The organism is Mycobacterium farcinogenes (genome assembly GCF_019739075.1).
GTDB lineage: Bacteria > Actinomycetota > Actinomycetes > Mycobacteriales > Mycobacteriaceae > Mycobacterium > Mycobacterium senegalense.
This window is the reverse complement of the sequence record NZ_CP081673.1, coordinates 4,402,824-4,633,509: the sequence shown is the minus strand read 5'-3', so window position 1 is coordinate 4,633,509 and position 230,686 is coordinate 4,402,824. Positions and strand designations below refer to the sequence as shown.

Here is a 230,686-nt window from a genome sequence, read left to right as displayed (position 1 = left end):
TCCGTACTGAGTACGAAGGGGCAACGCTGCGTGAGCACCTTGGGTTGGCTCGGCCTGAAGTTGGGAGCATCTGATGACCACCACGGGCATAGATCGAGATATTCTTGCCTACAGCAATTGCCCGGTTCCTAACGCGTTGCTGACAGCGCTGGAGTCAAACCTGTTGGCTGGCAACGGTATTTCGCTGAATGTGCTGAGCGGCGCGCAAGCTGGGTTGCATTTCACCTACGATCATCCCGCCTACACCCGTTTTGGTGGCGAAATTCCACCTCTTATCAGTGAGGGCCTGCGAGCACCAGGACGCACCCGTCTGCTGGGCATCACACCTCTGGCCGGTCGGCAAGGGATCTATGTCCGTGCTGACAGCCCGGTGACATCACCCGAGCAGCTGCGGGGTCGGCGGGTGGGTGTGTCCGGCGCAGCGATCCGCATTCTCACCGGCGAGTTGGGTGACTACCGGCAATTGGATCCGTGGCGGCAAACACTGATCGCGCTGGGCACCTGGGAGGCGCGGGGACTTTTGCAGACCCTGCATATCGGAGGCATCGGGATCAGTGACGTCGAATTGGTGCGTATCGAAAGCCCTGGCGTCGACGTGCCCGAAGAGCGGCTGGAAGCAGCGGCCAGTGTCAAAGGCGCTGACCTGTTTCCCGACGTGGCCGCCCACCAGAGCGACATCCTGAGTAGTGGCAACGTTGATGCGCTATTCACGTGGTTGCCCTGGGCGGCGGAGCTAGAAGACCTCAGCGGCGCGCGGGTACTCGCCGATCTCGGCGACGACAAACGAAACCGGTATGCCAGTGTTTGGACGGTCAGCGCCCAGTTGGTTGACGAGCGACCCGACCTGGTGCAACGACTCGTCGATGCGGCTGTCCAAGCCGGCCGTTGGGCACAGGCCCACCCCGAGGACACCGTTGGCATCCATGCCGCCAACCTCGGGGTAGCACCTTCGGCGATCGGACGCGGTTTCGGCGCTGATTTCGCCCAACATCTGATCCCAACGCTTGACGACTCGGCGCTGGCCGTTGTCGACCAAACTCAACAGTTCCTCATCGACCACAATCTGCTCGACCGTCCGGTGGACCTCACACAGTGGGCAGCACCGCAATTCCTCACCCAATCCGCGACTGGAGAACAGCAATGACGTTGACCGATGACACCACCACGGCACAGAACAGTAGGCATGGCGACCCAATCGAGGTCGCGCGCGAGCTGACGCGAAAGTGGCAAACTACCGTCGTCGAGCGCGACAAGGCAGGTGGTTCGGCAACAGAAGAGCGTGAGGATCTACGCGCCAGTGGGCTGCTCTCGGTGACCGTTCCCCGGCACCTGGGCGGTTGGGGAGCCGACTGGCCTACCGCCCTGGAAGTGGTGCGCGAGATCGCCAAGGTCGACGGATCCCTTGGGCACTTGTTCGGATACCACCTCAGCACCCCAGCCGTTATCGATCTGTGGGGTTCACCCGAGCAAAAGGAACGCCTGCTTCGTCAACTGGCCGAAAACAATTGGTGGACCGGAAACGCCTCCAGCGAGAACAACAGCCACATCCTGGATTGGAAGGTGACGGCCACCCCGGCCGATGACGGCGGGTACTTTTTCAACGGCATTAAGCACTTCAGCAGTGGCGCCAAGGGCTCAGATCTGCTCTTGGTGTTCGGTGTGATACCGGAGGGTTTCCCACAGCAAGGTGCCATCGTAGCGGCGGCCATTCCCACCACCAGAGAAGGCGTTCAGCCAAACGATGACTGGCAGGCGCTGGGGATGCGGCGCACCGACAGCGGCACCACCGAATTCCACAATGTTGCGGTCCGTCCCGACGAGGTGCTCGGCAAACCCAATGCCATCCTCGAGGCGTTCCTGGCGTCCGGGCGCGGAAGCCTGTTCGGCCCGATCGTGCAGTTGGTGTTCTCCTCGGTTTACCTAGGGATCGCGCGCGGAGCGCTCGAGACAGCCCGCGAGTACACCCGAACGCAGGCACGTCCTTGGACGCCGGCCGGGGTCACTCAAGCCGTCGAAGATCCGTACACCATTCGCAGCTACGGCGAATTCGGCATCCAACTACAAGCCGCCGATGCTGCAGCCCGCGAGGCCGCACAACTCCTACAGGCCGCGTGGGACAAAGGTGACGCATTAACTTCGCAGGAACGCGGCGAACTCATGGTGCAGATTTCTGGAGTCAAAGCCATAGCCACCCAAGCGGCCCTGGACGTGACCAGCCGTATTTTCGAGGTCATCGGTGCCCGCGGCACCCACCCCAAATACGGATTCGACCGGTTCTGGCGCAACATCCGCACCCACACGCTGCACGATCCTGTCTCCTACAAAATCGCTGAAGTCGGAAACTACGTCCTCAACCAACGCTATCCGATACCCGGCTTCACTTCCTGACCCCGGCGTCGCGCTGCCGGGCACGCGTGAATTCGTCAGATCGGCGGGTCCGTCTTACCCAGTGGTGGCCGACGGTCCCGCCGTTTTGGGTGCAACAATGCGGTCGTTGGGTGACGGTGTGACCCAACCGGATGCGGCTGGCCAAGCGACGGAACGTGGTTCAGAGCAGTCTCATTAGCGCTATTGGTTCGGACTCGACGCCTCGACCCAAGCCGGTTGATCGCCGGTTTGCGCGGCAATGAAGCCTTCGACGATGCGGGTGCAATCTTGGTGGGTGATGACGCGTAGACCGGTCATTCGGGCAAAGACCAGAGGGCCAACAAGTTGACAGAGTGCGAGTTCAATGTCGAGTTCGCCGAGTTGATCGACGCTTTCGGGGCTGTACAGGATTTCGTCGAACGGCCGTCGGTATTGTTCGATCACACGCATCCGCAGAGTGCCGGCACCGGCGTGTTGCACAGTGTTTGGTTCGTGAGTCTCGGCGGGGCCCAACGCGGCCCAGGCCAGGGTGGTGACTTGTACGGGCGCTTCGGCGAACAGGTCGGCTTGGCGGGAGAGCAGTTCGATGAGCCGCTCACGGAGGGTGCCGCTGGTCGGGGCGGGCGGGATGACTTGGGGCAGAAGGCGTTCGAAGGTGGCCGCGAGCAGTTGCGAGGAACTGTTGAAATGGCGGTAGAGGGTGGTGCGGGCGACCTTGGAGGCTTTGGTGACCGCGTCGATGGTGACGGCTTCGATCCCACCGGTTTTGAGCAGGTTGGCCGCGGCGTCGAGCAGTCGGGTGCGTGATCGGGTGCGGCGCGGGTCGACGTCGTCCTCGTCGTCGGGTGTCTCCGCGGGCTGCGTCCCCACCTGACCTCCTGATGTGTTCCGATTGCCGGTGCGTTGCCCCCGCACTCCCGGTTATGGTACCGATAGTAGCGCAGCGAAACTGCTAGTACCGGCGGTCCCGGGTCGGGACGCGGTGGCGGGGCTGCCCGGGTGCGAGGAGGCCGTGATGGGTGTTGATCAGCCGCAGCGGTTGCCGTCGCACACGCCGACCTGCATGGGCTGCGGGTCGGACAATCCGCACGGTTTGCAGCTGGAGGTGTTTCGGTGCGGCGATGAGGTGTTCGCTGATCTGGTGTTCGATGAGCGCCATATCGGTGCGCCGGGGCTGGCGCACGGTGGCGCGATCGCCGCGGCCTGTGATGACGTGCTGGGTTTTTCGTTGTGGATCGCGGCCACCCCGGCGGTGACGCGCCGTTTGACGGTGGACTATCTGCAGCCGGTGCCGTTGGGATGTACGCATCGGCTGACCGCGCGGATCGCCTCCCGCGAGGGCCGGGCGTTGCATGTGGACGGGGTGGGGGTCGGTGTGGACGGTGTCACCCGGTTCACCGCCTCGGCGGTGTTCATCACGGTGGATGCGGCCCATTTCGCCGCCCACGGTGACATCAGCGGTTTCGGGGAGTTGTTCGCCGAGCTGACCCGCTACGGTGGCGCCGGCCCCGACGCGGGGTCGCGGTGAGTGCGCCCACCGCCGCACCCCGGGACCGGGTGCGGCACCCGCGCCGGCCGGCGGACTCGGTGTTGGTGCGTCGCGAGGCGATCCTGGATGCCGCGTGGGCGGTAGCCTCAGCACAAGGTTTTGACGGTGTGCAGATGCGTGCGGTGGCCGCGCAGGCCGGCATTGCCGCCAGCTCCCTGTATCGGCATTTCCGATCCAAAAGCCATCTGCTGGTGACGGTGCTGGCCCGCGAATTCGAACGTCTCGACACCGAATTCGATTGCACTACCGGTGAACTGGCGCCGCAGGCCCGGCTGGGGCGGTTGACCACCCACCTGCACATGGCCTGGCAGGCCAACCCGCACCTGACCGAGGCGATGGTGCGTGCGTTCGTCGTGGCCGACTCCGAGGCCGCCGGCGCGATCGAGCACGCTGTCGCGGTGATCGAGGACATGCTGGCCCGCGCCCTGGGCGGGCCCACACCCAGCGCGCATGACCGTGACGTGGCCAGCCTGATCGCCGACGTGTGGCTGGCCAACCTGATCGCCGTCATCGGCGGCCGGATCGATGCGGACCTGGCCCGCGAGCGCATCGACCGCACAACCCGACAGCTGGTGCACGGCACCGACACCACCACTTAGCGATACTAGTAGTATCGCTGCGCTACTCCCAGTACCATAAAGCGACACAATGACGTGTCGAAAGGGACCCGGGCATGCATACCCCCTGGATCGAGCGGTGCACCGTTCAGCGTGTCTCGTTGCGCGACGGATTGGTGCTCGACCTCGACGATTACAACGAATTGGTGATCGCCACCCCGATCCGGCTGACCCTGCCGCCGATCGGTTCGTCTTATCCCGAAGAGCAGGTCCTCATCGACCCGGGCAACGTCTCGGTCCAGCAGCGTCCGTTGCTGGACCTGGCCGGCGCGGTGTGCACGGGCGCGTGGTGCGACGAGGGCGGCGGGTTGCACCTGGGTTTTTCCCGCGGGCATCGCATCGATGTCGCCCCCCAGGAGGCCGCGACCTCCTGGGAGCTCTACGGCAAACGCCACGGCTACATGGCATGCCTGCCCCGCGGGCGGGTGCGGGTGGTGCGCCACGACCTGCCCGACGACGAATCTGAGGACACCGCAAGTTAATTCACCCCCACCGCGCCCAGCCCCAACCATGGCCCGAAAGGTCGGCGCGGCCCTTCCGATCCTCGTGTGGGACTATTAGTATCGTAGCGATACCGATAGTTTCGTTTCTTGGGAGGCGTGGGGATGGGCGATCGAACCGGAGATGCTGGGCCTTCCCGTGGCCGGCGCGGCGTCGATCTGTCCGGATCTTCGGAATACAGCGCCCGGCTGGGTCGGCTCGCGGCGTTCACGGTGGGCCACAAGGCATTAGTGATCGGTGGATGGATCGCGGCCGCGGTGGTGCTGGCGCTGCTGTTCCCGCAGTTGGAGACGGTGGTGCGCCAACAATCGGTCGATCTGATCCCGCGTGATGTGCCCTCGTTTCAGACCGTGGACCGCATGAGTGAGGCGTTCGGTGAGCAGGGGTCCAAGACGATGCTGTTCGTCGCGATGCAAGACCCGGCCGGTCTGACCCCCGATAATCAGCTGCGCTATCAGGATCTGGTAGGGCGGTTGCGCGCCGATCACGACCATGTCCTGCTGGTCCAGGATCTGCTGGCCGACCCGGTCACCAGAACCCAGGCGGTCAGCGGTGACGGCAAGGCCTGGTATCTGCCGGTCGGGGTGGCCGGCACGCTCGGTGATCCCACCGCGGCCGAATCCGTGCAAGCCGTGCGCGATCTCACCGACACGGCATTCGCCAACACGTCCACCACGGCCTATGTGACAGGGCCACCGGCCACGTTCGCCGATCAGATCGCCTCAGCCGAGCACGACCTGGTGTTCATCTCGATCGCCACCGCCGGGCTGATCGCGCTGATCCTGCTGATCGTGTACCGGTCGGTGTTCACCGCGCTGCTGCCGCTGCTGGTGATCGGGATCAGCCTGGCCGTCGGGCGTGGGGTGCTCTCTGCACTCGGGGAAATCGGCATGCCGGTCTCGCAGTTCACCGTGGCGTTCATGACCGCGATCCTGCTGGGCGCCGGCACCGACTACACCGTGTTTCTGATCAGCCGCTACCACGAACAACGCCGCGCCCAGGTGCCCGCCGAGCAGGCGGTCATCGCGGCCACCGCCAGCATCGGCCGAGTCATCCTGGCCTCGGCCGGCACCGTGGCCCTGGCCTTTCTGGCCATGGTGTTCGCCACCTTGAGTGTGTTCGCCGGACTCGGCCCGGCCTGCGCGGTCGCCGTGGCAGTCGGATTCGCCGCCACCGTGACCCTGCTGCCCCCGGTGCTGGCGCTGGCGGCCACCCGCGGCATCGGCGAACCCAAACCCGACCGCACCCGACGCTACTGGAACAGCGTGGCCGTGGCCGTGGTGCGCCGCCCGGTGCCGCTGCTGGTCATCAGCCTGACCATCCTGGTGGCACTGTCGGCGGCCGCGGCGACCATGACCATCAGCTATGACGACCGCCAAGGACAGCCCGCCACTACCGCCAGCAACCAGGGCTATCAGCTGCTGGACCGCCATTTCCCTAAAGACGTCGTCATCACCGAATTCCTCGTCGTGGAAAACCCGACCGACATGCGCACCGGCAAAGGCCTGGCCGACCTCGACGAGATGGCCTCACGCATCGCCCAAATCCCGGCCGTGACACGTGTTTCCGGGATCACCAGACCGGCCGGGCAACGCCTCGACCAAGCCCAACTGTCCTGGCAGAACGGACAAATCGGCGACAAGATGGCCGACTCGGTCGCCCAGGGCAACGACCGGCGCACCGACCTGGACAAGCTCACCCACGGCGCCGACCAACTCGCCGGCGGCCTGGCCCAACTCGACACCACCGTGCGCACCGCGCTCACCCCCCTGGGCGGTGTACTCACCCAAGCCGGCGCCGCCGGTGAGAGCATGCAGCGCTTCGGCCCGCTGCTGCAACAACTCTCAGCCACCGCACCCGAGGTCGACACCGCCATCCAAGCCGGCCCCGGCATCCGACCCCTGGCCGAACGCGCCCAGAACGCTATCGCCGCCCTCGACCCGCTCGTCACCGCACTCAACACCTCACCGTGGTGTATGACCACCCCGCAATGCGCCCAGATCCGCGACCAGGTCAGTATCCTGACCACCCTGCGCGACGACGGATTCTTCACCCAGCTCGCCACCCTGGGCGACCAGTACAACCCGGCCACCAACGCCACCGTCACCGGCACCCTCACCGAAGTTCAACACACCGTGGCCACCATGAACAACGCCTTCAAAACCCTCGGCAACCCCGAGAACCTGGCCGCTGACATCGGCCGACTCCAACACGGCATCAGCCAACTGGCCTCCGGCGCACGCGCCCTGGCCACCGGCGTGCACACCCTGGCCGACAGCAACATCCAAATGCTGTCCGGGATGAGTCAAATCGCGGCCCAACTGCAAAACTCCGCCCGCGCCACCGCCGGATCCGATGCCGCCACCGGCTTCTACCTGCCCCCCGAAGCCTTCGACAACCGCCAATTCGCCGACGTCGCCAAACATTTCCTCTCACCCGACGGCAAAACCGCCCGCTTCGCCATCGACACCAGCACGGACCCCTACAGCGGCGAGGCGATGAACCTGGCCCGCCAGATCACAGACGTCGCCAACACCGCCCGACCCAACACCTCCCTGGCCCAAGCCACCGTCTCGGTTGCCGGATTCCCCGCCGTCAACTCCGACATCCAACGCCTACTCTCATCCGACTTCACCCAGCTGGCCATCGCCACCCTGGTCATCGTCGGACTCATCCTCATCGCCCTGCTACGCGCCCTGATCGCCCCGCTATATCTGCTGGGCACCGTCGTGCTGAACTACCTGGCCTCACTAGGCATCGGAGTCATCGTCTTCCAATGGATCCTCGGCCACGAAATCGCTTGGCCCGTACCACTATTAGCGTTCATCATCCTCGTCGCCGTCGGCGCCGACTACAACATGCTGCTCGTATCACGACTACGCGAAGAATCCACCCACAACATCCGCGTCGGCGTCCTGCGCACCGTAGCCACCACCGGCTCAGTCATCACCTCCGCCGGCCTGATCTTCGCTGCCAGCATGTTCGGCCTGATGATCGGATCGGTAGCCATCATGATCCAAACCGGACTCATCATCGGCTGCGGACTACTGCTGGACACGTTCCTCGTACGCACCCTCACCGTCCCAGCCATCGCCACCCTGCTCCGCCAAGCCAGCTGGTGGCCACACATGAACCGTCACCCCGCATCGATGCCAGCTAAGCATCTCACCGGTGTGGGCGCGCTGAGCGCAACACGCGGACCGCACCTCCAGATATCGGCGAAGTGGGGTGGCGTCTCACCTGGGGGCGACCATGTACGAAGAATGGATGTGGGGACCGATAGTGGAAACGGGAAAGCAGCTGACCCAGAATCGCTCACATCCGACAATTGATGACCGCGACAACCAACCCGGACGTAGAACCTACTTCGTGGTCACCCAGAGAGACAGAGCTGCTGCGAGTAGCATTGGGTATCCTGCAGGATCGTGGGTACCACGGCCTAACAGTGGAGGCTGTCGCGGGCGCTGCTCATGCCAGTAAAGCCACCATCTACCGGCGCTGGCCCTCGAAATCTGAACTGATCCTAGCGGCCGTCATCGAAGGCACCCGTCAGAGCGCTGTTGCACCCAACACTGGCACCCTGCGCGGCGACTTGTTGTGTCTCGGCCAGATCATCTACAAACAGTGCCGAGACCACGCCAGCACCATCCGGGCAGTGCTTGTCGAGATATCCCGTGATCGCGCGCTCAACAACGTTATGCAAGACCGGTTTCTTCATGAACAGAGAACCCTGGTCCGGCAGGTCCTACAGCAGGCGATCAGCCGCGGCGAGATCGGCGCGTCAACAATCAACGAAGAGCTCTGCGACCTGTTGCCAGGCTATCTGATCTTCCGATGCATCTTTTCCAACCGCCCGCCGACCCATCTCACCATCGAAACTCTGGTCGACAATGCAATCCTCCCGAAACTCATCTCAGCAACTGAATAGCTCCCGCGACGTCGGAGCCACTGTTGTCAGGGAATGCGAGTTCCGCGCTGGAGCGGCCTAGGTGTTGCCTACACGCTTGATACCAGTAAAGAAAGTTCTCACATCGCAGGTCAGAGGGCTGTTTTGCGGCGATGGCCCGGTGGTTCGGCGGCGGACGGAGGGTGAAGCGTAGCGACCGGCGCGGACGGGAGCGCCAGCGGACGGGAGCAGAGGGAGCGAAGCGAAGCCCGCAGGTAGCCGCCACATAGTGGTTGGAGATGGGTGGACGCTCAGTAAGTGCTGCTGCGGTGGAGATACTGCGACGTGATACTGGGGCTCGTAAGCTGGCTGGCATGAGCGGGGCGGTGGCGCAGCGTGCACGGCGGGAGGCCGAGACACGGCTGGCTGAGCAGCCGCGGCGGTTGGCGCATGTGCGGGGTGTGGCCGCTGCGGCGGAACGGCTGAGTCAGCATTTCGCCGGCGAGGCGGCGGATTGTCTGGTGGCGGCGGCGTGGCTGCACGATATCGGGTATGCACCGTCGGTGCGCCGAACCGGTTTTCATCCGCTCGATGGCGCGGTGTTCGTCCGGTCGGCCGGTTTCGGGGAGCTGGTCGCGTCGTTGGTGGCGTTTCATACCGGCGCGCACCTGGAGGCATCCGAGCGTGGCGTCTCCGGTTTAGGGGCTTTCGTCCAACCGCCGCGCGATGTGATGGATGCGTTGACGTTTTGCGATTTGACGACCGGACCTGACGGCACGCCGGTATCAGCTGAGGACCGCCTGCGTGAGGTGTTGGCGCGTTATGGACCGCAGGATCCGGTGCACCGGGCGGTCGATGCTGGCCGCGAGGAGTTGCTGGCGGCGGTGGGTCGGGTGCGCGGCTGGCTGTAACCCCTGCATGGGGTTAGCAGAGGTAGGGGCTGTCGCGGTGTTGCAGGTAGTGCTCGATCCGCAGACGCATCGAGGGATGCATGTCCAGGTCGGCGATGTCGTCGGGATCAGTCCAGGCGATGTCGGTGCTTTCGTGGTCGATGGCCAGCTCACCACCGAGCACCCTGGTGGTGAACAACAAGGAGAATTGTTGGCGGACTTCGCCATCGGTGAATGCCACGACGTGCCGCGGGTTGGTGTAGACACCGACCAGGCCGGTGATTTCGACGTCGAGCCCGGTTTCCTCTTTGACTTCGCGCACAGCGGTTTGTTCGATGGTCTCGCCGATGTCGTGTCCGCCGCCGGGTAGCGCCCACAGGGTGTTGTCGCGGCGTTTGATCAGCAAAATTCGACCGCGTTCGTCAGCGACGATCGCCGAAGCCGAGGGGACGACACTGTTAGGCCGTGGGGCGTTGGGGTCGTTGTAGTAGTCGGTGCGCATCGGCGGGTCAGCCTTTCGTCGTTAGGGGTGTGGCGTGGTCCCACACCTGGGTGAAGGCCTCTTCGAGGGTGGCCCAGAGCCGGGGTTCGTGGTGACGGGACAGTACGAGTACGGGGTTGTTGCGTCCGGGTGAGCCGTAGATGTGGAAGTTGACGATCATGGCGTCATCGACCCGAAAGATGGATGTGTAGAGCGTGGTGTCGTGGGTGCGGATGTCCAGTCCCGGGGTGCCGGCGTGTGGGGCGAGCAGCTCGACTGAGGTGCGGCAGCGGGCGATGACGGCTTCACCGATCCCTTCCTCCACGCCGCGCAGGATCATGGTGGCGGTGTCGGGGTCGCCGACGAGGAATCGCACCGCCACGCCGCGGGCGGCGGCGTCGAGCAGGGTGTCGAGGAATCCGTCGAGGGTGTCGAACAGGAACGTGGCGGCCAGCACGAGGATGTCGATGCTGGTGGTGGCGTCGGCGAAATGCTGCTGCCACGCGCTGATCGGTAGCTGGGTGCGGCTGGCATACAGGGTCGCGGTGAACGGGCCACTTGGTGACATGGTCGCCAATGCGCTCGCCATAGTAGGCGAGTACTGATTGGGCCACAGATCGTGCGGCGTGCAGCCCAGCAGCGTGGCTGCGCGCCGCGCGTTGTCCTCGCGGATGTTGTAGTTGGTGTTGGACAGCCAGCGGCGCACCGTCTTGACATCCACGCTCATCGCGGTGGCAAAGCGCTGCGGGGACAGTCCCTTGGCCTGCAGCCGCTGCATGAGGCGATTGTTGGGGATCGCGGCCGCCTTGCCGTCGTGATCGTCCATCGTCTCAGCGCACATCTTTCCGTGTCGTCTCCGTGTATCGCCAGCGCGTGGCGTCTAGTTTGCCATGCGCGTGGTGCCACCCCGCGGCGGTGATGCCCACGTGATGTCCACGGGTATGTCCCGGTGGTGTCCGGAATGTCGCCGGCGATGTCGGCAATGCCGCTAGATGTCCCTGGCTACGTCGGTGGTGTCCACGTGAACTGAGTTCAGCGCCGCAAGGGCGCATACGGTTCACGAAAGGAACTACAGGACAATGCGTTTGAGAATCGATACGTCAGGGACACGGTTCATCGTCACCCGTGCGGCTGAGCCGCGGCTGAACTTTGAGACCGGCAGCCCCAAAATCGACACTGCCACCGGGCTGCCGCAGCATTCGGTGCAGTTGCTGGCGTTGGATGACACTGGCGGCGAAGTGCTCAATGTGACGGTGGCCGGTGACCCGAACGTCGGGGTCACCCAACCGGTCTCGGTGACCAGCCTGGTGGCCATCCCGTGGGCGCAAGGCGATCGCAGTGGTGTGGCCTTCCGCGCTGATGCCATCACCGGCGCCACAGCCGGCGCCCCGGCGGGTGAGCCGGGGTCGCGCACCCAGAAATAGCACCCGCTGCCGAGGCGCGACACCAGCACGTGCCGCGCCTCGGCCCGGGTCCGCCGTCGACCACTGGCTCGTCCACGCACACACGGAGAACACACCGTCATGGCATCAAACAATAAGAACACCAACAACACTCAATCGGACAATGACGACTGGTTCGGCGATCTGGTCATATCACTGTTGACCGCCGCGGGATATCTGCTGTGGTGGGCCGTGCTGTTCCCAGCGATCAGTGTCCCGATCATCGCCAGCCTCACTCTCGGCATCACCCACGGACCCCGCGCCGGGATCGTCGGTGCCATCGCGTTCGGCGCCGGATATATGGGGTGGGCTTGGCTAGACCCAGGCTCGTTTTGCTCGTGGGTGACCGAACCTGTACGGCGCCGCTGGTTGACCTGGTCGCGCTACACCCGCACCTGGGAATCGACGTGCACCCTGCACGGCCTGACCGCCAAACTTGGTGAGCGCACCCTGACTCCGACCCTGCGCACCGTCACGATCGGTAGAACCACCGATGTGTTGGCGGTGCGGATCGTCACCGGCCAATCCCTAACTAACTGGCACCAACAATCCGAGGCGCTGGCCGCGGCCTGGCGCGCCGACCGGATCACCATCACCGCCACCACACCCGGGGAACTACGCATCGCGCTGATGCGCGGGGACGTGCTGGCCGAACCGATCGCGCTGCCCATGCCTACATCGTCGACTCCGGTGGATCTGGGATCGGTGCGGGTCGGGATCACCGAAACCCGCCACCACTGGCAGATGCCGCTGCTCGGGCATCACCTCCTGGTCGCCGGGGCCACCGGCGCGGGCAAAGGCAGCGTGCTGTGGTCCCTGATCGCCGGGATCGCCCCCGCGATCAAGACCGGGCTGGTCCGGCTGTGTGTCATCGACCCCAAAGGCGGCATGGAACTGGGCGCCGGCGCACCCATGTTCACCGTGTTCAGCCACGACGCCACCGACACCACCCTCCAACTCCTGCGCCAGCTCGTGAACGTGATGCACGCCCGCGCAAATCGTCTGCGCGGCCACACCCGCCTGCACACCCCGACACCGGCCGACCCGCTGTTTGTGGTCCTGATCGATGAGATCGCCGCGCTCACCGCGTATGTGACCGACCGCAAGATCCGCACCGAAATCGAACAACTGCTCGGGCTACTGCTCTCCCAAGGCCGCGCGGTGGGGATCTCGGTGGTGGCCGCAGTGCAAGACCCCGCCAAAGACACCCTGCCGGTCCGGCAACTGTTCACCGTGCGGATCGGGTTGCGGCTGACCGAAGCCACCCAAACCACCATGGTGCTGGGACAAGGAGCACGTGATGCCGGGGCGGAATGCGACCGCATCCCCGATGCCACCCCCGGTGTGGGCTACATGCTCATCGACGGCAGCACCCAATCCGTGCGGGTACGCGCCTTCCACGTCACCGACCACGACATCACCACCCTCGCGGCCCGATTCCGCCGCCCCGCGCGCCGGCCCAGTGGCGACCAGGCCTCAACGACGGGCGACAGTGACACCAACAGAGGTGCCAGCGGTGAATAGCTCCACACCACCGGCCCAGCTCGCCCTGCCAGGCATTCCGGACACGGTCGACACCACCCGGGTGGTCGATGAGATGGTGCGCCGCGCCTCCTCGATGGGATACGAATCCTGGTGGCGACGCGCGGAATCCGTCGGGTTCTGTGCCCATCCCATCCAACTCACGGGCACCGAAGACTACGGACGCCAGCAGGTGGTGTGGACCCGGTGCAACAACCGCCGCGCCCACATCTGCCCCTCCTGCTCAGACCTCTACGCCCGCGACACGTGGCAACTCGTGCACGCCGGCGCCGCGGGCGGCCACCACGACATGCCCGCCGCCGTCGCTGATCGTCCGCAAGTGTTTCTCACGCTGACCGCCCCCAGCTTCGGGGCCGTCCACACCACCACACCCACAGACCCCAGCGGATCCCGACACGGTGTGTGCCGCGATCATGACCGCATCGGTGGCTACCGGCGCTGTTCACATAGAAATCCATTGTGGTGCAGCACTATCCACGACCACACCGATCCACAGGTTGGCCAGCCGCTCTGCCGGGAATGCTACGACTATTTCGGGCATGTGCTGTTCACCTGGCATCTGCCTGAGCTGTGGCGACGATTCACCATCACCCTGCGGCGAGCACTCCGCAGGCATCTGAAAGCCGCCGGGGCCGATCCGGATGACGTGCGGGTCAGCTTTCTCAAAGTCGTCGAAATGCAAGCCCGCGCCATCCCGCACATCCACGCCCTGATCCGCCTCGACCCCTACGAGGATCCCGATCAGACCGGTTGGGAATCACCAATCAGTGCAACCGAACTCGCGATGATCATCCAGCACGCCGCCCGTACCGTCACCCTCACCGTCCACGACCCCACCACCGAGGGCGGCGTGCGGGTGATCGCCTTCGGTCCCCAAATCGATACCCAACCCATCACCGCACCCACTAACTCGACGAATGCGCTGACAGCAGAACATTGTTCACCGGATAGCCGGGCACTGTCGGGCCGGCGGGTTGCTCGCTATCTGGCCAAATACGTGACTAAATCTTTGGCCGATCTCGGGATCAGCGTCCGCCGGCTGTCCACCGAATCGATACCCGACCTGGATGTATCCGAGCATGTGCGGGCCATCCTGACCACCATCAGCGACCTCGCTGACAACGGAGTGTCGGGTATTCGGCGGTGGCTGCACACCCTCGGGTTCCGCGGGCACATCACCAGCAAGTCCCGCCGCTACTCGACCACCATGACCGCACTACGGCAACGCCGTGCCACTTGGACCCGCGAACGCTACGCGAAATCTACTGAACACAAGCATAATCCGGATCGTCGACACGGCGATGATGGCAATGATCTGGTGGCGTGGGAGTTCGACCGCGCCGGTCACGCCAGCCTCGGTGAGCGCACCCTCATCGTCAGCGCGGCGCTACGTCGGATCGACCGGCGCCGCACTGCCCGCGAAGCACTATTGCACCAGCGTGGTGATCTTCCTGTCGAGGTACCCGATGGCTAGCCGGGAGGTGCGATCCGCGGATAGGCAGACTGGAAAGTCTTACAGTCGTCAAGAATTCACCGCCTGGCTTGTCGAATCCTGTGAACGCCAGCACGTCGCGGTCACCATCACCAACCCGGCTGTCCTCGCTGACATCGCCACCCTGCTGCGGTAAGGCGCGGCACAGCGTCAGCTCAGTGCGACCAGGCCGTCACATTCTGACGCTGTTTCCTCGCCTGGTCACAGCGGTCCAATGCTGTTGGCTGGCAATTGATGTCAGGGCCGGCGCCGCAGGCGGGCGAACCCCCGGTTCGAGCCTTGACATCAACTGCCAGTCAACGAATAGTCGAAGGTGACCAGTGAAAATTGCACAACCGTGCACGCAGACGGCGTTCTCTGGAAGTAGGATGCGGATCCCGCGAATACTCCTGCACCAGGAGATTGCTCGGTCAGTCCGTTGAGCCCTTCGTCGATACCCAAAGGGATCGTCGACCGTTCCTATCAGGGTTCGCAAGTGAACATTGCTAGATTTGGTAATGCGCGGAATACAGCGGCATAAAAGCTTGGCTAGGTTTGGATTTCGACGGTTGTGCTGATCTGTTGGGCGACGGGAGCCCATAGGTCAACGTCGACGTGTGGGGATTCGATGCTGACGATGAGTGAGTAGTCAACGCCGTGGTTGCTTTGGTCGTATTTGCGTTGGTTTTTCCACCATCCCGCGACCGGGTACACGGCGATGGCTCCCTTGCTGGCGAGGTTGGCGGCTGGACCTGTCCAGATGTCGGTGTGTAGTGAGCCGGGGGCCTGCTGCAGGTTGCTGCCGAAGAACCAGCCTTTCTCGGTGTCGAGTGCAGGTGGGCGTTGCCCGTCGATACGTGCGCGGGTGTTGATGCGCTGGCGGAACGATTCGATGTTGTCCTCCGGGCGTCGGGTGGCGAACCGTAGGCCATGGGAGGGATAGATATAGCGGCCCGTCCAGCCGCGGCTGGAAGGGTTGGGTTCAACGAAGTAGGACAGGGTCACGCGCATGCGTACTTCGGTTTCGCCTAGCCCTTCGAGTATTTCGGTCGGCCATGGCAGTTGGTGGAGATTCATCTCCCGCACTTTGCCTGAGTTGCTGTCGCGGTCGCGCTCGTAGGGATGGATTCGGGCCTCTGCGATGAGGGTGAGCGCATCGGTGGCGCTACGCAGTGCGCGGGCCGCGTCGGGTACACCCATCCCGTAGCGGCGCAGCAGGCTGGCGAGGCGAGTCTTGTTCGATTCGGTGTTGAAGCGGTTGCGCATGGCGTCGGTCCACTGAGCCGAGTGCACGATCAACCCGCGGATGGTCTCGGGGCGCAGCTGCGGGTAGGCCTGGGAGAGATTGCCGGCGATGGCTGCGACCTGAGCGGTGGCGGCCGAGGTGTCTCGCGTCGCGGTGAAGAAACCGTGTCCCGGGCGTTGGAGGCGGGTTGTGAGCAGAGCGAGATTGGGCGGCGTATCAACGTCTGTGCGGTCCGGTGATACTGCGACGTTGCCGCCATCAGCGACCACATCGGGTTTGAACGGCCATTTCGTGCGGTCAAAGACTACCGACGTGCGGCTGACCGGGGATAGTTCACCCCTCTTGGCTACCGGCACGTAGCCGGCGAAATCAGCTGGTGCGCCGGACATGTCGTCACGATTGGAGTAAGCGCCAACCGTGAGCGCGTTCCACGACTGGGCGGGGTCTTCGACCGGCTCGACATCACTTCGAGCGAGGTGATCATCGGTGCCACGAAGGTCGCGGATGTTGCCGGCCGAGACGAGGAACAGGCGCGGGCGCCGCGGCTCGTCACGGTCGAGGTAGGTGAGCTTGGGATCGCTGTCATCGATGGCCCGGCCGAAGGCCAGAGCGTCGATCGCCGCCGACCACGACGTGGGTCTGCCGGTGTCGATTCGTGTGGTCGGTTCGGTGTCAGTTCCGTCGACGGAGGGGCGGCGCGCAGTGACCGCGAGCATGAACACGCGGCGCCGGGCGGCGGCTTGGATCTCTGGGCGGTCGACCGCGCGAGCAGTGATAGCACCGTAGAGATCACGATCGTTGTGGGCGTTATCGGGCAAGAACTTCACCGACTCCAGGCGGTGAGTCAATTGGACCGGCTGGGTGTCGACGAGTGCGGCGTGCAGGTCTCCGTAGAGGGCCAGGCCTGCCATCTCAGTTCCGTGCGATTGGACGGGCGTGGTCTGCCAGCGCGGGTCTGCGACGTGCAGGTCCGCGGCTCCAATCGAGTCGGTGAGCAGAGGGTGCGTGTCCTGCACGCCAGTGTCGAGGATGCACACCACCGCAGCATCCTTGTCGGCCATCCGTAGACGCGCGCGCAGATCGTCCACCCACTCGGTCTGCTCGGCGGCGGGCAGTTCTGTCAACAAAGTGGCAACGTCGTGCGGTCGGCGCAACTCGGCGATGTCGTCAACTGATTGAAACGTCTGCGCCAGTTGGTCTGCCGAAGCGTATAGCAACACTACGGTGCGGTCACCGAAACCCAGATAGTGCTCACTGGTGCGCAGTTCGTGTTGGACAACAAAGTCGCTGAATCTTGCTTGTTCGCGGCGGTCACGGTTAAGCAGCCACACCTCCCACCAACGGACTTCGGTGGGGTCGTCGGGAAACAATTCATCGGGATCGGTCCATAGTTCGCGGATCGTCGCTCGACGGATCGACTGGATACTCTCAATTAGTGCGGCATTGTCAGCCTTGGTCCGGTCTGCAGACGACACGTAGGCGTCCAACCGTTTGAGGAAGTACTCTTTCTTGCCCCGCGGGATGTACACGGTCGCCATCTGAACGATCCCGTCGGTGGTCTGCGTCTCCCGGACGGCGACCAACTCGGGCTGCTCACCAGAGCGCTGCGGGCCCAGACTTTGCAACGCCAGTTCCAAATCTGGAAACGACACAAACGTGACGTAGGTTCCTGCAGGCTCGATCTCATCGTCGGCTGTAGGCGCGACTGCGGCGTTGAATTCGTCAGTGAGGCGTCGGCCATGCCCCTTGCGATCGCCGGTGAACTCGTGCTTGTCGCCACCGCCACCAGCGCTGGCGAGCGTAAAGGACTCCGATACTGGCGCTACCGACACGACAAGGTGAGGACGATCTCGCTCTGCCATGACGTCTAGATCGCCGACTCGCCGTGGTGATTGGCACGCGGCCGTTCGTGCAGGGCGGCCACCAGGTCGTCGGTGCGCACCCGGGCCCGGCCAGCCAGAACTGTTCGCTTCGCCGCATTCTCTGCTGCAGTCGCGATCTCTCCGTGACTGAGCCCGCGCGCGGCAGCGACGACCCTCGGCCAACTCAGGTTGCCGATTTGGAACCGAGCGAGTCGGTTGCGGATGACGGCCTCGGTGGCCGCGTCGTCGGGCAGTGCGAAGTCCATCACTGTGTCAAATCGGCGATAGAGGGCGTTGTCGAGCAACTTGGGGTGATTGGTGGCCGCGATGATGATGCTGTCCGAGGAATCCTCTTCGAGGAATTGAAGAAAGGAGTTGAGGACTCGGCGGATCTCGCCGACGTCGTTGGGTGCGGCCCGATCTCCGGCAAGCGCATCGACCTCGTCGAACAAGTAGACCCCCCGCGTGTCGATGAGCGCATCGAAAATCAAGCGCAGTTTCGCTGCCGTCTCACCCATGTATTTGGTGATGATTGTGTCCAGCCGCACCGAAAACAGTGGAAGCCCCAACTCGCCGGCAATAACTCGCGCGGTTGAAGTCTTGCCGGTCCCTGGCGGGCCGGTGAGCAGCAACCGGCCCGCGGCCCGAAGACCGTGGCGGGCAAGCATGTCTCGTTGACGCTGCTCAAGCAATACATGCCGCAGGTGCTCGGCAAGACCCGGGGATAACACGAGGTCTGCCAGTCGAGACTCCGGATAGCTGACAGCGAGCAGAGAGCCCAGTTCACCCCGGGGCTGCGCCACCGGCACCACCGAGGCCACCCGCGACTTCACTGCACCACGCTTACGCAACTCGTCAACCAGGTCGCGCAGTTCTTGGGCGAACTTTGCGTGCCCAGCTCGTGCAGCTTTTGCAGCCACCTGCATCGCCACGGCGTAGAACTGGGGGTCGTCGCCCTCGGCGTGGCTCATGACGAGAGCCTTCAACTGGTCATTTGTCGCCACCGCTGACCTCCCTTCGGGTCAAACAACCGTCCTGACCAGCACGGCAGGCCCCGTGAGCTGAGTCTAACGGGCGTGATGACTGCTTCCCGACACCACGCCTGACGCAAGTACACCAACCTGGCCCGACGAGGAATGCCCGAATGCAGCGAATGCCGGGCGCCACACGCAAAGTCGTACGTGTTCTAAAGGCAAAGTTTCGGCATGTACCGACGGACGAGACGTTTACCCAACGGACGAGACGTTCTAAATCCGCCAATGCGGCTGTACCCGGTTGATATCCAACTTGCGCGACCCGGGCGTGCCGGGTGCGATGACGGCGTGATCGAGCACTGATTTGATGATGGCTTGTTGGCGGTCGATGTCAAGGTCATCCCACTGACCGCGCAGCACCTCGCCGCAGCCCACCAGATCCATCACCGCACTGGTGTCGGTGGCCTTGGCGATGTCGCGGCGGGCGCGGGCGATGCGGTCGGTGATGGGGTCGCGGGCAGCGATCCATTCCCGCGCCGACACCGCCCCCTCTGCATACAGCCCGGCCAATTCATCCAAGCGGGCCTGGTCGGCCTCCAACTGGGCGGCCAACGCGGCGACGTCGGCGTCCACACTGGACCTACCTGCTAATGCTCCTGCCAGCTGGGGTGAGTCCAGTCGGGTCAGCACCGCATCGGTGAGCAATTCCTCGACCGGCAGCGCCACCACGGTCAGTCGCCCGCAGCCACCGTGATCGGGACCTTTCAAACACACGTAGCGCCGCACCCGGTTAGTCGGATTGTTATGGCGGGCTTGGGAAAACAACCGATTCCCACACCGCCCGCACCGCAACATCCCCGACAGCAGGTAGGTGCGCGGGGCGCGAGTTTTCGTGACGCTGCGAGCAGTCATCCGGGCAAGGATGCGGTCGCGCTCGCCCGCGGTGATGATCGCCGGCCACGCCGCGGCGCCGATCACCTCACCATGATGCTCCCGGAGCCCGGCGATCCGTCCGGAGGCCAAAATGTTGCGCACCGTGGTGGTCTGCCACGACTTCGACGCGGGCGGGGCCACACCGGTGTCGCTGAGCCAGATGGTCAACGACCGGATCGACGCACCCGCGAGATACCGGTCGACCATCTCCCGCACGATCTTGGCTTCCTCAGGGCGCAGGGTAATTTTGTCGGGCTCGTATCCGAAAGGGCGCGCCGGGCCGTGCGGCAGGCCTTTTTCGGCGTTCTGCAACATCTTGCGGCGGATACGCGCGGATTTGCGGCCAGATTCTTTGGCGGCGAACGCGGCGAAAATCCGGGCCATGAACAACCCGTCATCGTTACCCAAATCGATGTCGGCGGTCACGGTAGCGACATCACGCACCCCGACCGACTCACACAGCGTCACGAAGTCTTCCAACTCGACCGGACGGCGATGTAGCCGGTCGAGGTTGTAGACGATCACCGCATCCCGCGCACCGGATTTCAGGTCATCCAGCATGCGGGCGTACTCGCGGCGCGGCTTTCCCGAATACGCTGAGACATCATTGTCGACGTACTCGTCACCGATCGGCCAGCCTCGCTCCGCGGCGAGCTTGCGGCAGTCTTCGAGTTGACGGGCGACCCCCAGGCCGGTGCCCTCCACATCGGCTGAGATGCGGGCGTAGATCGCCGCGGACCGCGCCCCGACACGCTGAGCTGGAGTTTTCGCTTTCCCCATGAGGGTAGTTTAGCGATATTTCAGCTTGTCGAGTTCGGTCGGACCGCCGTCTTCCCAGTGCACGATGTGATGGGCGTGCAATCCACGGGTGGATCCGCAGCCCGGGACCACGCAGCACCGGTCGCGGTGTTCGAGTGCCCGGCGGAGGCGGCGGCTGATGGTGCGGGTGCTGCGGCCTGCGCCGATCACCTGGCCGCGGCGTTCGAACCAGGCCTCACAGGTGGCATCGCACAGTAGGTAGCGTCGTTCGTCGTCGGTGAGCAGCGGCCCCAGATGCATTGCGGCGACGGGTTTGTCACCGTCTTTGTCCAGCTCGACATGTACGGCCACGGCGGTGTGCTGTCCGTGCGGGCGGCGTGCCGTCTCGACGTCCCAGCCGGCCTCGACCAGGCTCATGAACGCATCCACCAGGTTGGGAAACGGCGGTGCCTGATCCGACGCCGGTTCACCGTCGGTTTCGTGGTCGCGTTTCCAGTCGGCGATCACCGCATCGTGGTGCGACTGCAGGGCGGTGTCGAATTTCGCCGCGTCCAACCGCGGCAACCGGATTCGCCAGGTGGTGTACTCGTCCTCCACGTTCTTGGTGATCGAACGCTCCGGTTCGGGCCGGGTTTCGGGTGCGGGGCGTGGTTCCAGCTTGACCGCAGTACGCAACTGGCGGACGGTGGCGACGGCGGCCAACTCGGCGTAGTGCTCATCGGAGCCGTCGGCGGCTTTTTCGGCGATCACCCCGACCTGATCCAGGGACAGCCGGCCTTCGCGCATCCCCTGCGCGCAGCGGGGGAATTCTTCGAGTCGACGTGCGACGGCCACGACGGTTTCGGCGTTGCGTGGAGCGATGCCGGTTTTCCAGGCCACCACCGCTTGGATGGAGCGGGCACCTGTGGCGCCGCACAGTCCGTCGCGATCCATCTCGGTGACGATCTCCACGATGCGTGCATCGATCGCGTTGCGTTGGCCGGTCAGCTCGGCGATCTCGTCGAACAACGTCTCCAGCCGCTGCACTGGGCTCACCCCACCCGTGAAAGAAGCTGCGCCCGAAGACATGACACCATCAAAGCAGAGAGGTACGACAAGTTCGGGTTGTGCAACATGGTGGCCTTAGGCTGATGGTCATGGATGCCGAAGACGCCGAGGGCGCTGAAGCGCCGGAACGCCGGCTGGTGATCAGGGTCAATTCGAACGCCAAGATGTCGCGCGGCAAGGCCGCGGCGCACGCGGTACATGCCGCGCTCAAGCTCTACGGCATCGAATACGAGCACCCGGTCATCGTGATCGGCGGCAAGCCCGACGAGATCCTCGCGCAGACCGTGCATGTCCGCGACGCCGGCCGCACCGAGCTGGAGCCCGGCACATTGACCGCGGGGGCGAGCTGGGAGTACAAGGAGCGCACCGACTCCGGCGTGTCCGAATAGTCCTATCCCGTTGCCGCGGTGTGTTCTTCATGCGGCCGAAGCGGAGCCAGACCCAGATGCTCGCGCAGCGTGGTCCCTTCGTAGTCGGTGCGGAACACCCCGCGCTCTTGCAGCAGCGGTACCACGCGATCGACGAACGGGTCGAGCCCGCCGGGCGTGACGTGGGGGACCAGGATGAATCCGTCGCTGGCGTCGGATTGGACGAGATGGTCGATGGATTCGGCGATCGTGGCGGCGGAGCCGACGAAGTTCTGCCGACCGGTGACCTCGATGATGAGTTCGCGGGTGGTCAGGTTTTCCGCCTCGGCCTTGGCCCGCCACTCGTTGGCCACGGCGATCGGGTCTCGGTGGATCCGCACGCTGGCCCGGCCTTTGGCGATGGTGTTCTCCCCGACCAGCGGGTCGACGGTGGGCAACGGCCCGTCCGGATCGTGATCGGTTAGGTCACGGTTCCATAGTTGTTCGAGAAACTTGATCGCAGTGGCGGGGGAGACCTGGGCCAGCCGCACCTCGTGGGCCAACTCGGCAGCGTCGTCGTCGGTGTCCCCGAGAACGAAGGTGGCCGCCGGCAGGATCAGCAACTCGTCGTGACGGCGGCCGTATTTGGCCAGGCGGCCCTTGACGTCGGCATAGAACTTCTGGCCGTCCTCCAGCGTCCCGTATCGGGAGAAGATGGCATCGGCAGCTGCAGCGGCGAACTCGCGCCCGCGGTCGGAGTCTCCGGCCTGGAAAATCACCGGGCGGCCCTGGGGGCTGCGCGGGACGTTGAACCGACCGTTGATGTCGAAATGATCGTTGTGGTAGCAGAACTCGCCGGCAGTGGGATCGGACAGGAACACGCCCGCCTTTTTGTCTGCGACGATCTCGTCGCCCCGCCACGAGTCGAACAGGGTGTGGGCGGCGGCCAGGAAGCTCTCTGCCCGCTCGTAGCGCTGGTTCTCCGGCAGGAAGCCGCCGCGACGGAAGTTCTGCCCGGTGAAGGCGTCCCACGAGGTGACGACGTTCCAGGCGGCGCGGCCATCGGACAGATGATCCAATGAGGCGAATTGCCGTGCCACCTCATAGGGTTCGTTGAAGGTGGAGTTGATCGTGCCGGTGAGGCCGAGCCGCTCGGTCACCGCGGCCAGCGCCGCGAGCACGGTGAAGGTGTCCGGACGTCCCACCACGTCGAGGTCGTAGATGTGGCCGCCCTGTTCGCGTAACCGCAGTCCCTCGGCCAGAAACATGAAGTCGAACTTGCCGCGCTCAGCAGTCTGTGCGAACCGGACGAACGAGTCGAACTCGATGTGGCTGCCCGATTCGGGGTCGCTCCACACCGTGGTGTTGTTCACCCCGGGGAAGTGCGCGGCCAGATGAATCTGCTTGACGGGCTTGCTCATGGGCGTGTCCTGTCGATGTCAGACGGTCGTGTAGCGGTTGGCGGGCCGGGCCAGACCCAGCAGGCCACGCAGGGTGGCGGCCTCATAGGAATCGCGGAACAGGCCGCGGTGCTGCAAGTCTGGGACCAGCACGTCGGTGATCTGCTGCAGATCGTGCGGTAGGGAAGCCGGCCGCAACCGGAAGCCGGTGGCGCCGGCAGTGTGCCAGGCCTGCAACAGGTCGGCCAACTGTCCTGCGGTGCCGACGAAAACCTCAGCATCACTGCGGTATTCGGTACCGGCCAGTTCGTCGAGGCGGTCTTTCCGAGCGCGTGCCGCGCCGATGGTGTCGTCGAGGAACACCACCAGGTCGGCGAAAACGCGTACCGCGGCGGCATCGGTGGGCCGGAGCGCGCCAATCGTGTCGACCAGGGCGGTGACCTCGTCGGGGCTGTGCGGGGTGAAGAAGCCGACGTCGGTGCTACCCGCGATGAGCTGGTAGGCGGGGTCGACGTGGCCGAGTGCGGCCACGATGGGTTGGCCCTGCGGCGGCCGCGGGGTGATCGACGGTCCTTTGACCGAGAACGACGCGCCCTCGAAATCGATGTAGTGCAGCTTGTTTCGGTCGATGAACCGTCCGGTGGCCACGTCGCGGATCTCGGCGTCGTCCTCCCAGCTGTCCCACAACCGGCGCAGCACTTCCACGTAATCGGCGGCCTCGCTGAACAATTCGGCGGTGAGTGCGGCTCGGTCCTGCGGCAGTTCGCGTCGGCCGAAGTGGGCCGCGGCATCCCGACGGGACGTCACCTGGATCCGGACCCCGGCCCGGCCGGTGCTCACGTAGTCGAGGGTGGCGATGGCCTTGGAGGCATGGAACGGCTCGGTGTGGGTGGTGATGACGGTGGGAACCAGGCCGATGTGGCGGGTACGGGGTGCGACACGGGAGGCGATCAGCACCGCGTCGAGGCGCCCGCGCAGCCGATCGGTGCGGTCATCGGGACGGAACGGGTGGTCGGACTGCAAGGTCAGCCCGTCTTCGACGGTGACGAAATCCAGCAGGCCGCGTTCGGCTTGGCCGACCAGGTCGGTCCAGTACCGCGGGGAGAGGGTTTCGGCGGGGCGGGCAGACGGCTCGCGCCAGGAAGCCGGGTGCCAGCCGGTGCCATCGAGTGCGACGGCGAGGTGCAGTGGGGTGCCCATCGACGGTTCTCACTTTCAGTCGCGGTCTCTGGCGACAACGCGAGCTCACACCCGGGTAATCCCGGGCGAGAGCCGCTGCGAGTGTCCACCCCAGTCTGACCTGCCTGAAGAGATCCACGCATGGTGATGCGAAAGGCGCCCGGGCGTCAGGTCTCGGCGTACTTGGGAACCCAGGCGGTCCTGCGCGGGATCCACCGTGGCACGTTGCGCCGGAACTCGTCGTACTCGGTGCCGAATCGTCGGCGCAGATGAGGTTCCTCGAAGACCGGGATCGCGATCAAGGTCAGCGTGCAGAACAGCGCGAACCAGCCGAACAGCCAGGGTGAAGCCATGGCGACCGCGGTCCCGAGCTGGATGCAGAAGACGGCGGTCATCATCGGGTTGCGCACGTGCCGGTAGGGCCCCTCCACCACCAGGTTGACCGGGGAGCCGATGGCCAGTGCGCCCTTGCCGATGCGGTCGAACAGGATCACTGTCCACACCAGGAACCACAGCCCGAACGCGATCAACGCTGCGCCGGCGATGGCGAGCAGCGCACCCGAAACCGTGGTCAGATCGGGGGCTTTCGCGCCGGTAGACCAGATGATCAGCGCCGGAATGAAGATCGTCATCGTTGCCGGTGCGATCAGCACCGAGATGGTGTGTCGCCACCAGAGTCGTCGTTGCGTCATGTCGAACTCCTTTCTTCAACCACTGTTGAAGAAAACACTACGCCCCGACTTCCGCATAGGTCAACGGTTGTTGAACTAAACTTCGGCCCATGTCGGAGACCGGACGTAGTGGTCGGTGGCGCACGGGTCAGCAGAACAAGCAGCGGATCGTCGACGCCGCGCGCGAGCACTTCATGCGTGACGGCTACGAGCGGGCGACCGTGCGAGGTATCGCCGCCGACGCCGGCGTCGACGTTGCGATGGTCTACTACCACTTCGGCAACAAGGAGGGTCTGTTCAACGCTGCGGTGCTCGATACCCCGCAGCATCCCCTGCATCAATTGGCGCTGTTGCTCGACGAGGGCGGCCACGACATCGGCGCCCGGCTGGTCCGCGACGTCATCGCGCGATGGGACCAGGGAGCATCGTTCGATCCACTGCTCACCGTGTTCCGCTCAGCAGCGGTGCAACCGTTGGCGCGCAAGCTGTTACATGATTCGCTTGCCGGCCCGGTCGCCGCCCGCATCGCCACCGAATTCGGTGTTGACGACGCCGAACTGAGGGTCGAGTTGGTGACCGTGCATCTGGTCGGTCTGGCGTTCGCGAGGTATCAGCTCAAGATCGAGCCGATGGCGTCGGCGAGTGTCGATGATCTGGTGGCCTGGATCGGTCCGACTGTGCAGCGGTACCTGACGGATCCGAATCCGTAGGGGCGCATAGCCGTCCGCGCAGCACCGCTACGAACGGGCGCGGATCCGCCCGGCCATCGCGCCGGAATGGCATCGAGTCCCGGGACGCAGTGATCCATTCGGCACGTGACATGCTCTCGAGATGCAATCGTCGCCCGGCGCGGCCGGCGAGCAGGTGCAGCAGCAGGGTTCCGGTGCGTCCGTTGCCCTCGCGAAAGGGATGGATCTGGTTGTAGTCGGCATAGATTCGGGCCAGCCGGTAGGACAGTGTGCCGTCGTCGATCTCGTGACCTTCCTCGGACAGCCGGCCGATCTCGACGTGCAGTGCCTCCAAGGCGTGGGGAACGCGGGCACACGGCCCGAACGCGCTGTCGCCCTTGCGTAGTTCGACGATACGGGGCTCGCCTGCCCACGCGTAGACGTCGCCGAACACGTGCTGATGCAGCGACCGGACGTTCAGATCCGCGTCCCGGTGGCGCAGGTGGACCTGCAGGATTCGGCCTGCGGTCGCCACGAACTCCAGCTGCGCCAGCGTGCCGGCATCCTGCACACCGAAGTTGTTGCGCAGCACCGATGTACCTGGGATGAAATATGGACGACGGCGGGCGAACACCCGGCGCCGCGGTGGTGGGGTGGGAGAGGGAAGATGCGGCCCGAGGTATTCCCCGTACGTCGCTGCGCCGGTGAGCAATGCGGTCAGGGAGTCGATCTGTTCGGCAGTCGGCTGCCAGCCCTCGAGCCGTTCGGCGGCGACGGTCTGGGCCAGGGCATGATGCCCGGCCTCACCGGGGTCGGTCACCATGTGGAGAAGGTCGAGGTTGATGCCAGATAGTCGAGTTTGCGCCGTACGCCGCTGAGTTCACGGCCGATGCTGCGCAGCGCCGTGCGGTCCTGCGGGGAGAGGTTCGACAGTTCGACGTGTTCATCGGCGGGAGCCTCGGAGTTGGCATCCCAGCGGGCGGCTCGCACCCGCCAACGGATGCTGGATCCGATGGCGTGGCATTTCGCGAGCACTCGGGCGTCGTCGGGATCGAGGTAGCGGGTGCCGGCGGCCGCGCCGATCCGCTCTGCGGTGGGCAGCGCGTCGGACCCACAACTGAGCGCGGCCCAGCGGGCGATCCGAACCACCGGGTCGACAGCGGCGTGCTTGATGTCGATGCGGGCATCGCCGGAAGTGAGGGCCCGCAACCGGGAGGGGATGTAGGCACGCGGGTAGGTCGCGTCCTGCAGTATGGCAACCAATGCCCGCGGCTGGGCCCGCACGGCGATACCGGCCTGGTCGCGCAGGTCGGGCCCGTCACCGAGGGCCCGGGCGTCGGCCAGCAACCCGACCATCACCACACCCCGATCACTCGTGGGGTCCGCCGCCCACCGGCCGATGCCGGCGGCCCATTCTTGGGCCGTCCGGTTGAAGCGCACGCGCGAGGCCACCGCGCCGTTGTCGTCGGCCCGGAAACCGCAGCAGGCCAGCAGTTCGTGGGCGTGTGCTGCCTGGGCCAGGGCTGACTCCAATGTGATGTCATCGCCGCGCACCGCCACCGTTTCCAGGTCAGATCCCGGTAGCGCGTCGCCTCGGCCGACGCTGCCCGAGGCGTACCAGCGGATGCCGGGCGCCACCAGGCGCGCTGCGGTCGACAAAGCGGCGCGGGCGACCGCCGACCATGCTTGCGCCAACGATGCGGCCCCGGGGCGGGAGTCGATCACCGTGCGTACCGCGTCGTGGGCGGCGGCGGCCGCGGTCACCAGATCGCTCTCGCCGCCTGCCGATGCAATGCGCCCGCAGGCGGCGTCCAAAGCAGCCACAGCCATGTCGGCGATTGTGACAGCAGATGAGTGTGGTGAGGATTCGGCAACCCAATGCTTACCGCCGGCTACACGAACGAAACATGCGGGTGACAGCTCGGACATGCCGAGAGGCTTATCTATCAAGTGACAGTTAAGGAGCTGGCGGCATCGCCCCGAGCCTGAGAGAAACGCCTATGACCAGCAGCGCTACCGAGAGCCAGCGAGATGTGGCCGACCGTTTCGGCGACCACGACGACCTGGCGGAGTTCGGCTATGACCAGCAGTTGCACCGTCGGCTCGGCAAGTTCGAATCGTTCGCCGCCGGCTTCTCGTTCGTGTCGATTCTGACCACGATCTTCCAGTTGTTCGGCCTTGGGTTCGGCTTCGGTGGCCCCGCCTTCTTCTGGACCTGGCCCGCGGTGTTCCTCGGCCAGTTCTTGGTGGCGCTGTGTTTCGCCGAACTGGCTGCGCGCTATCCGATCTCGGGGGCCATCTATCAATGGTCCCGCCGGATGGGCGGTGAGGTGGTCGGCTGGTTCGGCGGCTGGTTCATGATCTTGGCCCAGATCGTCACCGCCTCGGCCGCGGCGATCGCTCTGCAGGTAGTCCTGCCGTCGATCTGGTCCGGGTTCCAGATCATCGGCGAAGATCCGGCTCTGACCTCGCCGAGTGGGGCGGCCAACGCGGTACTGCTCGGCACTGTCCTGCTGGTGCTCACCACCACTATCAATTGCCTTGGCGTCAAATGGATGTCACGGGTCAACAGTGCGGGCGTGATCTGTGAGATCGTCGGTGTCATCGCCGTCATCGGCGTCTTCTTCACCCATGCCCAGCGCGGGCCGCAGGTGGTGTTCGACACCGGCCACGCCGGAGGTCAGCCGGGGTACGTCTGGGCCTGGATCATGTCCGGCCTCATGGCTGCTTACGTCATGGTCGGATTCGGCTCGGCCGGTGAGCTCGCCGAGGAGACCCGCAATCCGCGTCGCGTCGCACCCCGCACCATTCGCCTGGCGCTCTCGGTCTCCGCACTCGGCGGCGGCCTGATGATCCTGGGCGCGCTGATGGCAGCCCCGAGCCTGACCGACGGGCGCCTGGCCACCGAGGGCCTGCCTTACGTGCTCGACACCGTCCTGTCCTCACCGTGGGGCACGGTGCTGCTGATCGACGTCGCCATCGCGATCACCATCTGCACCTTGGCCATTCAGACCGCGGCGTCCCGGCTGATGTTCTCGATGGCCCGCGACGGGCGGCTGCCGGCCTCGTCGGTCCTGTCGCGGGTCAACAGCCACACCGGCACTCCGATCTGGCCGTCGGTGCTCATCGGCCTGCTGTGCATCGGGGTGCTGCTGGTCAACGTCGGCAACTCGGCTATCTTCGCCACCCTGGCCAGCGTGTGCATCATCCTGATCTATCTGGCCTACCTTCTGGTCACCGCACCGCTGCTGTACCGCCGGCTCAAAGGTTGGCCCACCCAACGCAATCAGGTCGACGCCGAAGGCCTGCCGCTGTTCTCGCTCGGCAAGTTCGGCATCGCGGTGAACATCCTGGCCGTGCTCTACGGCGCGGTGATGATCGTCAACCTGGGCTGGCCGCGGGCCGAAATCTTCAACCCCACCGGGGATATTCCGATCCTGCAGTGGGCCGGACCGCTCAGCATCGCGGCTGCGGTTGTGCTCGGCGCCCTGTGCTTCCCGCGCGGCAAGACCCACCCCAACCCCGTCACGATCGGAGCGTGAGTATGACCACCGCGACCACCGCGACCACCGCCGGCGCCCGCGACCATGCCCGGGCCCAGGCCGGCACCATCACCGACTCGATGCCCGTCGTGCCGGCTTCGAAGTGGCCCACACCCCCGCAGGGCGTGGCATCCGAGCAATTGACCTGGGCCGAAACGGTTCCCGGTGGCCGATACACCAGCAAGGTGCTGGCCCGCGGCACCACGCTGCGCCTGCGGGACCTGGACGGGACCGCCTGCGCCCACCTGTTGCTGTGGCGCGCTGATGCCCCCTGGGAGCGGCTCAACGTCGCCGACACCGTGAAAGTCCCGTGGCAGGCCTATCTTTCGACCGGCCACCCCTTGCTCAGTGACCAGGGCCGGGTGCTGGCCACCGTGGTGTCGGACAGCTCCGGTCATCATGACGCCCTGTGTGGTACCACCACACTTGCCGGCAATGCGGCCAAATATGGTGCCGGCGAGGTGGAATCGCCCAGCCCAGCAGGCCGGGAACTGCTTGCGCTCGCCGCCTTGAAGCACGGGCTCAGCCGTCGCGACGTGGCACCGAGCCTGTCGTTCTTCCATGGTGTGCGTGTCGAAGCCGACGGCACCTTGGTATCCACCGGATCGGCCGGTGCCGGCACCACGATCGAACTGGTCACCCATCTGCCGCTGATCGTGGCGATTGCCAACACCGCCCACCCACTCGACCCGGCACCACAGTTCACCGTCGGCTCGCTTGAGGTGTTGGCCTGGTCGGCACCCGACGACCTGGCCGAGATCGGCGCCACGCTCGGCGAGCGGGATCCCGAATATCAACGTGCCTACCTGAATTCCGAAGACGTCTGGAGTGCCCGATGACCATCACCGCCACCCACACCGTTGTCGATGAAATCGTGGCGCCCCGCGCCCCGTGGTCGAAGATCGTGCGCGCCGGGGACGTCCTGACCATCGTCGACCTGCACGGAAACCAGGCAGTGGACACCCTGTTCTATGGGGCGCACGACCACACCGTGCGCTACAGCGCGCCGGCGACGATCGCGGCACAGGGCAGCATCTTCCTGACCACCGGATCGGTACTGCGCGACAGCGACGGCGCGCCGATGCTGACCATCGTCGACGACGAGGTCGGCAACCACGACACCCTCGGCGGGGCGTGCTCGCAGGAATCGAACACGCTGCGCTACGGCCACCACACCAAACACCAGCACGCCTGCGTGGAGAACTTCATCGGCGAGGGTGCCCGATGGGGGCTGACCAAGGCCGACATCGTCAGCAACATCAACTTTTTCATGAACGTCCCGGTGGACCCCGACGGCTCGCTCGGCATCGTCGACGGCCTGTCCGCTCCGGGCAAGACCGTCTCGCTGCGTGCCGAGATCGACACTCTGGTACTGGTGTCGAACTGCCCGCAGATCAACAATCCCTGCAACGGGTTTGACCCGACCGCCGTGCGCATGATCGTGACCCGCCCATGACCAGCTTGGAAATCGTTCGGCCCGGCATGGCCACCACGATTCAGGACTGGCCCGGACGGACCGGGTACTGGCAGATCGGGGTGCCGCCGTCGGGGCCGATGGACGACGTCTCCTTCCGGCTGGCCAACCTCGCGGTCGGCAATCCGGAGGGCGCGCCCGGGCTTGAGGCCACTATGGGCGGTCCCGCGCTGCGGTTCGACACCGACACCTGGGTATGCGTCACCGGTGCGCCCGCGCCGGTGGCCGTCGACGGCACGCGGGTCCCGCAGTGGGTACCGATCCTGGTGGAGGCCGGCCAGCTTCTTGACGTCGGGATGATCGATGGCCCAGGACTTCGGATGTACATCGCGATGGCAGGCGGCCTGCAAGCCGATGAATACCTGGGCAGTGCCTCGACATTCACCCTCGGCCGGTTCGGCGGCCACGAGGGCCGCGCGCTGGCAGTGGGGGACAAGCTGGAAATCTCCGACACGGCAGTGACGGCCCGTCGGCGCATCCTGTTCGAGGAGCAGCCGGCGATCGGAAATCACTGGTATATCGCGGTGACGGTGGGCCCGCACTCCGCGCCGGAGTTCTTTACGCGCAACGACATCGACACGCTGCTCAACCACGACTACGAGGTGCACTTCAACTCCGACCGCACCGGTGTGCGATTGATCGGGCCGAAGCCGGAATGGGCCCGGCCCGACGGCGGCGAAGCCGGCTTGCACCCGTCGAACATCCACGACAACGCTTATTCAGTCGGTTCGCTCGACTTCACCGGCGATACCCCGATCCTGCTCGGCCCGGACGGTCCGAGTCTTGGCGGATTCGTCTGCCCGCTCACTGTTACCGCTGCCGACCGCTGGAAACTGGGGCAGCTTGCTCCCGGTGCCACGATCCGGTTCGTCCCGGTGAAGGCCTCGGCAGCACCCGCCCCGGCCACCGTCGGCCCGGCGCGCCGCGCCGCCATCCCAGCGGTGTTCTCCTCCGGTGGCGACGAGGACGACGGAATCATTGCCGGCACAACCTCTTCGGATGGCACCACCACGGTCACGTACCGCCGGATCGGTGACGACAACGTTCTGGTCGAGTACGGGGACATGCGGTTGGACCTGGCGTTGCGAGCCCGCGCCCACGCACTGCACCATGCCCTGGAACAGCACCGGCCGGACGGGTTGATCGACCTCACGCCGGGGATCCGTTCACTGCAGGTCAAGGTAGACCCGGACCGGCTCCCGCAGTCGAGGCTGGTACCGCTGCTGGCCGAACTCGAAGCCTCGCTGCCCGCCGCTCAGGACCTCGTGGTGCCCAGTCGCACCGTGCGGTTGCCGCTGAGTTGGGACGACCCCTCGACCCGGGAGGCCATCGAACGCTACATGCACGGCGTGCGCGCCGACGCCCCGTGGTGCCCGTGGAACATCGAGTTCATCCGGCGGATGAACGGCCTCACCTCGGTCGAAGACGTACACCGAATCGTCTATGACGCCGAGTATCTGGTGCTCGGTCTCGGCGATGTGTATCTGGGGGCTCCGGTTGCCACACCGCTGGATCCGCGGCACCGTCTCGTTACCACGAAATACAACCCGGCGCGCACCTGGACGCCGGAGAATGCGGTCGGTATCGGCGGGGCTTACCTGTGCATCTACGGCATGGAGGGGCCGGGCGGATATCAGTTCGTGGGCCGCACCACACAGATCTGGAATCACCGTCACCCTCTGGTGGCCCAGGGATTCGACCCCGAACATCCGTGGCTGTTGCGGTTTTTCGACCGGATCCAGTGGTACCCGGTATCCGCCGATGAGCTGCTGGACCTGCGGGCCGATATGGCCTCCGGGCGTGGCCGCGTCGATATTTCGGACGGAACGTTCTCACTGGCCGAACATGAGCGGTTCCTGGCCGACAACGCCGACGACATCGCAGCGACGCGCGTCGCAATGGAAGCCGCGCGCGCCGAGGAACGCGAGCGTTGGGCTGCGGCAGGGGAATTCGTCAGGAAAGAGTCCGCATGAACAAGATCGCCGAGATCTACCGCAAGATCGCCGAATCCGGACGCGACGAGGTGTTCATCCACCTGCGTTCGCGGGCGGAGGTGGAAGACGACTACCGGACGGCGCTCGCCGGTGACGGTCCGTTGGCCGGGCTGGTGCTGGCGGTCAAGGACAACGTCGACGTCGCCGGGATACCGACCACTGCAGCGTGCCCAGAGTTCAGTTATATTCCCGATGCCGACGCACCGGCGGTGTCCGCTCTCAAGGCCGCCGGTGCCGTCGTCATCGGAAAGACCAACCTCGACCAGTTCGCCACCGGCCTGGTGGGCGTGCGCAGTCCCTATGGTGCGGTGCGGGATTCCCGTCGGCCGGACCACATCTCCGGGGGCTCGAGTTCGGGTTCCGCGGTGGCGGTGGCGCTCGGCTTCGCCGATATCGCGATCGGCACCGACACCGCCGGGTCGGGACGCGTTCCGGCCGGGTTGCAGGGCATCGTCGGAATCAAACCGACCATCGGCCTGGTCTCCACCGAGGGCGTGGTGCCGGCGTGTGCCAGCTACGACTGTGTGACGATCTTCGCCGCTGACCTGTCCACCGCTCAGTCAGCGATGGCCGTGATGAGTGCCGGTGCACCACAGCGGAACTGGCCGGCCGACGTGGATCTTGCCGCGCCGCCAACACCCAGGATCGCGGTGCCGGACACGTTGCAGGGCCTCGATGACGACTGGCGGGCTGCGTTCGACGCCGCCGTACGCCAGGCGAAAGCCGCCGGATTCGACATGGTCCCCATCGCCATGGACGACTTCTTCGCCGCGGCCGACCTGCTCTACAACGGTGCGCTGGTCGCCGAAAGATGGGATGCGGTAGGCGAGTTCGTCAGCGCAGCCGGACCTGACACCAAGCTGGATCCAACTGTGGCAGCCATCGTCGCTGCGGCCGGAGCGTATTCGGCGACCGACCTGCTGCGTGACCGGCGGCGGGTCGAGGAACTCAGCAGAACGGCACTGGCCCAACTGGCCGGGTGTCACGCACTCATGGTGCCGACAGCTCCCGAGCATCCGCGCATCGACGACGTCGCGGCCTCCCCGGTCGCCGTGAACTCCCGGATGGGGCGGTACACCAACTTCTGCAACCTGTTCGACATGTGTGCGATCGCGGTGCCCGCGGGCACCGTATCCGACGGTGCGCAGTTCGGAATCACCTTGCTGGCTCCGGGGTTCCACGACGGAGTCATCGCCGATCTGGCGGCCCGGTTCCTCGACGTCCCGTCCGCCGAAAGCTGGGCTGAGTCAGGTGGTGCGCCGGTGACCGAGCTGGCGGTGTTCGGTGCCCATCTGCGCGGACAACCGTTGGAGCATCAGCTCACCGGCCGGGGTGCCCGGTGGGCCGGGCCGATCACCACCGCACCGCACTATCGCTTGTATGCCCTCGACACGGTTCCGCCCAAGCCGGGCCTGACCCGCGTCGACACGGGTGGGGCACCCATCGTCGGTGAGCGGTGGCTGTTGTCACCGGCGGCGCTGGGAGAGTTCCTGGCCGAGTTACCGGTGCCGATGATGCTCGGGAAGGTCGAACTCGACGATGGCCGCTGGATCACCGGTTTCGGTTGTGACCACACCGCTCCCGCACAAGGTCGGGACATCACCGAGTACGGGGGTTGGTTGGCTGCGATGGCGTGAGCGTAGCGACAGCCTGATTCATCCGCCAGGCACGATCAACGACACCATGGTCTCCAATTGCCGTGCCATCTGCCGGTAGCTCATCGCACCGGTTTGTGCCTGCAGTAACGCACCCCAGAACACCGCCTCCAGCGTGGCGAGTACCTCCGGCCACGCTCCACCGCCCAGCGCCGCAGAAATGCGGCGGTTGACCTCGGCGGCGATCCGTGAACGGACGTCGTCGACCATGTCGTCGTCGGTACTCACCAATGCCTGGGTGCAGGCGCGGGCCAAGCGAGGCTCGTCGGCCATCAACAGCGTGAGTGCGGTGAGCTGCTGGGTTACCCGGCCGGTGGCGGGGGTCGCGGGGTCGATTTCCAGCGGCAGCTGAATCACCCGATCGAGGTACAGCTCGGCGAACACCACCTCGATGGACCGGAAATGGGCGTAGACCGCGGCCGGCGCCATCTTCGCCCGCGCTGCCAGCGCCGGCACCGAGATGACGTCAGAAGAGTTGAGAAGTTGCGTCGCCGCACCGAAGACCCGCCGCTGTGTGCGGATCCGCTGACCCTGTGCGTCGTGGAGGCGGGTGACCGTAGCCACCGCTGGCCTGGACATGTGTCCAAGATATAGACCGGCGCCTCGATTGGCAATCGTTTGATGAAACAGCCTGTATGCGCCCATTTTGGCTGCTTCTACCGGGGCGGTTGGAGTGTCGGTGCGTGCGCGCGCGCGTCCATCGAGTCGATAAATCGGACATGTGTCCAGTAGGATCTGCTCCAGATTTGAAAGGGGAGGTCCGATGGCTTACGTGATCACGCAGAATTGCTGCAAGGACGCCAGCTGTGTTCCGGTGTGCCCGGTGGACTGCATCCGTCCGGCCGAAGGCGGGCTGGATTCCGCGTCGGCCGAGATGCTCTACATCGATCCGGAATCGTGCATCGACTGCGGAGCCTGTTTCGAGGAGTGCCCGGTCGGCGCGATCCACTACGAGGAGGACCTGCCCGGCGAACTGCAGCGGTTCAAGGAGCTCAACGCCGCCTATTTCGAGCGCCATCCGCTGGAGCCGGCGTCGGTGCCGGCGGCCCCCTCCCGCGCGCGCGTCGAGGCGGGATCGCTGCGGGTGGCCATCGTCGGATCCGGGCCGGCGGCTTGTTATGCCGCCGCCGAGCTGATCGACGTCGACGGTGTGGAGATCAACCTGTTCGAGCGCCTGCCCACGCCGTTCGGATTGATTCGGGCCGGCGTGGCGCCCGATCACCAGCACACCAAGTCGGTGGTCGACATCTTCGAGCGGGCGTTCACCAATCCGCGCTTCGCCAGCCATTTCAACGTCGAGGTCGGCCGCACCATCAACCACGACGAGCTACTGGCCCATCATCACGCCGTGATCTACGCGGTGGGTGCGGCCACCAGCCGGCGCCTGGGGATCGACGGCGAGGACCTCATGGGACATCACGCCGCAGCCGAGTTCGTCGGGTGGTACAACGGTCACCCCGACTACGCCGCGCACCAGTTCGATCTGTCGAGCGAACGGGCGGTCATCGTCGGCAACGGCAACGTCGCTCTCGATGTCGCCCGGGTGCTGTTGATGGACCGGAACGCGTTGGCCGCCACCGATATCGCCCAGCACACCCTGGATGCGTTGGCCGACAGCGCAATCCGCGAGGTGGTGATCTTGGCCCGTCGAGACCTCGGGCATGCGGCGTTCTCCGCGGGGGAGTTCCTGGCCCTGGGGAACCTCGATGGCATCGACGTGATTGTCGACCCCGCGGATCTTCCCGCTGACGACGAACACGATGACGTCGAGACCTCGTTCAAGCTCGCGATCGCGCGTGAGTACGCCCAGCGCAGTCCTACTCCCGGGAACAAGCGGGTGGTGTTCCGCTTCGGCGCCACCCCGGTCGCGATCCTCGGTACCGGCCGGGCAGAAGGGCTGGAGGTAAGCACCGAGCGTGGCACCGAGGTGATCGAGACGCCACTGATCCTGCGGTCGATCGGCTATCGCGGCCTGCCGGTTGCCGGGTTGCCCTACGACGAGGACTCGGGGACCGTGCCCAACGAATCCGGTCGCGTCGTCGACGGCGCGCCGGTGCCCGGCACCTACGTGACCGGGTGGATCAAACGCGGACCTCGCGGAGTCATCGGCACCAACCGGCTGTGCGCCGAGCAGACCGTGGCCCAGCTGTGGGCCGACTTCGACGCGGGTCTGCTGACCCGTGACGTCGAGGGCCGGGAATCGCTCGACGCGTTGCTGGCCAGTCGGGGAGCCGAGCCGGTCGGCTGGCCGGGTTGGCGCGCGATCGACGCCGCCGAACGCGACCGCGGTGCGCAGCAGGACCGGCCCCGGGTGAAATTCGTGTCGATCGAGGAGATGCTCAGCGCGGGCCTGCGCGGCTGACTTCCGTTTCGATCTCCGGATCGGGATCCCGGGGCGGGCGGGTCGCCAGGACCGACCCGGCCAGGATCAGCGCCAGCCCGGCGACGTTGTACACCGTCAGAGGTTCGCCGAGCACGACGACGCCGGCGGCCAGCGCGACGGCCGGGTTGATGTAGGTGAAGATCAGCGCCCGCGCGCCCCCGACTTCGCGGATCAGCGCGAAGAACACCACGAATGCCAGCGCGGTGCAGATCACGGCGAGTGCGGCCAGCGCCATCAGCACCCGCCGCGACGGCATCTGGTCCGGCCAGGTCAACAGCGCCGGGGTGGTGTAGATCAGGGCCGCGAGCGTCAGGCATGCCGCGGTCAGCGGAAGGGTAGGCACCTCACCCAGATACCGTGCCGCGATCAGCGGGGCGATCGCGTAACAGGTTGCCACCAACAGAACTTCGGCGATGGGCCAGCCGTGTCCGCCGGCCAGACCCGGGCCGGCGAGTACGGCCACACCGGCCAGCCCCACCCCAAGCCCGGTGATTCGCTTGGCGCTCAACCGTTCTCCACCGGTGAGCCGGTCGAGAACGGCGGCGATGATCGGGGCGGTCGCGATCAGCAGACCGGTGAGCGAGCTGCTCAGGTGCCGTTCGGCATCGGTGAGCAGGAACCGCGCCGCGATGATCTCGAAGAACGCGAACGCCAGCACGGGCCGCCAATGCCGCAGCACCGGCGCCCAGGCGGCGCGTGACATCACCAGCGGCAGCAGCACGGCTGCGCCGACCGCGGTGCGGGCAAGGACCAGCACGGGCACCGAGACGCCTTCGACGGCGATCTTGATCAACAGGTACGGGATGCCCCAGATGAGGCTCATGGCGCCCAACAGCAGCCAACCCCGCACGCTCACCCGACCCAGCCTACGGGCCCTGATCTCACGGTGCTGCTCGCGTTCGCGAAGCCTGCGGCTGAATCCAGGGACAAGACCGGTCGGCTGGTCCTGTCCCTGGATTCAGTTTCGATGTGGCGGCTGTTTCAGCCCCGGGTCAGCTCCGCGTAGCGGCTGACGTGGTAATCGGTTGAGCCGAACTCGTACTGGACGGCGGTGAGACGCTTGAAGTAGTGGCCGATCGCCAGCTCCTCGGTCATACCCATGCCGCCGTGCAGCTGTACGGCGTTCTGCCCGACAAAGCGCGCGGCGCGCCCGATGGTGGCCTTGGCCGCCGACACCGCCCTGGCGCGCTGTGCGGGTTCGGCATCGAGGTTCAGCACGGCGAGATAGACCGCCGCTGAGGCCTGTTCGACCTCCATGTGCATGTCGACCATACGGTGCTGCAATGCCTGGAAGCTGCCGATGGGCAGGCCGAACTGCTGGCGCTGTTTGCAGTACTCGACCGTGTCGGCCAGCACCTTGCGCATGCCGCCCACCGCCTCGGCGCACACCGCCGCCGCTCCCTCGTCGCGGGCCAGTTCCAGCGACGGCCAGGCCTGTCCCTCGGCTCCCAGCAACGCCGAGGCCGGCAGGCGGACATCGGAGAACGTCAGGTCCGAGGCCCGTCGGTCATCTACCGTGCGGTACGGGTGTGTGGTGAATCCCGTTGACAACGACGCGATATCGACCACGAACAGGGAGATCCCGTCGGTGTCGTCACGTTCCCCCGAGGTACGTGCGGTCACCAGCAGGTGCGTGGCCAGCGGTGCGTTGACGGCCATCACCTTGGTGCCGTTGAGTACCCACTCCTCGCCGTCGCGGCGGGCGGTGGTGGACACATCGCGCCAGTTGTCGCCGGAGGTGGGCTCGGTCGCCGCCAGGGCGGCGATGGACGAGCCCGCCACGATGTCCTCCAACAGGGCCGCGGCGCTCTCGTCGCCCGACCGGTGCAGCAGGCCGCCGGCCACCACCACGGTGTCCACGAACGGTTCGATCACCAGGGCGTGGCCCAAAGCCTCTGCGATGACCATGGTTTCGACCGGGCCGCCACCGATACCGCCGGCCTCCTCGGGCAGGGTGGCGCCGAGGATGCCGAGTTCGTCGGCGAAGCCGCGCCAGATCTTGGGCTGCCAGCCCGGTCCGGTCTTGGCCGCGGCACGGCTGGAGGCCAGGTCGTAGCGACTGGCCAGGAACTTGGTCAGCCCGTCGCGCAGCAGTTCCTGTTCGTTGGTCAGGTTGAAGTCCATCTAGAGCCCCAGTTCTGCCTTGGCGAGGATGTTTCGTTGAATTTCGTTGCTGCCCGCGTAGATCGAGCCGGCCCGGTCGTTGAAGTACCGCAGTGGTGCCACCGCCTGCCACGGAGCGCCGCTGTGATACCCGTCGGCGGGCGGTTCGTAGTCGGCCACCGGACCGCCCGGGAAGGTGGCGTGCGGCTGGTAGGCCCGGGCGAGCGGACCTGCGGCCTCCATCGAGAGTTCGGTGAGTGTTTGGCTCAGTTCGGTGCTCAAGACCTTGAGCATCGACGATGCCGTGCCCGGATGGCCGCCCTCGGCCACGGCGGCCAGCACCTGGTATTCGAGGATCTCCAGGACGTCGGTGCGCAGGCGGGCATCGGCGAGCCTACGGCTGAAGCCGGGGTCATCGATCAGCTTCCCGCCCGACGGTCCTGGCATTTGCGCTGCGGCCGTGGCGATTTCCTCACCCAAGACTTGCAACGCCGGCGCGTTGGCGCCGCCGCCGCGCTCGAATTCCAGCAGGTACTTGGCGACGGTCCAGCCGTCGTCGATCGCGCCGATCACGTTGGATTTCGGGACCCGGACCTCATCGAAGAAGACCTGATTCTGTACCTCTTCACCGGAAGTCATCACCAGCGGGCGGATTTCGATGCCGGGGGAGGTCATGTCGATCAGAACGAACGTGATGCCCTGCTGCTTCTTGGCGCCGCGGGTAGTGCGGACCAGCGCGAACATCCAGTTGGCTTCCTGGGCGTGCGTGGTCCAGATCTTGCTGCCGGTGCAGACGAGGTCGTCTCCGTCGGAGACCGCCGACATCGACAGCGCGGCGAGGTCCGAGCCGGCCTCGGGCTCGGAGTAACCCTGGCAGAAGAACACCTCGCCGGTCAGGATGCCGGGCAGGAAGTAGTCCTTCTGGGCCTGGGTGCCGAATTTGATGATCGCGTGCGCGACCATGCGGATGCCCATCGGCGACAGCGACGGGGCACCGGCCAGCGTCGACTCGCGGCTGAAGATGTAGTGCTGGGTCAGGCTCCAGTCGCAGCCGCCGTGTTCCACCGGCCACGCGGGTGCGGCCCAGCCACGTGCGTGGAGGATCTTCTGCCAGGCCATGCTGGCCTCGTGATCGGCATACACGCTGGTCATCAACTGGCCCGCCCGCCGAAGTTCGGGACTCAGATTCTTGGCGAGAAACTCGCGCACCTCATCGCGGAATTCCTGGTCGCTCGTCGACCACTTCAGGTCCATGCCCGCCCCTTCTGCTGGTGTCGTTCACAGAGTAAACCTAGTTAGTCAAGTGGCGTAGGCCACCCCCGCGTTGTCAGTCGAACCGACGAAGCGGCGTCGGTGCGGCGCGTTGCTGGACGCTGGTGGCACCCGGTCGGCGCCGCGGGCGATAATCGGACTCGTGGAGCGTCGCCAGGGTGGTCAGGACCCCCAATCTCCGATGACACTGCTGCAGAACATTCCTGCGCTGGTGGTGCTGGAGCGGTTCCCGGTGCCGGTGTTGGCCATCGCCGAGGACGGAACGATCCTCTTCGCCAACACTGCTTTCGGTGAGATGGTCGGCCGCGACACCGAAGCGGTCAAGCGCATGCAGTTTGCTGAGGTCTTCCACTCGCTGCCCACCGACGGATCGGCTGTCTCGGTGATGCGGGCCAATGCCGGCCTGCTGGTCGACCTCGTCCACGACGACGGCTCGATCGTGCGGGCGCGGATGAGCAAGTCGGCACTACTGCGTGGCGACGATCCGGTGGCGCTGGCGACGTTCCAGGACCTCACCGAACGGTTGTGGGCCGAGGAGCTGTAGGGCTAGCCGGCGGCCTGCGCACGGCGCAGCGATTCGCGAGCCAGAAACTCACGGAAGTAGTCCAGTGATTCCCGGCTGACGATGGAGGGAAGCAGCAGATCCCACGTGTGGGCTAACCGTTCGCGCAAGTCGATGCCGGTGGCGTTGGCGCGGGAGAGGGCCTCTGCGCCCAGCATCGACCCCAGGATCACTTCGGCGGCGCCGGCAACGTCGAGATCGTCCCGTAGGTCGCCCTCGTTGGCTGCCTGGTCCAACTGCGTGCGGAGCTCATCGAGCCAGCTCGTATACACCCGGGTGGCGGCGGGATTGATACCGCTGAACGTACGGAGCAACTGCATGCCGATCTGTGCCACCCGGTCCGAGCGGGCGAAGTCGGCCACGACGAACAATCCGTGGATGGTGTTTTCCAAAGCCGGCGAAGAGGATTCGGCGATGGCGCGGAAGGTGGCCAGCATTGCGGAGCCGCCGTCGCTGATGATCGCTTCGGCCAGAGATTCTTTCGAGTCGAAGTGGTAGTACAGCGCGCCCTTGGTCATCTCGGCCCGCGCGATGATGTCGCCGAGTCCGGTCGCCGGATAGCCCTGCTCACTGAAAAGGTCGACGGCGGCGGTGATGATCTTCTGCCGGGTCAGTTCGGATCGGGCCTGGCGTGCCATGTCAGCCTCGCCCGAGGGTTGCGTTCACCGCATCGTCCGCGGGGTTGGGGTGCAAGGAGACAACCTTCTTGACGCCCACCGCGGTGCGTCGTCGGATGAACTGTTTGAGGTAGGGGAGCCGTTGCGGCTCGACGAATCCGGGCAGCGCCAGTCGCCAGCTGTGCTCGAGATCGGTGAGGAACCGCGGGGGATCGTCGAGGTCGCTCGTCTGGCGTACCCCCAGGTAGATCGAAACCAGCAACCGGGCGATGGCCTCGGGGTCCGAGTCGGCGGTGAAATCGCCCTCACCGATGGCACGTTTGGCGATGCCGGCGAATCCTTGCACCCATTCGTCGAGCACCCGTGGTCCGAGGTCGTCGGTCCGGCCGATGGATTCGACCAGGTTGAGGCAGGCCCGGGCCATCGGGTCGCCGATGTCCTCGGCGGCCACCAGGCATGAGAGGTCGATCAACGTCTCTGCTCCGGACAGATTGCGGGCCAGGACCTCCTCGACCGACTTGTTGGCGCGGGCGGTGCGGTGCTCGACGATCGACACCGCGAGCGCGTGCTTGGACCGGAAGTGGAAGTACAACGCACCCTTCGTGACGGTCGCATCGGCGAGGATGTCATCGAGGCTGACCAGGCTGTATGGCGTGTGCGCGAACTGGCGGGCCGCCGCCTGCAGAATCTGGAGACGCGTCAGCTCTGCTCGCCGGTCGAGCTGCTCAGTCACCTCGGGGCCTTTCTGACTCTGATCGGCCGGCGGCCATGTATCTGATCTCGCCGTCGTCACCAGCAGACTCAAAGTCTTCGCCGTACGTGCATAACATTCTAAAGGTATGTATCGTGCTTAGCGTGATAACTCTTGGTTCGTCGCGGGTGACCCACCCGGCGGTGGCGCACGCCACCGCGGCGGGCACAGTGGCGAGCGCCACCATTTGGCGGTCGGCGGTAGCCAAGGGCTATCCTGGAAGCGTTGTCATGGCCTGCACCGGCAATCCCCCTCGAATCCCGGTGCGGGCCATGACGACCCCAATTTTCCATGTCTCTCAATGTGATTCGATCTTGATGACGCATCCCACCGTTCGGTCGGAGTGTCACTAGCCGATGTGGGATGACGAAGTCGACGTCGTTTGCTGTGGCTCCGGCTTCGGGGCGTTGGCCGCGGCTGTTGCGGCGGCAGATGCCGGGCTCGACGTGCGTATCGTCCGCCCCGAGAGCGCGAACACCGGCTCGGTGGCGCCCGAACTCGGGGCACCGTGGCTGGGTGCCGGGATCGACGATCCCGAGACCCGCGAGTACCTCGACGCCTTGTCGGCGGACCTGCCGCCGGCCGCAGACGCCGAATACGACACCGCTGTAACGGTTCGGCCGGTCAGCGACTGGACCCCGGTATCCGGGCGCGGGCGGATCGCGCCGTTCTACGGTGCCCGGCTGCAGGACTGGGCGCGGCATTGCCTGACATCGCCCTACGGCGTGCTCTACACCCGGTTGGCGGATCGGGGTACGACCTCGATGAAGACCCGCGCCGGCGAAGAGATCCAGGTCAAGCTGCTCGGGTCCGTGGATGTCGAGCGCGGATCCGAGGCTGCGTCAGTTGTCGGTGACTGGCTTTCGGCGCAGATCTTCGACAAGCAGATCGACGACGACACCGGCGTGCTGCAGCGCCTCGTGTTCGAGGAGGGCGAGGTTCTCGGGGCGGTGATCGACACCGCCGATGGTCCGCTGGCGCTGCGCGTCCGTCACGGTGTGGCGTTGTCGACTGATCCCCGCGGTGCCGTCGCGGTCGCGGCATCCGATCCACTCATCGAGCCGGGCAAGCCCCTACAGCTGGCCCTGGTCGGCTACAGCGCCAGCAGGTTCGGTCGCGTCGAGCTCCTGGACCACCAGCCCGCCGACGCCGCGCGATCGGCATACTGCCGGTCCGGGGGAATGCACGACCCGGCCCGCGAGCCGGGTCGTTCACGCGCGCGGCGCGGCTGAGAAATGCACGGGCACCCGCCCTTTGGCCAATAGAGTGGCCATCTCGTGGCCGAGGATCGGCTTGGACAGCAAGAAGCCCTGCGCGCGGTAGCAGCCGTGCCGCAACAGCGTCAGTGCGGCCCGCTCCGTCTCCACGCCTTCGGCCACGAGCTGTAAGCCGAACGCACCGGCCAGCGCGATCACCGCGCGCACGATCGGCAGGTCGCCCGGATCTGATCCGAGTCCGGCGACGAAACTTCGGTCGATCTTGAGGGTGTCCACCGGAAGTGACTTCAACAACGACAGCGCACTGTAGCCGGTGCCGAAGTCGTCGATGGCAACCTGCACGCCGACCTGGTGCAGTCCGGTCAGTGTCGACCGGGTGGTTTCGATGTCCTGTACGACGATGCTCTCGGTGATCTCCAGGCACACCGATCCGCGGGGCAGGCGGAACTCCTTCATGATGCCGGCCACCGACGCCACGAATCCGTCGGTCACCAACTGCACCGGCGACACATTTATCCGCAGCACGATATTGCGGCCGACGCCCTCGGACCGCCACCGGGCGAACTCGGCGCACGCGTTCCGCAACACCCAGCGGCCCAACTCGCCTGCCAGGTTGATGGATTCGGCCACTCCGATGAACGAGTCGGGGGAAAGCAGGCCGCGTGTCGGATGTTGCCAGCGCACCAGCGCCTCGGCCGCCAGCACTTCACCGGTCCGCATGTCGATCTCGGGTAGGTAGTGCAGCACCAGCGCGCCGCTCTCGATCACGCTCTGCAGGTGCAACTCGATGTCGTTACGGAAGTCGATCTCCATCGCCATCGCGTCGGAGAACACCGCGACCCGGTTGCCCCCGGAGCTCTTCGCGGTCAGCACGGCGTGATCGGCCCGGTTGAGCAGATCGGAGGTGGAGTCGCGGCCCGGAATGCCTTCGGCCAGACCGATACTGACCGTACGGGTGAGCATCTCGCCATCGATGGTCACCCGTTCGCGCAGTACCGACTGGAGACGGTAGGCCAATGCGGTGGCCGCGTCGGCCGTCATCGGCGCCGCGGGCACGACGACGAACTCGTCACCGCCCAGTCTGGCGATGAGCTTGGGGGAGTCGTCGCCGCGCTGCAACCGGTCGGCCAAGATGCTGATGAAGGCATCACCGGCGGTATGGCCCAGATAGTCGTTGATCGCCTTGAGCCGGTCCAGATCGAAGAACATCACCACAACCGGGCCGGGCTGCCCCGGAGCCAGCCGGGCCTCCAGGTGCGCCATCAGCGCCCTTCGGTTGTGCAGCCCGGTGAGGTGGTCGTGATCGGCCAGGTACCGCAACCTGTCCTCGGCTTCGATGCGGGCCTGCACCTGAGCGAACAAGGAAGCAATCGCCTTGAGTGCGTTGAGCTCTGCGGGTAGCCACTCGCGGTCGCCGAACTTGACGAACCCCAGGACACCGGTGGTGACGTCGCCCGACAGCAGCGGCACACAGGCCATCGACGTGCTCGGCACGTGCCGGCCCGCCTCGATCGTGCGCTGGTAGTCATCGGTGGCCGGCTCCGGACGGAACACCGCCGGCTCCTTGAGGTGCTCGGCCATCGCGAACACTGGATCGGCGTCGGCGAAGTGGATGACCGCGATCGGGTCGGTCGGAGCTTCCGGCGGACGCGGCGGCCACTCGGCAACCAACCGGGTGGCATGGGCCTCGTGGTCGTTGTGCCGCAAGAAGCTCACGTCGACGTCGAAGAACGAAACCAGCTCGGCGAGCACCTGCTGGCTCACCGCGACCGAAGTCGCGGCGTCCACCGCCATCAGTTGCGTGGCAACCGATGTGACGAGCAGCTCGAGACTGCCTGGCACCAGATACCTCCGCCTATCCCTCAGCACGTGCCTCAGCCGTACCGCAGCGTCGACCCGTCCGGGCTCGGCGCCTGCTGCGTACGGTCGGACGCGGCGCGTAGGACAACCTCAGCACCAGCGCTTGTGATTCGTCGCGCTCGGTGCCGGTCGACCTGCGAAAAGCGTACTGCAGTTCGCGCGGCTCGTCGGCACGGCGGGGTGACAGTTCGTTTCGCCCCGGGTGGTAGGCCCAACGCGTCGGTTCGTCGAAGGCGGCTCGATATCGATCAGGGTCGTTGAGATCGCTCAACTCCGAATTCATGTCGTCTCTGTGCGGTTGTCGCGGCTCATCGTCCCGCCGCGGCGGACGTAAGGGCGTCCATGTCGGTTGCTCCCGTGCGTGGAGTGATTCGCTGGGCTTCGGTGAAGTAACGTGCCAGCTGCCCAGCATCGGCGTGATTGGCGAATGTGCGGCTATCCCACCACATCATCTTGGTCTGGTATCGCTCATCCGGATATGGAGTTGCCGGGATTTTGGATGCCAGCACTCCGCCCGATGACAGCCAGCGTTTCAGGACGTATGCCGCTGCCGTGGCCATTGCGAACTGAATGTTAAGCATTGTCATGGAATGCAGCGGCATACGCGCCAGCGTATCGGTGAGTGCCCGGCTCTGATCGGGGTCGTCGCACACCCAGGCGGTCTTCATCTCGACCACTCCGAACGGCAGGCGGTCGGCGATCATCTTGCGGACCGAATCCAGCCCTGGCTGCCCGCTCCATTCGACGACGGCGTGGCTTTCGTCGACGCTACGGTAGGGCCCTTTGGCCCGAAGCCCGCCGACAATGCGGCCGGCGGTGTTGATGCCGACGCAAAACAGCGCTGTATCATCGCCCGTCTCTAGGGCTTTCGCGTCCAGCGCCACTTCGACACCGTGTTTGCGGTAATTGGCTTGCGCCCCGCGGACATATTCGTTCCACAGTTCACGCTCCGCGCCGGGTCGGGCCACGACGATCGTGCACTCGCTGTCGGGGTCCCACCAGCTTGGGCTTTCGTCCAGTGCGACGGAGGTGCGGCCTGCGGCTTCGAGTTGGGGAGCGGTCATCTGGAATCCATTTCGTCGGTCAGCCACACCTTCCGACTGGAGTGGCTGAATTGGTGCGCATCACGCGTTGTGCGAATACGTGTGATGAGTATCGCGCCGCTTACCCGTGAAATTCCAGCGAGCGCGGAAAGCTTGTCCAGGCGTCCGGTTAATTCTGTGTGGCGGTCGCCGATTTACTCACGGGTACATGCAATTTTGGCAAATTCAGCGTTGGCTGTTTATGCCGTATAAGTGCCGGTTGAACTCGCGTACGGCAAAAACTGTGAATTGACGTCGATGTCGAATGGGAGGTGTCTGGGAGTGGGGGCATCGTTTTGCTGTCGTCACTCCCAGCCAGCCCACCGGAGGTAGCGTGCCGCGCTGAATGGTGGCCGACTTCGCATCCGCCCTCGGCTGTCGGATCGGTGAGGCGTGGGCGGGTTGCGGCTCGGCCCGACGGCCGAGATGAGATTCTGTTGGTGATGACCGAGGAGTATCCGAAAGCCGCCACCCTGCCGGTGCACGATGTCGGCAGGCTGTTGTTGCGGTGCGCGGACCGTCCCGGGTTGGTCGCGGCGATCAGCGGCTTTCTCACCGGCGCCGGGGCCAATATCGTTTCGCTGGATCAACACTCCACCGAGCAGTCCGGCGGCACCTTCATGCAACGCACGATCTTCCACCTCCCCGGGCTGGCCGCGGTGCGCGACGAAATAGAGCGGGACTTCCGGCGGCAGGTGGCCGAGCCGTTCGAGATGGACTTCCGTCTGACAGAGGCGTCGAAGCCGAAGCGGGTGGCGCTGATGGCTTCCCGCGAGGACCACTGTTTGTTGGATCTGTTGTGGCGCAACCGGCGGGGTGAACTCGACATGTCGGTGGTGATGGTCATCTCCAACCATCCAGATCTTGCCGATCAGGTTCGCGCGTTCGGTGTGCCGTTCCTCTACGTGCCGGCGACCCGTGAGAACCGGCCAGAGGCTGAGCAACGGATCCTGGAGTTGTTGCGTGGCAACGTCGATCTGGTGGTGCTGGCCCGGTACATGCAGATCTTGACGCCCGAATTCCTGGAAGCGGTGGGCTGTCCGCTGATCAACATCCACCATTCCTTCCTCCCGGCGTTCATCGGTGCGGCGCCGTATCGCAGAGCCAAGGAGCGCGGGGTCAAGTTGGTCGGCGCGACAGCGCATTACGTCACGGGCGACCTCGACGAGGGGCCCATCATCGAACAGGATGTGGTCCGTGTGGATCACCGCCATTCAGTCGGTGATCTGGTGCGCTTGGGTGCGGACGTGGAGCGGTTGGTGTTGTCCCGTGCAGTGCTGTGGCACTGTGAGGACCGCGTAATCCGGTTCGGGAATCAGACCGTAGTCTTCTGACCACGGTTCGAGAGGAGTGAGCGTGAAAGTCTTCAGCGGTCTTGACGAGTTCGTGGCGGCAAAGGGCAGCGAGCTGGGTCCCACCGAGTGGATGGAGGTCACCCAGGAACGGGTGAATCTGTTCGCCGATGCGACCGACGACCATCAATGGATCCACGTCGATCCGGAGAAGGCGGCAGGCGGACCGTTCGGCGGGACCATCGCGCACGGGCTGCTGACCCTGTCGCTGCTGCCCCATTTCACTCATCAGCTGTACCGGGTCGACAACGTCAAGTTGGCGGTCAACTACGGATACAACAAGGTTCGCTTCATCACGCCGGTTCGGGTCGGCGCCAAGATTCGTGCCGGTGCGGCGATCACCGATGTCGCACAGCTCGACGGTGCGGTGCAGGCGACCATGACGGTGACCGTCGAGATCGAGGGTTCGGACAAGCCTGCGGCAGTCGCCGAGTCGATCGTCCGTTTCATCGGCTGACCCACCTCCGGCGAGCAGACACAGAACTGCCCAAAATGTGGTGTTTTGGTGCAGTTTTGCGTCTGCTCGCGCACTGTCTGACAGTTGTCAGAATTCATTGACGAGCGTCAAAGCCCGCTGCTAGTGTTCTGGATCACAACGTGAAGGAGCACAGGGTTGCAGCGTTCACTGCCTCGGACCGCGATCATCGGCGCGGGTATCAGCGGGCTCACCGCCGGGAAGATGCTCAAGGATTACCGGGTGCCCTACACGACGTTCGAGACGTCGGACCGCATCGGCGGGAACTGGGCCTTCGGCAATCCGAACGGTCACAGCAGCGCATACCGCTCGCTTCACATCGACACCAGCAAACATCGGTTGTCGTTCAAGGACTTTCCGATCCCGGAGCGGTTCCCATCGTTCCCGCATCACTCCGACATCAAGTCCTATCTGGACTCCTACGCGAACGCGTTCGGACTGTTGGAGAACATCGAGTTCAACAACGGCGTGGTACATGCGGCCCGCATCGACGGGGGTGGCTGGGAGATCGAAGATCAGGCCGGCACGCGGCGCGAGTTCGATCTGCTCGTCGTCGCCAACGGGCATCACTGGGATCCGCGACTGCCGGAGTTTCCCGGGACGTTCACCGGTGAAGAGATTCACTCGCACCACTACATCGACCCGAAGGAACCGCTCGAGCTGACTGGCAAACGAATTCTCGTGGTCGGCATCGGGAACAGCGCGGCCGACATCACCGTGGAGTTGTCGTCCAAGTCGCTGCAGAACAAGGTCACCCTGTCCACCCGTTCCAGTGCCTGGATCGTACCGAAATACATTGCGGGACAACCGGGGGACAAGTACTTCCGTACCAACCCGTACCTGCCGCTGTCGTGGCAGCGCAAGCTGGTCCAGCTGATCGGCCCGATGCTCGGCACCGATCCGACGATGTACGGGCTGCCCGCACCCAACCACAAGCTCTTCGAAGCGCACCCGACGCAGTCGGTGGAGTTGCCGCTGCGGTTGGGCTCCGGCGACGTCATTCCGAAGCCGAATGTGTCCCGGTTGTACGGTGCCACCGTGCATTTCGACGACGGAACCAGCGATGACTTCGACGTGATCGTCTACGCGACGGGCTACAACATCACCTTCCCGTTCTTCGACCCGGATCTCATCAGTGCGCCCGACAACCACATCCGGCTCTACAAGCGGATGTTCAAGCCCGGGATGGAAGATCTGGTGTTCATGGGGTTCGCGCAGGCGATCCCGACGCTGTTCCCGTTCGTGGAGTGCCAATCCCGGTTGTTGGCGGCGTATGCGGTCGGACGCTATGCCCTGCCGCCGGCGGCGGACATGGAGCGGGTGATCGATGCCGATCAGCAACTGCACGCGGGCCATTGCACCGACCGTCCGCGGCATACCCAGCAAGTGGACTACTTCTACTACGAGCACGACATCCGGACGCGCGAATTGCCCGCCGGGGCGAAGAGGGCGGCCGACAGCGCCGGCGCGACCATCGGGGTGTCGGCATGACCTACACCGAGCTGACCTTCTATTCAGGTGGTGACCGGTGCAGCGGTTGGCATTTCGCTGCCGACGGTGACGGGTTCACCGGGCCGACGGGGCGTCCGGTAGTGGTCATGGCCCACGGTTTCGGCGGCACCAAAGACTCCGGCCTGCAGCCATTCGCAGAGCGGTTCAGCGCGGCGGGCCTGGATGTGCTGGCCTTCGACTACCGCGGCTTCGGAGCCTCCGGAGGGAAACCGCGGCAGAGTGTTTCGGTCGAACGTCAGCTGGCGGATTACGGTGCGGCCATTGCCGCAGCACAACGGCTACCAGGGGTGGACCCTCGGCGAGTGGTGTTGTGGGGTTCGTCATTTTCGGGCAGTCATGTCCTGCGGGTGGCTGCTCAGTGCACCGACGTGGCCGCGGTCATCGGGATGACCCCGCTGACCAGTGGCCTGGCCGCCAGCCGCGCGGCGGTGGCGCACCGTGACGTGGCGTCGGCACTGCGCTGGACCCTGGCAGGAGTGAAGAGTCGTGTGGCGGTGGCCGCCGGTCGAACGCCGACGTTGATGCCGCTGGCGGCCAAGCCGGGGGAGCCGGGCGCACTGGCGCTGGACGGCGCGTATGACAGCTATCGCGCGATCGCGGGCCCGACCTGGCGCAACGAAGTCGATTCCGCCATCGGGATGGAGCTGGTGCAGATCCGCACCGGTGCGGCAGCCAAGGCGTTGAAATGCCCTGTGCTGATCCAGATTGCCGACTTCGACCGGTTCGTGCCGGCCAACTCGGTGATGAAGACGGCAGTGCAGGCCAGGGCTCAGGTTCATCACTACCCGTGCGACCACTTCGACGTGTGGCCGGGCCATGACTGGTTCGACACCGCTGCCTCAGACCAGCTGAAGTTCCTCGCCCGCACCTTCGGCACGGCTTGACCTAGTCCGGAGTTAACGGCGGTACAGCGCAGCGACGTCTGCCGGCCGCACCTTGAGGGCGGCGTTGCGGGGGAGCGCATCGACCACCGCCACGGCCACCGGGACGTGATGGCTCGGCAGCTCCGTGCGAACCAAGTCTTTCAGTTCGGTTTCGGTGGGCGTGACGGCGTCGCGTCTGAGCTCGACCGCGGCGAACGGCACCGCCCCCAGGCGGTCGTCCGGGACCCCCACCACACAGGCGTCGAGCACGCTGGGATGCGAGATCAACACCCGCCGTACAGTTTCCGGGAGAATCTTGAAGCCGCCCCGGTTGATCGCGCCGTCGCCGCGGCCGTGCAGCGTGACGAATCCGTCTTCGTCGACCGAAGCCAGGTCGGTGGTGCGCACCCAGTCCGGCCCGATCACTTCGACGCTGGCCTCGAGCACACCGACGGTCCCGGCGGGCACTTCGGTGGCGGTGTCGGGATCGACGATACGGACCCGGACGCCGGGCAGCGGCCGTCCGACACTGTCGGGTTTGGTCGCACCGTATCGGCGGTACAACTCGGGTGTCCAGCTGCACACCGATCCGGCGAATTCGGTTGCCCCATAAGCCCACAACAACGGTATCCCGTAGCGACCCTCGAACTCCGCCCGCAGTTCCGGCTCCAGCGGCCCGGAGCCGCCGGACAGTCCCTCCAGCGACGCCAGATCTTCGGGAGGTACGTCGGCCTGCAGCAGCATGCGCAGGATCGCGGGCTGCACACCCGCGCGGGTGATTCGGTAGGTCTTGACCGCCTCGACCCACTCGGCGACGCTGAACTTTTCCAGCAACACCATGCGCTTGCCGGAGCAGGGCGCGGCCAGCAATTGGCAGACGCCGATGCTGCCGAACGGCCAGTACACCAGCGCCGGCGGCGTGTCGGGACCCACTGCTTCGGTGCCCGCACCGATCGTCATGCTCAGGACGGTGTGGGCAAGCACGTTGGTGGCGACCGGGATTCGCTTGGGTGGGCCGGTGGTACCGCTGGTCAGAATGTGCAGACCGGATTGTTCCAGCGCCGGGTCGTGCCTGCTGCCCGGTTGCCGCGATGTGGTCACGCCGACCCGCAGCGGATCGCCGGAAAGCACCAGACCGGCTGCCCCGCAGGAGGTTACCGCGCCGCGCAGCTCGGGTGTCCAGTCGTCGAGATCGGCGATGATCGCCGGCAGCGCCAAGTGTTCGACATCGCGGGCAATCGCGGTGGCGGACTGATAGGAGTAGATCATCACCACGGGGCGGCGGGATGCGATGAACCCGAGGATCGTCGCGGCATGCGCGACGCGGTTGCGCACCACGATGCCGACGGGCTCGCCTGCCTGGACGTCCGCATCGTTCAGTGCGCTCGCCACCTGCTCGATGAACTGCGTGATCTCGTTGCCCGAATACCACTTCCGGGCGAACTCGATGAACGGCCGATCACCGTAGGCCTCCAGCCCGGTGGCCAGGCCGACGGCGAAATCCGTGGCGTTCGACATGCCGGCTAGAACTGCGTGGAACCCAAGTCGACCGCCACCCGGCTGGCGGTGACATACCGCGACTCGTCGCTGGCCAGCCAGATCGCGGCGTCGGCGATATCCTCGGGTTCGGCGATGTAATCCGGCAGGAACGGCGTCACCATCTGCATCAGGCCGGGGTTGGTGTCATTGGCCCGGTTCAGCGCGGCCAGCATGTCGCCGGTTCCCATCGGCGTGTTGACCGCGCCTGGGTGCAGGCTGTTCACCCGGATCTTGTGCTTACCCAACTCCGCTGCGAAAGCCCGGGCCATGCCTGCGACGGCATGCTTGCTGGCGGTGTAATGCACCATGAACGGCTGCATCTTGATCCCGGCGGCCGAGCTGATCAGGATGATCGACCCGCCGCGTCCGCCGTCGATGATGTGTTGGGCACCGGCCATCACGGTGTTCCAGGTGCCGGTGACGTTGATGTCCATGACGTCCCGGAATGATTCAGGGGTGGTTTCGTTCCAGGGTTCGGGCACCGTGATACCGGCGTTGGCGACGATCACGTCGAGACGACCGAACTCGGCGACGCCCTTGCCGACGATGGTCTTCAACGCGTCGTGGTCGCGGGTGTCGGCGGCGGTGGCGATGATGCGCTTGCCGGTGGCCTCGACCAGGCGCACGGTCTCGGCCAGATCTTCGGGGGTGGCCGAGTCGTAGGGCACGCTCGGCGGCAACGGCCCGGCGATGTCGACCGCGATGATGTCAGCGCCCTCTTTGGCCATGCGCACCGCATGGGCACGTCCCTGCCCGCGGGCAGCTCCGGTGATGAACGCGACTTTTCCGGCGAGCCGCTCGGTCATGGATTCTCCTTGATGAGTGCGTGATTCAGTGCTGGCGCTGGGCGGCTTTGACCAACCCGCCGCCGATGATGAGTCGTTGGATCTCGCTGGTGCCCTCGTAGAGGCGCAGCAGCCGGACCTCGCGGTAGATGCGCTCGACCGGGACCTCGCGCATGTAGCCGGTGCCGCCGTGGATCTGCACCGCGAGATCGGCGACGTTACCGGCCATTTCGGTGCAGAACAGCTTGGCCGCTGAGGGCGCTATGCGTCGGTCCTCGCCGGACACCCACTTGGCCGCGGCGTCACGCACCAGGGCCCGGCCGGCCATCACCCCGGTCTGCTGATCGGCGATCATCGCCTGCACCAGCTGGAAGCTGCCGATCGGCTGGCCGCCCTGGGTGGCCGCGGCGGCGTAGGCGACGGACTCGTCGAGCGCGCGTTGAGCGGATCCGACCGCGAGTGCCGCGATGTGGACCCGGCCGCGGGCCAGGGAGGTCATCGCGGCACGGTAGCCGACGTCCTCGCTGCCGCCGACGAGTGCGCTGTTCGGCACCCGAACGCCGGTGAAGTTCACGTCGGCGGTCCAGGCGCCTTCCTGACCCATCTTGGCGTCTTTGGCGCCGACTTCGACGCCGGCGGTATCGGCCGGCACGAGAAACACTGCGATGCCCGGGCCGTCGGCATCGGCAGGGCGGGTGCGGGCGAACACGACGAACAGATTGGCAGTGGGCGCGTTGGTGATGAACCGCTTCTGGCCGTCGATCACCCAATCGTCCCCGTCGCGAACGGCCTTGGTGCGCAGGCCCGCCGGGTTGGACCCGGCGCCGGGTTCGGTGAGGGCGAACGAGGCGACCACCTCGCCGGAGGCGATGCCTTCCAGCCACCGGGACTTCTGTTCATCGGTGCCGAAACCCACCAGGACCTGCCCGGCGATGCCGTTGTTGGTGCCGAACATCGACCGCAAGGCCAGCGACGTGTAGCCGAATTCCATTGCCAGTTCGACGTCTTGGGCCAGGTTGAGGCCGAGGCCACCCCATTGCTGGGGAATCGCGTAACCGAACAAGCCCATGTCCTTGGCCTGGTCGCGCAGATAGTCGGGTACCTGGTCGGTGGCCAGGATCTCGTTCTCACGGGGCATCACGGCGGAACGGATGAAGCTGCGGGTCTGCGCCAGGATCTCGGCGAAGTCCTCGTCGCTGACTTCTGAAGTGGCCGCGGTCGTGGTCACAGGTGAGCTCCATTTCGTCGCGCGGAATCCGCAGGGGCGATGAATGTCCAATATCGTATATGAAATATGATCTGAGCTAGACAGAGCCCCCGCGATCGAAAGTTAGGTGATCAGGTGTCGTTGCTGACCGGTCAGACTGCAGTGGTGACAGGCGGTGCCCAGGGTCTGGGCCTGGCCATCGCGAAACGCTTCATCGGCGAGGGTGCTCGAGTGGTGCTCGGCGACGTCAACCTGGAAGCCACCGAGGCGGCCGCCCAGGAGCTCGGTGGCCCCGACGTGGCAACCGCAGTCCGTTGCGACGTGACATCGTCCGCCGAGGTGGAGGCGCTCGTGCAGGCCGCCGTCGAGCGATTCGGCGGGCTGGACATCATGGTGAACAACGCGGGCATCACGCGTGACGCGACCTTGCGCAAGATGACCGAGGAGCAGTTCGACCAGGTCATCGCCGTGCACCTGAAGGGCACCTGGAACGGCACCAAGTCGGCCGCGGCGATCATGCGCGAGAACAAGCGCGGCGCGATCGTGAACATGTCCTCGATCTCGGGCAAGGTTGGCTTGGTCGGCCAGACCAACTACTCGGCGGCCAAAGCCGGCATCGTCGGCATGACCAAGGCGTCGGCCAAGGAGCTTGCCCATCTCGGGGTCCGCGTCAACGCGATCCAGCCGGGGCTGATCCGCTCGGCGATGACCGAGGCCATGCCGCAACGGATCTGGGATCAGAAGCTGGCCGAGATTCCGATGGGCCGTGCCGGCGAACCCGACGAGGTGGCCAAGGTGGCACTGTTCTTGGCCAGCGACCTGTCGTCGTACATGACCGGTACCGTGCTCGAGGTGACCGGAGGTCGGCACGTATGACCCGCGACGCGGTTATCTGCGAACCGGTCCGCACCCCGATCGGCCGCTACGGCGGCATGTTCGCGTCTCTCACCGCCGTCGAACTCGGCGTCGCCGCACTCAAGGGTCTGCTGGAGCGCTCCGGTGTGGCACCGGAGCAGGTGCAGGATGTGATTCTGGGGCACTGCTATCCCAACAGTGAAGCTCCGGCCATCGGCCGCGTGGTGGCGCTCGACGCCGGCCTACCGGTGACGGTTCCCGGCATGCAGGTCGACCGGCGCTGCGGGTCCGGGCTGCAGGCCGTAATCCAGGCCTGCCTGCAGGTACGCAGCGGTGACAACGATCTGGTGGTGGCCGGTGGTGCGGAAAGCATGAGCAACGTCGCGTTCTACTCCACCGACATGCGTTGGGGCGGAGCGCGTACCGGTGTCCAGATTCACGACGGGCTGGCGCGCGGACGCACCACCGCCGGTGGGCAGTTCTATCCGGTGCCGGGCGGAATGCTGGAGACGGCCGAAAACCTGCGCCGCGAATACGGCATCAGCCGCATCGAGCAGGACGAGCTCGCGGTGCGCTCGCATCGCAGCGCCGTGGCAGCCCAGGAATCCGGCGTTCTGGCCGAGGAGATCATTCCCGTGACGGTCAGCTCTCGTAAGGGCGACACGGTGATCGACACCGATGAGCACCCGCGGGCGGACACCACGGTGGAAGCCCTGGCCAAGCTCAAACCCGTTCTGCTCAAGCAGGATCCGGAATCAACCGTGACCGCGGGCAACTCCAGCGGTCAGAACGATGCCGCGTCGATGTGCATCGTGACCACCCCGGAGAAGGCGGCCGAGCTCGGTCTGCGGCCACTCGTGCGCATGGTGTCGTGGGGTTCGGCGGGTGTCGCGCCCAATGTCATGGGCATCGGGCCGGTTCCGGCGACCGAGGTGGCCCTGGCCAAGGCCGATCTGCAGTTGAGCGACATCGACCTCATCGAACTCAACGAGGCGTTCGCCGCTCAGGCGCTGGCCGTGATGAAGGAATGGAAGTTCGGCGAGGGCGACCTCGAGCGCACCAACGTCCGGGGATCCGGTATCTCGCTGGGACATCCGGTCGGGGCCACCGGCGGGCGGATGCTCGCCACCTTGGCCCGGGAACTGGATCGGCGTCAGGCCCGGTACGGCCTGGAAACCATGTGCATCGGCGGCGGGCAGGGCCTCGCCGCGGTATTCGAGAGGGTGTCATGACCAGACTTGCCCAGACCCTGGGACTCACCGAGTTCCAGACCGAGATCGTCTCGACGGTACGGCAATTCGTCGACAAGGAGGTCATCCCTAGCGCCCAGGAGCTGGAGCACTCCGATACCTACCCGCAGGCCATCGTCGACCAGATGAAGGACATGGGCCTGTTCGGGTTGATGATTCCCGAGGAGTACGGCGGCCTCGGCGAATCGCTGCTCACCTACGCATTGTGTGTCGAGGAGTTGGCCCGCGGCTGGATGAGCGTGTCCGGCGTGATCAACACGCACTTCATCGTCGCCTACATGATCCGCCAGCACGGAACCGACGCCCAGAAGCAGAAGTTCCTGCCGCGCATGGCCACCGGCGAGACCCGTGGGGCTTTCTCGATGTCCGAGCCTGAGCTGGGCTCCGACGTCGCGGCCATCCGCACCCGGGCCAAGAAGAACGACGACGGTACGTACACGATCGACGGCCAGAAGATGTGGCTGACCAACGGCGGTAGCTCGACGCTGGTGGCAGCGCTGGTACGCACCGACGAGGGTGCGGACAAGCCGCACCGAAACCTGACCGCGTTCCTGGTCGAAAAGCCCACCGGCTTCGGTGAAGTGGTGCCCGGCCTGACCATCCCGGGCAAGCTCGACAAGCTGGGCTACAAGGGCATCGACACCACCGAGCTGATCTTCGACGGCTACCGGGCCAGTGCCGACGACGTGCTCGGCGGCGTCACCGGCCAGGGCTTCTTCCAGATGATGGACGGGGTCGAGGTCGGGCGCGTCAACGTCTCGGCTCGCGCCTGCGGTGTCGGAATCCGGGCCTTCGAGCTGGCGGTCCGCTACGCACAGCAGCGGGAGACCTTCGGCAAACCGATCGCCGAACATCAGGCAGTGGCGTTTCAACTGGCCGAGATGGCGACGAAAGTCGAAGCGGCCCACCTGATGATGGTCAACGCCGCCCGGCTCAAGGACTCCGGTGAACGCAACGACGTCGCCGCCGGTATGGCGAAGTACCTGGCCAGCGAGTTCTGCTCGGAGGTCACCCAGCAGAGCTTCCGGATCCACGGCGGCTACGGCTACTCCAAGGAGTACGAGATCGAGCGGCTGATGCGCGATGCTCCCTTCCTGCTGATCGGCGAGGGCACCAGCGAGATCCAGAAGAACATCATCAGCAAGCGACTGTTGTCCGACTATCGGGTCTGAGCCGTGTCCATACCCGATTTCGCCGCCCGGCCGCAGCTGGCCGAGGATGTGGCCCGGCTGATCCGAAGACGGATCTTCGACGGCACCTATCCGGCCGGCAAATACATCCGCCTCGAGCAGCTCGCGGACGAACTGGGCATCAGCGTGACGCCGGTGCGCGAGGCGTTGTTCGGCCTACGCACCGAAGGGCTGCTGACCCAACAACCCCGGCGTGGATTTCTGGTGCTGCCGGTCACGCGCCGTGACATCGACGACGTGGCCGGCGTGCAGGCCCACATCGGTGGGCAGCTGGCTTCGCGGGCGGCGGGCCAGATCAGCGACGGGCAACTCGACGAACTCGACCGGATCCAGCGGGAGCTGGAAGACGCCTATGCCCGCGATGATCACGACGCGGCCGTCCGGCTCAACCACGCCTTCCATCGCGGTGTGAACCGGGCCGCCGAATCGCCGAAGCTGGCCCAGCTGATGTCCCAGATCACCCGGTACGCACTGGAATCGGTGTATCCGACCGTCGAAGGCTGGCCTGAGCAGTCCACGCATGACCACCGCCGGATACTGGCCGCGCTCAAGGCACGTGACGGGGAGGCGGCCCGCGACGCCATGGCCGAGCATCTGTGCGCGGCGTCGAAACCGTTGACCGAACACCTCCACCGCATGGGCGTGCTCGAGTAGAGGCAACTTTGACCCGCGAGCAGACGCGTATGTACCCGATTTCAGCCGGAAATGGGTACATACGCGTCTGCTCGCCGAAGGAAGGCGAGCGAGTATGGCAGGGGTTCTCGACGGGATCCGGGTGCTCGACTACGGCCGGTTCATCGCGGCACCGTGGTGCAGCGCGATCCTGGCCGACATGGGTGCCGACGTGTTGCGCGTGGAGAAACGCGAAGGCGGGGAAGACCGTTGGGTGCAGGCCGTCACAGAGGGTGGGGAGGGCGGCACCTTCCTGCAGTGCAACCGCAACAAGCGCTCACTGACGCTGGACTCCACCACCGCTGAGGGCGCCGAGATCACCCGCCGCCTGGTGGCCCAGGCCGACATCGTGATCGCCAACATGCCGGCAGCCGGGATGCGGGCCAGCGGACTGGACTACGAGACGCTCAAGGCAGTCAAGTCCGACATCATCCTGGCCAGCGCCACCGCCTACGGTGAGGGCGGTCCGTACAGCGACAAGATCGGCTTCGACGGCGCCGGGCAGGTGATGTCGGGGGCGGTCTACCGGCAGGGCCTGCCGGATCAGCCGATCCGAACCGTGGTGCCCTACGCGGATTTCGGCACCGCGCTGACTCTGGCGATCGGCGTGATGATGGCGCTGTACCACCGCGACAAGACCGGTGCGGGCCAGCACGTCGAGGGTGCCCTGTTGCCGACCGCGCTGATGTTGTCGAACGCGTTCCTGATCGAGCGGGAACTGCTGCAGGTCGACAAGCCCAGGATGGGCAACCAGGGCGCGTCGGTGGCGCCGTGCGATCTGTATCGCACCGCCGACGATCAATGGGTTCTGCTGCAAGTCGCCGGACAGCCGATGTTCAAGCGCTGGTGCCGGCTGGTGGGGCGCGAGGAACTGTTCGACGATCCTCGGTTCGCCAACGACGACACCCGTTGGGCCAACGGCGATGTTCTCAACGACATCATGGCCGACTGGTGCGCAGACAAGACCAAGGCCGAAGTACTGGAACTGCTGGAGAAGGCGAAAATGCCGGCCGCACCGTTACATTCCACGCAGGATGTGCTCGACGATCCGCACATTCAGGCCATGGGTTACCTGCAGCGGGTCCCGTATCCGGGAGCCTCACGGGACGTGCCGATCATCGAAACCCCGTTCCGGATGTCGGCGACACCGGGCACGATCCGCCGGCGGGCTCCGCTGTTGGGGGAACACACTGACGAGGTGCTCGCCGAGATCGGCTATGACGCCGCACAGATCTCCGAGCTGCGGACCAACGCCATCGTGTAATCGTCAACATTGCATGACTACAGATCCTCGCCGATCGCCTGCAGCGCCGCGAGCTGCTCGCAGAAGTGTTCGGCATTGCGAGCCTGCACCGAGCAGTTGGCGATGGTGGCTCCGACGTCGCGCAACCGGCTCAGACGCCCGCGTGCGGCGTCCGGATCGCCCAACGGGTCCAGCGCCGCACCGGGGGACAGGACGACGTCGAAACCCGCGGGCAGGTCATGCGGCGCGAGCAGCTCGGCGATCGTGTCGGCTGAGAGGCCGAAAGGCATCCAGCCGGTGCCCAATTCGACAGCCCGACGCAGCGAGCGTTTGGTGCGCCCGCCCACCCAGACCGACAGGTCGGTGGTGGTGGCGTGGGGTTCGATCGCAAAGCCGTCGACCACCGGCTGACCCCACGCGGCCCGCAGCCGGGCGATGTCGCGGTCGGCCGCGGCCCCGCGGTCGTCGAACTGGGCACCGAGCAGTTCGAACTCCTCGGTCAGAGATCCGACGCCGACACCGAGGATCACGCGCCCGCCACTGAGCCGGTCGAGGGTGCCATAGCTCTTCGCCAGCGCCACGGGGTGGTGATAGGGGAGCACCACCACGGCGGTGGCCAGTCGGATCCGGCGGGTGCGGGCCGCCAGGAATGACAAGGTGGCCAGCGGATCCCAGTACACCGTCCCGCGCACCCCGGCGGCCGAGGCGGGGATACCGGTGTGCTCGGCGCAGGTGAGGTGGTGAAACCCCAAACGATCGGCGGTCTCGGCGACCAGTGCCAGCTCGTCAGGGCCGGCGTCAGCCTCCCACGGCGAGAACTCACCGGGATGCTGCATGACGATAGGTGTGGACAGTCCGAGCTTCACGACGTTGCCTCTTTGGCTTGGATCTTCGCAAAGCTGACGGTGGCGATGACGGCCAGGTCGTTGTCCGGGACGGTGAAGATGTCGACCTGGATGACCATGGACCGTTTGCCGGTATGCACGATGCGGGCGACGGCGCGGGCGGAGCCGTCGGTAACCGGCCGAAGGTAGCGCAGGTTGAGGTCCGAGGTCACCACGCTGTGCCCCGATGGCAATTGCCGCATGGCAAGCTTGCCGGCCGCGGTGTCGACCAGGGTCGCGAGCAGACCGCCCTGCAGGCCGCCGTTGGTGTTGACCACGTGCGGGGCGACGGGAAGCTCGACCACTGCCTCGTCGGCCGATCCGGGGGCATCCCGATAGCCGATCAGCTCGAACAGTTCGAAGATGTTCGAGGTCAACGGTCTGCCTCGGTGTAGCGGATCACCCCGCGGATGTTGCGTCCCTCCAACATGTCCCGGTAAGCATCGTTGATCTGTTCGAGCCGGTACTCGCGGGTGACCATGTCGTCGAGGTTCAATTGGCCCAGTTGATACAACGTGAGGAGTTCGGGTATGTCGAACTGAGGGTTGCCGCCTCCGAAGAGACTTCCTTGCAGGCTCTTCTGCAGCAAGGTCAAACCTGCCAGGTTCAGCTTCGTCTCGGAATCGATCACGTTGCCCATTGCCGTCAAGACACAGGTTCCGCCCTTGGCGGTGAGCTGCATCCATGCCTCGACATCGCGCCCCTCGGTACGTCCGACGGTCACGATGACCTTGCGGCACATGCGACCTCCGGTTGCCGCAGCCACTTCGGCCAGGGCGGTGGTCACGTCGGGATAGGCCGCGAACGCACCGAACTTGAGTGCTTGTTCACGCTTCCATTCGATCGGATCCACCGCGAAGATGCGCCGGGCACCGGCGATCGCGGCTCCCTGTAGGGCCGCGGTGCCGACTCCACCGACGCCGATGACTGCCACGTCCTCTCCCGGCCTGACCGCCGCGCTGCGCACGGCCGAGCCGTATCCGGTGGTCACCCCACAGCCGACGAGGCATGCCACGTCGAAGGGAATCGACGGGTCGATCTTGACCACCGAGGTTCGATGTACCACGACGTAGGGGGAGAACGTGCCCAGCAGGGACATCGGAATCACATTCTGTCCCTTGGCCTGCACCCGGAATGAGCCATCGGAAACCGACGCGCCGGCGAGCAGGCCCATGCCGAGGTCACAGAGATTGCGGAGGCCGGTCTGGCACGCCGGGCAGCTACCGCAGGACGGGATGAAGGACATCACCACGTGATCTCCGACCGCCAGGCCCTCGGTATCGGGCCCGACCTCGACGATCACCCCGGCGCCCTCATGCCCGCCCAGGATGGGAAAGTCGGCCATCGGGATGTCTCCGGTCATCAAATGATGGTCGGAATGACACAACCCCGCGGTTTCCAGGGCCACCTTCACCTCGCCCTTGCGCGGATCACCGATGTCGATCTCCTCGATCGACCACGGTTGACCGAAGTCCCATACCAGGGCCCCTTTGGTTTTCATCGCGGAACACCTTCCCTCAACATGGCCCGCAGTGCTGCGTTGTCGACCTTTCCGGTGGCCCCGCGCGGGACGTCGTCCTCATCGAGGACGAGCCAGAGCGTGGGCACTTTGAACGAGCTGATGGCCGAAAGAATGTCGCTACGCAGCGCCTCCACCGACAGCCCGTCGCCCACCACTACCGCACCGACCCGATTGGTCTGGCCGTCGGGAACGTTGACCACATAGGCGGCGCGGACGCCGGAAACAGATCGCAGCGCCCGGGTCACTTCACTCGGATAGACCGTCGCGCCACGGACCTTGAACATGTCGTCCGATCGGCCTCGGTAGAACAGAAATCCCTCGCCGTCGAGGTGGCCGAGATCACCGGTGGGGTAGTAGCCGTCGGCGGTGAAGACGTCTTCTCGGCTGCGCCGGCAGATGCCCCGCATCACGTGCGGGCCACGGATCTGGATTGTCCCGGTTTGGCCAGGGGACACCGGTGCGCCGGTTTCGGTGTCGACGATGCGTACGTCCATGCCGTCGAACGGCTTACCGCAGCTGCCCCATGCCGATTCCGGCATGTCGGTGTCTGCTCGATATCCGCAGTACGGCCCGAACGATTCCGTCATCCCCAACAACGACGCTCGCGCTCCGGGGCGGGACCGCATCTGGTCCGGCAAGAGGGCTTCGAGGCTTCCCGGCTGTAGCGCGCTGAGGTCCCCGGCTCCGGCGTGGCGGGCCAGCGCCTCGGCCTGTTCGGGCCAGCCACGAAACAGCGTGACCTGTTCGCGTTCGAGGAGTTCGAGCGTGGATTCGGAGCGGGGGACCGGTTCGGTGACCAGGGTGGCCCCGGCGAGCAGCGCCGAGAGGACGCCGGCACCGAAACCGCCGACCCAGAAGAACGGCATCGGAAGATATAGCCGGGTGTCGGCGGTGATACAGCGCGCATCGAGTCCAGAACGGACGGCTCCCAGGGCATTTCGATGCGAATGGACAGTACCCTTGGGCGCTCCACTGCTTCCCGAGGTGAACATGATGACCATCGGGTCGCTTTCGCGCACGCAGGACGCCAGCGCATCAGCCCGGGCACGTGGTCCGCTGACCCGCTGTGCTTCCTCGGCGGTCCACACAGTCCGCAGCGCGGGCAGTTCATTCCGGTTCACCGGGTAACGATGCCCACGGAACTCGTCAACCGCGATGAGGAACCACACCGACGCCATGCGTAATTGCGCCGCGAGTTCCCCTGGCCGAAGCAGAGTGCTCAACGGCACCAGGACGGCGCCGATCCGCATCAGGGCAATCGCAGTCTGCACCCACTGCACTCCGTTGGGCATGATGAGCCCGACGCGGGAGCCTTTGGTGACTCCGGCGGCAATGAACCCGGCTGCCAATTCGGCGGTACTGCGCTCAAGTTCGGAATAGGAAATCCGCATCGACGGATCGACCACCGCCGGTTTGGTCGATGACGAATGAGCGCGCACCAGCGCGTCGATGGTGTCAGTCATCGAACAGCCTTGCCAGTGCGCTCATGTCGAGCTTGCCGCTGGAGAGCGTCGGCAGGTCGGCGGGGCGGCATACCGTGAATGCCCGCGGCACCTTGTAGGCGGACAGCGTGGTGCGCAGCCGGCTACGCACCACGTCGAGGGCGACGGGGTCATCGGTGACGATCACGGCCGCTACGATCTGCCCGCGCCCGCTGTCGGGCAATCCGAGGACGTGGGCGGTGACACCGAGATCGGCCAGCGCCTTCTCGACCTCGCCGGGGGTGACATTGGCGCCGGCGGTCTTGATCATCGCGCCGGCCCGGCCCAGAAAATAGAAGTATCCGTCGTCGTCGACACGAACCAGATCGCCGGTGTGAAACCAGCCGTCGGTATCGAAGCACTCCTCGCGGTTTCGACCGTAATAACCTTGCATGAGATACGGTCCCCTCACGCATAATTCGCCCGACGGCAGCACTGTGGTCTCGAATCCGGGTGCGGGGCGGCCATAACTGCCGCGACGGTGCTCGGGTTGATCACCATCGTCGGCATCGATCAGGACCACACTGCCGGTTTCGGTCATCCCCAGCATGTTGTGCCGCAGTTCCGAGTCGGTGGGGCGGCAGTCGGGCGCCATGACGGGGTAGAGGTTGCCGCGCCTCGCCGAGAAGTGGCGGTCCTGGTAGCTGGGGTGTTTGCTCAGGTGGGCGATGCCGGCGAGGAAACCGTTGGTCGTGGTGGGTTTCTCGGCTTCGATGAGATCGAGGGTGGCACCGGCATCGGTCGCATTCGAACAGACCAGCGTCGCCCCGGCCACCATCGTGGCGAGGAGCCCGAAAGCGAAGCCGCCGATCCAGAAGAACGGGGAGTTGCAGAACAGCCGGTCGTCGGCCGTGAGCCCGCGGATGGCGTTGAGGTTGCGCTGATGTCCGATCAGTGAACCGTGCGTGTGGATCACGCCTTTGGGGGAGCCGGTGGATCCCGAGGTGTAGATGATGGCCAGCGGGTCACACGCGTCCACATCGGCTTCGATATCGGCCGGCAACCGCGGGTCAGCGTGCGGCAGGTCGAACAGCACATGCTGCAGACACGGAGTATCGACCGCTTCCAGGCGGTGCTCGTAATCGTGGTGCCGAAAACTGCGGGCCGACAGCAGGATCGCAGTATCGCTGGCGCGCAGCTGGCTGTGCAGCTCGGCCGCGGTGAGAAAGGTGGAATACGGCACCGCCACCGCACCGATGCGGGCTACCGCCAACATCGCCACTACGAAATCGACACCGTTCGGATAGAGCAACCCGACGTGTGTGCCCTTGCCGGCGCCGAGGGCTATCAGGCCGCCGGCGACCTCGGCGGAGCGGCGCCGCGCCTCGGCGTAGCTGATCCGCTCTTCGTCGCAGACCAACAGCGGGCGATCGCTGACCGCCCGCAGGAGCTCTGCAACAGTGTCAGACACGTGAGGTGAAGTGGTGCCGTACCGCGCCGAGATCAGCTTTCCCCGAGGGGGTTCGGGGAATGGTCTCGACGATGGCGATGTCAGTGGGGATCTCGTAGCGGGCCAGGCGGGCACTCAGGTAGTCGAGCAGAGCGTCGACGGTGGTGGTGCCGTGCAGCTCCACCATCGCCACCGGAGTCTCGCCCAGTCGGTCATCGGATATGCCGATCACTGCCGCCCCGCGTACCGCGGGGTGGCTTTCCAGGGCGGTACGGACATCATCGGGCATCACCTTGAACCCGCCGCGGATGATGGCCTGGTCGGCGCGGCCGAGGATCCAGACGAATCCGTCGGCGTCGATGCGGGCCAGGTCGGTGGTGCGCAGCCAGTCCCCGTCGGCGTCGAACTGTGCCGGCTTGACCTCCAGCAAGCCCTGTTCGTCGGGTCCGAGCGGCTTGCCGTCCTCGCCGACCACCCGCAGCTGCGCGCCGGGGTTGGCCCGCCCCACGCTGCCGCGCTTGGCTTTCCAGTACTGCTGGTGATCAGCAAGTGTCCAGCTGGCCACCCCGCCACCGAACTCGGTCGCGGCATAGGAGGTCAGCACCGGGATGCCGAACTTTTCGGTGAAGGCATCGGCATCGTCAGCGGACAGGGGCGCGGTGCCGGAAGTGACCGCCTGGACGCCGGACAGGTCGTCGCGGGTGAGGTCGGAGTGCAGCACCATGCGCAGCGCGGCAGGCACCAGCGACACGGCCCGCGGCCGGTGTTCGCGTACGGCGGCGGCCCAGCGCGCCAGCTCGAACTTGGGCAGCAGCACGAAGGGGCGGGCCTCGGCGATACACAGCAACACTCGGAACACACCACCGACATGCACCAGCGGTGAGTTGACGATGGCCACGCCACGGCGCAATTCTGTCGGTGTCGGGGCATTTTCGGGATCGCGTCCGATCACACTGCGGGCCAGCATGTCGTAGGTCAGGTCCACCCGCTTGGGAGGGCCGGTGGTGCCGCTGGTCAGCATCCACACCGCTACCCCTGGCCGTCCGGGATCCGGCGTCGGATTCTGGGCCCGCCGGATCTCGGGCGGAGTGTCGAGGTCGCGGATCGTTACCGTCGTGGTCGCGGCGGAGGGCGTCGTCAGCGCGGTGATGTCCTCCGCCGAACCGATCAACACCGGAAGGTCGAGTGCCTCGATGTCGGCGCGGGTGCGTTCGTCGCCCCGGGACGGATTGATCACCACGACAGTGCCGTCGGCGGCCAGCACGCCGAGCAGCGCCGCCACGTGGGCGGGTTGGTTACGCAGCAGAATCCCGACCCGGTTGCCGGCCGACACCGCGGCGATGCGCCGTGCCGGCGCCGCGACCTGGCCCCAGGTGTACCACTGGCCGTCGTACTGGATGGCGTTCGCGGCCGGGTCGAGATCGAGGACATCGTCGATGCGTTGGGAGAGCGGATGAGCCATCAGCGGATCCGGGGTGCGGTCTTGGGCAGGGGACGTGCGGCGAGTTCCGCCTTGGCGATCGGGTTGCCCAGTCGGGTATAGATGAGGCCCTGATCCATGGCGGCACGGTAGGGCCGGTCCAAGGATTCCCAGATCGCTTTCACGGTACCTTGGGTGGCTGTCGGCGGTTTCGCGGCGATGGTGGTGGCGATTTCGTTCGCCCGGTCCCACAATTGGTCTCTGGCCACCACCTCGGTCACCAACCCGATGCGCAGGGCAGTCTCGGCGCTGACGCGTTCGTCGTTGCCCATCAACGCCATCCGCAAGGTATCGCCGAGCCCTACCCGGCGCATGAGGCCGATCGGCTCCAACGCCGACACCAACCCGGCGCTCACATGAGAATCGAAGAACGTGGCTTCCTGCGAGCAGATCACCACATCGGATTCGTTGACGAAGTAGAGCGCCCCGGCCGTGCACATGCCCTGCACGGCACACACCACCGGTTTCCACATCTTCTGCCACTTCGGGCTGAGTAACTCGCCGGGATCCTCGTGGTTCCAGACGATCTCGGGCTGCCCATAACTGGACTTCACATCCAGCCCGGCGCTGAACGCCCGGTCGCCCGCTGCCCGCAACACCACGGCGTTGATGCCCTCGTCGTCTTTGATGGCGTGCCACGCATCGCGCATCTCCTTGCACATCGCGCGGTTGAACGAGTTCAGCGCTTCGGGCCGGTTCAGTGTGACGGTCGCGACGCGGGAATCGTGGTCGAAGTCGAGAAGGATGGTCATCAGAGCTGTCTCCTCTTCGCGCAAGCGCTCATCGACCATTACCGCGCCTGCCAGTTGGGCTTGCGCTTTTCCACGAACGCCCGTGGCCCTTCGAGCGCATCCTCGGTGCGGACCACGCGCTCACGGAACGTCTCAGCCAGGATCTCGCCGTCGTGCAACGGCAGATCCAGCGTCTTGTGAATGGCCAGGCGGGTGCCCCGCACTGCCAGCGGGGCGTTGAGGCATACGATGTCGGCGATCTCGTGGGCGCGCTCCAACAGTTTGTCGTGCTCGACGATCTCGGTGATCAGACCGAGTTCGTAAGCGCGCTCGACGGTCATCCGTTCGTGCTTGCCCATCAAGGCCATTCGCAGCGCCACCGAGCGGGGCAGTGCCTTGGCCAGGCGCACCATCTCGCGCGCGGCGACCAGGCCGATGCTGACGTGCGGGTCGAAGAACGTCGCCTTGTCCGAGGCGATCACGATGTCACCGGTGGTGACCCAATCCAAACCGGCCCCGCAACAGATACCGTTGATCGCCACTACGACTGGCTTGGCCATGCTCCGAAAGGGCGGGGTGCCCTCCTGGGGTGCCTCCCATTGTTCGTAGGTGGACAGGTAGGGCCGCTCGTTGACGACCTTTCCGTCGCCGGGGATCTCCTTGACATCGGCGCCGGTGCAGAAGGCGCGGCCGTTGGCGGTGACGATCATCAGCCAGACGCTGTCGTCGTTCTCGGCTTCGGCGTAGGCCGCCCGCAGCTCGGTGATCATATGCGGCGACAGCGCATTGAGCGCATCGGGCCGGTTCAATGTGATGGTGGCCTTGTGTCCGTCCACCTCGTACTTGATGGTGTCGTAGGTCGCAATAGTGGTCATCGTCTTCCTTCGGTTCATCGACCCTGAAAGTCCGGGTCGCGTCGCTCGCGGAACGCGGCCAGGCCCTCTTTGAAATCGGCTGTGCGGCAGGAGAGTTCCAGATTGGACAGCTCCTGGTTGAGCGATTGCGACAGCGTGGCGTGTTGGCCGTAGGCGATGGCCTGCTTGGCCAGGCCGATCGCGACGGTGGGCCCGGCGGCCAGTCGTGCCAACAGCGTGTCGACATCGGTGTCCAAGTCGTCGGAGGGCACCGCGCTGTGGATCAACCCCCAGTCGGCGGCTTGTGTGCCACTGACCTTCTCACCGAGTAGCAGCATTCGTTTGGCCCGGGCCACCCCAGCCAGCCGTGGCAACAGCCAGCTGGCCCCGGAGTCAGGGGTGAACCCGCGGTTCATGAACGGCTCCCAGAACGTCGCCCCGGCGTCGGCGATGGTGAAGTCGGCGGCCAGCGCCAGGTTGCATCCCAGCCCGACGGCCCACCCCCGCACGGCGCACACCACCGGGAGTTGGATGGTGGCGACGAGCTCGATGACGCGGTGCGCGGTGTGGGGAATCCGGCGGACCAGATCGCCGGTGCGGGGCCGTTGACCGGAATCGTTGGTGGCGACCCAATCGGCTCCGGTGCAGAAGTCCTCACCGGCTCCGGTGATCACGACGGCCCGCAGCGCATCGTCGTAGGCGGCCGCGGTCAAAGTGTCGACCAGGTCGTCGATCATGCGGTGGCTCAACGAGTTACGCCGCTCTGGCCGGTCGAGGGTGATGCGCAGGGCGGAGTCCACGCAGGATGTGGTCACGGAACCGTCACTCACCTGAGTCAGCCTTCCCAAATCCATACAGTTGCCCATACAGTAGGCGATGCGGTTAGTATCTTGTACAAGTTAGCAAGGAAAGGTCGCCGATGGAAGGACGCGCACGGCGCATCCGGCAGCCCCGGGTTGCCGAGATCATCGCGTCCAAGCTGCGCGACGACATCCTGTCCGGCCGCCTGCGCGAGGGGGACATCCTGCCCACCCAGGAGAGCCTGTTCCAGGAGTTCGGAGTCAGCCCACCGGCCTTGCGAGAAGCCATTCACCTGCTCGAGGCCGACGGGTTGATCTCTGTGCGTCGCGGAAACGTCGGCGGAGCAGTGGTGCAGATGCCCTCGGCCGACCGCACCGCCCACATGATCGGCATGGTGCTGCAGACCCGCTCTGCCACTCCGGCCGATGTGAGTGAGGCCTTGCTGCACCTCGAACCGATCTGCGCGGGCATGTGTGCTGCCCGCGCGGACCGTGCTACCGAGGTCGTGCCGTACCTGCAGGATGAGATCGACCGGCAGGCAGCGCAATACGACGACATGTCGCAGTACGTACCCAACGCCCGGCGATTTCACGAGGCGTTGGTTTCGCGCTGTGGCAATGAACCCATGATTCTGCTGATCGGCTCGCTGGAGCTGATCTGGTCGACGCACGAGTCCGGGGTGTGGACAGGCGAGGGTGAGGCGGGCATGTCCGCCTCCACCATGCGGGCCGCGCTGCGGGACCATCAGCGGCTGGTGGATGCGATCGCCGACGGAAATACGGCGCGGGCCGGCAAGCTCGCGGCCGACCATCTCACTGCCGCGCGGCGCACCACGTTGGCCGCCGGCGACGGAAAAACCATTGAAGCGAGGTTGATTTCGCATGACCGATGATCGGGTGCTGTTCGAGGTCGATGCGGACCACCGCGTCGCCACCATCACGCTGAACAATCCCAAGCAGCGCAACTCTTACGACGCGGTGATGCGTGACGAGATCGCCCGCTACCTCGACATCGTGGCCGACGACGATGATTTGACCGTAGTGCTGCTGCGTGGTGCAGAGGGCGTGTTCAGCACCGGTGCCGATATGAACAATGCCTACGGCTGGTACGGCGGTGAGCGTCCGCGCGAAGAGCAGAAGAAGTCACGTCCCAGTCAGCGGCGCCGACTCACCGTGGACCGCAAGTCTTTTGGCTTCTACCACAACTTCATGGGCTTCCCGAAGGTCACCGTGGGGGAGATCAGTGGCTACGCGCTCGGCGGCGGGTTCGAGATGGCGCTGATGACCGATATCTCGGTGATCGCCCGCGATACCAAGATCGGGATGCCGGCCACCCGGTTCCTCGGCCCGGCGCTGGGCAGCCTGCACATGTTCTTCCACCGGCTCGGTCCGGTGCTGGCCCGGCGGATGCTGCTGACAGGCGACATCATCGAGGCCGGCTCGATCGAGCACCTCGGCATCTTCACCGACACGTGTGACGCCGGCCAGGTGAGCGCCCGCGCGCGGTACTGGGCGGCCAAGGCGGCCAAGATGCCGGCCGACGGGGTGGTGATCGCCAAGGAGGCGTTCCGGCTCGTCGAACAGAGCCAGGCCTACCAGGGCGAGGAGGTGGCCAGCTACATCTTCCACGCCTACGGCACCAACCTGCAGTTCTCGCCCGGCGAGTTCAACTTCGTCAAGACCCGCGCGCAGCATGGCACCAAGGAAGCGTTCCGGCTGCGTGACGAACATTTCCACGTCCCCGAACCGCAGTAGAAACCCGTCCTGATACCGTTACACAAACTAGACATAGCGTAAAGGTGGAACCATGCCAACACCCGTCATCGTGGGCGCTGCCCGCACAGCGATCGGCCGTTCCTTCAAGGGGACCCTGGTCAACACCCCGCCGGAAACCCTGATCACCACCGTCCTGCCCGAGGTCGTGCGTCGTGCCGGGATCGCCCCGGAAGCCATCGACGATCTGATCTTCGCCGAGTCGAACTACGGCGGCGGTGATATCGCCCGCTACGCGGCCGACGCTCTGGGATGGGAATCGGTGCCCGGTCAGGCCGTCAACCGGCATTGCGCGGGGTCACTCACCGCGATCGGTAATGCCGCGGCGCAGATCGGCTCCGGCATGGAGCGGGTTCTTGTCGCCGGCGGTGTGCAGTCGTTGTCCTCCTCGCCGCTGATGAAGTGGCGAGTGCCCGGGTTCGGGCCGGAAATCGAGTTCATCGAGCCGTGGATGACCCCGACGCACGTCGAGACCCCGGATGCGCCGATGCGCGACATGTCGATCACGGTCGGCTGGAACACCGCGCAGGCAGCCGGCATCACCCGTGAGGACATGGACGCCTGGGCCGCGCGGTCGCATCAGCGGGCCATCGCCGCGATCGATGCGGGCAAGTTCCTCGACGAGATCGTGCCGCTGAAGGTCAACCAGCCCGACGGTTCGGTCATCGAGTTCAGCGTCGACGAGCATCCGCGTCGCGGCACCACCGCCGAGAAGCTGGCCGAACTCAAGGTCCTGCACCCGGAGATCGAAGGATTCTCCATCACCGCGGGCAACAGCAGCGGCACCAACGACGCTGCCGCTGCTGTCGCGTTGGTCGGTGACGACTACGCGGCCGCGGAGAACCTCAACGTGATGGCCAAGGTGCGGGCGTGGGGTGCAGTCGGCGTTGCCGCTCGTGACACAGGTCTCGGCGGCGTCGAGGTGATCGGCAAGGTCCTCGACCGCGCCGGGCTCAAGCCCTCGGATGTGGCGCTGTGGGAGATCAACGAGGCGTTCGCGTCGGTACCGATCGCCGCGGTGCGCAAGTACGGCATCGACGAGGAACTGGTGAACTTCTCCGGCAGCGGTTGCAGCCTCGGCCATCCGATCTCGGCCTCCGGTGCCCGCATGGTGACCACGCTGATCTACGAACTGCAGCGCCGTGGCGGCGGTATCGGGGTGGCCGCGATGTGCGCCGGCGGCGGTCAGGGTGGCGGGCTGGTCATCGAGGTTTAGCGCGTTTGGCGTGAGCCCGGCGGGGGCCATCCGGTGCGATGTCCCCGTCGGGCTCGCCCTTGCCCGCAGTTTGGTACTCGTGCAACTCCGCGCGGACGGCTTCGTCGAACGCGCGATCCAAGCTGGCGTGCGCGAGTCGTCTGGCCGCCCGGCGCATGGTGTCCACCAGATCGGCGGCCCAGGCCAGTTCGGCATCGTTGGTGGGCAACCAGCCCGGCCCCCGCTGGCGGACGACTTCGGTATGACCGCCGCGAGTCAGCTCACGAGCGGCCGCGTCGAGCAACTTGTCGACCGCCGCGCTGGTTTTCAGGAGGATCTCGAGCGGCATGCCCCGGGAGACGAGTGAGCCGAAGTCGTCGATGAGCCGGACATCGGTCACCGCGTAGATGTCCGCATCGGCGGTCGGTGCGATCAGGCCCTGTGTGGTGAGCCGGCTCAGCATCGAGGCGTCCAGCTCGCCGAGCCGTTCTTCGAGCTCGCTCAGGGACATGGTGCGTGGCTCCGCGCGCGACCACGGTGCGGTGACGAGTTCCTCGAGGTCGGACAGGTTCAGCACGTCGACGAGGTTCTGACCGGGCTGCAATCCGGTCAGGAACTTCGTGATGTGTTTGAGCGTGAAGCCCTCGCCGAGCAGCCGCGTGATCGCGCGCAGTTGGCGTAGGTGTCGATCCGTGTAGATCGCGACCCTGCCCCGGCGCTGAGGCCGGGGCAGCAGCCCGTTGTCCTGGTAGACGCGTACGTTCCGGGTTGTCGTCCCCGCTTCCCGAGCGAGGTCGTCAATCCGATACTCGGCCACCACGGAATCCTATCCGGTGGGCACGGTGTCGCCGCTGACCTGAGCCAGGGCGATCTCGTCATCGCGACGCGCGGTGATCTTGTAGTCGTGCAGATTCACGTTCTTGAGTTGATTGACGTACTGGGTGGCGAAGCCGGGATACATGGTGGCGTTGAAACCGTCCTCGGTCAGGTACCAGCTCTGGCAACCGGAATTCCACGTCGTCGACTGGAGGCGGCGTTGGATGTGCTCGTTGTAGCGGTCCTGGGCCTCGTGCCGTACTTCCAGCGATTTCCAGTCGTACCGCAGGGCCGTGGAGATCGCCTCGACGATGTAGTTGATCTGAGCCTCCATGTACACCAGGGCCGAACTGTGGCCGGGTCCGGAGTTGGGGCCGAAGGTGAAGTACAGGTTCGGGTAACCGGCCACGGCAACACTGCGATAGGCGTAGGCGCCGCGACTCCATTCGGCAGCCAGCTCGCGGCCGCCGTTCCCGGTGATCGGGAACGGGGTGCCGGCCTTGCAGACGTCGAACCCGGTGGCGAACACGATGCAGTCGAATTGATGCTCGATGCCTTCGACGGTACGAATGCCGTTGGGGGACAGGCGGGCGATGGGCCAGGTCACCAACTTGCAGTTGTCGGCCTGCAGGGCGGGGTAGTACTCGCTGGTCATCAGCAGCCGTTTGCATCCGGCGGAATAATCGGGTGTCAGCTGGCGCCGTAACCACGGATCCTTTACCTGCAGGCGGAGATTGGCGCTGCTGACCGCCTCGACGATCCGGGTGAACGGGCTGTCCCAGACCACACCGAGGGCGACCGATTCGTGTCCCCAGTACCAGGCGCTGCGCATCAGGCTCTGGGTCAGCGGGACGTTGCGGTAGAGGCGCTTCAGCCAGCTGCCGGTTGCGGTATTGACCCGCGGCAGTACCCATCCGGGGGTCCGCTGAAAGACCTTGACCGACTTCGCGGTCTTCACCAGTTCGGGCACGATCTGTACCCCGCTGGCACCGGTCCCGATGACCGCGACCCGCTTGTCCGCGAAATCGTAATCGTGGTCCCACCGGGCGCTGTGAATCTTGTGGCCTTCGTATGTGTCGATCCCGGGGATGTCCGGGAAGCTGGCGTTGGCCAGCGGACCGGAAGCGACGATGACGTTTCGTGCCCGTACCGGTTCCCGGCCCTTGAGGTTGAGGGTCCATTCGCCGGCGACCGCGTCGTAGGAGGCCCCGACGACGTTGTGGTCGAAGCGGATTTTCGGTGCGATACCGGACGATTCGACCATGCCGTCGATGTACTGCAGGATCTCGGCACTGCCCGAGTAGGTGTGCGACCAGTCCGGGTTGGCCGCGAAGCTGTACGAGTACAGCCGCGACGGAATGTCGCAGGCCGCACCGGGATAGGTATTGTCGCGCCAGGTTCCGCCGACCCTGTGATCGCGCTCGAAGATGACGAAGTCGTCGACGCCCTGGGCCTTGAGCCGGATGGCCGCACCGATACCGGCGAATCCGGCGCCGATGATGGCAACGGCCGAGGAAGAAGCAGTCATGTCGGGCATCCTTCAGGCGACGGGTTCGTAGGTCAGTTCCTGCGACCAGGTGGGCGAGTTCTGGACCAGGGACATCGGGATCACGCCGGTGATCTTGACCAGTGAATCCGCCAGCCAGTGGTACTTGGAAGTCCGGTCGATCACCTTGCGGCTCTGCCACGAGATGATCCGGTACATCGGCAGCCGGCGGGCGAATTCGCTTCGCTCGCCCACACTTTGGAACCTGCGCATCGCCTGGTACAGCCGGTCTTCGTTGACGCCCATGGCGACGATGTTGTCGCGCATCTTGTTCAACAGCGGGAAGTAGCTGAGCACACCGACCAGGAACGTGGGTTTGATCCAGCCGCCGACCAGCTCGATGAGCAGCTTGCGCATGTCGGCATGCCCGAGGATGTCCATCACCTCGAAGTCGACGGCCAGGTGCCGCGACTCATCGGAGTTGATGCGTTTGAACACCTCCTGTGCCACCGGATCCTTGACCTCGTCGGTGATGAACTTGATCAGCGCCCCGTCGAGCGCCACCTCCAGCATCGGGATGACGGTGCCCAGGAAGGTCAGGCCCATCCCGTCGGAGTACTTGTCCAGCCAGTTGATGACCAGCTGAACGTTGACGTTCGGCGGCGGGATCTCGTCGTCTTCGAGCATGCCCCACCGGCGCATCAAGGCGAGTTCGGCGTTGGCGTGCTTCTGCTCTTCGGCGTGGAAATGTTCATAGATGCTCTTGAGCGTCGGATTCGGTGCCTTCTTGGCCAGGGCGGCGAAACCCCGGGCGCCGACGTTCTCGATCCACATCAGGTCGGTCATGAACGGCTTGAGCTTGGCGTGCAGCTCGGGCTCGATCAGCTCGGCGCCCGGTGCGTCCCAGTCGATATCGACCAGGGCCCACTGGCGGTCCTTGATCATCTGCAGCATGTTGTCGAGATCCATCGCCATGATGCGTCCTTGAGTTCGTAGGTGCGGTTGTCGGGAAGGCTTCAGTCTTTGGGGAGCACCCGGCCGAGTAGTCCGGCGCCGCGGACGTAGAGGCCCGGGAAGTGACGCTTGAGATGCCAGATGACGGTCGCGTCGATCTGTGGCACCACGTACAGCCGGCCACTGTCATGTGCGTCTAGGGTGCGCGCCGCGACGTTGTCCGGAGACAGCCCCGTCCATCGAGCCAGTTGCCGGCTGAGGTTCATCGAGCCGGGGGTGATGCGGCCGTCCTGAAACACGTTGGTTTTCACGAAGGTCGGACACAGCACCGTCACCGCCACGCCCGCGCCGGCGAGCTCGGCGGCGAGCGTCTCCGACAGCGACATCACACCGGCTTTGGAGACGTTGTACGGCCCCATCGAGGGCGCGGCGGCGAACCCGGCGGCCGAGGCGACATTGATGATCCCGCCGCGGCCGGCTTCGCGCAGGATCGGGGTGAAGACCTCACACCCGTACACGACGCCCCAGAGATTGATCCCGAGCGCCCAGTCCCAGTCGTCGAATCCGATGGCGCCGATCGGTTTCCCGCCGACGCCGACGCCGGCGTTGTTGATCACCAGAGTCGGCGGGCCGCCGAAGATGCTGTTGGCGTGCTTGGCCAACTGTTCGATCGCGCTGCGATCGGAGACGTCGCATACCACGGCGTGACCCTTGCCGCTGGACAGTTCACCGATCAGCTCCACCGTCTCGTCGGCCCGGTCCGGGTCGATATCGGCACAGATCACCTCGCCACCGCGCCGGGCGAGCTCAAGGGCGAACGACCGCCCGATGCCGCTTCCGGCGCCGGTCACCACGGCTTTCGCGTTGGTGCAGCGGCGCTCTCCGCGAAAAGCTCTGAGCAGCAGGTCAAATCCGAACATCAGCAGACCTCCACGTGGTCGAGCCGGTCGTCCGCCAGCGCGGAGGCGATGAACCCCGCCGCCCGGCGCAGTGCGAGTCGTGCTTCCGGTGCCAGCCGCGGCAAGGCCTGGAAAACGTGCACCATGCCGGGCCACACTTCCAGCGTGCTCGCCCCTCCGGCCCTGTTCACCTCGGCGTCGAGGTGACGGGCGTCGGCGCTGAGCATTTCGAACTCGCCGACCTGGACCAGCATGGGCGGCAGGCGATCAGCTTTCGCGAAGTCCAGGCGTAGACGCGGGTGGTCGGGGTCCTGCGCCACGGTGTACAGCCCGACCAACTGCCGCGCGGCGCCCGCGGACATGGCCGGGTCGCGCCGCATCCTTTCCTGCCGCACGGCCAGCTCCATGGTGAGGTCGACCAGCGGGGAGAACAGCACGACTGCGGCGGGCTGGAAACCGGGTTCGTCGGCATGCGCGAGTAGGAGGTCGCAGGTCAGGTGGCCACCCGCGGAGTCCGCGCCGATCACGATGTCCGATGCCGCATAACCCTGGGTGAGTAACCAGCGATAGCCGGCTTCGACGTCATCGGCGGCGGCTGGGAATCGGTGTTCGGGAGCCAGGCGGTAGTCGACGGAGAAAAACGGGAGGCCGGTGGCAGCGGACAACTGTGCGACCAGCTTGCGGTGCGTCTGCGCCGAGCAGATCACGTAGGCGCTGCCGTGGACGTAATAGCCGGCGCGCGTACCGAACTTCACCCCCGGCCCGACCACCCATTCACCGCGAAGCCCGGGCTGACGGACCGGGATCACCCTGGTGCCCTCGGGCATCGATCCCAACGTCCCCATGATGGTGGCGATCAGTCCGCGGGAAAACCACACGCCCGCTTGATTCATCGGAATGGCACCGGTGAGACAACCCAACGTCGCGCGGGTGGCGGTAGCTGCCACCACGGCGCGTAGCGAACGCCCGCTGGGAACGGCCGGCAGGTCGGGTGGGGCAGCTGCGGTCACGCCATTTACGTCACCACAGACTGTTACATTTGTCAATGTAACAATCGTGGATGACACAACCTGTAGATCGATCGGACGTAGCCGGCTTTCGATGTTCCGAAGACGCGAAATCGCCCGGACGACAACGCAAGTCCGGGCGATGGGGGTGAGGGAAAGAGGCCGGAGCGGCCAGGGGCACGACTCCGGCTCAGGCTGGGCTTATTTGCGCTTGGCCTTGGCGGCAGGGGGTTGCGCGATCCGCGCGGCCGCGTGGTCCAGGATGCACTCCAGGCCGTACTCGAAGTTCTTCTCGTCGGCTGCGCCGATGCGATGCCCCTCGTTGGTCACCTGCGCCAACAGCGGCGTGACTTCGGGGTCGATGACCATGGTCTCTTCGTAATCTCCGGGGGCGTTGTCGTTGGCCCGGTTTTTCTCGTAGAGGCGGTGTAGCACCACCGACCCGCGGACGTGCACCGAGACGGCCGAGTACGTGTCGAAGGCGTCCTCGACCGACAACCCGGCCTCGACCAGCCCGGAGATCGCGGTCTCCATCTCCTGGACACCCAGGCGGGCGGCACGAGGGCTCAGGGCCGACCGAATGAGAATGAGATCACACAGAATCGGGTTACCCATGAAGGCTTTTCGCATGGTCCTGGCATGGTTGGCCAACGACTCGCGCCAATCCTTGGCCTCGACATAGGGGGTGGCGACGACGAATTCGCGGAGCGCGCGGTCGGTCATCGCGTTGAGCAGATCGTCCTTCTTGCGGAAGTACCAGTAGATGCTCGTGACACCGACGCCCAGATGTTTGCCCAGTAGCGGCATGCTGAGGTTGTCGATCGACACCTGCTCGGCAAGTTCGAAGGCGCCCTTGATGATGTCCTCGGGATTGATGGACCCGCGTTCGCGCCGTTGACGTTTCTCGGCGGTCGGTTGCTTTGCCACTGCGGGCACCTCCATCAAATTCAAATCTGCTCAAGCCGTCCCTGTGCCGCGGGTCAATCGCAGTGAATTTACCGCCGGCCGCCAGCTGAACTGCGCCTATGTGCGCGTGTCGCGGGGTCTTGTCGCCGTCAACCTTACCGGTCACCTTTCTGTCGGTGCCTCCCGCCGTTGGCTCAGATGCGTCGCTCGGGTCAGAACGACGGGGTGTCGCCTTTGTACTGTAATACCTATAGTAGGCTTTTCCGGGTTATTGGCCGCGAGCAAAGGGGCATTGATGTCGGACGCAGTTCTCACGGAACGACGGGGTCGCACGCTCGTCGTCACAATCAACCGCCCAGAGGCGCGCAACGCGTTCAACCTCGCGGTGGTCCAGGGACTAGCCGATGCGATGGACGAACTCGATGACACCCCTGAACTGTCGGTGGCGATCGTGACCGGTGCGGGCGGAAACTTCTGTGCGGGCATGGACCTCAAGGCGTTCGCTGCCGGAGAACTGCCCTACGTTCCCGGTCGCGGCGCGGGTTTCACCGAACGCCCGCCGCGCAAGCCGCTGATCGCCGCCGTCGAAGGGTTCGCGCTGGCGGGTGGAACCGAGCTGGTCCTCGCGACGGATCTCGTGGTGGCCTCCAAGGTCGCCAAGTTCGGCATCCCCGAGGTCAAGCGCGGCCTGGTGGCCGGCGGTGGCGGACTGCTGCGGCTGCACCAGCGCATTCCCTACCAGAAGGCGATGGAGCTTGCGCTCACCGGCGACAGCTTCACCGCCGAAGAAGCCGCGGCGTGGGGATTCGTCAACAAGCTGACCGAGCCGGGCGAGGCGCTCGACGGTGCGCTCGAACTCGCCGATCGCATCACCGCCAACGGCCCGCTGGCCGTGGCGGTGACCAAGGAGATCATCGCGTCGTCGTCGGAGTGGTCGGCCGACGAGATGTGGAAGAAGCAGGGCGAACTCCTCGGGCCGGTGTTCTCGTCCAACGACGCCAAGGAGGGTGCGATCGCCTTCGCCGAGAAGCGCGCCCCCAATTGGACCGGTTCCTGAGCCCGGCGGGCAGGGGCGAAGCGACCGGGGAGTCATTGCGGCCATGGATCTCGGATTCGAGGGTGCGGCCACCGTCGTCGTGGGCGGTGGCCGCGGGATGGGCTTCGCGACCGCGCAGTGTCTGGCGCAGGACGGTGCGCGGATCGCGATCGTCGGGCGCTCTCGTGATGTACTTGAAGCTGCCGCAACGGAACTGACGCGCCTCGGGTCGCCGGAGGCGGTGGCGATCGTCGCCGACACCTCAGACGGCTCCCAGGTCGAGCAGGCCTTCGCCGCGGTGGGCGAGCGGTGGGGTGAGCTCAACGCACTGATCAACACCGTCGGCCCGGGGGCCGCGGGCAACTTCGAAGAGTTGACCGACGATCAGTGGCAGGAGGCGTTCGATGCCGGTCTGATGGGCATGGTGCGCTGCGTGCGGGCGGCGTTGCCGTGGCTGCGGAAGGCCGAGTGGGCGCGCGTGGTCAACTTCTCGGCGCACTCCACCCAGCGGCAGAGCACCCGGTTACCGGCGTACACCGCGGCCAAGGCGGCCGTGAACAGTGTCTCCAAGAATCTGTCGCTGTTGCTGGCCGAGGACGAGATCATGGTCAATGTGGTTTCGCCGGGCAGTATCTCGTCGGAAGCGCTGCGTGGTTGGGCCGACACGGTGGGCGTTGACGGCAACGATCCGTATGCGTTGATGGCGGCCATCGACGAACATTTCGGGCATCCGGCCCACCTGCCGCGTGCCGGGCTGCCGAGCGAAATCGGGCCTGTGGCAGCGTTTCTGGCCTCCAAGCGCAACTCGTACATGACCGGGGCCAACATCAACGTGGACGGTGGCTCGGACTTCACCTAGGGGGCCGTAATGGCAACAGCAGCCGAAGCGCGGGACTGGGCTCGCTCGGCATTGCGCGGAATCGGTGACTCGCTCTACACCCCGTTCTGTGGAACCGACGGCGACGACATCGACTGGGCCGCCTACCGATACCTCGTGCGCTATTGTGTCGGCGACCTCGGTCACCAGATGCTGTGGTGTACCAGCGGGTTGGCCGAGTTCTGGGCGCTGACCCTGGCCGAGCGCAAGCAACTGCTCGAAGTGGCGATCGAAGAGGGCCGCCGCATCGATCCGCATGTCGTGATCCAGGCCTGCACCGCGGCGACCTCCGCCAAGGACTGTCTGGAGCTGACGCTGCATGCTCAGCGGGCGGGTGCCGACATCGTCTACATCCAGACGCCCATGATGGAAGCGCATGGAGGAGAGGGCGTCCTGCGCTTCTTCTCCTATATCGCCGATCGCACCGATATCGCCCTGGGGATGTTCAACTCGCCGTCGTCGGGTTATGTGCTGACCCCGGACGAAAGCGCCGCGATCGCCGAGGCGGTCCCGGCCGTGTGTGCCACCAAGGAGGGCGCCTTCCGGCCGGCGGCGAGCCGTCGACTGCATGACCTGGCGCCCTACCTCGCGGTCTGGGAATGCGACACCACGGTGTACCGAGCCGGTTGGCTGCGGGAGGGAATAGTCTGCCCGGCCCAGCTGGGCACGGCCGGGTACCTCTACGAAACCCCGCAACGTCGCATCTTCACCGAATACTGGGACCTCGTATACGCAGACCGGCTGATCGAGGCCATGGACTTCGGTCGCGAGTCCGGGTTGGACCGATTCAGCCTGGACATGGGGTCCTGGTTCACCTGTTATCCGGGCCGAGCCGACTATTTCACCCACTGGGCCGACGCGTTCAAGTACGCGGCCTCGGTGCTTGGGCTGCCGATCGGTGACTACCCGCATTCCCGCCCGCCGCAGGCGTGGCTGCCGGAAGCCGCGAAGACCCAGATCGAAACCGCTTATCGCAAGCTTGGTTTGATCTACGCCTGACCACCCTTTGCGCAGGTCGCGGCAACAAAGCCAGGCTTGCGGAATGTACTACCGATAGGTATACAGTATGTATGTCTGAACGGCTGGTGTGGCATCGGGGAGGTATCGGTACATGACGGTTGCGGACAGTGTCGGAACCGAGGCGGTTCTCTACGAGGTCACGGAAGCCGGCGTCGCCGTCATCACCCTGAACCGCCCGGAGCGGCTGAACTCCTGGGGTGCCGACATCTCCGCCGGCGTCTATGCCGGTTTCGATCGCGCCGAAGCGGATCCGGCGGTCCGGGCAATGGTGTTGACCGGTACCGGGCGTGGCTTCTGCGCCGGCGCGTACATGGGGGCCATGCAGGACCTCGGCGCCAGCATCAGCGAGGACACCGACGTCAGCAAGATCGTCGGCGAACGGCATCCGCATTTCCTCACTGAACTGCGCAAGCCCGTCATCGCTGCCATCAACGGCGCATGCGTCGGCATCGGCCTCACCCACGCCCTGATGTGTGACGTGAGGTTCGCGGCGGCCGGGGCGAAGTTCGCCACCGCCTTCCCGCGCCGGGGACTGATCGGCGAGTACGGCATCACCTGGATCCTGCCCCGGCTGGCCGGCTGGGGCGCCTCTGCGGACCTGTTGCTGTCGGGCCGGACCTTCTTCGCCGAAGAAGCCGAGCAGCTCGGATTGGTGAAAGAGGTTGTCGCGCCTGAGGATCTACTTCCGCGCGCCCTGGCGTACGCCGAGGACCTGGCCCGCAACTGCTCTCCGGCGTCGATGGCGGTGATCAAACGCCAGCTCTACGGCGACGCCAACGACAACGTCGTCGACGTGAGTGACCGGGCCGAGAAGCTGATGCACGAGTCCATGGTTCGCCCGGATCTGGTAGAGGGCATCACCGCATTTTTCGAGAAACGGCCGCCGAATTTCCCGCCCCTGAAAGAAGGTTGATGACATGACCGAAGCTCCCGAACGGCTTCCGTACCTGGCCGTGGACGTCGACAATCACTACTACGAGCCCATCGACGCGTTCACCCGGCACCTGCCCAAGGAGTTCCGCAGCCGTGGCGTGCAAATGGTCCAGGACGGTAAGCGCACGCTGGCCGTCATGGGCGGGACGGTCAACCACTTCATCCCCAACCCCACATTCGATCCGATCATCGAACCGGGATGTCTGGACCTGCTGTTCCGCGGCGAGATCCCCGAGGGCGTGGACCCGTCCTCGCTGATGAAGGTGGACAGGCTCTCCGACCATCCCGAGTACCAGAATCGCGATGCCCGGGTGAAAGTGCTGGATCGCCAGCGGCTCGAAACCGTGTTCATGCTGCCGACTTTCGCCTGCGGGGTGGAGGAGGGGCTCAAGCACGACATCGAGGCCACCATGGCCTCGGTGCACGCCTTCAACCTGTGGCTGGACGAGGACTGGGGCTTCGACCGGCCGGACGGGCGTTTCGTGTCCGCACCGATCATCTCGTTGGCCGATCCGGTGAAGGCGGTCGAGGAGGTCGAGTTCGTGATCGGCCGCGGCGCCAAGCTCGTGTGTGTGCGGCCGGCTCCGGTGCCCGGCGAGGTCAGGCCGCGCTCTCTGGGGGACCCGTCGCACGATCCGGTGTGGGCCCGCCTGGCCGAGGCCGGTGTCGCCGTGGTCTTCCATCTGTCGGATTCCGGATACATGGCGGTCCCGGCACTGTGGGGCGGCAGCGGCGTCTTCAAGGGATTCGGCAAGCGTGATCCGCTCGACATGGTGATCATGGACGACCGCGCGATTCACGACACCATGGCCTCGATGATCGTGCACCAGGTGTTCACCCGGCATCCCAAGCTCAAGGTGTGCAGCATCGAGAACGGCTCTTACTTCGTCTACCGGCTGATCAAGAGGCTGAAGAAGGCTGCCAACAACGCGCCGTACCACTTCAAGGAGGATCCGGTCGAGCAGCTGCGCAACAACGTGTGGATCGCGCCGTACTACGAGGACGACGTGTCGCTGCTCGCCGACACCATCGGTGTGGACAAGATCCTGTTCGGCTCGGACTGGCCGCACGGTGAGGGCCTGGCTGATCCGACTACCTTCACCGCCGACATCCCGCAGTTCCCGGAGTTCAGCCTCGAAGACACCCGGAAAGTCATGCGCGACAACGCTCTTGAACTACTCGGTGATCCGACCCGCACCGCGCCCGGCGTGGCCGGTCTGGTGTCGGTCTAGCCGCGCCATGGCCGAATGGACGATCGGCGCCGTCGTCGATGCGATCGCCGAGGCGGTACCCGACCGCGAGATGACGGTGTGCGGCGACCGCCGCAGCACCTTCGCTCAGGGGGCTGAACAGACCCGCCGGCTGGCGAACTTCCTGACCTCGCGCGGACTCGGCGCGCGCCGTGAGCGTTCAGAGCTCAACCGCTGGGAATGTGGGCAGGACGTGGTCGCCCTCGTCATGCACAACGACCTGTACCCCGAGATGGTGATCGGCTGCCTCAAGGCACGCACGGTCCCGGTGAACGTGAACTACTACTACTCGCCGGGTGAGGTGGCCGATCTGCTGGCTTACCTGAAGCCATGCGCGGTGATCTACCACCGATCGCTGGGGGCCAAGTTCGCCGACGTGTTGCGAGCCGAGGTTCTGATTTCCGTCGACGACGGCGAGGGTGACGAGCTTCCAGGTTCCGTGAGACTGGAAGATGCTCTGGGGCAGGGGGATAGCGATCACGGCGTGACCCCATCGCCTGACGATCTGCTGATGGTCTGCACGGGTGGCACTACGGGCCGTCCCAAGGGCGTGATGTGGCGCCAGGGCGATATCTACGTGTCGTCGATGAACGGCGCCGACCACGATCGGGTCAGCGAGATTCACGACAAAGTTGCCAACGCCGGCCCGCCGTGGTTCGCGGTGTCGCCGTTGATGCACGCCGCCGGCTTGTGGACCGCATTCTCCGGCCTGCTGTCCGGACAGACCGTGGTGCTGCACGACACCAAACCACGCTTCGACCCGCGTGCCGTGTTGGAAACCGCGCAGCGAGAGCGGATCGGGCTGATGACGATGGTGGGCGACGCCTACGCCGGACCGATCGTCGAGGAGCTCGGCCGGCGAACGTATGACCTCGCGTCGATGTTCGCGATCGGGACGGGTGGTGCGGCCACCAACCCGAAACATCAACGCGCACTGCTCGAGCACTTACCGCAGATCACCATCATCAACGGGTTCGGCTCTTCGGAAACCGGCAATATGGGATTCGGCCACACCCAGCGGGAAACCCCGACCGCCGAGACCTTCCAGCTGCGTGCCGGTGGGTTGGTGCTTGCCGACGACTACTCCCGGTTCCTGGACCCCGGTGACCCAGAGGTGGGTTGGGTGGCGCGCAACGGCCGAATTCCACTCGGCTACTTCAACGACGAGGCGGCGACGGTGAAGACCTTCCCCGAGGTGGCCGGCGAGCGTGTGGTGGTCTCGGGGGACCGCGCCTCGCTCGACGCCGACGGAACGTTGCGCCTGTTCGGCCGTGATTCGTTGGTGGTCAACACCGGTGGGGAGAAGGTGTTCGTCGAGGAGATCGAGGAAGTGCTGCGGGCACACCCGCATGTGGTGGACGCGCTCGCGGTCGGTCGGCCCAGTGAGCGGTGGGGCGAAGAAGTTGTCGCCCTTGTCTCGATCCGCGATGCTGTCGACGCACCCGCGCTCAGGGAGCACTGCGCAACCCGGCTGGCCCGATTCAAACTTCCCAAAGATGTGCTGTTCGTCGAGGAGATCCGCAGACTCGGCAACGGCAAGGCCGACTATCGCTGGGCCAAGAGCCTGGCCGCGGAACGGGCGGAGATCAAGGCATGAGTCACAAGGTAATCGACTGTCTGGCCAACGTGCACTTCGGCGAGACCGAGAACCAGCCCACCTTCATGAAGAAGGTGCGCGACGACTACTTCAAGGGCCCGACGTCGATGTATGACCCCATCGACCTGTCGGAGATGCTCGACGAGATGGACACCCACGGCGTGCAGAAGGCCATCCTGATGGACTCGCTCACCAAACCGTCCGTCACGGCGCGCAAGTTCGTCGAGGCGCATCCGGACCGCTTCGCGCTGGCGATGGGCGGGGTGAACCTGCTGCGGCCCATCCCGTCACTGCGCGAGCTCACCGCCGTCGCGGCCGACCTTCCGGTGGCCTATGCCGTTGTCGGACCGAGCTTCTGGGGCGACGGTCAGTATCCGCCCAGTGATGCGGTGTACTACCCGCTCTACACCAAATGTGCCGAACTCGAACTGCCGTTGTGTGTCAACACCGGCCTGCCCGGACCACCGATCCCGGGGGAGGTGCAGAACCCTATCCACCTCGACCGTGTCTGCGTCCGCTTCCCCGAACTGAAGCTGTGCATGATCCACGGCGCGGATCCCTGGTGGGAAATCGCGATACGCATGCTGATCAAGTACCAGAACCTGCGGTTGATGACATCAGCCTGGTCGCCGAAGCGGCTGCCGGAGTCGTTGCTGCACTTCATGCGAACTCGGGGGAAGAACAAGATCATCTTCGCTTCAGATTTCCCTGTGCTGCGGATGCAACGAGTGGTGCCCGAGGCGCTGGCACTGGACCTGCCTGCCGATGTGCTGGACAACTACCTCTACAACAATGCCGCGGAGTTCTTCCTCGGCGAGAATCGGGAGAGCTGATGGACCGCTATGAACTGCGCAGGCTGGACTACAGCCTGACCGAGGACCACGTCGACCTGCAGACCGCGTACCGGCAGTTCTTCAAGACGCACTCCGACATCGAGGCTGTGCGTGCCGCCGAGCCTTCGGGTTTCGACAAGAGTCTGTGGGAACGGTTGTGCGCCATGGGTGCCACGACGATGGCCCTGCCGGAATCCGTCGGTGGCGACGGCGCGACTCTGGTGGACCTGACCTTGGTAGCCGAGGAGCTCGGGCGCTCGCTGGCACCCGTGCCGTGGATCGACCACGTGGTGGCGGCGCGGCTGCTCCAGCGTCTCGGAGCCCTCGAATCGGAGGACGTTCTCAACGGCACCCAATTGGTGGCGATCGATCCTGCGCAGGTCGCACCGACCGGCCCCCGGCTCGTTCCGGCGGGGTCCATCGCCGACCACATCGTCGTCCGAGACGGCCAAGACGTGGTGAAGCTGACGTTCGGTACGCGGCCGGCCAAGGTGGACAACATCGGCAAGCTGCCGATGGCGTGGGTGGATCCGGGCGCCGCAGACTCCCGGACGGTCCTGGCCTCCGGTACCGAAGCTCTGGCGGAATACCAACGGGCACTCGATGAATGGCGCCTGTTGACTGCAGCGGCGCTGGTGGGTCTGGTCGAGGAGACCATGACGATTGCGGCGGAGTTCGCCAAGTCCCGCTACACCCTCGGCGTGCCGATCGGGACGCTGCAGGGGATTTCACATCCGTTGGCCAATATCGCGATCACGGTCCAGAGCGGGCGCGGCTTGGCCCGTCGCGCGGCCTGGTTCCTCGACAACGAGCCCGACGAGCGGCCGGAACTGGCGCCTTCGGCGTTCGTCTTCATGGCCGAGGAAGCGGCAAAGGCGGCCACGATGGCGGTACATGTTCAAGGTGGCCTTGGAGTGTCCGCCGAGGCGGCGGCCACCGCGTACCTGGTGCGGGCCCGCGGGTGGGCACTGGCCGGCGGTGATCCGGGGGCCACCGCCGTGCGTATCGCTCAGATTGTCAGCGCCCGCGAAAGCGCAGAGGTGTAGGGACGGATATGGATTTCTCACGAGTCGAACTGTCGGCGGAGGACGAGGCGTTCCGCACCGAGGTGCGCGAGTTCCTTGGGCGTATCGTGACCGACGACGTCATTCGCCATGACCGGGAAACCGGCGACAACTTTCACGAGGGCGTACACCTTCAGTTGGCCGCGGCGGGTTACCTTGAGAAGGAATGGAAAACTGAGGCCGACGGCGGATTTTCTCGGGTGCGTCGACGCATCTGGGAGCTGGAGAAACGTCGCGCCGAAGTGCCGTGGGTGACATGGGGTACCACGGCGATGGTGGCGCGCTCGGTGGCCAAGTTCGCTTCGGACGAGATTCGGGACGAGGTGCTGAGCGGGGTGTTCGACGGAACCGTGCGGTTGTGCCTGGGTTACACCGAACCCGAGGGCGGTTCCGACGTCGCCACTTGCAAGACGCGCGCGGTGCGCGACGGCGACCAATGGGTGATCAACGGATCGAAGATGTTCACCACGGGAGCGCACAACTGCCAGTACGTCTTCCTGATCACCAACACCGATCCGGAAGCGCCGAAACACAAGAGCCTCACCATGTTCCTGGTGCCGCTGGACTCCGACGGCATCGAGATTCAGGGCATCCGAACCGTCGACGGTGACCGCACCAACATCGTGTACTACTCCGACGTGCGGGTCGACGACAAATATCGACTCGGCGACGTCAACGGCGGCTGGACGGTGGTGCGAGAACCGCTCGACGCTGAGCATGGGGCGGTCGCAGCGGCCGACGACGGCCTGGCCGACGTAGCGATCATGATGCACCAGGCCGGATTCATGGCGGAGGCGGCCGACAACGTCGCCGCGTTGGTGGGCCGGTCCGGTGCCGTCGATGACGGCTCGGTCGCATATCGCTTGGGGCGCAGTGTGGCTCGCCTGGAAGCGTCGCTGTCCTCACCCAGCATTTTCGGACGTGTCGCGTTGGCTCAGACCATGCGTGACATCGCGCCGGACCTGATGGATATCGCGGGTTCGGTAGCAGCACTGCCGATCGGGGCCGACGGGGGAGCCGATGATCGCAGTGAGTACGTCTACCGGTTCGCGCCGTTGGTCGGCATCTACGGCGGCACGCTCGAGGTGTTCCGCAACATGATCGCTCAGCATGTGTTGGGGTTGGGCAAGCCGAACTACTCGGCGCCCAAGGCGAAGGCTTCCTAGCGCGACCAGACGCATATGTACCCAAATCCTTGGCGTGTCGGGTACATATGCGTCTGCTGGCCGGCTACGCGGGGGTATCGGCCAGCTGTTTGTTCAGCTGGTCACCCTCGATGTCGAGGTTGGGTAGGAAGCGTTCCAGCCGCTTGGGCAGCCACCAGGCCTTCTCGCCGAGCATCGACATCACGGCGGGCACGATGGCCATCCGCACCACGAATGCATCGATGAGAACACCGAACGCCAGCGCGAAACCGATCTGCTTGATCATGGGGTCGCCGTTGAACACGAACCCGGCGAACACCGACATCATGATCACCGCGGCGGCCACCACGACCCGGCTGGCCTGGGTGAACCCGTGGGTCACCGCGTCATCGCCGCGGTGCCCGTGCACATGGGCTTCCTTCATCGATGACACCAGGAACACCTGGTAGTCCATCGCGAGCCCGTAGAGCACTCCGATCACGATGATCGGCAGCAGGCTCAGGATCGGTCCCGTAGCGCTCAAGCCGAACAGCTGCTGGAACCAACCCCATTGGAACAAAGCGGTGGCGGCCCCGAACGTGGCCAGCACGCTCAGCAGGAATCCGACGGTGGCCTTGACGGGTATCGCGATCGACCGGAACACCACCAGCAGCACCAGCAGTGACAAGCCGACGACCACGCCGATGTAGAGCGGTACGGCCTGGGCGAGGCGATCGGTGGTGTCGACACCCATCGCGGTGATACCGGTGACTCCGAGGTCGACGTCGTGCAGTTCGGTCAACGGGCCGGCGTGCGCGCGGATGTCGCGGACCAGCTGGGCGGTCGCATCATCGGTCGGGCCGGTGCTGGGCACCACCGAGAAAAGCGCGAATTCCTCGTTGTCGCTGACCTTTTGCAGGCTGACCGATTCGACGCTACCGAGGCGGCGCAAGTCGTTGTTGGTGTCCACGAGGTCGGCGGTCGTGAGCTTGCCGGTACCTGCCGCCGGTTCGGCCACGACGACCAGAGGTCCGTTGTACCCCTCGCCGTAGTGAGTGGAGACGAGGTCATAGCTTTCGCGCTGCGGGGTGCCCTGGTTGTAGCTGGAACCGGAGGGCAGACCCATCGTCATGTTCAGGGCCGGCAGGGCGAGCAGCGCGGCGACCACCACACCGCCGATCGCGACGGGTACCCGGTGCCGCAGCACCGCACCGACCCACGCGGTCGCGAAACGGTGATTGGTGCCCTTCTCGGTGGACTGCGTGCGCCGGGTCTTGTCCGAGCAGATGCGCTCGCCGACCAGACCGAGCAGAGCGGGCAGCAGCGTGAGCGCGGCGATCACGGCGACGACCACTGTGGCCGCGGCGGCCAACGCCATCGGAGTGAGCAATGAGATGCCGACCACGGTCAGTGCCACCAGCGCGATCACCACGGTCGTGCCGGCGAATATGACTGCACTACCGGCAGTTCCGAGTGCCCGGCCAGCGGCCTCGCCGGCGCTCAGGCCCTGGTCGATGATCAGCCGCCGCTGGCGGTTGACGATGAACATTGCATAGTCGATACCGACGGCGAGGCCCAGCATCAGTGCCAGCACCGCTGTCATCGACTGAATGTTGACCAGGTGCGAGAAGAGGAATGTTCCGCCGACACCGACGGCGACCGAACTCAGTGCGGTTGCCAGCGGCAGGCCGGCGGCCACCAGTGAGCCCAGGGTGACGATCAGGACCAGGGCCGCGACAGCCAGGCCGATGACTTCACCGGCACCGACGATGTCGGGCATCTCGACCATGCTCGCCGAGGGCAGCACGTTGATTCCCGTACCTGCGACCGCGTCGCGCGCAGCGGTCACCGTGTGCTCGACTGTGCCCGAGGGCAGTTCCGCGGTCTGCTTGTCGAATTGGAACTGGTAGAGCGCGGCAACGCCGTCGGCGGAGACCAGCACGCCGGGCACGGGCTGACCGTTGATCACCATCGGGTGCGGGACATTGGGCCCGGCATCGGTCGGCACCGCCGATCGGGCGATGGCGGCCGAAGCGGTCAGTGTAGGGCTGGCAGGTCCTTTGGCGAGCTCGGCCTGGGCGAGTGCCCGGGGGTCGAGCACGTGCTCGGATCGCGAAACGGCCTCGACCGCACGCACGACGGCGGCACTGTTGGCGCCGTCGTCGATGCGCTGTCCGGCCGGGACGGCAAAGGCGATGAGGCCCTGCCCGCCCGAGGACTCGGGCATGCGCTGTGCCAGGTCGTCGATGACCTCCTGCGCAGGCGTGCCGTTGATGCGCATCTCGTTGGAGATCTTCGGCGGATTGGTCACGAGAAGTCCCGCCACGACGGCGATCAGGGCAAGCCAGCCGCCGATCACGAGCCATGGACGGCCGAACGCAAAGCGCCCCAGCCGGTACAGATAGGTGGACATATAAGTGAGAGTAGGCTCTCAATGTGGGAGTAAGCTATCGTTTGTTGCCAACCCCATCCTCGGTGCACGAACATGACCTGCGCCACGTCCCCCGGAACGGATATGCCTGCTCGTACCAGCCGCCGTCGCACCGACGCCTATGCCAATGAGAGCCGTATCCTCGCGGCTGCCCGCGAGGTCTTCGCCGAGCACGGCGCGGCCGCGACCCTGACACAGATCGCCGCGCATGCCGGCGTCGGCAATGCGACGCTGTACCGCCACTTCCCGAACCGGCAGGCGCTGGCGGCGGCCGTGTACGAGGATGCGTTCGCCACCGAGGTCGAACCAGTGATCCTGGCGCTGATCGACAGCGATGCCCCGCGGGAGGCGTTCATCGACGTGATTGAGCGGCTGGCCGAACTCATGTACCTGCAACGTCCGCTACTGCCGTCGCTGGATCATCTCACCGAGCTGACCTCGAAGCTGTTCAATCGCAAGCGCGAATTGCTCGAGACGCTCGTGACACAGGGCCAGGCGGCCGGGGACCTGCGCGCCGACCTCACCGTCGACGATGTGCCGACGTTCGTCGCGATGGTGACGGCGGCCTCGGTGGCGCTCGACCAGCCGCCGCAATTGCGCCGGCGGTACCTGAGCCTGATGCTCGACGCCCTCAACCCGGCAGACGCGCAACCGCTTCCGCCGCTGCCCGCTCGGTCGGGTTAGGCGCTGGTCAAGGCCGGCGGTTTGACGGCCTCCGGGTCGGGGTTGGCGATGGGCAGGCCCATGAACCGGCGGGCGTTGTCGCCCATGAAGTCATAGGTGCGGCGGATGTCCATGCCTTCGGCGTACTTCCAGAACCCCTTCGGTTCGGCCAGCCCCTCGGGGTGCGGGTAATCCGAGCCGAACAGCACCTTGTCCCAACCGACCGTTTCCACCACATCGGACACGCAGCCCTCCCAGAACGGGCTGACCCAGATGTTGCGCCGGAAGACGTCGTGCGGATGTTCGGGGAAGTTCTGCGGCATCTTCTTGTACAGGTCGGCGAAATCGTGGAACAGCGGGAAGATCCAACTGCTGCCGTTCTCGACACTGGCGATGCGCAGCTTGGGGAACCGCGTCAGGGTGCCGTGGCAGATCAGCGCGGTCAGCATGTCGGCGATCTCGCGGTGGCCCAGCACCATCCAGCGAAACGCGCTCTGCGCCATGAAGTTCTGGGTATAAGGCGGTTCCCACTTGTTGACGTACTCATCGAGCGGGGGATAGCTGGCGTGCAACACGATGGGCAGGCCTGCGGCCTCGACGTCACGCCAGAACGGGTCGAACTCGGGCAGGGCGGGGGAGCGCCAGCCGTGCAGGCCATTGACCGGTCCGGGTTTGACCAGCGCCACTTTGGCGCCGTGATCGAGAATCCATTCCAGTTCACGTTGCGCCGCATCGACTTCGGACAAATTGATGATCGGCGTCGAGAACACGCGGTCGGCGTAGTTGAAGCTCCAGTGCTCCAGGATCCACTCGTTGAGAGCGTGGACGATCGCCAGGGTCAGCTGGGGGTCGTCGGCACTGGAGTGCTCGACGAGGCTACCCAGGGTCGGGTAGTTCAGGGCCTCGACCACGCCCTGGCGATCCAGCTCCTTGACTCGGTCTTCCGGGTTGCGAGTGGCCGCGGGCGCATCGATGGCCTTGCCCTGCATCTCGCGCAGGGTCAGGCCTTCGGTGTTCTCGCCGGCGAAGAACTTCTCGTGCGCGCCAGGGGCGGCGACGCGCTCGAACGTTGGGTTCGGGATGAAGTCGGTGACGCGGTTGTTGATCACCACCCGGGTCTGCCGGCCGATCTGGGCATACTGCACCGCACGGCTGTACTTCTCGGGGAGAAACTTCGTCAGCGCCTCACCTGTCTCGTACATGTGCTGGTCGGCGTCGAAAATCGGTGCATCCCTGAACTGTTCGACGGAATGTTCAGTCACGGTAGTGGTTCCTTTTCTCCCGCGAGCAGTCGCAAATGTCCCTGCACGCCCGGCGTGTCGGGTACATATGCGTCTGCTCGGCCATGAAAGTCAGAGCGTCAGGACGGTGGCGCCGGCGGTCCCTGGGGCACCGTAGAGCTGGGCGAAACCGACGCGCGGGTTGCCCGGCACCTGGCGGTCACCGGCCTCGCCACGGAGTTGACGCACCAATTCGTGGATTTGGCGTAGGCCCGAGGCGCCGATCGGCTCACCGTTGGCGATCAGGCCGCCGTCGGTGTTGATCGGCAGTGACCCGCCGATCTCGGTGGCGCCGTCGGCCAACAGCTTCTCCTGGTCGCCATCGGCGCAGAACCCGCATTCGGCCATATGGATGATCTCGGCGCCGGCGTCGGTGTCCTGCAGCTGCACGACGTCTACGTCTTCGGGTGCCACCCCGGCCTTTTCGAACGCGGCGCGGGCGGCGTACACCGTCGGTGCCACATCCTCTTCCACCGGCGCGCAGGTGGTGTTGACCTCATAGGCCCCGTACCTACGGGTCCGGACCTCGACGGCCCTCAGGTACACCGGTTTGTCCGTGTATCGGTGGGCGATGTCTGCTCGGCACATCACCACCGCCGCCGCGCCCTCGTCCGGGGCACAGAACATGTACTGGGTCAACGGATAGTTCAGCATGGTCGAGTTGAGGATGTCGTCTTCGCTGATCGGCTTGCGCCGGAAGGCGTTCGGATTCAGCGCTCCGTTGCGGAAGTTCTTGTTGGCCACCTTGGCCAGGGTGCGCTGCGAGATGTTGTGCTCGTGCAGGTAGCGGTTGGCCTTCATCCCGAAGAATTGAGTGGTGAGGTACTGGCCGTTCTCGGCGTACCAGCTGGGCATCCCGACCAGCGACGGGTCTTCGGTGAACGCGCCGCGCGGGTGCTTGTCCAGGCCGATCGCGATGCCGATGTCGTAGTCGCCGAGCCGGATTCCGTCGGCGCAGGCCTTGGTGGCGCTCGCGGCGGTGGCGCACGCGTTGAACACGTTGGTGAACGGGATACCGGTCAGCCCGACCATCCCGACGATCGCGTCGGGGTTGGCCACGGTCCAGCTGCCTCCCGTCGCAGCTTGGATGTCGCGCCACTCTATTCCGGCGTCGGCGACCGCGGCGAAGATTGCGTCCACGCCCATGGCCATCGCGGACTTTCCTTCGAAGCGGCCGAACGGGTGCAGGCCGACGCCGATGATGGCTACATCGTTGGTCATGTTGTTGCCTCTCTACACCGGCTGGAAGGCGAAGGTGACGATTTCGACGGGGTTGTCGGGGTCGTCTTCGTCGGTGGTGAACGGGATCATGGTGAGTTCGACGTCCATGCCGAATTGCAGTTTCGTCGGGTCGTTTTCGGTGAGGCGGCCTTCGACGCGGATCACCGGCCCGTTCTCGTCGCGGAGTTCGACCAGGCCGACGCCGAAGGGGACGAAGTTCTTGCCGGTGGGGCCTTTGTAGGGGGCGCCGGGTGGGAAGCCCTGGGTGGTCCAGGCGACGACGGTACCGCGGCGGGGCAGCCGTATTTCAGAGGTATTGCCGCCGGAGCACTTGGGGCAACGGGCCTGGGCGGGGAAAGTGGTGGCTGCGCAGTCGGTGCACCGGCTGCCGATCAGCTGGGGTTCGGCGTCGGGCCAGGTCGAGATCTCTGGCGCGAGGGCCTTCTGCATGCGTCCGATTCCTCCGTGTTCGGCCAAAATGTCTAGCAACTGTAACTCTTACAGTAACGTAGTCCAAGTGATCGAGCACGAGGCCGAGTCCAAGGTGACGTTCTGCCGGATCTGCGAGCCGCTGTGCGGCATGGTCGCCACGGTGGAGGACGGAACGCTCACCGCCTTGCGCCCGGACAAGGACCATCCGCTGTCGGCCGGTTTCGCCTGCCAGAAAGGCATCGCGTTCACCGAGGTGGTCAATGACCCCGATCGCGTTACGACGCCGCTGAAGCGCGTGGGGGACGGTTTCGAACCCGTCGGCTGGGATGCGGCGCTCGACGACATTGCGGCCAGGCTCACCGAGATTCACCGCAGCCACGGATCGGGCGCGTTCGCGTGGTACATGGGCAACCCGGCGGCCTTCAGCTATTCGCACCTGTTCGCGGCGATGGCCTTCGCCAAGGGCGTCGGCGGCGAAAGCCATTTCTTCAGCTCATCGACTCAGGACACCAGTAGCCGGCTGCTGGCCAACCAGTTCCTTTACGGCGCTCCGTTCCCCGTGCCCATCCCAGACGTGATGCGTACTGATCTACTCGTCATGTTCGGTGCGAATCCGGTGGTGTCCCATGGCAGCTTCCTGACGGCCCCGCGGATCAAGGACCGCATGCACGACATCGTCAAGCGGGGCGGGCGGGTCATCGTCGTCGACCCGCGACGCAGCGAGACGGCCGCCCAGTTCGAATGGCTCGGGATCGTCCCGGATGCAGATTCATACCTGTTGCTGTCGATCCTGCAGGTGCTCTTCGCAGAAGGGCTCGTCAGTGTCAGGGCCCGGGCCCAGGCCGATGGGCTGGAATGGCTGGACGCGCAATCGGCGAGGTTCAGCCCGGAGGCCACACAGAGGCACACCGGTATCGATCCTGACACCGTGCGCGCGCTGGCACGCGATCTCGCGGCCACCGAACGGGCTGCCGTGTATGGCCGGCTGGGGACCTGCGTCGGGCGCAACGGCACGTTGACCACCTACCTGCTCGACGCCGTCAACCTCGTCGCGGGCAATCTGGACACCCCGGGCGGCAGTGTGTTCAGCACGCTCGGCATCCCCGGCCAGAAGTGGGGAACGCGCGCAATGGGAGCCTCCCTGCGCCGCAGCTACCGAAACAAGCGGACGCGGGTCGGTGATCTCCCGTTGGTGATCGGGGCGGAGCCCGCCGCATTCATGGCCAAGGAGATCACGACGCCGGGCCGGCGGCAGGTCAAGGCGATGTTCATCGGTGCCGGTAATCCGGTGCTGTCGGTTCCCAACGGCCCGGAATTGGAAGACGCGATGGAATCGACCGATCTGTCGGTCGGCCTGGACCTCTACGTCAACGAGACCACTGCGCACTGCGACTACGTGTTGCCAGTGACGACGATGTACGAACGCGATGATTTCGCCGTCACCTTCCAGATGTTCCAGGCCACGCCGTTCCGGCAGGCCACCGACGCGGTGGTGGCGCCGCGGGGCCAGGCCCGCACCGAGTGGGACATCGTTGTCGATCTGATCGGCCGAATGAAGGTGCGCACAACGGTTTTCGCAGCGCTTCGGCTGGCGGCCAGGCGGGCCGCGCGGCGCGGCAACCGGCTCAGTCCGCGGCCGATGATCGACATGATGATCCGGATGGCCGACGGCGGTGACCGCTTCGGGCTGCGCCGGGGCGGGCTGACGTTCCGTCGGCTGGCTGAGCAGCATCCGCACGGTGTCGTGGTGGCGCCGCACATCCGCACGGGTGTGCTGGGCGAGGTCGTGGTGTATCCGAAGGGGCGGGTTCGGCTGGAGCATGACGACATCGCTTCCGAGATCGCCGCGCTGTCCCGACGCGCCGAGCCAGACGGGTATCCGCTGCGGATGATCGGCATGCGGGAACCGCGCTCAGAGAACTCCTGGCTGCACAATTCACCGTTGCTCATGCGCGGCAAGAGGATTCACCGTGCGCTGATGCATACCCAGGATGCCGCGACGCGTCACCTCGCTGATGGTGACGCGGTGCGCGTACGGTCGCCGTACGGCCAGATCGACATTGCACTGTCGCTCACCGACGACATCATGCGCGGGACGGTTGCGATACCTCATGGGTGGGGGCACAACGGAAGTGGGCGCTGGCGGATCGCCAATCAGGCGGGCGGGGCCAACGTCAACCAGTTGATGTCGAGTGAGCCCGCCGACGTCGAGGCGCTGGCCGGCATGTCCTGGCTGACCGGAGTGCCGGTACAGGTCGAACCGTGCTGACTTACTTACTGTAAGTGTTACAGTTGTCGGCGTGAGCGAAGTCGTTGATGAGGCCGTCACCAGTGTGGACATCGGTCGGCGGGCCGCCGGCCGGGCCGAGAAGCGCATGCTTGTCGACGGTGAATTGGTCACCGCGGCCTCCGGTGCCGAATTCGACAACCTGAGCCCGGCCACCGGCCTCGTCCTCGGTACCACCGCGGCGGCCGGTGCGCAGGACATGGATGCCGCGATCGGCGCTGCCCGACGCGCGTTCGACGAATCCGACTGGAGCACCAACCGGGGATTGCGGCAGCGAGTGCTGGCCCAGTTGCAGGAGGCGATCGAGTCCGAAAAAGACTACTTGCGTGAGGAATTGATCGCCGAGGTGGGTTGCCCGGTGATGACGACGGAGAATGCCCAGCTGGACTGGCCGCTGGCCGATGCGTTGCGGTATCCGGCCAGGCTGATCGACGAATTCGAATGGGAACGGACCCTCGACGGCGGCGGCCTGTTCGGTGAGCGCAACGCCCGCACGGTGGTCAAGGAAGCCGTAGGGGTGGTCGCCGCGATCACCCCGTCGAACTTTCCGATCGAGGTGATCCTCAACAAGCTCGGGCCGGCGTTGGCCGCAGGCAATACCGTGGTGCTCAAACCGGATCCGAACACGCCGTGGAATGCGACCCGCCTGGGACGCTTGATCGCGGAGCGCACCGATATGCCGCCGGGTGTCGTCAACATCGTGCCGACGCCTTCCAACGAGGTGGCCGGACAGTTGGGCACCGATCCGCGCGTCGATATGGTGTCGTTCACCGGGTCGACGGCCGTCGGTAGGCATCTGATGCGGGTAGGCGCCGACACCATGAAGCGCACCTTCCTCGAACTCGGGGGCAAGTCGGCCATGATCGTGCTGGATGATGCCAAGCCCGGCCACGTCATCCCCGGTGCCGTCGGGGCATGCGTGCACGCCGGGCAGGCCTGTGCCGCCAACACCCGGATGCTGGTGCACCGCAGCCTGTTCGACGAGGCCGTCGCCAATGTGACGATGGCGTTCGGTGCCGTGCCGGTAGGTGATCCCGCGTCGCCCACAACCCTGGTCGGCCCGCTGATCAGTGCCGCGCAGAAGCAACGCGTGCTCGACGCCATCGACGGCGCTCGTGGCGACGGCGCTGACATCGTGGTCGGCGGCAAGGTGCCCGAGGGGCTGCCCGCGCATCTGGTCGACGGTCACTTCGTCGCGCCGACCGTCATCGTCGGCGCAGACTCCGGATCCGCCATTGCCCAGGACGAGGTGTTCGGGCCGGTGTTGGTGATGCTGCCGTTCGACGACGACGATGAGGCGGTGCGCATCGCCAACGACAGTGCGTTCGGCTTGGCCGGGGCGGTGATATCGGCATCATCCGAGCGCGCGATGGGCATCGCGCGCCGGATCCGCACCGGAGCGATCGGGGTCAACGGCGGCATGTACTACGGCGCCGACGCCCCGTTCGGCGGCTATAAGAGCAGCGGCGTCGGAAGACAGTGCGGCATAGAGGGGTTCGCCCAGTACACCGAGACCAAGACCATCGGCTGGCGCCTGCCGCGGCAATAATCTTCCGCGGAGGAAGGCTACCCGCGGACAGCCGCGAAGGACGCGGCGCGATCGAGGATACTGTCGAGGATGTGGTCGAAGTTGCCGTCGTCGGCCATGCCGATGCGATAGCCGCGCCCCGGGATCGAGGCGATCAGCGGCATCGCCTCGGCGTCGATCACTTGCTCCCAGTACTCACGGGGGAACTGCCCTTCGATGCTGCGGCTCTGCAAGCGTTGCAGCACAGCGGAACTGCGGACGAGCACCGAGATGGCCGTGTAAGTGTCGAACGCTTGCTTGGCGGTGAGCCCGGCCGCCACCAGTGCGGCGACCGGTTGCTCGATCTTCTCCAGTGCCGTGCGTGACGCCGGTACGCCCCGGGTGCCCCGGATGAGGATGAGATCGCACATGATCGGATTCGAGTTGAACATCGCGCGCATGCGGTGGGCGTGGGCGCGCAGCGATTCGCGCCAGGTCCCGGCGTCGATGGACAGCACACTGAGGTCGTAATCGAGCAGGACGCGCTCGGTCATCGCGTCGAGTAGCTGATCCTTGCGTCGGAAATACCAATAGATGCTGGTGACGCCGACATCGAGATGGCGGGCCAGCTGGGGCATGCTGAGGTTGTCGATCGACACCTCGTCGGCGATCTCGAATGCCCCGCGCAGGATTTCGTCGACGCTGATCGACCCGCGTTCGCGGCGCCGGCGACCGTTGGTGTGCGCGGGACTGGCCATGGCTTCGTCCTTCAGCGGATCGGGTCGAACGTGACGGGAATGGCGGTGGGGGAGCGGAACGGTTGACCGAAGATGTGCGGGTCGTCGTCGGTGACCAGCACGAGGTTGCGTACCCGACTGAGCAGGCTCTCCACGGCTACCCGCGTCTCCATCCGGGCCAGGTGCAAGCCCATGCAGGTGTGCTCGCCTGCGGCAAACGTGATGTGCGGTAGCCGCTTCCGGAAGATGTCGAACTCCTCTGCCCGCTCCCAGCGGTTCTCGTCGCGGTTGGCCGAGCCGATGCAGACGTCGATCACCGCACCGGCCGGCAGTGCGACGCCGTCGAGTTCGGTGTCTCGAGTGGCCGAGCGCTGCACGGTGGTGAGCGGTGTTTCGTAACGCAGTCCCTCTTCGATGGCCTGGCCGATGAGTTCATGGTCGGCCTGAACCGCGGCGAACTGTTCGGGGTGGGTGAGTAACAGGTACAGCAGATTGCCCGAGGAGCGATAGGTCGTCTCCAGACCGGCGGGCAAGAGCAACCGCAGGAACGAGTAGATGGCCTCGTCGGTCAGCTTCTCGCCGTCGATCTCCGCGGTGACGAGGTCGCCGATGATGTCGTCGGTCGGCTTGGAGCGGCGCAGATCGATCTGCGTGAGGAAGTAGTCCTTGAGTGCGGCAGACGCTTCGAAGGCGCGCTTGTACTTGACGGTGTAGCTGATCAGCTCTACCGCGCGCTGCCGGAACCAGGGCAGGTCTTCCTCGGGCAGGCCGAGCAGCTTGGAGATCACCCGGGTGGGGAACTCGAACGTGAAGTCGTGCACGAGATCGGCGGTGCCGGCTTCGACGAACTCGTCGACGAGCGCCTCACAGATCGGGCGGACGATCTCGGGTTCCCAGCGCTGCAGCGATCGTGACTTGAAGGCAGCCGAGACCAGATTGCGGTGATCGCGGTGGGTTTTGCCTTCCATGGCCAGGATGGTCGGACCGATGAACAGCCCAATCGTGTGGTCATAGATCTTTGAGTTGAAGGCCTTGCCGTCCCGGAACACGGTGTTGACGGCGTCGAACGACACCGCGGCGTATTGGTGTTGCGGCAGTAGCGATTCCGGTGTCTTGGACCAGTCCATCACCGAGCCGCGGAAGACACCGTGCTCGGCGCGGTGCCGAGCGAAGATCGGATACGGATCGCGCAGCAGGGTCGCCGTGTCGACAACGGTGTCGTCGACGGGCAGTTCCTGAACTTCACTCTCCACTGCTCACCCCAAGGTTCGGAACGCTGCCAGCTTGCTGATGTTCATTACTGTAAACCATACCGTAATGAGATCGCCGCCTTTCACAGCGGGATCGGGGCTCCATTGCTCATCGATGCGATGAAGCCGGCATCGACCTGGATGTCCTGACCGTTGATCCAGCGGGCCTCGGGCGAGGCCAGGAAAGCGATCAGGGGAACCACGTCGTCGACGGTGGCATGCCGACCGACGGTGGCTCGCACCATGTCCAGGATGTCCTTGCCCATGGTTTGTTCGAAGTCGGTGAGGATCGGAGTCTCGACCGGGCCCGGGCTGACGGTGTTGACCCGGACCCCGTACTTGCTCCACGCCGGCCCGGCGATCCGCTTGACGAACAGGATCGCGGCCTGCTTGGAGGTGGTGTACACCGGGAAATCCGGATCCTGTCCGGTCTGCCACTGCGCCACAGCGGCTGCGTCGGTGAGTTCGAGGAGCCCATCGAGGATGTCGATGCGCTGCTGCCAGCCGAGTGCCGCCGTCGAGGCGACTGTGACGATCGAGCCGCCGTGCCGCAGCAGTGGCAGCATGCCTTCGGTCATCAACCGCATGCCCAAATAGTTGACGTTGAGGACATCGGCGGCCGGCGCCGTGCCGGGGACCCCGGCTACGTGGGCGAGCATGTCCCAGCCGTCGCCGATCTCACCCAACAGTCGCGCGATATCGGCAGCGTCGCGCAGGTCGCAAGTGGCGTGCTGCGATGCGGGGGTGTCATTCGGCCGCACGTCAACCGCGAGCACGTGGTCACCCCGCTCGAAGAAGTGCGCCGCGGTAGCGGCTCCGATCCCGGATCCCGCTCCGACGACGACGATCCTGCGTGCGCTCTCCGACATGCGCCAACCCTTCACTGAATGTACGACAGTAAGGATGACTGTAAACAATTCCATCTGGACGGACAATCGGCTGCGACCTGCGCGGTGGGTGATACCGTTAGCCTTACCGGAGGGTTCTTCGGCAATGTCGTGGCGCGTGCCTGGCGAGGAGACGGATTCGAATGAGCGCGATCGAAGAGCGGGCCGCGGCGCAGCCGCAGTGCGACGGCCTGGGTGAGTTGCTGGCCGCTCAGCGCCGGTCCTTCATCGCCGATGGTCCGCCCGATGTCGCGCTGCGCCGCAACCGCATTGACCGGTTGCTCGCGATGATCCTCGACAACTCAGAGGAATTCGTCGCCGCCACCGCTGCGGACTACGGATCACGATCGCGCTCGGCGGCCTTCTTCGCCGAGATTCTGGGCATGTTGTCGGTCATCGAGCACACCAGGGCGCACATCCCGCAATGGATGCGCGCGACGAGACTGATGCGGGCCGCCCGGTTCGCGGGGCTGCGCGCCGAGGTACTGCCCAGCCCGCTCGGCGTGGTCGGAATCATCGGTCCGTGGAACTTCCCCGTCCAGTTGACAGTGCTGCCCGCGGCAGCGGCCTTCGCGGCCGGCAACCGGGTGATGATCAAGATGTCGGAGGTGACCCCGCGCACCGCCGAGTTGATGGCCGCCACCGCGCCGAAGTACTTCGACGCAACAGAGTTTGGGGTGGTGACCGGTGGGCCGGAGACGGCCGCCGCGTTTGCGGGCCTCCCGTTCGACCACCTGTTCTTCACCGGCTCTCCTTCGATCGGCGCGCTGGTGGCGCGGGCGGCCTCGGCCAACCTGGTGCCGGTCACGCTGGAGTTGGGTGGCAAGAATCCGGTGGTGGTGGCGCCCGGCGCCGACATCGAACGTGCAGCGAGCCGAATTGCCCAGGGGCGCATGGTCAACGGCGGCCAGGTCTGCGTGTGCCCCGACTACGTCTTCGTGCCGGAGGCTGAGGTGGACCGGTTCGTCGCGGTGGCGCGCCAGACTCTCAGCTCCATGTTTCCCAGCATCGTCGAAAACCCCGACTACTGCTCTTCGGTGAATCAGGCCAACTTCGATCGCGTAGTCGGTCTCATCGCCGACGCGCGGGCACAGGGTGCGCGCATCGATTCTGTTGTGCCGGTGGGGGAGGTGCTGCCGAATCCGGCAACTCGCAAGATCGCCCCGACCATCGTTCGCGACGTCGACGACCGGATGCAGATTGCGACGGAAGAAGTCTTCGGCCCGGTATTGGCGGTCCGCGGCTACTCACGCCTCACCGAGGCCATCGACCACATCAACGCCAACCCCTCTCCGTTGGTGGCGTACTGGTTCGGCCCCGACAACGGCGATTTCCGGCACTTCGTCAGCCATACGCGCAGCGGTGGGGTGGCCCGAAATGACTTTGCCGCGCACATGATCCCGTCGAGTGCACCGTTCGGCGGAGTGGGCCGCAGCGGGACCGGCGCCTACCACGGCAAGGCGGGCTTCGATGCGTTCAGCCACTACCGCACGGTGGTGGGCAGCGACCTGCCGTTCACCATCACCGGTCAGGCGGCCCGCCCATTCACCAGGTCGATGCGGGTCGGCGCAGACCTCAGTTTGCGACGAGCCCGCAAGCGGACCGCCGCACGGCTCAAGAAGTTTCGCTGACTGCCTGCTCACGAGCCCAGCGGTAATCGGCCTTGCCGGCTGGGCTGCGCTCGATGGCCGGGCGGAACACCACGGCCTTGGGCAGCTTGTACCGAGCGATCGAGGACTCAGCGTGCCGAATGAGCTCGTCCGCCGTCGCGGCGGCGTCCTCGGCGAGCGCTACGACAGCCACCACTTCCTGTCCCCAGCGTTCACTGGGGCGGCCGGTGACCACCACATCCCGCACAGCCGGATGTGACGCGACCGCGGATTCGACCTCTTCGGCGAAGATCTTCTCGCCACCGGAATTGATGGTCACCGAATCGCGGCCGAGCAGTTCGATCGCACCGCTGTGCAGATGGCGGGCACGGTCGCCCGGGGTCGCATACCGCACCCCGTCGATCACCGGGAAGGTCGCCGCCGTCTTGGCGGCGTCGCCCTTGTAGCCCAGCGGAACGAATCCGCGTTGGGCCAACCAGCCCATCCCGTCGTGACCGGGCGGCAGGACCGCGGTGAAATCCTCGGTCACCACGCAGGTGTCGGGCCCGGCGTTGAACGTTCCCGTCGACACCGCGCCCGGGGCCGACATGTGACTCATCTGGGCGCCGGTCTCGGATGATCCCACCCCGTCGATCACGATCAGGTTGGTCTTGGCGTCGATGAGTTGTTGTTTGACGTGGGGAGTCAACTGCGCACCGCCGTTGGCCACCACCGAGAGAGACGACACGTCCACAGTGCCGTTCTCGAGGCCGGCCCTGAGCGCGTCGAGCAAGGGCCGGGCCATCGCGTCGCCCACCACGGTGGCCACCAGCACCTGTTCACGCTCGATGGTGCGCACCACGTCGTCGGCATCGAAACGGTCGACCACACTGGGGAACACAACGGTCTGGCCCGTGGTTATCGCCGTCATCGCACCCCATTGGGCCGCACCGTGAATCAGCGGCGGCAAGATCAGCAATTTGGTGCCCGGATTGCCCACCGCACGCTCGACGATCTCTTCGACGGACTGCGCCCTCTCTCCGGTCACCATATTGCGTCCGCCGAACGCGGTCATGAAGATGTCATGTTGGCGCCACAAGACGCCCTTGGGCATGCCGGTCGTGCCGCCGGTGTACAGGACGTAGAGGTCGTCCGGGCTGGGCTGCACCGGAGGTGCCACCGGTGTCGGGGAGTCGACGATCGTGTCGTAATCCACCGCGCCGTCGAGTAGTTCGTTGCCCGAGGCGTCAGCAATCTGGATCAGTACCCGCAGCGCCGGAAGGTCGGGCAGGATCTCGGCCACCCGGGGCGCGAAGGCAGCGTGGTACACCAGTGCGGACGCTCCGGAATCGGCGAGCAGATACTGCAACTCGTTCTTGACGTAGCGATAGTTGACGTTGAACGGGGCGACCCGGGCGCGGAATGAGCCGAGCAGGGACTCGACGAACTCGGGGCCGTTGTAGGCGTAGATCCCGAGTAGGTCTTGCCCCACCTCGTGCCCGGCGAGCTCGTCGCGTTCGGTCTGTGCGCCCAGCCCGCGCGAATGTAGGTATGCCGCGAGCCGATTCGACCGCTCCACCACCTGGCGGTAGGTCAACCGTCGATCGCCTTGGACGATCAGCGGGCGGTCGCCGATGGCAGCTGCGACGGCTTCTGCGACAGTCGGAACGGTGAACTGCACGGTTTCTCCTATCGGGCGGGTCAGCGCTGCCACGCGTGCAGCAGGTGGTCGGTGGTCGTGACGGTGGCGAGTAGGGACAATGTGTTGTCGATGACGGCATCGGCGTAGGCAGTCGGGATTCCGGCCACCGCATCTCGCGGCAGAACCACCCGGTACCCGGCGTTGACCGCGTCCATCACCAGGTTGGTGATCGCGATGTTCACCGAGACTCCCACGGCCACGATGGTGCGCACCCCGAGGTTGCGCAGGATCGCGTCCAGATCGGTGCCGCCCATCGGCCCCAGGCCGTGCCAACGGGTCAGCACGAGATCATCTGGCTCCGGGCCGAACTCGGGTAACAAGGTGGCGCCGGGACTTCCGGGCAGGATCCCGACGTCATTGCGGCCGATCGCGAAGATCTTGGCATTGTGATTGGAACCCAACCCGTCCGGGCGTCGCTGCACCAGGCAGTGCACCACCCGCGCGGAGGCGGCTCGCGCCGCGGGCAGTAGCCGGGCGATGTTGGGTAGCGCCTCTCGGCGGGCCTCGTCGGCCAATGCGGCGAGGCCCGCGTCGGGACCGACCACCGCGCCCTGGCATTCTTGGGTGACGATCGCGGTGTGCTCGGGTAGGACCAGTTCGTGCAGGTCGATCTTCATGCGTGCGCAACACTGTCGACTGGCGGCACCTCGTAGAACTGAGTGGCCCACTTACGCATGGCCATATACGGTTTCGCGTCGATCTTGGCCAGCGGCGGGTGCTCGACGTACTTCTGGTAGCGCCAGATGTCGCAGTCCTCCCATACGGTCTTGAGGAACTGCTTCTCGACCTGTTTGCGAACCTGCTCGGGTGGGATGTCGGAGGTCTCACCGGCTAGCTTGGGCCACCAGATCGAATAGAACATGTCGGACACCTCGTCGTCGACCGGGGTGCAGGCGAAGATCAATCGGTGGTTCGACGAACCTTCGAAGGCGCTCATGGCGAATCCGAGGCCGGAGAAATGGCTGTGAATCCGCAACGCCATCTTGTCCGGGTCCTCGCTGCGGGCGTCCGGCCAGCCCGTGAGGAACCGCCATTCCTCGTCGACGTGCTCCCAGTGCAGGCACACCGGTGTCACGGTGGCCCCGTGCACATACCGGAAATGGGAACTGTCCGGGCCGTTTTCGGCCACGATCTGCGGATGTACGGGAATCGCATCAGCGCGGCTGGAGAACTCCGGGTAGGGCCGGTAGTACGCGTTCGGATCGGTTTCGAACTGCGGGAATTTGTGGAAGATGTCAGGTAACTCCCACTGCGGTGGCTTGCCGTCCGGCTGGTACCACATGAAGATGCAGCCGTACTGTTCCTCGACCGGATAAGACCGCAGGCGTAGCCCGCGATTGGGCCTGTCCGGCTGGTAGGGGATGTAGGTGTTGTTTCCTTCGGGGCCCCACCGCCAGCCGTGAAACGGGCATTCCACGCAGTCGCCGACCACCTTGCCGCCGTGACCGATGTGCGCACCCAGATGCTTGCAGTGGGCCTCCAGTACATGCAGCGCGCCGGACTCGTCGCGGTAGGCGGCGAGATCCTCGCCGAAGTACTTCAGCGCCTTCACATCGCCGACCTCGAATTCGGCCGACCAACCGATCATGAACCAGCCGGTGACCTTCCAGGTGAACGGCACTTTCATGGCGAGCTGCCTCCCTGCATCAGTGCTCTCGCAATAGGTACGGAATACATTACAGTAGAGCTTTCTGCATAGAAAGCGAACAACGGTTTCGGATGCCGGGCGGCGGCGTTGATTCTACTGAATGGCTTACGGTAGCGTTTACAAAAAAGCGGCCCGGCCGATCGCGGCGGGTGAACTGTCAGGGGTTACGTCACGGACCGTGACTCGCTCACGGAGGCGGAGAAGGATTAGCGATGACTGCGGCCACGGTGGTGTTCGACCCGTTTTCCCAGGACTTCTTCAACAGTCCCTACGAGATGTACAGGCAGATGCGCGCGCATGCCCCCGTGTACTACAGCGAGCAGTACGACTTCTATGCGCTGACCCGCCATGAGGACGTCGCCGCGGCATTCAAGGACTATGAGACCTACTCCTCGGCCTACGGCGTCGACCTCGCGCAGGTGCGCAAAGCCGATGTCACCGAACATGGTTCGATCATCGCGATGGACCCGCCGGCGCACCGCCGGATGCGCAGTCTGCTCAACAAGGTCTTCACGCCGCGTGCGATCCAATCCAAGCGTGAACTGGTGACCGAGCTGATCGACAAGCATCTGTCGGCGGTGGACCCGGCCGGGTTCGACTTCGTTCAGGACTTCTCTGCCCTCTTTCCCGTCGACGTGATGACCACGCTGCAGGGCGTTCCTGAAGGGGACCGTCAGCAGATCCGGTTGTGGATCGACGATCTGCTGCATCGGGAAGCCGGCGAGATCGAGATGGGTGAGGCCGGGATCAAGTCCGCAGTCGACATGGCGATCTATTACTTCCGGCTGACCAAGAAGCGCCGCCAGGAACTCGGGGACGACTTGATCAGTCAGCTGATCGAATCCGAGATCGAGCGCGACAACGGTGAGATGGAACCGCTCACCAACATCGAGATCACCGAATTCGCCACGCTTCTCGGTGGTGCCGGCGCGGAGACTGTCACCAAGCTGCTCGGCAACGCGGCAGTGGTCTTCGCCCAGAATCCCGGCGAATGGCAGAAGCTGCTCGACGACCGCAGCAAGGTGCCGCTGGCCGTGGAGGAACTGCTGCGCTACGAGGCGCCGGCGCAGTACAACGTGCGGCGCTCGATGCGCGAGATCGAACTACACGGAGTGACGATTCCGGCAGGCAAACCGGTGTTTCTGGTGGGTGGGTCGGCCAACCGGGACCCGGAGGCGTGGACCGAACCGGACCGGTTCGACATCGATCGCGATCGGTCGCAAGCGCAGAATCTGGGGCTGGGCTACGGAATTCACAGCTGCCTCGGGGCGGCGCTGGCCCGGCTGGAAAGCGTGATAGCCCTGGACAAGATGCTGGACTTCATGCCGCGCTACGAGGTGGACTGGGACGGCTGCAAGCGGGTGAACATGCAGAACGTGGCGGGCTGGAGCAATGTGCCAGTTCGTGTGCTGGACTGAGCACGGGTGACCCGGGCCGGAGATATAGTGCACCGCAGTCGACCAGGAGGTGACCCGTTGTCCGACGACATCGAAGCGATCAAGCAGCTCAAAGCCCGGTATTGCCGATTCCTCGACACCAAGGACATCGATGCCTGGCGCGGATTGTTCGTCGACGATGTCGTGGTGAAACTCGACATGGCCGTGTCGACCGGCGGTGCCGATCCGCAGACCGCGCCGCCGCTGAACGGATTCGACGAGTTCTTCCCGGTGGTGTGGGGCGGTGTCGAACACGCAGCGACGGTGCATCACTGCCACACTCCCGAGATCACCCTCACCTCCGACACGACGGCTACCGGCATCTGGGCGATGGAAGACATGCTGTTCTTCACCGATGGCAACGAGCTCCACGGTGCCGGCCACTACCACGAGACTTACGAAAAGCGTGACGGCGCATGGCAGATCACCAGCCTGCACCTCACCCGGACCTTGCTGAAATTCAAGGCGGCCTAGCGCTGAGAACGCGAATCCGGGTGTCTCTGCTTAGCGGCGAGGCCCATCGTGTCGCTGAATGCCTTGATGTAGTCGACTGCGGCTTGGGGGCCGCTGCCGTCGACGTGGATGACGGCCCAGGTGGCGCCATGACCCTCGAGTTCGGCCAGCACCTCGCGCGCATGACCGATCGACGCAGCGTCATCGAGATCGACCGGCGGACACACCACCTGGACATCGACAGCTGACGGGTCCCGGCCGGCCTCGGTGAGCCGGTTGTGCAGGCGCTGCACGGCCGCCCCGAATTGCTCGGTGTTCTCGATGGCCACAGTGCGCATGGTCGAGGCCATGCCTGACGCGGCGATGATCGGCATCCAGCCGTCACCGTGCTCGACCACGCGCCGAATGGCGGCGTTGCCATTTCCGCCGATCCAGATCGGCGGATGTGGCCGCTGGCAGGGCCGTTGCAGCCACACCGGTCCCACCGCGGCGAAATCATCACCGGTAACCGGTTTTTCGGGGTCGTTCCAGATGGCCCCCAGCGACGTCAGCGCCTCGTCGAGCAGTTGGGCGCGACGGTCCATGTCGACGCCGACCGCCGAGAACTCGGATCGCAAGTACCCCGCACCGACGCCCGCGATGAGCCGGCCGCCTGACACCAGATCGAGGCTGCCGAGTGCCTTCGCGGACAGGTAGGGGTTGCGGAACGGGAGCACGTACAGATTGGTCATCAGGCGAAGGTGCGAGGTGACTGCTGCCATGAAGCTCAGTGCGGCGATCGGATCCAGCGTGTTGTGACCGCCGTTGTTCCGCCACTTGACCGACGGGGCCGGATGCTCGCTCAATGCGATCGCCGAAAAGCCCGCCGCTTCGGCTTGCACCGCGACGGTGCGGATCACTTCGGGTTGCAGGAAATCGTCAGGTGCGGTGGGCAGTTCGCTGGGATATTCCAGGGTGTACTTCATCGGTCTCCGCGTTTCGGCACGCTACTGAAAGCATTACCGTAACATCCATCGTAGATGGTCTGATGGGATGGAGTAATCGATGGATCGTCGGCGAAAAGCACTCGTCATGGGCGCGAGCGGAAACGTCGGGGCCTGTGTCACCCGCCAACTCGTCGAACGAGGCGACGACGTGCGGGTTCTGGTTCGGCGGACCAGTTCGACCAAGGGCATCGACGGTGTCGATGTCGAGCGCTGCTATGGCGACATCTTCGACACCGAAGCGGTGACAGCAGCAATGGCGGACCGCGACGTGGTGTTCTACTGCGTCGTCGACACCCGCGCACACCTGGCCGACCCGGCATCACTGTTCTCCACAAATGTCGAGGGCCTGCGCAATGTCCTCGATGTCGCGGTGAATGCCGACCTGCAGCGCTTCGTCTTCCTCAGCACCATCGGGACCATCGCGGTCGGCGACGACGGGTCGACTGTCGATGAAGAGACGACGTTCAACTGGGCAGGCAAAGGCGGCCCATACATCGAATCGCGGCGGCAGGCAGAAGATCTGGTGCTGTCCTATGCCCGCGAGCGGGGCCTTCCCGCCATCGCGATGTGTGTGTCGAACCCCTACGGTCCGCCGGACTGGCAACCGCGGCAGGGCGCGCTCGTCGCCATGGCGGCGTTCGGCAAGTTGCCTGTCTACGTGCGGGGCGTCGGCTCGGAAGTGGTCGGCATAGATGACGCCGCCGACGCGCTCATCCGGGCCGCCGAGCACGGCCGGATCGGCGAACGCTACATCGTGTCCGAGCGCTACATGTCGCAGAAGGAGATGTTCACCACGGCCGCGGAAGCAGTCGGCGCGCGACCACCGCGATTCGGCATCCCCATGGCCCCGTTGTATCTCTTCGGATGGTTGGCCGGCATGTCGAACCGGTTGTTCGGCACCGACTTTCCGATGAACCTCACCGCCGCGCGGCTGATGTGGCTGACCTCGCCCGCCGACCACAGCAAGGCGACGCGGGACCTGGGCTGGAAACCCGGACCGACCACCGATTCGATCGCCCGGGCGGCTCAGTTCTACGTCGATCGCAAGAACCGCAATGAGAAGGTCATCGATCTGTGAGCACCGTGGATTTCGACGCGATCGTCGTCGGCGCCGGATTCTCCGGCTTGTACGCACTGCACCGGCTACGGGAACAAGGACTGCGGGTGTGCGTCCTGGAGAAGGCCGAGCACGTCGGCGGCACCTGGCTGGTCAACCGTTACCCGGGCGCACGGTGTGACATCGAGAGCATCGAATACTCCTACAGCTTCAGCGACGAGATCCAGCAGGAGTGGGTATGGACCGAGACGATGCCGGCCCAGCCAGAGATCGAGGCGTACTTGAACTTCGTCGCCGATCGATTGGACCTGCGCCGCGACATCGTGTTCGGCACCGAGGTGGTGTCGATGTTCTTCGACGAGCGCACATCACTTTGGGCGGTTCGTACGGCTGACGGGCAGACGCGATACACCCCTTTCGTCGTGGCGGCCACCGGAATCCTTTCGATTCCACTGGAACCCGACATCCCCGGGATGAATCGGTTCACCGGCACCTCGCTGTTCACCAGCCGGTGGCCGCGGGAGGGCATAGACCTCACCGGCAAGCGGGTCGGCGTGATCGGTACCGGATCCACCGGTGTGCAGCTGATCCCGGTGGTTGCCGCACAGGCTGCGCAGTTGACGGTGTTTCAGCGCTCGCCGGCCTTCACCCTGCCGTGGCAGGTGCGACCGTTCGAGCCCGGCGAGCTCGACGCGCTCAAAGCTGACTACGCGTCGATCCGCGCGGCGCAACGCGAACATCCGGTCGGTGCGGCGCGGCTCAGCGCCTTCTCCGTTCTGCTGGAGATGTTGGTGCGGCCTCCGGTGAAAACGGCTTCGCCAGAGGAGAAACGGCGAGCCGTCGAGGAACACGGAGTCATGGGCGCGCTCAATTGGGGCGACATCTTCTTCGACATCGAAGCCAACCGGATGGCGACCGAGCTGTACGGCCAAGCAGTGGCCCGCATCGTCACCGACCCCGACACAGCGGCGTCGCTGACGCCCAGCCACCCGTTCGCCTGTAAGCGCCCGATCATCGATCAGGGCTACTACGAGACCTACAACCGGGACAACGTCACCCTCGTCGACCTGCGCAAGGGCGCCATCCGCGAGGTGACCGCGAATGGAATATCCACTGAGCAGGGCGATGTCGACCTCGACGTGATCGTGTATGCCACCGGGTTCGACGCGATGACCGGTGCGTTGAGCCGGATCGATGTGCGGGGCCGCGGTGGCGTGGTGCTGGGGGAGTACTGGGCCAAGGAGGGCGCACTGTCCTACCTCGGCTTGGCTGTCGCGGGGTTTCCCAACCTGTTCACCGTTCAGGGGCCGGGAAGTCCCTCGGCGGCAACGAACTTCGTGGCTGCTCTGGAGCAGCATGTGGAGTGGATCGCGGATTGCATCGCCTACCTGAGAGCCGGCGGGTACTCGAGCATCGAGGCGACGCCGCAGGCGCAGGCCGAATGGGTGGAACACACCACGGCGCTGGTGGCGCCCACCGTCCTGGTGCACCCGAGCTGCAACTCCTGGTACAACGGCGGCAATGTGCCCGGCAAGAAGCGGATGTACCTCGGATACACCGCGGGCATCCCTGAGTACCGTCGCCGGTGTGACGAGATCGCCGCTGACGGCTACACGGGATTCACTGTTGCGTAGGGCTACCCGAATAGCGTGGGAGCTCGGTGGTGTCGTCCCCCGCTCGGTCGGGGCGCTGGCCGGGCAATGGAATCCGTTGTCGGTCGCCGGTCTTCGTCAGCTCGGCGAGGTTGCCCTCGATGAGCTGGTAGTCACGGGAATGACCCTGTCCGGTCCACCACCGCAGCTGCCACGGCCACTGAGCGAGTATCAACGGGCCGCCGACGAACTCGGCACACTCGGTATCGATGGTGCGCATACAGTGCCGGACGCCCTGCGGGTCAAGGGTATCCGGTCGCGCCGATTCGGTGCGTTGACGTTCGAGGAGCTGATCTTCGACCACGACGCCGCGTTGCCGACTTCGGTGCTGGCCGACGGGCACGGTGGCATCGCGACCGCCAGGGTGCGGTTGTATCGCTGTGGTGACGACGCACGTCCCTGGCTGATCTGGATACACGGGGCGGGTCAGGGTGACTCGATGGATCTGCTGGTCGCGCGCGTTCGACGGCTTCGTGAACTCGGAATCAACGTCGCATTGCCGGTGCAGCCCGGGCACGGGCCGCGGCGCGGGTCGTGGCCCGAGTATCCCGCCCGTGATCCGTTGGCCAATATCGCCGGCACGATGCGTGCGGTGTCGGAGGTGCGGGCGCTGATCGGCTGGCTCGAGCCGCAGGCATCCTCTATTGCAGTGGCCGGTCTGTCGCTGGGCAGCGCGGTCGCCGCGTTGGTGTCGCATCTGGACGGCCGAGTCGAGGCGGTGGCGCTATACACGCCAATCCTGGGACTCAACACCATGATCGGGCTGCACTTGGGGCGCTGGGGGTCAGCCGGACGGCAGTCGGCTCGTGCGTTGCAGTCGACCACGGTGGCGGCGATGACTTCGGTGATCGATCCGCTGCGCACCCGACCGCACACAGATCGGCGTCTCATCGTCGGTGCCTGGCATGACAGGATGGCACTGCGCAGTTCGGCGCTGGCCATGCACGAGCAATGGGGCGGCGACCTCTACTGGCACGATGGTAGCCATGTCGGACATCTGTTCTCCGGTGCGGTCCAGGATGCGACGGAGCGATTCTTAACGACCGTAGGTTGACGTGATCCGGGCTCGCACACAATTGATCTCGTGGTCGAGATCGTGTTCTTCGGGCAAGACCACCCACTGGAACGCGATCCCGAAAATCGACCCGGTGATATCGCGTAGGGCCATGTCGACATCGATATCGGACCGCAGCGAACCGTCCGCGATGCCCGTGCGCAGACCGGTTTCGATCTTGACGGCCGCCCCGGCCAGCTGGGTTCGCACGCCGTCGCGCAGGGGTGATGTGGTCTTCGCAGCCTCGAAGGCCGACACGAACATGGCTCTGGTCACCGCGGCATCCTCGGCGTGGATCTCCTGTACCCGGTCGAAGTGCGCGAGCACCTGCTGCAGGCCCGTCGCGCCCGGTGCGGGATCGGGATTCAGCCGCGCCACGTATACAGCCTGGAAGGCGTCGAGGATGGCGTCCTTGCTGCCGTACCGGGCGTGCACCATGGCCCGGCTGTACCCGGCCCGCCGGCCGATCTCAGCCGCAGTCGTTGCCTCCCAACCTTTCTCGACGATCAACTCGGCAGCAGCCTGCAGTAGCCGCCGACTGGAGATTTCGACACGTTGCGGTTGGGTCAACCCGCGCTCGGGCGAAGGCACCATTGCATATTAGACGCAAGACAATTATGTTGCTTGTTCGGTGTTAAATAACCCACTGGGAGTGCGATGGTGACGCAAGTCCATGACTCTGGGCCCGCCCGGATTCCATCCGAAATCGACGCTGTCACCGTCGAATGGCTGAGCGAGGCACTGCGTGCTGACCCGGCGTTGCCCGATACGGCAACGGTGACCGAGATGCGTGTCGAGCAGATCGCGATGGACAGCGGCTTCTCGTCATTGCTCTACCGCTTGTACCTCGCCGGTGCAGACGTGCCGGGCACGGTCATCGTCAAACTCCCGGCCCAGTCTGAGGCACGTGGCGCCATGGACCTGCTCGGTGGGTACCGCCGCGAACTCGCTTTCTACCAGCGCGTCGCGGGGCATGCCCCGATCGCCACCCCCCATGTTCACACCGCCCGAATGGCGGAGGGCTCAGTGGATTTCGTCCTGGTGATGGAGGACCTGCAGCAGTGGGTCAACGCCGACCACCTGGCCGGCCTGTCGCTGGAGCGTGCCAGGGTCGCGATTGATCAACTCGCAGGCCTGCACGCGTGGTCGATCACCGCGGCCGATCCGACGCTGATAAACGAGTTCCCGAGCCTGGACACACCCATGGCGCGTGATTTGTTCCTGCCCGTGTTCGCCTTGGGGTGGCAGGTCTACCGTGAGCACACCTCACAAACCGTGCCGATGCCGGTGGCCCGGTTCGCTGAGCGCTTCGTCGAGTTGGCGCCGCAGGCCCTGACAGCGCTCACAGAACGTGCGATGCTGCTGCACGGCGATATTCGGGCCGACAACATGTTCTTCGACGGTGATCGCCTCAAAATCGTCGACTTTCAATTCGCCAGCCACGGGGCAGGCGCCGCCGACATCGGCTACCTGGTGAGCCAGGGTCTGCCGAGTGACGTGCGGCGCGGCCGCGACGAGGCGCTGGTGCGGGAGTATCTGGACAGGCTCGGCAGCCATGGATTTGTCGGCTATTGCTTCGATGAGGCGTGGCGGCACTACAGATTCGCAGTCGCCTATCTGATGGTGCTTCCGGTCATCACCCTGGTCGGGTGGCAAACGATGCCGGAACGTTCCCGCCAACTCTGCCTGATCCTGGTGGACCGCGCCGTCGCGGCCATCGACGAGATCGATGCCCTGGAGGTCTTTGCGTGAAGACACGCTCAGCCCGCGAAGTCGTCGAGCTCTACAACCTGGTGGTATGGAACAAACGGGAGTTCGCCCTTGCCGAAGAACTGATGGGCGACAGCGTGATCCGTCACGACGTGGGCGAGGCACAGACTTTGACCCACCGGCAGGCTGTCCAGCGCATCATCGATCACTGGGCGATGTTCGAGACGATCCGGTTCGATCTCAACCTGGTGGTCGCCGGCGACGACGGAGAACACGTGGCAATCGTCTATGAGTCTCCGATGACGTTTACCGACGGCAACGCGATGACCATCAGCAGCATGGAGATCTTCCGCGTGGTAGACGGCCGCATCGTCGAAGTGTGGAATTGTGGTTACAAACAAGGAGTTTGGGCATGAGTCAACCAGTTCTGGACGAACTCGGCTACTACCTGCTGGCCGGTGCCGGCGGTGAGGGGCCGGCCACGCTGATGGACGAGGCGCGCCGCGGCGAGGAACTCGGCTTCGGCACCGCGTTCATCTCCGAACGCTGGAACGTCAAGGAAGCGTCCTCGCTCGTCGGCGCCGCCTGTGCGGTGACCGAGCGCATGCAGATCGCCACGGCGGCAACCAATCACAACACCCGGCATCCGCTGATCACCGGATCGTGGGCCACCACCATGCACCGGCTGTCCCGGGGCCGCTTCACCCTGGGCATCGGCCGCGGTATTGCGGCGATGTACAACGCGTTCGGGGTGCCCGCGGTGACCACCGCGCAGATGGAGGACTTCGCGCAGGTCATGCGCAAGCTGTGGCACGGCGAGGTGATCTTCAACCACGACGGGCCGATCGGGAAATATCAGGTCCTTTTCCTCGACCCCGATTTCGACGAGGACATTCGGCTGGCCATCGTCGCGTTCGGCCCGCAGACCCTCGCCCTAGGGGGCCGCGAGTTCGATGACGTCATCTTGCACACCTACTTCACGCCGGAGACGCTGCAGCGCGCGGTGAAGACCGTCAAGGACGCCGCCGAACAGGCCGGCCGGGACCCGGACAGTGTCCGCGTGTGGTCCTGCTTCGCCACGGTGGGCGATCACTTACCGGAGGAGTTGCGGCTCAAGAAGACCGTGGCCCGGCTCGCCACCTATCTGCAGGGTTACGGCGACCTGATGGTGAGCACCAACAACTGGGATCCGGCGGTGCTGCAACGCTTCCGGGAAGATCCCGTCGTCACGTCGATCCCGGGTGGGATCGACCACAAGGCCACCGCCGAGCAGATCGAACACATCGCGACCCTCATTCCCGACGAGTGGCTGGAACCGTCGGCCACCGGGTCGGCGCGACAGTGTGTGGATCGCATCCGCAAGGAGTTCGACTACGGTGCCGACGCGGTGATCATGCACGGGGCCACCCCCGACGAACTGGAGCCGATCGTCACCGAGTACCGGGCCACGAAAGCGTCGGCGGGATCGGAAAAATAGAAAGCAGGTGGCGCGAGGGTGCGCATACTGTCGGCGGTACGCGGCGTGTCGACCGGCAGACACGCACCCTCGCGGTGCGGGGGTTACGGCATGATCAGGGTGCGGGACACCGGCTCGGCTACTTGCTGGCGGCTGAAGATGCCGTGCTGCAGCGTGACCAGCAGTGCGTTGCGGGTTTCCTCGGGGGAGATGAGTTCATCGAAGCCGAGGTGACCTGCCGACCGGAAGGACGCCTCCAGTTCCATCCGCTTGAGCACCGCGGTGTAATCCTCACCGGCGTGGGTCGCCGCGCTCAGGGCGGCCGCGCCCATCGCACCCATCGTCGCTCCGGGATAGGCGAACGTGGCCACCTGGTCGTCGAAACCCAAGAGCGACATCACCATCGAGCCGAAACCGAACGCCTTGCGCAGCGTCACGTGCAGCTTGAGTGTAGTTGCCGCGGTCTGGGCCGCGAACATCCTTGCACCGCTGCGCAATACACCGCTGCGCTCGGACTGGCTGCCCGGGAGCATGCCTGGGTTGTCGGCGAGGAACACGATGGGCAGATGGAACGAGTCGGCGACTGAGATGAAGTGTGCGGCCTTGTCAGCCGCGTCGGCGTCGATCGACCCGGCCATCACCTGCGGTTGGTTGGCCACCACCGCAACGGGATAGCCGCCGAGATGCGCCAGCGCACAGATGATGGCGCGGCCGAACTTCGGCTGCACCTCGAACCAGTCAGGCCGGTCGAAGACCTCGTCGAGCACGGCGCGCATGTCGTAGATGCGGCGGTTGTCGCGCGAGATGATGTCGAGCAGTTCGGGGGTCGGCCGCGGATCGGCGGTGTCATCGGCAAGGCGGGTCGGTGGATACGACCATGCGCTCGACGGGAAGTAGGACAGATAGCGGCGGATGTCGTCGATGACCGTTTCGTCGTCTTCGGCGTAGTTGTGAATCACGCCGCTTGCCAGAGCGACATTCGGGCCGCCGAGGTCCTCCTTCGAGATGTCCTCTCCGGTCGACTCTTTCACAACTGGAGGCCCCGCGGTGAAGATGGCTCCCTGCTGGCTCATGATGGTGAAGTCGCATACCGGCGCGACCAGCGCGCCGTGGCCTGCCGACGGGCCGAGAATCGCCGATACGGTGGGCACCTTCCCAGAGCACTTGGCCTGGGCGATGAGGTCGGTGGGGGTGCGCCCGTAGTGCTCGCCGCTGGGACGAAAACCAGCCCCCTCCAACAGCATCACCAACGGGATCTTGTTGCGCAGAGCCAGTTCGGCGAGCCGGTAGCGTTTCGCGTTGCCGCCGGGGCCGATGCTGCCGGCCAACGTGGTGAAATCCTCGGCGCCCACCATCACCGGCGTGCCGTCGACACGGCCCGAACCCGCGACCAGCCCGTCGGAGGCGATGTCACCGCCGACGAGCGTGCCGAATTCCTGGAAGGTGCCCGGATCGAGCAGCCGCGCGATCCGGGCTCGGGCATCGAGTTTGCCCTTGCCGTGGTGCTTGGCCAGCCGTTCGGGACCGCCCATGCCGAATGCGTGCTCGCGCCGGCGGGCGAGGTCCTCGAGCGTTTCCTTCCACTCGGGGTCGTTGGTCATTGCGTCTCCACTTCTCGAACCGGCGGTTGGCTTGTAGCCTAACCTCGTTGACCATACTGAATTGCTTACTGTAGCGTCGATCAGGTGGTCGAATTCCGCGCCCTGGAGCAAGCTGGCAAACGAATGTGCTGTCGATGAGTGAACCGGTGTCCCGCGCCGTCAAGATCGACCGCGGCATTCCCAGCCGGCTCGCCGAGGTCCCGGAGATCGCCCGTGATCTGGAAGCTCACGGCTACGACGGGTGCTGGACCGGCGAGATCAACCATGACCCGTTCCTGCCGCTGGCCATCGCCGCCGAGCACACCGAGCGGATGCAGATCGGCACCAGTATCGCGGTCGCCTTCGCGCGCAATCCGATGACCATGGCCCAGTTGGGCTGGGATCTGCAGACCTACTCGGGTGGGCGTTTCGTCCTCGGGCTCGGCACCCAGATCCAGCCGCACATCGAGAAACGGTTCAGCATGCCGTGGAGCCACCCTGCGTGCCGCATGCGTGAGTACATCGAAGCGCTGCATGCGATTTGGGGCTGCTGGAGCGAAGGGACCAAACTGCGGTTCGAGGGTGAGTTCTACACCCACAAGATCATGACGCCGATGTTCACCCCCGAGCCGTCGACGCTGCCGCACCCGTTGGTGTTCCTCGCCGCGGTCGGGGAACTGATGACCGAGGTGTGCGGCGAGGTGGCCGACGGTCTGCTCGCCCATGCGTTCACCACCCGGCGCTATCTGGACGAGGTGACCACGGTGGCGTTACAGCGCGGGATGGACCGCAGCGGGCGCGATCGCCGTGACTTCGAGCTGTCCTGCCCGGTGTTCATCGTCACCGGCGCAGACGAAGAGGAGATGGCCGCGGCCTCCGTCGCGACCCGAAAACAGCTCGCCTTCTATGGCTCGACTCCGGCCTACCGCAAAGTCCTGGAGCTGCACGGGTGGGGCGATCTGCACACCGAGTTGCACCGCCTCTCCTTGGCCGGTGAGTGGGATGCGATGGGCGGTCTGATCGACGACGAGGTGCTTGGCACGTTCGCGGTGGTGGCCCCGATCCCGGACGTGGCCGCGGCCTTGCGGCGTCGCTGCGAGGGCGTCATCGACCGCGTGCTGCCCGGTTTTCCCGCCGCGGTGTCCACCGAAACCGTGAACGCGGTGCTGAAGGAGTTCAGAGAATGCCCGCCAGTGAGGAGCAACGCATGACTGTCCGCACCGCCGACGAAGTCGCCAGGCTGTTCGCCGACCCCTCGGCGTATACCGATGAGGCGACACTGCACACGGCGCTGACCCATCTGCGGGCCAACGCCCCGGTGTCCTGGGTCGAGGTGCCCGACTACGCGCCGTTCTGGGCGATCACCAAGCACGCGGACATCATGGAGATCGAGCGCGCCAACGACATTTTCACCAACTCGCCGCGACCGGTACTGGTCACCCGCGAGGGCGACGAGCAGCAGGCCGCGATCGGGATCCGGACATTGATCCACACCGACGACCCGCTGCACCGTGACCTGCGGGCCATCGGCGCCAACTGGTTTCGGCCAAAGGCCATGCGCGCGCTGAAGGATCGCGCCGACGAACTGGCCAAGCGGTTCGTCGACCGGATGGTCGACGAAGGGCCGGAATGCGACTTCGTGCAGCAGGTCGCCGTGAACTACCCGCTGTACATGATCATGACGCTGCTCGGCGTACCCGAGTCCGACTTCGCGTTCATGCTCAAGCTCACCCAGGAGCTTTTCGGCAGCGACGACGACGAGTACAAGCGCGGCACCAGCATGGAAGAGCAGGGCATGGCGCTGCTCGAGATGTTCCAGTACTTCACCGAACTGACCGCCTCGCGTCGGGCGAATCCCACCGACGACTTGGCTTCGACGATCGCCAACGCCACGCTGGACGGGGAGCCGCTGTCCGATATCGACACGGTCTCCTATTACGCGATCATCGCCGCTGCCGGCCACGACACCAGCAGCGCCAGCATCTCCGGCGGCATGCACGCATTGCTGCAGAACCCCGACCAACTGGCCCGGCTGCAGAACGATATGAGTCTGATGCCGCTGGCGGTCGAGGAGATGGTCCGCTGGACCACCCCGGTCAAGGAGTTCATGCGCACCGCGCAACAGGACTACGAGATTCGCGGCGTCGGGATCGCGAAGGGCGAGTCGGTGCTGCTGTCGTATGTCTCGGGCAACCGCGACGAGGACGTCTTCGTCGATCCGTTCCGTTTCGACGTCGGCCGAGATCCCAACAAGCACATAGCGTTCGGCTACGGTGTGCACTTCTGCCTCGGTGCCGCACTGGCCAGGCTGGAGATCAACAGCTTCTTCTCCGAGCTGCTACCGCGGCTGCGCTCCGCAGAACTCGCCGGCGAACCGCAGCACATGGCCACGACGTTCGTGGGCGGGCTCAAGCACCTGCCGGTGCGGTATTCACTGCGCTAGATAGCGGCGAGCAGACACAAATGTCCCCGACACGCCGTGCGTGCGGGGACATTTGTGTCTGCTCGCGGTAGAAGGTGACTACTCGGAACCGGAGTTGCCCCGAGCCGCGGCGTGCAGCGCGTCACCGCGGGTGCCCTGCTCGTGGTGGCTCAGCGCCTGGATCGAAACATCGTGGCCCTCAGCGGCTTTGCGGAGCGCACCGACGGTGGCCTGCTCCCGTGAGATGTGGGTGAACGGGTCGAATGAGTACCAGCGCATGGCGTTCTCGTACGTCATCTTGTTGATCTCGTCGTCCGGCACGTTGTTCTCGGTCAGTACGTCCCACAGTTCCTCGGGGGCGCCGGGCCACATCGAGTCGCTGTGCGGGTAGTCGGCTTCCCAACTGATGTTGTCGATACCGATCTTGTCGCGCAGGGCGACGCCGACCGGGTCGGAGATGAAGCACGTGAGGAAGTGCTCCCGGAACACCTCGCTGGGCAGCTTGCCGCCGAAGTTCTGGTGGGTCCAGGTCGAATGCATCTCGTAGGTCCGGTCGACGCGCTCCAAGAAGTACGGAATCCAGCCCGTGCCGCCCTCGGACAGCCCGATCTTGAGATCCGGGTAATCCTTGATGGGCTTGGACCACAACAGGTCCGCGGCGGCCTGCACGATGTTCATCGGCTGCAGGGTGATCATCACGTCCAATGGTGCGTCGGGCGCGGTGATGGCCAGCTTGCCCGAGGAGCCGATGTGAACGTTGAGCACGGTGTTGGTGTCGCACAACGCCTTCCACAGCGGCGTCCAGTAGTCGTCGTGGAAGCTGGGATAACCCATGGCGGCCGGGTTCTCGGTGAACGTCAGCGCATGCACGCCCTTCTTCGAGACGCGGCGCACCTCAGCGGCGCACGCCTCGGCGTCCCAGATCACCGGCAGCGCCATCGGAATGAAGCGGGCCGGATAGGCGCCGCACCATTCGTCGATGTGCCAGTCGTTGTAGGCCTGAACCAGCGCCAGGGAAAACTCCGGGTCCTCGGTGGCGAACAGGCGGCCGGCGAAACCGGGGAAGGACGGGAAGCAGATCGAGCCGAGGATGCCGCCGGCGTTCATGTCCTTGACCCGCTCATCGACGTTGTAGCAGCCCTTGCGGATCTCATCGAGTCCTTGGGGCTCCAGTCCGTACTCCTCCTTGGGGCGGCCGGCGACCGCGTTCAGCGCCACATTCGGGATGACGATGTCGCGGAACTGCCAGGTATCGCTGCCGTCAGGGTTGTGCACGAGACGTGGGGCCTCGTCGGCGTACTTCTTCGGAAGGTGGTTCTTGAACATGTCAGGTGGTTCGACGATGTGATCGTCCACGCTGATCAGGATCATGTCGTCTTTGTGCACGGACGCGCTCCATTCATGACGGCCTTACCGTAATGGCAACAGTTTAGACCGTGCATCGCCGCGTAGGCCAGGTGATGGGCAGAATCGGCGGTCAGCAGCAGCGCGCGCCGGGATTGGCCTCGGTATTGCGGTGCCGCATCTTCCAGTAATCGCGCTCGGTCAGCACAGGCTCACCGGGATGGGTGCGTTCCCGGTGAGCGACATAGCGCCGATAGTGGTTGTCACCCATCAATGTTGACCAGTACCACCCGATGTGGCGTGCGGCCTGGCGTGCGCTCCGGGCAAGGCGTCCCACTGCTTCTGCACCTCCTTCTCCACCGAGGTGGCGATCAGCCCTGACGGGGCGAAGATGCGCGACGGCACCTCCTCGTCCACGGCCAGTGGCCGTCCGGCTCCGCGCAGTGCTTGCAGCGCCATCACCACTCCCGCGACGAACACGATCAGCACCAGCACCGCGAACACCACCGACAAGGTGCCCTGGATGAACGTGTTACGGATGACCGCGTCGATCTGATCCGGGTTCTTCGCCGCACCGAACGTCGACTTGCCGGCCTCCTGTGCCGCGACGTACTGCGAATGCTGCTTCCAGTAGCCGACTTTCGGGTCGGCGGAGAAGATCTTCTGCCACGACGCCGTCATCGTCACCGTCAGATCCCACAGCAGCGGCACCCCCGGAATCCAGGCCCACTTCACCAATCCGCGTTTGATCACCACCACGGTGACCACCGTCAGCGCGATGGCCGCCAGCAGCTGGTTGGCGATGCCGAACAGCGGGAACAGGGTGTTGATGCCGCCCAGCGGGTCGGTCACGCCCATCAGCAGGATCGAACCCCACGCCGCGACCACGATGACGCTGCAGGCCCAGGCGCCCGCCCGCCAGCTCGGGTTGCGCAGTTTCTTCAGCGGCCCACCGAGATTGCCCAGGCCGTCCGACAGCATGAAGCGCGCGACGCGCGTACCGGCGTCGACCGTGGTCAGGATGAACAACGCCTCGAACATGATCGCGAAGTGGTACCAGAACGCCTTGAGGCTCTCGCCGCCGAACACCTGGTGCAGCACCTCGGACATGCCGAAAGCCAGAGTCGGTGCGCCGCCGGTGCGCGACACCACCGAATGTTCGCCGACGCCTTCGGCCGCCGCGGTGATCTCCTGCGCGGTGATCGGCTGCCCGGACAGGCCAAGGCCGTTGACGTAGTCGGCGGCGGTCTGTGCGGTGGTGCCGGTGGCCGCCGTCGGCGCGTTGATCGCGAAGTACAGGTGCTGGTTGAGGATCGCCGCGGTGATCAGCGCCATGATGGCGACGAAGGACTCGGTCAGCATGCCGCCGTAGCCGATCAACCGCATCTGGCTTTCCTTCTCCAGAAGCTTGGGTGTGGTGCCCGACGAGATCAATGCGTGAAAGCCCGACAACGCGCCGCAGGCGATGGTGATGAACAGGAACGGGAACAGCGAGCCCGCGAACACCGGGCCGGTGCCGCTGGCGGCGAACTGCGAGATCGCCGGCGCCTGCATCACCGGCCGCGCGATCAGGATGCCGACGGCCAGCAGCGCGATGGTGCCGACCTTCATGAACGTCGACAGATAGTCACGCGGGGCCAGCAGGAACCACACCGGCAGCACGGACGCGGCCAGGCCGTAGATGATGATGCACCACGACAGGGTGACCTTCGAGAGTGTGAACCAGTCGGCGCCCCATGATGTTTCGGCCACCCAACCACCGGAGATCACCGCCAGTAGCAGCAGTGCGACGCCGATCAGGGAGACCTCCGAGACCCGGCCGGGGCGGAAGAAACGCAGGTACAGGCCCATGAAGATGGCGATCGGGATCGTCATCGCGATCGAGAAGACGCCCCAGGGGCTTTCGGCCAGTGCATTGACCACGACCAGGGCCAGCACGGCCAGCAGGATCACCATGATGACGAGCACGCCGACGATCGCCGCGATACCGCCGACCACACCGAGTTCGTCGCGCGCCATCTGGCCCAGCGAGCGGCCGCGCCGGCGTACCGAAATGGACAGCACGAGGTAGTCCTGGACGCAGCCGGCCACCACGGCGCCGATGATGATCCAGATCGTGCCGGGCAGATAGCCCATCTGCATGGCCAGCACCGGACCGACCAGTGGGCCGGCGCCCGCGATCGCGGCGAAGTGATGACCGAACAGCACACGCCGGTCGGTGGGCATGTAGTCGGTGCCGTTGTCGAAAAGCTCTGCCGGCGTGGCATTGTCGTCACGCGGGCGGACGATCTTCATCTCGATGAGCCGGGCGTAGAACCGGAAGCCGATGACGTAGGTGCAGATCGCGGCGATCACGAACCAGACGGCGTTGACGGTCTCCCCGCGGAAGAAAGCGATGACCGCCCAGGCCACTGCGCCCAGCACAGCGATGATCGCGAAGATCGCCTTGTGCTTGGCGGTGATCGGAGAGCGGTCGATGATCGCCACCGGCGGAAGGTCTTTGTCGGTGCGGATATAGGTGACGTCTCCGTCGTGCTCCTCGATGCGGTCCGCCGGTGGGGCGTCCGGTGTTGCCACAGTCTCTCCTCGCTCGCCCAGTGTCATACGCGTCGTGACGATCTTTTCATCGAGCCAAAGCGCGTGGCATCGAATCCCGGTTTCCGAACCGTAGCCGGGAATCCGCGGACCGGTCAGGTGAGGTAAGCGCGCACGGTGTCGATGGTGTCGACTTCCTCGGGTGCCTTGTCATCCCGGTAGCGCAGCACCCGGGCGAAACGCAGCGCGACCCCGCCCGGATAACGACTCGACCGCTGGACGCCGTCGAACGCGATCTCCACAACCTGCTCGGGCCGGACCGTGACCAGCCAGCCGTCGTCGCTGACCTGCAGTTCCCTGAACCGGTCCGTCTGCCAGGCCAGCATGGCGTCGGTCATGCCCTTGAACGTCTTACCCAGCATCACGTAGCCGCCGGTGTCCGGATCCCGGGCACCGAGGTGGATGTTGGACAGCTTGCCGGTCCGCCGTCCGGACCCGCGTTCGACGGCCAGTACCACCAGGTCCAAGGTGTGCACGGGCTTGACCTTGAGCCAACCCGCGCCACGGCGTCCGGCCTCATAGGGCGCTGTGGGCGATTTCGCCATCACGCCCTCGTGCCCTGCCGCGAGGGTGCGGTCCAGGAACTCCTGCGCGACCGCACTCTCGGTGGTGACGACGCGATCGACGCGCTGGTCCCGCGGTACCAGCGCGTCGAGGGCGCTCAACCGTTGCCCGGTGGGGAGATCGAGCAGATCCTGGCCGTCGATGTGAAGCAGGTCGAAGAAGAACACCGACAACGGTTCGAGATCGTTGGCGGTCTTGCGGCCGAACCGGGCGGCGGTGACCTGAAACGGCTGCGGGCGGTTGTCCGGGCGCAGCGCGATGGCCTCGGCGTCGGCGATCAGGTCCGTGGCCGGTAGGGCCAGTGTCGCCTCGACCACCTCGGGTAGTCGATGGGTCACGTCGTCGAGGCTGCGCGTGAACACCGACACCTCCGATCCCTTGCGGTGGATCTGCACTCGGGCACCGTCCAGCTTGGCCTCCAGAACCGCTGTACCACCGAGACGTTCGAGTGCGTCGGCGACATCGGTCGCGGTCTGTGCGAGCATCGGCCCGACCGGGCGGCCGACCTGCAAGGCGAACTCGGTCAGGGCGGCGCGCCCACGGGTCAGCGCCGCGGCGGCCACGGCGGGCAGGTCGCCGGCGAGCATGGCCGCTCGTCGGACTTCGGCCGCCGGGATGTCAGATGCCCGCGCGACCGCGTCGGCCATCACCCCGGCCAGCGCGCCCTGACGTAGTTCACCGCCCAACAGCCGCCGTAGGAAGGTCTGTTCGGTGTTCGTGGCCGCACCGAACAGGTTGCGTACCGCCTCGGCGCGCAGCGCCTGCGAACCCTTGCCGGCGATTCCCTTGATCTCGGTGAATGCGGTATCGACGCCGGTGACGGTCAACGTCGGGGCCTGCGCGGGCGCCGGCAGCGAGCGCAACGAGGCCCACCCCGACACCGATCTGACGCTGCGGCAACTCGCCGGACAGCCATGACACCGTCACCGCCACCGCGCGTGCGTCGCCGTCTGCCGCAGCCGCTGCCAGCAGGGAGGCGATGCGGTCGATCTTGGCCAGCCGCGCCGAGGCCCCGGCGATATCGGAGGACGCGGCGGCGACGTCGGCGAGCAACACGCCCTCAGCGTGCCACGGGACTCGGACAATCTCTGATGTTCAGCTGAGCACCTGCGCCAAAACGGCGGCCTGAGACCGCAGGTCCGTGGCCCGCTCGTGATGTCCGGTCGCGATGTATTCGTCGGCTGCCATGAGCCGTTCATCGACCTCGGACTGAATGAGGCCACGAATCTCGGCGTCAGTGAGCACCCGGCGGGCGATCTCGGTCGAACCCACCCCGGGCGCCGCCCCCGCGATCGTTCCGCCGATGCGGGTATCGGTCTGATCGGCCTGCGGTGTCTCGGCATTGTCGAGGGCGCTCAACGCCGACCGGATCGCGGAGACGCCGACGGTGTCGCGGGACTTACGTGCCGACAGCAGGGACCGGCGCAGCTTCTCGCGCCACAGCTCGGCGGGTGTCATGGCAGGCGAACCTATTCGTTCTCGGTGACGGCGTCGAGGGATTTACGCACGCTCGGTAGCGGCGAGGGTGCGCCGAATGCCGGCGATATGCGGAGTGTCGGGGGACAAACACGCACGGTCGCGGTGCTGAGGGGACGCAAGGGGTCAACGCATCGAACCCGAAAGGCTTACGGGAAGGCTCGATGCGATAGGTTGCTTTACGATTTCGGTCACTTTTGGAAAGGGAGCTAGATGGAGATCGAAGGCAAGAAGGCTATCGTCGTCGGCGGCGCGTCGGGCTTCGGCCGCGCCACCGCCGAGGCATTGGCCAAGCGGGGTGCCAGCGTGGCTGTGCTGGACCGGCCGCAATCCAAGGGCCAGGAAGTGGCCGACGCGATCGGCGGCTCGTTCTTCGCCGTCGACGTCACTGACTTCGACGGCACCGAGAAGGTGCTGGAAGAGGCCGTCGCGGCGTTGGGTGGCCTGCACATCATCGTGACGACCGCGGGTGGCGGCATCGGCGAGCGCACCATCAAGAAGGACGGTCCGCACAGCCTGGATTCGTTCCGGTCGACCATCGACCTCAACCTCATCGGCACCTTCAACATCAGCCGCCTGGCGGCCTGGCACATGAGCAAGAACGAGCCGGTCGATGCCGAGGCCGAGGAGCGCGGCGTCATCATCAACACGGCCTCGATCGCGGCGTTCGAGGGCCAGATCGGCCAGGTCGCCTACACCGCGTCCAAGGCGGCGATCGCGGGCATGTGCCTGACCATGGCAAGGGATCTCGGCAGCTTGGGCATCCGGGTACTGGCGATCGCCCCGAGCCTGTTCGCCACCGGCCTGACCGAGGGCATCCCTGACGAGTTCGCCGCCGTGCTGACCAAGGACGCCGCGTTCCCCAAGCGCCTGGGCAAGCCCGAGGAGTACGCCAAGCTCGCCGTGGCGATCGCCGAGAACGCCATGCTCAACGGCCAGTGCCTGCGTTTGGACGCCGGCCAGCGCTTCGCCCCCAAGTAGAGTGACTTCGGGGTGATCAGCGGCGCCGGCCGCCGCCGATCACCCCGAAATCGCAGACCGGGGAGGCGTCGTGGCGACCATTGCAGACCAAGTCATCTCGGCGCTGACGCTGAGCGGGGTGCGAAGGGTCTACGGACTTCCCGGTGACAGCCTCAACGGATTCACCGACGCGATCCGCCGCAGCGGCGAGCTCACCTGGCAGCACGTCCGGCACGAGGAGACCGCCGCCTTCGCCGCGGCCGCCGACGCCGCGTTGACCGGTCAACTGGCCGTATGCGCGGGCAGTTGCGGCCCGGGCAATCTGCACCTGATCAACGGGCTGTTCGATGCGCAGCGCAGCCGCGTGCCCGTGCTGGCCATCGCTGCCCACATTCCGCGTACCGAGATCGGCTCCGAATACTTCCAGGAAACCCACCCGCAGGATCTGTTCCGCGAGTGCAGTGTCTACTGCGAGCTGGTCAGCACCCCCGAGATGGCGCCGCGCATCCTCGAGATGGCCATGCGGGCAGCGGTCGAGGATAACGGCGTGGCGGTCGTCGTCATTCCCGGCGAGATCTTCCTGCAGCGCGCGGGGGAGACCGGCTGGGCGACCTGCCCGGTCCGGCCCACTCGATCCATCGTGCGCCCCGACGACGAGTCGGTCCGGCGCGCGGCCGACATCCTCAATGCCGCCGAGCGGGTCACCATCCTGGGCGGTGCGGGGGTCGCCGGATCGCACGACGCCCTGATCGAAGTGGCGTCGACCCTGCAGGCACCGATCGTGCATGCGTTGCGCGGCAAGGAATTCATCGAGTACGACAATCCGTTCGACGTCGGCATGACCGGACTGCTCGGCTTCGCTTCCGGCTACAAGGCCATCAAGGAGGCCGACACGCTGCTGATGCTGGGCACCGACTTTCCCTATCAGCAGTTCTATCCCGAGGGTGCCACCGTCATCCAGGTCGACATCCGCGGTCGCAACCTCGGTCGCCGGACGCCGATCGATCTGGGCTTGCGCGGCAGCGTCGCCGACACCCTGGCCGCGCTGCAGCCACTCCTGCGGCCCAAGACCGACCGCGACCACCTGGATCGATCGCTGAAGCACTACCGTAAGACTCGAGCACAGCTGGACTCACTGGCCGTCAACGATCGCGACAAGACCCCGATCCGTCCGGAATATGTTGCCGCGCTTGCCAACCGGCTGGTATCCGACGACGCGGTGTTCACCTGTGACGTCGGGTCACCGGTGGTGTGGGCGGCGCGGTATCTGACCATGAACGGCAGACGCCGGCTGATTGGGTCGTTCAACCATGGCACGATGGCCAACGCTCTGCCGCACGCGATCGGTGCGCAGACCGCCTTCCCCGATCGACAGGTGGTCGCGCTGGCCGGTGACGGCGGCCTGACCATGCTCTTCGGTGAGCTGGTGACGCTGATCCAGAACCGATTGCCGGTCAAGGTCATCGTGTTCAACAACTCGTCGCTGAACTTCGTCGAGCTCGAGATGAAGGCCGCGGGCATCGTCACCTTCGGCACCGACCTGGTCAATCCGGATTTCGCCGCAGTCGCCCAGGCCATGGGCGTGTTCGGTCGCCGGGTCACCGAACCGGGTGAGTTGGAACGAGCGATCGGCGATGCCCTCAGGTACGACGGCCCCGCCGTGGTCGACGTCCACACCGCGCGCCAAGAACTGTCGATACCGCCGGCGATCACCGTCGAACAGGCAAAAGGCTTCTCGCTCTATGCGATTCGCACCATCCTGGCCGGACGAGCCGACGAACTCCTGGACCTGGTCACCACGAACGTGGGCCGCCGCATCCTGGACTGAGCACTCAGGCCGGTCGCGGAATCGCCGCTGCCGTGCTCTGGCCCAGCCATTTCGGAATGGCCCGGCGCACTTCGGCGGACCCTGACAGCGCGACGCTGCCGTCGAGCACCGCACGGGCCCAGCCGATGTCACCTCGCCAGATCTCGATGAGCGAGCGCAGGTGAGCCTGCACGGTGCCGGCTATCTCGTAGCCGGGGTCGAAATCACACACATCGGCCTGCCCGTCACTCACCGTCAGCCACCACCTCGATGCCTTGGGCGCCACCCCGTCAAGGACGAACGCCACGGTGGTGCGCGATCGCGGCCAGTCGTCGACGGGAATGGTGCGGCGCATATCCCACATCAGCAGGTGCGGATCGAGATCCTGCTCGCCCAGCTCACCGATCCACCGAACCCCCCACGAGCCGAGCGCATCGACCACTGCGGCGAGCTCCTGGCCGCAGGGGGTGAGGCAATAAGTTGTCCGCCCGTCTGTCTCGGAACGCTCGACGACCCCGGCGCGGGCCAGGGACTTCAACCGCTTGGACAACAACGCCGGCGACATCTTCGGCACCCCTCGGCGCAGGTCGTTGAAGTGGGCGCTGCCCCGCAGCAGTTCCCGGACCACGAGCAAGGTCCAGCGTTCGTCGAGCAATTCCATGGCCTTGGCCACGGGACAGAACTGGCCATATGTCGACATCGGCGGTGTACCTCCCGGGAGGGTGCGCGGCTTTCTAAGTACACCGCTCTCAGGGCCCGGAAGCCAGTACAGATCCAGAACCTGACCCGCTACAGATCTGGTACTGGATTGCACACACCCCGCGGGTCGACGATGAAGCGAACATCCGAGAGGAGCTCGCCATGAACGTCACGACCACCGACAGGGAGTTGGAGGCCAAGCACCGGGCGCTGTGGGCGTTGGGGGACTATGCGGCGATCGCCGCCAACATCGTGCGTCCGCTCGGGCCTGTCCTGGTCGAAGCCAGCGGCGTCGGGCCCGGTGACCGCGTGCTGGACGTGGCGGCCGGGACCGGCAACGTCGCGATTCCCGCGGCCGCGGCCGGCGCCCGGGTGACCGCCAGTGACCTGTGTCCTGAACTCGTCGAACAGGGACGCCGGCTGACCGCGGAGGCCGGGATGGCCATCGACTGGGCCGAGGCCAACGCCGAGGCGTTGCCGTATGACGACGGCTCCTTCGACACGGTCCTGTCCTGCATCGGCGTGATGTTCGCCCCGCACCACCAGCAGGCCGCGGACGAACTGCTGCGGGTGACGCGCCGGGGCGGACGCATCGGCCTGATCTCCTGGACCCCAGAGGGGTTCATCGGGCAGCTGTTCGCCACGATGAAGCCGTATGTGCCCGCTCCGCCTCCGGGAGTGTCACCGCCGCCGCTGTGGGGAAACGAGGAGCATGTGCGCACCCTGCTCGGGAACGGGGTGCGGGATGTCCACTGTGAGCGAAGGCAGTTGAACGTCACCGCCTACCCCGACGGCGCGGCATTCCGCGACCACTTCAAATCCGCCTACGGCCCCACGATCTCGGCGTACCGGGCCATCGCCGCCGACGCCGATCGCGTCGCGCAACTGGACGCCGAGATCGCCGCGCTCGGCGACAAGTTCCTCACCGGCACCACGATGCCCTGGGAATACCTACTGACAGTGGCGAACCGGTACTGATCGCCCCTGGCAACTGGCACCATGACTGCATGCCCGACGACGTACAGGAATTGCCGACGCTCAGTGCCACCGATCAAGACGCCATCGGCCGCTGGCTGCAAGAGCAGCGGATCGGAACGACCCTGACCGATGTGGCGCCGTTGACCGGCGGCACCCAGAACATCGTGGTGGGCATGAACGTCGACGGGCGCCGAATGGTGTTGCGGCGCCCGCCCTTACATCCCAGGCCGACCAGCGACAAGACCATGCTGCGGGAGATCGCGGTGCTGCGCACGCTGGCGGGCTCGGCCGTGCCGCATCCGGGTTTCATCGCCGCGTGCACCGATCTCGATGTGATCGGCGTGGTGTTCTACCTGATGGAGGAGGTCGACGGGTTCAACCCGGGCACCGAGGTGAGCCAGGCTTATCAGGACGACGCGGACCTGCGTTACCGGGTCGGGTTGTCCTACGCGGGCAGCCTGGCCGAACTCGGCAACGTGTCATGGGAAAACAGTGAGCTCGCCGCCATCCGCCGGCCGGGATCATTTCTGGCCCGCCAGGTTCCGCAGTTTCTCGGGCTGCTCGACAGCTACCGCCACGAGCATTACTCACCCGAGTCCTTGGCGGGTGTGGGGGAGCTGGCCCAGTGGCTGGAGGACAATCGGCCGCCCGACGCCGAACCCGGCATCATGCACGGCGACGCCCACCTCAACAATGTGCTGTTGCGCTGGGACAAGCCGGAACTCGCCGCGTTCATCGACTGGGAGATGTGCACCGTCGGCGATCCGCTGCTCGATCTCGGGTGGATGCTGGTGTGCTGGCCCGACGAACCCAATCCGATCAACGCGGGTTCGGGGCTGGCCGCGCTCGGTGGCCTGGCGCACCGCAGTGAGCTCATCGAGGCCTACCGCGCCGCCGGGGGCCGGCAGACCGACCGGCTGGATTGGTATGTGGCACTGGCCTGCTTCAAGCTGGGCATCGTCATCGAGGGCACCTGGTCGCGATACCTCGCCGGGCGGGCCAGCCGCGAGGCCGGCGAGCAACTGCACGCCTCGGCGGAGAACCTGCTTATGCTCGGGACCCGGGTCGCCAAGGGGGACAGTCCCTTCGAGTAGTCCGACTAATACGGCCAGAAGACGCATATGTACCCGACACGCCGGAGTTTTGGGTACATAGATGTCTGCTCGCGCTGGGAAATCAGTACGTGTCGAGGGCGAGTTTGACGGCAAGTGCCACGCCGGCCGCGCCGATCAGGAATCGCAGCGGGGCGGCGGGGGCATGCCGGACGATCACCGGGCCCAGGCGTGAGCCGATCAGACACCCGGCGCCCAGTGGGATGACGGCCGGCCAATACACCGGTGCCACTACGACGAACGCCACCGCGGCAACTGAATTGGCGACGCCGAGGATGACGTTCTTGGCGGCGTTGGCGTGCGCGAGCGTCGCGCCCCCGGTCCGCAGTAACAGCGCCAGCAGTAGCACGCCGGCAGCAGCACCGAAGTAGCCGCCGTAGATGGTGATCAAGAAGATCGCCGCGGCCTCCATGGCCACCTTGATCCGATGCTCCCGGTGATCGGCCACCCGGGTCGGGCGCTGCCGGCCACGTGGCAGCAGGATCGCCACCGACGCGAACGCCAACAGCAGCGGGACCACCTGCTCGAAACCCTCGGCCGGGGTGCACAACAGCAGGGCCGCGCCGACCGCACCGCCGGCGATCGCGACGGGGATGATGCGTTTGATCCAGGCGCGTTGCCCGGCGAGTTCGGGCCGCGACCCCCACACCGAACCGATGCCGTTGAACACCAACGCCACGGTGTTGGTCACGTTGGCGGTCACCGGTGGCAACCCGATGAGCAGCAGCGCGGGATAGGTGGCCACGGAGGCCAGACCGGCGATACTGCCGGTGAGTCCGCCGCCGATGCCGGCGACGAGGAGCAGGATGACCTCACCGACGCTCATGTGGTTCCCACCCGGCCGAGACTACGGAGTCAAAGTGTTTGCATCACCGGCCGGGCTGGGTCTAGCATCGCCAACGTGCCAAGGCGACTCGTAGTAGCAACCCGCAGCGGGGTCTGATCAGACCGACCCCTCGCTGTGGGTCGTTCGCTACATCGTCGGTCACTTCCTCCTCGAGTCAGGGAAGACCGGCACATGCACACCAGCACATCCGCACCGCAATCGAGCGCAATGTCGTCATTCGCCGCTCATTTCACCAACCCGCTGCCGCGCGGTCTGCGCGCAGCCGGCGAGTCAGCGTCGTGGGAACAGTTCCTCGACGAATACGCACCGTCCGCAGGGCCGCTGCGGCTCGGGCAGTTCAGCTGCGCCGACGAGCGCGCCCCCGGCAGCAGACTCGGGCCACAGGCCCGCAACTACCGCGCCACACTGGCCATCGGCGACACGATCGCCACCTCGACGACAGCCGCCAGCGGACCCGTGGCGGCGCTGACCGCGATGTTGCACGAATGCGGCGTCAGTGTCGAAACGACGTCGTTCCATCAGCTGCCGACCGACGGGCAGACCGCCACCTTCATCGAAGGCTGCGACGGCCTGCATCGCCGTTGGGCCATGGGGCTGTCCGATGACCCGGTGCAGTCGGCGCTGTCGGCGGTGGTCGCCTGTGCCAATCGACTGATGACAGCAGCCTGAGCCGTCAGTCCGCATGACCGGCCAGGTGGTCGATTGACTCAGTGCAGCGGGCGCAGCACGATCGGCATGCCGTCGATCGGCACCGGCATGCCGCCGTAGTCGTAGTGCGGCCGGTAATCGGGGCTGGCGAGTTCCAGCTTGTAGCGGCGCAGCAGGCGATGCATCACGGTCTTGATTTCCAGCTGGCCGAACACCATGCCGATGCACTTGTGTGCGCCTCCGCCGAACGGGGCGAACGCGTAGCGGTGCTTCTTGTGCTCGCTGCGAGGCTCGGCGAAACGCTCCGGGTCGAACTTGTCCGGGTCGGTCCACAGCTCGGGCAGCCGGTGGTTGATCGACGGCCAGGTCACCACGCTGGTACCGGCCGGGATGAAGTAGCCCAGCAGATCGGTGTCACGCACGGCCTGGCGGAAGTTGAACGGCAGCGGGGTCATCATCCGCAGCGACTCGTTGATCACCAGGTCATAGGTTTCCAGCTTGTCCAGCGCCTCGAAGTCCACCGGGCCGTCACCGATACGGGCCGAATCGTCGCGCAGGCGGTCCTGCCACTCGGGGTTGGCCGCCAGGTGGTAGCACATGGTCGTCATCGTCGAGGTCGACGTGTCGTGGGCGGCCATCATCAGGAAGATCATGTGGCTGATGATCTGGTCGTCGGTGAAGCTCTGCCCGTCCTCGTCGGCGGAATGACACAGCACGCTGAACATATCGGTGCTCTCCGAACGCCGCTTCTCGCTGATGCGGCTGGCGAAGTAGTCCTCCAGGGTCTTGCGGGCCTGGATGCCGCGCCACCACTTCAGCGGCGGTACAGAGGTGCGCACGATCGCATTGCCGGCGCGCGTGGTCGTGGTGAACGCATTGTTGACGGTGGTCACCAGGGCACGGTCGGTGCCTGCCGGAACACCCATGAATACCTCGGAGGCGATGTCGAGGGTGAGCTCCTTCATCGCCGGGTGCAGCAGGAACCGTGGGTCGTTGGCCACCCAGTCGTTGGCGAGCACCGACGAGGCCACCGAGTCGATGTGGGAGATGTAGCCGGACAGCCTGGTGCGGGTGAACGCCTCCTGCATGATGCGGCGGTGGAACATGTGCTCGTCGAAGTCGAGCAACATCAGGCCGCCCTCGAAGAAGGGGCCGATCACCGGATCCCAGGCGCGCTGCGAGAAGTCCTTGTTGCGGTTGGAGAACACCGCCTGGGTGGCATCGGGGCCCAGCGCCATCACCGACGACAGCGCGGGGGACTGGGCGTAGTAAATCGGGCCGTGCTTGCGGTAGAGCTCCAGGATGAAGTCCGGACCGCCGCGGAAGATCTCGATCATGTGGCCGATGATCGGCAAACCGGAATCACCGCTGATCGGTTTGAGCCCACTGCCGGCCGGCGGTTCCGCGAACACGAACTGGTCCCAGTTCTTGGCCTTGAGCTTCTTTTCCAGCGCGCCCATGCCCGGCAGCGTGTTGGGCGTCGGGGTGAACCGGCGCTTGGCCTGATCGAGCAGGTAATGCGGGGTGCTGATGGTTGCCATGGGCCGCTCCTGACCATAAAAGCCTGACGAAGTGTGGTCGAACTCACCACTTGTGGCCATCCTGACTGCCAGACTTGACGCATGTCAAGTTTTGAACTGGCGCGTCGCGGGTGCAAAGGTCTAATGCCATGACAGCCGAATCGATACCCACGAGCGGCGATGACTCGACCGGGCGTCCGCAGGCTCGCCGGAGCCGAGGCGACCGGCAACGCGAAGCCATCGTGACGGCTGTGCGGGAGCTGCTCGAAGAGCACTCCTTCGCCGATCTGTCGGTGAGCACGATCAGTGAACGCGCCGGGGTGGCTCGGTCGGGCTTCTACTTCTACTTCGACTCCAAGTACGCGGTGCTGGCCGTGATCCTCGCCGACGCGATGGAGGAACTCGCCGCGCTGACGCACGACTACGCCCCCCGGGAGACCGGCGAGGCCCCCGCGGCTTTCGCCGAACGAATGGTGGGCAGCGCGAAAGCCGTCTTCGCCACCAACGACCCGATCATGGCTGCCTGCACCGTGGCCCAGAACACCGATGCGCAGATCCGCGATCTGATGAACGATTTCGAGGATGCCGTGATCGACAAGATCGTCGGCCTCGTCGAACAAGACCAGGGCGCCCACCCCATTTCCGATGACCTTCCCGCCCTGGTCCGAACCCTGGTGGCCACCACGGCGATGACGTTGTCGCACGACTCTGCCTTTGTCGGCCGCAGCGCCGATCCGGCCCGCGCGCTCGACGTCGTCGAGCGCCTGTGGCTCAACGCACTGTGGGGTGGCCAACAGGGCTAGCGCCACAGGTAAGGTCACCGCTATGGGGAGCGATACCGCGGGTAACGGTCGGGCGGACTTTCGCGGCAAGAAATGCTTGATCACGGGCGCTGCCAGCGGCATCGGCCGGGCCACCGCGCTGGCGCTGGCCGCCCGGGGCGCTGAGCTGTACCTGACCGACCGCGACGAAGCCGGTCTCACCCAGACTGTGGCCGACGCCAGGGCGCTGGGTGCCCAGGTGCCCGCGCACCGGGCCCTGGACATCTCCGACTATGACCAAGTGGCGGCCTTCGCCGACGACGTCCACGCGGCGCACTCGTCGATGGACGTGGTGATGAACATCGCCGGTATCTCGGCCTGGGGGACAGTCGACAAACTCACGCATCAACACTGGCGCTCGATGATCGACGTCAACCTGATGGGCCCGATCCACGTGATCGAGACGTTTCTGCCGCCCATGGTGCAGGCCCGCCGCGGCGGGCACCTGGTGAATGTGTCGTCGGCCGCAGGCATTGTCGCGCTGCCCTGGCACAGTGCTTACAGCGCCAGCAAGTACGGGCTGCGCGGCCTGAGCGAAGTGCTGCGTTTCGATCTGGCCAGGCACCGCATCGGGGTGTCCGTCGTGGTACCCGGTGCGGTGAAAACCGGCCTGGTGCAGACGGTTCAGATCGCCGGTGTGGACCGGGAGGACCCGAACGTCCAGAAGTGGGTGGACCGGTTCGCCGGCCACGCCATCTCACCAGAGCAGGCCGCCGACAAGATCCTGGCCGGTATGGCGCGCAACCGCTTCCTGATCTACACCTCGCCCGACATCCGCGCCCTGTACGCGTTCAAGCGCGTGGCGTGGTGGCCGTACAGCGTGGCGATGCGTCAGGTCAACGTGCTGTTCAGCCGTGCGTTGCGGCCGAAATCGGTGCGGCGCTAGCGCTTTCCCCAATGCCAGGACGGTGTGTTGAGCATGCCGAACCCGGTCACCTTCGTCTCGCCCCTGTCTTTGTAGAGCTCCACCTCGATCGCGTCGCCCCGGTCCTCGTCAGCAGCCGGGGAGGTGTCGAGGAAATCCAGCAGGGCGTGCGAATGCGTCACCACCACTACCTGCGACTGTTTTGTGGCGGATCTGATCAGAGATGCCAGAGGACGGACGAGGTCGGGGTGTAACGACGTCTCCGGCTCGTTGAGCACCATCAGTGACGGTGGCCGAGGGCTGGCCAGAGCCGTCGCCCACAGCAGGAAACGCAATGTGCCGTCCGACAATTCGGCTGCCCGCAGTGGACGCAGCATGCCGCGTTGGCGTAGCTGAAGGTCGAACAAGCCGTCGTTGACCGCGACCGTGATCGCGGCGCCGTCAAACGCCTCGGCCACCGCGCGTTCCAGGTCGTCGAAGCCGGCCTCGATGACGGTCTGCACCGCTGCGGCCAGGTCGGCGCCGTCGTCGGAGAGCACCGGCGTGCGGGTGCCGACGTGCGGCTGGCGGGCCGGCGCTGCGGCGTCCACCCGGAACCCGTCGTAGAACCGCCAATCGCGCAGCCGGTCGGAGACCGCGGACAGCTCCGGAAGGGCATGCGGATGGGCGTATTCGGCCAGCACGCTGTGGTAGCTCGGCAGGGAGCGGGTCAATTCGTCGAAGCCGCGGCCCGATTGCGCGGCGACCTCGGCGTACTCACGGGTGCGGCTCACCAGTGTCGAGGCGGGTCGCAACACAGGCCCGGCGAACACCACCTCGCGCTTGATCTCGGGGTCCTGTGCGAACGCCGTCGGGCCGGTGCCCGCCATCTGCGGCAGCCCCAAGTCGACGAGGTAGCCGAAATCGTCTGCGGAGAAACCTAGTTCGAGCGACACCGGACGGGTTCGGACGGTGCCCTGGGTCTGCTCATTGGGCTGTTCAGGGCCCGCCCACAGTACCGACTGCAGGCCGCCCTCGCGGGCCAGTGAGCCGATCACCTGGCCGCGCCCGCAGTCCGCGAGCAGTCGCAACGCCCGATAGATGGAGGACTTGCCGGTGCCGTTGGCGCCGGTGACCACGGTGAGTTCGGCCAGCGGCAAGATCACCTCCCGCAGCGAGCGGTAGCCCCGGATCGCGATGGTCTGCAGCATGACGTCGAGGCTATTGGTGGGCGGTGACATTCGAGGCGGACGGAACATCGTCCATCGAGAGTTCCAGGCGCACCCCGAGCAGTCGGATCGGCCGGTCGAGTTCGAACTGATCGAACACCGACAGTGCTGTCTCGGTGATGACCCCGGCGTCGGTGCTCGGCGCACTCAGCTTGCGGATCTTCGTGCGGGTGTAGAAGGTGCTGGTGCGTACCGTGACCGCCACTCGCGTGACGATACGTCCCTGTGCCACCACCTCGTCGAGGGTCTTTCGGGTCAGGTCCCGGATCGCGTCGTCCATGTCGGCGCGTTCGGTGAGGTCGCGGGCGAACGTGATGACGTGACTGCGTGAGCGCGGAATCCACGGTTGCGAGCTCACCTCGGTATCACCGCCGCCCTTGGCCAGCAGCAGGATCCACAGCCCGGTGGTGGGTCCGAACGCTGTGGTGAGCACCGTGGCGTCGGTGGCGGCCAGATCGGCGACCGTGGTGATGCCCAGCGTGGCAAGCTTTTTGGTGGTCTTGGGGCCGATGCCCCACAGCGCATCGGGTGGGCGGTCGCCCATGACCGACATCCAGTTGGCCTCGGTCAGCACGTATACACCCGCCGGTTTGGCCAGGCCGGTCGCCACCTTGGCGCGCTGCTTGTTGTCGCTGATGCCCACTGAGCACGACAGCCCGGTCTCGGCGGCGATCACGGTGCGGATGCGTTCGGCCAACTCGACCGGGTCGCTGACCTCGGCACCCAGGTACGCCTCGTCCCAGCCCCAGACCTCGAGCGGGTGTCCGAGATCGCGCAGCAGGCCCATCACCTGTTCGGAAGCCTCGTCGTAGGCAGCCGGATCCGACGGCAAGAACGTGGCGTCGGGACACTTGCGCGCCGCGGAGCGCAGCGGCATCCCGGCGTGCACTCCGTATTCACGCGCCTCGTAGGACGCGCAGGTGACCACCTTGCGGGGTTCGGTGGGATCACCGCTGCCGCCGACGATGACCGGCAGGCCCTCAAGTTCGGGGTGGCGCCGCAACTCGACCGAGGCCAGGAACTGGTCGAGGTCGACATGCAGCACCCAGGCGGTCATGGCGTCAGTGACCACACAACTTGCGGGCCGTGTCCTGCCATGCCGCGGTGAGCTGATCGAGACTGCGGCCGGCGGCGATCTGGTGTGCGACGTACTCGGGGTCGAGCAGTGCGATCAGGGCGTCGGCCTGGGTGTCGAGATCACCTGTGGTGCCCGCGGTTTCGAGCAGCATCCGGACGTGGGTGCGGTGCAGGGCGAACGGGCCGGAGTAGCGCAGGCCGGGTTCACGGATGGCGTCGGACATCAACGCCTGATGGCAGTGCACGAAGCGGAGCCGATCCGCACCGTAGGCCAGCAGCCGGTCCAGCGGCGGCGCGCCGGGGCCGAGCGGGGGCGGGCCGAACATGAAAGCGTCCTGTTGTGCGGTCTCGTCCTCGTCGAGCAAGACCATCATCAGCCCGGCCCGGCTGCCGAATCTGCGGAACACCGTGCCCTTCCCGACGCCGGCCGCTACCGCGATATCGTCGGTGCTGACCGCGTCGGGCCCGCGTTCGGCGATGAGCCGGCGCGCGGCGTCGAGGATGAGGACGCGGTTTCGAGCGGCATCCCCGCGTTCGGGTGGAGCCGCGTCGATGCCCGCGAGCTGGGTCGGGCGGTCGGAGGCTGCCACAACTGCACTTTAACTCAGCCGGAATTAATCGGACCACAGTCCGGTTGATGGTTGCGAGAATCGATCGAATCGAACAAGGGAGCGTGTAAATGGCCGATAAGAAGGTGCTGGTTCTGGTCGGGAGCCTGCGGGCGGCGTCGGTAAACCGACAGATCGCCGAATTGGCAGTCGAGCAGGCGCCCGACGGCGTGACGCTGGAGATCTTCGACCGACTGGGGGAGCTGCCCTTCTATAACGAGGACATCGACACCGCCGACGTGGCCGAGCCTGTGGCCGCCCTGCGGGCCGCGGCGGCCGAGGCCGACGCCGCGCTCGTGGTCACCCCCGAATACAACGGAAGCATCCCCGGCGTGTTGAAGAACGCCATCGATTGGCTGTCGCGGCCGTTCGGCAACAGCGCGCTCAAGGACAAGCCGCTGGCGGTGGTCGGGGCGGCGCTCGGACAGTACGGCGGCGTGTGGGCGCACGACGAAACCCGTAAGTCGTTCGGCATCGCCGGGCCTCGCGTGGTCGAGGATCTCAAGCTCTCGGTGCCCGCCAAGTCGCTCGACGGCAAGCACCCCAGGGAGAACGCCGAGGTGGCCGAGGCGCTTCGCGGCATTGTGGGCAAGCTCACACTTGAGGTCGGCTGAGGGCTCGTCTTCGCGTTTTGCCGTTCGCGCCGGTTTCCGGCAAAATCTTGCCGCCGGCTGGGTCGTCACGACCCGGCCGGCGGCTTTGCTATCGGGGGGTCTTGCGCTTTGCGGCGGCCGGACTTGTCGGTGTCCGGTGCTACATGTACTCCTGCGGCGCGACACGGTCTGTCAAGTCGAGCGCGACACGCCGTGGGCGTGGTTGCTGGCAAGCTTACGACCTGGGAATTTCAAAAATGTTATTCAGAACATGTTGTATGGCTTCGAACTGTCGGCCACTAGGTGTAGTGTCTGTGAGACCGACAGGCCACCACAGTTCGGGAGCCGGCCGGAGCGTAGCGAATCCGGCCGAGTCGGTTTCAGGACCAGTTCAGGACCAGCCGGAGAGCGGCTTCGACCGGCAGGAATTTTGGCGGCCCGAAGGTCGCTGAACTTAAGCGAAACGTAAGACCCGAGCAGTTGCCAGTCACCTGTCTAGTTTGTTCACTTTCCGCAAGAGGAGCCGTACCGAAGATGACCGTCACCGTGTACACCAAGCCCGCATGCGTGCAGTGCAACGCCACCTACAAGGCGTTGGAGAAGCAGGGCATCGAGTTCGAGAAGGTCGACATCACCCTCGACAGCGAGGCCCGTGACTACGTCATGGCGCTCGGGTACCTGCAGGCCCCGGTCGTGGTGGCCGGTAACGAGCACTGGTCGGGCTTCCGTCCCGACCGGATCAAGGCGCTGAGCTCGGTCGCGGCGACCGCGTAACGGAAGGCATCACCACTAGGGGAGAGGAACGGAGGACGCGATGAGTCACCTCGTCTACTTCTCCAGCGTCTCGGAGAACACCCACCGCTTCGTCCAGAAGCTGCAGTGGCCCGAAGACCGCGTCACCCGCATCCCGCTGCACGGTCGCATCGAGGTGAACGAACCCTACGTTCTGATCCTTCCCACCTACGGCGGCGGCCGCGCCACCCCTGACATCAACAACGGCGGGTATGTGCCCAAGCAGGTCATCGCCTTTCTGAACAATGAACACAATCGGTCGTTGATCCGCGGCGTCATCGCCGCGGGCAACAACAACTTCGGTGCGGAGTTCGCGTACGCGGGCAATGTGGTCTCGCGCAAATGCGGTGTGCCGTACCTCTATCGCTTCGAACTCATGGGAACCCCGGACGATGTCGAAGCTGTTCGTGCGGGGTTGAAAGACTTTTGGAAGGACCAGACGTGCCACCAACCGTCACAGCTGCAGAGCCTGTAACCACTCCCGGGCACGCCCTGCCCGGCGAGACCGATTACCACGCGCTCAACGCGATGCTGAATCTGTACGACGCCGACGGCAAGATTCAGTTCGACAAGGATGTGCGGGCCGCGCGGGAGTACTTCCTGCAGCACGTCAACCAGAACACGGTCTTCTTCCACAGTCAGGACGAGAAGCTCGATTACCTGATCGAGAAGGAGTACTACGAGCGCGAGGTGCTCGACCAGTACAGCCGCAACTTCGTCAAGAGCCTGCTGGATCGGGCCTACGCCAAGAAGTTCCGGTTCCCGACCTTCCTCGGCGCGTTCAAGTACTACACCTCCTACACGCTCAAGACCTTCGACGGAAAGCGCTACCTGGAGCGCTTCGAGGATCGTGTCGTGATGGTGGCGCTGACCCTGGCCGCCGGTGACACCGTGCTGGCCGAGAAGCTCGTCGACGAGATCATCGACGGCCGTTTCCAGCCGGCCACGCCCACCTTCCTCAACTCGGGCAAGAAGCAGCGCGGCGAGCCGGTGTCCTGCTTCCTGCTGCGCATCGAGGACAACATGGAGTCCATTGGGCGCTCCATCAACTCAGCCTTGCAACTGTCCAAGCGTGGCGGCGGAGTTGCCTTGCTGCTGACCAACATTCGTGAGCACGGCGCACCGATCAAGAACATCGAGAACCAGAGCTCGGGCGTCATCCCGATCATGAAGCTGCTGGAGGACTCGTTCTCCTACGCCAACCAGCTCGGCGCCCGCCAGGGTGCCGGTGCGGTGTACCTGCACGCGCACCACCCCGACATCTACCGGTTCCTCGACACCAAGCGCGAGAACGCCGACGAGAAGATCCGGATCAAGACACTCTCGCTGGGTGTGGTGATCCCGGACATCACCTTCGAGCTGGCCAAGAAGAACGAGGACATGTACCTGTTCTCGCCGTACGACGTCGAGAGGGTCTACGGCGTCCCGTTCGCCGACATCTCGGTGACCGAGAAGTACTACGAGATGGTCGACGACGCGCGGATCCGCAAGACCAAGATCAAGGCCCGCGAGTTCTTCCAGACACTGGCCGAGCTGCAGTTCGAGTCGGGCTACCCGTACATCATGTACGAGGACACCGTGAACCGGGCGAATCCGATCGCCGGCAAGATCACCCACTCCAACCTGTGCTCGGAGATCCTGCAGGTCTCGACCGCTTCGGAGTTCAACGACGACCTGTCCTACAAGAAGGTCGGCAAGGACATCTCGTGCAACCTGGGGTCGATGAACATCGCCAAGACGATGGACTCACCGGACTTCGCCCAGTCCATCGAAGTGGCCATCCGGGCACTGACCGCGGTGAGCGACCAAACCCACATCTGGTCGGTGCCGTCGATCGAGCAGGGCAACAACAGCTCGCACGCCATCGGCCTGGGACAGATGAACCTGCACGGGTACCTGGCCCGCGAACGGATCCACTACGGCTCCGAAGAGGGCATCGACTTCACCAACATCTACTTCTACACCGTGCTGTTCCACGCCCTGCGCGCGTCGAATCTCATTGCGATCGAACGAGGTACGAAGTTCGGCGGGTTCGAGGATTCGAAGTACGCCTCCGGTGAGTTCTTCGACAAATACACCGAGCAGGTGTGGGAGCCGGCCACCGACAAGGTGCGGCAGATCTTCGCCGACGCGGAGATCCACATCCCGACCCAGGATGACTGGAAGCAGCTGAAGGAGTCGGTGCAGAAGCACGGCATCTACAACCAGAACCTGCAGGCCGTTCCGCCGACCGGGTCGATCTCCTACATCAACCACTCGACCTCCTCGATCCACCCGGTGGCGAGCAAGATCGAGATCCGCAAGGAAGGCAAGATCGGCCGCGTCTACTACCCGGCGCCGTATCTGACCAACGACAACCTGGAGTACTACCAGGATGCGTATGAGATCGGCTACGAGAAGATCATCGACACCTATGCCGCGGCCACCCAGCACGTGGATCAGGGCTTGAGTTTGACGCTGTTCTTCAAGGACACCGCCAACACCCGCGACGTCAACAAGGCGCAGATCTACGCCTGGCGCAAGGGAATCAAGACGCTGTACTACATCCGGCTGCGTCAGATGGCCTTGGAAGGCACCGAGGTTGAAGGTTGCGTCAGCTGCATGTTGTGACAGGCGGTCGCTGACCCGTCACCGGCGTGCAGTGGAAGGCGTACCGCACGATTACAGGCGCGTGATCGGATAGCCGCGCGCCGGGTGTGGGTGCCTTGTCGACCGTCACTGAGACGGCGGTTCTGGCGAGCCGCGGCGTGGCCAGGTGGTGATCGATCCGCCAGCCCACGTCCTTGACGAACGACTCGCCGGCCCAACTCCACCAGGACAATGGCCCGGGGCGGTCGCCGTGCAGCGTCCGGACCACATCGATAAGGGTGCGGGGCCCGATCTGTGCGCCTAACCAGGCGCGTTCCTCGGGGAGGAAGCCCTCCATCTTCTGCGCCGGCCGCCAATTGGTGACGTCGTGCCGAAGATGGGCCAGGTTCAGGTCACCGAGCAGCAGGAACTCGCGGCCCGCCTCGAGCGCCGCCCGGCGGTTTCGGCGCAGCTCGCGCGCGAACGCCTCGAGGAAGCGCATCTTCCGGTCGTACTTGGCGCCGCCGTCGGGGATGTCGCGAATGTTGCCTGGCCGCTGCAGGTGCGCCGGGAGGCCGCCCTTGGGCAGGTAGAGGCACGCCACCGTGAGGGGAATGTCCGCGAGGTCGACCTCGAGGTACCGGCCTTCGTGCGCGTAGGCCCCGAGGCCCCGGCTCCGCGGCGGATGCGAGACCCAGGTCCGCGCGGCCGACGGTGCTTGGCGTGCCAGGATCGCGACGCCGTTGCGGCCCGGAATCGAGCCGCAGTCGATTGCCGCGTGATAACCGTCGAACGCGCCGATCTCCTCGGCTGGGCAGCGCAACTCTTGCAGGGCCACCACATCGAGCCTCCGCTCGGTGAGCCAGTCCTCGAAGCCTCGACGGCGTGCCGCTCGGATCCCGTTGACGTTGAAGGTGGCGATGCCCAGCGCAGGGGTTGGAGTGTCGGGCATCGGGGGCCGGCTGTTCCGTTCGAAGTGCATCATCGAGTCGTCATTTTCGACCCACCCGGTCACCGAAGGCCGCCAACGCACGTTGCGCTGAACGTTTTTCGCGATTCCGCTCTCTGCGGCGTGGGAGCAGCCCCCGGGAAATGGGCCGGCAGCCCATGTTCACCGGTCCGTCAGCTTTCGCGAGCCTGCTCCGCGCGCAGTGCCTTCAGCCGCCGCTGCTCGGTCAGCACGTTCTGGTAGCTCTCGCGTTCGGCGACCAGCCACTCCGGCTTCTCTTCGAGCAGCTGATCGATCTGCTCGGTGGTGAGTGCATCCCCGACACCGCCGCGCGCGAGACCGGCGATCGAGATGCCGAGCTTGGCTGCCACGAGGTTCTTCGGATGCGGGCCGTTCTTGCGGAGGTCCTTGAGCCACTGCGGAGGGTTCTCCTGCAGCGCAGCAAGTTCAGCGCGGGTGATCGCGTTCTCCTGGAACTCGGCAGGTGTGGCGGGCAAGTACACGTCCAGCTTCTTCGCCGCGGTGGCGGGTTTCATGGACTGTGCGTTTGGCCTGCTCATGGCACCAGCCTATCGGTAACGTGGGGCGGTGACCTCGCCATCCCTCACCCTCGGGTACGTCCCCGGCGGGACGCCCGCGAAGTGGGCGCGGATCTGGACCGAGCGCCACCCGGGAGTGCCGCTGCAGTTGTGTGCCATTGACGCGGCCGACGCAGCCGACGCGGTGCGGACGGGCGCCGTCGATGTGGCGTTGCTCCGGCCGCCCGCCGACCAGTCGGGGTTGGCCCTCATCCCGCTGTACGACGAGACAACGGTGGTCGTGGTGCCGACCGATCACCTTCTCAGCGCCGGCGACGAGATCACCGCCGCGGACCTCGACGGCGAGCCGAGGTTGTTGCCACTCGACGACGTCGTCGGCTGGCCGGACGGTCCCGGCAGTCCGGTCGACCATCGACCCGAGACCACCAAGGACGCAATAGAACTCGTCGCCGCCGGGATGGGCGCGCTCGTCGTTCCACAGTCCCTGGCGCGGCTGCATCACCGCAAGGACCTGACGTATCGCCCGATCACCGACGCCCCCGCATGTCCGGTCGCACTCGCCTTCCCTGAGGGGCCGCAGTCTGACCTGGTCGAGGAGTTCATCGGGATCGTTCGGGGTCGCAAGGCCGGTTCGTCGCGAGGGCAGGCCCAGCCGGCACCGAAACGCACCGCGCGGGAGAAAACACTCGCGAAACAGGCCGCCCGGGCCGCGGCGGGCAAGGTGGCCCGCAAGCCAGGCTCGACCAAGCGCGGGCGACGCTGACGCATTCCGGCAAAGACTGTGGGCGGGCCGGTGAGAGATTGGCAAAGCTGTCGTGCATGTCAAATATGCGGATCGACAATCTCCCAGGAGCAAGATCTTCGTGATTTGCCATTTCTGCAGATATTTGCTTCATCGGCGATTTGCACCGCTCGGTTTCGCCGTCGAAGCGGCCGGTGTTCCCGGGTAACGGCCGGTAGGGCCGGATCCGATTGTCGGATCTATGCTGGCGTGATCATTGATATTTCGGAACGCTCAATATTTGCCATAGCGCATGGAGCAATTGAGATACCGGCAGCCTCGTATTTGCGAATAAATTGGCGAACGTGAGTTTTCGCGAACGATGGATAGGGCACTAACCTCCACATTATTCTTTCGTGATACGGGAGTTCGGCGGCGCCATTTTGTGACGGGTTCGGGGACCGTAGTCGTCGATTCTCGGGGGAGGAATCATGAGTGGAGACCCGTCACTTCGATTGCTGTCGATCGACCTGCTCGGCGACGACGAGCACGACAACCTGGATGTCTGGGGCAATCGTGCAGTCCTGACGCAGCCGGCGCCCGCGCCGGCATCGATACCGGAGTTGTTCTCGGCGCAGGTAAATCGGACTCCGACCGCGACAGCATTGACGTGTGCGGAACGCTCGTGGAGCTACCTGGAGCTGGATCGGGCCGCCAATCGGTTGGCGCATGTGTTGGTCGACCATGGAGCCCGCCCGGGTGCGGTGGTCGCGCTGTTGTTCACCCGGTCTGCCGAGGCGATCATCGCGATCCTGGCCGTGCTCAAATCCGGGGCGGCCTATCTGCCGATCGATCCGGCACACCCCGATGCGCGCATAGGGTTCATGGTCACCGATGCCGAGCCGGTCGTCGCGGTCGCGACGGCTGAATTGCGCGCGCGGTTGACAAACTGTGACATCCCGGTGATCGTCGGCGACGGACTTGCCTACGACGGGTCGCCCGACGATCGATTGCCGGAACCGGCAGCCGATGACCTGGCATACCTGACCTACACGTCGGGAACGACCGGAGTGCCCAAAGCCGTTGCGGTGACGCATCTTAACGTTACCCAGCTACTCCAGTCGCTACCGGTCGAATTGCCTTTAGGTGGGCAACAGGTTTGGTCGCAATGGCATTCGCTGGTGTTCGACGTCTCGGTTTGGGAGATCTGGGGCGCCCTGTTGCACGGTGGCCGCTTGGTGGTGGTGCCGGAGTCGGTGGGAAGCTCACCGGTGGACCTGCATGACCTGCTGCTCACACAGAAGGTCTCGGTACTGTGCCAAACTCCTTCCGCAGCAGGAATGTTGTCTCCAGACGGCCTGGATTCGACGACATTGGTGGTGGCCGGCGAAGCCTGCCCGGCGGATCTGGTCAGACGCTGGGCGCCGGGGCGGGTGATGATCAACGCCTATGGTCCGACTGAGACCACGATCTATGCGGCTGTCAGCGCACCGTTGTCAGGAGAGTCGAACACGGTGCCGATCGGCCGCCCGGTACCGCGGGGCGCCGCCTTCGTGCTGGACGAGTTTCTGCGGCCGGCGCCCGAGGGCACGATGGGCGAGCTGTATGTGGCCGGGGCGGGGGTGGCCGTCGGATACTTGCGACGACCCGGCTTGACGGCATCGCGGTTCGCGGCCTGTCCATTCGGTGCGCCGGGACAACGGATGTACCGCACCGGGGATTTGGCTCGATGGGACGACAGCGGGCAGCTGGAGTATCTGGGGCGGGCCGATGAACAGGTCAAGATTCGCGGTTACCGCATCGAACTGGGCGAGATCCAGGCCGTGCTGGCCCAGTCGGACGGTGTGGACCAGGCTGTGGTGATCGCCCGGGAAGACCGCCCTGGCGACAAACGTCTCGTGGGTTACATCACCGGGACTGCCGATCCGGCCGGGATCCGCAATGCGCTGGCCAAGCGATTGCCCGCGTACATGGTCCCGGCCGCCGTGGTGGTGCTGGAATCTCTGCCCCTGACGATCAACGGAAAGCTCGACAGGCGCGCCCTTCCGGCTCCGGAATACCGCAGCAGTGCAACCGAATATCGGGCTCCGAGTACTGAACTTGAGACGCTGCTGACCGAGATTTACGCCAAGGTGTTGGGCCAGGAGCGGATTGGTGTCGACGACTCGTTCTTCGGCTTGGGCGGAGACAGCATCCTGTCGATGCAAGTGGTCGCGCTGGCCCGGGCGCATGGCGTGCAGTTCCGGCCGCGTGACGTGTTCGTGGAACAGACCGTGGCCCGACTGGCGGCAGTGTGCGGCGAGGTCGGCGCAGAAGGGGTAGTGGACGAAGGCCTCGGGCCGGTGGTGCCCACTCCGATCATGCGGTGGCTGCAATCCGTCAAAGGCCCTGTCGGGCAATTCAATCAGACAGTCGTGCTGCGGGCGCCCGGGAAAGCGACCGAGTCAGACCTGATCGCCGTGCTCCAGGCCCTGCTGGATCGCCACGCGATGTTGCGGCTGCAGGTCCGGGCGCAAGCAGACGGTTGGTCACTGACCGTGCCCGACGCGGGTTCGGTAGCTGCCCGAGACTGCTTGCGAACCGTCGACACCCTCTCAGACGAGGCATTGGCGGCCGCGCGGAACCGACTCGATTTGTCCGCGGGCCAAGTGCTCTCGGCGCTGTGGGCGGCGGATACCGGTCAGCTGGCGCTGCTCATCCATCATCTGGCTGTCGACGGGGTGTCTTGGCGAATCCTCCTGGAGGACTTCAATATCGGCTGGTCTCAACTACAGCGTTGCGAGCCGGTGCAAATACCGTCCGGTGGCACCTCATTCGCCCGGTGGTCGGCGGTACTGAAGGATCACGCCTCGAGTGCCGGGGTGGTAGAGCTGGCCGACACCTGGCGGCAGGTGTTGTCGAATCCGCTCGCGCTGCCCGCCATCGACCCCGCCCGGGACACCTACGCCGACGCCGGACAGCTGTCGGTTTCGCTGGATTCCACCACCACCCGTCAGTTGCTCGGCGCGGTACCCGCGGCGTTTCACGCTGGGGTACAAGACATTTTGCTGATCGCATTCGGATTGGCGTGGAACGAATTCCTGGGTACCGGCCCGGCACCGATCGGGATCGATGTGGAGGGCCACGGCCGGCACGAAGAGCTGGCGCCCGATATGGACCTGTCCCGAACCGTGGGCTGGTTCACCACCAGGTATCCGGTCTCGCTGTCGACCGGAAATCTGCTGTGGGAGCAGGTTGCCTCCGGAGCGGGCGTTCTCGGTCCCATCGTCAAAGCCGTCAAGGAGCAGTTGCGTGGTGCGCCCGACGGACTCACCTATGGACTGCTGCGACATCTGAATCCCGACATTGATCTGGACGGCCCGGAGCCGACCATCGGATTCAACTATTTGGGGCGCCTCGGGGCCAGTGGTGTCCAGGGCTCCGACGATTTGTGGCGCATCGATCAGAAGGCGCTGGCCATCGCCGACGCGGCATCGACGGTGGCCATGCCGTTGATGCATACGGTGGAGCTCAACGCGGGGATCGAGGACAGCGCTTCGGGGCCGCGTCTTCGCGCCGCGTGGACCTGGGCGCCGTCATTGCTGGGCGAGGCGGAACTGCTGCGACTGAGCCGGCTCTGGTTCGAGGCGCTGACCGGAATCTGTGCGCACGTGTCCGCCGGTGGCGGTGGGCTGACCCCGTCGGATATCGTGCCCGCTCGGCTGAGCCAGCCGGAGATCGACGAACTGGAGCAGCAATACCGCGTCGCCGACGTGCTGCCGCTGACTTCGGTGCAGAAAGGTCTGCTGTTTCACACCGACCTCGGTCATGGGTCCGATGCCGTGGCAGCGGCGGATGTGTACACCGTGCAGCTGGTTCTCACGGCGACCGGAGTACTGGATCGCGATCGGTTGCGCGAGGCGCTGCAGTCAGTCGTGGGGCGCCACCCCAATCTGGCGGCCAAGTTCTGCGTCCAGATGGGGGAGCCGGTACAGGTCATTCCCCAGGACCCCGCGATGGCGTACCGCTACCTGGATCTGCGGGAGGACGATCGCACGCCCGATGCGGAGATCGACCAGTTGTGTGCGGCCGAACGGGCCGCGGTCTGCGACCTGCGCAGTCGGCCGCCATTCCGGGCGGCGCTGATCCGGACCAGAGGCAATGAGCACCGGATCGCGCTGACCTTTCATCACATCGTCATCGACGGCTGGTCGCTGCCAATCCTGATGCAGGAGATCTGCGCCAGCTACTTCGGGCAGCGGTTGCCGGTGACGGGGAGCTATCGGGACTTCGTGAGCTGGTTGGCCGCCCGGGACCACGACACCGCACGGGCGGTTTGGCGTCAGGCGCTGGACGGATTCGAACATCCAACTTTGGTCGCCGCACCGGCAGATCCCGGAGCACGCGGTGTGCGGACCTACCGGGTGTCGGCCGATGTCACGAAATCCGTTGGTGAACTGGCACGCTCATGTCACACCACCGTCAACACCGTCCTGCAGGCGGCCTGGGCGCAGTTGCTGATGACGATTACCGGCCGGCGCGACGTGGCCTTCGGCACGGCGGTCTCGGGCCGTCCGGCGGAGTTGTCCGGCTCCGAGACCATCGTGGGCTTGCTGATCAACACGGTGCCGGTGCGAGCCCATGCGGCGGCGGACGAGACCCTCGCAGATCTGTTGGGCCAGTTGCAGACCGCCCACAATGACACTGTCGAGCACGAACATCTGTCATTGAGCGAGATCCATCAGCTCACCGGTCACGATCGGTTGTTCGACACGCTGTTTCTCTACGAGAACTACCCGATGGACACCAGCGTGTTCTCCAGTGCCCACGAATTGGCGTTCACGGACTTCAGCACCCGCGAGTTCAACCATTACCCACTGTCGGTGATCGTGGTTCCCGGCCACGAGCTCGGCGTCCGGGTGGAGTTCGATACGGCCGCATTCGATGCGGCGAGCATCGACGTGCTGATCGAGCGGTTCCAGCGACTGCTGGGCGCTATGGTCGAGGAGCCGGGTCGGCCGTTGCGCGCCATCAGTGTGCTCGATGCGGCCGAGCATGAGCGCCTCGACGAGTGGGCACACCGAAAAGTGTTGTCCGTCTCGGGAAGCGAACCCGCCAGCATTCCGCAGCGGTTTGCCGAACAGGTGGCGCGTACCCCGCAGGCGCCTGCGGTGACGTTCGAGGGACGCGCGTTGAGCTATCGTGAATTGGACCAGGCGGCCGACCGGTTGGCGAATCAGCTGGCGGCACACGGTGCGAAACCCGGCGACTTCGTGGCGCTGATGGTTCCCCGTTGCGCCCAGGCCATCGTGGCGATGCTGGCGGTGCTCAAAACCGGGGCAGCTTATCTGCCGATCGATCCTGCGGTGCCGAGCGCTCGGCTGAGTTTCATGATCGCCGATGCCGCGCCCATCGTCGCGGTGACCACACGCGAATTACGTTCGCGGTTGGACAGCTTGGACCTGCCGGTCATCGATGCCGACGCGTCGGGCGGTATCGCCGACGGCGCGCCCATCCTGTCTGCGCCCGCACCCGACGACGTCGCGTATGCGATCTACACCTCGGGCACCACCGGAACTCCCAAAGGCGTAGCCGTCACTCATCACAACGTCACCCGGCTGTTCGATTCATTGGATGTCGGTCTTGCGTCAGCGCCGGGACAGGTCTGGACGCAGTGCCATTCCTACGGTTTCGACTACTCGGTCTGGGAGATCTGGGGCGCCCTGCTGCACGGTGCGCGGCTGGTGGTGGTCCCAGACTCGGTTGCCGCCTCACCACGGGATCTACACGAGCTGGTGGTCGCCGAACAGGTCACCGTCTTGAGCCAGACGCCCGCCGCGCTGGCGGCACTCGAACAAGCGGGTCTGGAGTCGACGTCGCTGATGGTGGCCGGCGAGGAGTGCCCCACCGAGGTAGTGAGCCGATGGGCCGCCGGGCGGGTGATGGTCAACGGCTACGGCCCGACCGAGACCACGATCTACGCCACGATCAGCGCGCCTTTGACGGCGGAGGCAGCCGTCGTCCCGATCGGGTCTCCGGTACCCGGGGCGGCGTTGTTCGTGCTGGACGACTGGCTGCGGCAGGTTCCAGCCGGTGTGGCGGGTGAACTGTACGTGGCCGGCCTCGGTGTGGCACTCGGCTATGTCCGCAGGCCCGAGCTGACCGCGTCGCGATTTGTGGCCTGCCCGTTCGGCCGTCCCGGCGCACGGATGTATCGGACCGGGGATCTGGTGCGGTGGGGCGATGACGGCCAACTGCAGTACCTGGGCCGCGCCGATGAGCAGGTCAAGATCCGCGGCTACCGCATCGAGCTGGGCGAGGTCCAAGCCGCCCTGGCAGATCTCGACGGGGTGGCGCAGGCTGCGGTCCTCGTCCGCGAGGACCGTCCCGGCGACAAGCGCCTGGTCGGCTATGTCACCGAAACAGCTACCGGTAGCGTCGATTCCGCTACGCTACGTCGCTCACTGAGCGAGAAGCTCCCGGCGTACATGGTGCCGGCAGCCATCATGACCGTCGGTGCACTCCCGCTCACGCTCAACGGCAAGCTCGACAAGCGGGCACTGCCCGCCCCGGAGTTCCAGAGCACCGATCCGTACCGCGCACCGGCCACCGAGACCGAGGCGACGGTGGCAGCCATCTACGCCCAGGTTCTCGGAGTCGAGCGCGTCGGGGTAGATGATTCGTTTTTCGAGCTGGGCGGTGACTCGATCTCAGCGATGCGGGTGGTGGCAGCGGTGAACACGGCACTGGAGTCAGACCTCGCGGTGCGCACCTTGTTCGAGACGCCTTCGGTGAGTGGTGTGTGCCGGCAGTTGGACCGCGATGCGGAATCGCGGGCCCAGCCCGGCGGGGGTGATATCACTTTCGAATCCGTGCACGGCGCCGGACGCGACGTACTGCGGGCCGGCGACCTGAAGCTGGAGAAGTTCATCGACGGACCGACGCTACGGGCTGCGCCAAACCTGCCTCGCCCCACCGACAAGCCACACACCGTCCTGCTGACCGGAGCCACCGGCTTCCTGGGCCGCTATCTGCTGCTGGACTGGCTCAGCCGCCTGCGCCGAGCCGACGACGCGGTGATCTGTCTGGTGCGCGCCGAGTCGGACGATCAGGCGCGACGGAGGCTGGAGGCGACGTTCGACACCGACCCGGTGCTCTACCGCCATTTCCGCGCACTGACTGACGGCCGGCTCAAGGTGATCGCCGGGGACAAGGGCCGGCCCAACCTCGGGTTGGCCGAACCGACCTGGCGACAGTTGGCCGAAACGGTCGACGTCATCGTGGATTCGGCTGCTTTCGTGAATGGAATCCTGCCCTACAACGAGTTTTTCGGACCCAACGTGGTGGGCACTGCCGAACTGATCCGCTTCGCGATCACCGCGAAGTTGAAGCCTTATACGTTCGTGTCGACTGCCGACGTACGCCATCAGATCGAGCCGTCGGCATTCACCGAGCACGCCGACATCCGGATCATCAGCCCGGTTCGTACGCTCGACGGCAGTTTCGCCAACGGCTATGGCAACAGCAAGTGGGCCGGGGAAGTGCTGCTGCGTGAGGCGCACGATCTGTGCGGCCTGCCAGTTGCGGTGTTCCGTTGCGACATGATCCTGGCCGACACCAGCTACGCAGGGCAGCTCAACGTCCCGGACAATTTCACCCGGATGGTACTGAGCGTCGTGGCCACCGGACTCGCGCCGGCATCGTTCTATCAACTCGACGCCGACGGCAACCGCCAACGAGCCCACTACGACGCATTGCCCGTCGGATTCGTCGCCGAGGCGATCACCACGTTGGGCTGGCAGCTGGCCCTTGCCGGCTCGGCCGAGTTCGAGACGTATCACGTGATGAATCCGCACGACGACGGCATCGGCATCGACGAATACGTCGACTGGCTGATCGAGGCGGGCTACCGGATCGAGCGCATCGCCGATTTCGGGGAATGGTTGCAGCGCTTCGAGACTGCTCTGCGCGCGCTGCCAGAGCGGCAGCGCAGGCATTCGGTGTTACAGATCTTGGCGCAGTTCACCAGCGATCTGAAAGCCCCGGAGCCCACGCTCGGATCCTACGGACCGACCGATCGATTCCGGGCGGCGGTACGACAAGCCGGGATCGGACCGGACAACGAAAATCCCGATATTCCACACATCTCACCGCCGATCATCACCAAATACGTCACCGATCTGGAGCGGTTCGGCCTGCTTCCTCCGCTGGAATCGTCGGCCTAGTGGATTGCGCCTCTGAACTGCGATTCGGTGGCTCGGGAATTGCAAGCGGATGCGCACGGTTCGTGCAGATATGACAACAAGCGGTGATGTTGCGTCATTCGGCCCGAACGCGCCCGGGTACGTCTGGAAGTCGACAACGGATGTCGAGCCGACCGAAGTCTCACCCGGAATCACCGTCCAACTGCTCTGGACGGGCGCGAACGGTGCCAAGGCGGCGGTGACAACCATCGCACCGGGCGCGGTCTGGGTCGGACAAGACCTGCATGCCCCAGGCCCCGAAGAGGTCTACGTGGTTTCCGGTGTGTTCAACGACGGCGTCAACGACTACGCCGCAGGCACATTCCTGCACGCTCCGGCCGGCTCGTGGCACGTACCGCAGTCTGCGGACGGGTGCGTGCTGTTCCTCTTCTACCCAGAAGGCTGACGATCAGGCGGGCAACGCCTTGAGGATCTCCGATGCCGCCCGTTTCCACGCGGCATTGTCGGGTGGCCCGGGGATGTTGCCGGCGACCAGCACCACGTTCGCCAGATACTGGTCGGAGACGACCCGCATGACCGGGAAATTGCTTGGGCCCGTTATGGGTTCAATGACGACGCGTCGGCCGATGCCGGGTACTTCAGTGGCCCCCGGTTTGCCGATGCCGGCCAGCAGCTGCTCGGTGATCACTCCGCTGGACGGAGACAGGACCTTTATCGATGCCGTGAACGACAGCACGCCGCCCGCGGAGGCATAGTACTTGCAGCTACGTCCGATGGTCCCATCGGTGTTCTTGATGTCGGTGTCCAGGCCGTCGTCGATTTCGACGCCTGAAAGGGCTGACATCTGCTCACCGGTGAGCAGACAGTCCGAAGGGAGGACACGCTCACGCCATTCCCCGGTGGACGCGCTTCGGGCATCGCTTCCGGCGACTGGTTGCCCGGTCACCAGGTGCGAACAGGCAGTGGCACATGCGAGTGCCCCGAGAGTCACAGCGAATCCGCATTTCCTGCCGAATCGAGCTAGCGAAGGCACGCTGTCACGCTATCTGACGGGCAGGTGTGGTGTAGCCGCCAAAAATCGATGGCGGTCACCAGGATGAGCCATCAGGCTTGAAGCATGCAGGCCCGTCTACCTGCCCACCCGAGACTGCGGTGATGCCTCAGCGCCGAGGTCGCGCGCCGCGGCCGTAGGTGATATCGGCGCGCTCGGGGTTCCAGTGATTGCGGAACACGACATCGGACAGCGGACGACGCCGTACCGGCCCGTGCTTGCCTCGTGGCCAGCCGACCACGATGTGGCCGGCGAGGAACCACTCGTCGGGAATGCCGATGGATGCACGCAAGACTTTGTCGCCGTCGTAGGACGCCCAACTGGTGATGCACGCACCTAGTCCCTGGGCACGGGCTGCCAGGTAGAAGTTCTGCATCGCCGGGTATATCGAGCCGCCCTGTAGGAACTCGGACGAGAACTCATTCTTGAAGGCCGCGAACAACACCGAGGTGTATTCGCCGGCACGATCGTGCAATTCGTATGTCGCGCGGTTGTTTCGTGCCGCCCGGCTCTGGTCCTCGTTATCGGGACGGGACATGCCGTAGATCGATTCGATTGACCGCAAAGCGATCTGAGCCGCCTCTGCAACGGCGGCGCGCTGTTCGGGTGCATCGAGCACGACGAAGCGCCACAGTTGAGCGTTGGCCCCGTTGGGTGCCCAGGTTGCCGCCTGCAGGCAACGTTCGAGTGTCGCATCATCGACCGGCTCGTCGGTGAACCGGCGAATCGACCGAGCGGTGGACAGCACTTCCCAGACATCGGTGGTTGGATCCGGCATCCCATTGGTGTACTCGACGCAGCCGTCGATGTCGAGTATCTGCGGAACCCCTCGCTCCACTGAGCCAGCTGCTGTACATTCGTATTGCATTTGGACGTGTGTACAGCGATGGATAGGAGTCGATGCGGTGAGCGATAGGTTCTCGATGGAGGGGAAGGTCGCCGTCATCACCGGTGGCGGAACCGGAATCGGAAAGGCATCGGCGCTGGTGCTGGCCCAGCACGGCGCGGATGTGGTGCTCGCCGGGCGTCGCCCGGATCCGCTCAAGGAGACCGCAACCGAAATCGAAGCGCTTGGCCGGCGGGCGCTCGCAGTACCGACCGATGTGACCAACGCCGAGGAGTGCAATGCGCTCGTCGAGACGACGCTCGCCGAGTTCGGCCGGCTTGATGTGCTGATGAACAATGCCGGTGGCGGCCAGACCAAGTCCCTGATGAAGTGGACCGACGACGAGTGGCACCAGGTCCTGGACTTGAACCTGTCCAGCGCCTGGTATCTGTCGCGGGCCGCGGCCCAGCCGATGATCGCCCAGGGTAAGGGTTCGATCGTCAACATCTCATCGGGGGCCAGCCTGCTGGCGATGCCGCAGGCGCCGGTGTATGCCGCGGCCAAGGCCGGTTTGAACAACCTCACCGGGTCGATGGCGGCCGCTTGGACGCGAAAAGGTGTACGGGTCAACTGCATCGCCTGCGGTGCCATCCGTACCCCGGGCCTGGAGGCCGACGCGGCGAGGCAGGGTTTCGACATCGAGATGATCGGTCAGACCAATGGGTCGGGGCGGATCGCCGAACCTGACGAGATCGGTTACGGCGTATTGTTCTTCGCCTCGGACGCCTCCAGCTACTGCTCAGGTCAGACGCTGTACATGCATGGCGGCCCCGGTCCGGCGGGAATCTGAGATGGGTGTGAGCATCAGTCACGTCGGTCTTCGGGTCCGCGACCTCGACACCGTCAAAAAGTTTTACGAGGCACTGGGATTCACCGAGGTGCAGCGGATGACGGTCCCGGACAAGATGGCCGCAGGTCTGCTCGGGCTGGCCGAGCCCATCGGATTCGAGGCGGTCTATCTGCAGAACGACGGATTCGTGCTGCAGTTGTTGACCTTCTCCGGCCATCCTGCCCCGGATGAGGCGCAGCGGAACATGGTCGGTGCCGGCCTCACGCACCTGTCGATCGCAGTGGATGACATGGCCGATGCGCAAGCCGCGGTGCTGTCCTCCGGTGGCGCCGTGGTAGCCGACCCGGGCGGTGGATTCGCCTGCATGGTCCGTGATCCCGAGGGGCAGCTGATCGAACTCATCCACATGAAAGTGCGCCCGGTTCCGGTTGGGTGAGGGCCGTTCGAGGCGACTACGGCGGTGGTGTGTGAGGTTTGCGGCACACCACCGCCGTCCGCGTCTCACCTGAGTTCTTCGACCATGGCCGCGTAATCATCCAGGAATGCCAGGGTGGTCGACGGGTCGCTGCCCTTCTTGCGGCCACCGCCCAGCACCGCCCGGTTGAATCCCAGATCGCGGTAGCCGATCAGAGTCTCCAAGGTCGGGTTGCCCCAAGCCATGATCGTCAAATCGAGCCTGGCCGGATCGCGACCGGCTTCCTCGGCCGTACGTCGGAATTCGTCGAGGGCCGCACCCACGTCGCGGAACGCGGCATCCCCCGGCAGCCAGCCGTCCGCCCAGGCCAGGCATTCCCGAATCGCCTTGGGCCCGGTGGCCGCGGCAAGTAGCGGTGGTCGCGGGCGTTGACTGGGTTTGGGATAGGACCACACCGGGTCGAAGGAGTAGAACTCGCCGTGGTGCGTGGACTCGTCGTCATTCCACAGCGTGGTGAGTGCGGTGACCATATCGGCCAGGGCGCGGTAGCGCTCAGCCCACTGCACCGAGCTCGAGACTTCCAGTTCGGCGCGCGCACCCACGCCGACCCCGAGCACCACCCGACCATTGCTCATGTGGTCAAGCGTCGCGACTTCCTTGGCAAAGGTGAACAATTCGCGTTCCAGTGGCAATGCCACTGCAGTGCCGATGCGTAGCGTCTCGGTCACCTGCGCGGCGGCCAGCAATGACAGAAACGGGTCGAGAATCTGCTTCTGTGCGGCGAGCAGGGTGTGGTGGAACTGGTCTGCTGCAGCCAGAGGGATCTGCGGATGCTCACCTACCCAAAATGATTCGAAGCCGCGGGTCTCCAGTTCCGGACCCAGGGTGGCCGGCGCGAGGTCTCGCGGGGTGTTCAGCGAGACGAATCCCAAATCCATGACTCTCCTTTGGATCACCTTCGAATGCTGTACGATCGTACTGCACTGGCCGCCCCGGCGGCGATGAACCGACCGAGGAGCATCCGCATGGTGGACACCAGCCAGCTCTACTACGACCCCTACGACGTCGGGATCGATGCCGACCCGTATCCGGTGTACAAGCATCTCCGCGACGAAGCGCCGTTGTACTACAACGAGATACGTGATTTCTGGGCGTTGTCACGGATGGTTGATGTCGAGCATGCCCTGCGCGACGTCGAGAACCTCAGCTCGGCCAAGGGTGATATCCTGGAGGTGGTCAAAGCCGACCCGGTGATGCCGCTCGGTGTCTTCATCAACGAGGACCCACCGCTGCACACCGTGCATCGGCTGCTGGTGTCACGAGCCTTCACACCCAGGAAGATGAGGGCCATCGAGGAGCAGGTCCGTGACTTCTGCGCGAAGTGCCTGGATCCCTTGATCGGCGGGGACCGCTTTGACTTCGTGGACGATCTCGGCGCTGAGATGCCGATGCGGGTGATCGGGATGCTGGTCGGGATTCCCGACGAATTGCAGCGTGACGTACGCAAGGTGGCCGGGCGCAGGCTGCGGAACAATCCGGGTGAGCCGCTCTCGGTGAGCAAAGAAAACTACTTCAACGGCAACATGTTCCGCGAATATGTCGACTGGCGCCAAGCCCATCCCGCTGACGATCTGGTGACCGAGCTGTTGAACGTCGAGTTCACGGATGCCGAAGGCATCGAGCGCAAGCTGAGCTCCGAGGAGCTGCTGGTGTTTCTCGGAGTGATCGCCAACGCCGGCACCGAGACCGTGGGCCGGCTGTTCGGGTGGCTCGGCAAGCTGCTGGGTGAGCACGCTGATCAGCGTCGGGAACTAGCGGCGTACCCGTCGTTGATCCCGGCGGCGATCGAAGAGGTGTTGCGCTACGAACCGCCGGTGCACGGTATTACCCGCTACGTCGCCAAAGAGGTGACCTACCACGGAACTACGGTTCCGATGGGTTCAGCACTCCAACTCATCGCCGGATCGGCCAACCGTGACGAACGCAAATTCGACGATCCGGACCGTTTCGATATTCACCGCAACGCCAACAACCACGTGACCTTCGGTCGGGGAACGCATTTCTGCCTCGGTGCGTCATTGGCGCGGGTCGAGGGCAGGGTGGCACTCGAGGAAATCCTCAAACGGTGGCCGGATTGGACTATCGACGAGCAGAACACTGTCCGAGCGCCCGCTGTCACGGTGCGGGGCTGGGACAGCATGCCGGCCATCCTCGGCTGAAATCAACCTTCGCGGGCCAGGGTGCGTAGCAGTGCCCTGGTACGTCGCATCGAGGTAGACCGCTCAGCCCGGTCGGTGCCTACCGCGACCGGTTGCGCCCAGATGTCGGTGGCACCCGCGTCGAGCAGGGCCTGGAGTTGGTGACGGACTTCGGATTCGGTACCCACGATGGCGACATCGGCCGCACTCGTTCCGCCCCCGGCGCGAATGATCTGCTCGTAGTTGCGCATGCCCGCATAGGAGACCGCGGTGGCGGCGACCGCATGGCGGGCTTCGTCGGTGTCGTCGTGCACCGCCACCGGAAGCCCTGCCACTATTCGCGGGCCGGGACGGCCGAACTCCGCAGTCGCTGCGGTGAGAATCGGGGTGATCCGGGACTCCAGCGCCTGGCGCGAAGCCATCCACAGCACCACTCCGTCGGCGAACTGCGCCGCGATACGCAGCATCCGGGGCGACAGCGCGGAGAGCAGCAGGGGGACCGGTCGATCCGGGCGCGCGCCGCGGCCGACGGTATGTGCGCTCCAGTCGATACCGTCGACGTCAACATCCTCGCCGCGCAGCAGCGGGCTGATGATTCTGAGATAGTCGGCGGTGTTGCGGGCCGGATGGTCATAGGACAGACCGAGTACATCGCGCACGATCGGCTCATGTGACGGGCCGAGCCCCAAACACAGTCCCGGCCTGCCCATGGCGTTGGCGGCCGCGATCACCCGGTTGGCCTGCAACAGTGGATGGCAGGGATACGTCTGCAGCACAGCAGTTCCCAGCTCGATCGACTCGGTAGCGCGGCCAGCCATCGCCATCGCCACCAACGGATCGCCGGCGACCCCGCTGGCATACCACAGCGACGAGAATCCCTCGGCCTCGGCTTCCTGAGCCTGGCTGACCATCCGGTCAACCGACGCGGCGCCGCCGGACAGTCCGATACGCATCGCCTGACACTCCTGTCCCGGAAACGGTGTTATCGCATGACGTGGGGGTACTGCTGGTGCGGATGCACGTCGAACATCGTCCGGTAGGACGGTGGTTGGCGTCCATCCTCGTCAGTGATGCCGTATTTGCTCGCCAGTTCGGCACCGATGAGGGTCTGACCACTGGACTCCATGATGTCCGGATCGTTGAACAGGGCCCAGATGACGTGGCCGGTGAGCTCCGGCGTTTCAGCCGTATCTAGGATATGGCCGAACTTGTCTGGTTTGGCGGCGATGATCGCGCGGACCCGCTGGGTCAGAAGAGAACCCATCCAGATCGACACCGCCGCGATGTTGAACTCGCGCAAGTCGACCGCCATATCGGCGGCCATCTTGTCAACCCCCGCCTTCGGAACGCCATAGGCGGGACCGAAGGCGTAATGCACTGCCCCGGAGGATGAGGTGAAGACCACCAGTCCATGGCACTGTGGCAGCATCAGCGGCGCGCACAGCACTGTGGCCACATAGCTGCTGCGCACACCGACATCCAGGGTGTCGAGCACGCTGAGCGGCTCCTCCCAGAACTTGGTGCGGCCCATCATCTCGTCGCGGATGATCGCGGCGTTGTTTACCAGGATGTCCACCCGGCCGTGCTCCTCGGCGACCCGATCGAACATCGCTTTGACCTGGTCATCGTCGCCGTGGTCGACGCGCACGGCGATGCCCTGACCGCCGGCCGCGGTGACCATGTCGGCCGTCTGGTGAATGGTGCCGGTGAGCGACGAATCTCCTTGGTTCTCACTGCGTCCGGTGACGTAGACGGTGCAGCCGTGGCTTCCCAGCGCCTGTGCGATGCCCGCGCCTGCCCCTCGGCTGGCTCCGGTGACGACAGCGACGGGTCGGTTCTGCCCCATTGTTCGGGTCCTCTCTGAGGTTCGCCTCAGCCGTTGATGTCAGCTGCGGTCTTCAATTCGGTGATCGGCCGCGCCAGACCCTGTTCATCGCACACGCGCTGTAGTTTGGCCACGGTCTCTTCAACTCCCGGGCCGAGGCGGGGGCCCGGGGTGAAACTGGCAGGCAGATGGCGCATGCCCTGGATCACCCCGATGGTGTCGTAGTGGACGGTGCCGTCGGCCACACACTGATAATCGGGCATCCGGTCGAGGACTGCGGTCAGCATGGATTTGAACACCGTCCTGGCTACGTTAGATCCGATGCATCGATGCACTCCGAGGCCGAAGCTGAAGTGCCGGTTGTTCTTTCTGTCCATCACCAAGGAGTCCGGCTCGTCGAACAACGCCGGATCCCGGTTGGCCATCGCCCAGGACAACCAGAGCCGCTCACCCTCACGGAGCAGGGTGCCGTCCAAGTCGATGTCCTCGGAAACGGTGCGAGCATCACCGGGCGCAGGGGTGAAGTAGCGGAGGAACTCCTCGGTGGCCCGGTCGAGGAGAACGGCGCGTTCGGTGCTCAATTGCGTGCGTTGGTCGGGGTTGTGTGACAGCCACTCCAGGGCATGCGCAGTGAGTGCTGTCGTGGTGTCGAACCCGCCTCCGATCAGCAGATTCAGCATGCCGATCAACTCGATGTCGGGCGGTGCCTCGCCATCGATACGCAATTTGGCCAGGGCATCGATGATGCCGGGCCGCGGATTCTCCCGGACCTCAGCCAGATTGGTGAACAGGTCGATACCCATCGCCAGATAAAGCTCGCGCACCCGGGCCGCATCGGGAGAGTCCGGCGGGGTGTACACCGAGGCGTGTGCAGGCTCGTTGTAGATCGTCCATTTCTCCAGTCGCACACCGAGCATGGCCAGGGTGAGCACCGCCGGCACCACGTTGGCCAGGTCGTCGACGAAATCGATGTGTCCGGTTTCGATGCGGTCGTCGATACAGGCCCGCACGATCTCGTCGACAAACGGAATCCAGCGTTTGACGGCGGCGGGGGACAGGTACGGGTTGAGTGCGGTGCGGTAGAAGCGGTGCTCGGGGTCGTCCATCTCCAACATGCCACCGCGAAAGCCCTCGGCTTCCAACATCGTCGGGATGGAGATGCCCTTGTAGCCGCGGCGCTCGTTGTTCACGTCATGGTCATTGGACACGTGCGGACAGCGGGCCAGTTCGAACACCTGGGGGCCACCCGCGGCGACCCAATGCCCGTCGTAGGTGTCAGTCCAGGCGATGGGGCACCGCCGCTGCATTTCATGGGTGATGTCGAGGAAGTTCTCCCGGTAATCGGAGCCGTGTCGATCGAAGTGGTAGCGCGCGGCTGGGTCGGTGGGAGCGTTCATCGTTCGGTCTCCATGGTGAGGATGTGGATGGCCTGCTCCGGGCATGAGCGCACCGCCTCGTGCACCTGCTCGTGGTATTCGGCTGAAACTACATCGACGGCGACCTGTGCGTGCCCGTCGGTGTCATCGAGTTCGAAGATTTCCGGCGCGATCATCGCGCACAGGGTGTGACCCTGGCAGCGTGACGTATCGACTTCTACTTTCACAGTGGCTCCTGATCGAAACATGGGTGGTCCAAGGGGTTTAGGTCAGGTGACGGCGCCGCCGTTGACGCCGATGACCTGGCCGGTGACGTAACCGGCGTCGTCTGCGGCCAGGAACGAACACACCGCGGCCACATCCTCGGGGTTGCCGAGCGCCCCGGCTGGGATCATCTGGTTCAGGTACTTGTCCGGCGGCAGCTTCCCGGCTGCCTGTTGCTCACGCAGCATCGGCGTTTCGATGGCGAACGGCGGCACGGTGTTGGCGGTGATGCCCTTGGCGGCGTAGTCGAGCGCCACGGTCTTGGTCAGTGCGATGACCCCGCCTTTCGCTGCGGAGTAATGGGCCTGGCCTTGTGCGCCTTTCTGGCCGGCGGCCGAGGAGATCGTGATGATTCGGCCCCACTGCGAGGCGACCATGTCCGATAGGGCCGCACGAATGCTCAAGAAGGTTCCAGTCAGGTTGACCGCCAGATACCGGTTCCACTGGTCCAGGCTGATCTTGTCGAGACGGCTGAATCCGGAAATGGCCGCACTGGTCACGAGGATCTCCACCGGGCCCAGTTCGCCGCGCACCCGGGTGAACGTCTCCGCGACGGCATCCTCGTCCGAAACGTCGACGCCGAGAGCTATCGCTCGACCGCCCGCCGCTTGGATCTCGGTCGCGGTCTTTTCGGCCGCTTCGGTGTTGATATCAAGAACCCCAACGTGTTTACCGTCGGCCGCGAGTCGGATGGCGATGGACCTGCCCAGCCCCGATCCGCCACCGGTCACCACTGCTGTCCGGCTCATTGTTTCGTCCTCCTGTGCGCCCGGTCGCATCCGCTATACGAATGTATAGCGGATGGCCGTGCCCGGCACAAGCGTGGGTGGTGCTGTACGAGCGTATGGCACATGTCCTACACTCGTGCAGACTTCTCGGGAGGAGAACGACTGTGAGCGACCTCTATTACGACCCATGGGATGTGGACATCGACCTGGATCCCTATCCGACCTATCGCCGGTTGCGGGACGAGGCCCCGGTGTACTACAACCAGCGCCACGGCTTCTGGGGCATAAGCCGTTACAGCGACGTCGATGCGGCACTGAAGGACACCGCACGACTGAGTTCGGCCAAGGGCGACATTCTCGAAGTCGTCATGACGGATCCGGTGATGCCGCCGGGGATCTTCATCAACGAGGATCCGCCATTGCACACCATCCACCGGGCGATCGTGTCGCGGGCCTTCACGCCCAAGAAGATGCGCGCGATCGAAGACAAGATCCGGGCATTCTGCGTGGCGTGCCTGGATCCGCTCGTCGGCGCCGAGGTCTTCGACTTCGTCGAAGACCTCGGCGCCGAGCTTCCCATGCGGACGATCGGTATGCTCGCCGGTATCCCGGATGCCGAGCAACCCGCGGTGCGTGAGCACGCCAACCAGGTGCTTCGCAACGAACCGGGTCAGCCGATGCGGATCGAAAAGGACCGGTACTTCACCGGGGACATGTTCGGCGAGTACGTCGAATGGCGCGAGAAGAATCCTTCCGACGATCTGATCACAGAGCTGCTCAACGTGGAGTTCGAGGACGAGACCGGCACCACCCGTAAGTTGGCCAAACAAGAACTCATCGTCTTTCTTGCGGTGGTGGCCGGAGCGGGTGTGGAGACCACCGGTCGACTTTTCGGATGGATGGGCAAGGTGCTGGCCGAACATCCCGACCAGAGAAAGGAACTGGCTGAGAACCACGGCTTGATCCCGACGGCGATCGAGGAATTGCTGCGCTATGAGCCGCCGGGGCCGCACGTGGCGCGCTACGTCGCAACCGACGATGTGGAGTTTCAGGATCAGGTGGTGCCCGCGGGTAGCCCGTTGCTGCTGATGTTGGCTTCGGCCAACCGGGACGAGCGCCACTTCGACGAGCCGGACCGATTCGACATCCACCGCAAGCCAGGCGGTCACCTGACATTCGGCCGCGGTGCGCACTTCTGCGTCGGATCGCCGCTGGCCCGATTGGAGGGTCGCGTGGCGCTGGAAGAAGTGCTCAAGCGGTGGCCGACGTGGGAGGTCGACATGTCCGGGGCGCGCCGGTCGCGGACCTCCACAGTGCGCGGCTGGGACACTATGCCGGCTATCGTCGGCTGACCGAATCGGCGCCGGACCCACCCCCATGGGTGGACCGGCGCCGATTCCGTTGTCAAGACAGATCTTCCAGGATGAAGTCGGCAGCGCGCCAGGCCATCGCCATCATCGGTCCGTTGAGGTTGCCGGCCACCATGCTCGGCATCACCGAGCAGTCGACGACACGCAGCCCGTCCACACCGCGCACCCGCAGACGGCTGTCCACAACAGCATCCTCGTGCGGTCCCATCGCGCAGGTGCCGATCGCGTGGTATCCGCTGTAACCGCCGTCGAGGGCGGCATCGACGAGCTCGTCGTCACTTATCGCTGCAGACCCCGGGTATGTTTCGCCCTCGATCCGGTCGACGATGGGTTCTTGGCCGAAGATCTCCCGCATGGTGCGCAACAGATTGGCCGTCGTCTGCCGATCCTCCTCGGTCCCGAGGTAGTTGGGATCGATGAGCACTGGTGCGTCGGGATCAGATGCGGTGATCTCACAACGTCCCTCGGACGTGGGACGCAGCGCCATACCCAGGCAGGAGGCGCCGGCCGCACGTTCGATCACGACCGGTTGTCCGGTGTTGTACGGCGGGATCGTCCAAGGCCCGAGCATCAACTGGGCATCGACCCGCTCGGCCTCCGGCCGGGACTTGACGAAGGCGATGAGGTCGAACGATGGTGCGGCCAGCGGTCCCTTGCGGGTAGCGAGGTACTTGACGCCGGTTTTCGCCTGAGCCAGGTTTCCCGACAGCTGCCGGTTGTAGCCGAGGTCATCGTTGAGCCGGAACCGCATTGCGGCACAACGATGCTCACGTAAACCATGCCCCACGCGTTCGCGATCCAGGTAGACCTGGATACCGGCGGCGGTCAAGACTTCCTTGGGTCCGATGCCGGACAGCTGTAGCAGCTTCGGGCTGTTGAGACTGCCCAACGAGACGATCACCTCGCGGCCTGCCCGGATGTCGGTACTGCCACGGCGGTTTCGGGTCAGGACTCCGACCGCTCGGCCCGCATCGAACAGGATGCGGTCGACCGTGGTATTGGTCAGCACGGTGAGGTTGGGCCGGGACATCGCCGGCTTGAGAAAGGCTCGCGAGGCGCTGACCCGGCGTCCGTTCTTGATGGTCGAGGTGGCGTAGCCGATCCGCGGTTCGTCGGATTCGTTGATGTCCTGTACTTCCGTCAAGCCCGCTTTCACTCCCGCGGCGAGCATCTCCTGGCACAGCGGGTCGGGATCACGGGGAACCGAGATGTGCAATGGGCCATCGGTGCCGCGGGACGGTGACGGGCCGAATTCGTTGTCCTCGAAGGACTTGAAAATCGGCAGGATGTGGTCCCAGCCCCAGCCGGGGTTGCCCAACCGTTCCAGCTCGTCGTAGTCAGCCCGGTGGCCGCGGTTGTAGATCATCCCGTTGACCGAGCTTGATCCGCCGAGCAGCTTGCCGCGCATCCAGGTCTCGACATGCGCGCTGGGCCCGAACGGAATGGTCTTGTACTGCCAGGTGTATTTCTCGTTCTCGAACACCAAACCCGAACCCTTCGGGATGCTGAACATCGGGCTGCGGTCGCCGCCGCCGGCCTCGATCAGCAGAACCGACACGGCGGGATCCGCGGACAGCCTGTTGGCGAGTACGCAGCCGGCCGAACCGGCACCGGCGATGATGTAGTCGTAGCTGTTCATATCTTCGTCCTCGGTGTCACCGGTGCGTTCAAGCGGAGGTCGTCGCCGGTGACTTCGCTGAAAGCCATGGGCCAGGGCGGCTTTCCGTGCTGGGCAACCCAGCACGTTCCGGTCGTTCCCGGCGGTGCCGTCGCCGCGGTGAGTACGGCGTCGGCGACGGTCTCGGGTTCCATCACCGGCACCCCGATGCTTTCGACCAGTTTGCGCCGGTCTCCCAGCACCCCGGTTTCGGTGATCCCCGGACAGATGGTGTGCACTGCGATGCCCTCGGGCGCGAGGTTGGGGGCGATGGACCGCATGAACCCGACCACCCCGTGCTTACCGAGGCTGTAGACGGGATCGGGATGCCAGGGCATGAGCCCGGCCAGGGAGGCCGTCGCCAGGATGGCCCGCTCGGCGGAGCTTTCGAGTGCGCGCATGGTCTTGACGGCAGCAACCGCGCCGTAGACCACCCCGTCCAGGTTCACACCGACCGATCTGCGGTACTGGCCCAAATCGAGGAATCCGATGTCACCGGACCAGTGAATCGTGATGCCTGCGTTGAGGAGTGCCAGGTCCAACCCTCCGAGTTCCTCGGCGCAGCGCGCGAAGGCCGCCTTCACCTGAGCGGGGTCGGATACGTCGCAGGAGAAACCCAGTCCATCGATCGATTGGGCGACCTGCCGAGCCGCCCCGCCGTCGATGTCCACCACACAGACCCGCATCCCTTCGGCAGCGAACCGCTGTGCCGACGCCCGGCCGATGCCCGACGCGCCGCCGGTTACCAGCGCGACTCTGCCGTTGAGTCCCATGACGAGTTACCAGCGATTGACCGGTGCGCCGTCCATGGAAAGCGGCCGGTGATACGACGCGTCGGTCTTGTCCCAGGTGCCCTTGATGAACCCGGCCACAGCGCCGGAATTGAGCAGCGAGGAGTCGCCGTTCATCATCCATTCGATGGTGCACCGGCGTAGCGCGATCTTCCAGACTCCGTCGCGGCGTTCCAGGCGGTCGATGTAGCGGCCGCCCATCAGGGACACGACCTTGCCGCCCTTGGCGCGCATGGCACCGATGACGTAGCTCTCGGCATGGGCGACGTCACCGTCGACCTCGCAGGTGTGAGTGGTGATGTTGTGCAGGTGATCCTCGAACACGGCGGTGTGGGCGGCGTTGGCCCATTCACCGTATTCCGGACCGGTCTTGACGGTCGGACCGTGCTCGTCGATGCCGTCCTCGAAGTACACACTGCCCATCAGTTCGGCATCGTGGCGATCGTGACCGCGGGACTGATTCATCACGCAGTCCAAGATCGCGGTTCGATCCTCCAGGTATTGCACCCGGCGGCGGAGTTGCTCGAGGTTATCGGTATTCGTCATCGGTGATGCGGGCCTTTCGGGACATGGTCGATATGTTGTACGAATGTATAGCACACACCGAGTGTGCGGGACAGGCGGTTGAGGGACCGATTTCCCACGGCCGGTTCACGCTCAAACGGGCAGCGCCAAATTCGGAAAGCGTTGGTGTGCACGGTGGTTGCCGAACTTCGGGGTTGAGGGCAACCGAAGGGGATCACGGAGTGGGCGGATGCTCATCCAAAGCGGCGACGAACTCTGCTCTGAATGGCTCGTTTTCGGGACCGAATATCAACTGCGTGTCTGTCTGACCGCATCAGCGATCGCGGAGAGCGAGGCTTCTCCGTGAACTCTTCGTAGGCGAGCGGCAGTCAGCGCTATACCGTCGTACGGCCTATACGGGTGTGCAGCATCTGCGATGCGCCTGGGTGACTCGGTGTTTCAGCTGCCGCTCTTCGGCGTCCGGCGCTTGCCTGAAGCGGCACGCTTGGTCCGTGTCGGGCGCGGTTCGACCGTGTCCAGATAGTCTTCGAGAACTTTGGTGAGCTCGGCATGGGCGGTCTGTACGCCGATGCCTTTTTCGAGATTGAGGAATTTGGGCAGGCTCGAGATCAGCAACTGAAGTGCTGGTAGGGATAGGTTGCCGAAGGGGCGGGCATCCTTGCCGAACTTCGCCGTCAATGCGTCCAACTGGATCTTGCGTGCGTGTTCGGTTACCGAGGCGATCTCGGCCTGGATGGTTTTCCGGTGGTTGCCGAGAGCCATGAACTCGGTCATGAGCGCCCCGGTGGCCTCGTCCCAGTTGTACTCCCACAGCGCACGAAGCGGATCTTCGGTCCGTTTGGCCAGAATCTTGTTCAGGTACTCGATGTTTCGTTGCGAGTAGCGGGAGATGGCGGCGATGAAGATGTCGTCCAGAACTGGGAAGTAGTACTGAACCAGGCTGGGGGTCACCCCGGCTTTTGTGGCCAACGCACGGTAGGTGACGCTGGCATACCCCTCTTCGAGCATCATCGTTTCGACGCAATCCAACAGCGCGTCCCGTGTTTTCGATGTCTCGGCACCCACGCGTCGGCCAGATGCTGCCATGGTCTCCCTCGCTCGCTCGGTTCTCGACATTCTGGCACTCGACCAAACGAAAGCGTGGGGTCTGTGCGCGGATTTCGGCCAAATCCGCACGACAAACCCCACGCCTGAGCCGATGTCGTGACCTGAGCTACGTGTGTTGCGGGCTCTGCGCCTTCTTGTAGAGCGACTTCAGCAGCAGGTCCCGGAACGTGTGGTTGTCCAAGGCCTTCAGGCCGGCGCCGGCGACGCCGGGGATGCCGGCGAGCTTGTGGAAGAAGCGGCCGCGACGGTACTCCCGCCCCCAGGTCGCCTGCATCCGCTGCTCGTAGTTGGTGAAGTCGTCGGGCCCGCCGTTGTTGAGCGCTGCGATTGCGCATTCGCCTGCGGTCAAACCGGATTCGAGCGCCTTGGAGATACCCGCACCGGACACCGGCTTGCCCGCACCCAGCGAGTCACCGACGAACAGCACGCCGGGACGCCATGGCGGCCAGGCCGTGAAGCCCATCGGCAATCGCCAGGCCCGCACGCTCTTGTTCTTCTTGAGTTCCTCGATCGGGGGCAGCTCCCATTCGCGCGGAAGGGTCCGCAGGAAGTCGCCGAGGAACTGGGTGGCATTGATGGACTGCCAGTTCTTGTAGCTGTTGACGTAGCCCAGGCCGATGTTGAACCGGCCGCCACCCATGGGGAAGACCCAGCCGTAGCCCGGCAGTTGGTCGCCCTGGAACAGCAGCTTGAGGTAGATCTCGAAGCTGTCGGAGTCAGGGCGGTTGGCGTGCATCTCGGATCGGATCGCGATGGCCGAGTAGCCGTTGTACTCCGAGTCGATCTTCAGCGCGCGCTTGATGGGGGAGTAGGCGCCGTCGGCGGCGATCACCGCGTCGCCGAACACCTTCTCACCGCTCTTCAGTACCACGCCGACCACCCGACCGTTGGCATCGAACTCGGGGCCGGCGACTTCGGCGCCCTGGCGCACCTCGGCGCCGGCGGACTCGGCATGTTTGAGCAGCAGAGTGTCCAGTTCGGTGCGGCTGACGGTATGGCCGTGGTCGGGCATTCCGGGACGACGCGGAAAAGACAGCTCCCACTCGCTGGGGCTGTACACGATCACCTTGTTGATCCGGTGGAACTTGGAGACCTCGTCGGCCAGTCCCATCTTCTGCAGATAGCTCACCGCGCGGGCGGTGAGCCCGTCACCGCATGGCTTGTCGCGGGGGAACTCCGCCTTGTCCAGGACCAACACCTTGGCGCCGGTCTGAGCGGCCTGCCACGCCGCGGCTGACCCGGAAGGGCCGCCACCTGCTATGACCAGGTCGTATCGCTGCGTCATGAGCCTCGTCTCATCAGTTGACTATCGCTGCGATAGTACCCAAGCAAGGTGTCGGCGGCTCGACGGGCGAACGCCCGGGTCAAACGGCAAAACCGCGTGTTGACCGGCGGTCTGGGCAGGTCAGCGCTATCAGGGCGGGTACAGTGATCGCGTGCGGCGAACGTCGAGATCACATTCCAGCGCAGGCGCGGGTGTCAAGGTTGATGCCCGCAGCGAGCGCTGGCGTGAGCACCGTAAGAAGGTGCGCTCGGAAATCGTCGACGCCTCATTCCGTGCGATCGACAGGTTGGGGCCCGAGGTCAGCCTGCGGGAGATCGCCGAAGAGGCAGGCACGGCCAAACCCAAGATCTACCGGCACTTCGCCGACAAATCCGATCTCTTCCAGGCGATCGGTGAGCGGCTGCGCGACATGCTGTGGTCGGCGATCTACCCGGCCATCAACCTCGGCGCCGACCCGGCCCGGGAAGTCATTCGTCGCAGCGTCGAACAGTACGTGCTGCTGGTCGACGAACACCCCAACGTGTTGCGGTTCCTGATCCAGGGCCGGTTCGCCGAACAGAGCGAATCAACGATGCGCGCACTCAACGAAGGCCGCGGCATCACCCTGGCGATGGCCGACATGTTCTCCAACGAACTGCGCGAGATGGAGCTCGACGGCGCCGCGATCGAGTTGGCCGCATTCGCCACCTTCGGTGCATGCGCGTCGGCCACGGATTGGTGGCTGGGCACCGACGAGGACAGCCCGCGCCGCATGCCGGCCGAGGAATTCGTCAACCACCTGACCACGATCATGGTCGGCTCCATCAACGGCACCTGTGAACTGCTCGGCATCTGGATCGACCCAGACCTGCCGCTGCACGAGGGCGTCCAGCGGCGTCAGCACGCCAGCTAACCGACTCGTTGACAGTCGGGTCCCAGGTCCGGAGACTGGGAGTATCCGGTACCGCCGTTCCCAGAAAAGGACCTGAGCTATGACGGCTGCCCAACCCTCACCGCAGGGTCAGCAACCAATCCACACCCGCGCCCTGATCATCGGCAGCGGGTTCTCGGGGATGGGGATGGCGATCGAGCTGCAACGACGCGGCGTAGATTTCCTCATCCTCGAGAAGGCTGACGAGTTCGGCGGCACCTGGCGCGACAACACCTACCCGGGTTGCGCCTGCGACATCCCGTCACACATGTACTCGTTCTCCTTCGAGCCGAAGGCGGACTGGAGCCACATGTGGTCCTTCCAGCCCGAGATCCAGGACTACCTGCTGGGCGTGGCGTCCAAGTACGGGCTGCGCCGCAACACCCGCTTCAACACCCACGTCGATCGCGCGCACTGGGACGACCAGGAGCTGCGCTGGCACGTGTTCAGCGACACGGGCCAAGAGTTCATCGCCCAGTTCCTGGTCTCGGGCGCCGGCGGCCTGCACATCCCGCAGATCCCCGACATCGAGGGGCGCGAAGAATTTGCCGGCGCGGCTTTCCATTCCGCGCAGTGGGACCACAGCGTCGACCTCACCGGCAAACGGGTCGCCGTGATCGGCACCGGTGCCAGCGCTATTCAGATCGTGCCCGAGATCGTCAAGGACGTCGCCGAACTGCATCTCTACCAGCGCACCCCGCCGTGGGTCATGCCGCGGGTGAACAACAAGTTCCCGCAATGGATTCGGCGCGTGTTCAGCTATGTGCCCGGCACCCGCGCGGCGATGCGTGCGGCCATCTACTGGATCCACGAGGGCGTCGGATTCGCCATGACCCAGCAGCCGTGGCTGCTCAAGATCGGCGAGGCGATGGGTCGCTACAACATCAACCGCAGCATCAAGGACCCCGAGCTGCGTCGCAAGCTCACCCCGAACTACCGCGCCGGGTGTAAACGAATCCTCAACTCCGACACCTACTATCGCGGGATCGCCAACCCCAAGACACAGGTGATCACGGAGTCCATCAGCCGCATGACGCCGACCGGCATCGTCACGGCCGACGGCGTCGAGCATCCCGCCGACGTGGTGGTGTTCGCCACCGGCTTCCATGTCACCGACTCCTACACCTATGTCGACATCAAGGGTGCCGGCGGTGAGGATCTGATCGATCGCTGGAACCGCGAGGGGATGGCCGCGCACCGCGGCATCGCCGTGTCGGGTATGCCGAATCTGTTCTTCCTGCTGGGGCCCAACACGGCGCTGGGCCACAACTCGGTGGTGTTCATGATCGAGCAGCAGATCCGCTACGTGGGGCAGGCCATCGCCGCCGTAGACAAGGCCGGTGCCCAGGCTCTGTCGCCCAGCCCGCGAGCTCAGGCGGAGTTCAACAGCGAATTGCAGCACGACCTGGCGCACACGGTGTTCAACACCGGAGGTTGCCGGAGCTGGTACATGGACGCCCACGGCGTCAACCGCACCCTGTGGAGCGGTATGACCTGGCAGTACTGGCTGGCAACGCGCAAGCTGGACCCCGCGGAGTTCGACTTCATCCACGCCGGACGCGACACGAAAACACTAGATGCTGGGGTCCCCGCCGGGGCTTAGCCCCAGGGGTAGTGTCGTGGGTGCTGTCCGGCAAACAAAACAACCTGGTGAAATGGGGTTCTGGTGAGCGAAGGCATGAAGCTGATCGACCGTGTCTCAGCGATCAACTGGAACCGTCTCCAGGATGAGAAGGACGCCGAGGTCTGGGATCGGCTCACCGGCAATTTCTGGTTGCCGGAGAAGGTGCCGGTGTCCAACGACATCCCGTCGTGGGGCACGCTGAGCGCGCACGAGAAGCAGCTCACCATGCGGGTGTTCACCGGCCTGACGCTGCTCGACACCATCCAGGGCACCGTCGGCGCGGTCAGCCTGATCCCCGATGCGCTGACCCCGCACGAGGAAGCTGTCTACACCAACATCGCCTTCATGGAGTCGGTGCATGCCCGCAGCTACTCCAACATCTTCTCGACGCTGTGCTCGACGGCCGAGATCGACGACGCGTTCCGCTGGTCGGAGGAGAACCCCAACCTGCAGCGCAAGGCCGAGATCGTCATGCAGTACTACAAGGGCGACGAGCCGCTCAAGCGCAAGGTGGCCTCCACGCTGCTGGAGAGCTTCCTGTTCTACTCGGGCTTCTACCTGCCGATGTACTGGAGCAGCCGGGCCAAGCTCACCAACACCGCCGACATGATCCGGTTGATCATCCGCGACGAGGCCGTGCACGGCTACTACATCGGCTACAAGTACCAGCGCGGGCTGGCCCTGGTCGACGAGGAAAAGCGCACGGAGCTCAAGGATTACACCTACGAGCTGCTCTTCGAGCTCTACGACAACGAGGTCGAATACACCCAGGATCTCTACGACGAGGTCGGCCTGACCGAGGACGTCAAGAAGTTCCTGCGTTACAACGCCAACAAGGCGCTGATGAATCTCGGCTACGAGGCGCTGTTCCCCAAGGACGAGACCGACGTGAACCCGGCGATCCTGTCTGCGCTCTCGCCGAACGCCGACGAGAACCACGACTTCTTCTCGGGCTCGGGTTCGTCGTACGTGATCGGCAAGGCCGTCGTCACCGAAGACGAAGACTGGGACTTCTGAGGTTCTGCGGTCAGCTGTGCCGACGACGGCGACGCTCAGTACACCGCGTCCATGCTGGACGACAGGCCGTTGTCGCATGTGACGGTGATGTGGAAGGTTGAGCCCGTCGCCGGTCCCTGGGGCGGGCTCATCGTCTCTTCCGAGCCAGTGACGGTCAGATGCACGTCCGGCACGGTGACGATGGTGGCGGCACCTGACGTCGGTACGGACCGATATGTGCAACCCACCGGGGGGTTGTTCGCGTTGTTGGTCATCGACACAACCAGCACACCGCCGTCGGCTCTCAACCGCAGTTGCGGTGGCGGTGGTGGCGGCGGCGGAGGTGGGACGACGACCTCTGGAGGTTCCCACACCTGGGTTGCCGCGGGGCGGGGTGCGGGCGCTGCTGCGACCGGTTGCGGGGGTGGCGGTGCGGCCGCTGGAGGTGGAGGCGGAGGCGGTTCCCACCAATCGGTGGCGATCAGCGAGAAGTTCGCTGACGTGTCCGTGTCGGTCGTTGTGGCGGGCTGGCCGGCGACCGACACGAAGATGCCGAACTCGGCAACCAGCGCGGCGCCGGCGAGGATAGTGCCCTCGCGCCGGTGGGCGAATTTCGATAACTGCGACATGTCGAAAGTATGCGAAGCCCGCGATCACCGGTCACGGGTACTCGACTACCCCAAATCCCATCACATCCCGACCCGTATCACGGTGTGATCGTCGTCTTCTGCACGATCACACCTGTCGCTGCCTTCAACGCATCGGTGTCGGCCGCCGCCCCTTCGGCAAGGATCTGCACTACGTACACGCCGTCCTTCTTGTCGGTGACCACGGTGTTCTGGGCGATCATTCGGGTGACGCCGTTCTTGGCGTACGACCCGCCGAGCTGTGAGGAGGGGTATCCACTCAGCATGCTCCTCTTGTCCGAGCCGTTGTAGCCCGTCAGGTTCTTCACCTCGCCGGATGCGATGTCCAGGAGCTTGTTCGGGTCGACGTTGCCGGTCAGCTTCTTGACGGTTGCGGTGATCTTCGGCGGGTCGCCGAGGTCGGCAGGTGTGTTGAAGAAGATGCCGAAGTACTGGTCGGGGTCGTTCTCTCGAATGCGCGTCCAACCGTCCGGAACTGGAAAATCGAACGTCGGCGTGCCCGGAGTGCCGGGGGTAATTGTCGTCATGTGGATGTTGTTGTTCTCGACATAGTCGGCGATCGTCTCGTTGGGCCCCGACCGTTGCACCGATACCGGGGGAGCGGATGTGGTTGCCACGGACGTCGACGTGGTCGGCGTCTGCGACGGCTTCGAGCTTTGGGCCACAGCGATGGTGACCAGGCCGGCTACCAGTGCGACGCCGACCACTGCGCCGACAACAAGCCGGCGGCCGGCCGCTCGAGCCTCAGGACCGACCGGTCCCGGTACCGCCGGAGGTGTGGCACCCAGCGGTGATGGAGTTGCCGAGCGATCGACTTCTGTTCTCTCGCGCAGTCTTTGCCGCGCAGCGCCGAGCAGCGGGGCGGCATCCCGATAGCCCGGCTGTTCCCGATCGATCGCGGCCAGCATGTCGGCCGCCTGCTGCCACTGCCCTTGGTCCAGGTGATTGAGTGCCTGCGCATAGCGATCGGCGAGTTCGGCGTCACGGATCTTGGCCCTGGCATCAGAGACGATGCCGTTCGGGTCGGCATCGTGCGGCGCGATGCGCTCCAACTCATGCGCTGCAGCTACCACGGCATGCCATTCACCGGCCTGATGGAGGGCCCCGATCTCGTCCACCAACGTCTTGTGGCGCTGGGCCGTGCGTGCGTATTCCAGTCGAGCACCGATGTCGGTGCGGTCCGGATCGATCTTGGTCAGATTCTCCAGTGCGGCCACCTCGGCGTCCCAATCACCGTCGGCGGCGGCGGCATCGGCCGCACCTGCCCAGATGTCGATATCCCATTGCCGGCGGGCTTCTTTCAGGCGTGTTTCGACCCGTCCCTCGTCTGGATAGCAGGCCTGCAGCGCCTCGAATCGTTGTACGGCTTCGGCCCAACGCTTTGCGAAGAAGGCGCTCAGCGCATCGGCCCATTGCGCGTCGGCCAGCAGGTTTCCGCGCGCTGCGACAGCGGCCTCCGGCGGCGTGGACGCGGGTTCGTCGGTGCCGACGGTGGCGGGCTGTTCGCGTGTTTCGCGGGCGGTCTCGAGCATGTGGCCCACGGTTCGGTCGACGTCGGCGTACAGATCGCCACGCCTACTGAACATCTCCAGCACGTAGCGTCCGCCGCGGCGCTCCTCGGTGTCCGATGAGCGCAGTGCGGGCTCCAGCTGGATCAGAATCTGATGCTGCTGGTGTTGAGTGAGCGGCTCCGTCTGGCCCACTTGATCCACCAGATCCGACAAGTATGACAAGGGGGCGGCTGGAGGCTCCGGCAGTTGTTCGGGCGGCGGCGGTGCGGGTGGCAGTGTCCAGAGCGCGCCGGCCAACGCCAACGCGGCTTCTCGGCAAGACTGCGAATAGTCGACGATCTGGCGCATCGAGAGAGTGCGGGGAAGCGCGTCTGGCAGCTGCTCCACCGCCAGAGGTAGCACTGGCTTGTTGAGTGCCAATGCCCATTCCAGCTCCCGCTTACACGCCACCGACCGCAAGGTGTTGCCCGAGATGATGGCTACGAACACATCGGAATCGGCGATGCGCTGCAGGATCTCGTGCCACCACGTCTGGCCGCCCCGCAGAGAGGTGTCCAGCCACGTGTCGTAACCCAGTGAGTGCAGGTCGTGGACCAGCGCCTCGACGTCGGGCCGGTTCTCGCGGGCATACGAGATGAAAAGTTGCCGCATGCCACCTCCCGAGACCTCGGTGCTCATCGAGCCCGGGAGTACTGCGTCGCGGGCAGGGGCGCAGGATTCCCGGACATGGGTGAAGTGTGCCTGCCGAACGGGCATCGCGAACGAGTAGTCGACTACTCCTGTCGGCCCTGCGATCGCGCCGACGTCCCCGCGGTGGCCGGGCAACACCTTGCGGTCAGCGCCACCGAGCCCACACGTAGGGCACCAGTGACCGCAGGAAGTCGAGGTCGGGGCCGGGCTGGGCTGCGGTGAACGCTTGCTCGAAGTACTCCTCGGCCACCATCAGGATGCCCTCGGCGTACTCCTTGGTGAAATCGATACTGCCGTAGTCATCCATCAACGTGCGCACCGACCGCACCAGGTCGGGCGTCCGTTCGGACCGGGTCTGTCGCAGGTAATGGTGAACGAGCGCCTTGTCCTTGTCGTCCGCGACGCTCAAGAGATGCATCAAGGGAAGGGTCCGCTTGCCTTCGTAGATGTCGCCGAGGATCTCTTTGCCGTAGGTGCGTTCCTCCCCGACAAGATTCAGCAGATCGTCCCGAATCTGGAATGCCGCACCGAAATGGAACCCGAACCGTACCAGCGGGCCGAGGTCGACGGTTCCGCCGGAACCGATGATCGCTCCTACCCGAAGCGGGTGAATCGTTGTGTACCAACAGGTTTTATGCATGATCAGGTGCAGATAGTCGTCTGGACCCAGGTTTTCGACATTGTCGAGCTGCCATCCGACTTCAGTCGCCTGACCTTCGAGGGTGCGCAGGGCCATCGTGTCGAACTCGCTCCACACCAGGTCCGCGAGGTCGCGGTCGAGGCGCCGAGTTGCCCGCCGCAGCACCTGTCCGGCAACGATCGCCAGGCCGTCACCCGCGTTCAGTGCCGCCGCCACCCCGTAGGTCGCCGAGAGGGTCGGCCTGCCCCGGCGCATCTCGCTTCCGTCGGCCACGTCGTCGTGAACGAGAAAAGCGTTGTGCAGCAATTCGATTGCCACTGCGATCCCGAGGAGTTCCTCGGAACTGGCCCCGAACGCCCGACCCGCCGACAGGCACAGCGCGGGACGAAGTGCCTTCCCGGGACGGGAGGGGTATTCACGCATCGGACCGTACAACCACTGCACCGGTTCGCCGTCGGGCATCGCGTCCAGCATTGTGCGGCGTACGGCGCGTCCGACCTCGCGAAGCCGGCCTTCGACGTTGGAGACGAGGGCTGCGCGGTCGGTGAGTCCGGTCATCGGTCGATGCGTTGCATGGTCAGCACCAACGGAAGCCACAGGTCCGGATGGCCGGTGACCAGGATCGTTCCGCGATAGACCCCGGGCGTGACATCGGCGTCGAGCTGCACCGTCGCGAGGACACCGCGACTGCTCCGCGCGGGCATCGGCACCGGCTGGGGGTCGAACTGTACGGCGTCGGCGGTGATCACATCGCCGGTGTGAGTCAGCAGATCGCTGCAGCGTAGAACGACGTCACCGTGATCGGTCGCTCCGCCGTTGTGTAGCCAGACCTCTGCGCAGGCGGGACCGGTGCCCTGGATCTCGATCTGGACGGCTGCCGTGGCACCTGAGGCATTCAGATCCAACGTGCCGGTGCCCGCGGCCCCTGGTCCGGCAGCCGTCACCGTAGCGGCCAGTCGTCGCATCAGCGCTTCCCATGTCGCCACCACACGGTCGACATCCGGTGTGGCCGACGGAGACTCGCCCGAGGGGTTCGCCGATGCGGTCCCATCACCGTCGCGGTCCGCACCATTCGAGCCGTCGGCGCCGGCCAACTTCACAAACCGATCGACGAGTTCGGTGGCGGCACGTAGGCCCTGTGACTGCACCGCACCGAGCGCCCGGACATTGGCGGCGGGATCGAACACCGCCGCCCACGGGAGATCAGTGACCGTACTGTCGTCCCCCAGTACCCGCTCAGCCACCCGTGGCACCCGGCAATTTTCTCAAGTAATTGACCTGCACGACGGTATGCTAAGGCCGCACATCGCGGAAGGCGGCTGTCATGCCGAATATACGTGGTTATTCGCTGGCCCTGTTCGGCCAGATCGACCAGGAAGCTATTGACGCGGACAAAAATCCTGGCCCGATGAATGACGCCGTGCTGGCCACAATTGAGAATTTTCTGCCGAACAGCACGGGGCTGGGCCAGCGCGGCTGGTATCGCGAGTTGGAAAGCTTCCTGGGCAGTGTCCGACTTCCCGATCCCAGTAGGGAGCTGTTTCGGTTTCCCACCTTTGACGAAGCGACGGCGGCTCTGGGTGGAATGAAACCGATGCGGACCCGTTCCGCGCGTTCCTTCGAACTCTTCGATGAGGATCGACATCCCGCACTGGCCAGGGCTGCCTACGCAGTTCTTGTGATGGAAAAGATTCGCTCCGTCAAGAATTCTTTCACTACGCAACAAATTCCGCGCGACGAGCGGTTGATGCAAATCCTGCCGGGAATCCTCGACCCCTGGCCGGTGGAGAAAGAAAAGGGAATTCTCACCCCGGACGACAAAGTCGACGCGTTCGCGATGCGGTTCGACGAGATGGTCGACCGGGACTCTTTCATGCGGGTCACCGGCGAGCAGATCAGCCTCGAGTTCGCCGAACGCTCGAAACCGTGCTTCGGCACCCTCGAAGATTCCGGGGGACAGTACTGCAGCACGCTGTACACCGATTCCGAGGACTTGAACCTGACGGTGGACGACATCAAGAAGATCATCCACCCGCTCAATTGGGATCTGTGCTGTCCCACCTTCTTTCACAAGATGACCGAACAACAGCAACCACTGACAGCCGACGGATGGTTCCGCATCGTCGAGTCGATCTCCGCCGAGCCCGACGAGTATCTGCTGCAGACCGCCTTGTGCTTCTCGTTCGACGAACGCGAGGACGACGAGGGCAACGGCAAGGGCATCATCATCAACTACAAGCTGGACACCAACCGCACCGGCGAGGATCGGTCCGCGGGCATCGTGGAGATCGACAACGGTTACCTGTGGGTCACCCCGACCCGCAAGGGTCCGGACGGGAAAGGCGTCCGGATCCGCACCAGCAAGGAAGAGCGCGTCAACGGACTCAGCCCGACGGCTACCGCGGCGCTGGGCTGCCTTCTCGGCTGGTCGGACAACGGCAAGGAGATGCTGGCCGGGGCCGCCCACAAAGCAATCGACGGCACGTTGCCGATGCCTGTCGGCAGGACACTCAAAGGCTGGCCGAACCAGGCCGCCATGGCCGGGGCGGTGGACCAGGGACCACCCACGGTCCCGCCGGACGTCCCGCCCACCTTGCCGATCAACTTTCCCGACACCGTAGACGACACCAGGGACCTGGCCAAGAGTCTGGTCGAGAAGGTGACCAGCAACATCGGAGGTGCGGTCAGCCGCTGGATGGACGGCCTGGTCAGGCACGACGTAGAAATCATCACCCACCAGATCGGCGCCGATCTGGCGACGTGGGCGCTCGACGTGTACGACACCGCGGAGCGAAACGTCAAGCCTCCGAAGGAGGGAGCCGGCAATGGATGACCCTGAACTGATCGCCGCCAAGTACGCCAAAGAGATCAACGACACGATTGACGGCGCCGCCCAGGTGGCGAACGAGGCCTACGCGAAGATCAACGCCGAGCCGTCGACCTTCGGAACCCAAGAGGCCATAAAGTCCCTGTCCGACCTCACCAAGATCGCGATCAAGGGTGCCGCCGACATCGCGCGGCTTCCACTCCAATCCCCGCCGGACCCTCGGGTGCTGCTGCTGGCCGATCACATCACCACCGTGATCCGGCGCGGCCTGCTGGAAGCGACCGAAGTCGCCACCGAGACAGCGAATCTGGTCGACAAGAATCCGGCGAAGGTGGACCGGGACGAACTGGTCAAGTCGGCGGTGAAGGTGGTCCGGATCGGCATGCTCCGCACCGCCGAGATCGCGCAGACGATCGCGGCCGGCCCCGGGGCATACAGTGACCCGGTTCTGTACTCCGACGACATCGCGATCGCGCCCAAACCATATGACCGAAAGTTGGCCGTCACCAACATGGCTCGTAAGGCCGTGCCCAAGGAGGACATCCGGAAACACGTCGGGTTCGACCTGGCCAACAGCGTGCTGCCCGCCAACGTGACCTCGTTCAGATTGTTCGCGAACTCGGCAGGCCTGTGCAGCGGTGTCTATATCGGCGAGGTGACTGCGCCAACGCTGGACACCAACGCGCTCGACGACACGGTAGAGGTCTTGTTCGCGCTGTGAGCCACAGTGACGGGCCCTCCGGCGTCGACCAGCTGCTCGATCGGGCGTTGCTTGCCGCCTCGGAGGGGGACCGGGCGACGGCCAAGCTGCTCGCCGGCCAGGTGCTGGCTGTCGACCGCAACAACACCGACGCCGAGGACCTTCTGGCCGCGCCCGCCGAATACGGTGAGATCAGACGCCTGACAATCCTTTTCGCAGATCTGGTCGACTCCACCGCGTTGTCCAACCGGATCGATCCAGAGACCTATCGAACCATCGTCGGACGTTACCGCGACGACGTGCTGCGGATCGTCGACCGATACGAGGGTCACGTCGGTTCGACCAAAGGCGACGGACTGCTGGCCTCATTCGGCCACCCCCACGCCCACGAGGACGACGTGTACCGGGCCGTGCAGGCCGCGCTCGACATCACCCGGGTCATCGCCGAGTTGAGCACGCGGGTGCGGCGTCGCTTCGGAGTCGAAATCGACGTCAGAGTCGGGATACATCGAGGCATCGTCTATCTCGACACCGCGCAGGACGACGTCTACGGATTCGCGGCGAATCTCGCCGCCCGGATGTGCAGCCTCGCCGACCCCGGCACGGTGGCGATATCCGCGGCCGTCGAACCGCTGGTCCGCGGAGTCTTCGAACTGCGCGCCCAGCTACCCAGGCACGTCAAGGGTGTCGAAGATCCGGTCCGCCACTATCAGGTGATCGCCGAACGCGACATGACCCGCGCGGCGCTCAGCCCGCTGGTCGGACGAGAGCGGGAATACGCGCACCTGCAACGACGGTGGGCCGATGCCACAGCCGGGACGCTGCGTACCCCGGGTGTGGCCATTCAGGGGGAGGCCGGCATCGGTAAGAGCCGGTTGGCATGGTCGGCCGCCGAACTGGCCGCACAGTCGCACGGGACCGTCCTGCAGTTGATCGGATCCCCGTTCCACACCGACGTCGGCCTGCGGCCGATCCGGCGCCTGCTCGAGCGCCGCTGCGGCATCGACCGGACCTCCGAGCCCGCAGAACGCCTGCAACTACTACGGTCCGAGATCGAACAGCGTGCCTTGGACCCGGCCACCGTCCTGCCGTTGCTGGCACCTCTGCTCGGGATCGATCCGCAGGTCGGGTATCAGCCGGCCTCAGCCGAAGGCCGCAAGCTCTCGGGACGGATCTGCGGCGCCGTTCGTGACTACCTGCTGGCATGTGTGCGCGACACCCCCGCACTCGTGGTCGTCGAGGACATGCACTGGTTCGACGAGGACACCACCGAGGTGATCCAATCGCTCCTCGCCGCCGATCTCGACGGCCACGTGCTGATCGTCATGACAAGCCGCGAACAGGCCGTGCCGGCGAGCGCGCTCACCGAGGTGCTCGACCTGAAGCCGTTGAGCGACAGCGAAACCGACGAATTGATCGGCGCACTTCACCCTGATGCGACGCCCGATCAGCGGCATGTCGTGCGCCGGCGGTGCGACGGCGTGCCGTTGTACATCGAAGAAGTGGTGGCAAAGCTCCGAACACAACCATCGGACACGTCGAGTGCCGGCGGAGTGCCGGACACGCTCTACGAGGCGTTGTATGCGCGACTCAAGTCGAGTAGCAACGCGATCAGGGTGGCCGAGGCCGCCGCCATCATCGGCAGTCGGGTGGAACGCAGCCTGCTGTCGGCCGTAGTGGACCTCGACGAACAGGAAGTGGAACACATCGTCGGCGAGCTGGTGCAGAGCCGCGTGCTTGAGCCGCTCGACCAGAACAGCTGGCGCTTCCACCACGAACTGTTACGTGAGGTGGCCGCCGAACTGTCGCCGCCCAGCCTGCGACGCGAACTTCACAGCCGGATCGCCGACACGCTGGCCGCCGCGGCGGCGGCCGGCAATCCGGACTGGCCGTTGATCGCGCGCCACTACGAGCGGGCCGAGCGCTACACCGAGGCCGCTGCCAGCTATGCCCAGGCCTCAGCCAACGCTCGCCAGCGCGGTGCCCTCCGAGAGGCCTTGAGCTACCTGACCCATGCGGTGACACACGTCGAGAAGTCGCCGCCCGGCCCGGACCGTGACCACCTTGAGGTGAATCTGCGCCTGGGACGCGCATTTCTCGCCCAGGCGGCCGAGGGTGTGTTCAGCCCCAATGCCGCTGCCGACTTCGAGCGTTGTCTCCACCTGTGCAGCAGTGACCTTCAAGACGACGAACTGCTGTCGACAGTGATGTCGCTCTACCCGTACTACACCATGCGGGCAGATCTCGAACGGGCGCAACGACTGGTCGAATCCATCAGGGGCAGCTTGGTCGGGCCGCGCCGGATATTCCTGCCGGTCAACGATTTCGCTTTCGGGATGCTGGCCTGGTTTCGCGGCGAGTTCGCCTATGCCCGGACCAAGATGGACACCGCGGCACGCACGCTGACCGAGGAAGGAGCACGCGCCCTCGACGCGATGCTGTTCATGCCGAACGATCCGACCGCAGGCTTGTATGCCCACCTCGCGTTGAGCCGCTGCCTGGACGGTGACGTGGCCGGTGTCGAGGCCGAGCTGGGCAATGCCGAACGACGCTGCGCCGAATTGCCCTTCCCCAAGGGGGCTTTCAGCCTGGCCTACACCCGCCAGATCGAGGTCCTGATCCGGATAGAGTCCGGTGATCTCGACCGGGCGGCGCAAGCGGCCGTCGAACTCGGCACGATCGGAGAGCAGCACGGCTTCGACTCGTGGGAACTCACCGGGGCGGCGCAGCATGCGACGGTGCATGCGCTCGCCGCACTGGCCGGCAACGCCGCCGACGGCGCCGACCTTGCCCCGCACATCGAGCTGCTGACCGGGTTCGTCGACACCTGGCGTGCGGTCGGTGTGATCGCCCTCATCACGTTCTATGACGCGCTGCTGGCCCGATTGCTCATCGCGGCAGGACGATTCGATGAGGCGCGGGCCAGACTGCAGACCGGTTTGGAGCTGGCCCGCCAGACACGGATGAGCTTCTATGACGCCGAGCTGACCAGGCTGGCCGCATTCACCACCGACGGCCGAGGTCCCCGGCGCGCCGCATTGGAGGCGGCCATGGCGCTGGGTCGCAGCCAGGACGCGCGGGTGTTCGAACTACGTTCCGCCACCGACTGTTTCGAACTGTTCAGGGAGCCGGCGCGGCAGGCGCTCACCGAGGCCCTGCACCGCTTCCCGGCCGATTGTTCCTGGCCCGACGTGATTCGAGCCAGGACGATGCTCGGGTGAGGCGCCCGGGCGGGAAAGTCGCCATCCTGGGCGGCGGCATGGCCGGTCTGAGTACGGCCTGGCGGCTGAGCGAGCCCGGCTGGCGCGATCGGTTCGAATCCATCACCGTCTATCAACGGGGCTGGCGATTGGGCGGCAAAGGGGCGTCGAGCCGCGGCGTGAACGATCGCATCGAGGAGCACGGACTGCACGTCTGGCTCGGATCGTACGAAAACGCCTTCGCCTTGCTCCGTGAGTGCTACGCCGAACTGGACAGGCCTGCAACGGATCCGTCGTCACCGATCCGGACCTGGCAGGAGGCCATCGTTCCCGCGGACAATCCGGGCTTGGCCGAACAGTGGGGTACCGGGTGGCTGACCTGGCTGGGCACGCACCCGCGCAACGCGATGACACCGGGTGAACCCGGTGGCACCGGTCAAGAGATCACCGCGGTGGAGTTCGTGCAGCGGGCGGTGCAGTTGGTCGTCGCGTTCGCCGACTCGCTCCGGGACGCGGCTCCGGCGGATCTCCAACTGACGGCCACGGCCGAGCAGGCACCGGCCGCGCCGCCGCCGGTGGTCGGCGCGGTGCAGCGGGGAATCCTCGCGGCTCTGCTGGCCATCGCCGACCCGCAGGTACGCGCCGGTCCGCCTGGCAAGGCCATCGAACAGGCGGTGGATGCGGTCCGCGCGGCCATCGACTACGAGGAACGCCCCGACCACCGGCGTAGCTGGCTGCTGATCTCGCTCGTCGTCGCAGCGGTCCGCGGTGTGGTCGCCGACAATCTCATCACCCACCCGAACGGATTCAGAGCCCTCAACGACGAGGAGTTCGGTGACTGGGTGCTGCGTCATGGCGGCCACCCCGATGTACTCGAATCTGCTTTCGTGCGTGGTCTTTACGACCTGGTATTCGGGTACGACCATGGTGATCCTCGCCGGCCTGCAGTCGGCGCCGGGGTGATGGTCTTCCTGATCGGATTCGTCCTGTTCGGATACAAGGGGGCGATCTTCTGGAAGATGACGGCCGGGATGGGGGACGTCGTGATGGCGCCGCTCTATCAGGCGCTGCGCAGACGTGGCGTGAAATTCGAGTTCTTCCACCGTCTCGATTCATTGCATGTCGACGACCTAGGCGTGGCGATTGACGCGATCACCCTCGGTCGTCAGGTGCGGCTTGCCGACGGGGTCGGCCACTACGACCCTTTGGTCGACGTCCGGGGCCTGGCGGTGTTCCCCAGCGCGCCGCGCGGCGATCAGATCCAGGCGCGGTCGGGGATGCGCACCCTTGAATCGCATTTCGCCGCCCGTGACGACGTCGAGACAGTGGTTCTGCAGCGCGGCAAGGATTTCGATCACATCGTCCTGGCGGTGTCCGTCGGGATGATCCCGGTCGTCGCCGCAGAGCTCATCGAGGACCGCCCGGAATGGCGTGAGATGACAGCCAACCTCAGGACCGTCGCCACACAGGCGTTCCAGCTGTGGCTGCGCCCGGACGAACACGCGTTGGGCTGGTCGAAGCCCGGCGCCACGATCACCGCATATGCCCGGCCGTTCGAAACGTGGGCCTCGATGCCGCAGACACTGTGGGCCGAGAACTGGCTCGACCCCGACCGACCCGGGACCGTTGCCTATTTCTGCGGCAGCCTGCGCGCGCCGTGGCCCGTCAACGGCGATCACCCCGACTACGTCCGCAGATATCGAGACCTCGTCCACCGTGACGCCGCCGATTACGTCGACCGATACCTCGGGCTCTACTTCCCGAACGCCGTCTCCGAACAGGGCTTCAAATGGGAGCTGTTGTGCGGCAACGATGGTCGACAAGGCGTTGCGGCCATGGCCACCCAGCACGTGAGCGTGAACATCGACCCGTCCGACCGTTACGTGCAATCTGTGCCGGGCAGCGACAAATACCGGCTGCGCCCGGACGAGAGCGGCTACGACAATCTGATCCTGGCCGGGGACTGGACGGACTGCGGCTTGAACGCCGGCTGTATCGAGGCCGCGGTGATGTCGGGCCTCGAGGCAGCCAATGCGTTGCTCGGTCACGGGCGCTATCACCGCATCCGCGGCTTTTACCTGCGATGAGCCGCACTGACTCGAAAATTCAGCTTCCCTCCAGCGGGCTGACAGCCGGCACTGATAACAAGAGAGCCGATGTACCAGCTCATTGCACAGATCTCGCTGATCCACGGCTGGTTCCCGGTTGTCGTTCAGCTGAGCGCTGCGCTGCTGCTGGGAGCCGCGGTGGGCTGGCGCACACGACGCTGGCGGCGCCGGTCGCTGCCCGCGCTGGTGGCGGTGGCGGCCGTGGTGGCTGGTGTGGCGTACTGGTACATCGATTCGATCGGGGTGGCCGGCAACGCCGGGCCACCCGAGTTGTGGTGCTGGATCGCGTTGAGCGTGCTTTCCGTCGGTATCGCGTCGTTGGGCTGGGTGAGCGCCCGGTGGTGGCGGCGCACCGTCTCGGTCGCCGCGATCGGGGTGTGCGGGCTGGCTTGTGCGCTGACCCTCAACACGTGGGTCGGATACTTTCCGACGATGGGCGGCATGTGGAAGCAGCTCACATCGAGCCCACTGCCCGGGCAGACGGACCGATTGACGGTGACGAAGATGCAGCTGGCCCACTTCCGGCCGCCCAGTGGTGTCCTGGTCCCGGTGACCGTTGATTCAACAGCTTCAGGTTTCGCACACCGCGGCGAACTCGTCTACCTCCCGCCGGCCTGGTTCGCCAGCACCCCGCCGCCACAGCTTCCGGCCGTGATGATGATCGGCTCGCAATTGAACACCCCGGCCGACTGGCTGCGCGCGGGCAACGTGCTGGGCATCCTCGACGGGTTCGCGGCCGCGCACGGAGGCAATGCCCCGGTGTTCGTGTTCGTCGACGCCACGGGCTCATTCACCAACGACACCGAGTGCGTCAACGGGGTCCGGGGAAACGCCGCAGACCACCTGACAAAAGACATCGTCCCGTATCTGATCTCGGACTTCGGGGTGCGCTCCGACCGGGACGGGTGGGGGATCGCAGGCTGGTCGATGGGCGGCACCTGCGCGGTGGATCTCACCCTGATGCATCCGGAGCTGTTCCACTCCTTCGTCGACATCGCGGGAGATCTGCGACCGAACGCGGGGGACAAGACCCAAACGATCAACCGCCTCTTCGGCGGGGACGCTGACGCGTGGTCCGCCTACGATCCCTTGACGATCATGCGGCACCACCGTTCGTACGCCGACGTCTCGGCGTGGTTCGAGGTTCCCACGGCCCGCGGCGGTAGCACCCGCGACCCGGTGGCCAATCCGGAGGCACAGGACGTCGCGGCGACCACGTTGTGCGACGCGGCCCGCACGGTGGCGATCAGATGTTCGGTGACCACCGCACCCGGGCGCCATGATTGGGCGTTCGCCAACAATGCCTTCGCCACGGCATTACCGTGGCTGGCCGGGCAACTCGATACGCCCGGGGTCGACGAGACCGACCTGCCACCGTCGACCGTGGGACAACAACAACACACGAACGTCCAGGCCGCGCCGCGCTGAGTCTAGCGGCCCCGTGCGGGCTGGGCGGCTGTCGACGCCGATGACGACGGCACGGTCGACGGACGCTCGACGATCGTCGAATTCGGCCCACCCACGCGGTAACTGGCCCCGCGGTGCTCGTCGGCCAGGCGATCGCCGTTGCCCAGCAGCTTGTTGCGCAGGCTGCCCGGCGCGTAGGCCGACTGGTAGGCGCCGCGTTCGGTGAGGACCGGCACCACGTGATCGATGAACTCCTCGAAAGAGCCGGGTGTGATCGCATACGCCAGGTTGAAGCCGTCGACATCGGTCTCTTCGACCCACTCCTGCAGGGTGTCGGCGACGTGCACACCGGACCCGACGATGCGCGGCCCCATGCCGCCGATCTCGCCCCACTCGGCGATGTCGCGGACATTCCACTCGCCGCCGTTGTCCGAGGCGGACTGAAATGCCTTGACCGCGGACAGGATCGCATTGGAATCGACATTCCCGATCGGTTCGTCGAGGCCGTACCTGGCCAGGTCCACACCCATCCACCCGGACATGAACACCAGTGCGCCTTCGGGATCACCGTAGGCCAGGTACTCGGCGTGCCGGGCGTGCGCCTCCTCGTCGGTCTCACCGGTGATGATGGTGGTGAGGTTGAAGATCTTGGCCGAGTACGGATCCCGGCCGGCCAACTCCAGCTCGGCGCGGATGGTCGAGACCGTCTCCCGCAGGAGGGCTTTGGTGGGTGCGGCGGTGAAGATGGCCTCGGCGTTCTCCGCGGCGAAGCGGACTCCGCGCGGCGAGGAGCCGGCCTGGTAGATCACCGGCGTGCGCTGCGGGGAGGGTTCGGCCAGATGTACCCCCGGGACGCTGAAATGCGTTCCGGAATGGCCGATGTGGTGCACCTTGGCGGGATCGGTGAAAACCCCGCGTTCGGCGTCGCGCACCACGGCGTCGTCCTCCCACGAGCCTTCCCACAACTTGTAGAGCACCTCGAGGTACTCGTCGGCATGGTCGTAACGCGCATCATGCGCCGGCTGATCGGTCTGGCCCATGTTGCGTGCGGCAGCAGGCAGATATCCGGTGACGACGTTCCAGCCGAGTCGGCCGTTGGTCAGGTGATCCAGCGTCGACATCCGCCGGGCAAAGGGATAAGGATGCTCGAATCCGGTTCCGGTGGTGATCCCGAACCCCAGGTGCTCGGTGACCAGCGCCATCGCCGACACCAGCAGCATCGGGTCGCCCACCGGGATCTGCGCGGCCTGGCGGATGGCCGCTTCGTCGCTGGCCCCGTACACGTCGTAGGTGCCCAACACATCGGCGATGAACAGGCCGTCAAAACGCCCGCGTTCCAACAACTTCGCCAGCTCGGTCCAGTAGGTGATGTCCTTGTAGCGCCACGACTGGTCTTTGGGATGCCGCCACAGACCAGGGGACTGGTGGGCGACGCAGTTCATATCGAAGGCGTTGAAGCGGATCACACGGGTCACTGTGCTGAGGATGCCGGGCTACCCGGGAGAGGTCACCGGTTGCGCTCAGCGGGATTGTTTTTGGCAATGAATCACGAATGAATGGCCACCCAACTGTCGGCGCGTCCAGTGGTGGGTTGACCGGGCAGTCGCGAAACTTACCGGGTGTCAACCAAGTCGCTGCTGATCTCGGTCCTGAACTGGCTGCGTGCCGGTTATCCGGAGGGGGTGCCGGGTACTGACCGGGTGCCCCTGCTCGCGCTGCTGAGGGCCACCCCGCTCACCGAAGAGCAGGTGACCGAGGTGGTGCGTAACATCGCCGAGGCCTCAGCGCCCGCCGACATAGACGATCCCATCGACCGCGATGTGATCGCGGACTTCATCGCCGAAGTCACCGATCACGACGCCGGCCCGGAGAACATCGCACGGGTGGCGGCCAAACTGGCCGCCGCGGGCTGGCCGTTGGCGGGCGTCGACCTGCAGTCAGACGCCGGCCCCGAATGACGGCCGACAACGCGTAACGCCGAGGGTTGCGGTCACTGGGTGACCGCAGCCCTCGGCGTTGACTTGGGTTCCGCGACTACCCGCGCAGTGAGGCGGTGTCGATCACGAAGCGGTACCGCACATCACTGGCCAGCACACGCTCGTAGGCCTCGTTGATGTAGTCGGGTGCGATGACCTCGATCTCGGGGAGCACGTTGTGCTCGGCGCAGAAATCGAGCATCTCCTGGGTCTCGGGGATGCCGCCGATCATCGACCCGGAGAGACTGCGACGCATCCCCGCCAGCGGGAACGGCGGGACCTCCATGGCGTGCTCGGGCATGCCCAACTCCACCAGGGTGCCGTCCACGGCGAGCAGATTCAGGAAAGCGCCGAGGTCGAGGTTGGCCGACACGGTGTTGAGGATCAGGTCGAATCGGCCGCGCAGCTTGCGGAAGGTGTCCGGGTCGCCGGTGGCGTAGTACTCGTCGGCGCCCAGCCGCAGGCCGTCCTCCATCTTCTTCAGCGACTGCGACAGCACGGTGACGTGCGCGCCCATCGCCTTGGCGAGTTTGACCCCGACGTGGCCCAAGCCGCCGAGACCGATGACGGCGACCTTCTTGCCCGGGCCGGCGTTCCAGTGCCGCAGCGGCGAGTAGGTGGTGATACCCGCGCACAGCAGGGGAGCGGCCTGGTCCAGGGGGATGCTGTCGGGGATACGCAGCACGTAGTTCTCATCGACGACGATCGCGCCACTGTAGCCGCCATAGGTCGGCGTGCCGTCGCGCTCGGTCGAGTTGTAGGTGGCGATCATGCCGCCGCCGGTGCAGTACTGCTGCAACCCGGCCTTGCAGTTGTCGCACTCGCGACACGAGTCGACGAAACACCCGACGCCGACGTGGTCGCCGACCTTGTACTTGGTGACCTCCGAGCCGACCTCCGTGACGACACCGGCGATCTCGTGGCCGGCCACCACGGGGTAGTTCGGGGTGCCCCACTCGCCCTTCACAGTGTGGATGTCGGAGTGGCAGATGCCCGCGAAATGAATGTCGAAGGCCACGTCGTGCGGGCCCACCTCGCGACGGGTGATCGTGGTCTTGGCCAGCGGCTCGGTGGCCGAGTTCGCGGCGTAGGCATAAACAGTGCTCATCAAAAGCCCTCTTTGTTCGTCGTCTGTACGTTTCGGAGGAAAACGTTAATCCGGTTAACTGACTACTGCCTGAAGACGGCAGTCCGAACCGTGCAACGACGCAGGCGATGGGGCTAATCCCGATACCGGTTGTGACATATCTCCCGGATCACTGCCGGGTGCGGGTCACAATCCGGGCGCGCGGAACGCCCCGTTGAACGACGTGCGCTCGCATCGAATGAGCCCGGCCAGGGTGTAGGGATCGGAGGCGATGACATCCTCGACCTCGGCGTCAGTGAGATCCCCGGTGACGAGCACGGCGCCGGTGCCTGACTCCAGCCGGCCGGCCAGCACGATGCGGCCGGCGGCCACCTCCTCCTCGAGCCACGCGATGTGGGCCGGGCGGGTCTGGTCGACGACGTCGAGCGGTTGGGTGTACGTGGTGGTGAGGACGTGGAACACGTGGCTGAGATTAGTTGATGGGCGCGTTGACCCAGCGCAGATCATCGAGGATGCCGCGGGCGGCCACGATGTTCTGCCCGGTCTGCCAGACCTCGTTGTTCACCACGAACACCCGATTGTCCTTGGCGGCCGACAGGTTCCGCCAGGCCGTGCTCTGCAGGATCTTGGGCGCGTTGTCCTTGGCCGCCGCGGAGGCGAACGACACGTAGACGATGTCCGCGTCGGCGATGCGGTAATCGGCGTCGGCGGTACCCAGCTCCACGTACGGTTTGTCGGTAAACCGTTGGGCGGCAGGGCGATCCAATCCCACGGCGGCCAGCACGCTGCTGGGGAAGGTATTGGCGCCGTAGACCCGCACACTGTTCTCGGTCAGCTGCACCACCGAAGCCTGGAAGTGCGCGGCGTCGTTCTGCGCACCGGTGTCGCGGGCGGCGTCGTCGAATTTCGCGATCAGGTCGGCGGCGGCGTCCCGGCGGCCCGTCGCCTCACCCACCGTGCGCAACGTGTCGCGCCACGCGGCACCCGGCGCGCCGGTGAACACAGTGGGGGCGACCGCCGACAATGCGCCGAAGGACGCAGGAGTAAGACTCGCCGAACCCAGGATCAGCTCGGGGTTGGCCGCCTTGATGGCGTCCACATCCGGTGCGGTCCGTGAGCCGGCCGGGGCGACCCCGTGCACCACCGCGCCCAGATACGAGGGCTGCTCCGACGAACCGTCGGGAAGGGCGGCCGCGACGATCCGCGACTGCAGGCCCAGCGCGCACAGCGCGTCCAGTTGGTCACCGGACAGCGCGACGATGCGTTGCGGGTCGCCGCGCACTTCGGTGGACTCCGGGATGTCGCCGCCTTCGGCACGTGCGTTGCGCACCTCACGCGCCGAGGGGTCGGCGGGCGCCGGCTCAGCCGCGCACGATTCGTCGGGGCGACGCTGATTACCCAGTACCCCGGCGTCGGCGATCTTGGTGACGCTGGTGGTCATCGACGTCTGCGCCTGCTGCGTCTGTTCGGCAGAGCCGCACCCGGTGGCGAGGGTTGCGGCCGCGGCGATCACCGCGAGCGCGGCGCGAGGTCGGTTGGTCAGCACGGGGCGACCGTAACATTCACGGTCTTACCGCTGGTCAAGCCGTCGCGACGAAAAGATCCGCCGTCGTGGCGCCACGCAGTACGACAGTTTGTAGGACCCACGAACGCGAAGGCCGCCGGGAGCGTTAGGATTCAGTTCGATAAGCGGGATTTCCCGACGAATCTTTGGAGGATCTCTTGGTAGCCGAAGCGCCCCCAATCGGAGAACTCGAGGCACGTCGTCCTTTTCCGGAACGGATGGGCCCCAAGGGCAACCTGATCTACAAGCTCATCACCACGACCGATCACAAGCTGATCGGCATCATGTACTGCGTCGTCTGCTTCGCCTTCTTCTTCATCGGCGGACTGATGGCGCTGTTCATGCGTACGGAACTGGCGATGCCCGGCTTGCAGTTCTTGAGCAACGAGCAGTTCAACCAGTTGTTCACCATGCACGGCACGGTGATGCTGCTGTTCTACGCCACACCGATCGTGTTCGGGTTCGCCAACCTGGTGCTGCCGCTGCAGATCGGCGCACCCGACGTGGCATTCCCGCGGCTGAACGCGCTGTCGTTCTGGCTGTTCCTGTTCGGCGCGCTGATCGCGCTCGCCGGCTTCATCACCCCCGGCGGTGCCGCGGACTTCGGTTGGACGGCCTACTCGCCGCTGACCGATGCCATTCACTCGCCGGGTGCCGGCGGTGATCTGTGGATCCTCGGTCTGGCCGTCGGTGGTCTGGGCACCATCCTCGGTGGCGTCAACATGGTCACCACCGTGGTCTGCATGCGTGCGCCCGGTATGACGATGTTCCGCATGCCGGTGTTTACCTGGAACATCCTGGTGACCTCGATCCTGGTGCTGATCGCCTTCCCGATCCTGACCGCCGCGCTGTTCGGCCTGGCCGCCGACCGCCACCTGGGCGCTCACATCTACGACCCGGCCAACGGCGGTGTCCTGCTGTGGCAGCACCTGTTCTGGTTCTTCGGCCACCCCGAGGTGTACATCATCGCGCTGCCGTTCTTCGGCATCGTGTCCGAGATCTTCCCGGTGTTCAGCCGCAAGCCGATCTTCGGTTACACCACGCTGATCTACGCCACCATCAGCATCGCGGCCCTGTCCGTGGCCGTGTGGGCACACCACATGTACGCCACCGGCGCCGTCCTGCTGCCGTTCTTCTCCTTCATGACGTTCCTGATCGCCGTCCCGACCGGCATCAAGTTCTTCAACTGGATCGGCACCATGTGGAAGGGCCAGCTGACGTTCGAGACGCCGATGCTGTTCTCGGTCGGCTTCCTGATCACCTTCCTGCTGGGTGGCCTGTCCGGCGTGCTGCTGGCCAGCCCGCCGATCGACTTCCACGTCACCGACAGCTACTTCGTCATCGCGCACTTCCACTACGTGCTCTTCGGCACCATCGTGTTCGCCACCTACGCGGGCATCTACTTCTGGTTCCCGAAGATGACCGGACGTCTGCTCGACGAGCGCCTGGGCAAGTTGCACTTCTGGCTGACCTTCATCGGCTTCCACACCACCTTCCTGGTGCAGCACTGGGTCGGTGACGAGGGCATGCCGCGCCGCTACGCCGACTACCTGCCCACCGACGGCTTCACCACGCTCAACGTGATCTCCACGATCGGTGCCTTCATCCTGGGCATCTCGACGCTGCCGTTCGTGTGGAACGTGTTCAAGAGCTGGCGCTACGGCGAGCCGGTGATGGTCGACGACCCGTGGGGTTACGGCAACTCGCTGGAGTGGGCGACCTCCTGCCCGCCGCCGCGGCACAACTTCACCGAGCTGCCCCGGATCCGTTCGGAGCGCCCGGCGTTCGAGCTGCACTACCCGCACATGGTCGAGCGCATGCGTGCCGAGGCCCACGTGGGCCGTACCCATCACGCGGAGCTCGAGACCGCGGACCGCTCCAGCTGACGGGTGGCAGCATCCGGGGGTGAGCACGTCGAGGAAGTTTCGATGAACGGTGCTCCGCGAGAGCGCTCGTCGGTACTGATCACGGTCACGGGGGTCGATCAGCCCGGTGTGACGTCGGCGCTGTTCGAGGTGCTCGCCCGCCATCAGGTCGAACTACGCAACGTCGAACAGGTCGTGGTCCGCGGCCGGCTCACCCTCGGTGTGCTGGTCGCGGCTCCGGCCGAGACGGTCGACGGCGATGCGCTGCGAAGTGACGTCGAGACGGCGATTCACCAGCTCGGCCTCGACGTGACGGTCGAGCGCAGCGGCGACATGCCGGTCATGCGCGAGCCGTCGACCCACACGATCGTGGTGCTCGGCCGTCCGATCACCGCTGAGTCGTTCAGCGTGGTCGCCCGAGCGGTCGCGGATCTGGGCGTCAACATCGACACCATCCGGGGCGTGTCCGACTACCCGGTGACGGGCCTGGAACTGCGCGTTTCTGTGCCCGCGGGGGCGGCGTACGGCCAGTTGCAATCAGCCTTGGCGCAGGTGGCGGTCGACGAGGGCGTCGACATCGCGCTCGAGGATTACAGCCTGGCCCGACGGGCCAAGCGGCTCATCGTCTTCGACGTCGACTCCACCCTGATCCAGGGCGAGGTCATCGAGATGCTGGCCGCCCGGGCCGGGATGGAAGCCCAGGTCGCCGCCGTCACCGAAGCCGCCATGCGCGGTGAACTGGATTTCGCCGAATCGCTGCACCGCCGGGTCGCGACCCTGGCCGGCCTGCCCGCCTCGGTGCTCGACGATGTGGCCGAACAGGTCGAGCTGACACCGGGCGCCCGGACCACCATCCGGACCCTGCGCCGGCTCGGTTTCCACTGCGGTGTGGTCTCGGGCGGCTTCCGCCAGGTCATCGAACCGCTGGCGCACGAGCTCATGCTCGACTACGTGGCCGCCAACGAACTTGAGGTCGTCGACGGCAAGCTGACCGGCCGGGTCATCGGTCAGGTCATCGACCGGCCAGGAAAAGCCAAGGCGCTACGCGATTTCGCCCAGCAGGTCGGCGTGCCGATGGAACAGACCGTGGCTGTCGGCGACGGGGCGAACGACATCGACATGCTGGCCGCCGCCGGCCTCGGTGTCGCGTTCAACGCCAAGCCCGCGTTGCGTGAGGTGGCCGACGCGTCGCTGAGCCATCCGTACCTGGACACCGTGCTGTTCATCCTCGGTGTCACCCGCGGTGAGATCGAGGCCGCCGACGCACTCGACGGTGTGCTGCGCCGCGTCGAGATCCCCGAGGACTGAGAGCGCGTCGACGCACCCCTGAAGTAGGGTGGGGACATGGCGAACTTGAAGCACACGGTCGTGGTTGGCGCGTTCGCCGTTGCGGCAGTCCTGGGACAGTTGGCGGTCGCAGCTCCGGCCGAGGCCAAACGTTGCCCCTCGGGCACGGTGCAGACGAAGTTCGAAGGTGTATGTGTGGCCGGTTCGTCCGGCGGCGGAATGGGCGCGGTGGCGCCTCCGGTGATGGCGCCCACTGCGGGTGGCACGAATATCACCAACCAGCCTGGCCAATTGCCCACCGTCAACGGGATTCCGTGCACCATCGAGCATTTCAGTACCTGCTATGCCATGGCTCAGCAGCCGTAACGTCTGCCGCTACACCACCAGCGTTTGAGGTTGTGCGCCGAGCGTGCCGGTGATGCTGTGCCAGGCCCGCACCAGCAGGCGCACCGCCTCCTCGAGTTCGGGCTCCGGCAGCGCGTAGGGGAGCCGGATAAACCGTTCCAGCGTGCCGTCCACCCCGAAGCGCGGACCCGCGGGCACATCAAGGCCCAGTCGCATCGCCGCCGCCGACAACGCCGTGCTCATCGGGGCGGGCAGCTTGACCCACAGCGACATACCGCCGCGGCCGTGCCCCGGCTGCCAGTCCGGAAGTTCACGCGCCAGCAGAGTGGTCAGGAATTGCCGGCGGGTGCGCAGGATCTCACGTCGTTCCGGTAGCACCTCGGCGTGCATGGCAAGCAGCTTCGCCGCGGCGAGTTGTTCGAGGATCGGGGTACCGAGATCCACCGAAGGCCGGATCGCGGCGATGGTGGCCAGCGTGCCGCGCTCGGCACGAACCCAGCCGACCCGCAGACCACCCCAGAACGATTTCGACATCGAGCCGATGGTCAGCACCAGGTCGTTGCGCGACACCGAAGCCGCCAGTGGTTCCGGCGGCGCCTCGTCGATCCACATATCGATGATCGACTCGTCGACGATGGTGCGGGTTCGGGTATCGGAAATGATCTGCCCCAACCGCTTTCGCTCGGCTGCGGCCATGGTGAACCCGGTGGGGTTGTGGCTGTCGGGAACCAGGTAGGCCAGGCTCGGCGCGAGTTGTCGCAGTGCGGCCTGCACGGCGTCCAGTTCCCAGCCGTCCTCGGTGAGGGCCACCGGGACGGCCCGTGCTCCCGCAGTCGAGATCGCCGACAGCGCACCGTGATAGGTGGGTTGCTCGACGAGCACCCGGTCACCTGGCTGGGTGTGGCTGGCCAGGATCAGCCCGATCGCGTGCTGGGCACCGCTGGTCACCATGATCTGGTTCGGATCGGTGGGTAGCCCTCTGGCGCAATATCTTTCGGCTATGGCTGCGCGCAAGGGGCCGACGCCCATCAGTTCGTGGCCCGGCTCGCGCAGATACGGCGAGATGTCGCGGGCGGCTTCGGCGAAGGCCTCCAACACCGCGGTGCCCGGCGCGGACAGAGCGGCGGCGGCCAGGCTGACCGTCGGGCTGGTGGCATCGGGCTCGACGTGTCCGGCGGCGGGCAGGGCCGTGATGCTGCGGGCTCCGCGGCGGGCGTGCAGGTACCCGTCCTCGCGCAACTGGGCGAAGGCCGCGGTGACGGTGGTGCGCGACACCCGCAGCGACTCGGCCAGGGCCCGTTCGCTCGGAATGCGCGACCCGACCGGAACGCGGCCGTCGACGATGAGCAGCCGGATGGCGTCCGCCAGGCCCAGATATGCGGGGCCACTTTGGCTGGAAGTGCGCCAGTTTCCCAACTCCCGGGCCAAGAGGTCCACATCGAGCGCTCTGGCGGCCAAATCTGGAGACATAATGAGGCCAGTATGGTCCAACTGGCTATTGATGGACAAGCCACATGGCCGAGATCATGGCTGCATGGCACGGAACTGGATTTCCCGATTAGCGGAGAATCTCCGCCGTCTGCACGATCCCGGCAACTACGCCGGCGACCGCGATGTAGACGCCCGGCGAGTGCGTAGCGAACTCGACGCGATCCGCGTCCGATTCCCCGACCACGCGTGAGGACGGCATTCACCCGAGGTGCGCTGCTGCTGATCGGCCTGTGCGGGTACGGCGTGTCGATGGCCATGATGGTGCGTGCCGGCCTCGGACTGGACCCGTGGGACGTTTTCCACCAGGGCATCACCCGGCACACGCCGCTGTCGCTCGGCATGGCCTCCGCCGTGGTCGGAATCGTGGTTCTACTGGCCTGGATCCCGCTGCGTAACCGGCCCGGAATCGGGACCGTCGCCAACGTCATCGTCATCGCCGTCACCGTCGACGCCACGCTCGCGGCCCTGCCGGCGCCGTCGGCGCTGCCGGTGCGCATCGCGATGATGATCGGCGCCGTGGTGCTCAACGCCGTCAGCACCGTCCTCTACATCGGCGCGGGCCTGGGCCCAGGACCGCGCGACGGCCTGATGACCGGGCTGGTGGCCCGTACCGGGCGGTCGGTGCGTTTGGTGCGCACCGCGATCGAGGCCACCGTGCTGGCGATCGGCTGGCTCATGGGTGGCACCGTCGGAATCGGCACCTTGGTTTACGCCTTCGGGATCGGCCCGCTCGTGCAGCTGTTCCTGCGGTTCATGCCACGGTCACTGCTGTTCCACGATTTCAGCGGCGGACGCGCCCGGGCGGAACGCGAACCGATCACTACGATGAGCGAGTGGCCGCAGGGGAATTCACCGACTCGACAACCGGCGACGACGGAAACGGAACCGACCCCGACCTGTTGATCGACTTCGCGAGGGTGAGCCTGCGGCGAGGCGGCAACACGCTCGTCGGGCCGATCACCTGGTCCGTCGAACTCGACGAACGCTGGGTGGTGATCGGCCCCAACGGGGCGGGCAAGACCTCACTGCTGCGGATCGCCGCAGCCACCGAGCATCCGTCCTCGGGCACCGCCTACGTGCTCGGGGAACGGCTGGGCCGCACCGACATGTCCGAACTGCGGGCCCGCGTCGGGCTCAGCAGCTCGGCGCTGTCACAGCGGATCCCCGACAGCGAGGTGGTACGCGACCTGGTGGTGTCGGCCGGCTACGCCGTCCTGGGCCGCTGGCGCGAGGACTACGAGGACGTGGACTACGCCCAGGCCATCGACATGCTCGAAAGCGTCGGTGCCGAACACCTCGCCGAGCGCACCTACGGGACGCTGTCAGAAGGTGAACGCAAACGCGTCCTGATCGCCCGCTCGCTGATGACCGACCCCGAACTGCTGCTGCTCGACGAGCCCGCGGCCGGCCTGGACCTCGGGGGTCGAGAAGAGCTGGTGGCCCGGCTGACGGACCTGGCCGCCGACCCCGACGCGCCGGCCATGGTGCTCGTCACCCATCATGTCGAGGAGATTCCGGTGGGCTTCAGCCACGCGCTGATCCTGTCGGAAGGCAAGGCGGTTGCATCTGGTCTGCTGACCGAGGTGTTGACTGCGGAGAACCTGTCCAAGGCGTTCGGCCAGTCGATCGCCCTCGACGTGATCGACGGGCGCTACTTCGCCCGGCGAACCCGGAGCCGCGCGGCTCATAGGAGGCGAGAATGACCACAACGGCCGACGAGGGCTTGCCCGAGGAGCCGACCGGCACCGACGAGGGCTTGCCCGAGGAGCCGACCGGCACCGACGAGGGCTTGCCCGAGGAGCCGACCGGCACCGACCCACTGGTGCCGCGTCCGGCGGCCACGGTGATGCTGGTCAGGGACGCCGCCGAATCCATCGAAGTCTTCATGATGCGCAGGCACGCGGCCATGGAGTTCGTGGCCGGGGTGATGGTATTTCCCGGTGGCGGCGTCGACGACCGCGATCGCTTTGCCGACATCTCCTGGTTCGGGCCGAAACCGGACTGGTGGGCCGAGCGTCTCGGCGTCGACACCGGACTGGCCGAGGCACTGGTGTGCGCGGCGGCCCGCGAGACCTTCGAGGAGTCCGGGGTCCTGTTCGCCGGACCCGCCGGTGGATCGGGGGCTCCGGGCATCATTTCCGACGCATCGGTCTACGGCGACGCGCGTGCCGCGCTGGCCAACCACTCGCTGTCCTTCGCGGACTTCCTGCGCGACGAGAAACTCGTGTTGCGCGCCGACCTGCTGCGGCCGTGGGACAACTGGATCACCCCGAAAGAAGAACGAACCCGCCGCTACGACACCTTCTTCTTCGTCGGCGCACTGCCCGAGGGGCAGCGGGCCGACGGTGAGAACACCGAAACCGACCGCGCGTTCTGGAGCACGCCGCAGGCCGGGCTCGAGGACTTCGAGCAGGGAAACTCGTTCCTGTTGCCGCCGACCTGGACCCAGCTCAACAGCCTCGCCGGCCGCTCGGTCGCCGACGTACTGGCCAGCGAGCGCAAGATCGTCCCGATCGAACCGAACCTGTCGCTCGGTGAGGGCAGCTGGCAGATCGAGTTCTTCGACAGCGGCCGCTACAACGCAGCCCGGAACCAGCGGGCGCCCTTGTGCCGGGGCCGGGAAGCCGCACAGTGAACGAGTTCGTCCGTGCGATCACCGGGGTGACGCCGGAGCAGGACCGGGTCGGCACCCTGATGCTGTCGCGTCCACCGACCAACGCCCTGACCCGGCAGATGTACCGCGAGATCATCGCCGCCGCCCGCGACCTGGGGGAGCGCACCGATATCTCTGCGGTGATCCTGTTCGGCGGCCACGAGATCTTCTGCGCCGGTGATGACGTTCCCGAACTGCGCACACTGAACGCCGGCGAAGCCGCTGCCGCGGATGCGGCACTGCGACAGTGCATCGAGGCCGTGGCCGCCATCCCCAAGCCCACCGTGGCCGCGATCACCGGCTACGCGCTGGGCACCGGGCTGAGCTTGGCGATGGCCACCGATTGGCGGATCAGCGGTGACAACGTGAAGTTCGGGGCGACCGAGATCTTGGCCGGGCTGGCGCCCCGCGCCGGTGGCGGTGCGCGGCTGGCCGAGGTCATCGGCGCCAGCAAGGCCAAGGAACTGGTGTTCAGCGGCCGCTTCGTCGGCGCAGAGGAAGCTCTGGAACTCGGCCTGATCGACCAGATGGTGGCACCCGATCACGTCTACGACGAGGCATTGGCGTGGGCACAAAGGTTCATCGAACACCCCGTGGACGTTCTGGCCGCAGCGAAGGCCGCCGTCGACAAACTGGTGGACCGGCCCTGACGCTCGCCCCACCCGGGCCGTTAGGCTGCCCTGCATGACTGACATCAAGGATTCCGGCACCGACGCCGATATTGCCGGTATGCCGACTCCTAACCCGCACGCCACGGCCGAGCAGGTCGAAGCCGCGATGCATGACAGCAAGCTGGCGCAGGTGCTGTACCACGACTGGGAAGCCGAGACCTACGACGAGAAGTGGTCGATCTCCTACGACCAGCGGTGCATCGACTACGCCCGCGGACGGTTCGACGCGATCGTCCCCGAATCCGAGCAGCGCGAGCTGCCGTACGACCGTGCCCTCGAGCTGGGCTGCGGTACCGGCTTCTTCCTGCTCAACCTGGTCCAGTCCGGGGTGGCGCGGCGCGGTTCGGTAACCGACCTGTCCCCGGGCATGGTCAAGGTGGCAACCCGCAACGGTCAGTCACTCGGCCTCGACATCGACGGCAAGGTCGCCGACGCCGAAGGCATTCCCTACGAGGACAACACCTTCGACCTCGTCGTCGGTCACGCGGTGCTGCACCACATCCCCGATGTCGAGCTGTCCCTGCGCGAAGTGGTCCGCGTGCTCAAGCCCGGCGGCCGTTTCGTGTTCGCCGGGGAGCCCACCACAGTCGGCAACAAGTACGCCCGCGAACTGTCCACCCTGACCTGGCACGCCACCACCAACCTGACGAAGCTGCCCTGGCTGAGCGGCTGGCGGCGGCCCCAGGCCGAACTCGACGAATCCTCGCGCGCCGCGGCGCTGGAAGCCGTCGTCGACCTGCACACCTTCGACCCCGCCGATCTGGAGCGCATGGCGACCAATGCCGGTGCGGTCGAAGTGCGCACCGCCAGTGAGGAATTCACCGCGGCGATGCTCGGCTGGCCGGTACGCACCTTCGAGGCCGCGGTGCCTCCCGGGCGTCTGGGCTGGGGCTGGGCCAAGTTCGCGTTCAACAGCTGGACCACGCTGAGCTGGGTCGACTCCAATGTCTGGCGCCGTGTGGTGCCCAAGGGCTGGTTCTACAACGTGATGGTCACGGGAGTTAAGCCCTCCTGAGCGGCGGAGTAGCGTTCGACCTCTCACACGTCGCGTATCTGCGGTCGGCGGCGGGGGAGCAGGCCCTGGCGGAGGTGGCCGAGCGTCGCCTCACCGGGGCCGGTCTGGTCAGCGACATCGCCGCTGTCCGAAAACGATTCGGCGATCACGCCGGAATTCTGGTGGAGACCGTAGCGCTGAGGCGTCGGGCCGCGGCCAAGTTCGACGAGCCGGGGCGCTGGCTGTTCACCGACGAGGCGCTGCAACAGGCCACCGCCGCGCCGGTGGCGGCCCATCGCGCCCGCAGGCTGGCCGGTTCGCGAGTGCACGACGCGACCTGTTCGATCGGCAGTGAGCTTGTGGCACTGCGTGGTTGCGCGGCGCAGGTGCTCGGCAGCGACCTCGACCCGGTGCGGTTGGCGATGGCGGCCAACAATGCCGAGGGGGTGGACCTCTGCCGGGCCGACGCGCTGGCACCCGTCACCCGCGACACGGTGGTGATCATCGACCCGGCCCGCCGCACCGGTGGGCGGCGCCGCTTCGACCCCCGGGCCTACACCCCGGCGCTCGACGCGGTGTTGGACGTCTACCGCGGCCGGGACCTGGTGGTGAAGTGCGCTCCGGGAATCGATTTCGACGCGCTCACCGAGATGGGGTTCGCCGGCGAGATCGAGGTGACGTCTCTCGGCGGCAGTGTGCGAGAAGCCTGCCTGTGGTCACCGGGCCTGACCGAACCCGGTATCCGCCGCCGGGCCAGCATGCTCGAAACCGGCGAACAGATCACCGACGCCGAACCCGACGACTGCCCGGTCGCCGAGGCCGGGCGTTGGATCGTCGACCCTGACGGTGCGGTGGTGCGCGCCGGGCTGGTGCGGCACTACGCCGCGCGACACGGGCTGTGGCAGCTCGACCCCGATATCGCCTATCTCTCCGGTGACCAGTTGCCCGCCGGGGTGCGCGGTTTCGAGGTCCTCGAACAGCTGCAATTCCAGGAGCGGCGGTTGCGGGCCGCGCTGACGGCGCGGTCGGTGGGGGCGCTGGAGATCCTGGTTCGTGGTGTCGATGTGGACCCGGATGCGTTGCGGACGCGGATGCGGCTGCGCGGCACCGAGCACCTTGCGGTCGTGATCGCCCGGTTGGGTTCCGGGCCGGCCAGCCGGGCGTGGGCATTCATTTGTCGCCCTTCGCGATAACGGCCACGTACCCTGAACGAAACGCGCCGGTGGAGCACCGGTGTGAGTTGATCGCCTGCGAGGACGACTGACGATGCGAATTTCCCCTGTGACAGCGATGCTGGCAGCCGGTGCGCTGCTCGGCTGGCTCGGCATGCCGGTGGCGGCTGCGCAGTCGGCCTGCGCCGACCTCGGCGGCACCGTCGACGGTGACCAGGTCTGTCAGGTACACACCGCCAACGCCTCCTACACCCTCGATTACACGTTCCCGGTCGACTTTCCCGACCAACAGGCGGTCGCCGGTTACCTGATCCAGACCCGCGACGGGTTCGTCAACGTCTCGGGAATGCCGGGCTCACGCGATCAGCCCTACGTTCTGGACGCCAAGGGCACCGGCTACACCTCCGGGGTGCCGGCGCGCACCCAGAGCCTGGTGTTCGAGGTCTATCAGAACGTGGGCGGTGCCCATCCGCAGACCTGGTACAAGACGTTCAACTACAACGTGGCCACGCGAGCCCCGATCACGTTCGACACCTTGTTCAAACCGGGCACCAGGCCCCTGGACGTGATCTTCCCGATCGTGCAACGCGAACTGCAGAAACAGTCGGGCGTCGAGCAGGCCATCCCGCCCACCGTCGGCCTCGACCCCGCGCACTACCAGAATTTCGCGATCACCGACGACTCGGTGATCTTCTTCTTCGGGCAGGGTGAACTGCTGCCGGAGGCCGCCGGAGCCAGCCAGGCCAACGTTCCCCGGTCCGCCGTGGCGGCCCTACTGGCCTGAACCGGGATCAAGCCGGCGCGAACCCGTACACCTGACCGTCGCTGGTCGCGGTGACGATCCGATGGTCATGACCGATCGACACCCCGACCGGCCAGCCGGTGGCCTCCGGAACGGGATAACTGTTGAGGGTGTGCCCGTCGCCCGTGTCGAACACCACCAGCGCCTGGCCGTGCCCGCCCTCGCGGGCCACCGTGTAGCCGACACCGCCGGCCCGGCTCGACGTGGTCAGCGGAACCACATCGTCACGGGTCCAGGCCACCTCACCGTGGTCTCCGGCGTCTCGCACCGCCGTCAGTTTGGCCTCCGGCCCGCCGCCGGCCACGATCAGTCCGTCCGGTGACACCGAGGGCGGCGTCTGAGCCAGATAGTTCAGCGGCACCGACCACTTGGGTGTCCCGTCCGCGGAGTTGAGTGCCCACAGCTTCTGGTCGCGACCGTTGACGTACACCGTCGACCCGTCGGCGGACAACACCGGGCTGGCCAGTGGCCCCCGGTCCACGGCGTTACTGGTCCATTCCTGCGTCAGCGGTGTCTGCTCGCCGGGGTGGTAGCGCAAGCCCATCAGCACCGGTGCCTCGGCCCCGGGCTGCCACACACTGAGCACGACGATGCGCGCCTGATGCGAGAACGCGGGGGCCGCCGCCACGGGGCAGCGCGACCGGGCCGGCTGACAGTCGGCGAGACCCCGCTGCGAATCGGTCGGGTCGACGCCGGCGACTAGATCCAGCGGAGTTCCGTCGACCGTGCCGCGGTGCCCGTCGAACACCAGCACTTGGCCGAGGTGAGTCACCACCAGCAGCTGGCCGTCCTCGAGGATCCGGGGTGTGGTCGGCATGCCGATCACCGGCTGGCGCCAACGGATCCACTGGGTGGGCGGAAAGGACAGGATGGTGCCGGGCTGCCCGATGTAGACGTTGTCGAACCCGTCGAACAGGGGACTGGACCAGCCGCCGCCCAGCACCAGTCGCGTGCACCAGCGCTGGCGGGCGTTGTTGTCGGCCTCCCACACCATCAGCGAACAGCCACCGGCAGTCTGCGCGTTGACCGCCAGGCGGTTGTCCGCGCTCAACGCCACCTGGGCGCCCAGTTCACCCTTGACCGACCGGCTCCACTCCAGGCGCAGCGCCTCGGGGCCGTGGGTCCGGATATAGCTGCTGTTGGCAGCGTCTCCGTACTGCGCCGACCAGCCTTGTGCGGCGTGCGCATCCACCCAGGAATCGGTGTTCTCGCAACCGGCGAGCAGGCCTGTGAACAGCACCGCGACCGCCAGTGCAAGGTATCGCCGGAACACGATGTCCTTTCGTCGCCGAACACGCGGGGCGCTCGTATTTGTGACCCAGGTGAGGGTAACCGTTCCGGCTGGGAGACCGGCGCACTGTGACCCGCGACGGGTGCGGCATACGGGAGCGCAGCGACCCGAATACCCGTCGAACGCCCTCGCGTAGGCTGTCCGGCCATGACGACGATGTGGGGCGCTCCGATTCACAAGCGCTGGCGTGGCTCCCGGCTGCGTGATCCGCGCCAGGCCGATTTCTTGACCAAGGCGTCGCTGAAATGGGTCATCGACAATCGCGCCTACACCCCGTGGTACCTGGTGCGGTACTGGCGGCTGCTGAAGTTCAAGCTGGCCAACCCGCACATCATCACCCGCGGCATGGTCTTCCTCGGCAAGGGTGTGGAGATCCAGTGCACCCCGGAACTGGCGCAGATGGAGATCGGCCGCTGGGTGCACATCGGTGACAAGAACACCATCCGGTGCCACGAGGGGTCGCTGCGCATCGGCGACAAGGTGGTGCTGGGACGCGACAACGTGATCAACACCTACCTCGACATCGAGCTCGGCGACTCCGCGCTGATGGCCGACTGGTGCTACGTGTGCGACTTCGACCACAAGATGGACAACATCGAAATGCCCATCAAGGACCAGGGCATCATCAAGGGCCCGGTCCGCATCGGCCCGGACACCTGGATCGCCGCCAAGGTCACCATCCTGCGCAACACCTCGATCGGCCGGGGCTGTGTGCTCGGGGCCCACGCCGTGGTCAAGGGCGAGATCCCCGATTTCTCGATTGCCGTCGGGGCACCGGCCAAGGTGGTCAAGAACCGCAAGCTGGATTGGGAGACTTCGGCAGCCGAACGCGCCGAACTCGCCGCGGCGCTGGCCGACATCGAGCGTAAGAAGGCGGCGAACAGCAACTGAGAGGGCCGCTCAGGCCCCGTTACACACCCCGGAGTCGCGGATCGTGTTCCCGTAGACGTTGGCGGTGGCGATGTTCGCGTTGATGACCCCCGCCGGCTGCTGCTTGGCGATCTTGTCGCTGATCTGGGTCAGCTGGTACCACAGGTGATAGATCGAGTCGCCGTTGTACAGCGGTGAATACTGGCTCTGATCCGGGTAATTCGTGATGTACAGGGTGTGGGCGCGGGGATCGAGGAACGCCGCCGACTGATCGACGTTGGCCCGCACGGCGTCGCCGGCGGCCTGTACGCCGGGCGCGGTCCAATAGTCATGCTGGTCGCCCAGGAAATGCTGGAAGCCCACGATCTGGCTCATCAACGTGGCGTACTGCGCGTTGAACCACTGGCAGGACTCGCGCTGCGCGTCGATCTGCTCGGGCGTGACCCGCACCTGCCACAGGTTGTAGGGGAACACCGTGTAGTTCGGCGACCAGTCGGACGGGTGCGGCACGAAAGCGGGCAGCGTGGGCGCGGCGCCGGTGGGTTCGGCGGCCGACGGTGCCGCCAGGCCGAGTGCGAGCGCTGCGCCGGCGATTGCGGCGCAGACCGTGCCTAGATGTCTGCGGAGCTGGACCACGAGTCGATTGTGCTTGGTGGCCACCGCCAGGGAAAGCGAATCGGCGATTCTCGAACGCGCCCGTCAACCGGCCCAGTCGATACCGAAGCGGTCGGCCAGTGCGGTTCGCCCGGATCTGGTCACCGTGAGGGCACGATGCCGCGGCGTGCGGCGCAACCATTCGGCCGCCAGGAAACGGTCGAGGATCGCCCGGCCCAACCCGCCGGCGACGTGGTGCCGCTGCTCGGTCCAGTCGACGCAGTAGCGCACCAGAGGCCTTGGGCCGGTGGGCAATTCGACTCCCAGCTGCTGAAGCCGGGCCCGGCCCCCGTCGGTCAGCTGATAGGCCACGTCGTGGCCCGGGCTGCTGAGCCGGTCACTACCTCCGGGGTGAAACCAGCCGTCGCCGCCGGCGAGGACGCCCTGCTCGAGCAGGCTGCCCATGAGCGCGACACCGAGCCGGCCGGCGATGTGGTCGTAGCAGGTCCGGGCGGAGCGCAGCCGTGCGGCCCGGGTGCCCTCGCGCAGCGAGGTGACCGGCCTGACCGGTGCCAGCCGGCCGAGTTGTTCGATCAGCGCACCCACTTCGGGCCCGGCCAGCCGGTAGTAGCGGTGCCGGCCCTGCGTGCGGACCGTGAGCAGGCCGGCCTCGGTCAGCTTGGCCAGGTGGCTGCTTGTCGTGGGGCGGCTGACGCCGGCTTCCTCGGCCAGCACACTGGCCGGCAGGGCGCGGCCGTCGTCGAGGGCCAGCAGGACCTTACAGCGTGCCGGATCTGCCAGCAGAGCGGCTACCGCAGCGATGTCCACCTCGGTCGCCGACGCCAGTTCCTGTGCTTCACGCATGACATGACTCCTTCCCGGCGATATGGTCGCGACGGCACACCGGGGCCGATGCCGGCTGCGTCAGCCACAGGGGCGACAGCGGCACCCACCAACTGGCAACCCGCTCCCGCCACCAGCGCGGTCCGCACTCCGTCCGCGCCGCCGACAACCGTCATGGCGCTACCCAACACCGCGACTCCGACAGTGATACCCAGCAGCCGGGCCAGATTCACCACTCCCGCGGCCAGCCCGGTTCGCCCCGGCGAGATCGTTTCCATCGCCAGCGTCACCGCCGGACCGGTGGTCAGGGCCAGCCCGGTGCCGGCGAGCACGAACGACAGCTCCAGCCAGCCGACGTCGGCCAGCGGCCCGGCGCCGGCATAGAGCAGCGATCCCGCCGCCATCATCGCCAGTCCCGCGGTCATCGGCAGCCGCGGTCCGGTGCGGCGGGCGATCAGGTTCGCGGCGGGGATCAACAGCAGGTAGGTGACGGCCATCGGCAGGAACCACACGGCGGTGGCCAATGCGCCGGAGCCCCGGAGTTGTTGGAAGGCAAAGCTGTTCACCAGCAGCAGGCCATAGATGCCGAACGTCATCGCGAAGGTGGCCAGCAGCGCACCCACCAGGCGGCGGCTGCCGAAGAGGTCCGGCGGCAGCATCGGGTGCGGGCTGCGGTGCTGGGCGGTCAGGAATGCGGCGAGCAGGGCCGCGGCGATCGCGCCGATCGCGGCCGTTTGTCGCCAGTGCCAGTCATGCCCCTCGACCAGCACGAGCGTGACGGCGCCGAGCGCCGCAATCGCCAGGCATTGACCCGGCAGATCGACGCGGGCGGCATCCGGATCGCGCGAATCGGGCAGATGCGAGACGCTCAGGACCAGTGCGAGCAGGCCGATCGGCACGTTGACCCAGAAGATCCAGCGCCAGCCGATGCTCTCGGCCAGCACCCCGCCGAGCACGGGGCCCAGCGCGGTGCTGCTCGCCGCGGCCATCGCCCACCCCGCGGTGGCCCGGGCCCGTCCACGCGGGTCCGGATGAACCGCCGCGGCGATGGCCAGCCCCTGCGGCAGCATCATCGCCGCGCCGACACCCTGCACCGCCCGCGACACCAGCAACAACGGCAACGACGGCGCCAGTGCGCAGGCGATCGACGCCGCGACGAAGGTTGCCAATCCGATCCGCAGCATCCGCCGCCGGCTGAACCGGTCGCCAAGGGACCCCGCGGTGAGCAGCAGCGCCGCGAACGTGACGTTGTAGGCGTCGATCGTCCATTGCGCACCGGTCATCCCGCCACCGAGATCTTCGCCTATCGCGGGCAGCGCCAGGTTGACGGCGTTCGCGTCGACGAGGCCGACGAAAAGCCCGAGGTAGGCGGCGATCAGGGTGACGAAGGGGGACCGTTGGGAAGCCATATCCGCACGCTAGGTGCGGATTGATTCGATGCCGGTCGAATCAGCGGTCGGGCAGGGCGTGCTCGATGATCGGCCGGCGCGGGTGTGGTTCTCGTTCGGCACGTTTGGCGGCCAGATACACCTGACTGGTCTCGGCCGCCACGGTGTGCCAGTCGAAGTCGGCGCTGAGCCGCTCGCGGGCCGCGATCGCCCGGCGCTGAGCCGCCTCAGGGTCGTCGAGCACGGCACGGACGGCGGCAGCCAGCCCCGCCACATCACGTGGCGCGAAGGACATCCCGGTCTGGCCGTCGATCACGGCCTCGCCCAAACCTCCCACATTCGACGTCACCAGTGGAGTTCCCGTGGCCGCCGCCTCCAGCGCCACGATGCCGAACGGCTCGTAGTGGCTGGGCAGCACCGCGGCGTCGGCGGACTGCAGCGCGGCCAGCAACTCCTCGTGGCCGAGCCGTCCGACGAATCGGGTTGCCTTGAGCACCTTGTGCTTTCGGGCCTGCTCGATGAGCCACTGGTGCTGGGTGCCGTCGCCGGCGATGGTCAGTGTGGTGCCGGGGTGGGCGCGTCGGATCCGGGGCAGCGCCGCGATCGCGTCGTGCACGCCTTTTTCGTATTCCAGGCGACCGAGGTAGAGCAGTTCCGGCGGGCCCTGGCGGGGACGGCGTGGGGCGAAGGGCCAGAGATCGGCGTCGATGCCGTTGCGGATCACCCTGATCTCGGACAGGTCGGGACCGAACAGCTGGGTGATCTCGTCGCTCATCGATGTCGAACACGTGATCAGCGAATCGGATTCGCGCACCAGCCACGACTCGACCGCGTGTACCTGGCGGCTGATCGGACCGGAAACCCAACCGGAATGTCGCCCTGCCTCGGTGGCGTGGATGGTGGAAACCAGTGGTACGTCGAAGTATTCGGCCAAGGCGATGGACGGGTGGGCCACCAGCCAGTCGTGGGCGTGGACCAGGTCGGGCACCCAGCGGTCACCTGAATTGTCTTTGATGGCAAGGCCGGTGCGCACCATGGCATGCCCCATGGCCAGCGTCCAGGCCATCATGTCGGTGCCGAACACGAACTCGTGAGGGTCTTGCGCTGCGGCCACGACCCGCACGCCTTCGCTGACCTCGTCGGTCGAGGGGTGGGTGCTCGGGTCGGTATCGGTGGGGCGACGGCTGAGGACCACGATCTCGTGGCCGGCTGCGGCCAGCGCGGTGGCCAGGTGGTGTACGTGTCGGCCCAGTCCGCCGACGACGACGGGCGGGTACTCCCATGACACCATCAGGATCTTCATGACTGCGTGCCTTCATGCCGGTGCGAGTGTGCGGACAAAGCTGAGTTCTGGCGGCGTGTCGAGCGGCAGACGCGCACGCTCGCGCTGGTGGTCATTTTGGCAGACGCCGGGCGTCGAGGGCACCGAACAGTCCGTCGGCCTTGTTCCAGCCGTCGGCGAGCCGTTCGGCGTGATCGCGCCGGCCCGCGGCCAGCGCGTCGGAGATCTCGCGGGTGGCGTGGGCGTGCAGGTGGGCCCGGTAGCGCGCGTAGTCGGCGGCCGAGTCCTTGCTCACCATGAAAGGCCAGTCACTGGAGACGGTCAACAGCGTCTCCCGCAGGATCTGATCGGCCACCCGGTCGCGCGGGGTCGGTGTGCCCACCGCGGCATGCTGGGCGAGCGCCTTGTCCACCGTGCTCAGCGCGCCGTCGACCACCTCGCTGTTGAGCTGCACCAGATCGGCCACCTTCTCGCCGTTCCAGACCTGCCAGTCCTTGCCCGAACCCCATGAGCTGGGCGGCAATTCGACCGGGGCGCCGACGAATCCGTCGGCCCTGGCGTCGGCCAGGGTGCCTACCCGCACGCCGGCCGCCGGCAGGGCGCGCAGCACCCGGCCCAGCCACTCGGGACCCTCGTACCACCAGTGTCCGAACAACTCGGTGTCGAATGCCGCCACCACGTGGGCCGGGCGGCCGATCCGCTCGCTCTCGCTGATCAGCCGGCGGCGGACCACCTCGACGAAGTCGGCGACATGCTCGTCGGTCGCCCGGTCCGCGCGCTGCGGATCGTAGGGCGCCTTCTCCTCAGACGGGACGTTGCGGCCGGTGACCCGGGCCGGCTTGAGGCCCGTGGTGTGGTCATAGGTGTGGAAATCCCGGTATGCGGCATGGCCGGGATAGCCGGACTTTGGCGACCACACGCGATAGCTGACCTGCAAATCCCGCCCGAACGCCACCACATCGGATTCCCCGACCGGCCGGCCGAGCGCGGTGTCGCCGTGCAGCGACGGGCCGTCCACCATGAAATGCCCGACACCGGCCGCGGCATAACCTGTTTCCATCCCGGGCGCGTACGCGCATTCGGGTGCCCAGATGCCCACGGGTGTGTGTGCGAACCGCTGCTGCGCATCGGCCAGGCCCTCGCGCAAGGCGAACTCGCGCAACCGCGGGTTCAGCAGGGGCTGGAACGGATGCGACAGCGGGCCGCCGAGCAGTTCGATGGTCTCGGCGTCGATCAATTGACGCAGCAGGCCGCTGGCGCCGTGACGCCAATGGGTGGTGAACTCCTCGATCGCGGTCCCGGCCTCGGCGTATTCGCGAATCCCGAACTGCTGCAGGCCTTTCGGCTCGCGCAGCGTCGTGGCCTCCTGGGCCCGCAGCTGCCAGTTGGCCAGCCAGTGGTGCATGCCGGTCAGGCAGTAGGGGTCATCGAGCTGTGCGGTGACCACCGGCGTCATCCCGAGGGTGATGAGGTGGCTGCGGTCCTCGGCGGCCAGGCCGCGCAGCACCCGCATCAACGGCAGATAGGCCGCCGCCCAGGACTGGTAGAGCCACTCCTCGCCGACCGGCCAGCGACCGTGATGGGCCAGCCACGGCAAGTGGGTGTGTAGGACGAGGGTGAATAAACCGGGTACCGGTTCGGGCTCGGAGTTCGGGGTCACGGCCGCACCGCGATCGCGACGAGATCGAGGCTGTCGTCAATGTTGCGGTCGTCGGCGGAGGTCAGATCGAAGTCGTCGATGCTGACCGCAGCCACGTCGGCGAGCAGCTGTTCGGGCCACGGTGCCTCGGCGACGGCGCGCTGCACCTGCGCTTCGATGATCGAGCCCCCGTGCCGGGCGTCGAGCTCGGCGAGCCCGGCACCGTGAAACACCCCGAGCATCGATTCGACGGTAAATCCGGCGTCGTGCAACAACTCGGTGAGCTCCGCGGCGTTGAGCTCGCGGGTATGGAAGGGGTTGAGCGGGGTGTCGCGACCGGGGGAGAAGGTGATCCGGTTCGGGGTCGAGACCAGGAACACGCCGCCCGGCCGCAGTACCCGGAAGCACTCGGACACGAACTGAGCCTGATCCCACAGGTGCTCGATGACCTGGAAGTTCACCACGACGTCGACCGACTCGTCGGGCAGAGGCAGCTCGGCCAGGTTGCCGTGCCGAATCTCCACCCGCGGGTAGCGGGCCCGCACGTGCGCGACGGTGGCCTCGTCATAGTCCAGGGCGATCACCCGCCGAGCTACATCGGCGATCAGGTCGGCGCCGTAGCCCTCACCGCACCCGGCCTCCAGGACCTCGCGATCGGCGCACCGGCCGGCCAACCGCTGATACACCACCTCATGGCGGCGGAACCAGTAGTTTTCCTCGGCCAGTCCGGGGATGGTCCGCTCGCCGGTCAGGGGTAGGGCGTGATCCGGGTCGCCAACGAATGCGCTCATTGGAAGGCAGGCTAACCCAGGCTTGCCCAGGTTGAAGGTGTCGGTAGTCAATCAAGCAACGGCTCCCTCACCTCAGGGGTGTGGTAGGGGAGGCCGGAATACAAACTCCGACCAGCTATGGTGTTCCTGCGAACCATCAAAAGTTACCGACCGGTAACATGATGCTAGTTGCCTAGAACGTGATATGAGCCCGGGCCACCGGTCTCATCGAGGAGGACGAACCAGAGTCATGACGAACATCGTGGTCCTGATCAAACAGGTCCCAGACACTTGGTCGGAGCGCAAGCTGTCCGACGGCGATTTCACCCTCGACCGCGAGGCTGCCGACGCCGTGCTCGACGAGATCAACGAGCGCGCCGTGGAAGAGGCGCTGTTGATCAAGGAGCGTGAGGGCGGCGACAGCACCGTCACCGTGCTGACCGCCGGCCCGGAGCGCGCCACCGAGGCGATCCGCAAGGCGCTGTCCATGGGTGCCGACAAGGCCGTACACCTCAAGGATGACGGCATGCACGGCTCCGACGTGATCCAGACCGGTTGGGCGCTGGCCCGCGCGCTGGGCACCATCGAGGGCACCGAGCTGGTCATCGCCGGTAACGAGGCCACCGACGGCGTCGGCGGCGCGGTTCCGGCCGTCATCGCCGAGTACCTGGGCCTGCCGCAGCTCACCCATGTGCGCAAGCTGAACGTCGAGGGCGGCAAGGTCACCGCCGAGCGTGAGACCGACGAGGGTGTGTTCACCCTGGAGGCAACGCTCCCGGCCGTGGTCAGCGTCAACGAGAAGATCAACGAGCCTCGCTTCCCCTCCTTCAAGGGCATCATGGCCGCCAAGAAGAAGGAAGTCACCGTGCTCACCCTCGCCGAGATCGGTGTGGAAGCCGATGAGGTCGGCGTTGCCAATGCCGGTTCCAAGGTGCTGTCTTCGACCCCGAAGCCGCCGAAGACCGCCGGTGAGAAGGTGACCGACGAAGGCGACGGCGGCACGAAGATCGCCGAGTACCTGGTTGCCCAAAAGCTGATCTAGCCCACCCACTTCTGAAAGACGTAACGAGAACTCATGGCTGAAGTACTTGTGCTCGTTGAGCACTCCGAAGGCGCATTGAAGAAGGTCAGCGCCGAGCTGATCACCGCCGCCCGTGCCCTGGGTGAGCCCTCCGCAGTTGTGGTGGGCAAGCCGGGCACCTCCGCCGGTCTGGTCGACGGCCTCAAGGCCGCCGGTGCGGCCAAGATCTACGTCGCCGAGTCCGACGACGCGGAGAACTACCTGCTCACCCCCGTCGTCGACGTGCTGGCCGCGCTGGCCGAGTCGGCCGCCCCCGCCGGAGTCGTCCTGGCCGCCACCGCGGACGGCAAGGAAATCGCCGCCCGCCTGGCCGCGCGCATCGGCTCGGGCCTGCTGGTCGACGTGGTCGAGGTCCGCGAAGGTGCGGTAGGCGTCCACAGCATCTTCGGTGGCGCGTTCACCGTCGAGGCCCAGGTCACCAGCGACACCCCGGTGATCACCGTGCGTCCGGGTTCGGTCGAGGCCGCCCCGGCCGACGGTGCCGGCGAGGTCGTCAACGTCGAGGTCCCGGCCCAGGCCGAGAACGCGACCAAGATCACCAAGCGCGAGCCCGCCGTTGCCGGTGACCGCCCCGAGCTCACCGAGGCCAGCGTCGTGGTCGCCGGTGGTCGTGGCGTCGGCAGTGCCGAGAGCTTCTCGGTGGTCGAGGAGCTGGCCGACTCGCTCGGTGGCGCCGTGGGTGCCTCCCGTGCCGCGGTCGACTCGGGCTACTACCCGGGCCAGTTCCAGGTCGGCCAGACCGGTAAGACCGTGTCGCCGCAGCTGTACATCGCCCTGGGCATCTCCGGCGCGATCCAGCACCGTGCCGGCATGCAGACCTCCAAGACGATCATCGCGGTGAACAAGGACGAGGAAGCTCCGATCTTCGAGATCGCCGACCTCGGCATCGTCGGTGACCTGTTCAAGGTCAGCCCGCAGCTGACCGAGGCGGTCAAGGCCCGCAAGGGATAGATCCCCAACGCGTCAACGCAGAACCCCGGTACACCTGGTGTGCCGGGGTTCTGTGCTATCTGGGGCCGGTTGCGGCGAAACCGGGCCACGACATGCGCCCGAGTGTCACGCTGGAGTGGCACTCGGGTTCGAGAGCCACTCCAGCGTGACAAGGCCGGCCGGTGCGGCCCGACGACCGGGCAGGACGGCCATGTCGACTACGGACTTTCCAGGGTTTGAATCACGGCCCGCGGTGCCAGTGTTGGTCCTGTCATCTCGTCGAGAAAAGGATTCGCACAATGAAAATCACAGTCATAGGTGCCAGTGGCCAGATCGGCTCGCGGGTGGTGCGGTTGCTCACCGAAGCCGGGCATGACGTGGTGGCTGCTTCGCTGTCGTCGGGGGCGAATGTCCTGACCGGGGAGGGGCTGGTGGACGCGCTCAGCGGCGCCGACGCCCTTGTCGACGTCGTCAACTCTCCCTCGTTCGACGACGGCCCGGTGATGGACTTCTTCACCAAGTCCTCGCACAATCTGGCTGCCGCAGCGAAGGAGACCGGGGTGGGCCACTACGTCGCACTCTCGATCGTGGGCGCCGATGGTTTGCCCGACAGCGGCTACATGCGAGCCAAGGTGGCCCAAGAGAAGAACATCACCGACTCGGGCCTGCCGTACTCGATCGTGCGCGCCACCCAGTTCCAGGAATTCGCCGAGGCCATCACCGCGTCGCTGGTGGTGGGCGACGAGGTGCGGGTGCCCGACGCCCGGATCCAGCTGATCTCGGTCGACGACGTAGCCGCCGAGGTGGCCAAGGTGGCACAGGCCGCGCCGCTGGGCGGAATCGTCAACATCGGTGGGCCCGAAAAGTTCTCGTTCGCCGACATGGCACGCGCGGTGCTGGCTGCCCAAGGCGACGACAAGCCGGTCGTCGTCGATCCGCAGGCGACGTATTTCGGTACCGCGGTCGATGACAACAGCCTGGTGACCGGCGACGACGGAATCCTCGGCCAAACCCCATGGGCCGCCCGGGCCGGGGCTCGCTGACATGCCCGTCTCAGCTGAGCGCGAGCAGGCGCTGCACAACGCGATGACTGTGATCGCCAGTGTCACACCGCCGTTCATCCCGCCGAACGCCGAGGTGATGACGACGATCATCGAGTGGCCCGCCGGATCACCGGGAGCGCCGCCACACCGGCATCCCGCCGGACCCGCCTTCGGTTACGTGCTGGAAGGCGAGATGCTGTTCGAGTTGGAGGGCGAGGCGCCCCGCGTCGTCAAGGCGGGAGAAGCGTTCTGGGAGCCCGGCGGTGACGTCATCCACTACTCGGATGCCAACAACCGCGACGACGTCCCACTGCGGTTCCTCGTCAACATGCTGTGCGTGCCCGGCCAACCGATGCTCGTCATCGTCGAGGATGACGAACTGGAGGCCCGCAAGGACCGGCGAGTGCGCTGATGGCCGAGTTCGGCGACGTCGTCCGGTCGCGGAGGTCATCGCGGATGTTCTTGCCGGACAAGGCTGTCCCGCGAGAACTGCTCGACGAGGCGCTGGCCTTGGCAGTGCGGGCGCCGTCGAACTCCAACACGCAGCCCTGGCACGTCTTCTTCGCCACCGGGCAGCGGCGCGTCCGACTGGTGGACGCGCTGCTCGCCGCGGTGAAGGCAGCCCCGCCGGCCATCGGCTCGGCGGGGCTGCCGCCCCGCTTCGCGCATCTGCGCAGGGAGAGCGGTGCCCTGGTCTACGGGGCCATGGGCATCGCCCGCGACGATGCCGAGGGCCGCTGGGCCGCCCAGCTTCGGAACTGGGAGTTCTTCCACGCACCGGTGGCCGGGGTGGTGTGCATGCACCGGGATTTCACGAACGTCGACGCGCTGGGCGTCGGAATGTTCCTGCAGACCCTGCTGCTGGCGTTGAACGAACGGGGTATCGGCAGTTGCGTGCAGGTGTCGATCTCGTTCTATCCAGATGTGCTGCGGGCACAACTCGACATCCCCGACGACCTGACCGTCCTGTGCGGCCTGTCGATCGGCTACGCCGACCCCGAGTTCCCGGCGAATCACCTGGACACACCGCGTAACCCGATCAGCGAGAACGTGGTGTTCCTCGACGGCTGACACCGGCCCAAAAAGTCACCTGGCGCTCACAGACATGTCACACGGGCGATGCCGTACGGAGACCCGACTGGGCGACCGTGCTGGTTATGAGCACTGCATCTGTACTCATCGCCGCTGATCACACCGACAGCGCGGCGCCCGATGCGCCCCGCTACACCCTCCTGTTGTCTGCCGATCCCGAGCTCATCGAAGCCGCCCAGCGGCTCCGGCACGACGTGTTCACCTCCGAACCCGGATTCGCACTGGCCGGTGCTACAGACGGACGTGACGCCGACCGATTCGACGAGCACTGCGACCACCTGCTGGTACGCGAGGACCGCACCGGTGAATTGGTGGGCTGCTACCGGATGCTGCCACCGCCCGGCGCCATCGCCGCGGGCGGGCTCTACACCGCCACCGAGTTCGACGTGTGCGGTCTCGACGCACTGCGGCCGTCGCTGGTCGAGATGGGCCGCGCGGTGGTGCGGGCCGACCATCGCAACGGCGCCGTCGTCCTGCTCATGTGGGCAGGCATCCTCGCCTATCTCGACCGTTCCGGCTACGACTACGTGACGGGCTGTGTTTCGGTGCCCGTCGCCGGAAACGCCGACGGCCCGCCGGGAACACAGATCCGCGGAGTCCGCGACTTCGTGCGACGTCGCCACGCGGCGCCCGCCGAACACACGGTGTACCCGTACCGCCCGGTGGTCCTCGACGGCAAGGGGCTCGACGACATCGAACCCCCGTCTCGGACCACGGTGCCGCCGCTGATGCGCGGCTACCTGCGCCTGGGCGCGCAGGTGTGCGGGGAACCGGCCCATGACCCCGACTTCGGGGTCGGTGACTTCCCGGCTCTGCTGGACAAGCGGCGGGCCGACGTGCGCTACCTCAAGCGCTTGCGCTCGGTCTCGGCCGCGACCGACATGGCCGACGGCATGGGCGGGGGCGCGTCATGACCGCCGCGCCCTGTGAGCACTCCTGGCTGCCCAAGGCCTCGTGCGACGGCAGCTGCGTACATGCCGGCGGCGCCGACGCCGGCCGTCGGCTCGTGGTCTGGATCCGCACCACGGTGCGGGTCACCATGGCCGTACTGCTGGCGCCCGGGGTGCCGCTGCTGGCGGTGCCCATGCCGGGCCGCTCACATGTGCAGCGCTTCTACTGCCGGTTGATGTTGCGCTGCTTCGGAGTCCGAATCAGCTTGTCGGGCGGGCCTATTCGAAACCTGAAGGGCGTGCTGGTGGTCAGCGGCCACGTGTCATGGCTGGACATCTTCACCATCGGTGCGGTCCTGCCCGGCTCGTTCGTGGCGCGTGCCGATCTGGTCGAATGGCCGGCGGTGGGCCGGCTGGCCCGCGTGATGAAGGTGATCCCGATCGACCGGGGCAGCCTGCGCCGGCTGCCCGCGGTGGTGCACACCGTCGCCGAACGCCTGCGCGCCGGGCACACCGTGGTGGCCTTCCCGGAGGGCACCACCTGGTGCGGTCTGGCCTACGGGCCGTTCCGGCCGGCGATGTTCCAGGCCGCGATCGACGCGGCCCGGCCGGTGCAGCCCCTGCGGCTGGTCTACCGCCACCGCGACGGCCGCCCCTCGACGATTCCGGCCTTCGTGGGGGAGGACACCCTGCTGCGGTCGGTGCGGCGCGTCATCACGGCACGCCGCACCGTGTGCCACGTCCACGTGGGGTCGCTTCAGCTGCCCGGAGACGACCGGCGGGCACTGGCCGGACGCTGCGAGGCGGTGGTGCGCGGCCACCAGGAGCTCCCTGGCGCTCCCGCGCACGCCCTGGCGGCCTGAGGCGGCAGGAAGGCGGGTAGTCCGCCAGCGGCTATCCTAGGAGGGTTATGGCCTCCATCCTGACCTCCTCCTCAGGCGGGCCGGTCTATCTCGATCACGCCGCCACCACCCCGATGCACGCCGCTGCCATCGAGGCGATGACCGCTGCGCTGGCCACCGTCGGCAACGCGTCCTCCCTGCATGGTTCCGGTCGCCAGGCGCGCCGGCGCATGGAGGAGGCCCGCGAGACGCTGGCCCGGCTGCTGGGCTGCCGCCCGTCGGAGGTGATCTTCACCGCCGGGGGAACCGAGAGCGACAACCTCGCCGTCAAGGGCATCTACTGGGCCCGCCGCGACGCCGAGCCGGCGCGACGCCGGATCATCACCACCGCAGTCGAGCACCACGCCGTTCTGGACGCGGTGCAGTGGCTGGTGGACCACGAGGATGCGGAGGTCACCTGGCTGCCGGTCGACACCGACGGCGTCGTGGCCCCCGAGTCGCTGCGCGCGGCCCTGGAAGCCGGGGAGGGCCCAGCCGATGTGGCTCTGGTCAGCATCATGTGGGCCAACAACGAAGTCGGCGCCATCATGCCGGTCGCCCAACTGGCCGCCATCGCCGCCGAGTTCGATGTCCCGATGCACAGCGACGCCATCCAGGCCGTAGGCCAGGTCCCGGTCGACTTCGCGGAGACCGGGCTGGCGGCGATGAGCATCGCGGCGCACAAGTTCGGCGGTCCGATGGGCGTCGGCGCACTGGTGCTGCGCCGCGACACCGCATGCGTGCCCCTGCTGCACGGCGGCGGGCAGGAGCGCGACGTGCGTTCCGGGACACCCGACGTGGCCGGTGCCGTGGCGATGGCCGCGGCCGCCGAGGTGGCCATCGGCGGGCTGGCCGAGCACAGCTGCAGACTGCAGTCATTGCGGGACCGGCTGATCGAGGGCGTGCTGTCCATGATCGAGGACTCGTACCTCAACGGCCCGCGCGGAGCCGACCGGCTTCCGGCCAACACCCACTTCACTTTCCGTGGCTGCGAAGGTGATTCGCTGCTGATGCTGCTCGACGCCAAGGGCATCGAATGCTCCACCGGCTCGGCGTGCACCGCCGGCGTGGCGCAGCCGTCGCACGTTCTGATCGCCATGGGCGCCGACCCGGCCACCGCGCGGGGGTCCCTGCGATTCTCGTTGGGCCACACCAGCACCGACGCCGACATCGACGCGGTGCTGCAGGTGCTGCCCGCCGCGGTCGACCGTGCCCGGCAGGCGGCGCTGGCCAGCGCCGGGAGGACGTTGTCATGAGGGTTCTGGTGGCGATGAGCGGCGGCGTGGATTCCTCGGTGGCTGCTGCGCGCATGGTCGATGCCGGCCACGACGTCGTCGGGGTGCACATGGCGCTGTCGTCGGCGCCGGGAACGCTGCGCACCGGGTCGAGGGGGTGCTGCTCCAAGGAGGACGCCGGCGACGCCCGCCGCGTGGCCGACATTCTCGACATCCCGTTCTACGTATGGGATTTCGCCGACCGATTCAAGGACGACGTGATCGATGACTTCGTCGAGTCGTACGCCCGCGGCGAGACCCCGAACCCGTGTGTGCGGTGCAACGAGCGCATCAAGTTCTCCGCGCTGGCCGCACGCGCACTGGCGCTCGGTTTCGATGCCGTGGCCACCGGCCACTACGCCCGGCTGTCCGATGGCCGGTTGCGCCGCGCGGTCGACGCCGACAAGGACCAGTCCTACGTGCTGGGGGTGCTGACCGCCGAACAGCTGGCACATGCGATCTTCCCGATCGGTGACACCCCCAAGCCTCAGATTCGCGCCGAGGCCGCCGAGCGCGGTCTGGCCGTCGCGAAAAAGCCTGACAGCCATGACATCTGCTTCATTCCCTCGGGCGACACCCAGGCCTTCCTGGGTGCCCGGATCGGGGTGCGGCGCGGTTCGGTGATCGACAACGAGGGCACCGTGCTCGCCGAACACGAAGGCGTGCACGGCTTCACCATCGGCCAGCGCAAGGGCCTGGGCATCGCGGGACCGGGCGCCGACGGCCGGCCCCGCTACGTCACCGCGATCGACGCCGAGACGGGCACGGTCCGGGTCGGACCGGTCGAGGACCTCGAGATCTGGGAGTTGTTCGGCGACAAGCCGGTGTTCACCAGCGGGACGCCGCTGCAGGGGCCGGTGGAATGCCAGATCCAGGTGCGCGCCCACGGCGGGATCACCGATGCGGTGGCCGCGCTGCGCGACGGCCGGCTGGCGGTTTCCCTGCGGGCGCCGCTGCGCGGGGTGGCACCCGGCCAGACCATGGTGCTTTACCGTCCCGATGCCGACGGTGACGAGGTCATCGCCAGCGCGACCATCGCACGCGCATGAGTCTTTTCGCATGAGTGTTTTCTCGACGGCCACCGGTATCGGATCCTGGCCCGGTACCGAAGCGCGGACCGCGGCCGAAGTCGTGGTCGGCGAACTGCACACCCTGTCGCATCTGGTGGAATTGCCTGCGCGCGGGATCGGCGCCGACCTGATCGGCCGCGGCGGGGCCCTGCTGGTCGACATCGGTATCGACACGGTGCCGCGCGGTTACCGCATTGCCGGTCGTCGTAGCGCTGCGCTGCGGCGGGCGGTGAGCCTGCTCGGCGAGGACATCGATGCGCTGGAAGAAGCGTGGGAACGTGCCGGGCTGCGGGGCAGTGGGCGTGCGGTCAAGGTGCAGGCGCCGGGCCCGATCACGCTGGCCGCGCAGCTGGAGCTGCCCAACGGGCATCGCGCCATCACCGATCACGGTGCGCTGCGGGACCTTTCGGCCTCACTTGCCGAGGGGCTGGCGATTCACCGGGCCGAGGTGGCCCGGCGGTTGGAGACCCAGGTGGTGGTTCAGCTCGACGAGCCGTCCCTGCCGGCTGCACTGGCCGGCCGGCTTTCGGGGGTCACCAGCTTCACCCCGGTGCATGCGGTGGACGAGGCGGTGGCGATGAATCTGATCGAAGCGTGTGTGGCGGCGGCCGGCTCGGATGTGGCACTGCACAGCTGTGCGCCCGAGCTTCCGTGGCAGGCGTTGTTGCGCAGCGCTGTTCACGCGGTATCGGTGGACGTCTCGACCCTGACCCCGGTGGATTTGGACGGGGTCGGAGAATTCGTCGACTCCGGGCGGACCGTGCTGCTCGGTGTGGTGCCGTCCGTCGCGCCAGAGGGCAGGCCCTCGGTGGAAGAGGTGGCCAAAGCGGTGGTCGGGTTGACGGACCGGCTCGGATTCGCCCGGGTGGTGCTGCGTGACCGCGTCGGCGTCACACCCTCGTGTGGGCTGGCCGGCGCCACCGCCCAGTGGGCGCGCACCGCGGTGGGGCTCGCGCAGAAGGCCGCTGACGCCTTCGCGGAAGATCCCGAGGCCATCTGAATAAGGCAACCAAAAGGTTGCGCTTGGTGTCCGATGCTCGTAGGGTGAGAAGCAACTGAAAGGTTGCATATGAGTACCGACCGGATCGAAAAAGAAGTTCTGCTCAAGGCGCCCCTGGACCGGGTGTGGCGGGCCATCAGCAATTCCGAGGAGTTCGGCCGCTGGTTCGGTGTCCGCTTCGACGGGCCGTTCGTCGCCGGGGAATCGGTCAACGGAGTGATGACGCCCACCGAGGTGGACGACGAAGTCGCCGCGATGCAGGAGCCGTACGCCGGTGAGGCCGACGCCTGGCACATCGTGGCGGTAGAGCCGCCCCATCGGTTGGCGTTCCGCTGGCACCCCTACGCCGTCGAACCTGGTTCCCGTGAGCCGGAAGCGCCCACCACCCTCGTCGAGTTCACCTTGGCCGAGGCTGACGGCGGGGTACTGCTACGCATCGTCGAATCGGGGTTCGATGCCATCCCGGCTGCTCGTCGCAAGTCGGCGTTCGAGGCCAACAGCGAGGGCTGGGCCCACCAGACCGAGTTGGTGCGCGAGTACCTGGCCCGCGGAGCAGCGGTGTGACCACCGCCGTCGACAAGCGCGCCCCGCTGTTCGACGCGTTGGGCGATCCCAACCGGCTGCGCATCGTCACCCGGCTCTGCGATGACGGACCGTGCTCGACAACCCAACTGACGCAGGTGATCTCGGTATCGCGCCAGGCGGTCACCAAACACCTGCTGCTGATGGAGGCGGTGGGCCTGGTGAGCAGCCAACGCCAGGGGCGCGAGCGCATCTGGCGCATCCAGCCGCAACCGCTGGCCGAAGCCAGTGACTACCTGACCGCGCTGTCGCATCGCTGGGACCGCGCCATCGACCGCTTGCGGGCCTACGTCGAGGACTGAGCGCCGCGCAGCTCGCGGCGCAGGATCTTGCCCGCGGACGACTTGGGAATCGCGTCGATGAACTCGACCTGGCGCACCTTCTTGTACGGCGCCACCAGGCCGGCCACGAATGTCATCACTTCCTCGGCGCTGAGTTCCGATGAAGATTGTCTGACCACGAAGGCTTTCGGCACTTCCTCGCCGGATTCGCTGTCCTGCACCCCGATCACCGCGGCGTCGGCAATGCCGGGGTGGCCCAGCAGCACGGCCTCCAACTCGGCCGGCGGCACCTGGTAGCCCTTGTATTTGATGAGCTCCTTCAACCGATCGACCACGTACACGCAGCCGTTGGCATCAACCTGGGCCAGGTCTCCGGTGTGCAGGAAGCCGTCGGCATCGATGGTCTCCTTCGTGGCCGCCTCGTTGTTGAGATAGCCGGCCATCACGTTGGGCCCCTTGAACCACAGCTCGCCGGTTGCGCTCAAACCCTCTGCCGGAATGTCGATTTCATTTCCGCTGTCGGGATCGACCAGCTTGCTGACACCGTTGGGGACGGTCCAGCCGCACGAGTCCAACGGCGCCACCGTGCCGACTGTGGCCAGCCCGCCGTCGTGCGGGGTGATGTGGCTGACCGGGCTCAACTCGCTCATGCCGTAGCCCTGAGAGACCGTGCAGCTCAACCGGTCCGCCACGGCCCGCCCGAGATCGGCATCGAGCGAGGCGGCGCCGGAGAGGACGGCCCGCAGCGAGGACAGGTCGTAGGAATCGACCAGCGGGTGCTTGGCCAGAGCGACCGCCACCGGCGGGGCGATGTAGACGAAGGTGCACCGGTGGGTCGCGATGTTGTCCAGGAATTCACCGAGGTCGAACGACGGCATGATGACCAGCCGGGCGCGGGCATGCAGCGCGGCGTTGAGCAACACGGTCATGCCATAGATGTGGAAGAACGGCAGCACGGCCAACAGCCGGTCATCGGAAGTCAGGCCCTGCAGCGGGCGGATCTGTGCCACGTTGGCCGTCAGGTTGGCGTGGGTGAGCATGACGCCCTTGGGATTGGCCGTGGTGCCAGAGCTGTACGGCAGGGCGGCCAGATGCGTGGCCGGATCGAAGCTCACCTCCGGTGCCGGGCCCTCGGCACCGAGGCCGGCGCTGTCGAGCACCACCACCTGGTCCTCCGTGAGGCCGGCCGCCAGCGCTCCCTCAAGGGCCTGGGGCAACAGCGCGCTCACCGTGACCAGCAGGCGGGCCTTCGAATCCTTGAGCTGCTTGGTGATGTCCCGTGCGGTGAACAACGCGTTGACGGTGGTGGCGGTCGCGCCGGCCCGCAGGATGCCGTGGAAGGCGATCGCAAAAGCCGAACTGTTGGGGGACAGCAGGGCGACCACGTCACCCACACCGATCCCGCGGACCGCCAGTCCACCGGCGAACGCGTCGATCCGGCGCACCAGCTCGCCGTAGCTGGTCTCGGCGCCGGACTTCGCGTCGACCAAGGCGATGCGGCCGGCGTCGGCGGGGGACATGTCGGCGAAAAGATAGTCGTAGACGCTGACGGTGGGCAGCTCGACGTCGGGGAAGGGACTGGCGATACTCATGGGCTGGCTCCGATCAGTTCTCGTCGAGTTGTTTGATGAGCCGGCGCGAGGCGACCAGGCGGAACGAGGCGTCGACGAGTTCGCGCACTTCGACCCAATCTACTTTCGCGGCGGTGAAGTCCAGACCCAGCCAGCCGAACGGCCCCATATAGGCCGGGAAGAAGAAACGGCTGTCCTGTTCGAGCGCCCGGCGGTCGCTCTCGTCGACCTTGATCAATAGCGAATGTGGATACGGCGTCATCTCTCCGCGACCTTCGGGTTTGACGTTGCCGCCGTACATCGCGAACATCTTCGGCGCGCAGAAGACGGGCCTGCCCCAGGAGACCTTTTCGAAGGCCTCGGGAAACCCCAGGGCGATGGTGCGCAGTTCCGTCAGGCCCAAGTCGTCGTCACTGAACATGATCGGGTGCGGCATGCCCCAAGGTTAGTGGGGGCGTCAGAGGGCTCCGATAGCCTGCCAGGGTGAGCGATGAGCCGACCGAAGCTGCCGACGCCGTGCTGCCCGAACAGCCCGATGCCGACGAGCGGCGACGGTGGCAGGAACTCGCCGATGAGGTCCGCGGACACCAGTTCCGCTACTACGTCAAAGACGCGCCGGTCATCTCCGACGCCGAGTTCGACCTGCTCCTGCGGCAGTTACAGGCCCTCGAGGCCGAGTACCCCGAGTTGCGGACCCCGGATTCTCCGACGCAACTGGTCGGCGGTGCCGGGTTCGCCACCGAGTTCGCCCCGGCAGAGCATCTGGAACGGATGCTGTCTCTGGACAACGTGTTCGACACGGACGAGCTGTCGGCCTGGGCGGCGCGGATCAAGGGCGAGATCGGCGACGCGGCGCACTATCTGTGCGAACTGAAGATCGACGGAGTGGCACTGGCGCTGGTCTACCGGCAGGGCCGGCTGGTCCGGGCCGCCACGCGTGGTGACGGGCGTGCCGGCGAAGACGTCACGCTCAACGCCCGCACCATCGACGACATCCCGGAACAACTCGCGCATTCCGACGAGTTTCCGGTGCCCGACGTGTTGGAAGTGCGCGGCGAGGTGTTCTTCCGGGTCGCCGATTTCGAGGAGCTCAACGCTGGTCTGGTCGCCGAGGGCAAGCCGCCGTTCGCCAATCCTCGCAACAGCGCGGCGGGCTCGCTGCGGCAGAAGAACCCGGCGGTCACCGCGCGGCGCAAACTTCGGATGATCTGCCACGGGCTGGGGCATATCGAAAGTGCCGGGGGTTTTCCGTTCACCTCTCTGCACGACGCCTACCGGGCCCTCGGTCAGTGGGGCCTGCCGGTATCCACCCATACCGCAAAGGTTTCCGGGGTGGCCGCCGTTGCCGAGCGGATCGCCTATTGGGGCGAACACCGCCACGACGTCGACCACGAGATCGACGGCCTGGTGGTCAAGGTGGACGAAGTCGCGCTACAGCGTCGGCTCGGTTCGACCTCGCGCGCGCCCCGGTGGGCCGTCGCCTACAAATATCCGCCGGAAGAGGCCACCACCAAGCTGCTCGACATCCGGGTGAGCGTGGGCCGCACCGGCCGGGTCACGCCGTTCGCCTACATGGAGCCGGTCAAGGTGGCCGGATCGACCGTCGGACTGGCCACGCTGCACAACGCGACAGAGGTTCAGCGCAAAGGGGTGCTGATCGGCGACACCGTGGTGATCCGCAAGGCCGGCGACGTCATTCCCGAGGTGCTCGGCCCAGTGGTCGACCTGCGCGACGGATCCGAGCGTGCCTTCGTCATGCCGACCAACTGCCCCGAATGCGGCACCGTGCTGGCCCCCGCCAAGGAAGGCGACGCCGACATCCGCTGCCCGAACACCCGCAGTTGCCCAGCGCAGTTGCGGGAGAGGGTGTTTCACGTCGCGGGCCGTGGCGCATTCGACATCGAGGGGCTCGGCTACGAAGCGGCCACCGCTCTGCTGCAGGCCGGGGTGATCGCCGACGAGGGCGACCTGTTCACGCTGACCGCTGATCAGTTGCTCCGCACCGACCTGTTCACCACCAAGGCCGGCGAATTGTCGGCCAACGGCAAGCGCTTGCTGGCCAATTTGGACAAGGCCAAGGCCCAGCCGCTGTGGCGGGTGCTGGTCGCCCTGTCGATCCGCCACGTCGGTCCCACCGCGGCGCGGGCCCTGGCCACCGAGTTCGCCAGTCTGGATGCCATCGTCGCCGCCGGAGAAGAGCAGCTGGCCGCGGTGGAAGGGGTAGGCCCCACGATCGCAGCCGCGGTCGTGGACTGGTTCACCGTCGACTGGCACCGCGCGATCGTCGACAAGTGGCGCGCCGCCGGTGTCCGGATGGCCGACGAGCGTGACGCCAGCATCGAGCGCACCCTGGAAGGCCTGTCGATCGTGGTAACCGGCTCGTTGCCCGGATTCTCCCGCGATCAGGCCAAGGAGGCCATCATCAGCCGCGGCGGCAAGGCCGCCAGTTCGGTGTCGAAGAAGACCGCGTACGTGGTGGCCGGGGATGCGCCCGGCTCGAAGTACGACAAGGCCGTCGAACTGGGGATCCCGATCCTCGACGAGGACGGCTTCCGGACGTTGTTGGCCGAAGGCCCGCAACCGACGTCCGACGAGGGGTAGCTCGGCGGTTCAGCGCAGGATCGTCGCGACGATGCCGGCCAGGTAACCCAGCCGCGCCACCTCCGACGGCCGGAAGCCCGGCCCGCCCGGGCGGCCCAGCACGACCGCGGTGTCATGGTCGCCCAACGGCGCGGCGGCCAGGGTGGTGTCCATGTCCCGCCACACCTGCGGCACCCAGTCTCCGCTGCCGTCGAGCGCGACGGCCTGCGCCAGCGGCAACCACGGCGCCGACTCGGCCTGGGTCTCGGGCGCGCCGTGGCTCGCGGCGATGCGTTCCACACCCGTCCCGGCGGAATGGACCACGACGCACCAGCTGACGCGCAGGACCCGGGGTGCCTCCTCGGCGAGCACCCGCAACCGGTCCGCCTTGGAGTGTGCGGCCGCGACGTGGTCGATCAGCTCAAGCTCGCGGTGGGCTTCGAGTAATCCGGTATGCGGGCGGATGCTGTCGACATAGACGCCGGACAGGTTCTCGGCAGCGGTGATCAACGTGTCGGGCATGGAGCCCTGCGGCAGTTCGACGACCAGGTCGTCGATCGCGTAGCCGGTTCCGCGCTCGACGACGTCGAGGGAAAGGATGTCGGCGCCGACCGAGCCGAGCGCCACGGCAAGGGAGCCGAGGCTGCCTGGTCGGTCCTCAAGCTGGACCCGCAGCAGATACGAAGGCACGCGCAACACCTTTGCACAGCCGGGGGTGCCGCGGCATGCCGGTAGCCGGCCCGGAGTACCGCCGGGGCGAGCCCGGTTTGGTGCTTTGACTAGGCTGCTTTGTCGTGTCGAAGATCTCCCGAGACGAGGTAGCCCATCTGGCGCGTCTGGCGCGCCTGGCGCTGACCGATGACGAACTGGACAGTTACGCCGGCCAGCTGGATGCCATCCTCGGCCACGTCAGCCAGATTCAGTCCGTCGACGTCACCGGCGTGGAGCCCACAGACAACCCGCTGAAGGACGTCAACGTCAGCCGGCCCGACGTGGTCCAGCCGTGCCTGACGCAGGAGGAGGCGCTGGCCGCCGCGCCGCGTGCCGAAGACGGGCGCTTCGCCGTGCCGCGGATTCTCGGAGAGGGTGAATGACGAGCATGAGTGAGCTGACCCGCCGCGACGCGGCGACCCTGGGCGCCCAGATCGCGGCCAAGGAGGTCTCCTCGACCGAGGTGACTCAGGCCCACCTGGACCAGATCGCCGCGACCGACGAGCGATTCAACGCTTTCCTGCACGTGGCAGCCGATTCGGCACTGGCCGAGGCGGCGCGGATCGACGCGGCCGTGGCGGCGGGTGAGACGCTGCCCTCGCCGCTGGCCGGGGTACCGCTGGCGCTCAAGGACGTGTTCACCGCCACCGACATGCCGACCACCGCCGGGTCCAAGATCCTCGAGGGCTGGCGTGCGCCGTACGACGCGACCGTCACCGCCAAGCTGCGCGCCGCGGGTATCCCGATCCTGGGCAAGACGAACATGGACGAGTTCGCCATGGGTTCGTCGACCGAGAACTCGGCCTACGGCCCGACGCGGAACCCGTGGAACACCGAGCGGGTGCCGGGCGGGTCGGGCGGCGGCAGTGCGGCCGCTCTCGCGGCGTACCAGGCCCCGCTCGCCATCGGCACCGACACCGGCGGGTCGATCCGTCAGCCGGCCGCGCTCACCGCCACCGTCGGTGTCAAGCCCACGTACGGCACCGTGTCGCGCTATGGCTTGATCGCTTGTGCATCCTCGCTGGACCAGGGCGGTCCGTGTGCTCGTACCGTGCTCGACACCGCGCTGCTGCACCAGGTGATCGCCGGTCATGACCCGCGTGACTCCACCTCGGTGGACGCCCCGGTGCCCGACGTGGTCGGTGCGGCCAAGGCCGGCGCGGCGGGCGATCTCAAGGGCGTGCGGGTCGGCGTGGTCAAGCAGCTGCGTGGCGAGGGATACCAGCCCGGCGTGCTGCAGTCCTTCAATGCCGCCGTCGCCCAGCTGAGGGCGCTGGGCGCCGAAGTCAGCGAGGTCGACTGCCCGCACTTCGATCACGCGATGGACGCCTACTACCTGATCCTGCCGTCGGAGGTATCCAGCAACCTGGCCCGCTTCGACGCGATGCGGTTCGGGCTGCGCGTCGGCGATGACGGCACGCACAGCGCCGAAGAGGTCATGGCGCTGACCCGGGCCGCCGGGTTCGGTCCGGAAGTCAAGCGCCGCATCATGATCGGCACCTACGCACTGTCGGCGGGTTACTACGACGCCTACTACAACCAGGCCCAGAAGGTGCGGACGCTGATCGCCCGCGATCTGGAGCAGGCCTACCAGAGCGTGGATGTGCTCGTGACGCCGACGACCCCCACCACGGCCTTCGCCCTGGGGGAGAAGGTCGACGACCCGCTGGCCATGTACCTGTTCGACTTGTGCACGCTGCCCCTGAACCTGGCCGGGCACTGTGGCATGTCGGTGCCGTCGGGCCTGTCACCCGACGACGGCCTGCCCGTCGGCCTGCAGATCATGGCGCCGGCCCTGGCCGACGACCGGCTCTACCGCGTCGGCGCAGCCTACGAGGCTGCCCGCGGCCCGTTGCCCAGCGCGCTGTAACCGATTTATGCCCGGCAGGGCCGGGGCAGGCGGGGCAAGATGGTGCCATGCGCATCGGAGTACTCACCGGCGGCGGTGACTGTCCTGGCCTGAACGCGGTGATCCGGGCGGTGGTGCGTACCTGCGACCAGCGTTACGGGTCGTCGGTGGTCGGATTCCTCGACGGCTGGCGCGGCCTCCTGGAGGATCGCCGCATCCAACTGGCCAACGACGATCGCAACGACCGGTTGCTGGCCAAGGGCGGAACCATGCTGGGCACCGCGCGGGTCAACCCCGACAAGCTGCGGGCCGGCCTGGACCAGATCAAGCAGACCCTCGAAGACAACGGGATCGACGTGCTGATCCCGATCGGTGGCGAAGGCACCTTGACCGCCGCGCACTGGCTGTCCGAGGAGAACGTCCCGGTGGTCGGAGTGCCCAAGACCATCGACAACGACATCGACTGCACGGACGTGACTTTCGGCCACGACACGGCGCTGCAGGTGGCGACCGAGGCGATCGACCGGCTGCACAGCACGGCCGAATCGCATCAACGGGTCATGCTCGTCGAGGTCATGGGCCGCCATGCGGGGTGGATCGCGCTGAACGCCGGGCTGGCCTCCGGCGCGCACATGACGCTCATCCCCGAACAGCCTTTCGACGTCGAAGAAGTGTGCCGGCTGGTCAAGAAACGGTTCCAGCATGGGTCGTCACACTTCATCTGCGTCGTCGCCGAGGGAGCCAAACCGGCCGAGGGCACCATGCAGTTGCGTCAGGGCGGGATGGACGAGTTCGGCCATGAGAAATTCACCGGCGTGGCACAGCAATTGGCGCTCGAGGTGGAGAAACGCATCAAGAAGGACGTCCGCGTCACCGTGTTGGGACACGTCCAGCGTGGCGGCACTCCGACGGCGTATGACCGCGTGCTGGCCACCCGGTTCGGCGTGAACGCCGCCGACGCCGCACATGCCGGCGAGTTCGGGATGATGGTGTCGTTGCAGGGGCAGGACATCGGCCGGGTGTCGCTGGCAGATGCGACCCGCCACCTCAAACTGGTGCCGCAGTCCCGCTATGACGACGCCGCGGAGTTCTTCGGCTAGACCAGTGCCAGGGCCGGGGTCCCCGGCGTCCACCCCGGCCTGGCCCGAAACACCGCCCCACTAGGATCGACACCATGTCTGTCGCTACCGCTGAACTCGTCGACTACGACGACGTCATCGCCGCCTACGAGCCGGTAATGGGCATGGAGGTGCACGTCGAGCTGTCCACGGCCACCAAGATGTTCTGCGGCTGCGCCAATCGGTTCGGTGCCGAGCCCAACACGCTGGTCTGCCCGGTGTGCCTGGGCCTGCCCGGCTCACTGCCGGTGCTCAACGAGGCGGCTGTCGAGGCGGCGATCCGCATCGGCCTGGCGCTCAACTGCGATATCGCGCCCTGGGGCCGGTTCGCCCGCAAGAACTACTTCTATCCGGACCAGCCGAAGAACTACCAGATCTCGCAGTACGACGAGCCCATCGCCGTCAACGGATACCTCGACGTGCCCCTCGACGACGGCACCACGTTCCGGGTCGAGATCGAGCGTGCCCACATGGAGGAGGACACCGGCAAGCTGACCCATCTGGGCAGCGACACCGGCCGCATCGCGGGCGCCACGACTTCACTGGCCGACTTCAACCGGGCCGGCGTTCCACTGATCGAGATCGTCACCAAACCGATCGAGGGAACCGGGGCGCGTGCGCCGGAAATCGCCCGGGCCTACGTCACGGCCCTGCGGGATCTGCTGCGCGGCTTGGGCGTCTCAGATGTGCGGATGGATCAGGGATCGATGCGGTGTGACTCGAACCTGTCGCTGAAGCCCGTCGGTGCCGCCGAGTTCGGCACTCGCACCGAGACCAAGAACGTGAACTCGCTCAAGAGCGTCGAGGTGGCCGTCCGGTACGAAATGCGCCGCCAGGCCGCGGTTCTCAACTCGGGCGGCACCGTCACCCAGGAGACCCGGCACTTCCATGAGGACGGGTACACCTCGCCGGGGCGCAGCAAGGAGACCGCGCAGGACTACCGCTACTTTCCCGAGCCCGACCTCGAGCCGGTGGCGCCCAGTGCAGAGCTCGTCGAGCGGCTGCGGCAGACCATCCCCGAGCTGCCGTGGTTGGCGCGCAAGCGGATTCAGCAGGAGTGGGGCATCTCCGACGAGGTGATGCGCGATCTGGTCAACGCCGGGGCGGTCGAATTGGTGGCAGCCACCGTCTCCCACGGCGCGTCCAGCGAGGCCGCCCGCGCCTGGTGGGGCAACTTCCTGGTGCAGAAGGCCAATGAAACTGAGGTCGAGCTCGAGGCGCTGCCGATCACCCCGGCCCAGGTGGCCGCCGTGGTCAAGCTCGTCGACGAGGGCAAGCTGTCCAACAAGCTGGCCCGCCAGGTGGTCGAGGGCGTGCTGGCCGGTGAGGGCGAACCCGAGCAGGTGATGACCGACCGCGGCCTGGCTCTGGTGCGTGACGACTCGGTGATCCAGGCTGCTGTGGACGAGGCGCTGGCCGCCAACCCGGATGTGGTGGAGAAGATCCGCGGAGGCAAAGTCCAGGCCGCCGGCGCCATCGTCGGCGCGGTGATGAAGGCCACCAAGGGCTCGGCTGACGCCGCCCGGGTGCGGGAGTTGGTCCTGGCCGCGTGCGGGCAGGCCGGATAACCGGCCGCTCAGCTCATCGGCCCGGCGAACATCGTCATCGCCGCGGCGGCGTATTGCTCGAGCCGCTCGCGCGGGTAGTTGTCGGGATCGTGTACGGCCAACCGGCCGAGCATCTCGGCGAACGAGAGCAAGGTGTGGCCGAGTAGCTCGGGATCGAGCGCGGACAGCCGGGGATCGACCGCGATACCGGCTTTCGCCATCTGCTCGACCTGCGCGAGGATCTGGTTGCGCGCGTTGCGGACCGCCGCACGGTAGTCCCGCGGGGCACTGTCGGGCACGGTGAGGATCAGCCGCCAGCGCGTCGGATTCTCCAACACGCAACGGAGGAATCCGGTGACGGTCGCGGTGTAGGCGTCCGTCGGGCCGGTGGCGGACAGATTCGTGGGCAGCGCGGAGAGCACCTGGCTCAGCCCGTTCTGGTGCTCGCGGATGAGCAAGGCGGTCACGAGTTCGGTGCGGGTCCGGAACGCGGTGTAGAGGACGGGTTTGCCGACTCCGGCGGCTTCGGCGACCGCCTCCATCCTCAGCTCGTGCAAGGGACAGTGGTGGAGCACGGCCATCGCCGCGTCCATGAGTTGCTCGCGCCGTTCTTCACGCGGGAGCCGCGGTGCATATCTGCGGCGCTGGCGGTCAGGCACCCGGACAATGGTACGTGATAGCCAAACCATTTCTAAGGCCACGCTGTCGGCGACGGATCTCTGTCTCGCCGGCCGCGCGTCGATCTCAGGTCAGTGGCGCGGAGTCGGCTGATGCCGAAATATATTGCGCGTCAGGTGTTGTCGGCATTGGTGCGCGGGAATCCGCCGCCCTGCGGGAAGAGCGGGAAAACGACGTCGTCGAAGCTCTCGGCATCGCCGGTGGTGCGATTCACCGTCGCGCCCCACACATTGCCGTCGGGGGAGAGCTGCAACGCCCACGCATGCCCGCGCACGTTCTCCCG

At 65.9% G+C, this 230,686-nt stretch carries 209 protein-coding genes and 2 pseudogenes (2 of these 211 only partly in view); 113 read left to right on the top strand and 98 right to left on the bottom strand.

The window, feature by feature from the left end; all coding sequences use genetic code 11:
* The 3 genes in view from K6L26_RS22000 to dszC are tightly spaced (each overlapping or abutting the next) and all read left to right on the top strand, a layout consistent with a single transcriptional unit that may run on beyond the window.
* On the top strand, positions 1-74 hold the 3' end of the coding sequence (locus tag K6L26_RS22000; RefSeq protein WP_005099785.1) for a dibenzothiophene-sulfone monooxygenase DszA. Its footprint begins 1,285 nt before the window's first position; the window shows 74 of its 1,359 coding nt (coding positions 1,286-1,359); the start codon falls outside the window, past its left edge; it ends in the stop codon at positions 72-74.
* Positions 74-1,144 (top strand): ABC transporter substrate-binding protein, encoded by a 1,071-nt coding sequence (locus tag K6L26_RS21995; protein WP_023900526.1) that lies wholly within the window; start codon positions 74-76, stop codon positions 1,142-1,144. The genes K6L26_RS22000 and K6L26_RS21995 overlap by 1 nt, the downstream gene beginning before the upstream one ends.
* Positions 1,141-2,388, top strand: a complete 1,248-nt coding sequence (gene dszC / locus K6L26_RS21990; protein WP_023882538.1) for a dibenzothiophene monooxygenase — start codon at positions 1,141-1,143, stop codon at positions 2,386-2,388. Before K6L26_RS21995 ends, dszC begins: the two co-directional genes overlap by 4 nt.
* Positions 2,389-2,568: 180 nt before the next feature.
* On the opposite strand, the gene K6L26_RS21985 is transcribed toward dszC, so the two are convergent.
* On the bottom strand, positions 2,569-3,237 hold the full coding sequence (locus tag K6L26_RS21985) for a TetR/AcrR family transcriptional regulator (protein WP_011725686.1): 669 nt from the start codon (positions 3,235-3,237) through the stop codon (positions 2,569-2,571).
* 145 nt (positions 3,238-3,382) lie between these two features.
* Here K6L26_RS21985 and K6L26_RS21980 point away from each other — a divergent pair, with 145 nt between their 5' ends.
* From K6L26_RS21980 to K6L26_RS21955, 6 genes are all read left to right on the top strand, one after another.
* On the top strand, positions 3,383-3,895 hold the full coding sequence (locus K6L26_RS21980) for a PaaI family thioesterase (RefSeq protein ID WP_031344738.1): 513 nt from the start codon (positions 3,383-3,385) through the stop codon (positions 3,893-3,895).
* A gap of 59 nt (positions 3,896-3,954) precedes the next feature.
* A complete protein-coding gene (locus K6L26_RS21975) occupies positions 3,955-4,515 on the top strand; it encodes a TetR/AcrR family transcriptional regulator (protein WP_005099718.1) in 561 nt (186 codons plus the stop codon).
* Positions 4,516-4,589: 74 nt separating this feature from the next.
* Complete coding sequence (locus K6L26_RS21970) at positions 4,590-5,015, top strand: DUF6188 family protein (RefSeq protein WP_003882618.1); 426 nt, start codon at positions 4,590-4,592, stop codon at positions 5,013-5,015.
* Between the two features lie 123 nt (positions 5,016-5,138).
* Positions 5,139-8,366 (top strand): MMPL/RND family transporter, encoded by a 3,228-nt coding sequence (locus K6L26_RS21965; protein ID WP_024455269.1) that lies wholly within the window; start codon positions 5,139-5,141, stop codon positions 8,364-8,366.
* The gene (locus K6L26_RS21960) at positions 8,366-8,962 is read left to right on the top strand and encodes a TetR/AcrR family transcriptional regulator (protein WP_019732906.1); all 597 of its coding nucleotides are present in this window, start codon (positions 8,366-8,368) and stop codon (positions 8,960-8,962) included. Before K6L26_RS21965 ends, K6L26_RS21960 begins: the two co-directional genes overlap by 1 nt.
* Before the next feature lie 332 nt (positions 8,963-9,294).
* Positions 9,295-9,831: an HD domain-containing protein gene (locus tag K6L26_RS21955; RefSeq protein WP_019732905.1), complete on the top strand. Its 537-nt coding sequence runs from the start codon at positions 9,295-9,297 to the stop codon at positions 9,829-9,831.
* A 13-nt stretch (positions 9,832-9,844) separates the two neighbouring features.
* Here the strand turns inward: K6L26_RS21955 and K6L26_RS21950 are convergent, their stop codons facing one another.
* Entirely contained in the window at positions 9,845-10,312 is a 468-nt protein-coding gene (locus K6L26_RS21950) for an NUDIX hydrolase (protein WP_011725682.1), read from the bottom strand.
* A 7-nt stretch (positions 10,313-10,319) separates the two neighbouring features.
* Positions 10,320-11,117 carry a hypothetical protein gene (locus K6L26_RS21945; protein WP_011725681.1) on the bottom strand — a complete coding sequence of 266 codons (798 nt, stop codon included), beginning with the start codon at positions 11,115-11,117 and terminating at the stop codon, positions 10,320-10,322.
* 253 nt (positions 11,118-11,370) lie between these two features.
* On the opposite strand from K6L26_RS21945, the gene K6L26_RS21940 reads away from it, so the two are divergent.
* From K6L26_RS21940 to K6L26_RS21930, 3 genes are all read left to right on the top strand, one after another.
* Positions 11,371-11,715 (top strand): hypothetical protein, encoded by a 345-nt coding sequence (locus K6L26_RS21940; RefSeq protein ID WP_019732904.1) that lies wholly within the window; start codon positions 11,371-11,373, stop codon positions 11,713-11,715.
* A gap of 99 nt (positions 11,716-11,814) precedes the next feature.
* Positions 11,815-13,257: an FtsK/SpoIIIE domain-containing protein gene (locus tag K6L26_RS21935; RefSeq protein ID WP_019732903.1), complete on the top strand. Its 1,443-nt coding sequence runs from the start codon at positions 11,815-11,817 to the stop codon at positions 13,255-13,257.
* Entirely contained in the window at positions 13,250-14,749 is a 1,500-nt protein-coding gene (locus tag K6L26_RS21930) for a replication initiator (RefSeq protein WP_011725678.1), read from the top strand. The genes K6L26_RS21935 and K6L26_RS21930 overlap by 8 nt, the downstream gene beginning before the upstream one ends.
* A 546-nt stretch (positions 14,750-15,295) precedes the next feature.
* On the opposite strand, the gene K6L26_RS21925 is transcribed toward K6L26_RS21930, so the two are convergent.
* From K6L26_RS21925 to K6L26_RS21910, 4 genes and pseudogenes are all read right to left on the bottom strand, one after another.
* On the bottom strand, positions 15,296-17,854 hold the full coding sequence (locus K6L26_RS21925; protein ID WP_083015432.1) for a S8 family peptidase: 2,559 nt from the start codon (positions 17,852-17,854) through the stop codon (positions 15,296-15,298).
* A 5-nt stretch (positions 17,855-17,859) separates the two neighbouring features.
* A complete protein-coding gene (locus K6L26_RS21920; RefSeq protein WP_011725675.1) occupies positions 17,860-18,858 on the bottom strand; it encodes an AAA family ATPase in 999 nt (332 codons plus the stop codon).
* Positions 18,859-19,101: 243 nt separating this feature from the next.
* The gene (locus tag K6L26_RS21915) at positions 19,102-20,541 is read right to left on the bottom strand and encodes a recombinase family protein (RefSeq protein WP_011725674.1); all 1,440 of its coding nucleotides are present in this window, start codon (positions 20,539-20,541) and stop codon (positions 19,102-19,104) included.
* A gap of 21 nt (positions 20,542-20,562) precedes the next feature.
* Positions 20,563-21,588, bottom strand: a pseudogene (locus K6L26_RS21910) (HNH endonuclease signature motif containing protein); the annotation flags it as partial.
* Positions 21,589-21,656: 68 nt separating this feature from the next.
* Here K6L26_RS21910 and K6L26_RS21905 point away from each other — a divergent pair.
* Positions 21,657-21,956, top strand: coding sequence for a hypothetical protein (locus tag K6L26_RS21905; RefSeq protein ID WP_064899860.1), 300 nt, complete (start codon positions 21,657-21,659; stop codon positions 21,954-21,956).
* Positions 21,957-21,958: 2 nt separating this feature from the next.
* Here K6L26_RS21905 and K6L26_RS21900 read toward each other — a convergent pair whose 3' ends face one another.
* The 3 genes from K6L26_RS21900 to K6L26_RS21890 all read right to left on the bottom strand — a co-directional run bounded on the left by K6L26_RS21900 (position 21,959) and on the right by K6L26_RS21890 (position 25,185).
* On the bottom strand, positions 21,959-23,335 hold the full coding sequence (locus K6L26_RS21900) for an NtaA/DmoA family FMN-dependent monooxygenase (RefSeq protein ID WP_064899862.1): 1,377 nt from the start codon (positions 23,333-23,335) through the stop codon (positions 21,959-21,961).
* An 18-nt stretch (positions 23,336-23,353) separates the two neighbouring features.
* Positions 23,354-24,514 carry an LLM class flavin-dependent oxidoreductase gene (locus K6L26_RS21895; protein WP_064899864.1) on the bottom strand — a complete coding sequence of 387 codons (1,161 nt, stop codon included), beginning with the start codon at positions 24,512-24,514 and terminating at the stop codon, positions 23,354-23,356.
* Between the two features lie 146 nt (positions 24,515-24,660).
* Positions 24,661-25,185 carry a methyltransferase family protein gene (locus K6L26_RS21890; RefSeq protein ID WP_064899866.1) on the bottom strand — a complete coding sequence of 175 codons (525 nt, stop codon included), beginning with the start codon at positions 25,183-25,185 and terminating at the stop codon, positions 24,661-24,663.
* A gap of 89 nt (positions 25,186-25,274) precedes the next feature.
* Between K6L26_RS21890 and K6L26_RS21885 the strand changes: the two genes are divergently transcribed.
* On the top strand, positions 25,275-25,874 hold the full coding sequence (locus K6L26_RS21885; protein ID WP_019343232.1) for a TetR/AcrR family transcriptional regulator: 600 nt from the start codon (positions 25,275-25,277) through the stop codon (positions 25,872-25,874).
* On the opposite strand, the gene K6L26_RS21880 is transcribed toward K6L26_RS21885, so the two are convergent.
* Entirely contained in the window at positions 25,780-26,655 is an 876-nt protein-coding gene (locus K6L26_RS21880) for a Fic/DOC family protein (RefSeq protein WP_064917727.1), read from the bottom strand. The genes K6L26_RS21885 and K6L26_RS21880 overlap by 95 nt on opposite strands.
* Positions 26,649-27,662, bottom strand: a complete 1,014-nt coding sequence (locus K6L26_RS21875; RefSeq protein WP_081281543.1) for a putative nucleotidyltransferase substrate binding domain-containing protein — start codon at positions 27,660-27,662, stop codon at positions 26,649-26,651. Before K6L26_RS21875 ends, K6L26_RS21880 begins: the two co-directional genes overlap by 7 nt.
* A gap of 170 nt (positions 27,663-27,832) precedes the next feature.
* Here K6L26_RS21875 and K6L26_RS21870 point away from each other — a divergent pair, with 170 nt between their 5' ends.
* Genes K6L26_RS21870 through atzF form a run of 5 tightly spaced genes read left to right on the top strand, consistent with a single transcriptional unit; the run spans position 27,833 to position 34,479 of the window.
* Positions 27,833-29,374, top strand: coding sequence for an amino acid permease (locus K6L26_RS21870; RefSeq protein ID WP_064899870.1), 1,542 nt, complete (start codon positions 27,833-27,835; stop codon positions 29,372-29,374).
* A gap of 2 nt (positions 29,375-29,376) precedes the next feature.
* A complete protein-coding gene (locus K6L26_RS21865; RefSeq protein WP_064899872.1) occupies positions 29,377-30,213 on the top strand; it encodes an urea amidolyase associated protein UAAP1 in 837 nt (278 codons plus the stop codon).
* Complete coding sequence (locus K6L26_RS21860; RefSeq protein WP_064899874.1) at positions 30,210-30,830, top strand: urea amidolyase associated protein UAAP2; 621 nt, start codon at positions 30,210-30,212, stop codon at positions 30,828-30,830. Before K6L26_RS21865 ends, K6L26_RS21860 begins: the two co-directional genes overlap by 4 nt.
* Positions 30,827-32,821, top strand: a complete 1,995-nt coding sequence (locus tag K6L26_RS21855) for a 5-oxoprolinase/urea amidolyase family protein (protein WP_064899876.1) — start codon at positions 30,827-30,829, stop codon at positions 32,819-32,821. Before K6L26_RS21860 ends, K6L26_RS21855 begins: the two co-directional genes overlap by 4 nt.
* Positions 32,818-34,479: an allophanate hydrolase gene (gene atzF, locus K6L26_RS21850; protein WP_064899878.1), complete on the top strand. Its 1,662-nt coding sequence runs from the start codon at positions 32,818-32,820 to the stop codon at positions 34,477-34,479. The genes K6L26_RS21855 and atzF overlap by 4 nt, the downstream gene beginning before the upstream one ends.
* Before the next feature lie 18 nt (positions 34,480-34,497).
* Here the strand turns inward: atzF and K6L26_RS21845 are convergent, their stop codons facing one another.
* A complete protein-coding gene (locus K6L26_RS21845) occupies positions 34,498-35,076 on the bottom strand; it encodes a TetR family transcriptional regulator (protein ID WP_043367670.1) in 579 nt (192 codons plus the stop codon).
* Between the two features lie 184 nt (positions 35,077-35,260).
* Between K6L26_RS21845 and K6L26_RS21840 the strand changes: the two genes are divergently transcribed.
* Entirely contained in the window at positions 35,261-36,859 is a 1,599-nt protein-coding gene (locus tag K6L26_RS21840; protein ID WP_019343222.1) for an FAD-dependent oxidoreductase, read from the top strand.
* On the opposite strand, the gene K6L26_RS21835 is transcribed toward K6L26_RS21840, so the two are convergent.
* The 3 genes from K6L26_RS21835 to K6L26_RS21825 form a co-directional block, all read right to left on the bottom strand.
* Positions 36,837-37,736 (bottom strand): DMT family transporter, encoded by a 900-nt coding sequence (locus tag K6L26_RS21835; protein ID WP_221851514.1) that lies wholly within the window; start codon positions 37,734-37,736, stop codon positions 36,837-36,839. The genes K6L26_RS21840 and K6L26_RS21835 overlap by 23 nt on opposite strands.
* Before the next feature lie 125 nt (positions 37,737-37,861).
* On the bottom strand, positions 37,862-39,004 hold the full coding sequence (locus K6L26_RS21830) for an acyl-CoA dehydrogenase family protein (protein ID WP_221851512.1): 1,143 nt from the start codon (positions 39,002-39,004) through the stop codon (positions 37,862-37,864).
* Positions 39,005-40,237 (bottom strand): acyl-CoA dehydrogenase family protein, encoded by a 1,233-nt coding sequence (locus tag K6L26_RS21825; protein WP_221851510.1) that lies wholly within the window; start codon positions 40,235-40,237, stop codon positions 39,005-39,007.
* A 199-nt stretch (positions 40,238-40,436) separates the two neighbouring features.
* Between K6L26_RS21825 and K6L26_RS21820 the strand changes: the two genes are divergently transcribed.
* Positions 40,437-40,799 (top strand): PAS domain S-box protein, encoded by a 363-nt coding sequence (locus K6L26_RS21820; RefSeq protein ID WP_019343218.1) that lies wholly within the window; start codon positions 40,437-40,439, stop codon positions 40,797-40,799.
* Between the two features lie 2 nt (positions 40,800-40,801).
* On the opposite strand, the gene K6L26_RS21815 is transcribed toward K6L26_RS21820, so the two are convergent.
* Positions 40,802-41,455: a ScbR family autoregulator-binding transcription factor gene (locus K6L26_RS21815; RefSeq protein ID WP_221851508.1), complete on the bottom strand. Its 654-nt coding sequence runs from the start codon at positions 41,453-41,455 to the stop codon at positions 40,802-40,804.
* 1 nt (position 41,456) lies between these two features.
* On the bottom strand, positions 41,457-42,167 hold the full coding sequence (locus tag K6L26_RS21810; protein ID WP_019343216.1) for a TetR family transcriptional regulator: 711 nt from the start codon (positions 42,165-42,167) through the stop codon (positions 41,457-41,459).
* A 374-nt stretch (positions 42,168-42,541) separates the two neighbouring features.
* Between K6L26_RS21810 and K6L26_RS21805 the strand changes: the two genes are divergently transcribed.
* Positions 42,542-43,417, top strand: coding sequence for an FAD-binding protein (locus tag K6L26_RS21805; protein ID WP_221851506.1), 876 nt, complete (start codon positions 42,542-42,544; stop codon positions 43,415-43,417).
* On the opposite strand, the gene K6L26_RS21800 is transcribed toward K6L26_RS21805, so the two are convergent.
* Positions 43,397-45,196, bottom strand: a complete 1,800-nt coding sequence (locus tag K6L26_RS21800; RefSeq protein WP_435405373.1) for a putative bifunctional diguanylate cyclase/phosphodiesterase — start codon at positions 45,194-45,196, stop codon at positions 43,397-43,399. The two genes, K6L26_RS21805 and K6L26_RS21800, sit on opposite strands and share 21 nt — an antisense overlap.
* 374 nt (positions 45,197-45,570) lie before the next feature.
* Entirely contained in the window at positions 45,571-46,326 is a 756-nt protein-coding gene (locus tag K6L26_RS21795; protein ID WP_019348456.1) for a hypothetical protein, read from the bottom strand.
* A 461-nt stretch (positions 46,327-46,787) separates the two neighbouring features.
* On the opposite strand from K6L26_RS21795, the gene purU reads away from it, so the two are divergent.
* From purU to K6L26_RS21775, 4 genes are all read left to right on the top strand, one after another.
* Entirely contained in the window at positions 46,788-47,678 is an 891-nt protein-coding gene (gene purU, locus K6L26_RS21790) for a formyltetrahydrofolate deformylase (protein WP_221851502.1), read from the top strand.
* A gap of 22 nt (positions 47,679-47,700) precedes the next feature.
* Positions 47,701-48,153 carry a MaoC family dehydratase gene (locus K6L26_RS21785; RefSeq protein ID WP_019348454.1) on the top strand — a complete coding sequence of 151 codons (453 nt, stop codon included), beginning with the start codon at positions 47,701-47,703 and terminating at the stop codon, positions 48,151-48,153.
* A gap of 156 nt (positions 48,154-48,309) precedes the next feature.
* A complete protein-coding gene (locus K6L26_RS21780; RefSeq protein ID WP_221851500.1) occupies positions 48,310-49,662 on the top strand; it encodes a flavin-containing monooxygenase in 1,353 nt (450 codons plus the stop codon).
* Positions 49,659-50,567 (top strand): alpha/beta hydrolase, encoded by a 909-nt coding sequence (locus K6L26_RS21775; RefSeq protein WP_221851498.1) that lies wholly within the window; start codon positions 49,659-49,661, stop codon positions 50,565-50,567. The genes K6L26_RS21780 and K6L26_RS21775 overlap by 4 nt, the downstream gene beginning before the upstream one ends.
* A 12-nt stretch (positions 50,568-50,579) precedes the next feature.
* On the opposite strand, the gene K6L26_RS21770 is transcribed toward K6L26_RS21775, so the two are convergent.
* Genes K6L26_RS21770 through K6L26_RS21760 form a run of 3 tightly spaced genes read right to left on the bottom strand, consistent with a single transcriptional unit; the run spans position 50,580 to position 54,098 of the window.
* Positions 50,580-52,064 carry a class I adenylate-forming enzyme family protein gene (locus K6L26_RS21770; RefSeq protein WP_221851496.1) on the bottom strand — a complete coding sequence of 495 codons (1,485 nt, stop codon included), beginning with the start codon at positions 52,062-52,064 and terminating at the stop codon, positions 50,580-50,582.
* Between the two features lie 5 nt (positions 52,065-52,069).
* Complete coding sequence (locus K6L26_RS21765) at positions 52,070-52,891, bottom strand: mycofactocin-coupled SDR family oxidoreductase (RefSeq protein WP_019343390.1); 822 nt, start codon at positions 52,889-52,891, stop codon at positions 52,070-52,072.
* A 25-nt stretch (positions 52,892-52,916) separates the two neighbouring features.
* Positions 52,917-54,098 (bottom strand): acyl-CoA dehydrogenase family protein, encoded by a 1,182-nt coding sequence (locus K6L26_RS21760; RefSeq protein ID WP_064899906.1) that lies wholly within the window; start codon positions 54,096-54,098, stop codon positions 52,917-52,919.
* A gap of 114 nt (positions 54,099-54,212) precedes the next feature.
* On the opposite strand from K6L26_RS21760, the gene fabG reads away from it, so the two are divergent.
* The 5 genes from fabG (at position 54,213) to K6L26_RS21735 (ending at position 59,308) form a co-directional block, all read left to right on the top strand.
* Positions 54,213-54,953, top strand: coding sequence for a 3-oxoacyl-ACP reductase FabG (fabG, locus tag K6L26_RS21755; RefSeq protein WP_019343392.1), 741 nt, complete (start codon positions 54,213-54,215; stop codon positions 54,951-54,953).
* Positions 54,950-56,164, top strand: coding sequence for an acetyl-CoA C-acetyltransferase (locus K6L26_RS21750; protein WP_221851495.1), 1,215 nt, complete (start codon positions 54,950-54,952; stop codon positions 56,162-56,164). The genes fabG and K6L26_RS21750 overlap by 4 nt, the downstream gene beginning before the upstream one ends.
* Positions 56,161-57,354 (top strand): acyl-CoA dehydrogenase family protein, encoded by a 1,194-nt coding sequence (locus K6L26_RS21745; RefSeq protein ID WP_064899910.1) that lies wholly within the window; start codon positions 56,161-56,163, stop codon positions 57,352-57,354. Before K6L26_RS21750 ends, K6L26_RS21745 begins: the two co-directional genes overlap by 4 nt.
* A gap of 3 nt (positions 57,355-57,357) precedes the next feature.
* Positions 57,358-58,026, top strand: coding sequence for a GntR family transcriptional regulator (locus K6L26_RS21740; protein WP_019343395.1), 669 nt, complete (start codon positions 57,358-57,360; stop codon positions 58,024-58,026).
* Positions 58,027-58,120: 94 nt separating this feature from the next.
* Positions 58,121-59,308: a CaiB/BaiF CoA transferase family protein gene (locus K6L26_RS21735; protein ID WP_019343396.1), complete on the top strand. Its 1,188-nt coding sequence runs from the start codon at positions 58,121-58,123 to the stop codon at positions 59,306-59,308.
* 17 nt (positions 59,309-59,325) lie between these two features.
* On the opposite strand, the gene K6L26_RS21730 is transcribed toward K6L26_RS21735, so the two are convergent.
* Genes K6L26_RS21730 through K6L26_RS21690 form a run of 9 tightly spaced genes read right to left on the bottom strand, consistent with a single transcriptional unit; the run spans position 59,326 to position 68,483 of the window.
* Complete coding sequence (locus tag K6L26_RS21730; RefSeq protein WP_064899912.1) at positions 59,326-60,153, bottom strand: TIGR03619 family F420-dependent LLM class oxidoreductase; 828 nt, start codon at positions 60,151-60,153, stop codon at positions 59,326-59,328.
* Entirely contained in the window at positions 60,150-60,548 is a 399-nt protein-coding gene (locus K6L26_RS21725; RefSeq protein WP_064899914.1) for a PaaI family thioesterase, read from the bottom strand. The genes K6L26_RS21730 and K6L26_RS21725 overlap by 4 nt, the downstream gene beginning before the upstream one ends.
* Positions 60,545-61,672: an NDMA-dependent alcohol dehydrogenase gene (locus K6L26_RS21720; RefSeq protein WP_064899916.1), complete on the bottom strand. Its 1,128-nt coding sequence runs from the start codon at positions 61,670-61,672 to the stop codon at positions 60,545-60,547. The genes K6L26_RS21725 and K6L26_RS21720 overlap by 4 nt, the downstream gene beginning before the upstream one ends.
* Positions 61,669-63,156, bottom strand: a complete 1,488-nt coding sequence (locus K6L26_RS21715; RefSeq protein WP_064899918.1) for a class I adenylate-forming enzyme family protein — start codon at positions 63,154-63,156, stop codon at positions 61,669-61,671. Before K6L26_RS21715 ends, K6L26_RS21720 begins: the two co-directional genes overlap by 4 nt.
* Positions 63,149-64,585: a class I adenylate-forming enzyme family protein gene (locus K6L26_RS21710; RefSeq protein ID WP_064899920.1), complete on the bottom strand. Its 1,437-nt coding sequence runs from the start codon at positions 64,583-64,585 to the stop codon at positions 63,149-63,151. The genes K6L26_RS21715 and K6L26_RS21710 overlap by 8 nt, the downstream gene beginning before the upstream one ends.
* The gene (locus K6L26_RS21705) at positions 64,578-66,026 is read right to left on the bottom strand and encodes a class I adenylate-forming enzyme family protein (RefSeq protein ID WP_064899922.1); all 1,449 of its coding nucleotides are present in this window, start codon (positions 66,024-66,026) and stop codon (positions 64,578-64,580) included. Before K6L26_RS21705 ends, K6L26_RS21710 begins: the two co-directional genes overlap by 8 nt.
* Positions 66,026-66,796, bottom strand: a complete 771-nt coding sequence (locus K6L26_RS21700; protein ID WP_064900051.1) for an enoyl-CoA hydratase/isomerase family protein — start codon at positions 66,794-66,796, stop codon at positions 66,026-66,028. The genes K6L26_RS21705 and K6L26_RS21700 overlap by 1 nt, the downstream gene beginning before the upstream one ends.
* A 38-nt stretch (positions 66,797-66,834) precedes the next feature.
* On the bottom strand, positions 66,835-67,650 hold the full coding sequence (locus K6L26_RS21695; protein ID WP_064899924.1) for an enoyl-CoA hydratase/isomerase family protein: 816 nt from the start codon (positions 67,648-67,650) through the stop codon (positions 66,835-66,837).
* Positions 67,651-67,664: 14 nt separating this feature from the next.
* Positions 67,665-68,483, bottom strand: coding sequence for an enoyl-CoA hydratase/isomerase family protein (locus tag K6L26_RS21690; protein ID WP_064899926.1), 819 nt, complete (start codon positions 68,481-68,483; stop codon positions 67,665-67,667).
* 65 nt (positions 68,484-68,548) lie between these two features.
* Between K6L26_RS21690 and K6L26_RS21685 the strand changes: the two genes are divergently transcribed.
* The 3 genes from K6L26_RS21685 to K6L26_RS21675 are packed head-to-tail and all read left to right on the top strand — an operon-like array spanning position 68,549 to position 71,418.
* Complete coding sequence (locus K6L26_RS21685; protein WP_064899928.1) at positions 68,549-69,322, top strand: FadR/GntR family transcriptional regulator; 774 nt, start codon at positions 68,549-68,551, stop codon at positions 69,320-69,322.
* Entirely contained in the window at positions 69,312-70,184 is an 873-nt protein-coding gene (locus K6L26_RS21680; RefSeq protein ID WP_064899930.1) for an enoyl-CoA hydratase/isomerase family protein, read from the top strand. The genes K6L26_RS21685 and K6L26_RS21680 overlap by 11 nt, the downstream gene beginning before the upstream one ends.
* Before the next feature lie 52 nt (positions 70,185-70,236).
* Entirely contained in the window at positions 70,237-71,418 is a 1,182-nt protein-coding gene (locus tag K6L26_RS21675; protein ID WP_019343408.1) for a thiolase family protein, read from the top strand.
* Here the strand turns inward: K6L26_RS21675 and K6L26_RS21670 are convergent.
* The 6 genes from K6L26_RS21670 to K6L26_RS21645 form a co-directional block, all read right to left on the bottom strand.
* Positions 71,405-72,214, bottom strand: coding sequence for a MerR family transcriptional regulator (locus K6L26_RS21670; protein WP_043367721.1), 810 nt, complete (start codon positions 72,212-72,214; stop codon positions 71,405-71,407). The genes K6L26_RS21675 and K6L26_RS21670 overlap by 14 nt on opposite strands.
* 9 nt (positions 72,215-72,223) lie before the next feature.
* A complete protein-coding gene (locus K6L26_RS21665; protein ID WP_043367722.1) occupies positions 72,224-73,741 on the bottom strand; it encodes a flavin-containing monooxygenase in 1,518 nt (505 codons plus the stop codon).
* 12 nt (positions 73,742-73,753) lie between these two features.
* Positions 73,754-74,674 (bottom strand): reductase, encoded by a 921-nt coding sequence (locus K6L26_RS21660; RefSeq protein ID WP_064899932.1) that lies wholly within the window; start codon positions 74,672-74,674, stop codon positions 73,754-73,756.
* A gap of 41 nt (positions 74,675-74,715) precedes the next feature.
* Positions 74,716-75,573, bottom strand: coding sequence for an SDR family NAD(P)-dependent oxidoreductase (locus K6L26_RS21655; protein ID WP_064899934.1), 858 nt, complete (start codon positions 75,571-75,573; stop codon positions 74,716-74,718).
* A complete protein-coding gene (locus tag K6L26_RS21650; protein WP_064899936.1) occupies positions 75,573-76,562 on the bottom strand; it encodes an alpha/beta hydrolase in 990 nt (329 codons plus the stop codon). The genes K6L26_RS21655 and K6L26_RS21650 overlap by 1 nt, the downstream gene beginning before the upstream one ends.
* 198 nt (positions 76,563-76,760) lie before the next feature.
* Positions 76,761-77,501, bottom strand: a complete 741-nt coding sequence (locus K6L26_RS21645; RefSeq protein WP_019344317.1) for a TetR/AcrR family transcriptional regulator — start codon at positions 77,499-77,501, stop codon at positions 76,761-76,763.
* A gap of 259 nt (positions 77,502-77,760) precedes the next feature.
* On the opposite strand from K6L26_RS21645, the gene K6L26_RS21640 reads away from it, so the two are divergent.
* From K6L26_RS21640 to K6L26_RS21600, 9 genes are all read left to right on the top strand, one after another.
* Positions 77,761-78,522 carry a crotonase/enoyl-CoA hydratase family protein gene (locus K6L26_RS21640; protein WP_036388471.1) on the top strand — a complete coding sequence of 254 codons (762 nt, stop codon included), beginning with the start codon at positions 77,761-77,763 and terminating at the stop codon, positions 78,520-78,522.
* A 43-nt stretch (positions 78,523-78,565) separates the two neighbouring features.
* Positions 78,566-79,360 (top strand): SDR family NAD(P)-dependent oxidoreductase, encoded by a 795-nt coding sequence (locus K6L26_RS21635; RefSeq protein WP_036388470.1) that lies wholly within the window; start codon positions 78,566-78,568, stop codon positions 79,358-79,360.
* Positions 79,361-79,369: 9 nt separating this feature from the next.
* Complete coding sequence (locus K6L26_RS21630) at positions 79,370-80,377, top strand: dihydrodipicolinate synthase family protein (RefSeq protein ID WP_064899940.1); 1,008 nt, start codon at positions 79,370-79,372, stop codon at positions 80,375-80,377.
* Between the two features lie 112 nt (positions 80,378-80,489).
* Positions 80,490-81,311 carry an enoyl-CoA hydratase gene (locus K6L26_RS21625; protein WP_036388468.1) on the top strand — a complete coding sequence of 274 codons (822 nt, stop codon included), beginning with the start codon at positions 80,490-80,492 and terminating at the stop codon, positions 81,309-81,311.
* A 4-nt stretch (positions 81,312-81,315) separates the two neighbouring features.
* Positions 81,316-82,563, top strand: coding sequence for an amidohydrolase family protein (locus K6L26_RS21620; RefSeq protein WP_019348106.1), 1,248 nt, complete (start codon positions 81,316-81,318; stop codon positions 82,561-82,563).
* Between the two features lie 7 nt (positions 82,564-82,570).
* On the top strand, positions 82,571-84,178 hold the full coding sequence (locus tag K6L26_RS21615; RefSeq protein WP_064899942.1) for an acyl-CoA synthetase: 1,608 nt from the start codon (positions 82,571-82,573) through the stop codon (positions 84,176-84,178).
* Positions 84,175-85,011, top strand: coding sequence for an amidohydrolase family protein (locus K6L26_RS21610; protein WP_064899944.1), 837 nt, complete (start codon positions 84,175-84,177; stop codon positions 85,009-85,011). The genes K6L26_RS21615 and K6L26_RS21610 overlap by 4 nt, the downstream gene beginning before the upstream one ends.
* Positions 85,011-86,057, top strand: coding sequence for an acyl-CoA dehydrogenase family protein (locus K6L26_RS21605; protein ID WP_064899946.1), 1,047 nt, complete (start codon positions 85,011-85,013; stop codon positions 86,055-86,057). Before K6L26_RS21610 ends, K6L26_RS21605 begins: the two co-directional genes overlap by 1 nt.
* A gap of 8 nt (positions 86,058-86,065) precedes the next feature.
* Positions 86,066-87,241 (top strand): acyl-CoA dehydrogenase family protein, encoded by a 1,176-nt coding sequence (locus tag K6L26_RS21600; RefSeq protein ID WP_064899948.1) that lies wholly within the window; start codon positions 86,066-86,068, stop codon positions 87,239-87,241.
* A 64-nt stretch (positions 87,242-87,305) separates the two neighbouring features.
* On the opposite strand, the gene K6L26_RS21595 is transcribed toward K6L26_RS21600, so the two are convergent.
* Positions 87,306-89,612 carry an MMPL family transporter gene (locus K6L26_RS21595; protein ID WP_064899950.1) on the bottom strand — a complete coding sequence of 769 codons (2,307 nt, stop codon included), beginning with the start codon at positions 89,610-89,612 and terminating at the stop codon, positions 87,306-87,308.
* A gap of 102 nt (positions 89,613-89,714) precedes the next feature.
* Here K6L26_RS21595 and K6L26_RS21590 point away from each other — a divergent pair, with 102 nt between their 5' ends.
* Positions 89,715-90,314 (top strand): TetR family transcriptional regulator, encoded by a 600-nt coding sequence (locus K6L26_RS21590; protein ID WP_064899952.1) that lies wholly within the window; start codon positions 89,715-89,717, stop codon positions 90,312-90,314.
* Here K6L26_RS21590 and K6L26_RS21585 read toward each other — a convergent pair.
* From K6L26_RS21585 to K6L26_RS21575, 3 genes are all read right to left on the bottom strand, one after another.
* Positions 90,311-91,495, bottom strand: a complete 1,185-nt coding sequence (locus K6L26_RS21585) for an amidohydrolase family protein (RefSeq protein ID WP_064900055.1) — start codon at positions 91,493-91,495, stop codon at positions 90,311-90,313. The genes K6L26_RS21590 and K6L26_RS21585 overlap by 4 nt on opposite strands.
* A gap of 150 nt (positions 91,496-91,645) precedes the next feature.
* Complete coding sequence (locus K6L26_RS21580; RefSeq protein WP_047039097.1) at positions 91,646-92,794, bottom strand: thiolase family protein; 1,149 nt, start codon at positions 92,792-92,794, stop codon at positions 91,646-91,648.
* A 12-nt stretch (positions 92,795-92,806) separates the two neighbouring features.
* A complete protein-coding gene (locus K6L26_RS21575; RefSeq protein ID WP_047039100.1) occupies positions 92,807-93,244 on the bottom strand; it encodes a Zn-ribbon domain-containing OB-fold protein in 438 nt (145 codons plus the stop codon).
* A 28-nt stretch (positions 93,245-93,272) separates the two neighbouring features.
* Between K6L26_RS21575 and K6L26_RS21570 the strand changes: the two genes are divergently transcribed.
* Entirely contained in the window at positions 93,273-95,495 is a 2,223-nt protein-coding gene (locus K6L26_RS21570; RefSeq protein WP_064899954.1) for a molybdopterin-containing oxidoreductase family protein, read from the top strand.
* A 31-nt stretch (positions 95,496-95,526) separates the two neighbouring features.
* Positions 95,527-97,062, top strand: a complete 1,536-nt coding sequence (locus K6L26_RS21565) for an aldehyde dehydrogenase family protein (RefSeq protein ID WP_064899956.1) — start codon at positions 95,527-95,529, stop codon at positions 97,060-97,062.
* Between the two features lie 17 nt (positions 97,063-97,079).
* Here the strand turns inward: K6L26_RS21565 and K6L26_RS21560 are convergent, their stop codons facing one another.
* From K6L26_RS21560 to K6L26_RS21550, 3 genes are all read right to left on the bottom strand, one after another.
* Complete coding sequence (locus K6L26_RS21560) at positions 97,080-97,778, bottom strand: TetR/AcrR family transcriptional regulator (protein WP_064899958.1); 699 nt, start codon at positions 97,776-97,778, stop codon at positions 97,080-97,082.
* Between the two features lie 11 nt (positions 97,779-97,789).
* Complete coding sequence (locus tag K6L26_RS21555) at positions 97,790-99,010, bottom strand: cytochrome P450 (protein WP_064899960.1); 1,221 nt, start codon at positions 99,008-99,010, stop codon at positions 97,790-97,792.
* Between the two features lie 80 nt (positions 99,011-99,090).
* Positions 99,091-99,876, bottom strand: a complete 786-nt coding sequence (locus tag K6L26_RS21550; RefSeq protein ID WP_064900057.1) for an SDR family oxidoreductase — start codon at positions 99,874-99,876, stop codon at positions 99,091-99,093.
* A 161-nt stretch (positions 99,877-100,037) separates the two neighbouring features.
* Between K6L26_RS21550 and K6L26_RS21545 the strand changes: the two genes are divergently transcribed.
* Entirely contained in the window at positions 100,038-101,525 is a 1,488-nt protein-coding gene (locus K6L26_RS21545) for an aldehyde dehydrogenase family protein (protein WP_064899962.1), read from the top strand.
* Here the strand turns inward: K6L26_RS21545 and K6L26_RS21540 are convergent.
* Genes K6L26_RS21540 through K6L26_RS21530 form a run of 3 tightly spaced genes read right to left on the bottom strand, consistent with a single transcriptional unit; the run spans position 101,509 to position 104,812 of the window.
* A complete protein-coding gene (locus K6L26_RS21540) occupies positions 101,509-103,176 on the bottom strand; it encodes an acyl-CoA synthetase (RefSeq protein ID WP_064900059.1) in 1,668 nt (555 codons plus the stop codon). The two genes, K6L26_RS21545 and K6L26_RS21540, sit on opposite strands and share 17 nt — an antisense overlap.
* Positions 103,177-103,184: 8 nt before the next feature.
* The gene (locus tag K6L26_RS21535) at positions 103,185-103,802 is read right to left on the bottom strand and encodes a cysteine hydrolase family protein (RefSeq protein ID WP_019345329.1); all 618 of its coding nucleotides are present in this window, start codon (positions 103,800-103,802) and stop codon (positions 103,185-103,187) included.
* A complete protein-coding gene (locus tag K6L26_RS21530) occupies positions 103,799-104,812 on the bottom strand; it encodes an aromatic ring-hydroxylating oxygenase subunit alpha (RefSeq protein ID WP_019345330.1) in 1,014 nt (337 codons plus the stop codon). The genes K6L26_RS21535 and K6L26_RS21530 overlap by 4 nt, the downstream gene beginning before the upstream one ends.
* A 233-nt stretch (positions 104,813-105,045) precedes the next feature.
* Here K6L26_RS21530 and K6L26_RS21525 point away from each other — a divergent pair, with 233 nt between their 5' ends.
* Together K6L26_RS21525 and K6L26_RS21520 are read left to right on the top strand one after the other, a co-directional pair.
* On the top strand, positions 105,046-106,251 hold the full coding sequence (locus K6L26_RS21525; RefSeq protein WP_064899964.1) for a cytochrome P450: 1,206 nt from the start codon (positions 105,046-105,048) through the stop codon (positions 106,249-106,251).
* Positions 106,252-106,308: 57 nt separating this feature from the next.
* Positions 106,309-106,743, top strand: a complete 435-nt coding sequence (locus K6L26_RS21520; protein ID WP_064899965.1) for a nuclear transport factor 2 family protein — start codon at positions 106,309-106,311, stop codon at positions 106,741-106,743.
* Here the strand turns inward: K6L26_RS21520 and K6L26_RS21515 are convergent.
* Positions 106,740-107,687, bottom strand: coding sequence for an LLM class F420-dependent oxidoreductase (locus K6L26_RS21515; protein ID WP_064899967.1), 948 nt, complete (start codon positions 107,685-107,687; stop codon positions 106,740-106,742). The genes K6L26_RS21520 and K6L26_RS21515 overlap by 4 nt on opposite strands.
* Positions 107,688-107,766: 79 nt before the next feature.
* Between K6L26_RS21515 and K6L26_RS21510 the strand changes: the two genes are divergently transcribed.
* The 3 genes from K6L26_RS21510 to K6L26_RS21500 are packed head-to-tail and all read left to right on the top strand — an operon-like array spanning position 107,767 to position 111,471.
* Entirely contained in the window at positions 107,767-108,786 is a 1,020-nt protein-coding gene (locus tag K6L26_RS21510) for an NAD-dependent epimerase/dehydratase family protein (RefSeq protein ID WP_064899968.1), read from the top strand.
* Positions 108,783-110,399, top strand: coding sequence for a flavin-containing monooxygenase (locus K6L26_RS21505; RefSeq protein WP_064899969.1), 1,617 nt, complete (start codon positions 108,783-108,785; stop codon positions 110,397-110,399). Before K6L26_RS21510 ends, K6L26_RS21505 begins: the two co-directional genes overlap by 4 nt.
* On the top strand, positions 110,353-111,471 hold the full coding sequence (locus K6L26_RS21500; protein WP_372516585.1) for an alpha/beta hydrolase: 1,119 nt from the start codon (positions 110,353-110,355) through the stop codon (positions 111,469-111,471). Before K6L26_RS21505 ends, K6L26_RS21500 begins: the two co-directional genes overlap by 47 nt.
* Here the strand turns inward: K6L26_RS21500 and K6L26_RS21495 are convergent.
* Entirely contained in the window at positions 111,454-112,065 is a 612-nt protein-coding gene (locus K6L26_RS21495; protein ID WP_019345642.1) for a TetR/AcrR family transcriptional regulator, read from the bottom strand. The genes K6L26_RS21500 and K6L26_RS21495 overlap by 18 nt on opposite strands.
* A gap of 63 nt (positions 112,066-112,128) precedes the next feature.
* Between K6L26_RS21495 and K6L26_RS21490 the strand changes: the two genes are divergently transcribed.
* From K6L26_RS21490 to K6L26_RS21480, 3 genes are read left to right on the top strand one after another with little or no spacing between them, the layout of a single operon-like run.
* Positions 112,129-113,223, top strand: coding sequence for a phosphotransferase (locus K6L26_RS21490; protein WP_064899970.1), 1,095 nt, complete (start codon positions 112,129-112,131; stop codon positions 113,221-113,223).
* Positions 113,220-113,597, top strand: coding sequence for a nuclear transport factor 2 family protein (locus tag K6L26_RS21485; protein WP_019345644.1), 378 nt, complete (start codon positions 113,220-113,222; stop codon positions 113,595-113,597). Before K6L26_RS21490 ends, K6L26_RS21485 begins: the two co-directional genes overlap by 4 nt.
* Positions 113,594-114,658 carry a TIGR03857 family LLM class F420-dependent oxidoreductase gene (locus tag K6L26_RS21480; protein WP_064899971.1) on the top strand — a complete coding sequence of 355 codons (1,065 nt, stop codon included), beginning with the start codon at positions 113,594-113,596 and terminating at the stop codon, positions 114,656-114,658. The genes K6L26_RS21485 and K6L26_RS21480 overlap by 4 nt, the downstream gene beginning before the upstream one ends.
* Before the next feature lie 83 nt (positions 114,659-114,741).
* Here the strand turns inward: K6L26_RS21480 and K6L26_RS21475 are convergent, their stop codons facing one another.
* Positions 114,742-116,238 (bottom strand): acyl-CoA carboxylase subunit beta, encoded by a 1,497-nt coding sequence (locus K6L26_RS21475; RefSeq protein WP_019345647.1) that lies wholly within the window; start codon positions 116,236-116,238, stop codon positions 114,742-114,744.
* Positions 116,239-116,372: 134 nt separating this feature from the next.
* On the opposite strand from K6L26_RS21475, the gene K6L26_RS21470 reads away from it, so the two are divergent.
* Both K6L26_RS21470 and K6L26_RS21465 read left to right on the top strand, forming a co-directional pair.
* Positions 116,373-117,428, top strand: a complete 1,056-nt coding sequence (locus tag K6L26_RS21470) for an LLM class F420-dependent oxidoreductase (RefSeq protein ID WP_064900063.1) — start codon at positions 116,373-116,375, stop codon at positions 117,426-117,428.
* Positions 117,425-118,660 (top strand): cytochrome P450, encoded by a 1,236-nt coding sequence (locus tag K6L26_RS21465; protein ID WP_064900065.1) that lies wholly within the window; start codon positions 117,425-117,427, stop codon positions 118,658-118,660. The genes K6L26_RS21470 and K6L26_RS21465 overlap by 4 nt, the downstream gene beginning before the upstream one ends.
* A gap of 78 nt (positions 118,661-118,738) precedes the next feature.
* Here K6L26_RS21465 and K6L26_RS21460 read toward each other — a convergent pair whose 3' ends face one another.
* The 5 genes and pseudogenes from K6L26_RS21460 to K6L26_RS21440 form a co-directional block, all read right to left on the bottom strand.
* Entirely contained in the window at positions 118,739-120,025 is a 1,287-nt protein-coding gene (locus tag K6L26_RS21460) for an amidohydrolase family protein (RefSeq protein WP_036388430.1), read from the bottom strand.
* A 91-nt stretch (positions 120,026-120,116) separates the two neighbouring features.
* Positions 120,117-120,254 (bottom strand): CstA-like transporter-associated (seleno)protein, encoded by a 138-nt coding sequence (locus tag K6L26_RS21455; protein WP_230983362.1) that lies wholly within the window; start codon positions 120,252-120,254, stop codon positions 120,117-120,119.
* Complete coding sequence (locus tag K6L26_RS21450; RefSeq protein WP_036389946.1) at positions 120,254-122,560, bottom strand: carbon starvation CstA family protein; 2,307 nt, start codon at positions 122,558-122,560, stop codon at positions 120,254-120,256. The genes K6L26_RS21455 and K6L26_RS21450 overlap by 1 nt, the downstream gene beginning before the upstream one ends.
* 113 nt (positions 122,561-122,673) lie before the next feature.
* A pseudogene (locus tag K6L26_RS21445) lies at positions 122,674-124,198 on the bottom strand (ATP-dependent DNA ligase).
* A 39-nt stretch (positions 124,199-124,237) separates the two neighbouring features.
* Positions 124,238-124,600 (bottom strand): hypothetical protein, encoded by a 363-nt coding sequence (locus tag K6L26_RS21440; protein ID WP_064899973.1) that lies wholly within the window; start codon positions 124,598-124,600, stop codon positions 124,238-124,240.
* 231 nt (positions 124,601-124,831) lie between these two features.
* On the opposite strand from K6L26_RS21440, the gene K6L26_RS21435 reads away from it, so the two are divergent.
* Both K6L26_RS21435 and poxB read left to right on the top strand, forming a co-directional pair.
* Positions 124,832-125,599: an SDR family NAD(P)-dependent oxidoreductase gene (locus tag K6L26_RS21435; RefSeq protein WP_003881252.1), complete on the top strand. Its 768-nt coding sequence runs from the start codon at positions 124,832-124,834 to the stop codon at positions 125,597-125,599.
* A 70-nt stretch (positions 125,600-125,669) separates the two neighbouring features.
* Entirely contained in the window at positions 125,670-127,406 is a 1,737-nt protein-coding gene (gene poxB / locus K6L26_RS21430) for a ubiquinone-dependent pyruvate dehydrogenase (RefSeq protein WP_064899974.1), read from the top strand.
* Between the two features lie 4 nt (positions 127,407-127,410).
* Here poxB and K6L26_RS21425 read toward each other — a convergent pair whose 3' ends face one another.
* Complete coding sequence (locus K6L26_RS21425; protein ID WP_064899975.1) at positions 127,411-128,085, bottom strand: winged helix-turn-helix transcriptional regulator; 675 nt, start codon at positions 128,083-128,085, stop codon at positions 127,411-127,413.
* A 161-nt stretch (positions 128,086-128,246) separates the two neighbouring features.
* Here K6L26_RS21425 and K6L26_RS21420 point away from each other — a divergent pair, with 161 nt between their 5' ends.
* Positions 128,247-129,062 carry a class I SAM-dependent methyltransferase gene (locus tag K6L26_RS21420; RefSeq protein ID WP_064899977.1) on the top strand — a complete coding sequence of 272 codons (816 nt, stop codon included), beginning with the start codon at positions 128,247-128,249 and terminating at the stop codon, positions 129,060-129,062.
* 29 nt (positions 129,063-129,091) lie between these two features.
* Positions 129,092-130,156, top strand: a complete 1,065-nt coding sequence (locus K6L26_RS21415) for a phosphotransferase family protein (protein ID WP_064899979.1) — start codon at positions 129,092-129,094, stop codon at positions 130,154-130,156.
* 82 nt (positions 130,157-130,238) lie between these two features.
* On the opposite strand, the gene K6L26_RS21410 is transcribed toward K6L26_RS21415, so the two are convergent.
* Positions 130,239-131,000: a sulfite exporter TauE/SafE family protein gene (locus K6L26_RS21410; RefSeq protein WP_019343315.1), complete on the bottom strand. Its 762-nt coding sequence runs from the start codon at positions 130,998-131,000 to the stop codon at positions 130,239-130,241.
* 228 nt (positions 131,001-131,228) lie between these two features.
* Here K6L26_RS21410 and K6L26_RS21405 point away from each other — a divergent pair, with 228 nt between their 5' ends.
* Positions 131,229-131,690 carry a 2-isopropylmalate synthase gene (locus tag K6L26_RS21405; RefSeq protein ID WP_230983361.1) on the top strand — a complete coding sequence of 154 codons (462 nt, stop codon included), beginning with the start codon at positions 131,229-131,231 and terminating at the stop codon, positions 131,688-131,690.
* Positions 131,691-131,728: 38 nt separating this feature from the next.
* Here K6L26_RS21405 and K6L26_RS21400 read toward each other — a convergent pair whose 3' ends face one another.
* Positions 131,729-133,210 (bottom strand): cytochrome P450, encoded by a 1,482-nt coding sequence (locus K6L26_RS21400; RefSeq protein ID WP_019343313.1) that lies wholly within the window; start codon positions 133,208-133,210, stop codon positions 131,729-131,731.
* A 128-nt stretch (positions 133,211-133,338) separates the two neighbouring features.
* On the opposite strand from K6L26_RS21400, the gene K6L26_RS21395 reads away from it, so the two are divergent.
* Both K6L26_RS21395 and K6L26_RS21390 read left to right on the top strand, forming a co-directional pair.
* On the top strand, positions 133,339-133,992 hold the full coding sequence (locus K6L26_RS21395; protein WP_064917725.1) for a TetR/AcrR family transcriptional regulator: 654 nt from the start codon (positions 133,339-133,341) through the stop codon (positions 133,990-133,992).
* A 22-nt stretch (positions 133,993-134,014) separates the two neighbouring features.
* Entirely contained in the window at positions 134,015-134,896 is an 882-nt protein-coding gene (locus K6L26_RS21390) for an SDR family oxidoreductase (protein ID WP_064899986.1), read from the top strand.
* Here K6L26_RS21390 and K6L26_RS21385 read toward each other — a convergent pair.
* The 3 genes from K6L26_RS21385 to K6L26_RS21375 are packed head-to-tail and all read right to left on the bottom strand — an operon-like array spanning position 134,893 to position 137,750.
* Complete coding sequence (locus K6L26_RS21385; RefSeq protein WP_064900067.1) at positions 134,893-136,065, bottom strand: AAA family ATPase; 1,173 nt, start codon at positions 136,063-136,065, stop codon at positions 134,893-134,895. The two genes, K6L26_RS21390 and K6L26_RS21385, sit on opposite strands and share 4 nt — an antisense overlap.
* Positions 136,066-136,075: 10 nt before the next feature.
* Positions 136,076-137,140, bottom strand: a complete 1,065-nt coding sequence (locus K6L26_RS21380; RefSeq protein ID WP_064899988.1) for a DNA polymerase IV — start codon at positions 137,138-137,140, stop codon at positions 136,076-136,078.
* Positions 137,141-137,144: 4 nt separating this feature from the next.
* Positions 137,145-137,750, bottom strand: a complete 606-nt coding sequence (locus K6L26_RS21375; RefSeq protein ID WP_036388408.1) for a TetR/AcrR family transcriptional regulator — start codon at positions 137,748-137,750, stop codon at positions 137,145-137,147.
* 89 nt (positions 137,751-137,839) lie between these two features.
* On the opposite strand from K6L26_RS21375, the gene K6L26_RS21370 reads away from it, so the two are divergent.
* The 4 genes from K6L26_RS21370 (at position 137,840) to nrdE (ending at position 141,763) form a co-directional block, all read left to right on the top strand.
* On the top strand, positions 137,840-138,382 hold the full coding sequence (locus K6L26_RS21370; RefSeq protein WP_019343307.1) for an NADPH-dependent FMN reductase: 543 nt from the start codon (positions 137,840-137,842) through the stop codon (positions 138,380-138,382).
* Positions 138,383-138,895: 513 nt separating this feature from the next.
* Positions 138,896-139,135 (top strand): redoxin NrdH, encoded by a 240-nt coding sequence (locus K6L26_RS21365; RefSeq protein ID WP_003881237.1) that lies wholly within the window; start codon positions 138,896-138,898, stop codon positions 139,133-139,135.
* A gap of 40 nt (positions 139,136-139,175) precedes the next feature.
* The gene (gene nrdI / locus K6L26_RS21360) at positions 139,176-139,628 is read left to right on the top strand and encodes a class Ib ribonucleoside-diphosphate reductase assembly flavoprotein NrdI (protein ID WP_019343306.1); all 453 of its coding nucleotides are present in this window, start codon (positions 139,176-139,178) and stop codon (positions 139,626-139,628) included.
* A complete protein-coding gene (gene nrdE, locus K6L26_RS21355) occupies positions 139,595-141,763 on the top strand; it encodes a class 1b ribonucleoside-diphosphate reductase subunit alpha (RefSeq protein WP_076216253.1) in 2,169 nt (722 codons plus the stop codon). Before nrdI ends, nrdE begins: the two co-directional genes overlap by 34 nt.
* On the opposite strand, the gene K6L26_RS21350 is transcribed toward nrdE, so the two are convergent.
* Both K6L26_RS21350 and K6L26_RS21345 read right to left on the bottom strand, forming a co-directional pair.
* The gene (locus tag K6L26_RS21350; RefSeq protein ID WP_221851494.1) at positions 141,747-142,673 is read right to left on the bottom strand and encodes an exodeoxyribonuclease III; all 927 of its coding nucleotides are present in this window, start codon (positions 142,671-142,673) and stop codon (positions 141,747-141,749) included. The two genes, nrdE and K6L26_RS21350, sit on opposite strands and share 17 nt — an antisense overlap.
* Positions 142,674-142,843: 170 nt before the next feature.
* On the bottom strand, positions 142,844-143,230 hold the full coding sequence (locus K6L26_RS21345) for a DUF5997 family protein (RefSeq protein WP_036388392.1): 387 nt from the start codon (positions 143,228-143,230) through the stop codon (positions 142,844-142,846).
* 28 nt (positions 143,231-143,258) lie between these two features.
* Here K6L26_RS21345 and K6L26_RS21340 point away from each other — a divergent pair, with 28 nt between their 5' ends.
* The 3 genes from K6L26_RS21340 (at position 143,259) to K6L26_RS21330 (ending at position 152,558) form a co-directional block, all read left to right on the top strand.
* The gene (locus tag K6L26_RS21340; RefSeq protein ID WP_221851492.1) at positions 143,259-143,972 is read left to right on the top strand and encodes a LysR family substrate-binding domain-containing protein; all 714 of its coding nucleotides are present in this window, start codon (positions 143,259-143,261) and stop codon (positions 143,970-143,972) included.
* 449 nt (positions 143,973-144,421) lie between these two features.
* Positions 144,422-152,134 (top strand): non-ribosomal peptide synthetase, encoded by a 7,713-nt coding sequence (locus K6L26_RS21335; protein WP_221851490.1) that lies wholly within the window; start codon positions 144,422-144,424, stop codon positions 152,132-152,134.
* Between the two features lie 70 nt (positions 152,135-152,204).
* Positions 152,205-152,558, top strand: a complete 354-nt coding sequence (locus tag K6L26_RS21330; protein WP_064900010.1) for a cupin domain-containing protein — start codon at positions 152,205-152,207, stop codon at positions 152,556-152,558.
* A 3-nt stretch (positions 152,559-152,561) separates the two neighbouring features.
* On the opposite strand, the gene K6L26_RS21325 is transcribed toward K6L26_RS21330, so the two are convergent.
* Positions 152,562-152,957: a hypothetical protein gene (locus K6L26_RS21325; protein ID WP_221851488.1), complete on the bottom strand. Its 396-nt coding sequence runs from the start codon at positions 152,955-152,957 to the stop codon at positions 152,562-152,564.
* Positions 152,958-153,273: 316 nt separating this feature from the next.
* On the bottom strand, positions 153,274-153,942 hold the full coding sequence (locus tag K6L26_RS21320; protein WP_076216314.1) for a nitroreductase family protein: 669 nt from the start codon (positions 153,940-153,942) through the stop codon (positions 153,274-153,276).
* Between the two features lie 127 nt (positions 153,943-154,069).
* Here K6L26_RS21320 and K6L26_RS21315 point away from each other — a divergent pair, with 127 nt between their 5' ends.
* The gene (locus K6L26_RS21315; RefSeq protein ID WP_076216259.1) at positions 154,070-154,840 is read left to right on the top strand and encodes an SDR family NAD(P)-dependent oxidoreductase; all 771 of its coding nucleotides are present in this window, start codon (positions 154,070-154,072) and stop codon (positions 154,838-154,840) included.
* A gap of 7 nt (positions 154,841-154,847) precedes the next feature.
* Positions 154,848-155,276: a VOC family protein gene (locus tag K6L26_RS21310; RefSeq protein WP_043368379.1), complete on the top strand. Its 429-nt coding sequence runs from the start codon at positions 154,848-154,850 to the stop codon at positions 155,274-155,276.
* Between the two features lie 65 nt (positions 155,277-155,341).
* Here the strand turns inward: K6L26_RS21310 and K6L26_RS21305 are convergent, their stop codons facing one another.
* Entirely contained in the window at positions 155,342-156,193 is an 852-nt protein-coding gene (locus K6L26_RS21305) for a TIGR03619 family F420-dependent LLM class oxidoreductase (protein ID WP_221851487.1), read from the bottom strand.
* Between the two features lie 87 nt (positions 156,194-156,280).
* Between K6L26_RS21305 and K6L26_RS21300 the strand changes: the two genes are divergently transcribed.
* Positions 156,281-157,474, top strand: a complete 1,194-nt coding sequence (locus K6L26_RS21300; protein WP_064900072.1) for a cytochrome P450 — start codon at positions 156,281-156,283, stop codon at positions 157,472-157,474.
* Positions 157,475-157,476: 2 nt separating this feature from the next.
* Here K6L26_RS21300 and K6L26_RS21295 read toward each other — a convergent pair whose 3' ends face one another.
* From K6L26_RS21295 to K6L26_RS21275, 5 genes are read right to left on the bottom strand one after another with little or no spacing between them, the layout of a single operon-like run.
* A complete protein-coding gene (locus tag K6L26_RS21295) occupies positions 157,477-158,406 on the bottom strand; it encodes a TIGR03564 family F420-dependent LLM class oxidoreductase (protein ID WP_221851485.1) in 930 nt (309 codons plus the stop codon).
* Between the two features lie 29 nt (positions 158,407-158,435).
* Complete coding sequence (locus K6L26_RS21290) at positions 158,436-159,299, bottom strand: SDR family NAD(P)-dependent oxidoreductase (RefSeq protein ID WP_064900021.1); 864 nt, start codon at positions 159,297-159,299, stop codon at positions 158,436-158,438.
* 26 nt (positions 159,300-159,325) lie between these two features.
* Positions 159,326-160,675, bottom strand: a complete 1,350-nt coding sequence (locus K6L26_RS21285) for a cytochrome P450 (RefSeq protein WP_221851483.1) — start codon at positions 160,673-160,675, stop codon at positions 159,326-159,328.
* On the bottom strand, positions 160,672-160,881 hold the full coding sequence (locus K6L26_RS21280) for a ferredoxin (protein ID WP_221851481.1): 210 nt from the start codon (positions 160,879-160,881) through the stop codon (positions 160,672-160,674). The genes K6L26_RS21285 and K6L26_RS21280 overlap by 4 nt, the downstream gene beginning before the upstream one ends.
* A 42-nt stretch (positions 160,882-160,923) precedes the next feature.
* Positions 160,924-161,667: an SDR family NAD(P)-dependent oxidoreductase gene (locus tag K6L26_RS21275; RefSeq protein ID WP_221851480.1), complete on the bottom strand. Its 744-nt coding sequence runs from the start codon at positions 161,665-161,667 to the stop codon at positions 160,924-160,926.
* Between the two features lie 143 nt (positions 161,668-161,810).
* Here K6L26_RS21275 and K6L26_RS21270 point away from each other — a divergent pair, with 143 nt between their 5' ends.
* Complete coding sequence (locus K6L26_RS21270; RefSeq protein WP_221851478.1) at positions 161,811-162,998, top strand: cytochrome P450; 1,188 nt, start codon at positions 161,811-161,813, stop codon at positions 162,996-162,998.
* A 52-nt stretch (positions 162,999-163,050) separates the two neighbouring features.
* Here K6L26_RS21270 and K6L26_RS21265 read toward each other — a convergent pair whose 3' ends face one another.
* The 5 genes from K6L26_RS21265 to K6L26_RS21245 form a co-directional block, all read right to left on the bottom strand.
* A complete protein-coding gene (locus K6L26_RS21265) occupies positions 163,051-164,655 on the bottom strand; it encodes a GMC family oxidoreductase (protein WP_221851476.1) in 1,605 nt (534 codons plus the stop codon).
* A complete protein-coding gene (locus K6L26_RS21260; protein ID WP_221851475.1) occupies positions 164,652-165,446 on the bottom strand; it encodes an SDR family oxidoreductase in 795 nt (264 codons plus the stop codon). The genes K6L26_RS21265 and K6L26_RS21260 overlap by 4 nt, the downstream gene beginning before the upstream one ends.
* Positions 165,447-165,452: 6 nt before the next feature.
* Entirely contained in the window at positions 165,453-166,010 is a 558-nt protein-coding gene (locus K6L26_RS21255; RefSeq protein ID WP_221851474.1) for a nuclear transport factor 2 family protein, read from the bottom strand.
* Between the two features lie 417 nt (positions 166,011-166,427).
* The gene (locus K6L26_RS21250) at positions 166,428-167,075 is read right to left on the bottom strand and encodes a TetR/AcrR family transcriptional regulator (RefSeq protein ID WP_076216279.1); all 648 of its coding nucleotides are present in this window, start codon (positions 167,073-167,075) and stop codon (positions 166,428-166,430) included.
* A 127-nt stretch (positions 167,076-167,202) separates the two neighbouring features.
* A complete protein-coding gene (locus K6L26_RS21245; protein ID WP_019348209.1) occupies positions 167,203-168,381 on the bottom strand; it encodes an NAD(P)/FAD-dependent oxidoreductase in 1,179 nt (392 codons plus the stop codon).
* A gap of 151 nt (positions 168,382-168,532) precedes the next feature.
* Between K6L26_RS21245 and K6L26_RS21240 the strand changes: the two genes are divergently transcribed.
* From K6L26_RS21240 to nrdF, 3 genes are all read left to right on the top strand, one after another.
* Complete coding sequence (locus tag K6L26_RS21240) at positions 168,533-169,273, top strand: TetR/AcrR family transcriptional regulator (protein ID WP_043370517.1); 741 nt, start codon at positions 168,533-168,535, stop codon at positions 169,271-169,273.
* Between the two features lie 79 nt (positions 169,274-169,352).
* Entirely contained in the window at positions 169,353-170,894 is a 1,542-nt protein-coding gene (locus K6L26_RS21235) for a flavin-containing monooxygenase (protein ID WP_019348211.1), read from the top strand.
* Between the two features lie 75 nt (positions 170,895-170,969).
* The gene (nrdF, locus tag K6L26_RS21230; RefSeq protein WP_019348212.1) at positions 170,970-171,932 is read left to right on the top strand and encodes a class 1b ribonucleoside-diphosphate reductase subunit beta; all 963 of its coding nucleotides are present in this window, start codon (positions 170,970-170,972) and stop codon (positions 171,930-171,932) included.
* Between the two features lie 35 nt (positions 171,933-171,967).
* Here the strand turns inward: nrdF and K6L26_RS21225 are convergent, their stop codons facing one another.
* The 4 genes from K6L26_RS21225 to K6L26_RS21210 form a co-directional block, all read right to left on the bottom strand.
* Entirely contained in the window at positions 171,968-172,540 is a 573-nt protein-coding gene (locus K6L26_RS21225; protein ID WP_221851472.1) for a hypothetical protein, read from the bottom strand.
* Between the two features lie 77 nt (positions 172,541-172,617).
* Positions 172,618-174,825 carry an LpqN/LpqT family lipoprotein gene (locus K6L26_RS21220; RefSeq protein WP_221851470.1) on the bottom strand — a complete coding sequence of 736 codons (2,208 nt, stop codon included), beginning with the start codon at positions 174,823-174,825 and terminating at the stop codon, positions 172,618-172,620.
* A 79-nt stretch (positions 174,826-174,904) separates the two neighbouring features.
* Positions 174,905-175,957: a polyprenyl synthetase family protein gene (locus K6L26_RS21215; protein ID WP_064894353.1), complete on the bottom strand. Its 1,053-nt coding sequence runs from the start codon at positions 175,955-175,957 to the stop codon at positions 174,905-174,907.
* Complete coding sequence (locus tag K6L26_RS21210; protein ID WP_221851468.1) at positions 175,954-176,643, bottom strand: hypothetical protein; 690 nt, start codon at positions 176,641-176,643, stop codon at positions 175,954-175,956. Before K6L26_RS21210 ends, K6L26_RS21215 begins: the two co-directional genes overlap by 4 nt.
* Positions 176,644-176,723: 80 nt before the next feature.
* On the opposite strand from K6L26_RS21210, the gene K6L26_RS21205 reads away from it, so the two are divergent.
* The 5 genes from K6L26_RS21205 (at position 176,724) to K6L26_RS21185 (ending at position 185,662) form a co-directional block, all read left to right on the top strand.
* A complete protein-coding gene (locus K6L26_RS21205; RefSeq protein ID WP_221851466.1) occupies positions 176,724-178,232 on the top strand; it encodes a hypothetical protein in 1,509 nt (502 codons plus the stop codon).
* Complete coding sequence (locus K6L26_RS21200; RefSeq protein WP_221851465.1) at positions 178,225-178,947, top strand: hypothetical protein; 723 nt, start codon at positions 178,225-178,227, stop codon at positions 178,945-178,947. The genes K6L26_RS21205 and K6L26_RS21200 overlap by 8 nt, the downstream gene beginning before the upstream one ends.
* Positions 178,944-182,147, top strand: a complete 3,204-nt coding sequence (locus K6L26_RS21195) for an ATP-binding protein (RefSeq protein WP_221851463.1) — start codon at positions 178,944-178,946, stop codon at positions 182,145-182,147. Before K6L26_RS21200 ends, K6L26_RS21195 begins: the two co-directional genes overlap by 4 nt.
* Complete coding sequence (locus K6L26_RS21190) at positions 182,144-184,213, top strand: FAD-dependent oxidoreductase (RefSeq protein WP_221851461.1); 2,070 nt, start codon at positions 182,144-182,146, stop codon at positions 184,211-184,213. Before K6L26_RS21195 ends, K6L26_RS21190 begins: the two co-directional genes overlap by 4 nt.
* Positions 184,214-184,282: 69 nt before the next feature.
* Positions 184,283-185,662, top strand: coding sequence for an alpha/beta hydrolase (locus K6L26_RS21185; protein WP_085141116.1), 1,380 nt, complete (start codon positions 184,283-184,285; stop codon positions 185,660-185,662).
* A gap of 2 nt (positions 185,663-185,664) precedes the next feature.
* Here K6L26_RS21185 and K6L26_RS21180 read toward each other — a convergent pair whose 3' ends face one another.
* Complete coding sequence (locus K6L26_RS21180) at positions 185,665-187,116, bottom strand: LLM class flavin-dependent oxidoreductase (RefSeq protein WP_221851459.1); 1,452 nt, start codon at positions 187,114-187,116, stop codon at positions 185,665-185,667.
* A gap of 144 nt (positions 187,117-187,260) precedes the next feature.
* Between K6L26_RS21180 and K6L26_RS21175 the strand changes: the two genes are divergently transcribed.
* Positions 187,261-187,599: a DUF3349 domain-containing protein gene (locus K6L26_RS21175; protein ID WP_019346363.1), complete on the top strand. Its 339-nt coding sequence runs from the start codon at positions 187,261-187,263 to the stop codon at positions 187,597-187,599.
* Positions 187,600-187,675: 76 nt separating this feature from the next.
* Here K6L26_RS21175 and K6L26_RS21170 read toward each other — a convergent pair whose 3' ends face one another.
* The 3 genes from K6L26_RS21170 to K6L26_RS21160 all read right to left on the bottom strand — a co-directional run bounded on the left by K6L26_RS21170 (position 187,676) and on the right by K6L26_RS21160 (position 190,250).
* Positions 187,676-188,725 carry an NAD(P)-dependent alcohol dehydrogenase gene (locus K6L26_RS21170; protein WP_036388333.1) on the bottom strand — a complete coding sequence of 350 codons (1,050 nt, stop codon included), beginning with the start codon at positions 188,723-188,725 and terminating at the stop codon, positions 187,676-187,678.
* A gap of 165 nt (positions 188,726-188,890) precedes the next feature.
* Positions 188,891-189,166 carry a YciI family protein gene (locus tag K6L26_RS21165; RefSeq protein ID WP_019346361.1) on the bottom strand — a complete coding sequence of 92 codons (276 nt, stop codon included), beginning with the start codon at positions 189,164-189,166 and terminating at the stop codon, positions 188,891-188,893.
* 10 nt (positions 189,167-189,176) lie between these two features.
* Complete coding sequence (locus K6L26_RS21160; protein WP_019346360.1) at positions 189,177-190,250, bottom strand: iron-siderophore ABC transporter substrate-binding protein; 1,074 nt, start codon at positions 190,248-190,250, stop codon at positions 189,177-189,179.
* Positions 190,251-190,426: 176 nt separating this feature from the next.
* On the opposite strand from K6L26_RS21160, the gene ctaD reads away from it, so the two are divergent.
* Genes ctaD through K6L26_RS21145 form a run of 3 tightly spaced genes read left to right on the top strand, consistent with a single transcriptional unit; the run spans position 190,427 to position 193,786 of the window.
* Positions 190,427-192,154: an aa3-type cytochrome oxidase subunit I gene (gene ctaD, locus K6L26_RS21155; protein ID WP_036389936.1), complete on the top strand. Its 1,728-nt coding sequence runs from the start codon at positions 190,427-190,429 to the stop codon at positions 192,152-192,154.
* 42 nt (positions 192,155-192,196) lie between these two features.
* Complete coding sequence (gene serB, locus K6L26_RS21150) at positions 192,197-193,441, top strand: phosphoserine phosphatase SerB (RefSeq protein WP_036389935.1); 1,245 nt, start codon at positions 192,197-192,199, stop codon at positions 193,439-193,441.
* 36 nt (positions 193,442-193,477) lie between these two features.
* Positions 193,478-193,786 (top strand): hypothetical protein, encoded by a 309-nt coding sequence (locus K6L26_RS21145; protein ID WP_019346089.1) that lies wholly within the window; start codon positions 193,478-193,480, stop codon positions 193,784-193,786.
* A 9-nt stretch (positions 193,787-193,795) separates the two neighbouring features.
* Here K6L26_RS21145 and K6L26_RS21140 read toward each other — a convergent pair whose 3' ends face one another.
* Complete coding sequence (locus tag K6L26_RS21140; RefSeq protein ID WP_076212658.1) at positions 193,796-195,235, bottom strand: MocR-like transcription factor YczR; 1,440 nt, start codon at positions 195,233-195,235, stop codon at positions 193,796-193,798.
* Positions 195,236-195,299: 64 nt separating this feature from the next.
* Here K6L26_RS21140 and K6L26_RS21135 point away from each other — a divergent pair, with 64 nt between their 5' ends.
* The 8 genes from K6L26_RS21135 (at position 195,300) to K6L26_RS21100 (ending at position 201,530) form a co-directional block, all read left to right on the top strand.
* Positions 195,300-195,446 carry a hypothetical protein gene (locus K6L26_RS21135; RefSeq protein WP_085980426.1) on the top strand — a complete coding sequence of 49 codons (147 nt, stop codon included), beginning with the start codon at positions 195,300-195,302 and terminating at the stop codon, positions 195,444-195,446.
* Positions 195,443-196,159 carry a membrane protein YczE gene (locus tag K6L26_RS21130; RefSeq protein ID WP_221851457.1) on the top strand — a complete coding sequence of 239 codons (717 nt, stop codon included), beginning with the start codon at positions 195,443-195,445 and terminating at the stop codon, positions 196,157-196,159. The genes K6L26_RS21135 and K6L26_RS21130 overlap by 4 nt, the downstream gene beginning before the upstream one ends.
* Entirely contained in the window at positions 196,090-196,959 is an 870-nt protein-coding gene (locus K6L26_RS21125) for an ABC transporter ATP-binding protein (protein WP_019346093.1), read from the top strand. Before K6L26_RS21130 ends, K6L26_RS21125 begins: the two co-directional genes overlap by 70 nt.
* Positions 196,960-197,102: 143 nt before the next feature.
* Positions 197,103-197,891, top strand: a complete 789-nt coding sequence (locus K6L26_RS21120; protein ID WP_221853448.1) for an NUDIX hydrolase — start codon at positions 197,103-197,105, stop codon at positions 197,889-197,891.
* Positions 197,888-198,559: an enoyl-CoA hydratase gene (locus K6L26_RS21115; RefSeq protein WP_221851455.1), complete on the top strand. Its 672-nt coding sequence runs from the start codon at positions 197,888-197,890 to the stop codon at positions 198,557-198,559. Before K6L26_RS21120 ends, K6L26_RS21115 begins: the two co-directional genes overlap by 4 nt.
* Before the next feature lie 34 nt (positions 198,560-198,593).
* Positions 198,594-199,595 (top strand): class I SAM-dependent methyltransferase, encoded by a 1,002-nt coding sequence (locus K6L26_RS21110; RefSeq protein WP_019346096.1) that lies wholly within the window; start codon positions 198,594-198,596, stop codon positions 199,593-199,595.
* Positions 199,592-200,767: a THUMP-like domain-containing protein gene (locus K6L26_RS21105; protein WP_221853447.1), complete on the top strand. Its 1,176-nt coding sequence runs from the start codon at positions 199,592-199,594 to the stop codon at positions 200,765-200,767. The genes K6L26_RS21110 and K6L26_RS21105 overlap by 4 nt, the downstream gene beginning before the upstream one ends.
* Positions 200,768-200,840: 73 nt before the next feature.
* Positions 200,841-201,530, top strand: a complete 690-nt coding sequence (locus tag K6L26_RS21100) for an esterase (RefSeq protein ID WP_036388324.1) — start codon at positions 200,841-200,843, stop codon at positions 201,528-201,530.
* A gap of 7 nt (positions 201,531-201,537) precedes the next feature.
* Here the strand turns inward: K6L26_RS21100 and K6L26_RS21095 are convergent, their stop codons facing one another.
* Positions 201,538-202,821 carry an outer membrane protein assembly factor BamB family protein gene (locus K6L26_RS21095; protein WP_019348740.1) on the bottom strand — a complete coding sequence of 428 codons (1,284 nt, stop codon included), beginning with the start codon at positions 202,819-202,821 and terminating at the stop codon, positions 201,538-201,540.
* A gap of 165 nt (positions 202,822-202,986) precedes the next feature.
* Between K6L26_RS21095 and K6L26_RS21090 the strand changes: the two genes are divergently transcribed.
* A complete protein-coding gene (locus K6L26_RS21090) occupies positions 202,987-203,730 on the top strand; it encodes an acyltransferase (protein ID WP_003881195.1) in 744 nt (247 codons plus the stop codon).
* A gap of 9 nt (positions 203,731-203,739) precedes the next feature.
* On the opposite strand, the gene K6L26_RS21085 is transcribed toward K6L26_RS21090, so the two are convergent.
* From K6L26_RS21085 to K6L26_RS21060, 6 genes are all read right to left on the bottom strand, one after another.
* The gene (locus tag K6L26_RS21085) at positions 203,740-204,345 is read right to left on the bottom strand and encodes a hypothetical protein (protein WP_051752521.1); all 606 of its coding nucleotides are present in this window, start codon (positions 204,343-204,345) and stop codon (positions 203,740-203,742) included.
* A gap of 63 nt (positions 204,346-204,408) precedes the next feature.
* Positions 204,409-205,167, bottom strand: a complete 759-nt coding sequence (locus K6L26_RS21080; RefSeq protein ID WP_019348737.1) for an ArsR/SmtB family transcription factor — start codon at positions 205,165-205,167, stop codon at positions 204,409-204,411.
* Positions 205,113-206,555, bottom strand: a complete 1,443-nt coding sequence (locus tag K6L26_RS21075; protein WP_245008626.1) for an MFS transporter — start codon at positions 206,553-206,555, stop codon at positions 205,113-205,115. The genes K6L26_RS21080 and K6L26_RS21075 overlap by 55 nt, the downstream gene beginning before the upstream one ends.
* A gap of 40 nt (positions 206,556-206,595) precedes the next feature.
* The gene (locus tag K6L26_RS21070; RefSeq protein ID WP_019347394.1) at positions 206,596-207,837 is read right to left on the bottom strand and encodes a glycosyltransferase family 4 protein; all 1,242 of its coding nucleotides are present in this window, start codon (positions 207,835-207,837) and stop codon (positions 206,596-206,598) included.
* Positions 207,838-207,928: 91 nt separating this feature from the next.
* On the bottom strand, positions 207,929-209,476 hold the full coding sequence (locus K6L26_RS21065; protein WP_221851453.1) for a 1,4-alpha-glucan branching protein domain-containing protein: 1,548 nt from the start codon (positions 209,474-209,476) through the stop codon (positions 207,929-207,931).
* Positions 209,473-210,246, bottom strand: a complete 774-nt coding sequence (locus K6L26_RS21060; RefSeq protein WP_076212634.1) for a class I SAM-dependent methyltransferase — start codon at positions 210,244-210,246, stop codon at positions 209,473-209,475. The genes K6L26_RS21065 and K6L26_RS21060 overlap by 4 nt, the downstream gene beginning before the upstream one ends.
* A 229-nt stretch (positions 210,247-210,475) precedes the next feature.
* Between K6L26_RS21060 and K6L26_RS21055 the strand changes: the two genes are divergently transcribed.
* The 12 genes from K6L26_RS21055 (at position 210,476) to K6L26_RS21000 (ending at position 220,370) form a co-directional block, all read left to right on the top strand.
* Positions 210,476-211,267 (top strand): electron transfer flavoprotein subunit beta/FixA family protein, encoded by a 792-nt coding sequence (locus K6L26_RS21055; RefSeq protein WP_019347397.1) that lies wholly within the window; start codon positions 210,476-210,478, stop codon positions 211,265-211,267.
* Between the two features lie 33 nt (positions 211,268-211,300).
* Positions 211,301-212,257 carry an electron transfer flavoprotein subunit alpha/FixB family protein gene (locus K6L26_RS21050; protein ID WP_019347398.1) on the top strand — a complete coding sequence of 319 codons (957 nt, stop codon included), beginning with the start codon at positions 211,301-211,303 and terminating at the stop codon, positions 212,255-212,257.
* 278 nt (positions 212,258-212,535) lie between these two features.
* Entirely contained in the window at positions 212,536-213,279 is a 744-nt protein-coding gene (locus K6L26_RS21045; protein WP_221851451.1) for an SDR family oxidoreductase, read from the top strand.
* 1 nt (position 213,280) lies between these two features.
* Positions 213,281-213,691 (top strand): cupin domain-containing protein, encoded by a 411-nt coding sequence (locus tag K6L26_RS21040; RefSeq protein WP_019347400.1) that lies wholly within the window; start codon positions 213,281-213,283, stop codon positions 213,689-213,691.
* On the top strand, positions 213,691-214,350 hold the full coding sequence (locus tag K6L26_RS21035) for a nitroreductase (RefSeq protein WP_036388316.1): 660 nt from the start codon (positions 213,691-213,693) through the stop codon (positions 214,348-214,350). Before K6L26_RS21040 ends, K6L26_RS21035 begins: the two co-directional genes overlap by 1 nt.
* 86 nt (positions 214,351-214,436) lie before the next feature.
* A complete protein-coding gene (locus K6L26_RS21030) occupies positions 214,437-215,285 on the top strand; it encodes a GNAT family N-acetyltransferase (RefSeq protein ID WP_221851449.1) in 849 nt (282 codons plus the stop codon).
* Entirely contained in the window at positions 215,282-216,124 is an 843-nt protein-coding gene (locus K6L26_RS21025) for a lysophospholipid acyltransferase family protein (protein ID WP_076212628.1), read from the top strand. Before K6L26_RS21030 ends, K6L26_RS21025 begins: the two co-directional genes overlap by 4 nt.
* A 47-nt stretch (positions 216,125-216,171) precedes the next feature.
* Positions 216,172-217,398: a cysteine desulfurase family protein gene (locus tag K6L26_RS21020; protein ID WP_076212625.1), complete on the top strand. Its 1,227-nt coding sequence runs from the start codon at positions 216,172-216,174 to the stop codon at positions 217,396-217,398.
* Positions 217,395-218,465: a tRNA 2-thiouridine(34) synthase MnmA gene (mnmA, locus tag K6L26_RS21015; RefSeq protein ID WP_076212622.1), complete on the top strand. Its 1,071-nt coding sequence runs from the start codon at positions 217,395-217,397 to the stop codon at positions 218,463-218,465. The genes K6L26_RS21020 and mnmA overlap by 4 nt, the downstream gene beginning before the upstream one ends.
* Before the next feature lie 10 nt (positions 218,466-218,475).
* On the top strand, positions 218,476-219,486 hold the full coding sequence (locus tag K6L26_RS21010; protein WP_221851448.1) for a uroporphyrinogen decarboxylase/cobalamine-independent methonine synthase family protein: 1,011 nt from the start codon (positions 218,476-218,478) through the stop codon (positions 219,484-219,486).
* A gap of 69 nt (positions 219,487-219,555) precedes the next feature.
* Positions 219,556-220,050, top strand: a complete 495-nt coding sequence (locus K6L26_RS21005) for an SRPBCC family protein (protein WP_019346524.1) — start codon at positions 219,556-219,558, stop codon at positions 220,048-220,050.
* On the top strand, positions 220,047-220,370 hold the full coding sequence (locus tag K6L26_RS21000) for an ArsR/SmtB family transcription factor (RefSeq protein WP_019346525.1): 324 nt from the start codon (positions 220,047-220,049) through the stop codon (positions 220,368-220,370). Before K6L26_RS21005 ends, K6L26_RS21000 begins: the two co-directional genes overlap by 4 nt.
* Here the strand turns inward: K6L26_RS21000 and K6L26_RS20995 are convergent.
* The gene (locus K6L26_RS20995; RefSeq protein WP_221851446.1) at positions 220,355-221,941 is read right to left on the bottom strand and encodes a 4-coumarate--CoA ligase family protein; all 1,587 of its coding nucleotides are present in this window, start codon (positions 221,939-221,941) and stop codon (positions 220,355-220,357) included. The two genes, K6L26_RS21000 and K6L26_RS20995, sit on opposite strands and share 16 nt — an antisense overlap.
* A 13-nt stretch (positions 221,942-221,954) precedes the next feature.
* The gene (locus K6L26_RS20990; protein ID WP_019343145.1) at positions 221,955-222,356 is read right to left on the bottom strand and encodes an MmcQ/YjbR family DNA-binding protein; all 402 of its coding nucleotides are present in this window, start codon (positions 222,354-222,356) and stop codon (positions 221,955-221,957) included.
* Between the two features lie 47 nt (positions 222,357-222,403).
* Here K6L26_RS20990 and ligA point away from each other — a divergent pair, with 47 nt between their 5' ends.
* Complete coding sequence (gene ligA / locus K6L26_RS20985) at positions 222,404-224,521, top strand: NAD-dependent DNA ligase LigA (RefSeq protein ID WP_019343144.1); 2,118 nt, start codon at positions 222,404-222,406, stop codon at positions 224,519-224,521.
* Between the two features lie 9 nt (positions 224,522-224,530).
* Here the strand turns inward: ligA and K6L26_RS20980 are convergent, their stop codons facing one another.
* Positions 224,531-225,199 (bottom strand): ACT domain-containing protein, encoded by a 669-nt coding sequence (locus tag K6L26_RS20980; protein ID WP_043367635.1) that lies wholly within the window; start codon positions 225,197-225,199, stop codon positions 224,531-224,533.
* Between the two features lie 95 nt (positions 225,200-225,294).
* Between K6L26_RS20980 and gatC the strand changes: the two genes are divergently transcribed.
* The 4 genes from gatC (at position 225,295) to gatB (ending at position 229,746) form a co-directional block, all read left to right on the top strand.
* Positions 225,295-225,594, top strand: coding sequence for an Asp-tRNA(Asn)/Glu-tRNA(Gln) amidotransferase subunit GatC (gene gatC / locus K6L26_RS20975; RefSeq protein ID WP_019343142.1), 300 nt, complete (start codon positions 225,295-225,297; stop codon positions 225,592-225,594).
* Positions 225,595-225,599: 5 nt separating this feature from the next.
* Positions 225,600-227,081 (top strand): Asp-tRNA(Asn)/Glu-tRNA(Gln) amidotransferase subunit GatA, encoded by a 1,482-nt coding sequence (gene gatA, locus K6L26_RS20970; RefSeq protein WP_221851444.1) that lies wholly within the window; start codon positions 225,600-225,602, stop codon positions 227,079-227,081.
* A gap of 47 nt (positions 227,082-227,128) precedes the next feature.
* Positions 227,129-228,160, top strand: a complete 1,032-nt coding sequence (locus K6L26_RS20965; protein WP_019343140.1) for an ATP-dependent 6-phosphofructokinase — start codon at positions 227,129-227,131, stop codon at positions 228,158-228,160.
* Positions 228,161-228,234: 74 nt separating this feature from the next.
* Positions 228,235-229,746 carry an Asp-tRNA(Asn)/Glu-tRNA(Gln) amidotransferase subunit GatB gene (gene gatB / locus K6L26_RS20960; protein ID WP_019343139.1) on the top strand — a complete coding sequence of 504 codons (1,512 nt, stop codon included), beginning with the start codon at positions 228,235-228,237 and terminating at the stop codon, positions 229,744-229,746.
* A gap of 8 nt (positions 229,747-229,754) precedes the next feature.
* Here the strand turns inward: gatB and K6L26_RS20955 are convergent, their stop codons facing one another.
* Positions 229,755-230,414, bottom strand: coding sequence for a TetR/AcrR family transcriptional regulator (locus tag K6L26_RS20955; RefSeq protein ID WP_043367634.1), 660 nt, complete (start codon positions 230,412-230,414; stop codon positions 229,755-229,757).
* Positions 230,415-230,515: 101 nt separating this feature from the next.
* A protein-coding gene (locus K6L26_RS20950) for a PQQ-dependent sugar dehydrogenase (RefSeq protein WP_019343137.1) crosses the window boundary here: on the bottom strand, positions 230,516-230,686 show its 3' end. It continues 951 nt past the right edge of the window; 171 of the gene's 1,122 nt are visible here — the last part of the coding sequence; its start codon lies off the right edge, out of view — the gene reads right to left on this strand; the stop codon is at positions 230,516-230,518.

Bases quoted from the DNA above. Each gene is read 5' to 3' on its own strand.
- K6L26_RS21580 (WP_047039097.1), bottom strand. From the start codon at position 92,794: ATGACCAACGATGTAGCCATCATCGGCGTCGGCCTGCACCCGTTCGGC.
- K6L26_RS20990 (WP_019343145.1), bottom strand. From the start codon at position 222,356: ATGCCGCACCCGATCATGTTCAGTGACGACGACTTGGGCCTGACGGAA.
- K6L26_RS21700 (WP_064900051.1), bottom strand. From the start codon at position 66,796: ATGACCATCCTTCTCGACTTCGACCACGATTCCCGCGTCGCGACCGTC.
- K6L26_RS21370 (WP_019343307.1), top strand. From the start codon at position 137,840: ATGGCCGATAAGAAGGTGCTGGTTCTGGTCGGGAGCCTGCGGGCGGCG.
- K6L26_RS21300 (WP_064900072.1), top strand. From the start codon at position 156,281: ATGGTGGACACCAGCCAGCTCTACTACGACCCCTACGACGTCGGGATC.
- K6L26_RS21600 (WP_064899948.1), top strand. From the start codon at position 86,066: ATGGATTTCTCACGAGTCGAACTGTCGGCGGAGGACGAGGCGTTCCGC.
- K6L26_RS21120 (WP_221853448.1), top strand. From the start codon at position 197,103: ATGCTGGTCAGGGACGCCGCCGAATCCATCGAAGTCTTCATGATGCGC.
- K6L26_RS21585 (WP_064900055.1), bottom strand. From the start codon at position 91,495: ATGTACGAGACAGGTGAGGCGCTGACGAAGTTTCTCCCCGAGAAGTAC.
- K6L26_RS21980 (WP_031344738.1), top strand. From the start codon at position 3,383: ATGGGTGTTGATCAGCCGCAGCGGTTGCCGTCGCACACGCCGACCTGC.
- K6L26_RS20965 (WP_019343140.1), top strand. From the start codon at position 227,129: ATGCGCATCGGAGTACTCACCGGCGGCGGTGACTGTCCTGGCCTGAAC.
- K6L26_RS21070 (WP_019347394.1), bottom strand. From the start codon at position 207,837: ATGAAGATCCTGATGGTGTCATGGGAGTACCCGCCCGTCGTCGTCGGC.
- K6L26_RS21205 (WP_221851466.1), top strand. From the start codon at position 176,724: ATGCCGAATATACGTGGTTATTCGCTGGCCCTGTTCGGCCAGATCGAC.
- K6L26_RS21385 (WP_064900067.1), bottom strand. From the start codon at position 136,065: ATGCTGCAGACCATCGCGATCCGGGGCTACCGCTCGCTGCGGGAGGTG.
- K6L26_RS21660 (WP_064899932.1), bottom strand. From the start codon at position 74,674: ATGGCGATGGATCTCGACAACATGCTGCAGATGATCAAGGACCGCCAG.
- K6L26_RS21775 (WP_221851498.1), top strand. From the start codon at position 49,659: ATGACCTACACCGAGCTGACCTTCTATTCAGGTGGTGACCGGTGCAGC.
- K6L26_RS21885 (WP_019343232.1), top strand. From the start codon at position 25,275: ATGTCGGAGACCGGACGTAGTGGTCGGTGGCGCACGGGTCAGCAGAAC.
- K6L26_RS21345 (WP_036388392.1), bottom strand. From the start codon at position 143,230: ATGAGCAGGCCAAACGCACAGTCCATGAAACCCGCCACCGCGGCGAAG.
- K6L26_RS21080 (WP_019348737.1), bottom strand. From the start codon at position 205,167: ATGCGTGAAGCACAGGAACTGGCGTCGGCGACCGAGGTGGACATCGCT.
- K6L26_RS21495 (WP_019345642.1), bottom strand. From the start codon at position 112,065: ATGGTGCCTTCGCCCGAGCGCGGGTTGACCCAACCGCAACGTGTCGAA.
- K6L26_RS21750 (WP_221851495.1), top strand. From the start codon at position 54,950: ATGACCCGCGACGCGGTTATCTGCGAACCGGTCCGCACCCCGATCGGC.
- K6L26_RS21265 (WP_221851476.1), bottom strand. From the start codon at position 164,655: ATGAACAGCTACGACTACATCATCGCCGGTGCCGGTTCGGCCGGCTGC.
- K6L26_RS21860 (WP_064899874.1), top strand. From the start codon at position 30,210: ATGACCATCACCGCCACCCACACCGTTGTCGATGAAATCGTGGCGCCC.
- K6L26_RS21325 (WP_221851488.1), bottom strand. From the start codon at position 152,957: ATGTCAGCCCTTTCAGGCGTCGAAATCGACGACGGCCTGGACACCGAC.
- K6L26_RS21855 (WP_064899876.1), top strand. From the start codon at position 30,827: ATGACCAGCTTGGAAATCGTTCGGCCCGGCATGGCCACCACGATTCAG.
- K6L26_RS21915 (WP_011725674.1), bottom strand. From the start codon at position 20,541: ATGGGGAAAGCGAAAACTCCAGCTCAGCGTGTCGGGGCGCGGTCCGCG.
- K6L26_RS21465 (WP_064900065.1), top strand. From the start codon at position 117,425: ATGACTGTCCGCACCGCCGACGAAGTCGCCAGGCTGTTCGCCGACCCC.
- K6L26_RS21420 (WP_064899977.1), top strand. From the start codon at position 128,247: ATGAACGTCACGACCACCGACAGGGAGTTGGAGGCCAAGCACCGGGCG.
- K6L26_RS21350 (WP_221851494.1), bottom strand. From the start codon at position 142,673: ATGCCCGACACTCCAACCCCTGCGCTGGGCATCGCCACCTTCAACGTC.
- K6L26_RS21795 (WP_019348456.1), bottom strand. From the start codon at position 46,326: ATGACCGCTCCCCAACTCGAAGCCGCAGGCCGCACCTCCGTCGCACTG.
- K6L26_RS21865 (WP_064899872.1), top strand. From the start codon at position 29,377: ATGACCACCGCGACCACCGCGACCACCGCCGGCGCCCGCGACCATGCC.
- K6L26_RS20995 (WP_221851446.1), bottom strand. From the start codon at position 221,941: ATGAGTATCGCCAGTCCCTTCCCCGACGTCGAGCTGCCCACCGTCAGC.
- K6L26_RS21285 (WP_221851483.1), bottom strand. From the start codon at position 160,675: ATGAACGCTCCCACCGACCCAGCCGCGCGCTACCACTTCGATCGACAC.
- K6L26_RS21645 (WP_019344317.1), bottom strand. From the start codon at position 77,501: ATGGAGGTGCCCGCAGTGGCAAAGCAACCGACCGCCGAGAAACGTCAA.
- K6L26_RS21685 (WP_064899928.1), top strand. From the start codon at position 68,549: ATGGAAGGACGCGCACGGCGCATCCGGCAGCCCCGGGTTGCCGAGATC.
- K6L26_RS21880 (WP_064917727.1), bottom strand. From the start codon at position 26,655: ATGGTGACCGACCCCGGTGAGGCCGGGCATCATGCCCTGGCCCAGACC.
- mnmA (WP_076212622.1), top strand. From the start codon at position 217,395: ATGAGGGTTCTGGTGGCGATGAGCGGCGGCGTGGATTCCTCGGTGGCT.
- K6L26_RS21040 (WP_019347400.1), top strand. From the start codon at position 213,281: ATGCCCGTCTCAGCTGAGCGCGAGCAGGCGCTGCACAACGCGATGACT.
- K6L26_RS21050 (WP_019347398.1), top strand. From the start codon at position 211,301: ATGGCTGAAGTACTTGTGCTCGTTGAGCACTCCGAAGGCGCATTGAAG.
- K6L26_RS21260 (WP_221851475.1), bottom strand. From the start codon at position 165,446: ATGGGACTCAACGGCAGAGTCGCGCTGGTAACCGGCGGCGCGTCGGGC.
- gatA (WP_221851444.1), top strand. From the start codon at position 225,600: ATGAGTGAGCTGACCCGCCGCGACGCGGCGACCCTGGGCGCCCAGATC.
- K6L26_RS21400 (WP_019343313.1), bottom strand. From the start codon at position 133,210: ATGGCAACCATCAGCACCCCGCATTACCTGCTCGATCAGGCCAAGCGC.
- K6L26_RS21825 (WP_221851510.1), bottom strand. From the start codon at position 40,237: ATGGACCTGAAGTGGTCGACGAGCGACCAGGAATTCCGCGATGAGGTG.
- K6L26_RS21020 (WP_076212625.1), top strand. From the start codon at position 216,172: ATGGCCTCCATCCTGACCTCCTCCTCAGGCGGGCCGGTCTATCTCGAT.
- nrdI (WP_019343306.1), top strand. From the start codon at position 139,176: ATGAGTCACCTCGTCTACTTCTCCAGCGTCTCGGAGAACACCCACCGC.
- K6L26_RS21215 (WP_064894353.1), bottom strand. From the start codon at position 175,957: ATGACCGGACTCACCGACCGCGCAGCCCTCGTCTCCAACGTCGAAGGC.
- dszC (WP_023882538.1), top strand. From the start codon at position 1,141: ATGACGTTGACCGATGACACCACCACGGCACAGAACAGTAGGCATGGC.
- K6L26_RS21820 (WP_019343218.1), top strand. From the start codon at position 40,437: ATGACACTGCTGCAGAACATTCCTGCGCTGGTGGTGCTGGAGCGGTTC.
- K6L26_RS21830 (WP_221851512.1), bottom strand. From the start codon at position 39,004: ATGGACTTCAACCTGACCAACGAACAGGAACTGCTGCGCGACGGGCTG.
- K6L26_RS21490 (WP_064899970.1), top strand. From the start codon at position 112,129: ATGGTGACGCAAGTCCATGACTCTGGGCCCGCCCGGATTCCATCCGAA.
- K6L26_RS21870 (WP_064899870.1), top strand. From the start codon at position 27,833: ATGACCAGCAGCGCTACCGAGAGCCAGCGAGATGTGGCCGACCGTTTC.
- K6L26_RS21035 (WP_036388316.1), top strand. From the start codon at position 213,691: ATGGCCGAGTTCGGCGACGTCGTCCGGTCGCGGAGGTCATCGCGGATG.
- K6L26_RS21610 (WP_064899944.1), top strand. From the start codon at position 84,175: ATGAGTCACAAGGTAATCGACTGTCTGGCCAACGTGCACTTCGGCGAG.
- K6L26_RS21335 (WP_221851490.1), top strand. From the start codon at position 144,422: ATGAGTGGAGACCCGTCACTTCGATTGCTGTCGATCGACCTGCTCGGC.
- K6L26_RS21395 (WP_064917725.1), top strand. From the start codon at position 133,339: ATGACAGCCGAATCGATACCCACGAGCGGCGATGACTCGACCGGGCGT.
- K6L26_RS21890 (WP_064899866.1), bottom strand. From the start codon at position 25,185: ATGACGCAACGACGACTCTGGTGGCGACACACCATCTCGGTGCTGATC.
- K6L26_RS21380 (WP_064899988.1), bottom strand. From the start codon at position 137,140: ATGACCGCCTGGGTGCTGCATGTCGACCTCGACCAGTTCCTGGCCTCG.
- K6L26_RS21145 (WP_019346089.1), top strand. From the start codon at position 193,478: ATGGCGAACTTGAAGCACACGGTCGTGGTTGGCGCGTTCGCCGTTGCG.
- K6L26_RS21440 (WP_064899973.1), bottom strand. From the start codon at position 124,600: ATGACACCCGCCGAGCTGTGGCGCGAGAAGCTGCGCCGGTCCCTGCTG.
- K6L26_RS21800 (WP_435405373.1), bottom strand. From the start codon at position 45,196: ATGGCGGTGGACGCCGCGACTTCGGTCGCGGTGAGCCAGCAGGTGCTC.
- K6L26_RS21950 (WP_011725682.1), bottom strand. From the start codon at position 10,312: ATGCGCACCGACTACTACAACGACCCCAACGCCCCACGGCCTAACAGT.
- K6L26_RS21690 (WP_064899926.1), bottom strand. From the start codon at position 68,483: ATGGATTTGGGAAGGCTGACTCAGGTGAGTGACGGTTCCGTGACCACA.
- K6L26_RS21575 (WP_047039100.1), bottom strand. From the start codon at position 93,244: ATGCAGAAGGCCCTCGCGCCAGAGATCTCGACCTGGCCCGACGCCGAA.
- K6L26_RS21045 (WP_221851451.1), top strand. From the start codon at position 212,536: ATGAAAATCACAGTCATAGGTGCCAGTGGCCAGATCGGCTCGCGGGTG.
- K6L26_RS21935 (WP_019732903.1), top strand. From the start codon at position 11,815: ATGGCATCAAACAATAAGAACACCAACAACACTCAATCGGACAATGAC.
- K6L26_RS21140 (WP_076212658.1), bottom strand. From the start codon at position 195,235: ATGTCTCCAGATTTGGCCGCCAGAGCGCTCGATGTGGACCTCTTGGCC.
- K6L26_RS21110 (WP_019346096.1), top strand. From the start codon at position 198,594: ATGACTGACATCAAGGATTCCGGCACCGACGCCGATATTGCCGGTATG.
- K6L26_RS21535 (WP_019345329.1), bottom strand. From the start codon at position 103,802: ATGAAGATCGACCTGCACGAACTGGTCCTACCCGAGCACACCGCGATC.
- K6L26_RS21945 (WP_011725681.1), bottom strand. From the start codon at position 11,117: ATGGACGATCACGACGGCAAGGCGGCCGCGATCCCCAACAATCGCCTC.
- K6L26_RS21410 (WP_019343315.1), bottom strand. From the start codon at position 131,000: ATGAGCGTCGGTGAGGTCATCCTGCTCCTCGTCGCCGGCATCGGCGGC.
- K6L26_RS21640 (WP_036388471.1), top strand. From the start codon at position 77,761: ATGTCGGACGCAGTTCTCACGGAACGACGGGGTCGCACGCTCGTCGTC.
- K6L26_RS21955 (WP_019732905.1), top strand. From the start codon at position 9,295: ATGAGCGGGGCGGTGGCGCAGCGTGCACGGCGGGAGGCCGAGACACGG.
- K6L26_RS21875 (WP_081281543.1), bottom strand. From the start codon at position 27,662: ATGGCTGTGGCTGCTTTGGACGCCGCCTGCGGGCGCATTGCATCGGCA.
- K6L26_RS21905 (WP_064899860.1), top strand. From the start codon at position 21,657: ATGGATGCCGAAGACGCCGAGGGCGCTGAAGCGCCGGAACGCCGGCTG.
- K6L26_RS21720 (WP_064899916.1), bottom strand. From the start codon at position 61,672: ATGAAAACCAAAGGGGCCCTGGTATGGGACTTCGGTCAACCGTGGTCG.
- atzF (WP_064899878.1), top strand. From the start codon at position 32,818: ATGAACAAGATCGCCGAGATCTACCGCAAGATCGCCGAATCCGGACGC.
- K6L26_RS21840 (WP_019343222.1), top strand. From the start codon at position 35,261: ATGGCTTACGTGATCACGCAGAATTGCTGCAAGGACGCCAGCTGTGTT.
- K6L26_RS21805 (WP_221851506.1), top strand. From the start codon at position 42,542: ATGTGGGATGACGAAGTCGACGTCGTTTGCTGTGGCTCCGGCTTCGGG.
- K6L26_RS21455 (WP_230983362.1), bottom strand. From the start codon at position 120,254: ATGGGTGACAACCACTATCGGCGCTATGTCGCTCACCGGGAACGCACC.
- serB (WP_036389935.1), top strand. From the start codon at position 192,197: ATGAACGGTGCTCCGCGAGAGCGCTCGTCGGTACTGATCACGGTCACG.
- K6L26_RS21615 (WP_064899942.1), top strand. From the start codon at position 82,571: ATGGCCGAATGGACGATCGGCGCCGTCGTCGATGCGATCGCCGAGGCG.
- K6L26_RS21625 (WP_036388468.1), top strand. From the start codon at position 80,490: ATGACGGTTGCGGACAGTGTCGGAACCGAGGCGGTTCTCTACGAGGTC.
- K6L26_RS21545 (WP_064899962.1), top strand. From the start codon at position 100,038: ATGAGCGCGATCGAAGAGCGGGCCGCGGCGCAGCCGCAGTGCGACGGC.
- K6L26_RS21480 (WP_064899971.1), top strand. From the start codon at position 113,594: ATGAGTCAACCAGTTCTGGACGAACTCGGCTACTACCTGCTGGCCGGT.
- K6L26_RS21525 (WP_064899964.1), top strand. From the start codon at position 105,046: ATGACTGCGGCCACGGTGGTGTTCGACCCGTTTTCCCAGGACTTCTTC.
- K6L26_RS21390 (WP_064899986.1), top strand. From the start codon at position 134,015: ATGGGGAGCGATACCGCGGGTAACGGTCGGGCGGACTTTCGCGGCAAG.
- K6L26_RS21090 (WP_003881195.1), top strand. From the start codon at position 202,987: ATGACGACGATGTGGGGCGCTCCGATTCACAAGCGCTGGCGTGGCTCC.
- K6L26_RS21715 (WP_064899918.1), bottom strand. From the start codon at position 63,156: ATGACTGACACCATCGACGCGCTGGTGCGCGCTCATTCGTCATCGACC.
- K6L26_RS21925 (WP_083015432.1), bottom strand. From the start codon at position 17,854: ATGGCAGAGCGAGATCGTCCTCACCTTGTCGTGTCGGTAGCGCCAGTA.
- K6L26_RS21605 (WP_064899946.1), top strand. From the start codon at position 85,011: ATGGACCGCTATGAACTGCGCAGGCTGGACTACAGCCTGACCGAGGAC.
- K6L26_RS21220 (WP_221851470.1), bottom strand. From the start codon at position 174,825: ATGCCCGTTCGGCAGGCACACTTCACCCATGTCCGGGAATCCTGCGCC.
- K6L26_RS21680 (WP_064899930.1), top strand. From the start codon at position 69,312: ATGACCGATGATCGGGTGCTGTTCGAGGTCGATGCGGACCACCGCGTC.
- K6L26_RS21250 (WP_076216279.1), bottom strand. From the start codon at position 167,075: ATGGCAGCATCTGGCCGACGCGTGGGTGCCGAGACATCGAAAACACGG.
- K6L26_RS21405 (WP_230983361.1), top strand. From the start codon at position 131,229: ATGTCGTCATTCGCCGCTCATTTCACCAACCCGCTGCCGCGCGGTCTG.
- K6L26_RS21245 (WP_019348209.1), bottom strand. From the start codon at position 168,381: ATGACGCAGCGATACGACCTGGTCATAGCAGGTGGCGGCCCTTCCGGG.
- K6L26_RS21200 (WP_221851465.1), top strand. From the start codon at position 178,225: ATGGATGACCCTGAACTGATCGCCGCCAAGTACGCCAAAGAGATCAAC.
- K6L26_RS21655 (WP_064899934.1), bottom strand. From the start codon at position 75,573: ATGTTCGGATTTGACCTGCTGCTCAGAGCTTTTCGCGGAGAGCGCCGC.
- K6L26_RS21425 (WP_064899975.1), bottom strand. From the start codon at position 128,085: ATGTCGACATATGGCCAGTTCTGTCCCGTGGCCAAGGCCATGGAATTG.
- gatB (WP_019343139.1), top strand. From the start codon at position 228,235: ATGTCTGTCGCTACCGCTGAACTCGTCGACTACGACGACGTCATCGCC.
- K6L26_RS21705 (WP_064899922.1), bottom strand. From the start codon at position 66,026: ATGGCTCATCCGCTCTCCCAACGCATCGACGATGTCCTCGATCTCGAC.
- K6L26_RS21290 (WP_064900021.1), bottom strand. From the start codon at position 159,299: ATGGGGCAGAACCGACCCGTCGCTGTCGTCACCGGAGCCAGCCGAGGG.
- K6L26_RS21010 (WP_221851448.1), top strand. From the start codon at position 218,476: ATGAGTGTTTTCTCGACGGCCACCGGTATCGGATCCTGGCCCGGTACC.
- K6L26_RS21675 (WP_019343408.1), top strand. From the start codon at position 70,237: ATGCCAACACCCGTCATCGTGGGCGCTGCCCGCACAGCGATCGGCCGT.
- K6L26_RS21895 (WP_064899864.1), bottom strand. From the start codon at position 24,514: ATGGGCACCCCACTGCACCTCGCCGTCGCACTCGATGGCACCGGCTGG.
- K6L26_RS21025 (WP_076212628.1), top strand. From the start codon at position 215,282: ATGACCGCCGCGCCCTGTGAGCACTCCTGGCTGCCCAAGGCCTCGTGC.
- K6L26_RS21735 (WP_019343396.1), top strand. From the start codon at position 58,121: ATGGCAGGGGTTCTCGACGGGATCCGGGTGCTCGACTACGGCCGGTTC.
- K6L26_RS21745 (WP_064899910.1), top strand. From the start codon at position 56,161: ATGACCAGACTTGCCCAGACCCTGGGACTCACCGAGTTCCAGACCGAG.
- nrdF (WP_019348212.1), top strand. From the start codon at position 170,970: ATGAAGCTGATCGACCGTGTCTCAGCGATCAACTGGAACCGTCTCCAG.
- K6L26_RS21275 (WP_221851480.1), bottom strand. From the start codon at position 161,667: ATGAGCCGGACAGCAGTGGTGACCGGTGGCGGATCGGGGCTGGGCAGG.
- K6L26_RS21435 (WP_003881252.1), top strand. From the start codon at position 124,832: ATGGAGATCGAAGGCAAGAAGGCTATCGTCGTCGGCGGCGCGTCGGGC.
- K6L26_RS21845 (WP_043367670.1), bottom strand. From the start codon at position 35,076: ATGTCCAGGCCAGCGGTGGCTACGGTCACCCGCCTCCACGACGCACAG.
- K6L26_RS21530 (WP_019345330.1), bottom strand. From the start codon at position 104,812: ATGAAAGTGCCGTTCACCTGGAAGGTCACCGGCTGGTTCATGATCGGT.
- K6L26_RS21900 (WP_064899862.1), bottom strand. From the start codon at position 23,335: ATGAGCAAGCCCGTCAAGCAGATTCATCTGGCCGCGCACTTCCCCGGG.
- K6L26_RS21320 (WP_076216314.1), bottom strand. From the start codon at position 153,942: ATGCCGGATCCAACCACCGATGTCTGGGAAGTGCTGTCCACCGCTCGG.
- K6L26_RS21475 (WP_019345647.1), bottom strand. From the start codon at position 116,238: ATGACCAACGACCCCGAGTGGAAGGAAACGCTCGAGGACCTCGCCCGC.
- K6L26_RS21470 (WP_064900063.1), top strand. From the start codon at position 116,373: ATGAGTGAACCGGTGTCCCGCGCCGTCAAGATCGACCGCGGCATTCCC.
- K6L26_RS21185 (WP_085141116.1), top strand. From the start codon at position 184,283: ATGTACCAGCTCATTGCACAGATCTCGCTGATCCACGGCTGGTTCCCG.
- K6L26_RS21055 (WP_019347397.1), top strand. From the start codon at position 210,476: ATGACGAACATCGTGGTCCTGATCAAACAGGTCCCAGACACTTGGTCG.
- K6L26_RS21570 (WP_064899954.1), top strand. From the start codon at position 93,273: ATGTCTAGCAACTGTAACTCTTACAGTAACGTAGTCCAAGTGATCGAG.
- K6L26_RS21815 (WP_221851508.1), bottom strand. From the start codon at position 41,455: ATGGCACGCCAGGCCCGATCCGAACTGACCCGGCAGAAGATCATCACC.
- K6L26_RS20955 (WP_043367634.1), bottom strand. From the start codon at position 230,414: ATGGTTTGGCTATCACGTACCATTGTCCGGGTGCCTGACCGCCAGCGC.
- K6L26_RS21295 (WP_221851485.1), bottom strand. From the start codon at position 158,406: ATGCGTATCGGACTGTCCGGCGGCGCCGCGTCGGTTGACCGGATGGTC.
- K6L26_RS21005 (WP_019346524.1), top strand. From the start codon at position 219,556: ATGAGTACCGACCGGATCGAAAAAGAAGTTCTGCTCAAGGCGCCCCTG.
- K6L26_RS21960 (WP_019732906.1), top strand. From the start codon at position 8,366: ATGACCGCGACAACCAACCCGGACGTAGAACCTACTTCGTGGTCACCC.
- K6L26_RS21415 (WP_064899979.1), top strand. From the start codon at position 129,092: ATGCCCGACGACGTACAGGAATTGCCGACGCTCAGTGCCACCGATCAA.
- K6L26_RS21590 (WP_064899952.1), top strand. From the start codon at position 89,715: ATGCCTGCTCGTACCAGCCGCCGTCGCACCGACGCCTATGCCAATGAG.
- K6L26_RS21235 (WP_019348211.1), top strand. From the start codon at position 169,353: ATGACGGCTGCCCAACCCTCACCGCAGGGTCAGCAACCAATCCACACC.
- K6L26_RS21770 (WP_221851496.1), bottom strand. From the start codon at position 52,064: ATGTCGAACGCCACGGATTTCGCCGTCGGCCTGGCCACCGGGCTGGAG.
- K6L26_RS21940 (WP_019732904.1), top strand. From the start codon at position 11,371: ATGCGTTTGAGAATCGATACGTCAGGGACACGGTTCATCGTCACCCGT.
- K6L26_RS21665 (WP_043367722.1), bottom strand. From the start codon at position 73,741: ATGACTGCTTCTTCCTCGGCCGTTGCCATCATCGGCGCCGGATTCGCC.
- K6L26_RS21630 (WP_064899940.1), top strand. From the start codon at position 79,370: ATGGCAACAGCAGCCGAAGCGCGGGACTGGGCTCGCTCGGCATTGCGC.
- K6L26_RS21635 (WP_036388470.1), top strand. From the start codon at position 78,566: ATGGATCTCGGATTCGAGGGTGCGGCCACCGTCGTCGTGGGCGGTGGC.
- K6L26_RS21075 (WP_245008626.1), bottom strand. From the start codon at position 206,555: ATGGCTTCCCAACGGTCCCCCTTCGTCACCCTGATCGCCGCCTACCTC.
- K6L26_RS21560 (WP_064899958.1), bottom strand. From the start codon at position 97,778: ATGGCCAGTCCCGCGCACACCAACGGTCGCCGGCGCCGCGAACGCGGG.
- K6L26_RS21595 (WP_064899950.1), bottom strand. From the start codon at position 89,612: ATGTCCACCTATCTGTACCGGCTGGGGCGCTTTGCGTTCGGCCGTCCA.
- K6L26_RS21970 (WP_003882618.1), top strand. From the start codon at position 4,590: ATGCATACCCCCTGGATCGAGCGGTGCACCGTTCAGCGTGTCTCGTTG.
- K6L26_RS21305 (WP_221851487.1), bottom strand. From the start codon at position 156,193: ATGGATTTGGGATTCGTCTCGCTGAACACCCCGCGAGACCTCGCGCCG.
- K6L26_RS21515 (WP_064899967.1), bottom strand. From the start codon at position 107,687: ATGAAGTACACCCTGGAATATCCCAGCGAACTGCCCACCGCACCTGAC.
- K6L26_RS21255 (WP_221851474.1), bottom strand. From the start codon at position 166,010: ATGACGAATACCGATAACCTCGAGCAACTCCGCCGCCGGGTGCAATAC.
- K6L26_RS21135 (WP_085980426.1), top strand. From the start codon at position 195,300: ATGGCACGGAACTGGATTTCCCGATTAGCGGAGAATCTCCGCCGTCTG.
- K6L26_RS21330 (WP_064900010.1), top strand. From the start codon at position 152,205: ATGACAACAAGCGGTGATGTTGCGTCATTCGGCCCGAACGCGCCCGGG.
- K6L26_RS21550 (WP_064900057.1), bottom strand. From the start codon at position 99,876: ATGTCGGAGAGCGCACGCAGGATCGTCGTCGTCGGAGCGGGATCCGGG.
- K6L26_RS21225 (WP_221851472.1), bottom strand. From the start codon at position 172,540: ATGTCGCAGTTATCGAAATTCGCCCACCGGCGCGAGGGCACTATCCTC.
- K6L26_RS21965 (WP_024455269.1), top strand. From the start codon at position 5,139: ATGGGCGATCGAACCGGAGATGCTGGGCCTTCCCGTGGCCGGCGCGGC.
- K6L26_RS21620 (WP_019348106.1), top strand. From the start codon at position 81,316: ATGACCGAAGCTCCCGAACGGCTTCCGTACCTGGCCGTGGACGTCGAC.
- K6L26_RS21100 (WP_036388324.1), top strand. From the start codon at position 200,841: ATGCGAATTTCCCCTGTGACAGCGATGCTGGCAGCCGGTGCGCTGCTC.
- K6L26_RS21060 (WP_076212634.1), bottom strand. From the start codon at position 210,246: ATGAGCGCATTCGTTGGCGACCCGGATCACGCCCTACCCCTGACCGGC.
- purU (WP_221851502.1), top strand. From the start codon at position 46,788: ATGACCGAGGAGTATCCGAAAGCCGCCACCCTGCCGGTGCACGATGTC.
- K6L26_RS21170 (WP_036388333.1), bottom strand. From the start codon at position 188,725: ATGAGCACTGTTTATGCCTACGCCGCGAACTCGGCCACCGAGCCGCTG.
- K6L26_RS21995 (WP_023900526.1), top strand. From the start codon at position 74: ATGACCACCACGGGCATAGATCGAGATATTCTTGCCTACAGCAATTGC.
- K6L26_RS21765 (WP_019343390.1), bottom strand. From the start codon at position 52,891: ATGACCGAGCGGCTCGCCGGAAAAGTCGCGTTCATCACCGGAGCTGCC.
- K6L26_RS21510 (WP_064899968.1), top strand. From the start codon at position 107,767: ATGGATCGTCGGCGAAAAGCACTCGTCATGGGCGCGAGCGGAAACGTC.
- K6L26_RS21030 (WP_221851449.1), top strand. From the start codon at position 214,437: ATGAGCACTGCATCTGTACTCATCGCCGCTGATCACACCGACAGCGCG.
- K6L26_RS21365 (WP_003881237.1), top strand. From the start codon at position 138,896: ATGACCGTCACCGTGTACACCAAGCCCGCATGCGTGCAGTGCAACGCC.
- K6L26_RS21695 (WP_064899924.1), bottom strand. From the start codon at position 67,650: ATGACCACTATTGCGACCTACGACACCATCAAGTACGAGGTGGACGGA.